This is a genomic window from Mucilaginibacter sp. P5_A6, assembly GCF_056400585.1.
In genome coordinates this window covers 1-230,686 of the sequence record NZ_JBFUKZ010000003.1, presented here as the reverse complement: position 1 = coordinate 230,686, position 230,686 = coordinate 1, and the positions used below count along the sequence as shown (strand labels likewise).

201 protein-coding genes, 5 tRNA genes and 1 pseudogene (1 of these 207 cut by a window edge) are annotated in these 230,686 nt (G+C 41.8%); 134 read left to right on the top strand and 73 right to left on the bottom strand.

The annotated features are described in order from the left end of the window. The 4 genes from polA to AC1DO4_RS05135 form a co-directional block, all read left to right on the top strand. Positions 1-2,442, top strand: partial view of a DNA polymerase I gene (gene polA / locus AC1DO4_RS05150; protein WP_477413597.1) — the 3' portion only. The gene continues 366 nt to the left of window position 1, outside the view; only the last 2,442 of its 2,808 coding nucleotides appear in the window; its start codon lies beyond the left edge, outside the window; the stop codon is at positions 2,440-2,442. A 421-nt stretch (positions 2,443-2,863) separates the two neighbouring features. After that, complete coding sequence (locus tag AC1DO4_RS05145; RefSeq protein WP_477413595.1) at positions 2,864-4,288, top strand: glycogen synthase; 1,425 nt, start codon at positions 2,864-2,866, stop codon at positions 4,286-4,288. Next, entirely contained in the window at positions 4,285-5,547 is a 1,263-nt protein-coding gene (locus AC1DO4_RS05140) for a glucose-1-phosphate adenylyltransferase (RefSeq protein ID WP_477413593.1), read from the top strand. The genes AC1DO4_RS05145 and AC1DO4_RS05140 overlap by 4 nt, the downstream gene beginning before the upstream one ends. 72 nt (positions 5,548-5,619) lie before the next feature. After that, positions 5,620-5,802, top strand: a complete 183-nt coding sequence (locus AC1DO4_RS05135; protein ID WP_477403041.1) for a hypothetical protein — start codon at positions 5,620-5,622, stop codon at positions 5,800-5,802. A gap of 96 nt (positions 5,803-5,898) precedes the next feature. Here AC1DO4_RS05135 and AC1DO4_RS05130 read toward each other — a convergent pair whose 3' ends face one another. The 3 genes from AC1DO4_RS05130 to AC1DO4_RS05120 form a co-directional block, all read right to left on the bottom strand. Continuing rightward, entirely contained in the window at positions 5,899-6,579 is a 681-nt protein-coding gene (locus AC1DO4_RS05130) for a metal-dependent hydrolase (RefSeq protein ID WP_477413591.1), read from the bottom strand. Between the two features lie 31 nt (positions 6,580-6,610). Next, positions 6,611-6,925: a YbaB/EbfC family nucleoid-associated protein gene (locus AC1DO4_RS05125; protein ID WP_477413589.1), complete on the bottom strand. Its 315-nt coding sequence runs from the start codon at positions 6,923-6,925 to the stop codon at positions 6,611-6,613. Between the two features lie 144 nt (positions 6,926-7,069). Beyond that, the gene (locus tag AC1DO4_RS05120) at positions 7,070-8,284 is read right to left on the bottom strand and encodes a serine hydrolase domain-containing protein (RefSeq protein ID WP_477413587.1); all 1,215 of its coding nucleotides are present in this window, start codon (positions 8,282-8,284) and stop codon (positions 7,070-7,072) included. A gap of 110 nt (positions 8,285-8,394) precedes the next feature. Here AC1DO4_RS05120 and AC1DO4_RS05115 point away from each other — a divergent pair, with 110 nt between their 5' ends. Continuing rightward, complete coding sequence (locus AC1DO4_RS05115; protein ID WP_477413585.1) at positions 8,395-9,396, top strand: tetratricopeptide repeat protein; 1,002 nt, start codon at positions 8,395-8,397, stop codon at positions 9,394-9,396. Positions 9,397-9,440: 44 nt separating this feature from the next. Here AC1DO4_RS05115 and AC1DO4_RS05110 read toward each other — a convergent pair whose 3' ends face one another. From AC1DO4_RS05110 to AC1DO4_RS05095, 4 genes are all read right to left on the bottom strand, one after another. Further along, on the bottom strand, positions 9,441-9,833 hold the full coding sequence (locus tag AC1DO4_RS05110; protein WP_477413583.1) for a PIN domain-containing protein: 393 nt from the start codon (positions 9,831-9,833) through the stop codon (positions 9,441-9,443). Beyond that, on the bottom strand, positions 9,820-10,050 hold the full coding sequence (locus AC1DO4_RS05105) for a hypothetical protein (RefSeq protein WP_477413581.1): 231 nt from the start codon (positions 10,048-10,050) through the stop codon (positions 9,820-9,822). The genes AC1DO4_RS05110 and AC1DO4_RS05105 overlap by 14 nt, the downstream gene beginning before the upstream one ends. Before the next feature lie 219 nt (positions 10,051-10,269). After that, complete coding sequence (locus AC1DO4_RS05100) at positions 10,270-11,484, bottom strand: CehA/McbA family metallohydrolase (RefSeq protein WP_477413579.1); 1,215 nt, start codon at positions 11,482-11,484, stop codon at positions 10,270-10,272. 269 nt (positions 11,485-11,753) lie between these two features. Beyond that, positions 11,754-13,610 (bottom strand): alpha-amylase family glycosyl hydrolase, encoded by a 1,857-nt coding sequence (locus AC1DO4_RS05095; RefSeq protein ID WP_477413577.1) that lies wholly within the window; start codon positions 13,608-13,610, stop codon positions 11,754-11,756. Between the two features lie 205 nt (positions 13,611-13,815). On the opposite strand from AC1DO4_RS05095, the gene AC1DO4_RS05090 reads away from it, so the two are divergent. The 7 genes from AC1DO4_RS05090 to AC1DO4_RS05060 all read left to right on the top strand — a co-directional run bounded on the left by AC1DO4_RS05090 (position 13,816) and on the right by AC1DO4_RS05060 (position 20,714). Next, entirely contained in the window at positions 13,816-14,601 is a 786-nt protein-coding gene (locus AC1DO4_RS05090; protein WP_477413575.1) for a LytR/AlgR family response regulator transcription factor, read from the top strand. Between the two features lie 276 nt (positions 14,602-14,877). Further along, on the top strand, positions 14,878-16,317 hold the full coding sequence (locus AC1DO4_RS05085; RefSeq protein WP_477413573.1) for a DUF6624 domain-containing protein: 1,440 nt from the start codon (positions 14,878-14,880) through the stop codon (positions 16,315-16,317). 215 nt (positions 16,318-16,532) lie between these two features. Further along, the gene (locus AC1DO4_RS05080; protein WP_477413571.1) at positions 16,533-17,048 is read left to right on the top strand and encodes a hypothetical protein; all 516 of its coding nucleotides are present in this window, start codon (positions 16,533-16,535) and stop codon (positions 17,046-17,048) included. A gap of 259 nt (positions 17,049-17,307) precedes the next feature. Then, a complete protein-coding gene (fumC, locus tag AC1DO4_RS05075; RefSeq protein ID WP_477413569.1) occupies positions 17,308-18,702 on the top strand; it encodes a class II fumarate hydratase in 1,395 nt (464 codons plus the stop codon). A gap of 66 nt (positions 18,703-18,768) precedes the next feature. Then, positions 18,769-19,380, top strand: coding sequence for a fumarate hydratase (locus tag AC1DO4_RS05070; protein WP_477413567.1), 612 nt, complete (start codon positions 18,769-18,771; stop codon positions 19,378-19,380). Between the two features lie 2 nt (positions 19,381-19,382). Continuing rightward, positions 19,383-20,177: a S1/P1 nuclease gene (locus AC1DO4_RS05065; RefSeq protein ID WP_477413565.1), complete on the top strand. Its 795-nt coding sequence runs from the start codon at positions 19,383-19,385 to the stop codon at positions 20,175-20,177. A gap of 99 nt (positions 20,178-20,276) precedes the next feature. Then, positions 20,277-20,714 carry a low molecular weight protein-tyrosine-phosphatase gene (locus tag AC1DO4_RS05060; RefSeq protein ID WP_477413563.1) on the top strand — a complete coding sequence of 146 codons (438 nt, stop codon included), beginning with the start codon at positions 20,277-20,279 and terminating at the stop codon, positions 20,712-20,714. 75 nt (positions 20,715-20,789) lie between these two features. Here the strand turns inward: AC1DO4_RS05060 and AC1DO4_RS05055 are convergent, their stop codons facing one another. Then, a complete protein-coding gene (locus tag AC1DO4_RS05055) occupies positions 20,790-21,296 on the bottom strand; it encodes a GNAT family N-acetyltransferase (RefSeq protein WP_477413561.1) in 507 nt (168 codons plus the stop codon). A 327-nt stretch (positions 21,297-21,623) separates the two neighbouring features. Continuing rightward, positions 21,624-21,830 carry a hypothetical protein gene (locus AC1DO4_RS05050; protein WP_477413559.1) on the bottom strand — a complete coding sequence of 69 codons (207 nt, stop codon included), beginning with the start codon at positions 21,828-21,830 and terminating at the stop codon, positions 21,624-21,626. 26 nt (positions 21,831-21,856) lie between these two features. Here AC1DO4_RS05050 and hisS point away from each other — a divergent pair, with 26 nt between their 5' ends. The 5 genes from hisS (at position 21,857) to AC1DO4_RS05025 (ending at position 27,958) form a co-directional block, all read left to right on the top strand. Then, positions 21,857-23,305, top strand: a complete 1,449-nt coding sequence (gene hisS, locus AC1DO4_RS05045; protein WP_477413557.1) for a histidine--tRNA ligase — start codon at positions 21,857-21,859, stop codon at positions 23,303-23,305. A 93-nt stretch (positions 23,306-23,398) separates the two neighbouring features. Then, positions 23,399-23,827 (top strand): IS200/IS605 family transposase, encoded by a 429-nt coding sequence (gene tnpA / locus AC1DO4_RS05040; RefSeq protein ID WP_477413555.1) that lies wholly within the window; start codon positions 23,399-23,401, stop codon positions 23,825-23,827. A gap of 368 nt (positions 23,828-24,195) precedes the next feature. Next, positions 24,196-24,801: a DUF4142 domain-containing protein gene (locus AC1DO4_RS05035; RefSeq protein WP_477413553.1), complete on the top strand. Its 606-nt coding sequence runs from the start codon at positions 24,196-24,198 to the stop codon at positions 24,799-24,801. 95 nt (positions 24,802-24,896) lie between these two features. Next, positions 24,897-27,320, top strand: coding sequence for a zinc-dependent metalloprotease (locus AC1DO4_RS05030; protein ID WP_477413551.1), 2,424 nt, complete (start codon positions 24,897-24,899; stop codon positions 27,318-27,320). A gap of 245 nt (positions 27,321-27,565) precedes the next feature. Next, on the top strand, positions 27,566-27,958 hold the full coding sequence (locus AC1DO4_RS05025; protein WP_477413549.1) for a hypothetical protein: 393 nt from the start codon (positions 27,566-27,568) through the stop codon (positions 27,956-27,958). A 65-nt stretch (positions 27,959-28,023) separates the two neighbouring features. Here the strand turns inward: AC1DO4_RS05025 and AC1DO4_RS05020 are convergent, their stop codons facing one another. Together AC1DO4_RS05020 and AC1DO4_RS05015 are read right to left on the bottom strand one after the other, a co-directional pair. After that, positions 28,024-28,926 (bottom strand): nucleotidyltransferase family protein, encoded by a 903-nt coding sequence (locus AC1DO4_RS05020; protein ID WP_477413546.1) that lies wholly within the window; start codon positions 28,924-28,926, stop codon positions 28,024-28,026. 89 nt (positions 28,927-29,015) lie between these two features. Beyond that, on the bottom strand, positions 29,016-30,131 hold the full coding sequence (locus tag AC1DO4_RS05015; RefSeq protein WP_477413544.1) for a M42 family metallopeptidase: 1,116 nt from the start codon (positions 30,129-30,131) through the stop codon (positions 29,016-29,018). A 265-nt stretch (positions 30,132-30,396) separates the two neighbouring features. Between AC1DO4_RS05015 and AC1DO4_RS05010 the strand changes: the two genes are divergently transcribed. Further along, positions 30,397-31,314: a DUF6340 family protein gene (locus AC1DO4_RS05010; RefSeq protein WP_477413542.1), complete on the top strand. Its 918-nt coding sequence runs from the start codon at positions 30,397-30,399 to the stop codon at positions 31,312-31,314. Between the two features lie 168 nt (positions 31,315-31,482). On the opposite strand, the gene AC1DO4_RS05005 is transcribed toward AC1DO4_RS05010, so the two are convergent. Beyond that, positions 31,483-31,923 carry a GNAT family N-acetyltransferase gene (locus AC1DO4_RS05005; protein WP_477413540.1) on the bottom strand — a complete coding sequence of 147 codons (441 nt, stop codon included), beginning with the start codon at positions 31,921-31,923 and terminating at the stop codon, positions 31,483-31,485. Positions 31,924-32,014: 91 nt separating this feature from the next. Next, entirely contained in the window at positions 32,015-33,556 is a 1,542-nt protein-coding gene (locus tag AC1DO4_RS05000) for an acyl-CoA carboxylase subunit beta (protein ID WP_477405454.1), read from the bottom strand. Between the two features lie 106 nt (positions 33,557-33,662). Between AC1DO4_RS05000 and AC1DO4_RS04995 the strand changes: the two genes are divergently transcribed. The 5 genes from AC1DO4_RS04995 (at position 33,663) to can (ending at position 38,205) form a co-directional block, all read left to right on the top strand. Continuing rightward, a complete protein-coding gene (locus AC1DO4_RS04995) occupies positions 33,663-33,995 on the top strand; it encodes a hypothetical protein (RefSeq protein ID WP_477405452.1) in 333 nt (110 codons plus the stop codon). A gap of 78 nt (positions 33,996-34,073) precedes the next feature. Next, entirely contained in the window at positions 34,074-35,678 is a 1,605-nt protein-coding gene (locus AC1DO4_RS04990) for a SulP family inorganic anion transporter (protein ID WP_477413538.1), read from the top strand. Positions 35,679-35,686: 8 nt separating this feature from the next. Further along, positions 35,687-36,409, top strand: coding sequence for a carbonic anhydrase (locus AC1DO4_RS04985; RefSeq protein ID WP_477413536.1), 723 nt, complete (start codon positions 35,687-35,689; stop codon positions 36,407-36,409). Between the two features lie 356 nt (positions 36,410-36,765). Continuing rightward, entirely contained in the window at positions 36,766-37,524 is a 759-nt protein-coding gene (locus AC1DO4_RS04980; RefSeq protein WP_477413534.1) for a YoaK family protein, read from the top strand. Between the two features lie 18 nt (positions 37,525-37,542). Continuing rightward, positions 37,543-38,205, top strand: a complete 663-nt coding sequence (gene can, locus AC1DO4_RS04975; RefSeq protein WP_477413532.1) for a carbonate dehydratase — start codon at positions 37,543-37,545, stop codon at positions 38,203-38,205. 120 nt (positions 38,206-38,325) lie between these two features. Here can and pruA read toward each other — a convergent pair whose 3' ends face one another. After that, on the bottom strand, positions 38,326-39,963 hold the full coding sequence (gene pruA, locus AC1DO4_RS04970) for an L-glutamate gamma-semialdehyde dehydrogenase (RefSeq protein ID WP_477413530.1): 1,638 nt from the start codon (positions 39,961-39,963) through the stop codon (positions 38,326-38,328). 555 nt (positions 39,964-40,518) lie between these two features. On the opposite strand from pruA, the gene AC1DO4_RS04965 reads away from it, so the two are divergent. Beyond that, on the top strand, positions 40,519-41,424 hold the full coding sequence (locus AC1DO4_RS04965) for an SRPBCC family protein (protein WP_477413529.1): 906 nt from the start codon (positions 40,519-40,521) through the stop codon (positions 41,422-41,424). Positions 41,425-41,458: 34 nt separating this feature from the next. After that, positions 41,459-41,860, top strand: a complete 402-nt coding sequence (locus AC1DO4_RS04960) for a luciferase domain-containing protein (RefSeq protein ID WP_477413527.1) — start codon at positions 41,459-41,461, stop codon at positions 41,858-41,860. Positions 41,861-41,955: 95 nt separating this feature from the next. Here the strand turns inward: AC1DO4_RS04960 and AC1DO4_RS04955 are convergent, their stop codons facing one another. Then, positions 41,956-42,150, bottom strand: coding sequence for a KOW motif-containing protein (locus tag AC1DO4_RS04955; protein ID WP_477413525.1), 195 nt, complete (start codon positions 42,148-42,150; stop codon positions 41,956-41,958). Between the two features lie 189 nt (positions 42,151-42,339). Between AC1DO4_RS04955 and AC1DO4_RS04950 the strand changes: the two genes are divergently transcribed. Both AC1DO4_RS04950 and AC1DO4_RS04945 read left to right on the top strand, forming a co-directional pair. Next, the gene (locus AC1DO4_RS04950) at positions 42,340-42,687 is read left to right on the top strand and encodes an MmcQ/YjbR family DNA-binding protein (RefSeq protein ID WP_477413523.1); all 348 of its coding nucleotides are present in this window, start codon (positions 42,340-42,342) and stop codon (positions 42,685-42,687) included. A 101-nt stretch (positions 42,688-42,788) separates the two neighbouring features. Further along, the gene (locus AC1DO4_RS04945; RefSeq protein ID WP_477413521.1) at positions 42,789-43,202 is read left to right on the top strand and encodes a VOC family protein; all 414 of its coding nucleotides are present in this window, start codon (positions 42,789-42,791) and stop codon (positions 43,200-43,202) included. Positions 43,203-43,805: 603 nt separating this feature from the next. Here the strand turns inward: AC1DO4_RS04945 and rpsJ are convergent. The 6 genes from rpsJ to AC1DO4_RS04915 all read right to left on the bottom strand — a co-directional run bounded on the left by rpsJ (position 43,806) and on the right by AC1DO4_RS04915 (position 48,449). After that, positions 43,806-44,111, bottom strand: coding sequence for a 30S ribosomal protein S10 (gene rpsJ, locus AC1DO4_RS04940; protein WP_022830652.1), 306 nt, complete (start codon positions 44,109-44,111; stop codon positions 43,806-43,808). Positions 44,112-44,254: 143 nt separating this feature from the next. Further along, complete coding sequence (fusA, locus tag AC1DO4_RS04935) at positions 44,255-46,366, bottom strand: elongation factor G (RefSeq protein ID WP_477405420.1); 2,112 nt, start codon at positions 46,364-46,366, stop codon at positions 44,255-44,257. A gap of 145 nt (positions 46,367-46,511) precedes the next feature. After that, the gene (gene rpsG / locus AC1DO4_RS04930; RefSeq protein WP_076377343.1) at positions 46,512-46,979 is read right to left on the bottom strand and encodes a 30S ribosomal protein S7; all 468 of its coding nucleotides are present in this window, start codon (positions 46,977-46,979) and stop codon (positions 46,512-46,514) included. Between the two features lie 19 nt (positions 46,980-46,998). Continuing rightward, positions 46,999-47,421, bottom strand: coding sequence for a 30S ribosomal protein S12 (gene rpsL, locus AC1DO4_RS04925; protein ID WP_067190071.1), 423 nt, complete (start codon positions 47,419-47,421; stop codon positions 46,999-47,001). A 534-nt stretch (positions 47,422-47,955) separates the two neighbouring features. Further along, positions 47,956-48,135, bottom strand: a complete 180-nt coding sequence (locus AC1DO4_RS04920) for a hypothetical protein (RefSeq protein ID WP_477413519.1) — start codon at positions 48,133-48,135, stop codon at positions 47,956-47,958. Between the two features lie 113 nt (positions 48,136-48,248). Further along, the gene (locus tag AC1DO4_RS04915) at positions 48,249-48,449 is read right to left on the bottom strand and encodes a hypothetical protein (protein ID WP_477413517.1); all 201 of its coding nucleotides are present in this window, start codon (positions 48,447-48,449) and stop codon (positions 48,249-48,251) included. 91 nt (positions 48,450-48,540) lie between these two features. Here AC1DO4_RS04915 and AC1DO4_RS04910 point away from each other — a divergent pair, with 91 nt between their 5' ends. Further along, on the top strand, positions 48,541-50,295 hold the full coding sequence (locus AC1DO4_RS04910; RefSeq protein WP_477413515.1) for a DUF885 domain-containing protein: 1,755 nt from the start codon (positions 48,541-48,543) through the stop codon (positions 50,293-50,295). 267 nt (positions 50,296-50,562) lie between these two features. Here the strand turns inward: AC1DO4_RS04910 and AC1DO4_RS04905 are convergent, their stop codons facing one another. The 8 genes from AC1DO4_RS04905 to sucD form a co-directional block, all read right to left on the bottom strand. Further along, positions 50,563-50,790, bottom strand: a complete 228-nt coding sequence (locus AC1DO4_RS04905; protein WP_477413513.1) for a hypothetical protein — start codon at positions 50,788-50,790, stop codon at positions 50,563-50,565. Between the two features lie 26 nt (positions 50,791-50,816). Next, entirely contained in the window at positions 50,817-51,026 is a 210-nt protein-coding gene (locus AC1DO4_RS04900; protein WP_477413511.1) for a cysteine-rich CWC family protein, read from the bottom strand. A gap of 228 nt (positions 51,027-51,254) precedes the next feature. After that, positions 51,255-53,627 (bottom strand): ribonucleoside-diphosphate reductase subunit alpha, encoded by a 2,373-nt coding sequence (locus AC1DO4_RS04895; protein WP_477413509.1) that lies wholly within the window; start codon positions 53,625-53,627, stop codon positions 51,255-51,257. A gap of 187 nt (positions 53,628-53,814) precedes the next feature. Continuing rightward, positions 53,815-54,786 carry a ribonucleoside-diphosphate reductase small subunit gene (locus AC1DO4_RS04890; protein WP_477413507.1) on the bottom strand — a complete coding sequence of 324 codons (972 nt, stop codon included), beginning with the start codon at positions 54,784-54,786 and terminating at the stop codon, positions 53,815-53,817. A 573-nt stretch (positions 54,787-55,359) separates the two neighbouring features. Further along, positions 55,360-55,731 carry a methionine-R-sulfoxide reductase gene (locus tag AC1DO4_RS04885; protein WP_477413505.1) on the bottom strand — a complete coding sequence of 124 codons (372 nt, stop codon included), beginning with the start codon at positions 55,729-55,731 and terminating at the stop codon, positions 55,360-55,362. A 182-nt stretch (positions 55,732-55,913) separates the two neighbouring features. Continuing rightward, entirely contained in the window at positions 55,914-57,452 is a 1,539-nt protein-coding gene (locus AC1DO4_RS04880) for a serine hydrolase domain-containing protein (RefSeq protein ID WP_477413503.1), read from the bottom strand. Positions 57,453-57,522: 70 nt separating this feature from the next. Next, complete coding sequence (locus AC1DO4_RS04875; RefSeq protein ID WP_477413501.1) at positions 57,523-58,752, bottom strand: erythromycin esterase family protein; 1,230 nt, start codon at positions 58,750-58,752, stop codon at positions 57,523-57,525. A 222-nt stretch (positions 58,753-58,974) separates the two neighbouring features. Then, positions 58,975-59,850 (bottom strand): succinate--CoA ligase subunit alpha, encoded by an 876-nt coding sequence (gene sucD, locus AC1DO4_RS04870; protein ID WP_477413499.1) that lies wholly within the window; start codon positions 59,848-59,850, stop codon positions 58,975-58,977. A 476-nt stretch (positions 59,851-60,326) separates the two neighbouring features. On the opposite strand from sucD, the gene AC1DO4_RS04865 reads away from it, so the two are divergent. The 3 genes from AC1DO4_RS04865 (at position 60,327) to AC1DO4_RS04855 (ending at position 62,565) form a co-directional block, all read left to right on the top strand. Continuing rightward, positions 60,327-60,857: a hypothetical protein gene (locus AC1DO4_RS04865; protein ID WP_477413497.1), complete on the top strand. Its 531-nt coding sequence runs from the start codon at positions 60,327-60,329 to the stop codon at positions 60,855-60,857. Positions 60,858-61,049: 192 nt separating this feature from the next. Next, positions 61,050-62,051 carry a hypothetical protein gene (locus AC1DO4_RS04860; protein ID WP_477413495.1) on the top strand — a complete coding sequence of 334 codons (1,002 nt, stop codon included), beginning with the start codon at positions 61,050-61,052 and terminating at the stop codon, positions 62,049-62,051. Positions 62,052-62,082: 31 nt separating this feature from the next. Next, a complete protein-coding gene (locus AC1DO4_RS04855) occupies positions 62,083-62,565 on the top strand; it encodes an N-acetyltransferase family protein (RefSeq protein WP_477413493.1) in 483 nt (160 codons plus the stop codon). Positions 62,566-62,659: 94 nt separating this feature from the next. Here AC1DO4_RS04855 and AC1DO4_RS04850 read toward each other — a convergent pair whose 3' ends face one another. The 4 genes from AC1DO4_RS04850 to AC1DO4_RS04835 all read right to left on the bottom strand — a co-directional run bounded on the left by AC1DO4_RS04850 (position 62,660) and on the right by AC1DO4_RS04835 (position 68,108). Then, positions 62,660-65,263: a DUF4132 domain-containing protein gene (locus tag AC1DO4_RS04850; protein WP_477413491.1), complete on the bottom strand. Its 2,604-nt coding sequence runs from the start codon at positions 65,261-65,263 to the stop codon at positions 62,660-62,662. A 2-nt stretch (positions 65,264-65,265) separates the two neighbouring features. Next, positions 65,266-65,655 carry a hypothetical protein gene (locus tag AC1DO4_RS04845; RefSeq protein ID WP_477413489.1) on the bottom strand — a complete coding sequence of 130 codons (390 nt, stop codon included), beginning with the start codon at positions 65,653-65,655 and terminating at the stop codon, positions 65,266-65,268. A 156-nt stretch (positions 65,656-65,811) separates the two neighbouring features. Further along, complete coding sequence (dctA, locus tag AC1DO4_RS04840; RefSeq protein ID WP_477413487.1) at positions 65,812-67,038, bottom strand: C4-dicarboxylate transporter DctA; 1,227 nt, start codon at positions 67,036-67,038, stop codon at positions 65,812-65,814. Positions 67,039-67,322: 284 nt separating this feature from the next. Further along, positions 67,323-68,108: a hypothetical protein gene (locus tag AC1DO4_RS04835; RefSeq protein ID WP_477413485.1), complete on the bottom strand. Its 786-nt coding sequence runs from the start codon at positions 68,106-68,108 to the stop codon at positions 67,323-67,325. Positions 68,109-68,479: 371 nt separating this feature from the next. On the opposite strand from AC1DO4_RS04835, the gene AC1DO4_RS04830 reads away from it, so the two are divergent. The 3 genes from AC1DO4_RS04830 to AC1DO4_RS04820 all read left to right on the top strand — a co-directional run bounded on the left by AC1DO4_RS04830 (position 68,480) and on the right by AC1DO4_RS04820 (position 75,735). Continuing rightward, on the top strand, positions 68,480-71,803 hold the full coding sequence (locus tag AC1DO4_RS04830) for a leucine--tRNA ligase (RefSeq protein ID WP_477413483.1): 3,324 nt from the start codon (positions 68,480-68,482) through the stop codon (positions 71,801-71,803). Between the two features lie 319 nt (positions 71,804-72,122). Next, positions 72,123-73,070 (top strand): acyltransferase family protein, encoded by a 948-nt coding sequence (locus tag AC1DO4_RS04825; protein ID WP_477413481.1) that lies wholly within the window; start codon positions 72,123-72,125, stop codon positions 73,068-73,070. Between the two features lie 121 nt (positions 73,071-73,191). Further along, positions 73,192-75,735, top strand: a complete 2,544-nt coding sequence (locus AC1DO4_RS04820) for a TonB-dependent receptor (protein WP_477413479.1) — start codon at positions 73,192-73,194, stop codon at positions 75,733-75,735. A 114-nt stretch (positions 75,736-75,849) separates the two neighbouring features. Here AC1DO4_RS04820 and AC1DO4_RS04815 read toward each other — a convergent pair whose 3' ends face one another. Next, positions 75,850-77,658, bottom strand: coding sequence for a MutS-related protein (locus AC1DO4_RS04815; RefSeq protein ID WP_477413477.1), 1,809 nt, complete (start codon positions 77,656-77,658; stop codon positions 75,850-75,852). A gap of 67 nt (positions 77,659-77,725) precedes the next feature. Between AC1DO4_RS04815 and rlmH the strand changes: the two genes are divergently transcribed. The 4 genes from rlmH to AC1DO4_RS04795 all read left to right on the top strand — a co-directional run bounded on the left by rlmH (position 77,726) and on the right by AC1DO4_RS04795 (position 80,152). Beyond that, on the top strand, positions 77,726-78,199 hold the full coding sequence (gene rlmH / locus AC1DO4_RS04810) for a 23S rRNA (pseudouridine(1915)-N(3))-methyltransferase RlmH (RefSeq protein ID WP_477413475.1): 474 nt from the start codon (positions 77,726-77,728) through the stop codon (positions 78,197-78,199). Between the two features lie 151 nt (positions 78,200-78,350). Next, positions 78,351-79,280, top strand: coding sequence for a cation diffusion facilitator family transporter (locus tag AC1DO4_RS04805; RefSeq protein WP_477413473.1), 930 nt, complete (start codon positions 78,351-78,353; stop codon positions 79,278-79,280). A gap of 11 nt (positions 79,281-79,291) precedes the next feature. Next, on the top strand, positions 79,292-79,654 hold the full coding sequence (locus AC1DO4_RS04800) for a hypothetical protein (protein WP_477413471.1): 363 nt from the start codon (positions 79,292-79,294) through the stop codon (positions 79,652-79,654). Between the two features lie 87 nt (positions 79,655-79,741). Further along, on the top strand, positions 79,742-80,152 hold the full coding sequence (locus AC1DO4_RS04795; protein WP_477413469.1) for a Dabb family protein: 411 nt from the start codon (positions 79,742-79,744) through the stop codon (positions 80,150-80,152). 131 nt (positions 80,153-80,283) lie between these two features. Here AC1DO4_RS04795 and AC1DO4_RS04790 read toward each other — a convergent pair whose 3' ends face one another. From AC1DO4_RS04790 to AC1DO4_RS04780, 3 genes are all read right to left on the bottom strand, one after another. Then, positions 80,284-80,799, bottom strand: coding sequence for a DUF5606 family protein (locus AC1DO4_RS04790; protein ID WP_477413467.1), 516 nt, complete (start codon positions 80,797-80,799; stop codon positions 80,284-80,286). Positions 80,800-80,883: 84 nt separating this feature from the next. After that, positions 80,884-81,321 carry a peptidylprolyl isomerase gene (locus tag AC1DO4_RS04785; RefSeq protein WP_477400805.1) on the bottom strand — a complete coding sequence of 146 codons (438 nt, stop codon included), beginning with the start codon at positions 81,319-81,321 and terminating at the stop codon, positions 80,884-80,886. 223 nt (positions 81,322-81,544) lie between these two features. Then, a complete protein-coding gene (locus tag AC1DO4_RS04780; RefSeq protein ID WP_477413465.1) occupies positions 81,545-81,667 on the bottom strand; it encodes a hypothetical protein in 123 nt (40 codons plus the stop codon). Positions 81,668-81,671: 4 nt separating this feature from the next. Here AC1DO4_RS04780 and AC1DO4_RS04775 point away from each other — a divergent pair, with 4 nt between their 5' ends. Further along, positions 81,672-82,853: an asparagine synthetase B gene (locus tag AC1DO4_RS04775; RefSeq protein ID WP_477413463.1), complete on the top strand. Its 1,182-nt coding sequence runs from the start codon at positions 81,672-81,674 to the stop codon at positions 82,851-82,853. A 153-nt stretch (positions 82,854-83,006) separates the two neighbouring features. On the opposite strand, the gene AC1DO4_RS04770 is transcribed toward AC1DO4_RS04775, so the two are convergent. Genes AC1DO4_RS04770 through lpxK form a run of 3 tightly spaced genes read right to left on the bottom strand, consistent with a single transcriptional unit; the run spans position 83,007 to position 86,945 of the window. Beyond that, entirely contained in the window at positions 83,007-85,103 is a 2,097-nt protein-coding gene (locus AC1DO4_RS04770) for a putative porin (RefSeq protein ID WP_477413461.1), read from the bottom strand. After that, a complete protein-coding gene (locus AC1DO4_RS04765; RefSeq protein WP_477413459.1) occupies positions 85,103-85,918 on the bottom strand; it encodes a purine-nucleoside phosphorylase in 816 nt (271 codons plus the stop codon). The genes AC1DO4_RS04770 and AC1DO4_RS04765 overlap by 1 nt, the downstream gene beginning before the upstream one ends. Further along, positions 85,902-86,945: a tetraacyldisaccharide 4'-kinase gene (gene lpxK / locus AC1DO4_RS04760; RefSeq protein ID WP_477413457.1), complete on the bottom strand. Its 1,044-nt coding sequence runs from the start codon at positions 86,943-86,945 to the stop codon at positions 85,902-85,904. The genes AC1DO4_RS04765 and lpxK overlap by 17 nt, the downstream gene beginning before the upstream one ends. Positions 86,946-87,151: 206 nt before the next feature. Here lpxK and AC1DO4_RS04755 point away from each other — a divergent pair, with 206 nt between their 5' ends. Together AC1DO4_RS04755 and AC1DO4_RS04750 are read left to right on the top strand one after the other, a co-directional pair. After that, the gene (locus tag AC1DO4_RS04755; RefSeq protein ID WP_477413455.1) at positions 87,152-88,060 is read left to right on the top strand and encodes a serine hydrolase; all 909 of its coding nucleotides are present in this window, start codon (positions 87,152-87,154) and stop codon (positions 88,058-88,060) included. Between the two features lie 92 nt (positions 88,061-88,152). Next, positions 88,153-88,716 carry a hypothetical protein gene (locus tag AC1DO4_RS04750; RefSeq protein WP_477413453.1) on the top strand — a complete coding sequence of 188 codons (564 nt, stop codon included), beginning with the start codon at positions 88,153-88,155 and terminating at the stop codon, positions 88,714-88,716. A gap of 230 nt (positions 88,717-88,946) precedes the next feature. Here AC1DO4_RS04750 and purN read toward each other — a convergent pair whose 3' ends face one another. After that, positions 88,947-89,525, bottom strand: a complete 579-nt coding sequence (gene purN / locus AC1DO4_RS04745; RefSeq protein WP_477413451.1) for a phosphoribosylglycinamide formyltransferase — start codon at positions 89,523-89,525, stop codon at positions 88,947-88,949. A 113-nt stretch (positions 89,526-89,638) separates the two neighbouring features. Continuing rightward, positions 89,639-90,160, bottom strand: a complete 522-nt coding sequence (locus AC1DO4_RS04740) for a lipocalin family protein (RefSeq protein WP_477413449.1) — start codon at positions 90,158-90,160, stop codon at positions 89,639-89,641. Between the two features lie 216 nt (positions 90,161-90,376). On the opposite strand from AC1DO4_RS04740, the gene yiaK reads away from it, so the two are divergent. Further along, positions 90,377-91,366 carry a 3-dehydro-L-gulonate 2-dehydrogenase gene (yiaK, locus tag AC1DO4_RS04735; RefSeq protein WP_477413447.1) on the top strand — a complete coding sequence of 330 codons (990 nt, stop codon included), beginning with the start codon at positions 90,377-90,379 and terminating at the stop codon, positions 91,364-91,366. 71 nt (positions 91,367-91,437) lie between these two features. Here the strand turns inward: yiaK and AC1DO4_RS04730 are convergent, their stop codons facing one another. Together AC1DO4_RS04730 and panB are read right to left on the bottom strand one after the other, a co-directional pair. Further along, entirely contained in the window at positions 91,438-92,163 is a 726-nt protein-coding gene (locus AC1DO4_RS04730; RefSeq protein ID WP_477413445.1) for an RluA family pseudouridine synthase, read from the bottom strand. An 88-nt stretch (positions 92,164-92,251) separates the two neighbouring features. Beyond that, positions 92,252-93,064: a 3-methyl-2-oxobutanoate hydroxymethyltransferase gene (gene panB / locus AC1DO4_RS04725; RefSeq protein WP_477413443.1), complete on the bottom strand. Its 813-nt coding sequence runs from the start codon at positions 93,062-93,064 to the stop codon at positions 92,252-92,254. A 270-nt stretch (positions 93,065-93,334) separates the two neighbouring features. On the opposite strand from panB, the gene carA reads away from it, so the two are divergent. After that, a complete protein-coding gene (gene carA, locus AC1DO4_RS04720; protein ID WP_477400786.1) occupies positions 93,335-94,435 on the top strand; it encodes a glutamine-hydrolyzing carbamoyl-phosphate synthase small subunit in 1,101 nt (366 codons plus the stop codon). Positions 94,436-94,504: 69 nt separating this feature from the next. Here carA and AC1DO4_RS04715 read toward each other — a convergent pair whose 3' ends face one another. Beyond that, the gene (locus AC1DO4_RS04715; protein WP_477413440.1) at positions 94,505-96,748 is read right to left on the bottom strand and encodes an ATP-binding protein; all 2,244 of its coding nucleotides are present in this window, start codon (positions 96,746-96,748) and stop codon (positions 94,505-94,507) included. Between the two features lie 142 nt (positions 96,749-96,890). On the opposite strand from AC1DO4_RS04715, the gene AC1DO4_RS04710 reads away from it, so the two are divergent. From AC1DO4_RS04710 to AC1DO4_RS04700, 3 genes are all read left to right on the top strand, one after another. Beyond that, on the top strand, positions 96,891-97,385 hold the full coding sequence (locus tag AC1DO4_RS04710) for a helix-hairpin-helix domain-containing protein (protein WP_477413438.1): 495 nt from the start codon (positions 96,891-96,893) through the stop codon (positions 97,383-97,385). A gap of 186 nt (positions 97,386-97,571) precedes the next feature. Next, on the top strand, positions 97,572-98,498 hold the full coding sequence (locus AC1DO4_RS04705; protein ID WP_477413436.1) for a DUF6607 family protein: 927 nt from the start codon (positions 97,572-97,574) through the stop codon (positions 98,496-98,498). A 75-nt stretch (positions 98,499-98,573) separates the two neighbouring features. Continuing rightward, positions 98,574-98,897, top strand: coding sequence for a DUF6686 family protein (locus AC1DO4_RS04700; protein WP_477413434.1), 324 nt, complete (start codon positions 98,574-98,576; stop codon positions 98,895-98,897). Positions 98,898-99,003: 106 nt separating this feature from the next. Here AC1DO4_RS04700 and AC1DO4_RS04695 read toward each other — a convergent pair whose 3' ends face one another. Next, positions 99,004-100,608, bottom strand: coding sequence for a hypothetical protein (locus AC1DO4_RS04695; protein ID WP_477413432.1), 1,605 nt, complete (start codon positions 100,606-100,608; stop codon positions 99,004-99,006). Positions 100,609-101,284: 676 nt separating this feature from the next. Here AC1DO4_RS04695 and AC1DO4_RS04690 point away from each other — a divergent pair. From AC1DO4_RS04690 to AC1DO4_RS04660, 7 genes are all read left to right on the top strand, one after another. Next, positions 101,285-102,049, top strand: coding sequence for an ABC transporter ATP-binding protein (locus AC1DO4_RS04690; RefSeq protein WP_477413430.1), 765 nt, complete (start codon positions 101,285-101,287; stop codon positions 102,047-102,049). A 101-nt stretch (positions 102,050-102,150) separates the two neighbouring features. Further along, positions 102,151-103,248, top strand: coding sequence for an ABC transporter permease (locus AC1DO4_RS04685; protein ID WP_477413428.1), 1,098 nt, complete (start codon positions 102,151-102,153; stop codon positions 103,246-103,248). A gap of 212 nt (positions 103,249-103,460) precedes the next feature. Further along, a complete protein-coding gene (locus AC1DO4_RS04680; RefSeq protein ID WP_477413426.1) occupies positions 103,461-104,195 on the top strand; it encodes a DUF2490 domain-containing protein in 735 nt (244 codons plus the stop codon). Between the two features lie 96 nt (positions 104,196-104,291). Beyond that, a complete protein-coding gene (gene eno / locus AC1DO4_RS04675; protein WP_477413424.1) occupies positions 104,292-105,587 on the top strand; it encodes a phosphopyruvate hydratase in 1,296 nt (431 codons plus the stop codon). A 138-nt stretch (positions 105,588-105,725) separates the two neighbouring features. Then, entirely contained in the window at positions 105,726-106,256 is a 531-nt protein-coding gene (gene lspA, locus AC1DO4_RS04670) for a signal peptidase II (RefSeq protein ID WP_477406057.1), read from the top strand. A gap of 213 nt (positions 106,257-106,469) precedes the next feature. After that, positions 106,470-107,798 carry a DEAD/DEAH box helicase gene (locus AC1DO4_RS04665; protein ID WP_477413422.1) on the top strand — a complete coding sequence of 443 codons (1,329 nt, stop codon included), beginning with the start codon at positions 106,470-106,472 and terminating at the stop codon, positions 107,796-107,798. A 138-nt stretch (positions 107,799-107,936) separates the two neighbouring features. Next, positions 107,937-108,260 (top strand): FtsB family cell division protein, encoded by a 324-nt coding sequence (locus tag AC1DO4_RS04660; RefSeq protein WP_477413420.1) that lies wholly within the window; start codon positions 107,937-107,939, stop codon positions 108,258-108,260. Between the two features lie 142 nt (positions 108,261-108,402). Here the strand turns inward: AC1DO4_RS04660 and AC1DO4_RS04655 are convergent, their stop codons facing one another. The 3 genes from AC1DO4_RS04655 to fabG all read right to left on the bottom strand — a co-directional run bounded on the left by AC1DO4_RS04655 (position 108,403) and on the right by fabG (position 112,043). Then, entirely contained in the window at positions 108,403-108,831 is a 429-nt protein-coding gene (locus AC1DO4_RS04655) for an endonuclease domain-containing protein (RefSeq protein ID WP_477413418.1), read from the bottom strand. A 134-nt stretch (positions 108,832-108,965) separates the two neighbouring features. After that, complete coding sequence (locus tag AC1DO4_RS04650) at positions 108,966-111,050, bottom strand: hypothetical protein (protein WP_477413416.1); 2,085 nt, start codon at positions 111,048-111,050, stop codon at positions 108,966-108,968. A gap of 249 nt (positions 111,051-111,299) precedes the next feature. After that, positions 111,300-112,043: a 3-oxoacyl-[acyl-carrier-protein] reductase gene (fabG, locus tag AC1DO4_RS04645; RefSeq protein ID WP_477406067.1), complete on the bottom strand. Its 744-nt coding sequence runs from the start codon at positions 112,041-112,043 to the stop codon at positions 111,300-111,302. A gap of 294 nt (positions 112,044-112,337) precedes the next feature. Here fabG and purH point away from each other — a divergent pair, with 294 nt between their 5' ends. From purH to rodA, 6 genes are all read left to right on the top strand, one after another. Next, a complete protein-coding gene (gene purH / locus AC1DO4_RS04640) occupies positions 112,338-113,867 on the top strand; it encodes a bifunctional phosphoribosylaminoimidazolecarboxamide formyltransferase/IMP cyclohydrolase (RefSeq protein WP_477413414.1) in 1,530 nt (509 codons plus the stop codon). Between the two features lie 369 nt (positions 113,868-114,236). Next, positions 114,237-115,259, top strand: a complete 1,023-nt coding sequence (locus tag AC1DO4_RS04635; RefSeq protein ID WP_090651245.1) for a rod shape-determining protein — start codon at positions 114,237-114,239, stop codon at positions 115,257-115,259. 95 nt (positions 115,260-115,354) lie between these two features. Further along, positions 115,355-116,179 carry a rod shape-determining protein MreC gene (mreC, locus tag AC1DO4_RS04630; protein WP_477404691.1) on the top strand — a complete coding sequence of 275 codons (825 nt, stop codon included), beginning with the start codon at positions 115,355-115,357 and terminating at the stop codon, positions 116,177-116,179. Continuing rightward, positions 116,179-116,697 carry a rod shape-determining protein MreD gene (locus AC1DO4_RS04625; RefSeq protein WP_477404689.1) on the top strand — a complete coding sequence of 173 codons (519 nt, stop codon included), beginning with the start codon at positions 116,179-116,181 and terminating at the stop codon, positions 116,695-116,697. Before mreC ends, AC1DO4_RS04625 begins: the two co-directional genes overlap by 1 nt. Continuing rightward, on the top strand, positions 116,694-118,706 hold the full coding sequence (mrdA, locus tag AC1DO4_RS04620) for a penicillin-binding protein 2 (protein ID WP_477413412.1): 2,013 nt from the start codon (positions 116,694-116,696) through the stop codon (positions 118,704-118,706). Before AC1DO4_RS04625 ends, mrdA begins: the two co-directional genes overlap by 4 nt. Position 118,707: 1 nt before the next feature. Next, complete coding sequence (rodA, locus tag AC1DO4_RS04615) at positions 118,708-119,976, top strand: rod shape-determining protein RodA (protein ID WP_477413410.1); 1,269 nt, start codon at positions 118,708-118,710, stop codon at positions 119,974-119,976. A gap of 96 nt (positions 119,977-120,072) precedes the next feature. Here rodA and AC1DO4_RS04610 read toward each other — a convergent pair whose 3' ends face one another. Further along, positions 120,073-122,154, bottom strand: a complete 2,082-nt coding sequence (locus AC1DO4_RS04610) for a TonB-dependent receptor (protein ID WP_477413408.1) — start codon at positions 122,152-122,154, stop codon at positions 120,073-120,075. 84 nt (positions 122,155-122,238) lie between these two features. Next, positions 122,239-122,598 (bottom strand): MmcQ/YjbR family DNA-binding protein, encoded by a 360-nt coding sequence (locus AC1DO4_RS04605; protein WP_477413406.1) that lies wholly within the window; start codon positions 122,596-122,598, stop codon positions 122,239-122,241. A gap of 115 nt (positions 122,599-122,713) precedes the next feature. Between AC1DO4_RS04605 and AC1DO4_RS04600 the strand changes: the two genes are divergently transcribed. The 3 genes from AC1DO4_RS04600 to AC1DO4_RS04590 all read left to right on the top strand — a co-directional run bounded on the left by AC1DO4_RS04600 (position 122,714) and on the right by AC1DO4_RS04590 (position 128,230). Continuing rightward, positions 122,714-123,325, top strand: coding sequence for a class I SAM-dependent methyltransferase (locus tag AC1DO4_RS04600; RefSeq protein ID WP_477413404.1), 612 nt, complete (start codon positions 122,714-122,716; stop codon positions 123,323-123,325). A gap of 222 nt (positions 123,326-123,547) precedes the next feature. After that, positions 123,548-125,962, top strand: a complete 2,415-nt coding sequence (locus AC1DO4_RS04595) for a glycoside hydrolase family 31 protein (RefSeq protein WP_477413401.1) — start codon at positions 123,548-123,550, stop codon at positions 125,960-125,962. Between the two features lie 93 nt (positions 125,963-126,055). Beyond that, the gene (locus AC1DO4_RS04590; protein WP_477413399.1) at positions 126,056-128,230 is read left to right on the top strand and encodes a DUF5916 domain-containing protein; all 2,175 of its coding nucleotides are present in this window, start codon (positions 126,056-126,058) and stop codon (positions 128,228-128,230) included. Positions 128,231-128,300: 70 nt separating this feature from the next. Here AC1DO4_RS04590 and AC1DO4_RS04585 read toward each other — a convergent pair whose 3' ends face one another. Continuing rightward, positions 128,301-129,095 (bottom strand): class I SAM-dependent methyltransferase, encoded by a 795-nt coding sequence (locus tag AC1DO4_RS04585; protein ID WP_477413397.1) that lies wholly within the window; start codon positions 129,093-129,095, stop codon positions 128,301-128,303. Positions 129,096-129,170: 75 nt separating this feature from the next. Further along, positions 129,171-129,464: a GNAT family N-acetyltransferase gene (locus tag AC1DO4_RS04580; protein WP_477403347.1), complete on the bottom strand. Its 294-nt coding sequence runs from the start codon at positions 129,462-129,464 to the stop codon at positions 129,171-129,173. A 329-nt stretch (positions 129,465-129,793) separates the two neighbouring features. On the opposite strand from AC1DO4_RS04580, the gene AC1DO4_RS04575 reads away from it, so the two are divergent. From AC1DO4_RS04575 to AC1DO4_RS04565, 3 genes are all read left to right on the top strand, one after another. Next, a complete protein-coding gene (locus tag AC1DO4_RS04575) occupies positions 129,794-130,453 on the top strand; it encodes a hypothetical protein (protein WP_477413395.1) in 660 nt (219 codons plus the stop codon). A gap of 104 nt (positions 130,454-130,557) precedes the next feature. Beyond that, positions 130,558-132,453: a DNA topoisomerase IV subunit B gene (locus AC1DO4_RS04570; RefSeq protein ID WP_477413393.1), complete on the top strand. Its 1,896-nt coding sequence runs from the start codon at positions 130,558-130,560 to the stop codon at positions 132,451-132,453. Positions 132,454-132,695: 242 nt separating this feature from the next. Next, complete coding sequence (locus AC1DO4_RS04565; RefSeq protein WP_477413391.1) at positions 132,696-133,184, top strand: cytidine deaminase; 489 nt, start codon at positions 132,696-132,698, stop codon at positions 133,182-133,184. 258 nt (positions 133,185-133,442) lie between these two features. On the opposite strand, the gene AC1DO4_RS04560 is transcribed toward AC1DO4_RS04565, so the two are convergent. Beyond that, positions 133,443-133,871, bottom strand: a complete 429-nt coding sequence (locus AC1DO4_RS04560; RefSeq protein ID WP_477413389.1) for a nuclear transport factor 2 family protein — start codon at positions 133,869-133,871, stop codon at positions 133,443-133,445. A gap of 167 nt (positions 133,872-134,038) precedes the next feature. On the opposite strand from AC1DO4_RS04560, the gene AC1DO4_RS04555 reads away from it, so the two are divergent. Beyond that, positions 134,039-134,551, top strand: coding sequence for a YdeI/OmpD-associated family protein (locus tag AC1DO4_RS04555; RefSeq protein WP_477413387.1), 513 nt, complete (start codon positions 134,039-134,041; stop codon positions 134,549-134,551). Positions 134,552-134,558: 7 nt separating this feature from the next. Here AC1DO4_RS04555 and AC1DO4_RS04550 read toward each other — a convergent pair whose 3' ends face one another. From AC1DO4_RS04550 to AC1DO4_RS04540, 3 genes are read right to left on the bottom strand one after another with little or no spacing between them, the layout of a single operon-like run. Then, positions 134,559-134,966, bottom strand: coding sequence for a DUF2251 domain-containing protein (locus tag AC1DO4_RS04550; RefSeq protein ID WP_477413385.1), 408 nt, complete (start codon positions 134,964-134,966; stop codon positions 134,559-134,561). Next, complete coding sequence (locus tag AC1DO4_RS04545) at positions 134,966-135,388, bottom strand: type II toxin-antitoxin system VapC family toxin (protein WP_477413383.1); 423 nt, start codon at positions 135,386-135,388, stop codon at positions 134,966-134,968. Before AC1DO4_RS04545 ends, AC1DO4_RS04550 begins: the two co-directional genes overlap by 1 nt. Next, positions 135,378-135,620: a DUF6364 family protein gene (locus AC1DO4_RS04540; protein ID WP_477413381.1), complete on the bottom strand. Its 243-nt coding sequence runs from the start codon at positions 135,618-135,620 to the stop codon at positions 135,378-135,380. The genes AC1DO4_RS04545 and AC1DO4_RS04540 overlap by 11 nt, the downstream gene beginning before the upstream one ends. A gap of 237 nt (positions 135,621-135,857) precedes the next feature. Between AC1DO4_RS04540 and AC1DO4_RS04535 the strand changes: the two genes are divergently transcribed. The 5 genes from AC1DO4_RS04535 to ftcD all read left to right on the top strand — a co-directional run bounded on the left by AC1DO4_RS04535 (position 135,858) and on the right by ftcD (position 142,757). After that, on the top strand, positions 135,858-136,367 hold the full coding sequence (locus AC1DO4_RS04535) for a MarR family winged helix-turn-helix transcriptional regulator (RefSeq protein ID WP_477413379.1): 510 nt from the start codon (positions 135,858-135,860) through the stop codon (positions 136,365-136,367). Continuing rightward, entirely contained in the window at positions 136,360-137,919 is a 1,560-nt protein-coding gene (gene hutH, locus AC1DO4_RS04530) for a histidine ammonia-lyase (RefSeq protein WP_477413377.1), read from the top strand. The genes AC1DO4_RS04535 and hutH overlap by 8 nt, the downstream gene beginning before the upstream one ends. Next, positions 137,897-139,570 (top strand): urocanate hydratase, encoded by a 1,674-nt coding sequence (gene hutU, locus AC1DO4_RS04525; protein ID WP_477413375.1) that lies wholly within the window; start codon positions 137,897-137,899, stop codon positions 139,568-139,570. The genes hutH and hutU overlap by 23 nt, the downstream gene beginning before the upstream one ends. Before the next feature lie 202 nt (positions 139,571-139,772). After that, on the top strand, positions 139,773-141,002 hold the full coding sequence (hutI, locus tag AC1DO4_RS04520; protein WP_477413373.1) for an imidazolonepropionase: 1,230 nt from the start codon (positions 139,773-139,775) through the stop codon (positions 141,000-141,002). 66 nt (positions 141,003-141,068) lie between these two features. Next, the gene (gene ftcD, locus AC1DO4_RS04515) at positions 141,069-142,757 is read left to right on the top strand and encodes a glutamate formimidoyltransferase (RefSeq protein ID WP_477413371.1); all 1,689 of its coding nucleotides are present in this window, start codon (positions 141,069-141,071) and stop codon (positions 142,755-142,757) included. Positions 142,758-142,963: 206 nt separating this feature from the next. On the opposite strand, the gene AC1DO4_RS04510 is transcribed toward ftcD, so the two are convergent. From AC1DO4_RS04510 to nagB, 3 genes are all read right to left on the bottom strand, one after another. After that, positions 142,964-143,341: a helix-turn-helix domain-containing protein gene (locus AC1DO4_RS04510; RefSeq protein WP_477413369.1), complete on the bottom strand. Its 378-nt coding sequence runs from the start codon at positions 143,339-143,341 to the stop codon at positions 142,964-142,966. Positions 143,342-143,359: 18 nt separating this feature from the next. Next, entirely contained in the window at positions 143,360-143,653 is a 294-nt protein-coding gene (locus AC1DO4_RS04505) for a type II toxin-antitoxin system HigB family toxin (protein ID WP_477413367.1), read from the bottom strand. Positions 143,654-143,782: 129 nt separating this feature from the next. Beyond that, positions 143,783-145,705 (bottom strand): glucosamine-6-phosphate deaminase, encoded by a 1,923-nt coding sequence (gene nagB / locus AC1DO4_RS04500; protein WP_477413365.1) that lies wholly within the window; start codon positions 145,703-145,705, stop codon positions 143,783-143,785. Positions 145,706-146,382: 677 nt separating this feature from the next. Here nagB and AC1DO4_RS04495 point away from each other — a divergent pair. The 4 genes from AC1DO4_RS04495 to AC1DO4_RS04480 all read left to right on the top strand — a co-directional run bounded on the left by AC1DO4_RS04495 (position 146,383) and on the right by AC1DO4_RS04480 (position 152,850). Further along, positions 146,383-146,934, top strand: coding sequence for an adenylyl-sulfate kinase (locus AC1DO4_RS04495; RefSeq protein WP_477413363.1), 552 nt, complete (start codon positions 146,383-146,385; stop codon positions 146,932-146,934). Between the two features lie 36 nt (positions 146,935-146,970). Continuing rightward, positions 146,971-147,801 carry a sulfotransferase gene (locus AC1DO4_RS04490; protein WP_477413361.1) on the top strand — a complete coding sequence of 277 codons (831 nt, stop codon included), beginning with the start codon at positions 146,971-146,973 and terminating at the stop codon, positions 147,799-147,801. A 332-nt stretch (positions 147,802-148,133) separates the two neighbouring features. Next, positions 148,134-150,956, top strand: coding sequence for a DNA gyrase/topoisomerase IV subunit A (locus AC1DO4_RS04485; protein ID WP_477413359.1), 2,823 nt, complete (start codon positions 148,134-148,136; stop codon positions 150,954-150,956). A gap of 64 nt (positions 150,957-151,020) precedes the next feature. Beyond that, positions 151,021-152,850 carry a glycoside hydrolase family 35 protein gene (locus tag AC1DO4_RS04480; protein WP_477413357.1) on the top strand — a complete coding sequence of 610 codons (1,830 nt, stop codon included), beginning with the start codon at positions 151,021-151,023 and terminating at the stop codon, positions 152,848-152,850. 399 nt (positions 152,851-153,249) lie between these two features. Here the strand turns inward: AC1DO4_RS04480 and AC1DO4_RS04475 are convergent, their stop codons facing one another. The 7 genes from AC1DO4_RS04475 to AC1DO4_RS04445 form a co-directional block, all read right to left on the bottom strand. Beyond that, the gene (locus tag AC1DO4_RS04475; RefSeq protein WP_477413355.1) at positions 153,250-153,543 is read right to left on the bottom strand and encodes a GIY-YIG nuclease family protein; all 294 of its coding nucleotides are present in this window, start codon (positions 153,541-153,543) and stop codon (positions 153,250-153,252) included. 228 nt (positions 153,544-153,771) lie between these two features. Continuing rightward, a complete protein-coding gene (locus AC1DO4_RS04470) occupies positions 153,772-154,638 on the bottom strand; it encodes an aldose 1-epimerase family protein (protein WP_477413353.1) in 867 nt (288 codons plus the stop codon). 144 nt (positions 154,639-154,782) lie between these two features. Further along, positions 154,783-157,230: a bifunctional YncE family protein/alkaline phosphatase family protein gene (locus tag AC1DO4_RS04465; protein WP_477413351.1), complete on the bottom strand. Its 2,448-nt coding sequence runs from the start codon at positions 157,228-157,230 to the stop codon at positions 154,783-154,785. 256 nt (positions 157,231-157,486) lie between these two features. Then, the gene (locus tag AC1DO4_RS04460) at positions 157,487-158,968 is read right to left on the bottom strand and encodes a glycine--tRNA ligase (protein ID WP_477413349.1); all 1,482 of its coding nucleotides are present in this window, start codon (positions 158,966-158,968) and stop codon (positions 157,487-157,489) included. A gap of 185 nt (positions 158,969-159,153) precedes the next feature. After that, positions 159,154-159,297, bottom strand: a complete 144-nt coding sequence (locus tag AC1DO4_RS04455; RefSeq protein ID WP_477413347.1) for a hypothetical protein — start codon at positions 159,295-159,297, stop codon at positions 159,154-159,156. Between the two features lie 579 nt (positions 159,298-159,876). Then, entirely contained in the window at positions 159,877-160,113 is a 237-nt protein-coding gene (locus AC1DO4_RS04450) for a hypothetical protein (RefSeq protein WP_477413345.1), read from the bottom strand. Positions 160,114-160,134: 21 nt separating this feature from the next. Beyond that, complete coding sequence (locus AC1DO4_RS04445; protein WP_477413343.1) at positions 160,135-160,290, bottom strand: hypothetical protein; 156 nt, start codon at positions 160,288-160,290, stop codon at positions 160,135-160,137. A gap of 486 nt (positions 160,291-160,776) precedes the next feature. Here AC1DO4_RS04445 and AC1DO4_RS04440 point away from each other — a divergent pair, with 486 nt between their 5' ends. From AC1DO4_RS04440 to AC1DO4_RS04430, 3 genes are all read left to right on the top strand, one after another. Further along, a complete protein-coding gene (locus tag AC1DO4_RS04440; RefSeq protein WP_477413341.1) occupies positions 160,777-161,445 on the top strand; it encodes a flavodoxin reductase in 669 nt (222 codons plus the stop codon). 259 nt (positions 161,446-161,704) lie between these two features. Continuing rightward, positions 161,705-162,424, top strand: coding sequence for an ATP-binding cassette domain-containing protein (locus tag AC1DO4_RS04435; protein WP_477413339.1), 720 nt, complete (start codon positions 161,705-161,707; stop codon positions 162,422-162,424). Positions 162,425-162,628: 204 nt separating this feature from the next. Further along, entirely contained in the window at positions 162,629-163,273 is a 645-nt protein-coding gene (locus AC1DO4_RS04430; protein WP_477413337.1) for a hypothetical protein, read from the top strand. Between the two features lie 142 nt (positions 163,274-163,415). On the opposite strand, the gene AC1DO4_RS04425 is transcribed toward AC1DO4_RS04430, so the two are convergent. After that, complete coding sequence (locus AC1DO4_RS04425) at positions 163,416-164,414, bottom strand: helix-turn-helix domain-containing protein (RefSeq protein WP_477413335.1); 999 nt, start codon at positions 164,412-164,414, stop codon at positions 163,416-163,418. Positions 164,415-164,688: 274 nt separating this feature from the next. Here AC1DO4_RS04425 and AC1DO4_RS04420 point away from each other — a divergent pair, with 274 nt between their 5' ends. From AC1DO4_RS04420 to AC1DO4_RS04390, 7 genes are all read left to right on the top strand, one after another. Further along, positions 164,689-165,189, top strand: coding sequence for an outer membrane beta-barrel protein (locus AC1DO4_RS04420; RefSeq protein WP_477402092.1), 501 nt, complete (start codon positions 164,689-164,691; stop codon positions 165,187-165,189). A gap of 65 nt (positions 165,190-165,254) precedes the next feature. Then, the gene (locus AC1DO4_RS04415; protein ID WP_477413333.1) at positions 165,255-165,752 is read left to right on the top strand and encodes a hypothetical protein; all 498 of its coding nucleotides are present in this window, start codon (positions 165,255-165,257) and stop codon (positions 165,750-165,752) included. 164 nt (positions 165,753-165,916) lie between these two features. Then, positions 165,917-168,313, top strand: a complete 2,397-nt coding sequence (gldG, locus tag AC1DO4_RS04410) for a gliding motility-associated ABC transporter substrate-binding protein GldG (protein WP_477413331.1) — start codon at positions 165,917-165,919, stop codon at positions 168,311-168,313. A gap of 33 nt (positions 168,314-168,346) precedes the next feature. Further along, on the top strand, positions 168,347-169,471 hold the full coding sequence (dnaN, locus tag AC1DO4_RS04405; RefSeq protein WP_477413329.1) for a DNA polymerase III subunit beta: 1,125 nt from the start codon (positions 168,347-168,349) through the stop codon (positions 169,469-169,471). Positions 169,472-169,583: 112 nt separating this feature from the next. Then, the gene (locus AC1DO4_RS04400; protein ID WP_477413327.1) at positions 169,584-170,258 is read left to right on the top strand and encodes a DUF4397 domain-containing protein; all 675 of its coding nucleotides are present in this window, start codon (positions 169,584-169,586) and stop codon (positions 170,256-170,258) included. Between the two features lie 10 nt (positions 170,259-170,268). Beyond that, positions 170,269-171,006 (top strand): DUF4397 domain-containing protein, encoded by a 738-nt coding sequence (locus AC1DO4_RS04395; RefSeq protein ID WP_477413325.1) that lies wholly within the window; start codon positions 170,269-170,271, stop codon positions 171,004-171,006. Between the two features lie 45 nt (positions 171,007-171,051). Next, positions 171,052-171,708, top strand: coding sequence for a VTT domain-containing protein (locus tag AC1DO4_RS04390; RefSeq protein WP_477413323.1), 657 nt, complete (start codon positions 171,052-171,054; stop codon positions 171,706-171,708). A gap of 13 nt (positions 171,709-171,721) precedes the next feature. Here the strand turns inward: AC1DO4_RS04390 and AC1DO4_RS04385 are convergent, their stop codons facing one another. The 3 genes from AC1DO4_RS04385 to AC1DO4_RS04375 form a co-directional block, all read right to left on the bottom strand. After that, positions 171,722-172,411, bottom strand: coding sequence for a TapB family protein (locus AC1DO4_RS04385; protein ID WP_477413321.1), 690 nt, complete (start codon positions 172,409-172,411; stop codon positions 171,722-171,724). 82 nt (positions 172,412-172,493) lie between these two features. Beyond that, positions 172,494-173,408, bottom strand: a complete 915-nt coding sequence (locus AC1DO4_RS04380; RefSeq protein ID WP_477413319.1) for a zinc dependent phospholipase C family protein — start codon at positions 173,406-173,408, stop codon at positions 172,494-172,496. A 45-nt stretch (positions 173,409-173,453) separates the two neighbouring features. After that, entirely contained in the window at positions 173,454-174,212 is a 759-nt protein-coding gene (locus tag AC1DO4_RS04375; RefSeq protein WP_477413317.1) for a class I SAM-dependent methyltransferase, read from the bottom strand. A gap of 220 nt (positions 174,213-174,432) precedes the next feature. Between AC1DO4_RS04375 and rpsT the strand changes: the two genes are divergently transcribed. The 8 genes from rpsT (at position 174,433) to AC1DO4_RS04335 (ending at position 184,520) form a co-directional block, all read left to right on the top strand. After that, positions 174,433-174,687, top strand: a complete 255-nt coding sequence (rpsT, locus tag AC1DO4_RS04370) for a 30S ribosomal protein S20 (protein ID WP_477404479.1) — start codon at positions 174,433-174,435, stop codon at positions 174,685-174,687. Positions 174,688-174,774: 87 nt separating this feature from the next. Beyond that, entirely contained in the window at positions 174,775-175,473 is a 699-nt protein-coding gene (gene radC / locus AC1DO4_RS04365) for a RadC family protein (RefSeq protein ID WP_477404477.1), read from the top strand. Positions 175,474-175,653: 180 nt separating this feature from the next. Then, positions 175,654-178,053, top strand: coding sequence for a phenylalanine--tRNA ligase subunit beta (gene pheT, locus AC1DO4_RS04360; RefSeq protein ID WP_477413315.1), 2,400 nt, complete (start codon positions 175,654-175,656; stop codon positions 178,051-178,053). 105 nt (positions 178,054-178,158) lie between these two features. Then, entirely contained in the window at positions 178,159-178,449 is a 291-nt protein-coding gene (locus AC1DO4_RS04355; RefSeq protein ID WP_295717229.1) for a hypothetical protein, read from the top strand. Between the two features lie 20 nt (positions 178,450-178,469). Further along, positions 178,470-178,760, top strand: a complete 291-nt coding sequence (locus AC1DO4_RS04350; protein ID WP_184550619.1) for a cell division protein ZapA — start codon at positions 178,470-178,472, stop codon at positions 178,758-178,760. Positions 178,761-178,987: 227 nt separating this feature from the next. Then, positions 178,988-180,550, top strand: coding sequence for a ribonuclease Y (rny, locus tag AC1DO4_RS04345; protein WP_477404473.1), 1,563 nt, complete (start codon positions 178,988-178,990; stop codon positions 180,548-180,550). Positions 180,551-180,618: 68 nt separating this feature from the next. Then, on the top strand, positions 180,619-181,164 hold the full coding sequence (locus tag AC1DO4_RS04340; protein WP_477413313.1) for an Mpo1 family 2-hydroxy fatty acid dioxygenase: 546 nt from the start codon (positions 180,619-180,621) through the stop codon (positions 181,162-181,164). A 101-nt stretch (positions 181,165-181,265) separates the two neighbouring features. Continuing rightward, a complete protein-coding gene (locus AC1DO4_RS04335; protein ID WP_477413310.1) occupies positions 181,266-184,520 on the top strand; it encodes a TonB-dependent receptor in 3,255 nt (1,084 codons plus the stop codon). 142 nt (positions 184,521-184,662) lie between these two features. Here AC1DO4_RS04335 and AC1DO4_RS04330 read toward each other — a convergent pair whose 3' ends face one another. Further along, positions 184,663-186,417 carry a lysophospholipid acyltransferase family protein gene (locus AC1DO4_RS04330; protein WP_477413308.1) on the bottom strand — a complete coding sequence of 585 codons (1,755 nt, stop codon included), beginning with the start codon at positions 186,415-186,417 and terminating at the stop codon, positions 184,663-184,665. Between the two features lie 79 nt (positions 186,418-186,496). On the opposite strand from AC1DO4_RS04330, the gene AC1DO4_RS04325 reads away from it, so the two are divergent. The 33 genes and pseudogenes from AC1DO4_RS04325 to AC1DO4_RS04165 all read left to right on the top strand — a co-directional run bounded on the left by AC1DO4_RS04325 (position 186,497) and on the right by AC1DO4_RS04165 (position 219,820). Beyond that, on the top strand, positions 186,497-187,192 hold the full coding sequence (locus tag AC1DO4_RS04325) for a ComEA family DNA-binding protein (RefSeq protein WP_477413306.1): 696 nt from the start codon (positions 186,497-186,499) through the stop codon (positions 187,190-187,192). Further along, on the top strand, positions 187,189-187,716 hold the full coding sequence (locus AC1DO4_RS04320; protein WP_477413304.1) for an adenine phosphoribosyltransferase: 528 nt from the start codon (positions 187,189-187,191) through the stop codon (positions 187,714-187,716). Before AC1DO4_RS04325 ends, AC1DO4_RS04320 begins: the two co-directional genes overlap by 4 nt. Before the next feature lie 288 nt (positions 187,717-188,004). Continuing rightward, a complete protein-coding gene (locus tag AC1DO4_RS04315) occupies positions 188,005-189,183 on the top strand; it encodes an acyl-CoA dehydrogenase (protein ID WP_477413302.1) in 1,179 nt (392 codons plus the stop codon). Between the two features lie 166 nt (positions 189,184-189,349). Next, on the top strand, positions 189,350-189,541 hold the full coding sequence (gene rpsU, locus AC1DO4_RS04310; RefSeq protein ID WP_259088615.1) for a 30S ribosomal protein S21: 192 nt from the start codon (positions 189,350-189,352) through the stop codon (positions 189,539-189,541). A gap of 88 nt (positions 189,542-189,629) precedes the next feature. Continuing rightward, entirely contained in the window at positions 189,630-190,541 is a 912-nt protein-coding gene (locus AC1DO4_RS04305) for a tyrosine-type recombinase/integrase (RefSeq protein ID WP_477413715.1), read from the top strand. 13 nt (positions 190,542-190,554) lie between these two features. After that, a complete protein-coding gene (hpf, locus tag AC1DO4_RS04300) occupies positions 190,555-190,902 on the top strand; it encodes a ribosome hibernation-promoting factor, HPF/YfiA family (RefSeq protein ID WP_477408645.1) in 348 nt (115 codons plus the stop codon). A 238-nt stretch (positions 190,903-191,140) separates the two neighbouring features. Further along, positions 191,141-191,213, top strand: a tRNA-Thr gene (locus AC1DO4_RS04295). Positions 191,214-191,279: 66 nt separating this feature from the next. After that, positions 191,280-191,360 (top strand) — tRNA-Tyr (locus AC1DO4_RS04290). Positions 191,361-191,501: 141 nt separating this feature from the next. Continuing rightward, a tRNA-Gly gene (locus AC1DO4_RS04285) sits at positions 191,502-191,574 on the top strand. Positions 191,575-191,671: 97 nt separating this feature from the next. After that, a tRNA-Thr gene (locus AC1DO4_RS04280) sits at positions 191,672-191,743 on the top strand. 69 nt (positions 191,744-191,812) lie between these two features. Next, positions 191,813-193,000 carry an elongation factor Tu gene (gene tuf, locus AC1DO4_RS04275; RefSeq protein WP_477413300.1) on the top strand — a complete coding sequence of 396 codons (1,188 nt, stop codon included), beginning with the start codon at positions 191,813-191,815 and terminating at the stop codon, positions 192,998-193,000. Between the two features lie 134 nt (positions 193,001-193,134). Next, a tRNA-Trp gene (locus tag AC1DO4_RS04270) sits at positions 193,135-193,205 on the top strand. A 20-nt stretch (positions 193,206-193,225) separates the two neighbouring features. After that, a complete protein-coding gene (gene secE / locus AC1DO4_RS04265) occupies positions 193,226-193,420 on the top strand; it encodes a preprotein translocase subunit SecE (protein WP_477407787.1) in 195 nt (64 codons plus the stop codon). A 16-nt stretch (positions 193,421-193,436) separates the two neighbouring features. After that, positions 193,437-193,979, top strand: a complete 543-nt coding sequence (gene nusG / locus AC1DO4_RS04260; RefSeq protein ID WP_290324705.1) for a transcription termination/antitermination protein NusG — start codon at positions 193,437-193,439, stop codon at positions 193,977-193,979. Between the two features lie 186 nt (positions 193,980-194,165). After that, positions 194,166-194,606, top strand: coding sequence for a 50S ribosomal protein L11 (gene rplK, locus AC1DO4_RS04255; RefSeq protein ID WP_184542728.1), 441 nt, complete (start codon positions 194,166-194,168; stop codon positions 194,604-194,606). Between the two features lie 111 nt (positions 194,607-194,717). Then, positions 194,718-195,416 carry a 50S ribosomal protein L1 gene (gene rplA, locus AC1DO4_RS04250; protein ID WP_090642963.1) on the top strand — a complete coding sequence of 233 codons (699 nt, stop codon included), beginning with the start codon at positions 194,718-194,720 and terminating at the stop codon, positions 195,414-195,416. Between the two features lie 2 nt (positions 195,417-195,418). Further along, the gene (rplJ, locus tag AC1DO4_RS04245) at positions 195,419-195,937 is read left to right on the top strand and encodes a 50S ribosomal protein L10 (RefSeq protein WP_477407789.1); all 519 of its coding nucleotides are present in this window, start codon (positions 195,419-195,421) and stop codon (positions 195,935-195,937) included. 63 nt (positions 195,938-196,000) lie between these two features. Beyond that, on the top strand, positions 196,001-196,384 hold the full coding sequence (rplL, locus tag AC1DO4_RS04240) for a 50S ribosomal protein L7/L12 (RefSeq protein ID WP_073405423.1): 384 nt from the start codon (positions 196,001-196,003) through the stop codon (positions 196,382-196,384). Positions 196,385-196,608: 224 nt separating this feature from the next. After that, complete coding sequence (gene rpoB / locus AC1DO4_RS04235; RefSeq protein WP_477413297.1) at positions 196,609-200,412, top strand: DNA-directed RNA polymerase subunit beta; 3,804 nt, start codon at positions 196,609-196,611, stop codon at positions 200,410-200,412. 106 nt (positions 200,413-200,518) lie between these two features. Further along, complete coding sequence (rpoC, locus tag AC1DO4_RS04230) at positions 200,519-204,805, top strand: DNA-directed RNA polymerase subunit beta' (protein ID WP_477413295.1); 4,287 nt, start codon at positions 200,519-200,521, stop codon at positions 204,803-204,805. 391 nt (positions 204,806-205,196) lie between these two features. Continuing rightward, entirely contained in the window at positions 205,197-205,508 is a 312-nt protein-coding gene (locus tag AC1DO4_RS04225; RefSeq protein WP_477413293.1) for a DUF3467 domain-containing protein, read from the top strand. A gap of 695 nt (positions 205,509-206,203) precedes the next feature. Beyond that, positions 206,204-207,001 carry a polysaccharide biosynthesis/export family protein gene (locus AC1DO4_RS04220; RefSeq protein WP_477413291.1) on the top strand — a complete coding sequence of 266 codons (798 nt, stop codon included), beginning with the start codon at positions 206,204-206,206 and terminating at the stop codon, positions 206,999-207,001. A gap of 23 nt (positions 207,002-207,024) precedes the next feature. Next, the gene (locus AC1DO4_RS04215; RefSeq protein WP_477413289.1) at positions 207,025-209,412 is read left to right on the top strand and encodes a GumC family protein; all 2,388 of its coding nucleotides are present in this window, start codon (positions 207,025-207,027) and stop codon (positions 209,410-209,412) included. 79 nt (positions 209,413-209,491) lie between these two features. Continuing rightward, on the top strand, positions 209,492-211,036 hold the full coding sequence (locus AC1DO4_RS04210; RefSeq protein ID WP_477413287.1) for an aldolase catalytic domain-containing protein: 1,545 nt from the start codon (positions 209,492-209,494) through the stop codon (positions 211,034-211,036). A 3-nt stretch (positions 211,037-211,039) separates the two neighbouring features. Continuing rightward, entirely contained in the window at positions 211,040-211,768 is a 729-nt protein-coding gene (locus AC1DO4_RS04205; protein WP_477413285.1) for a 3-deoxy-manno-octulosonate cytidylyltransferase, read from the top strand. After that, entirely contained in the window at positions 211,761-212,384 is a 624-nt protein-coding gene (locus AC1DO4_RS04200) for an HAD family hydrolase (RefSeq protein WP_477413283.1), read from the top strand. Before AC1DO4_RS04205 ends, AC1DO4_RS04200 begins: the two co-directional genes overlap by 8 nt. Continuing rightward, positions 212,384-213,328 (top strand): hypothetical protein, encoded by a 945-nt coding sequence (locus AC1DO4_RS04195; protein WP_477413281.1) that lies wholly within the window; start codon positions 212,384-212,386, stop codon positions 213,326-213,328. The genes AC1DO4_RS04200 and AC1DO4_RS04195 overlap by 1 nt, the downstream gene beginning before the upstream one ends. Positions 213,329-213,351: 23 nt before the next feature. Beyond that, a complete protein-coding gene (locus AC1DO4_RS04190; RefSeq protein WP_477413280.1) occupies positions 213,352-214,857 on the top strand; it encodes an oligosaccharide flippase family protein in 1,506 nt (501 codons plus the stop codon). 36 nt (positions 214,858-214,893) lie between these two features. Next, on the top strand, positions 214,894-216,252 hold the full coding sequence (locus AC1DO4_RS04185) for a hypothetical protein (protein WP_477413278.1): 1,359 nt from the start codon (positions 214,894-214,896) through the stop codon (positions 216,250-216,252). A gap of 12 nt (positions 216,253-216,264) precedes the next feature. Continuing rightward, positions 216,265-217,488, top strand: a complete 1,224-nt coding sequence (locus AC1DO4_RS04180; protein WP_477413276.1) for a glycosyltransferase family 4 protein — start codon at positions 216,265-216,267, stop codon at positions 217,486-217,488. Between the two features lie 22 nt (positions 217,489-217,510). Then, a complete protein-coding gene (locus tag AC1DO4_RS04175) occupies positions 217,511-218,146 on the top strand; it encodes an acyltransferase (protein ID WP_477413274.1) in 636 nt (211 codons plus the stop codon). Positions 218,147-218,576: 430 nt separating this feature from the next. After that, positions 218,577-218,735 (top strand): annotated as a pseudogene (locus AC1DO4_RS04170) (LbetaH domain-containing protein); the annotation flags it as partial. A 32-nt stretch (positions 218,736-218,767) separates the two neighbouring features. After that, the gene (locus tag AC1DO4_RS04165; protein ID WP_477413272.1) at positions 218,768-219,820 is read left to right on the top strand and encodes an NAD-dependent epimerase; all 1,053 of its coding nucleotides are present in this window, start codon (positions 218,768-218,770) and stop codon (positions 219,818-219,820) included. An 8-nt stretch (positions 219,821-219,828) separates the two neighbouring features. On the opposite strand, the gene AC1DO4_RS04160 is transcribed toward AC1DO4_RS04165, so the two are convergent. Beyond that, positions 219,829-221,613: a hypothetical protein gene (locus AC1DO4_RS04160; RefSeq protein ID WP_477413270.1), complete on the bottom strand. Its 1,785-nt coding sequence runs from the start codon at positions 221,611-221,613 to the stop codon at positions 219,829-219,831. A gap of 240 nt (positions 221,614-221,853) precedes the next feature. On the opposite strand from AC1DO4_RS04160, the gene AC1DO4_RS04155 reads away from it, so the two are divergent. The 8 genes from AC1DO4_RS04155 to AC1DO4_RS04120 form a co-directional block, all read left to right on the top strand. Beyond that, positions 221,854-223,026 carry a glycosyltransferase gene (locus AC1DO4_RS04155; protein ID WP_477413268.1) on the top strand — a complete coding sequence of 391 codons (1,173 nt, stop codon included), beginning with the start codon at positions 221,854-221,856 and terminating at the stop codon, positions 223,024-223,026. Between the two features lie 169 nt (positions 223,027-223,195). Then, positions 223,196-223,747 carry a WcaF family extracellular polysaccharide biosynthesis acetyltransferase gene (locus AC1DO4_RS04150; protein ID WP_477413266.1) on the top strand — a complete coding sequence of 184 codons (552 nt, stop codon included), beginning with the start codon at positions 223,196-223,198 and terminating at the stop codon, positions 223,745-223,747. Between the two features lie 75 nt (positions 223,748-223,822). Further along, a complete protein-coding gene (locus AC1DO4_RS04145) occupies positions 223,823-224,650 on the top strand; it encodes a glycosyltransferase family 2 protein (protein ID WP_477413264.1) in 828 nt (275 codons plus the stop codon). Positions 224,651-224,791: 141 nt separating this feature from the next. Then, positions 224,792-226,042, top strand: a complete 1,251-nt coding sequence (locus AC1DO4_RS04140) for a WcaI family glycosyltransferase (RefSeq protein WP_477413262.1) — start codon at positions 224,792-224,794, stop codon at positions 226,040-226,042. A gap of 127 nt (positions 226,043-226,169) precedes the next feature. Further along, positions 226,170-227,285: a GDP-mannose 4,6-dehydratase gene (gene gmd, locus AC1DO4_RS04135; RefSeq protein ID WP_477413260.1), complete on the top strand. Its 1,116-nt coding sequence runs from the start codon at positions 226,170-226,172 to the stop codon at positions 227,283-227,285. A gap of 2 nt (positions 227,286-227,287) precedes the next feature. Further along, positions 227,288-228,226, top strand: coding sequence for a GDP-L-fucose synthase (gene fcl, locus AC1DO4_RS04130; protein ID WP_477413258.1), 939 nt, complete (start codon positions 227,288-227,290; stop codon positions 228,224-228,226). A gap of 51 nt (positions 228,227-228,277) precedes the next feature. Continuing rightward, entirely contained in the window at positions 228,278-229,678 is a 1,401-nt protein-coding gene (locus AC1DO4_RS04125) for a UDP-glucose 6-dehydrogenase (protein WP_477413256.1), read from the top strand. 40 nt (positions 229,679-229,718) lie between these two features. Further along, the coding region (locus tag AC1DO4_RS04120; protein ID WP_477413254.1) for a UDP-glucuronic acid decarboxylase family protein at positions 229,719-230,686 on the top strand (968 nt) is incomplete at its 3' end.

Here is a 230,686-nt window from a genome sequence, read left to right as displayed (position 1 = left end):
GAGCAAAAGGGTTACCAGGTGTATTGTATGACCCCTGATAAAGATTTCGCCCAGCTGGTATCTGATAATATCCGCATTTACAAACCAGCCCGTATGGGTAACGAAATGGAGATATTGGGCGTTAAAGAAGTGCTTGAAAAATGGGAAATTGAACGCGTTGAACAGGTAATAGATATACTTGGTTTATGGGGCGATGCGGTTGATAATATTCCCGGTATCCCCGGCATTGGCGAAAAAACCGCTAAGGCGCTTATAAAACAATATGGTTCTATGGAAGAGATTATTGCCCATAGCCATGAGTTAAAAGGCAAGCAGCGCGAAAACATAGAGCAATTTGCCGATCAGGGTTTGTTGTCTAAAAAACTGGCTACTATTCTTTTGAATGTTCCAGTTGAGCTGGATGAGGCAGGCCTGGAAATCTGCGCACCAAGCAAAGAATTATTGGAGCCGCTTTTTGCCGAACTGGAATTCCGCACCCTGGGGAGACGAGTTTTTGGCGATGATTTTACCATAACCGAATTTAAATCGGCAGGCACGCAAACAGATTTATTTGGTGAGCCGGTTGCAACAGCCCGCACCACCATGACCGTTGATGTGGAGAATATTCACGAAGATTTTATCAGTGCCTCAAAAAACATTGATAACGTACCTCACGAATACCACCTGGCAGATACTTTTGAAGCACGTGCCAGCTTAATTGCCCTGCTGCAAAAGCAGGAATCTTTTTGCTTTGATACCGAAACCACCGGCACAGATGCCAACAATTGCGAGCTGGTAGGTATGTCCTTCTCGGTAAAGGCAGGCGAGGCCTGGTATGTGCCGGTACCGGTTGACCAGGAAGCCGTTAAAAACATTGTTAATGAGTTTAAGCCGGTATTGGAAAATGAAAAGATAGGCAAGATAGGGCAGAACCTGAAGTTTGATATCCTGATATTAAAATGGTATGGTGTGCAGGTAAAAGGAAATCTGTTTGATACCATGATGGCACATTACGTTATCGACCCGGATACCCGCCATAACATGGATATCCTTTCAGAAAATTACCTCAACTATAAACCGGTTTCAATCACCGCACTTATTGGTGCCAAAGGTAAAAACCAGGGCAACATGCGCGATGTAGAGATCGAAAAGATAAAAGAATACGCTGCCGAAGATGCGGATATCACCCTGCAACTAAAAGCAGTGTTTGAGCCTAAACTAAAGGAGGTTGAAAGCGAAAAACTGATAAACGAGATAGAGCATCCACTGATATACGTTTTGGCTGATATTGAGTACGAAGGTGTAAAAATAGACCATGATACCCTGCGCGAGTTCAGTAAAGAGCTGGAAACCGATGTTGCTAAGCTCGAGAAAACGGTGTTTGAAAAAGCAGGCGTAAGGTTCAACATTGCATCGCCAAAGCAATTGGGCGAAGTGCTGTTTGAGAAATTGATGCTCGACCCGAAGGCGAAAAAAACCAAAACCGGTCAGTACCAAACCGGTGAGGACGTGCTGCTTTCCCTGGCCGCCAAAAGCGATATAGTAAGGGATATCCTGGACTTTCGCCAGCTGCAAAAGTTGAAATCAACCTATGTTGATGCCTTGCCGACAATGGTAAACCCGAAGACCGGTAGGGTGCATACCTCTTATAACCAGGCTGTAGCAGCAACCGGGAGGTTAAGCAGTGTTAACCCCAACCTGCAAAATATTCCCATCCGTACCGAGCGCGGTAGGGAGGTGCGTAAAGCCTTTATCCCAAGAAATGCCGGCCACAGTATTGTATCTGCAGATTATTCACAAATAGAACTGCGCATTATCGCCGAGATCAGCAAAGATCCAAACATGATGCAAGCCTTTGTTGATAACCTGGATATTCATACCGCCACTGCCGCCAATGTTTACGGCATTGCGTTGGATGAAGTAACCAGCGAGCAACGCCGCAATGCCAAAGCCGTTAACTTCGGCATTATTTATGGGCAATCGGCTTTTGGTTTGTCCCAAAACCTCGGTATCCCGCGTAAAGAAGCTGCCGACATTATTGAACAATATTTTACCCAATTCCCTGGCATAAAACAATACATGGGCGATACCATGAACTTTGCCCGCGAAAACGGTTACGTATGCACCCTGATGGGCCGACGCAGATATTTGCGCGATATTAACTCGGCCAACGCAACTGTGCGTGGTTTTGCAGAGCGAAATGCTATAAATGCCCCGATACAGGGTTCGGCTGCAGATATGATCAAGATAGCCATGATCAATATTCACCGCGAGTTTAAAGCTCAAAACCTGGATGCCCGCATGACTATGCAGGTACATGATGAGTTGGTGTTTGATGTACCGCATGATGAGATCGAGATAGTAAAACCCATCATTATGCACAACATGAAAACGGCAATTAAAACCACGGTACCTATAATGGTGGAGATTGGTACGGGATTGAATTGGCTGGAGGCACATTAATTTTGATGGATGGTGATTAAATGAGGTTAATTGGGTGTTTGATTAGGTCACTTAATTTGATTTCTGTCATTAATAAAATAAAAATTAGTCGTGTCGAATTTATTTCAGCACCCTATAAGCAAGTCTATACTTTTGCATGTCTTATACTTGGTATGTGGGATGCCGAAATAAATTCGGCATCCCATAAGTATTAACAAATAGGCTTCTTGCAGGCTTTTTGCTCTCCCAAACTCAACTTAGTGTACCCAAACACTTATCTCTTCCTTGTCTGTTTTTCTCGTTTTTCTGCCAATCTCTCAACATAAGCAGTAAATATTTAATAAGATTTTTACAATTTATTATCTAAATTTCAAAAACTATATTAATTATTATAGGTTTCTCTTTTGGTAATCTTTCCTTAAATTGAGCCAATAAAACCTAAATGAAAATATTCCACCTGAGTGCCGAATGTTACCCTGTTGCCAAAGTTGGCGGCCTTGCAGATGTTGTTGGCGCACTGCCTAAATATCAAAACCTGGCGGGTTTGCAGGCAGCTGTTGTGATGCCTTATTATGACCGTAAATTTACCCGTGAAAACGAGTTTGATGTTGTATTTAGTGCCGTTACTTTATTAAATACGCGCCGTCTTTATTTCGAAATTTTAAAGGAGAAGACCGATAAACTCGGCTTCGAGCTTTTTTTGGTGAGGATACCGGGCTTGCTTGACCGGGAGGATGTATATAGTTATCCCGACGAAAGGGAGCAGTTCATCGCTTTCCAACTGGCTTTTTTAGATTGGATCAGCTACTCGCAGCAAACCCCTGATATTATCCATTGCCATGATCATCATTCGGGCCTGGTGCCGTTCCTACTTTATCATTCCAAATTATATAAGCGGCTGGCAAATGTGCCAACCGTATTTACTATACATAATGGTCAGTACCACGGCGCTTTTGGCTGGGAGCAACTGCCTTACCTGCCCGAGATTGATATGTCGGCAATTGGCTTGCTTGATTGGGCCGCGGGTATAAATCCGTTAGCTGCTGCCGTAAAATGCAGCTGGTTGTATACTACGGTTTCGCCAACTTATTTGCGCGAACTTACCATCAATTCAAACGGACTGGAGTACCTTTTCTATGTTGAAAGAGCTAAAGGGTACGGTATCATCAACGGTATTGATACCGAAGTTTGGAATCCCCAAACCGATCCTATGGTGCCCAATCATTTTAATATAAAAACACTGGCTAAAGGCAAGCAGGCCAACAAAGAAGCCCTTTGCACCCGCTTTGGTTTAAACCCCGAAAAACCATTGTTTGTGTTTATCGGCAGGTTGGTTATCGAAAAAGGCGCCGATCTGCTACCCGATGCCATTGACCGTACACTGGCCGAATATGGAGACGATGTTAACTTCTTTATATTAGGCTCGGGTGATACGGATATGGAAATGGCTCTGCTCGATCTTAGAGATAAGTATCCCGGCCGTTGTAATGTTTTTATTGGCTATGATGAATCATTGGCCCATGTAGTGTATGCCGGTGCCGATTTCCTGCTAATGCCATCGCGTGTTGAACCATGCGGGCTTAACCAATTGTACTCTTTACGTTACGGCACCATGCCAATTGTACGCAGTACTGGCGGACTAATAGATTCGGTAATTGATTTTGGCGATGAGGGGGGCTACGGTATCCGCTTTAGCCAGATTTCTGTTGATGATATTTGCCATTCTATTACCCGCGCCAAAATACTTTACCAAGACCCCGCCCAACTACAAATACTCCGTAAGCGTATGATGGCCCTCGATTTTTCGTGGGACCGTTCGGCCAAAGAATATATAAACCTTTATGAAAGTTTAAAACCTCAACTATGACATCTAAAGTAATCTCAATTGTGCTTGGCGGTGGCCAGGGCAGTCGTTTATCGCCGCTTACTGCAACACGTTCAAAACCGGCTGTGCCAATTGCCGGTAAGTATCGCCTGGTTGATATTCCAATTTCGAATTGCCTGCACTCGGGTATTACGCGCATTTATGTGTTAACACAGTTTAACTCCGCATCGTTAAACAAGCACATCAAAAACACCTATCACTTCAGCAGCTTTAGCGATGCTTTTGTTGATATTTTGGCTGCTGAGCAAACGCCATCAAGCGTTGCCTGGTTCCAGGGAACTGCTGATGCAGTAAGGCAAAGCCTGCATCATTTGGCAGTACATGAATTTGAGTATGTACTGATCCTATCGGGCGACCAGCTATACCAGATGGATTTTGAGGATATGATGGAGAAGCATATTGAAGCAGGTGCCGAAATTTCCATAGCAACAATTCCTGTTGATGCAGCTGATGTGCCGGGTTTTGGTATTTTAAAAGCTGATGAGAACAGCATGGTAACCGCGTTCATCGAAAAACCAAAATCAAACTTTGAAAGCTGGGCATCTGAGGTAAGCGATGAAATGCAGGCCGAAGGCAGGGTTTACCTGGCATCAATGGGGATTTACATTTTTAACCGTAAACTTTTATATGATTTATTGGAAGGCAATGACCGTACCGATTTTGGTAAAGAGATCATCCCGCAATCAATAGTTGAGCATAAAGTACTAAGCTATCAATATGAAGGTTACTGGACAGATATTGGTACCATCCCATCATTTTTTGACGCCAACCTTGGTTTAACAGACGAGATCCCTAAGTTTAACCTTTTTGGCGAAAATCATATTTATACCCGTGCGCGCATGCTGCCGCCATCAAAGGTATCAGGTACAACTTTAAATAAATCTATCGTAGCTGATGGTTGTATCATCAGTGCAAAAACAATTACACGTTCCATAATCGGTATCCGTACCCGTATTGGGGTTGAAACAGAAATTGAGAACTGCTATGTAATGGGAAATGATAACTACCAAACGTTGGAGCAGATTGCAGAACTGAAGTTAAGCGCATCGCCGTTAATGGGTATAGGCGACAGGTGCAGGATTAAAAATGCCATTATTGATAAAAATACTTACATCGGCGACGATGTTGTTATCAACTGTGGTGAAAAGCTGGAAGACGGCGATTATGGCACCCATACCGTACAGGATGGCATTGTAGTTGTTAAAAAACGTGCTATTATTCCTAACGGGACGATTATTTAATTTGGCAGAAAATAAAACAATCTGTAGTTAATTCGTTATATATAGTATAAAAACTATAAAACATAAGAAGCTATGAAAAAGGTACTTTGTATGATTGCTTTAGCAGCGATCTCTTTTGGAAGCGTTTTTGCACACGGGGCTCCGGTAAAATCTTCAAATGGTGTTATGCAAACTGATACCACCAAGAAAAAAATGAAAAAGAAGATGAAGAAGGATACAACAATGAAAAAAGACACTATGAAAATGAAGAAGTAACCTTCAGTAACAAAAAAGCCTCCTGATTATGTCGGGAGGCTTTTTTATTTGTATCCGGGGTCATTCAGAAACAAGTTCGGTGTGACCATTAGGAAGCTACAGATCTATCGTTTCACCAATAACAGGCAGCTTTAAATTCAATCCTGCTTTGATGAATTTTTCCCTTACATCGTCTTTATCAATTTTGATAACCGGGAAGGAATCGTAATGGATCCCGATGATGTTTTTACAGTTGATGAAAGCACTGGCTTTGATTGCATCATCGGCACCCATGGTATAATTATCGCCGATTGGTAAATAAGCCCAGTCGAGGTTTTCATCTGCCAGCAGTTTCATATCATAAGTAAGCGCGGTATCACCGGCGAAGTAGATTTTTTTACTTTCAACAGATAGCATGAAACCGGCAGGGTTACCACCTGGTGAGCCATCGGGCAGGGTACTGGAGTGCACCGCGTTCACCATTTTAACCCGGCCAAAATCGAAACTAAAACCACCGCCGATATTCATTCCGTGTACATTATCAACACCTTTGCTGTTAAGCCAGTTGGCAATTTCGGCAATACAGATAACTTTGGCGCCGCTATTTTTTTGTACTTCTAATAAATCGGCAACATGATCGCCATGGCCGTGTGATACCAGGATATAATCTGGCTTTATGCTTTTGAGGTCAATATTTTTCGCCAGCGAATTGTGTGATATAAAAGGATCAAACAATAGTTTTTTGCCACTGCTTAATTCTATTTCAACGGTTGATTGGCCGTAATAAGTAGTTTTCATAGTAAATAGTATTTGTGTAATTTTAGGAGGCTTACTTGCCAAATAAGCTGCCTAAGCCGCCCATACCGCCAAGCATTTCCTTGGTCATGGCTGCCATTTCGGCCTGGCTTATATTATCGGCTTGTTCCATGGCTTTGTTAAAGGCCACAACCAGTAATTCTTCCAGTTCTTCTTTATCAGCATCGGCCAAAAAAGAACTATCGATATGCACCGATTGTACCACTTTATTAGCATTGGCGGTAACCGTAATTTTACCACCTTCGGCAGCGCCTGATACAGTGATGGCATCCAGGCGTTTTTTTGATTCGCCAGCCTTTTGCTGGGCTTCCATTAATTTATCAAACATAATATTTTTAGATGTGCAAATTACAGATGTGCAAATATGCAGATGTGCAATTGTTTAAATGAATTGATACTTAAATTTTACAATTGTAAAACCAAATAGTTTTAAGGCAATTCTTACCACTCACCACTCACCACTCACCACTCATTAATCATCACTTGTATCGCCATTGCCGTTGTAGGCGCTTTTACGCACAACTGGCATACCGGCGGCTTTAAAAAGATCGTCGAGTTTTAGCAGGCTGCCATTGGCTAAGTTTGATAACAGTACAACCGTGATATCGTTTTTCATATCGCGCAGGTAAATGTGCCTGAAACCATGCCACCAGCCGGTATGGTAAATAACCTCCTGGCCCGGTGCGGTAAATGTACGCCAGCCGTAGCCATAGCTAAAGTGGCCATGCAGCATAGGGTTGCGGGGGACATATGCCGAATCGAGGGTAGCCTGTTTTAATAGCAGGCCAGCGCGCAAAGCACGGTCAAATAAAAACAGGTCGCCAACGGTGCTGTAAATTCCTTTATCACCCACCGGGCCATCCAAAAAGTTTTGTGCAACAGAATACCTCCACTGACCACGGTCATGCCCTATAACATGCACCGGGATTTTGTCATATACCGCTTTTGAATAAACATTGGTATGCGCCATGCTTGCAGGCTTAAATACATTATCTTTCATGAACTGCGTGTATGATAAGCCGCTCACTTTTTCGATAATAGAACCCAATACCATAAAGTTGGAATTGTTGTAAAGGAATCTTTTATTGGGCACATTAAATGGTCGTGGTTTATAGTCGGCAATCATTTTCATGGCGTCGGCATTGGAGAGTCCTTTCCTTTGGTTAAGATGCTGGCTGCGGTATATATCGTCAACAAAATATACGTAATTCATCATACCCGAGCGATGCGTAAGCAACAGGCGGATGGTGACCCCATCATAAGGGAAATCAGGAAAGAATTTCTTTACATTATCATCAAGGCTAAGCTTGCCGCGCTCCATCAGCATCAATATGCCGGTAGATGTCATGGTTTTTGTTACCGAGGCCAGCTCAAACTGGTAGCTTAGCTTAAGGCTGTCGCGGTGCAGATAATCGGCCCAACCTATGGCCTTCTCATAAACTATTTTGCCTTTTTTGGCTACAAGCACATTGCCGTTAAAACCACGGGTACGGTGCAGCTCCTGCATCACCGCATCTATCTTTTTATCAGCTTGTTTTGGGTTGTAGGCAAGTAGGGCGGTGGTATCTAAAGGTTTGCCGGTAACGTGGTTAACGTCCTGGTTTTTGTTTTTATTTTTTGATGAACAGGCTGTTAAAATCAGCAGGGCGGTAGTAAACGAAAGGACGCTTTTATACAGTAACTTCATAAGTAAATTTCTCACTCTTAAACGAAAGCGAAAATTAGAAATTATACATCAGGTATCTATTAAAGTTTTTATTTTTTTTCTTTTAGTTAAATCTCTTTGTATGTTTAAGTATGAATTTCATTAAAACCATTCGCCTCATTATACCAGTTTTACTGTTTTCTGCAGCTGCTTACGCACAGGAGACTGATGTTGCTACCCTAATAAAACAAGGAATTCAACTAAACAACGAGCATAATTACGCAGGGGCGATTGAAAAATATAAGCAGGTTTTAGCAACCGATCCGGAAAATGCGCAGGCAAATTATCAGCTGGCTTTTAGTTTGAATGCATCGGGTAAGGGAACAGAAGGTATACCTTATTTAAATAAGGTAATAAAGGCGAATAGTAACTTCACCGGACCGGCCTACGAACTTTTAGGCGGAATTTATGATAGTAGCCATCAACCACAGCAGGCCATTGATGCCTATAAGGAGGGACTTAAAATTAAACCCGACTACCAGCCACTGTATTTTAACCTTGGGATAGCCTATTCCCGCGCCAAACAGTATGCCGAAGCAGAGCAGGCAGCAATTGAAGCTATCAGGCTCGATCCTAAACATGCCAATAGCCAGCGGCTTTATGGCCTGGTTACTTTTCATCAAAATAAACGGGCGGCAGCTTTAATGGGGCTTTGTAGTTTTTTACTGCTTGAACCTGATGGGCCGCGAAGCGACGAAGCCTATACCAATATGCAAAGTATTTTAAAAGGCGGAACGCTTAAAACAGAAGACGCCAAAGCCGAACCCTCAACCATTGCCCTGAACAGAACTTTGAACGCGGCTATAGCCAGGGCAAAACCCGGCTCAACCGCTGTTGAATTATTGGAGAACCAATTACAGGCTGTATTTGAAGCCGTGGGCCAGTTAGCAGAGAAGCAAACGGGTAACGATTTTTTCAGGCATTATTATGCCCGATTCTTTTACCAGTTAAGTAAAACTGATAATATGGCCGCCTTTGCCAGGCTGATGGGTTTAAGCGGCAATAAGGAAGCGAGTAAGCAATGGCTGCAGCAAAATGAGGATAAGCGCAAAGCGCTGGATGCCTGGGTAATAGGAGCAGAAAGAAAATTTTAAAATAGCCTCTTTTATCGAACCTTATGATTAAACTTCAAAGCTCATCACCATTTTTCAATAAGAATATCTTCAATCTCATGAAAATGTTTATCACGTGTAATCAGGATTAAATTATGCTGTTTTGCAGTTGCAGCAATCCATATATCGTTTGAAGGTATGGGTTTACCTTTTTTGAAAAGTGCAGCAGTAATTTCTCCGTAATGCTGTGAAGTATTAGCGTCTATATCGATTACTGTACATAAACTAAGGAAGGCTTCGAGTTTCTTTAAATGTTTTGGTTTATTTGAAACTCTATTTATACCTATGTATAATTCTCCTAAAACAATTGATGAGATGTAAAAGACGCCAATTTCATTTATCTTATCAGCGATAGCTTTATTACCTGAAAAAACTTCAATGACAATATTTGTATCCAAAAAACAACTATTTCCAGTCATTCTCATCTATTGTTTCACAGGCTTCCGCAATAGCATTTTTCATGGCTTCAGCTTCCTTGTCCGAAAGAATACCTACAAAATCATAAATGTTAGTTTTTTCAGTATCGGTTTTCAGCGCATTTTTTTTTAATACATTCTCCAATGCAATCCAAATTGATTCACTTTTTACTTTGAGTATCTCCTCAATTAAATGTAATTTTTTTGCTTCCGAATACATAGCTTAAATGCGCTGTTAGTATTACAAAATTAACAAAAAAAATCTGGCAATAAGAAACACGTAGGGTAATTTGATAAAACACGTAGCTTTAGAAGCCCTGGCAGAAGCAGAAGGAAAGTTTTAAATTGCTTTTTTACTTTCAAAATCTTGTACCCCGGAGCCCTATTATGAAGTGACCCCGAGGGATGAAAGAATTATTTATCAGCTAACGTGTTTCGATCAAAAATTCGGATCAAAATTAAAGAATATCGGATTCGACAAACCAACCATGTTGCCGCTCAGCGCCATTGATCCGGGAACCTGCGGGTAGGGTGTAGGCGTCCCCAGGACTTCTACACGATAATAGCTCCGCTCAAGTATAGCCGGGGTATCGGTAAACTCAATCACAGGCGTTTTGCCGGTGGTTTTGAAGCTGCCAAACGGGCTGCCATTTTTCACCACGTTAATGGTATACTCGCCATCGGCGGGGATATTTCCGGTGAGCTTAACGCGGAATTTTACAGGCTTGCCTGTGGCTTTCGTATTATCGCCCATCATCATATCCATTTTACCATCCTGGTTTACGTCTGCATAAAGTTCAATACGTGGTGCGTATGGGTTTGAGCTGATGGATACCCGTCCATTCGTGAGCGCGTCTATTACAGCCTGCGAGGTGCGCGACGTGGCAAATACCCAGGTTGTTGGGGTGCCAACATAGTTTGCCTTGGCCTGGTAGCTGTTCTTGGTTTCCTTATCGGGTGAATCCGGAACGCCATGGTGCGCATCGCTCCCGCCACGGCCTGTCAGCTTGCGACCGGATGACAGCATGTCGTCCCAGATCATGATGGCATTGGCATTTTTCGACCAGATAGCCGAGTTCCATACCTCGATTGAATTAACCATATCGTACGAATATCCGAAATGATCTTTCCCGCTTGGATGGTTGGCCGAAAGATGGATGCCGAGCTGCTTTTTCACCGCGCCTACCACCACATCGCGCTGATCGCGAACGTCATATAACCGCTGGTGATCATAAGGTACAGCCGAGAAGGCATTGCCATGGCCGCGGGTTGTGGTCCATTCGGCGCTATACAGCAACAATACCGAGTCTGATTTAAACTCCGGGTCGGCCCAGGTATGGTTGGCTACGTCACCGTTTACATGGTTATCGTGGTCGGTAATGGCAACGAAATCGATGCCTGCCGATTTAGAAAAGGCGATGATCTTGCTGATCGGGTTGTTGGACGATTCGGTACTGTGGCGGGAATGTACATGCAGTTCGCCCTTTAACCAAACGCCTTTGGTAAGGCTGGCTATTGGCGGCAGTGCACCAACTTCGGTAGCAGCCCATGGATTAGTGTGGTTTGCCTGGGCTAACGCTACATTGCTAATGAATGCCACAATGATAACCAGTAACGCTGTACGGATTGTTTTTTTGTAATTGTTAAAAGTCATATCAAATTAATTAACAGGTAGTATGTTTGGCCGGCAACATACCCCATTCATATTAATTGAATGTTAGGGTAGGCAAAATGAATAAGATTGTGACAAAGTGTTGCCTGCGCATACAGCATTTTAAAAACCCTACAACTCAATGCCCTTTCATAATGATAACAATCAATCGCGCCTGCATTTGGCATCACGTTCGCAGATACAAAGTTATCTGCGAACGTTACGCCAAAGTAAGATAAACTTTTTTTTACCAGGAAAGGCGATTATATATTTTAGTTACTCAATTCTAAAACCCACATACGCATTGCCGGTATAGTTGCTTTTTCGGTTGTGTTTAGCAAGTCGCCGGTAATTACATTTTGGGCTTTGGTAAAGCCTGCTGTCCGTTCAATGTATTTGCCAAAATCAATTGTATTTTCCTTTTTTGCGGTGTTCATAATGCACATTATTGTTTGTTTGGCATCATATCTGAAATAAACATAAAGTCCGTTAACAGGTATATAATGCATCATTTTTCCGGTTTTTAATGCTGATGAGTTTTTCCGGAAAGTGCCAAGTTTTTTAACAATATTTTGAACAGCGAGTTCATCGGTTGTAAGACCTTCGCCGGTAAAAGCGTTTTTTTTATCCCCGGCCCATCCGCCCGGAAAATCGGCCCTTACCAAACCATCGGGGTTTGTAAAGCCTTTTAAAAGTACCTCCGAACCGTAATACAGCTGCGGAACGCCCCTGCAGGTTAATAACCATTCATAGCCGATTTTCTGCTTTTCAACATCCTCGCCCACAACCGAAAAAAAACGGGGCTCATCGTGGTTATCCAACAAAAGCACATTACGGGTAGCATCTTTATTCAAAAAATCGCTGCTTAAGGTATAATACAATTTATTAACTCCATCCGTCCAATCAAATGGCTGCATCAACGCAGGGATAATGCCAAAATACAGGCATTGAAAATCCACCGAACCTTGTAAATTGCTTTTGAAAGGCAAATTAAAATTGTTCTGGTTAAAATACGATTGATTGGCAACACCAAATACCCGTGTTTCGCCAAATAAAGTAAGCTTAGGAAATTCGTCCATAATGGCCTGGTTACATCGGTTGGCAAAATTCATGTCGTTGTAGGTATAGGTATCTATTCTTATACCATCAATTCCAAAGTTTTGTACATACCAGATAATATTTTGTATCATATAGTTTGCCATAAACGGGTTAGATTGATTAACATCCGGCATTTCGGCGGTAAACCAGCCATCTGTCATTTTCTTTTTATCTGATGGTGCTGCGTACGGGTCAAACTGGGTTTGTTCCCTGTAATTCGTCTGGGTAAATTGGGGCCACCGGTGCATCCAGTCTGTTGCTGGTGGATCTTGTTCTAAAAAATGGTAAAGCCCGGTATGATTATATACAACATCCATGATCAGCTTCATGCCGTTTTTATGCAGTGTATTACTTAATTCGGTATAAAGAGAGGCGTTTCCATATCGGGGATCAATTTTATAGTGATCGGTAATGGCATAGCCGTGTTCGGTACGGTTGGGCATGTCGTTTTCCATTACCGGGGTAAGCCATAAAGCGGTTACGCCAAGACTTTTAAAATAGTCGATATGATTTAATATACCCTGAAAGTCGCCGCCATGTCTTAAGTACATCGAATCGCGGTTCAGTGATTGGTCCCTCATTCCCGGTACTCTATCATTTTTTGTATCGCCATTACTAAACCGGTCTGTTAGCAGCAGATCTATAAAATCGCCCGAAGTTACCCCCTGCGCATAGTGGCTGCCGTTGCCCGGCGGTTTTACCAATAAAGGCCATGATATTACCGTGGAGTTAACGCCATCTCCAAAAATGATGTTTACTGATCCCGGCTTTGTGGCAGGGCTGATAAGGATATCAATGGCTGTATATTTTAAGTTAGGGAAATGGTGAGTTTGGAGCAGGGTAATACCGGGGTAATTGATTTTGATTTTTTGCTGAGATAAAGCTTTGTTCTCGCTCCTGATTAATAATTGAATGTGGTTCATTTTCATGCCAACCCACCAATTGGTAGGATAGATGTTGGTTTGCTGCCCATACAGATTTAAATATCCAAGTACGGTAATAAATAAAAAGGTTAAAAGATTTTTCTTCATGATGGTTTAAATGGAATTGATTAATTGGAGGGAGCAAAGTAAATGTTGACTTACACATAGCAAATTTTTGATGCAGACAGCAAAAAAAAGAGGGCGAACGACGTATGATATGGTTTAGCTTTCAAGTAAATGCGTATTACTTTTATGGCGACCTCGCTAATTTTATTACTTTTAAAACGTGCCGGATTTCATCGTTAACAGAAAATTGAAAAAAATTGAATTGTATTTCCTGTACTGGATATGCTACTTGTTGTTATTTACGATACTGCAGGGGCTTACAGAAGGGGACTTTTTGACGGTTTTTAGAAACGAGTTTTTTAGTTTGATCCCAAAAGTGGTTTTTGTTGCAATAGTTGTAGAAACCCTGATGGCAGATTTACTTTTCCATCAAAAAATTATCCGTTTTATAGTTGTGTATGTTTTATTGGTGGCGTTGTTCGCGTTGATGTTACGCCTGATAGATAATTACATTATACTCAGATATTTTTTAATCAGCTGGACAAAAGAACCCCTATTGAGTATTGCTCCGTTTTTATATAATTGTGTTAAGCTTCAATTTGTGCTCACAATTCCTTTTTGTATTAAATTATACCAGCTTTTAAATTCAGAAAAGGTAAGGGCGCTGCAAATTGAGACTGAAAAAAATATTGGTGAGAAGAATTTATTAATGGCCTCTAAGGATGGAGATACGTTCCTGTTTGTTAAATGCGAACGCCGAATGGTAAAGATGAACTTTAACGATATATGCTATGTTGAGGCACAAGGCAATTATCTTGTTATTTTTACGATGAACGGGACTTATAAAACCTATTTGTCAATTTCAGATCTGCAAAGCAAACTGCCTGAAGTTTTGTTTGCAAGGGTACACCGGTCATTTATTGTTGCTTTAAATAAGATTGAAAGGCATAACAACAGTGAGATAATTATAGGTGATAAGAAAATCCCAATCGGGAGGTCCTATATTTCTAAAGTTCGGGAGATCTTACAGTAATAGCGTGTGATTAATGCCCGTACTACTTTGTTCCGGTCAGGCTACAGCATGAAATTTCAATGTATTTAGATACGCCGCGCCTAACGATTTTTTTATAATATTTGTATATGGACAAACCTGAACCAGAAACCATCATTATCGATTATCCAAATGACTCGCCAACTTTCAGGATGCGCCTATATCCAAAGTAAAATTGAAATCCGGCTTACACTCGTTTTGAGAAAAATTATTCCTAATTTGATCGCTTCCCACAACCGGACTTTAAATTAATAAAGGATGAAAATCTTGAATGCAACACTTGTAGTAGCCACTTTGTTGGTAAATATAAATGCATTTGGACAGTCGGCGATTGATTCGACAGAAAAAATCAACTGGATTAGGCAATTGAATAGCAATGAAATCAGTTTAAGAACAAGAGGTACATATTGCAAGGCTTCGGCTGGCTTCGCGTTATATATGTCTAACACTAAATCAATACAAGTTCCTTATTGGGTATACGTACCTAAAAGTTATCAACCAGATGTAAAAACTCCGCTGATTGTTTTTCTTCACGGTGGTGTTACGGGTAGAGCCGGTTTTAGTGATCATAGTTACGCATTAACGAAAGAACCGATATTTTCCTTAGCCAATAAATATGGTTATATCGTTTTATACCCTTTTGCCAAAAACGATTTTGGTTGGGTAAAACAACCTGATGCATTTGGGCATATTTTGATTGATATCAAAGAGGTTAAGCAAAAATATAATATCGACAAGCAAAATATCTTTTTAGGTGGTATGTCAGATGGCGGATCAGCAACCTTTTGGTTTATCACGAATAAAAAGAAAATATTTAAGTCATTCTTTTCTATAAGCGGTTATCCAAAACTATATAATCAAAAAATCAATTTTAAAAACATTACTAAAAAACGGTCATTACATTCAATTAATGCGATTGACGACGACTTAATGTCTTTTAGTAAACTTAAATTGGTTTATAAGCAGCATAAAAGTGAAGCTGAGGGCTGGGATTTCGATTCTGTAAGAGTTGGTGGTCACGGATTTATATATGATAACGAAGGTGTCAAATATATGGATGACGTATTGAATAAACTTTCCGCTCAGGCGATGTTTCTTTCGAACAACAAGATCAAATTCAACAACTCTATCAATTTGCTGGATAGTATTTCAGTGAACGATCAGTTTTACAGGGTTCAGATGGGCAATATCAGGGAAGCATACGGTGGAAATTCGGATCAGATGAAGCATTTGGTAAGGAAAATCAATGAAACCGATTCCCTCAACCTCCTCACGGTTATTCGGATAATCGATAATTACGGTTGGCCAGATCCTAATCTTGTGGGTTCCGAACGCACGCACACGTTATTTATGGTCATACAACATTCGGATTTAAAAACGCAGCAAAGGTATCTTCCTTTGTTACGCGCAGCAACCAACAATAGAATGCTAAGCCCCGCCAGCCTTGCTTTATTGGAGGACAGGGTGGCACTCAGAGAAGGGCGAAAACAGATTTATGGAAGCCAGATATCCTGGAATTTAAAGACCAACAAGTATATGATGATGCCATTAATGGACCCGGATAATGTTGACAAAAGAAGAGCGCAAGTTGGGCTGGAGCCTTTGACATATTATGTAAAAGATTGTTGTAACATGGCATGGGATGTGGAGCAATACAAAAAAGAACAATTTTTGCATCAGAAAAACGAAAAGGATTAAAGTTTAGTTATACCGAATTTACTTACTGTAATAAAATACCTGTAGCACTTTGAGTATCAAACTTACTGTTGCAATCCTTGATCAAACCCAGTAAGTGGCCCTCATAAAATAAATCTCTCGTAAATAGCATCTGAAAATGTAATATTTAGCTGCTTTTTATTAATATTATAAAAATTAAATGAAATCGATAATAATTAGTTTACACTGTAAATAAGATGAAAAAACTCTACTACCTGCCGTTATTTGTGCTGATGCTTGCGGCATCGGCTAAAGCCCAAACTAATTGGGTAACTAAAAAGCTGGACGAAAAACTATCGGTAAAATTCCCTGTCGAACCACAGGTAGTGAAGAAGAACGGCTTTGATAGCTATCTCGCCAAAGGAAACGATAGTGTTAAATATAGTACTACCGTGATGGATTATCAAGTTGTGGTCCATTTAGATTCGGCCACTCTGGCCCCAATGAAAGATACCCAAATATTTGCTGATCAATTGGGGAAGGGTATAGCGTCCAAAAAGCCAAACTATACCTTTGGGGGGGTTACAATAGGCAAGTGGAATACTTATACCACTTATACCATGTCCGCATCTGAAAACACCAATAAAAGTACGTTATTGATGCGAATGATATTAATTGGCAGCAAAATGTACGCACTCTCGTGCCTGATACCCGCTAACCTTGTCACCAAAAATAACGAAGTGTTTTTGGGTTCGACCGAGATATTGAAATAAAAATGGCCTCGTGCCACCGCTGAAAAAATAAGGGGAACACTAACAAGTATACAAATGATCGTTGACAATAATGGTGGCGCAAGCGAGTCGTTTGGCCAACGTAATATTTACCTGTTGATTCAGAATAGAGTATAAAAATCGTAATCCAGCTGGTGGTCGGCGTTATTTAAAGGCCTCCCCCACATCACAAAAAGATTACCATTTCCTCATCTCCCGCATCAGATAAAAACATAACTTTGCCCCTGCAAAATTTAATGCTATGAGTTTCAGAACCGAACACGATACCATGGGCGAGGTACAGGTACCTGCCGATAAATACTGGGGAGCACAAACAGAACGTTCACGCAACAATTTTAAAATTGGTCCGGAGGCATCTATGCCAAAAGAGATCATTGACGCGTTTGCCTATCTGAAAAAAGCTGCCGCTTATACCAATACTGATCTTGGCGTACTATCTGCCGAAAAACGTGACTTGATAGCACAGGTTTGTGATGAAATACTGACAGGTGCATTAGCATCAGAGTTTCCGCTGGTGATCTGGCAAACAGGTTCGGGCACGCAATCAAACATGAACGTGAACGAGGTGGTGGCCAACCGTGCGCACGTGTTACAGGGTAATAAACTGGGCGAAGGCAAAACCTTTATCCATCCCAATGATGATGTGAATAAATCGCAATCATCAAACGATACTTACCCAACGGCCATGCACATCGCGGCGTATAAGATCCTGATGGATGTAACCGTCCCGGGAATTGAAAAATTGCGTGATACTTTGCAGGCTAAGGTTGAAGCCTTTAAATCGGTAGTGAAAATCGGCCGTACCCATTTAATGGATGCTACGCCGCTTACTTTAGGCCAGGAGTTTTCTGGCTACGTATCACAACTAAACCACGGTTTAAAAGCCCTGCGTAATACTTTAGATCACTTATCTGAGCTTGCCCTTGGCGGTACAGCCGTAGGTACCGGCATCAACACCCCAAAAGGCTATGATGTTAAGGTGGCCGAATACATTGCCCAGTTCACCGGCCTGCCATTTATTACCGCAGAAAATAAATTTGAAGCGCTGGCTGCTCATGACGCCATTGTGGAAAGCCATGGTGCTTTGAAACAGATAGCTGTATCATTAATGAAGATAGCCAATGATATCAGGATGCTGGCTTCGGGTCCGCGTTCTGGTATTGGCGAGATCCATATTCCCGATAACGAACCGGGTTCATCCATTATGCCGGGCAAGGTTAACCCAACCCAAAACGAGGCCGTTACCATGGTAGCTGCACAGGTGATGGGTAACGATGTAACCATCTCTATCGGCGGATCCAACGGTCATTATGAGCTTAACGTATTTAAACCGGTTATGGCTGCCAATTTCCTGCAATCGGCAAGGTTAATTGGTGATGCCTGCGTATCGTTTAATGATCATTGTGCGGTTGGTATCCAACCAAATTACGATGGCATCAAAAAGCACCTGGAAAACTCGCTGATGCTGGTAACCGCGCTTAATCCGCATATAGGCTATGAAAACGCAGCCAAAATTGCTAAGACTGCTTTAAAAGAAAATAAATCGTTACGCGAAGCCGCCATTGGTTTAGGTTTGTTAACCAACGAACAGTTTGACCAATGGGTTAGGCCCGAAAATATGATAGGTAGTTTATAAGCCTCACCCCAAACCCCTCTCCTAAAGGCGAGGGGCTTTTTATTTACTGCTTTGATTAGCAATTGTATGCCAAAACCCTTTAGCTTTTACCTTTCAGCTTTCACCTCAAAAAAGGCTTTCAGCTTTCAGCCTTTGGCTTTCAGCAAAAAAAACTTTTACCCTTCGCCTCCTGCTTTCCGCTCAAAAATTAGCCTTACTGCTTTCGGCCTTCTGCTTTCGGCTTTTAGCTCCTGCTCCATGAATCCCGACGTTCAAAAACCGGGTGTTAAATATTTGCAGGGTGAGTGGCGGCAGGATACCGTACCGGCGCAAAAAAAACTGGTTACTTATTCGCTGTACGATCTTAAATTCAGCTGCGATTCTTTTTTGATGAAGATAAGCACCGTAAGCAAAGTAAATTATGGGGCCGATACCTGCATGAACAGCGGCCATTGGACCGAGTACATCCGCGGTACCTATGTGCAAAAGCAGGATACGCTGCACCTTAAAGGCCAGTTTTGCAATGCTGATGGCAGTTATAAGGACGAGAAAAGCTGTTTCCGCTATGGTGATTACGAGGAGTTTTATAAGGTGAAGCAAAAGGCGGACTCTTTAATTGAATTTACCAGTACATCCAATGTAATACCCATTTACGCGCGTTTAATTAAAAGAACAAGTTGCATCCCAAAACCACTATGAAAATGAGCACTAACTTTTTCAAAAAGATCATCCTTTTTGTAGCTGTATGCTACATCCCATTGCAAGGCATGGCATGGGGAACCAACGGTCACCGTATTTGCGGGCAGATAGCAGATAGCTATTTAACCCCAAAAGCACGCAAGGCTATCCAGGCCATCTTAGGTAACGAATCAATCGCTATTACCAGCAACTGGGCCGATTTTATTAAATCAGATCCGGCTTACGGCTACCTGTACAACTGGCATTTTATCGACATGGATAAGGCTTATACCTACCCCGAGCTGCAAACCTATTTAAAAGCAGACACGGCTACAGACGCTTACACCAAAATGAATTTTTTGATTGTCGAACTAAAGAAAAAAACTACCACCAAAACCAACAAATTGCTTTACCTGCGTATGCTGATTCATATTGTGGAGGATGTTCATCAGCCTTTTCATACAGGCCATACCAGCGATAAGGGCGGCAACGATTTTAAAGTACAGTGGTTTGGCAAGGATGGCAACCTGCATTCGGTTTGGGATAGCCAGCTGATAGATAATCAGCAATTAAGCTATACCGAATACGCTGCATGGATAAACCACACCACGGCTGCGCAACGTGCTACCCTGCAAAAAGACCCGATTAGCAAATGGCTTTTTGAAAGCAACCAGCTGGCCGAAAAATTTTATGCCGACATTAAACCAGGCGATAACCTGAACTACAAATACAATTTTAGCCACATAGGCACCCTTAACCAGCAATTGCTTAAAGCAGGCGTACGTTTGGCAGGAGTGTTGAATCAGATATTTGGTTGATTTTGGAGGCGAAAGGTAAAAGGTTAAAGGCAAAAGGTTAGGCAAGTCTGATCCAAAAAACCTTTCGCCTTTTACCTTTCACCCTTTACCTTAAAGAGAATGAAAATACTAATGGTTTGCCTCGGCAATATCTGCCGTTCGCCGCTGGCCGAGGGGATTATGCAGCACCTGAGCAATGAACAGGGCCTTGGATGGGAAATTGATTCGGCAGGGACCGGTAACTGGCATGTAGGCGAGGGGCCCGACAGGCGGTCGACCCGCACTGCGCGTAATCATGGTATCGATATCAGCAACCAGGTTTGCCGGTTATTCAGGCAAAGTGATTTTGAGGAGTTCGATCACATATTTGTGATGGATAAATACAACCTGGGCGATGTCCTCGATATGGCTGGTAATGATGAACAGGCCCAAAAAGTAAAGCTGTTATTGGGCGACAAAATAGTACCCGATCCGTATCATGATGATACCCTGTTTGAGCCTGTTTTTACACTGATTGAAGGCGGCTGTAAGGATATTATCAGGGCATTGACAAAGTAGCCCCCTCTAAATCTCCCCCGGAAGGGGAGACTTTTGATTTGCAAGTTTTTTAAAGTCCTCCCTACCGGGGAGGATTTAGGAGGGGCTCGTCACCCTAAAAAACGGCAGATCCTCTCCATACCAAAAAGCTTCACCGCGGCGCTCAAACCCGGCTTTAGTTAAAACCTTTTGTGATGCAAGGTTATGGGGATGTGTTACTGCGCAAATCTCCACCAGGCCAACTTTATTTAAACCATAATTAACCAAAGCTATAGTAAGTTCGGTAGCGATCCCCTGGCCCCAGTATTTGAGGTGCAACCGGTAACCCAATTCAATACTATTGCTGTCAGATTCGCTGGGTCTCAACATGCATACACCTATGAAATCATTGTCGGTCGCATTAAATATTCCCCAGCGACCCAGGCCCGTTTTGTTTTTATAATCCCTAAGCGTATCCTTAAAAACCTGCTTGCTTTCTGCCGGGGTACGTTTTTTTACATATTGGGTAAGGCGTTCGTCCTCATCCATCAAAAGCGAAAGTTGTTCGTCGGCAGCAATAAATTCACGTATCAGCAGGCGGGGCGTTTGGGTGATAATATTCATGGTTTTCAAAAATATATTAATTGGTGATTGGTAGGAATTGTATAAGGTAAAAAGAGTGTCATATAAAGGGGATGTGCGGGTTTGCCAACGTAATATTAATGGGTGTCGGCAGGTTAGGGGTTTTAAAGGCAGGGGTTGATGGCATGTTCAATTACCTGCATCGCTGTATTTTAAAGCCATTGCTTTGCTTGGAATTTTTTTGTTTTTTTTGTAAATTTGTATGCAAGCGCTACAGCCGGTTTTCAGTTGGCCATATTTGTTTCTTTTTGAAACTGACAAATATTCAAAAAAGAAAAATAAATACATAATCTATTTATTTACAGCTTGTTATGGTTGGATGTCAAAAATAAAAGGTGCGACAAAAGGCAACGGAAGGAGCTTGTAAGGTAACGCAAAGGTGCGCCAAAAGTGGCTGAAAGGTGCACCAAAGGTATGCCAACGGTGTATGTTTTTAAGGTGCTTTAAAATAGCTTTTTTTGACGTTTTTCCCGGCCGCCCGCAACCGGCAACACGCACCAGATTTACAAAACGCATAATTTGCTTTTTTGTACATTTGCCGCATGGCATCCATCAAACCATCCGTACCTAAAGGAACCCGCGATTTTTCACCTGTAGAAATGGTGAAACGTAACTATATTTTCGATACTATTAAAAGTGTTTTCCGTAAATACGGCTACCAGCAGATAGAAACTCCTACCATGGAAAACTCGTCGACATTGTTGGGTAAATATGGAGAAGAGGGGGATAAGTTGATTTTTAGAATTTTAAATAGTGGGGAGAAGCTTTGGGAGGCGGAAGTTCTCAAAGACGTAAAAAAAATATCTACGCCCTTTAAAGGACATGATGCAATTCATATTTCTGACATGCCTAAATATGTTTCTTTGAATAAAGAGCGTAATGAAATTCTTCAAAGCCTCTCAGAAAAAGCCCTACGTTACGACCTTACAGTTCCTTTCGCCCGTTACGTAGTACAACACCAGAACGAGATCACTTTCCCGTTCAAGCGTTTCCAGGTGCAGCCGGTTTGGCGCGCCGACAGACCGCAGCGCGGCCGTTATAGGGAATTTTACCAATGTGATGCCGATGTGGTTGGCTCCGACTCATTACTGAACGAAGCCGAGTTTGTATTGATTTATGATGAGGCTTTGGGCAAATTGGGCCTGAAGGATTTTACCATCAAGATCAATAACCGCAAAATCCTGTCGGGCATTGCCCAGATCATTGATAAGGCTGATAACATTATTGATCTTACCGTTGCTATTGACAAACTGGATAAAATCGGCCTGGACGGTGTTATAAAAGAACTATTAGAGCGTGGCTTTACGGAGGCCGACATAGAAAAAATAAAACCAGTTATTTTACTGGAGGGCTCCAACAGCGAAAAGTTGCAAAGCCTGCGCGAAGCCTTGGCCTCATCAGCAACCGGGCTCAAAGGTTGCGAAGAGATAGAAACGGTTTTTAAATACATAGAAAGCTGCCCGCTGCAAACCGCAAAGCTTGAACTGGATATAACCCTTGCCCGCGGCTTAAACTATTACACAGGCGCCATTTTTGAGGTTAAAACCAACGAAGCAGCCATGGGCAGCATCGGAGGCGGTGGCCGTTATGACGACCTTACCGGTATGTTTGGTTTAAAAGGTCTTACAGGTGTAGGCATCTCTTTCGGTGCCGACAGGATCTACGATGTGCTGGAAGAATTAAACCTTTTCCCAACCGCGGCAAACCAAAGCACCCAGGTGCTCATCTGTAACTTCGATAAGGAAGGCGAAACTTATGCCCTGCCTTTGTTGCAGCAGCTCCGCAGTCAGGATATCAATACAGAACTCTACCCGTCAGGAGCCAAAATTAAAAAGCAACTGGACTATGCCAATAACAAAAACATCCCCTATACAGTAGTAATCGGGGGCGATGAAATACAAAGCGGCCTGTTAACCTTTAAAGATATGGCCAGCGGCGTGCAGGAAAAATTAACAGCTGATGAGATTGTGAAGAGGATGGTAAAGAAATAACGATGTATTCCTCATAGCCCTCACCATAGCGATGGGTTTCAAACCCATCGCTATGGTGAGGGCTATGATATTAAACTTAAACCGATAATCACTATGCCTCAAAGCTATTCTGCACTGTGGGTTCATATCATATGGTCTACAAAAAACAGGGAGCCAATTTTGCACCCTGCCTTAAAAGCTGAAGTTTATAAGGCAATCAAGCTCATAACTAACGAGCACGAGATCTATCTCGATTGTATAAACGGAGTTGCCGATCATGTTCATTTGCTGGTTAGGTTACGTACAGATCAATGTGTTGCTGACGTTGTTAAAACCATTAAAGGAAATTCATGGGAGAACTTCAAGGATGATCCTGATAAATATGTGAGTTGGCAAGATGGGTTTGCTGCATTTTCTGTTAGTCCGGATAATTTAAAAAGGGTTAGAAGGTACATCTATAATCAGGAAAAACATCATATGAATAAATCTTTTACTGATGAAATCAAAGAGATTAAGGCTGGAATAAGGCTTTTGGAAAATTAACAAACACCGTTCCCAATAACGATGGGTTTTAAACCCATCGTTATTGGGAGGAACCGATATCTTCTTATATTGATGGATTTGCTGCATTTTCTGTCAGCCCGGATAATTTGAAACGGGTTAGAAGGTATATCTATTAGCAAGAAAAACATCATATGAATAGATCGTTTGCCGATGAAATCAAAGAGATTAAGGCCAGGTAAGACTTTTGGGAAATTAACAAACACCGTTCCCCATAACGATGGGTTTCAAACCCATCGCTATGGGGAGGAACGAATGTTCCAATACTAAATTAATATATTTTACAATTAAGAAAATAAAACTTATCTCAGTGAAATTTGTTGCCTATAAAAACAATATAAATCACTACTATGAAAAAGTTAAGTTTAATAGCGATGTTGGCAATTGCCGCCATGTCGTTCCAATCATGCGGCGGTGCCAAAGACAGTAAAGATGCTGCCGACAGTACAAATGCAGTTAAAGATTCATCAACAATGGCAGCAACCGACACAGCAGGCATTACCGGTGCACATGGTATAGCTGTTGATGAAAATGATGCAAAATTTGCTACAGATGCGGCAAACGGCGGCCTGGCCGAAGTGGCTTTGGGACAATTGGCCGGCGAAAAAGCTATGAATGCCAAGGTAAAGGCGTTTGGTGCCATGATGGTTACCGACCATACCAAAGCAAACGATGAGCTTATTGCTATTGCAAAGCAAAAAAACATTACTTTACCAACTGAACCTGATGCCGATCACCAAAAAAAGAAAGCCGATCTTGCTGCAAAGACAGGTGCCGACTTCGATAAAGCTTATGTAGATGCTATGGTAGATGGCCATAAAAAAGTAAAATCGATGTTTGAAGATGCCGCTAAAAATTGCAAAGATGCCGACCTAAAAGCATTTGCAGAAAAAACCTTACCTGTTATAAAAAGTCATTTAGCCGAAATTGAAGCGATCCAAAAAAGGATGAAATAATTAATGCTGATTTTATAAAATGACAGAGAGGGGGTAATTTTTACCTCCTTTCTGTTTTTATACCTATTTTAGGGCTTAACAATAAGTTGGCACCTATGAAAAAAGTTTACTTCCTCTTATTTCTCCTTTCTTTTTCCTTTTTTAATGTTAAAGCCCAAAAGGCAGATGAAATAGAAGCCAAAATTAAGGGCTTTACCAAATACACCGGGTATTTTAATTTTTATTGGGATGAAAAAACCGGGAAGATTTTTTTGGAGATAGATAAGTTAGACCAGGAATTTCTTTACGTAAACTCTTTACCTGCAGGCGTTGGTTCAAATGACCTGGGTTTGGATCGCGGCCAGATTGGTGATAGCCGGATTGTAAAATTTGTGAAAAGCGGCCCTAAGGTATTATTGATGCAACCCAATTACAGCTACCGCGCAATTAGTGATAATGCCGATGAACGTAAATCTGTTGCCGAAGCCTTCGCGCAATCGGCCATCTGGGGATTTACAGCTGTAGCACAGGACGGGAATAGGGTACTGATAGATTTTACGCCCTTTTTGCTACGTGATAACCATAAAATAGCCGATAGGCTGAACGATAATAACCAGGGAAGCTTCGGCTTTGATGAAAGCCGCTCGGCAGTATATCTGCCCAATACCAAAAGCTTTCCCGATAATTCTGAGTTTGAGGCTACCATAACCCTTACCGGCAAGGCAAAGGGGACCGAGATAAGCTCTGTAACGCCAGACCCAAATTCGGTTACGGTACGGATGCACCAGTCTTTTATAAAACTGCCCGATGGCAACTATAAGCTGCGCAAATTCGATCCCCGCTCCGGGTATTATAATGTGGAATACATGGATTATGCTACGCCCATAGATCAGCCGATTATGAAAAGGCTGCTAAGTCGTCATCGGCTCGTGAAAAAGGACCCTGCGGCTGCTATGAGCGAGCCGGTGAAGCCCATTGTTTATTATGTTGACCGCGGCGCCCCCGAGCCTGTACGCAGCGCCCTGATGGAAGGTGCCGGCTGGTGGAACCAGGCTTTTGAGGCAGCAGGCTATAAAAATGCTTTCCAGGTAAAACTGTTGCCCGAAGATGCCGATCCGATGGATATCAGGTATAATATTATTCAGTGGATCCACCGCTCTACCCGGGGATGGTCATACGGCAGCGGAATTACCGACCCGCGTACCGGCGAGATCATTAAAGGCCAGGTTTCGCTCGGTTCGCTGCGCGACAGGCAGGATTTTTTAATTGCCGAGGGATTGGTACAGCCTTATGAGGATGGCAAACCGGTAAGTGATAAAATGTTGCAGCTTGCCCTTGCGCGTTTAAGGCAGCTTGCGGCGCATGAAGTTGGGCATACGCTGGGCCTGCAGCATAATTTTACAGCCAGTGTTAATGGCAGGGCATCTGTAATGGATTACCCGCCGGCGGTGGTTAGTTTAAATGCCGATGGCACTATCGACCTGAGCAAGGCATACCGTAAGGAGATAGGCGAGTATGACAAACGAGCCATCCTTTACGGCTACCAGGATTTTGCGACCGGAACGAACGAGGACGAAGCCTTAAAAGGCATCGTCACCGAAACCATTAAACAAGGCTTTTTATTTATATCTGATGATGACGCCCGCCCCGCAGGCAGCGCACATCCGCAGGCACACTTATGGGATAGCGGTACCAATGCCGCTGATGAGTTGAATAGAATAATGGTGCTGCGTAAACACGTATTGGATAATTTTTCTGAAAAGGCAATTCGCCAGGATGCGCCTATGGCTACGCTGGAAGAAGTATTGGTGCCAATGTATTTGATCCATCGTTTCCAGGCTGAGGCCGCTTCAAAAATGCTGGGCGGTTTGTATTATACCTTCGCTTTAAAGAACGATGGACAGATCATCACTAAATTTGTGCCGCCAGCAGAGCAATGGAAAGCTTTTGCCGCGCTGATGGGCACCATAAGCCCTGATGCCCTTGCCCTGCCCGAAAAACTGATAGAAAAAATACCGCCACGGCCTATTGGTTATCCACGTACAAGGGAAACCTTTAAATCGCATACTGGCTTAACTTTCGACCCGATGGCGGCTGCAGAATCGGCTGCGGGCGCAACGCTATCGTTTATGCTGCAACCAGAGCGGGCAGCAAGGCTGATTGAATATCAATCGCGCGATAATACACAGCCGGGTTTGTTGCCTATATTGAATAAACTGGTGGCCCAAACCTGGAAAGCCCCGCAGCCAACCGGTTATAAAGGCGAACTACAACGATTGGTGAATAACTTAACGCTAAAACAGATCCTCACCCTGGCTGCTAATACCAAAGCATCAGAAAGTGTACGCAGTATTGCCCTGTTGCAGATTGATGAGTTAAAAAAATGGATGCAAACGAATTTGAATGCCGCAACTGACAGTCGTAAAGCCAATTTATTGTTCGGTTTGTCGCAGATCAGCCAGTTCGAGCGAAATCCTGATAAGTTTCAGCCGGCAGCAGTGTTGAATATGCCCGACGGATCGCCGATCGGGATGGATTAGGGGAGATCGTCATTTATTACCGACGAAAGTCAAAAACACGCCGATGAAAGCCGGATATTATGCTATGAAAGGTTAATTGGTTGATTATTAGTGTTTATATGCAGGTTTACCGATTGAAATAAGTTCTTGGTCTATAATTATATAACCGCCGTCTATTGCATTTTTTTGATGCTGAAAGATGTTGTTGATTTGAATATTGAAACAGAAAACAAAATTCAAAAACAATATTTAAAATCGAAAAGATCATGAAAAATTCAATCAAATTATCAGCATTACTTTTGTTATTAAGCGCAGGCATTTTTGGTGCAACAGCTGCAACAGCTGCAACAGCTAAAACACTTACCGAAGGATCAAAACCCGTTATAACATTATCTGCGATGAAGCAAGGCCGTGGTGTTGCAGTAAATGTGGTAAAGGCTGACGCCGGTAAATCAGTAGTAAAAGTGTATGACAATAACAGCCATCTATTAATAAAAGACTTTTTGCCAAATAAAGCTGTGGCTTCAAAAGGTTATGTTTTAACCGACCTTGAAAATGGTGATTACACCATTGAAGTTGCGTCAGACAATACCGTAGTTACAAAAAACATCCACATATATGATGAGGATCAAAAGAAAACTTTCTTTTTTGTTGACTAAGTTTAGCAATAGCTATAAAACTAAAAATCCCGCCATAATAAGCGGGATTTTTTGGTTTTATACTTTTAATCCCAAAGTTTTTCGGGATAGGTACCATTGGCTACCAGTTCTGATATGCTCTTTTGTACAATAGGCTTATCTTCTTTATAAGTTACTCCAAACCATTTTGATCCGGTAGGGATAACTTTAAACGATGCCGTACCTGTTTTTATCAGTTCATCTGCAACTAAAGGAATAAAGAACTCCGATTTTGGATTTTCTTCATTCGCGGCAACAAATTCCCTGAACATTTCCTCGCTTTGGCCAAAAACAGCAGGAGTAAAGCCCCAAAAGTTCATAGATACACGGGTATCATTGCTCAGTGCATGCTCGCCGGTGGCATCTTTATAGGCAACGCTGCCATCTTCTTTAAAGTAAACCTCGGTACGCTCGTTGATCTCGACCATGTTACCTTTATCATCAACTTTACAAACACCACGGGATACAGATCCATAGTCAGAAAGGGTTCTGTCTATCTGGTAACCTATCAGCGAATAGGTATCATCCGCAACTTCAGTGGTTAAAAATTTGGCCATTTTTTCAAACGAATCGTAACCATAAAAATCATCGGCATTAATCACACAAAAAGGTTCGCTTACCTGGTTGCGGGCAGCAAGTACCGCGTGGGCAGTGCCCCATGGTTTTGCACGTTCAATGATTTTATCGATACCGAAAGGTTTCAGATCAAAACTTTGAAAAATGTAGTCCGTTTCAATACGGCCTTTCAGTTTGGGTTCAAATATCGCTTTAAAATTGTCCGCAAATTCCTCGCGGATGATAAAGCCAACTTTGCCAAAACCTGCCTTAATGGCATCGTATATCGAATAATCGATAATTGTTTCTCCGTTGGGGCCAAAGCCGTCAACCTGTTTCATGCTGCCGTAGCGGCTGGCCATACCTGCGGCCAAAATAAGTAGTGTGGGTTTCATAGAGTGTGTATGTGGGGCATTTATTTACTAATATCTATTAATGGTGTATAAGGGAATGGCCTAGGGTTGAAATTGTTTTGATGGTTATGTTATTTGATGTATCTGAAATCCTGCCCCGCTTTAATGTTTAACAAAACTTCGTATATCAAACGGATAACATTATCAACATCCTCTTTGTGGATCATCTCGACAGTAGTATGCATATAACGGAGCGGTAAGGATATTAACGCCGATGGTACACCATCATTTGAGTAGGCAAATGCATCGGTATCGGTACCTGTGGACCGTGACGAAGCCTGGCGCTGAAAAGGGACCCCTGTTTTTTGTGCTGTTTCGATGAGCAGCTTATTCAGGTTGTTTTGTACCGCCGGAGCGTATGATACTACCGGGCCACGACCGCACGCCAGGTCGCCCTGGGTTATCTTATTGATCATTGGAGTTTGGGTATCATGCGTAACATCGGTTACGATGGCTACATTTGGTTTAATTTTGTGGGCTATCATTTCGGCGCCACGTAAGCCAATCTCTTCCTGTACGGCGTTTACGATATACAAGCCAAATGGTAATTTTATATTGTTCTCTTTAAGTAAACGGGCAACTTCGGCAATCATAAAGCCACCGGCACGGTTATCCAGTGCCCGGCCCACATAATAACGATCATTAAGGATCATGAATTCATCCTCATAGGTAATAACACATCCAACATGGATGCCTAATTTTTCTACCTCATCTTTAGAGGTACAACCGCAATCTAAAAAAATATTTTTCAGCGTTGGAGCTTCCTCTTTTTCGCCGCCTAAACGGGTGTGGATAGCAGGCCAGCCAAACACCGCTTTTACAATACCGTTATCAGTATGAATGTTCACCCTTTTTGACGGAGCTATCTGGTGGTCCGAGCCTCCGTTGCGAATCACGTAGATTAAACCATCGCTGGTAATATAGTTTACAAACCACGATATTTCATCGGCATGTGCCTCAATAACTACCTTGTAATCGGCTTTTGGGTTAATGATACCAACTGCAGTACCATAATTATCCACATAATGATCATCAATATAAGGCTTTAAATATTCGAGCCATAATTCCTGGCCTTTCCATTCAAAGCCGGTAGGTGAGGGGTTATTAATATATTTCTCGAAAAAAGACAGTGAAGTTTCGTTTACTATTGAAATATGTGAAGCGGAATCAGATTTTTTTTTAGCCATGTTTTTTTAGTAACCTTACATTGAGCAATAAGCAAATATAATAAAGTGACTGATAATGCACAAAATAACTTGCCATAATGGAAATAAATAAGTGTTTTTATTATAAATTTAATACTTCAATGTCCTGAATTGATGTTTTTTTAATTATTTGGTGAATTAAACCATTTGATTAATTATTTGTCATTAACTGTAAGTTATACAGTAATCTGCAAATCCGGGTTATTTACAATAATTTTGATCTTTATTACCTAATTCATACCATATCGTGAAACGATTTGCCCCATTTTTTATACTAATAAGTGTCCTTTTAGTATCATGCAGCGTGCCGCAGTATGTTACCGTGCCTGTTAATTATGGTCCTAAGCTGGGCTTCAGGCATGATACCACTACCATTGTAATAATTAATCGTTTTAAGCCCGATTCTATAAAGGTAAGGGACAATAGGAAAAAGGCTGCGTTTAAGGCTGGAGCCTATACAGCTATTGCTACAGCTGCAGATCAGCTGAAGTATTTAAAGGGGGTGAACACCATAAAGCTGGCTGATTCTTTAAATTTAGCGGTAAGCACCGATTCGGTAAAAATGCTGGCTGCTAAATATAAGGCGCATTATGTTTTAACGCTGGATAATTTTAACACGGGTATTTATGTAGATAACTCGATATATGATGGTAACCAGGTTGTTTATTATACTACCAAGGTTAAAACCGGTTTTACATTGTATGAAAGTAATGGCTTGTACTTTAAAAAACTGAGTGGTATGGCCGATGTTCCGCAAAACAATGAAGGTTATCCTGGTGGGTTTGCCTCCCTGTTTTTTCACCCTACTATAAATGGTAGTATCCCGGCTATAAATGCGGCTGCACGGGAAGCCACTTTGGATGCCCTTAAAGATTATCTCCCTTTTTCAATATCAAATGACAGACCGCTTTATGCCGATAGCGGTCCGCTTGAATCAAGTGTGGCGCAGATAAAAGCCGGAAAGTTTGATTTGGCTTTTAAGGTCCTTAATCCTTTGATTGATGGCACCGACGTAAAGCTGGCCAGTAAAGCAGCTTATAACCTGGCGGTTGTTTACGAAGCACAGGGCGATATTGAAGAAGCGCTTAAAACCGCCAAACTATCGAACGAGAAAAATCAGAATGAATATGCAAAGGCGCTTATTGTTGATTTAATGAAAGAGTAATTTTGATATGCAGATATTGCAGATGTGCAGATTTCAGATGTGCAGATTTTGTCTGAACCTGAATTTTAAGAATTTACGAATGGGCAGAATTATAGGCGGCATTCTGTTAATTCATTAATTCGGTAAATTCAGGTTCAGACCTCATTTGTACATCTGATACCTGCACATTTAAATTACCTTCTCCAATATCTCGTAATCAAAACCATGTTTGGAGAATAGCCGGCCCGATTGGTTAAAGTTAGCTTTTATGTAAAACGCTATGGCCGATAAGCGGGCATTACACCATAAACGTTTGCCTCCGTTTGTAACTGCAAAATTTGTTATGTGATTTAGCAACTGGCCTCCAATACCCATCCCCTGTACAGATTCATCAACCGCAAATTTACGGAACTGGAAATCATCACCCTTTTGAAACAGGGATACCACGCCAACAATGGCGTTATTTTTAAACGCTGCAAAATGCAGGCCTTCGTTATCTTCATCCATTTCCATCTCATACAATCTTTGAGCAGGGTACAATATCCGTTGCCGTAATCGCCAGGTAAGCTCGGGACGGATCTGCTCGATCGATATTTCGGATTTCGGATGTTCAATTTCGGATTTGGCCATTTTGCATTTTAGTATTTGGAAATGTTTGATCTTAGTTAAACAAGCAATTCAAAAATAAGTAATTCCGAAATCTCAAATCCGATATCCGAAATCACAACGGAATATTCCCGTGCTTTTTCCTTGGGTTATTTACTACTTTATTCTCCAGCATTTTAAATGCATGGATGAGTTTAATGCGGGTTTCTGCAGGTTCAATTACTTCATCAATAAAACCACGTTCGGCTGCGCGGTATGGATTGGCAAAGGTATCGGAGTAGAGTTGCTCCTTTTCTTTCCAGCTGGCCTCCTTATCTTCAGCCGTGCTGATCTCTCGTTTAAAAATGATCTCGGCAGCGCCTTTGGCGCCCATTACGGCAATCTCGGCCGATGGCCAGGCATAGTTCATATCGGCACCAATGTGTTTGGAGTTCATTACATCATAAGCCCCGCCATAGGCCTTCCGGGTAATTACTGTAATGCGTGGAACAGTGGCCTCGCAAAAGGCGTACAATAATTTAGCGCCATTGGTGATAATTGCGTTCCATTCCTGGTCGGTACCGGGTAAAAAACCGGGTACATCTTCAAACACCAGCAATGGTATATTGAAGCTATCGCAAAAACGCACAAAGCGTGCCGCTTTGGTTGAACTGTTAATATCCAAAACGCCGGCCAAAAATGCCGGCTGATTAGCTACAATGCCAATACTACGACCTGCAAGGCGGGCAAAGCCGACCACAATATTCTCGGCAAAATCCTTGTGGATCTCTAAAAATGATCCGGTATCTATCACATGATCAATAATTTCACGGATATCATAAGGAATTGATGCAATCCCGGGCAAAAGCGTGTTCAGTTCGGGGCGAAGTTCATTGCCGATTTCGTAGGGTAAAGCAGGAGCCCGGTCCTCACAATTCTGCGGCATATAGCTAAGCAGCTTTTTGATGTTTTGGATGGCTTCTATTTCATTGGTACAGGCAAAATGTGTAACACCCGATTTGGTGGCGTGGGTGGTGGCGCCGCCAAGCTCTTCGGAAGTTACCACCTCGTGCGTAACCGTTTTTACCACATTTGGCCCGGTTACAAACATATAGGAAGTGCTCTCAACCATTAAAATAAAATCGGTAATGGCCGGGGAGTATACTGCTCCGCCTGCGCAGGGCCCCATAATGGCCGAGATTTGTGGCACAACACCCGATGCCATGGTATTGCGGTAAAATATATCGGCATAGCCGCCTAATGAAACGACACCTTCCTGGATACGTGCACCTCCAGAATCATTTAGCCCTACAACCGGAGCGCCATTTTTGATAGCCAGGTCCATAATCTTGCAGATCTTTTCGGCATGAGTTTCGGAAAGCGACCCGCCGAAAACGGTAAAATCCTGCGAAAATACATAAACCAACCTGCCATTTATGGTGCCATAACCGGTTACAACGCCATCGCCGGGATATTTTTCTTTCTCCATTCCAAAGTCGGTTGAGCGGTGGGTCACCAGCATTCCGATCTCCTGGAACGAGCCGTCATCCATTAAAAAATGCAAACGTTCGCGGGCGGTTAGTTTCCCTTTTTTATGCTGACTTTCAATGCGTAATGTTCCGCCGCCTTCAAATGCCTTTTGGCGTTTTTGTCTTAATACTTTTAGCTTTTTATCCACAATTCAGGTTGTTTGTAACACCTTAAAAATAGTAATTTAATTGTAAGATGTGGGTAAAACTGCTATAACATGCTTTAAAGATCGATTTTTGTCTATCTTTGTAATAATGAAGATCAGGAAATTTAAAATACTGGTAGTTGCAATGTTTATGAGTGTCTTTGTATTAAAGATGGCCATATCGCTTGCTCCCGTATTTTTTTACCTTGACTGCAAAGCCGTGAGCTCGGTTATCCTGCAATTGGAGCAGGAGTCAAAAGCTGAAAAAGATTCGCCTGATAAGGATACTTTTAAGGAGAAAAAGATTTTTGACGCATACGATTTACATAGTGTAGCCTTTATCACATTCATAGTAGAAGATAAAGTACTCCACAACCAGGAACATTCGCTATACAAACAGGTTTACCACCCGATAGTACCCACCCCGCCTCCAAACGTTTAAATGAATTATCCGGATAATTACTTATCCGGAGTGTAACGCTTTACAATTCATTTAAATTTTCATTCAAACACAATTCTTATGTCAATTAAGCAAGGTGGGTTTGCCATGGGCAGTCTTAACCTGAAAAAATATTTTTTGCCCAAAAACTTAAAAAGAGATCTTCCGGCAAGCCTTGTAGTATTTTTAGTAGCCTTACCATTATGTCTGGGTATAGCATTAGCCTCGGGTGCGCCGCTGTTTGCGGGTGTACTAACAGGTATTATTGGTGGTATAGTTGTAGGCTCATTAAGTGGTTCGCAATTGAGCGTGGCTGGTCCGGCGGCTGGTTTAACGGTTATTGTATTAAATGCCATAACCAGCCTTGGTTCCTACGAAACATTTTTGCTGGCCCTTGTGCTGGCCGGTGCTTTCCAGATGTTGCTTGGCGTTTTAAAAGCAGGAGTTATAGCCAACTATTTCCCTTCGGCAGTAATTGAGGGGATGCTGGCCGCTATTGGTATCATCCTTATCATGAAGCAATTTCCGCATGCAGTAGGTTACGATGCCAGTTTTGAGGGCGATGAAAGCTTTAGCCAGGCAGATGAGCATAATACATTTTCGAGCATACTGGGTGCAGTAGCTAAGATCAACTACGGAGCTGTGATAATCAGTTTGGTTTCATTGGCGCTGATGATCTATTGGCCAAGATTTAAAAAACTGGCCATGGTACCAGCACCTTTATTAGTAGTATTAGCCGGTATTGGTTTGAGTATGGCTTTTGCGGGTACCGGTTTTGCCTTGCTTGATAAACAGTTTGTGCGGATACCAATAGTAAATAGCAGTAGTGAATTTTTTGCTTTATTTAAAACAGCTGATTTTCATGCGATAGGTAACAAACAGGTATGGATAACAGCCTTTACCATAGCCGTTGTAGCCAGCCTGGAAACACTATTGAGTTTGGAGGCCGTTGATAAAATTGACCCGATTAAGCGAATTTCGCCAACAAATCGTGAGCTGGTAGCACAGGGGATCGGGAATATCACCAGCGGGCTATTAGGTGGCCTGCCCATGACAGCTGTTATAGTGCGTTCATCGGCAAATGTAAATGCCGGTGCCCGTACCAAAACAAGTGCGGTGATTCATGGTTCGTTGCTGATGGTATCGCTATTGTTTATCCCTACGCTTATCAACCTTATACCGCTATCATGTTTGGCAGCCATCCTGCTCATGACGGGTTATAAACTGGCCCGCATATCGCTGTTTAAGCACATGTGGCATTTAGGTTTAAACCAGTTTATTCCTTTTGTGGTAACTATAGTGGCTGTTGTTTTGACGGATTTGTTGATTGGAGTTGGCATTGGTATGCTGGTAGGGATCTTTTATATCCTGCGCACCAATTTGCGCAACCCTTATTTTTACCAGATCATCAAAAATGGCAATAAAAATGTAATCATCATCAAACTTGCCGAAGAGGTTTCCTTTTTAAATAAAGCGGCAATACAAATCACTTTAACAAGCTTGCCAAGTGGTACCGATGTGATCATTGATGCATCAAATTCGCGTTACATAGATCCGGATGTGTTGGAGATCATCCACAATTACAAGCATAACGCCTATACAAAAGGCATAGTTGTGCAATTACTTGATATGAAGGAGAAGTACGATATACCTCCTTTAAAAGAATTAATGTATAACCCTAACTAAGAAAAATCATGGCACTTATAGAAGATAAAAAGAACGACAAACCGGTAATTGATATCAATAACATAACACTGGCCCAAAAAGATAGTTATAAAGCGTTGATCCGCGGTAACGCCGAGTGGGTAGAACGGAAGCTAAAAGAAGACGGCGATTTTTTTAAAAACCTGGCAAAAGGCCAAAATCCGCAGGTGTTGTGGATAGGCTGCTCAGACAGTCGTGTACCAGCTAACGAGGTTACCGGCACCAAAGCGGGCGAAGTGTTTGTGCATCGCAACATTGCCAACGTATGTGTACACTCGGATATGAACATGCTGAGTGTGCTGGATTATGCAGTAAATGTGCTTAAGGTAAAACACGTGATAGTGGCAGGGCATTATGGTTGTGGCGGAGTGGCTGCGGCCATGAGTAACAAACAGTTTGGATTGATTGACAACTGGCTGCGTCATATTAAAGATGTGTACCGCCTGCACAGTCATGAGCTTGATCGCATTACCGATGAAACTCAAAAGCTGAACCGCCTTGTTGAGCTTAATGTGAGCGAACAGGTATACAATTTATGTAAAACATCCATCATCCAAAACGCCTGGATGGAACGCCACGATCTTGAAGTGCACGGTTGGGTTATCGACTTGGGTACTGGCCTGGTGAAGGATATTAAAGTAAGCAGCAGCAACCCGCATAATTTAGGTTATGTGTATGAACTGGATAGTCTTGAGGCCGTGACTTCGCATTAATATTTATGGAGATAGCTTTTCTGTGTTTGATTGACACAGATAGGTTTATTATGTTTGATTAATCCCGGTTCATAAAAATGGCCGGGGTTTTTTGCTTAATAAAAAGGCATGCTGAACTTGTTTCAGCATCCTACATGCTGGGTATTCACCTTACCTGTTTGCGACTTGTCCTATGGGGCGAGATAAAATTCGGGACAACTGTGCTTGATATCCAGACTTACAAAGTTTAACTCGATAATATTGTTGTTGGCCCCATTGAGGGCTTCGCCATTTAAAAACTAAGTCTTTTACCTGCTGATTGCACAATCCACTAAATTTTTATCCTATTTTTAGACGGTTTTAATAAAGCGTTTATTATGCTAAGGCAATCAAAAGAAGATCGTACCCTTAAACAAAACCTATTGCTTGCGTCGTCAACGGCATTTGTATCGGGCGTTACCAATGTTGCGGGGATGGTGGCTTTTTTAGCTTTTACCTCCAATATCACCGGGCATGTAGCCAACCTGGCCAAACATATTGTTGAGCAGAATTTCAGGGAGATCACCGTGTTTGTTATCTGGCTGCTGTTGTTTTTTGCCGGAGCATTCTTATCCAACTTTATTGTGAGATCGCTGGAGCGTAAAAGCCGTTACCGGGCGCACTCCACACCAATCATTATCGAAATTATATTGCTGTTATTTGTTGCTGTATACGGGCATAACTTTTATAAAGAGACGGACCTGGAACGCGAAATAGTTATAGGAGTTATCATATTTTCGATGGGATTGCAAAACAGCCTGGTATCAACCATATCGGGCGGACTCATCAAATCAACCCATTTAACAGGTTTGTTTACCGACCTGGGAGGTGATGTATCTGAGTGGTTGCACCCTAATGTCGAAAAAACTACTGTTATCCGTAATAAAATAATGGTGCGCCTTACAGTGCTTTCTTTTTATTTTATCGGGGCGATTGCAGGTGGGTTTTTATTTAACCTGTACGAGTTTGCTATTTTTTACTTCATACCATTAATTTTGCTTACAATATTGTATTATGATCTTTCGCCCATTGCATTGCACAAAATAACCCGTGTGTTTTGGACGACGAAAACGAACCAGTATAAAAAATCTTCCTAACTGATAAACTAAAAAACTATGTGCGCTAAAAAGTTAATACACGATACCAGCCATATCACCTACGAGAGCCTGTTAGATGGCAATAAGCAATTTATTGCCGATACATTAGCCGAAGACCCTGAGTATTTTGCAAAACTTGCCAATGGGCAAACGCCACCGGTACTTTGGATTGGTTGTGCCGATAGCCGCGTACCGGCCAACCAAATCACCAATACTTCGCCGGGTGAAATTTTTGTGCACCGTAATATTGCCAACATGGTTATTCATTCTGATATGAATATGTTATCGGTACTGGATTATGCTGTAAATGTATTAAAGGTAAAACATGTTATTGTAACCGGTCATTACGGCTGTGGTGGCGTTATAGCAGCCATGAGTAACAATGAATACGGCTTGATAGACAATTGGCTACGCCATATTAAAGATGTTTACCGCCTGCATGCCGATGAACTTGACGCGGTTGAAAACGAAGAGGAGCGTACTAACCGCCTGGTAGAGTTAAATGTAATAGAAAACGTTTACAACCTGTGCAAAACCTCTATTGTACAAAATGCCTGGAAACAAGGCCAGGAATTGGCTGTACATGGTTGGGTTTACAGCATCAGCACCGGTAAAATTAAGGATATGAAGGTAAGCACCAGCGACAATGCCAATTTGGGCGATGTGTTTAAGTTTAAATAGGGGGGCAGCCCCACCCAACCCTCCCCGGAAGGGAGGGCTTTAAAAATAAAAAAGTGATGAGTTTAAAATTCATCGCTTTTTTTCAAAAGTCTCCCCAACCGGGGGAGATTTAGAGGGGGCTTATATTTCCTTCGCCAAAAACGGGTACCTGTAATCCTTTGGCGGATCAAAAGTTTCTTTGATGGTGCGGGGAGATACCCAGCGTAACAGGTTGATCATAGAACCGGCTTTATCGTTAGTACCCGATCCCCTGGCGCCGCCAAATGGCTGCTGACCAACAACAGCTCCTGTTGGCTTATCGTTGATATAGAAGTTTCCAGCTGCGTTACGTAAATGTTGTGTCGCTTTGGCAATAGCGTACCTGTCCTGCGATATAATAGAGCCTGTAAGCGCGTAGATAGATGTTTTGTCTACAATGTCAAGCACCGCATCAAATTGATCGTCCTCGTACACGTAAATGGTTAATACGGGCCCGAAAAGCTCTTCGCACATGGTTACATAGTAGGGGTCTTCAACTTTTAGCACAGTTGGCTCAATAAACCAGCCTTTGCTTTTATCATAGCTGCCACCGGCAACAACTTCAACACCTTCATCAGTCTTGGCAGCATCAATGTATTTAGCGAGTTTATCAAACGATACCTCGGTGATCACTGCATTAATGAAATTCTCAAAATTCTCAACCGGGCCGATCTTGAACGATGTAATATCACGCTGCATATTGGCTTTTACCGCAGGCCATAAAGAGGCTGGTACGTAAGCTCTGGAAGCAGCCGAACATTTTTGTCCCTGGTACTCAAACGCGCCGCGCACAAGAGCGGTACTTACCACATCGGCATTGGCGCTTAGGTGGGCAAGTACAAAATCTTTACCACCGGTTTCGCCCACAATGCGCGGGTAAGTTTTATATTTATGAATGTTGGTGCCTATTGTTTGCCAGATGTTCTGGAACACTTTGGTTGAGCCGGTAAAGTGGATGCCAGCAAAATCGGGGTGGTTAAATATTACCTCTCCTGCAACGGGGCCGTCAACATAAATCAGGTTGATCACGCCAGCAGGTACACCGGCTTCTATAAAGATCTTCATGATCACGTTGGCAGCGTAGATTTGCGTGTAAGCAGGTTTCCAAACCACAACATTCCCCATCATAGCTGCCGATGCAGGTAAATTACCTGCTATAGCTGTAAAATTGAAAGGTGTTAAAGCAAATACAAAACCTTCCAGTGGGCGTTGCTCCACACGATTCCAAACGCCTTTGCCTGATACGGGAGGCTGTTGCTTATAGATCTCGGTCATGTACTCTACGTTGAAACGCAGAAAATCTATCAGCTCACAAGCCGAATCGATCTCGGCCTGGTAAGCGTTTTTGGATTGGCCAAGCATGGTAGCGGCGTTTATAGCAGCACGGTACGGACCGGCAATCAGGTCGGCGGCTTTTAAAAATATGGCGGCACGCTGCTCCCAGGGCAGGTTTTCCCAATCGGCTTTGGCAGCAAGGGCCGCATCAATGGCGGCGGTAACATGGCTGGCATCACCTTCGCTAAAGGTGGCTAATAAATGTTTATGATCATGTGGCGGACGAATTTCCAGCTTTGTGCCGGTGCGAACTTCCTTGCTGCCAATGTACATGGGTATATCTAACTGCTGCGCGCGGGCTTCGTCTAAAGCAGCCTTAAGGGCTACACGCTCTAAACTTCTGGGTCCATAGTTTAAAACCGGCTCGTTTACAGGAGCCGGGACATTAAAAAATCCTTTAAGCATAATGGGTCGTCAATTAATAGGGGCAAAGATAGGTATTTTGGGGTGGATGGTGGGTGGAGGGATTGTCAAAATGTTGATGGGGTTGAATGGGGCTTTGGGATGATATTTGGATGCCCGGTTTGATGCACCGATGCGACACCTTTCATGCACCTTTCAGATACCTTACCGCATACCTTTGCAGCACTTTTCATACACCTTTGAGTAATCTTTGGTATACCTGAGTTTTTGTATTAAGTATCTAATAATTAGATGCTTGTGCTGTGCTTTCTGGATTTTAGATGCTTTTATTAAAGAAAACAGCACAGTTTTTTTGAGTGAGGATTGTGCATCTATCGGGTATACACAAATATACAAAAAGTGCCCCGGGTTTCCAAAAAAACCATTCGCCATTCGAGGGATTTTTTGGAAATAGGAATGATATCAGTATTTATCCAGCATCAATAAAAATAAACTTATTTTTTTTATTGAAAGTTTAGAATATTTAATAAATAACAAAAAAATATATTACCTTGGCTGCATATTTATAATTTTAAGAAACCTCTAAACCGTATTGTCATGGAAAAAATTGAAATAGCCAAAGTGAAGGGCTATGCCTTTGCCAACATCACAGCCTTTGCATTAATTGGGCTTAATGTGCTATTGCTGCACGATGCCAACGTATTCGTATATGCCGAGTTTGTCATCATCCCCATGCTCATGGGGGTTGTTTACACCTGGTTTATGCGTTATTTCGAATTGTCTACCCGTCAACTGGTGGGTGCTTCGCTGGTAAATGGTATGATAGGAATTATACTAAGTATTGGTTTTTTAAAAGAAGGGTCGATTTGTTTGATCATCGTTTCGCCCTTGTTATTTACTTTCATCCTGTTAGGCTCGCTTATTGGGCGGGCAATTTTCCGCCGGAATAATGATACCCTTAACGTAAGCCTGGTTACTGTGTTACTGCTGCTTTTTATTTCGGATTCCTTATCTACCCATCATTACGAAAACGAGGTGTCTGATCAAATTACCATCAATGCTCCTGTAAGAGAAGTATGGAAACATGTGGTTGCTTACAAAAGAATAACAGCTCCTGATAAATACTGGCTTTTCCGGGTAGGTATGCCGAGCCCGGTTGAATCCACCGCCGAAGGCTATTACCTGGGCGCTAAGCGGAAATGCATTTTTAGCAACGGTTATGTGTTTGATGAGAAAATAGTAACTTATGATGAGCATAAAAACCTCACCTTTGACATCACCAACCAGCCCCGCGACCCGGAGATCATGGGGCATATTGATATTTTGCGCGGCCAGTTTTTATTGAAGGATAACGGCAACGGCACCACAACGCTTACAGGCAACAGCTGGTACCGCTTGTACGTTTTCCCGGTTTGGTATTATGATATCTGGGCTAAAAGCATCACCCGCAATGTGCATTTGCGTGTAATGGATCATATTAAGCAATTGAGCGAGGTAGAATAATATGTTTTCTTTTGTTATCAGGTATTTAGGCTTTTTGAAATTTGTCCCAGGTTTGGGTATACTGTTTGATGGTTGGCTCAAGATTTACATGCTGCTAACAAAACCCAACATGCTTGATTGGATAGATGAGATTGAAGCCCAAGCCTTACGCTGGCCCGGCATCAGCATAAGTACCCATAAATATGGCGGTCTGCAAATCAACTGCAGCGGTAAAGAAGTAGGGCATATTCACAGCAACGGTCTGTTGGATATGCTGCTTAACCGAAAGATAAAAGCCCAATTGATGCTTGAAGATAGTAGGGTTGGGGAGCACCACTCTTTTAAAAATACGGGATGGATAAGTTTTTATATGTGTACCGAAACAGATGTAAATTATGCCATGCAACTGTTGAGGCTGGGGTATGATAGAATAGTTGAGAAAGAATTGCAGCCATAATTTGGCGATGGGCCTTACAATCCCCATCAATGTGGTGATGCGTTCGGTGCGGGCCGAACATACTGAGCCATTGAATAAGAGAATGTTATAAAATATCAGGAATCTCCTTCAGCTACCACCACTACATGCCTTGCTAAAGTTTTGAATCTTACACCGTTTTTTTGTTTAACGGTAATGGTAATATGTCCTGTTTTACTCGTGTTTATATCGCTCACTTTGCCAGATTTTCCAATATGTGTTCCTCCAACAACTTTGCATTCGTCCCCATCCTTTAAATTTTCTGTGGCCATATTTATCTTTTGTTTAGTTTTTGGTTTTCTGTTTGTAATCTGCGCTCTGGTATTCTGGCCTCACGCGTAAACGCTATCTGGTATGAGCAGCACCGCCCGGTTTACGAGTAGAAGATTTGTTTTATGTTCTAATCATTCGTACATTGAACTAAAGGTAGTCAATGGAACCCGAAATATAACCTGATAGTTATGACTATAGAAACCATACAAGCCATTTGCCATAAACTGCCAGGCGTTACCGAAGACATTAAACTGGGCGAGCATTTATGTTTCAATGTAGGCGGTAAAACTTTCCTGTTTACCGGGCCCGATTCGGTGCCGCCAACTGCATCTGTAAAAGTACCGGATGATGATTTTGAGGAAACCCTGCAAAAAGACTGCTTTTCGCCCCAGGCTTATATCGGCAGGTATAAATGGGTGCATATAGCTGATATCGGCTGTTTGAGCGTCCACGACTGGGAGTTTTACATCAAGCAATCTTACCGGCTGATTGCAGCAAAGCTCCCGGCCAAAGTGCGCAAGCAAATAGGGGTGTAGGTAAGGCTGTCAGTAATCGCCCTTTAATTGTCGTATTTGCACCGCATGGGTTTGGGTGTATGGATTTACATTTGTATCATAACATTTAACAACAAACTATCATGGCAACTCAAATTTTTGTAAACCTACCGGTTAAAGACCTTAACAAATCAATCGAATTTTTTACCAGCCTGGGTTATACCTTCAATCCGCAGTTTACCAACGAAGTAGCCGGCTCGTTAGTCATAAGCGATGCCATTTTCTTTATGCTGATAACGGAGCCTTCCTTTAAAACTTTTACCAAAAAAGAAATTGCCGATGCTACAAAGGTAACCGAAGCCATTAACTGTATCTCATTAGATAGTCGCGAAGCAGTGGACGAAATGATAGCCAAAGCAGTTGCCGCCGGTGCCACCACACCAAACGACAAGCAAGACCATGGCTGGATGTACGGCTGGGGTTTCCAGGACCTTGACGGCCACCTATGGGAGTTTGCGTATATGGACATGAGCCAGCTGCCGCAGCATGTTTCTTAAGGATGTGCAGATTTCAGATTACAGATGTGCAGATGATGGCAATTATTTGAAAATTTGAAAATGAGTTTGTCTGAACCGGAATTTGTGGGATCATTAGAATTCCTTGAATTGAGATTCTGTTAATTCTCTAATTCTGAAAATTCCCGTTCAGACAAAATTTTGCGATAGGGATCGGCGCGGATACCGGCCAACGTGGCTAAGACCTGTGCAGTATGAGCATAGAGCCCGGGCCGCAGGCATCGCCCTTTTTAGTAGTAAGTAGTCAGTATCAAGTAGCGAGATTAAACCGTTCGTGCCTTATAATGACGTGACTGTAAGTTGCTGACCATCAATATGAAAAATCGTCATTGCGAGGAGGAACGACGAAGCAATCCCCAACTACACAGGGCGAATTTGCAAGCGCACCTGCTTATTGGGGATTGCTTCGTTCCTCGCAATGACGATTCAAAAAATCACGTCATCACCTTTTTTTCCAGGATTACCCTGGTGGATACTCGTATGGCGGTGGGCGAGAGATATAATCTGCAAAAACAAAAAACACCACCCGAAACCGGATGGTGCTTTTTTATGTTGTCCCACACCTTTCAGTGGGCCGGGCATCTATCAAACTTTGATTTCAACTTCAACGCCGCTCGGCAACTCAAGCTTCATCAAGGCATCTACAGTTTTCGAGTTCGAGCTGTAAATGTCTAATAAGCGCTTGTATGAGCATAATTGAAATTGCTCACGTGCCTTTTTGTTTACGTGTGGTGAACGTAAAACGGTGAAAATTTTCTTTTCGGTTGGTAACGGAAGTGGTCCGCTAACTACAGCGCCTGTTGGCTTTACTGTTTTTACGATCTTCTCGGCAGATTTATCTACCAGGTTGTAATCGTAAGATTTTAATTTGATCCTGATTCTTTGGCTCATGTTAATTTGATTTTAATCACCCTAAGAGCTATTTATTAGGGCAATTGATTGTTTATTGTTGTATTTGAAAATTTGGTAATTTGAAGATTTGAAAATTAAAAAAGCATCCTCAAATTTTCAAATCACCCATCTTCAAATTATAATTACGCGTTTGCAGCAGCTTTTTTGCCTTTTACTTTGGCAACTACTTCTTCCTGTACGTTACGTGGCGCTTCAGCATAGTGATCAAACTCCATGGTTGAAGTAGCACGGCCAGATGTGATGGTACGTAACTGGGTTACATAACCAAACATTTCTGAAAGTGGTACAGTAGCTTTAATTACCTGTGCACCTGCACGTGAATCCATACCTAAAAGCTGGCCACGACGACGGTTCATGTCACCGATAACATCACCCATGTTTTCTTCAGGGGTAAGGATCTCGATTTTCATGATCGGCTCAAGCAATACTGGTTTACATTTTGGCAATGCCTCACGGTAAGCCATCTTAGCTGCTAACTCGAAAGATAGCGCATCTGAATCGACCGCGTGGAACGAACCATCAATTAAACGTACTTTTAAGCTGGTTAACGGGAAGCCGGCTAATACACCGTTTGCCATTGAAGCCGCGAAGCCTTTTTCAACAGATGGGATAAACTCACGGGGGATTGAACCACCGCTGATTTCGTTCACAAACTGTAAACCTTCTTTACCTTCATCGTTTGGTGAAAGTATAACCTGGATATCGGCAAATTTACCACGACCACCGGTTTGTTTCTTGTAAGTTTCGCGGTGCTGAACGGTACCTGTAATTGCTTCTTTATAAGCAACTTGTGGCGCGCCCTGGTTAACCTCTACTTTAAACTCACGTTTCAAACGATCCATGATGATATCTAAGTGAAGCTCGCCCATACCGCTGATTACAGTCTGGCCGGTTTCTTCGTCAGATTTTACGTGGAAAGTTGGATCCTCTTCAGATAATTTACCAAGAGCGATACCTAATTTATCAACGTCAGCCTGAGTTTTAGGCTCAATAGCCAAACCGATAACCGGGTCAGGGAAATTCATCGATTCAAGGATGATCGGGAATTTCTCATCGCAAAGGGTATCACCTGTTTTAATATCTTTAAAGCCTACTACCGCTGCAATATCACCTGCACCTACGTTAGGGATAGGGTTTTGCTTGTTAGCATGCATCTGGAATATACGTGAAATACGCTCTTTATTATCTGAACGCATGTTATGCACATATGAACCAGCCTCTAAATTACCAGAGTATACGCGGATAAAGCACAACCTACCTACGAAAGGATCAGTAGCAATTTTAAACGCTAATGCTGCAAATGGTTCTTTTTCAGATGGTTTACGTAAAATTTCTTCGCCGGTATCTGGGTGATGACCGATGATACCTTCAACATCCATAGGAGAAGGAAGCAATTCCATCACGTAATCAAGCATGGTTTGTACACCTTTGTTTTTGAAAGATGAACCACATACCATAGGAACAATTTTGGCATCTAAAACAGCTTTACGTAAAGCATCAAGCACTTCACGCTCAGTAATTGTTTCAGGAGCGTCAAAGAATTTCTCCATCAGGCTCTCATCGTAATCAGCAACTGATTCCAATAATTTCTCTCTCCACTCGGTAGCTTCTTCAATCATATCCTCCGGGATAGGCACTTCGGTAAAGGTCATACCTTTATCATGCTCATTCCAAACAATACCTTTCCAGTTAATCAAATCCACTACACCTTTAAAGTGCTCTTCAGCACCAATAGGTAACTGCAATGGTACTGCGTTACTGCCTAACATGCTTTTTACCTGTTTTACAACATTTAAAAAGTCGGCACCGCTACGGTCCATTTTATTAACGAAACCTATACGGGCAACGTTATAATTGTTGGCAAGTCTCCAGTTGGTTTCTGATTGTGGCTCAACACCATCAACGGCGCTAAAAAGGAACACCAAACCATCTAATACACGCAGTGAACGGTTTACCTCAACGGTAAAATCCACGTGACCCGGTGTATCAATAATGTTGATATGGTATTTTTGACCTCTGTAGTTCCAGTTAACTGTTGTAGCAGCAGATGTAATTGTAATACCACGTTCCTGCTCTTGTGCCATCCAGTCCATGGTGGCAGCACCTTCGTGCACTTCACCAATTTTGTGGCTTACGCCCGAGTAGTAAAGGATACGCTCGGTAGTGGTAGTTTTACCGGCATCAATGTGAGCGGCAATACCTATATTTCTTGTAAATCTTAGATCTCTTGACATTTTTTTTATTTTATGATTTCACCGGCTTTTTAAAATGATTACACTGATTTACTGATTTTACCGCTGTGGGCGCAATCATAATAAATCAGTGTAACCTTAATATATAATCGGTGTAATCCTTTCTATATCGGTGTAATCCTTGTAATTAGAATCTAAAGTGCGAGAACGCTTTGTTGGCTTCAGCCATTTTATGCGTATCTTCTTTCTTTTTCACTGCTGCACCTTCACCTTTAGCTGCTGATATGATCTCACCGGCTAATTTCTCCATCATGGTTTTTTCACCACGACGACGGGCATAGCTGATCAGCCATTTCATACCCAAAGCTATTTTACGCTCCGGACGAACTTCTGTTGGCACCTGGAAGTTTGCACCACCTACACGGCGGCTTTTTACTTCAACAGCTGGCATAACATTGTTTAAAGCCTTTTTCCAGGTTTCTAAACCGCTTTCGCTGGTTTTCTTTTCAACAATATCAACTGCATTATAAAATATAGAGTATGCGGTAGATTTTTTACCATCATACATCATGTTATTTACGAACCTTGTAACCAGGGTATCATTGAACCTTGGATCAGGAAGGATAATTCTTTTTTTTGGTTTTGACTTTCTCATTGCTTTCTATCCTCCTTAATTATTTCTTTTTCTTAGCTGGTGCGCCTTTTGTAGGTGCAGCTGCCTGACCTGGTTTAGGGCGTTTTGTTCCGTATTTACTACGACGTTGGTTCCTGCCGGCAACACCTGATGTATCTAACGCGCCACGGATGATGTGGTAACGTACACCTGGTAAATCCTTAACACGACCACCGCGGATCAAAACGATAGAGTGCTCCTGTAAGTTGTGACCTTCACCCGGGATGTAAGCATTTACTTCTTTTCCATTGGTTAAGCGCACACGGGCAACTTTACGCATTGCTGAGTTTGGTTTTTTAGGGGTAGTGGTATACACGCGTGTGCATACTCCTCTTCGCTGTGGACAGCTGTCCAACGCTGGCGACTTACTCTTGTCAACCAGAGCTACTCTACCTTTTCTAACTAATTGCTGAATAGTAGGCATTTTTTCCTTTTTGTATTTACAGTTTTATCCTTATTTTAAGGACTGCAAAGGTACGGAGTATTTTTTGATTTTCAAGGGATTGGGTAGAAAAAGTTTTGTAAATGGTTGATTGGGTGGAGGGAAGGGCTCAATAACCCCAAAAAATGCTTCTTTAAATAACTTTGGCTACTGTAGCCGATACTTTTTAAAATACCCCTTTTCGAAAAAAAATCTATTTAAATCGAGATAAATCTCATTTTTATAATACGTGTATAAAACTAAGCCTGGTTTTATCAACATAAGTTAACATCAATAGTAATTTAAAAAGTTTTAGCCGGCTTGTTTTGAGTACGATAAAACTTAAGGGCATAAATTTCAAAACCCCGGCCCCGGTTTTAGCCAAATAGCCCGGCCATCTTTTTGTAGATAGCCGGGCTAAGTATGTATTCCTTTCAGATTTTTAAATGAACGTTTACAATGTTCTGTAAACAAACAAAGCGATGATCCAACCGATCACCGCCTTGCTATCAATCACTCTAAAACAACACTCAAAAATTAGTAATGGTTATAACCATCATGGCCATGGCCACGGTCGCCGCCATTATTATATCCGTTATGGTACCTGTCATGATGACCTCTGTGGTGTCCGTATCCATCGCGTACCACGCAACCTGAGGTTACTGATACCACTGCTGCTGATATTAATAGTGCAAATGCAACAAATCTCTTTTTCATGATATATATTTTTAATGCGTCATCTAATATTAAGATGTATACATGTATGATGTATTTTTAATGAAAAGGATTAATCAGGCAGGGATTATTTTAATTATTCAACAAAAAGGCCTTTAACTTTTAAGGTTAAAGGCCCCAATATTTATCGCGCCGGTGTTGGCGGCTTGGGTGGGTGCGGCATGTTCTTGGGCGGTGCACAGCTTATAGCTAAAGTGGCAACCATTGCGGCAAGCAATAGTATGGCGGTGAATTTCTTTTTCATAGTTGTATGTTTTATATACATAATAATATTGGCTGATAATTGTTTTAAACAATTGGTTTTCAGTTAAATCATTTATGTATCGATTGCACCCTTGCCCAATCCCCGGTAAACTATTATCTTAGGTTTTTTCAAATCTATTCTGTATGAAAAAGTTAGCCTTCCTGATCATTCCTTTTTGTATCCTCATTAGCTGTAAGCCTAAATCTTCCGGCGATAGTGCGCTTTCGGGCGATGCCGCGTTTCAAAAACTGGCCGATGATTATCTTGACGGCTACCTGGCCTGGCGACCGGCTTATGGTGTTGCTTTGGGATATCACCAGTATGATGGTAAGGTTACGGATATCAGCAAAACTTCTATAGATAAGGAACTGGCCCGTTTAAAAGATTTTGATGCGAAGTTAAGCAGTGCGGATACTGCATCCTTGAGCCCAAAGGCGTTTTATGATTACCGCATTTTGCGTTCGGCTATAAAAGGCGAGATCTGGACTTTTGAGGACCTGGGGACCTACACCAAAAATCCTATGACCTATGCGGGAATAGTTGATGTAAGCATTTATGTGAAACGTAATTTTGCACCGATAGAAGAGCGGGTAAAATCCATCATCGCCATAGAAAAACAGGCACCCAAATTATTGGCCGATGCCAGGCTTAACCTCAACGATACTTTAGCCAAACCGTATGTAGAAACCGCTATCCAGATAGCACAAGGCTCGGCCGCGTTTTTAGGCGGCGACCTGAAAGTAGCACTGAAAGATGTGAAGAACGATACGCTGATTAAAACTTTCAACAAAGTTAACGCGGCAGCCATTGTAGCGGTTAACGATTTTGCTGATTTCCTGAAGAAAGAAAAGCTGCCCAAGGCAAATAATAAATATGCCATTGGCACAGCCAGCTACCAAAAAATGCTGCTGTATAGCGAGGGCATTAAACTTACGCCCGATAAGGTATTACAGATAGGGTTAACGCAGTTAAAAAAAGAACAGGAATCATTTAATGCCGCCGCGAAGATCATCAACCCCAATAAAAAACCGGTTGATGTGTACCACGATTTGCAAAAAGACCACCCAACTGCCCAAAGCCTGATCCCCGATGCCAAAAAGAACCTGGAGCAGATCAGGCAGTTCCTGATCGATAAAAACATTGTAACCATGCCATCGGCGGTAAGGGTTAAGGTGGAAGAGACCCCGCAATATGCACGCGCTACTGGCACAGCTTCTATGGATACGCCCGGTCCGTTTGAAACAAAGGCAACCGAGGCTTACTACTATATTACCCCGGTTGATCCCAAATGGACAGCACAACAAAAAGAGGATTGGCTAAAGCAGTTTGATTATTATACTACCGATAACGTGACTATTCACGAAGCATATCCCGGCCACTATACCCAGTTTTTACACCTTAATGCCTCGTCGGCTACCAAAATTGAAAAGATCTTTGGCAGCTACGCCTATGTAGAAGGCTGGGCGCACTATTGCGAAAAAATGATGGCTGATGAGGGTTATGGTCATAATGGCGATTCGGTAAAGGCAGCTAAGTATCGCTTGGCACAATCGGGCGATGCATTGCTGAGGCTTTGCCGTTTGTGTGTATCCATTAAAACCCATACCCAGGGCATGAGTGTTGATGAGGGCACCAAATTTTTTATGAATAACTGGTACCAGGGCGATAAACCATCAAGGCAGGAAGCCTTGCGTGGTACCTTCGATCCCGGATACCTGTTTTACACCATTGGCAAGCTGGAAATACTAAAACTGCGCGAGGATTACAAAAAACAGGAGGGCGCCAGCTTCTCCCTCAAAAAATTCCACGACCAGGTACTCGACCATGGCATGCCCCAGATTGGTATGCTGCGCGAAATTATGCTAAAGGATAAAAGTATATGGGGGGATGTGTTGTAGAGGATTCATTCAATAGAATATAAATAGACCGTCATTGCGAGGTACGAAGCAATCCCCAATTTACAGAGTAGCTTTGCAAATCCGATCTGCATAGTTTGGGATTGCTTCGTACCTCGCAATGACGCGTGGAAATGTACTTCATTAGAAGTATAAAAACATTAATGAATCAAATTTAAACGGCTTCTAAATGTACACATGCCAGTTACCCCGGATGCCGAAATAAATTCGGCATGACTTTGCATGGGTTTAGTCGTGGCCCGGTTGGAATTATGCGAGGGTGAAATCGAAAAGGTCAGAGATCGAATAAGATTTTGTTTCCCCTTTACGTATCTCCTTTACTTCTTTCAACCCTTCTTTTATCTCGTTTAAAAGTTTAGCCTTCTTTGCTGCTGCCTTATCCGAAGAAATAGAAATTATCTCGCCACCCAATTCTTTTACAATTGCCGACAATTTTCCCCTGGCTTTTTCAGGAACTTGTATGGTTATTGTGGTCATACATCAAATATAATTATTATCTACAATTATACCAACCCCATGCCAACCCTATACTCCTGCTGAACAACCAGCAGGCAATTGGCGCATAAGCACCCCTCGTAAAGCTCACTCACATACTGCACCTCGTTAAGAGTAAGCTGCACAGTACTGCACTGGCACTTGGTGAATGAATTTGCTTTACATTCAAAAGGGGCCTCACAGCGTTCGCAACGGATGATCTCGTGTTTTGGGTGCATTTTTTAGTTCATGGTTCATGGTCTATAGACCATGGGTATGTGCGAAGGTAGAGAAAGTTGAAATAATTAATAAAACATCAGTGTCATTAAATATAAACAATTGTGCTGTATGATGCAATACGTTATCCCCCCCAAAATGCATCAAAAGAAAAAGTCCATAAACCCTGTGGCTTATGGACTTTTTCTATAGTCCTTTATCTTTTGTCCAAAAATCCTTTGTCTAAAGGATTACGCAGAACAGGTAACGCAACCTTCTTCCATTGAGCAGCTTGGGCCTTCCGGAACGTTATCAGCAAGCTGGTTTACATGCTCAGGGATAACTGGTTCCATGTTTGATCCGCCCTGGTTTTCAACAGTGAACTTAACAGCTTGTGAAGCGGCTTGTGTACGCAGGTAATACATACCTGTTTTTAAGCCTTTCTTCCATGCGTAGAAGTGCATTGAAGTAAGTTTGGAAGCGTTTGGCGAGTTGATGAACAGGTTTAATGATTGTGACTGGCAAACATAAGCACCCCTGTCAGCAGCCATATCAATAATGTTACGCATCTTAATTTCCCAAACTGTTTTGTACAGTTCTTTGATATCGGCAGGTATTTCAGCGATATCCTGTACAGATCCGTTTGCTGTGATGATCTTATCTTTCATAGCAGGGGTCCATAAACCAAGGTTAACCAAATCGCGCAGCAAATATTTGTTTACTACAATAAACTCACCACTTAATACACGGCGGGTGTAAATGTTTGAGGTATATGGCTCAAAGCACTCGTTGTTACCCAATATTTGTGAGGTTGACGCGGTTGGCATCGGTGCAACTAACAGTGAGTTGCGTACACCATGGTTCATTACATCAAGGCGCAGGTTTTCCCAATCCCAACGGGTGCTGGCAGGCGATACATTCCAAAGATCAAACTGGAACTTACCTTTTGACAATGGCGAACCTTTAAACGTTTCGTAAGCGCCATCTTTTATAGCCAGGTCTTTTGAAGCCGTCATGGCAGCAAAGTAAATGGTTTCAAAAATCTCTTTGTTCAGTTGTTTTGCCTGGTCGCTTTCAAACGGCATACGCAGCTGAATAAAAGTATCTGCCAAACCTTGTACACCTAAACCAATAGGGCGGTGACGTAAGTTTGAGTATTCGGCTTCTTTAACCGGGTAGTAGTTATGATCGATGATCTTATTCAGGTTTAAAGTAGCCTGGTAAGTTACATCGTACAATTTATTATGATCAAATGTGCCGTTGCTGATGTAGCGTGGCAATGCTAATGAAGCAAGGTTACAAACCGCTATTTCATTGGCATCGGTGTACTCCATAATTTCGGTACAAAGGTTTGAGCTTTTTATAGTACCTAAATTTTGTTGGTTCGATTTGCTGTTGGCAGCATCTTTATACAACAGGTATGGTGTACCGGTTTCAACCTGGGCATCCAATACGGCAAACCAAAGTTCCTGTGCTTTAACCGTACGGCGTGCGCGGCCTTCTTTCTCGTACCGGGTGTACAATTCAACAAATTCGGCACCAAAGCAATCGGCCAGGCCTGGTGCTTCATGCGGACAGAACAGGCTCCACTCTTCGTTGGCCTCAACACGCTCCATGAATAAGTCGGATACCCAAAGGGCATAAAACAGGTCGCGGGCGCGCATTTCTTCTTTACCGTGGTTTTTGCGCAGGTCTAAAAATTCAAATATATCCGCATGCCATGGCTCAAGGTAAATAGCGAAAGCGCCTTTACGCTTGCCGCCGCCCTGGTCAACATAACGGGCAGTATCGTTAAATACACGCAGCATCGGGATAATGCCGTTGCTTGTACCGTTTGTACCGCTGATGTATGAGCCTGTAGCTCTTACATTGTGGATGCTTAAACCGATACCACCGGCACTTTGCGATATTTTAGCAGTTTGTTTTAAAGTATCGTAAATACCATCAATGCTATCATCTTTCATGGTTAATAAAAAGCACGACGACATTTGTGGTTTTGGTGTACCCGCGTTGAACAGCGTAGGCGTAGCGTGTGTGAACCAGCGCTCGCTCATTAAATGGTAAGTTTTGATGGCGCTTTCTACATCCTCCTTGTGGATACCTACCGATACGCGCATAAACAGGTGTTGCGGACGCTCAACAATTTTACCGTCAACCTTTAACAGGTATGATTTTTCTAAGGTTTTAAAACCGAAGTAATCGAAACCAAAGTCGCGGTCATAAATGATGGTGCTATCCAGCAGTTCGGCATTGGCCTCAATAACTTCCCATACGTCATCGGCTATAAGTGAAGCATTTTTACCGGTTTTGCCATCCACGTAATTGTACAGGATGCGCATGGTTTCTGAAAACGACTTGATAGTGTTTTTGTGCAGGTTTGATACCGCGATGCGCGATGCCAGCAAAGCATAATCAGGATGCTTCGTCGTTAGTGACGCGGCAGTTTCGGCAGCAAGGTTATCCAGTTCTGATGTGGTTACTCCATCAAATAAACCTTCAATTACCTTTTTTGCCACATCAATTGGGTCAACCAGCTGGAACCCATAGCACAGTTTTTCGATACGTGCTGTGATCTTGTCGAATTTTACCGATTCTTTTCTACCGTCTCTTTTTACTACAAGCATGTTAGTGGTATTTAGTAGTTAGCACCAGGTAGCAAGACCTGAACCAACTTGTGTATATATTGTATATTGTTAACTCTTATTTTTTGTATCAAGTAGTTAGTATCAGGTAACAAGACCTTTTACCAACCGGTGATTTTTAGGGGTAATTAAGTATCCTGATACTTGATACTAATTACTTGATACTGACTTAAAAGTCTTCATCCAATGAAAACGCCTTGCTTTCGGCGTTGTTTAATACACCGCTTTTCTGGTAGTCGCCAACACGTTTTTCAAAGAAGTTGGTTTTGCCCTGCAGGGATATCATCTCCATAAAATCGAACGGATTACTTGCACCGTAGTGTTTTTCGTAACCCAGCTCACCCAGCCATCTGTCGGCCACAAATTCAATATACTGGCCCATCATTTTGGCGTTCATGCCAATCAGGTTAACCGGCAATGCATCGGTAACAAATTCTTTTTCAATTTCAACCGCGTCGGTAATGATCTTTAAAACGGCATCAGCGCTTAACCTTTTGTTCAGCATTTTGTACAGCAGGCATGCAAATTCGCAATGCGAACCTTCATCACGCGAGATTAATTCATTGCTGAAGGTTAATCCCGGCATCAGGCCGCGTTTTTTAAGCCAGAAGATAGAACAGAAACTACCCGAGAAGAAGATGCCTTCAACAGCTGCAAAAGCCACCAAACGCTCGGCAAAGTTGCCATTGTTTATCCAGCGCAGCGCCCATTCTGCTTTTTTGGTTACACATGGTATAGTATCAATAGCATGGAACAGGCGGTCTTTTTCGGCCGGGTCTTTTATATACGTATCAATTAACAGGGCATAGGTTTCTGAGTGGATATTCTCCATCATGATCTGGAAGCCGTAAAAGCAACGAGCCTCTGGCAACTGTACCTCGCTCATAAAATTCACGGCTAAGTTTTCATTCACTATACCGTCGCTTGCTGCAAAGAAAGCCAGGATATGCGAAATGAAATGTTTCTCGCCCGGATTCAGGTTTTCCCAATGCTTCATATCATCCGAAAGATCGATCTCCTCGGCTGTCCAAAAACTGGCTTCAGCCTTTTTGTACATTTCCCAAATGGCCGGATACTTAATAGGTAGTATCACAAACCTGTCTTTGTTCTCTCTCAGTAATATTTCGTCTTCCTGTATCATTGGTACCTGTTTTTTTTCGTTTTATTTTTACGTAGCGCCATCAGACACCAAAGCAAGCCTTATTATACATAAAGCTTTCAAGTTTTTGTGATTTGGTTTGGTTAACCACAATGTTTTAGCATGTAAATCTCTGACAGTTAAGTGTTTGTATTGTTGGATGACGAATGCATCCGGCTGTCTGTTGAATACTTTTTTATTGCCTTGTACAACAAAGTTAATGTTTGCTTTGGAAAGCTGTTAATGATAGTTTTTAACAAAGCCCCGAGTTATTAACACTTAGTGCAATAACTTTTTAAACCATTCAACGAAACAGAAAATTAATGAACTTGATTACAGCTAATTAAAAATCACCACTAAAATGCATAGTGTAAAAACTTGCCGGATACAATAATTTAACATTATAAATTACTTTACTTAACACCGACAGTTATTGAAAAATACATAACACCCTTGCTAAGGGTTGGTAGGGATTTCGGAAATTGCTCCCAAAATGCGATCGCAAAACCCGGATGTGGAAAAACAAAATATCCGGGACGATAATCATTACCCGGATATTCCTGAATGGGGTAAAAATTATTTAACATTTTCGGCCGATACAAATTTCATCGACACAGAATTTACACAATGGCGGGTATTTTTTGGAGTGAGGTATTCGCCTTCAAAAACGTGACCCAAATGCGCGCCGCAATTTGCACAAACAATTTCAACCCGGTGACCATCGGCATCTGTTACTCTTTTTACCGCGCCGGGAATCTCATCATCAAAACTTGGCCAGCCGCAATGCGATTCGAATTTTGATTCGGACGTGTAAAGCGGGGTATCACAACGTTTGCAAACATATAAACCATGGGCATCATTATTTAGCAAAGCGCCCGTAAATGGCCGCTCGGTACCTTTGTATAGTATTACCCTTTCTTCTTCGGGCGTTAATTTGTTATATTCCATTTATTTATGATTACACTGATTGTTAGGGTGATTTCATCGATTGATTATTGATTTTACCGATAACAACCCGATTTTTACCTACATAAAGATACGACAAATTGAGGGCATTAAATGTTTTAGAGGGGGATGTTTACATTGGTTTGACGGTGCGAAGAAAGGCACTTTTACCGCTGAATTCCCCTTCAGGGGGCCGGTGGGCTTATATCCAAATGATACTCCTGTATCAAAGGCGGGTTCTCCGGCGTGAGCGTAAAACTTACTTTGATACTGGCATTTTCTCCCTTAATAATAAAATATCCCCTCAATTGATTTTCTGCTATCACATCACCAATACTTACCGTTTTGCCTGCTTTTGCAAAAGCTTCAGCGGCCGCTGCTTTTAGTTTTTCGGGAAAGTAATCCATAAAAAAATTGTCGGCAAAAATGCCGCTTTCTTTGGCCTTGCTCCAGTCGGCAATAACTTTCAGGAGGTCATTTTTACGCTGATCAAGTATAACAGAAGGCGGCAATTGGCGTGGTTTAATTCCTGATAGGGCAAGCAATGTATCCAACACCTGGGTGTTAGGGTAGCCTGCGCGCGCATAGGTAAGGTTGGCGAATGAAACCACACCTATACCATAATCGGGCATGATGTTCCATTGGCTTCCAAAGCCCGGTAAACCGCCTGTGTGGCCAATATAAACCCGGTTATCGCAATCCCTGGCCCAGCGCAGGCCATAAGCATAGGCGCTCACATTAGGGCAGGGGCGGCCGGTAGTTGTTTTGGCATTGGCCGTTAAATAATTTACATCCCAGGGGTACTGCATTTCGCGGATCGAGCTGCGTTTTATGGGGCCGGTTTCGGCATCATCCCTTGGCGGCCAGGCATCCAGGTGAAGCGACATATACTTACTAAAATCCTCTATAGTAGTAATAAGGCCGCCCATGGCGCCGTAGGCGCCATCGTGCAGCAAGGGTTGCTCCACCCATTTATCATCCAGCCAGCGGTAGCCCAGCGCCAGTTGCTCTTTGGGTACTTTAGTATATTCCCAATAGGTATGTGTCATGCCCAAAGGTTTCAGGATATTTTCGTTGATGTAGGTTTCATAGGTTTTGCCGGATACCTTTTTGATGATATAGCCCAGTGTAGCAAAGCCAAGGTTACTATACTCGTAGCCTAAACCGGGGTTGTTGGAAAAGGATACACCTTTTTTATAAAGCGCTATCAGCTCATCATCGCTAACGGCCAGTTGCCTGTCGCCCCAGGGATTATCTTCCGGGTAGCCGGCAGCGTGGGTGAGCAGGTGTCTTACAGTTACCGGCGTTGCATCTTTGGTAAGGTACCTGGTATTCTTCATCTCGGGGATGTACAGGTAGGCCGGGTCATCCAGTTTCAGTTTGCCTTCGTCGCGTAGCTTTAAAATGGCCATGGCGGTGAGGCTTTTGGTCATAGATGCAATGCGGAAAGCGGATTTTGGGGTAGCTGCTATCTTATCAGGAATATCGGTATAGCCAAGGCCGCCTACATGCACCAGTTTACCGTCAACCACAATGCCGTAAGCCAGGCCGGGCCAATGGTTTTTTTCGGCATAGTCCTTATAAATCTGGTCGATGATGGGGAAGGTGGTCTCTATTTTTTTTAACCTGTCGGGATCGGTAAAGGCGGCGGGTTTGTAGGTTTGAGCAGAAGCTGTTGCACAGCACGAAAATAAAAGTAACCAAAACAGATTTTTTTTGATCATGGGTGATGTTTTAAAGCTGATGTTCCTAAATTAAAGAATTTTCTGCATTGTTTCCACCCGCTTCCCCGCTTTACCTTTTTATATCCATCGCTGCGGTGGTTTTACGAAAAAAGATGAGGGCATCATAAGCTTCGCCCAGTTTTTGCCGCACAAGCAGCCTCTGGGTGTCTTTAAAATCGGTAAAAATAGCGCCAACGGTATAGGCATAATGTTGCTCGTTTAAAAACTGTTTCAACCCCGCATCTGCCGAAGCAGTTTTGAAATCCAGAATAAAACCAGGGCTGCTTGCACTGGCAAAAGCAGTATCGTAGCTGTCGCTATTGTTTATAGCAGGTACATCGTAGCTGCCATTTCTGCCCATAGCTTTATCAAACGCACGGATAGTGCCGCTGCCAAACCCAAACCCGAAAGCATAATAACTATCCTTAAAACGGCCAGCCAGCAACATTCCCATCCGGGCAACATCATAATTATCCTTTGCTTTGCGCACATGCTCATTATGCGCCCAGATCATCATTTTATCGCCTTGGGTATAATTGTATATCCATGCGCAATTTTCGGCCATAAACTCATCCCTTACTTCTGTGCTTTTTGTGGGATAGAATTTTGAATTAGAATTAATGTAGACCACAAACTGCTCAAGCGCCCGCACATCCTGATTGTATAAATTCACTTTATCACTATCGGTAGATGCCAGCCGGATGCTTTTAAGCAAGGTTATAGTATTCTTCATACTTTTTTTTTCTCCATTGGTAATACTTGCCCATTGTTTAGCCATCACTTTAAAACTCTCCTCAATTTCGGGGCTAAGCTGTTTGCTTTCGGTAAGGAGATCTTTAATCAAACGGGTAGATGTTTGCCCGTCCTGCATATCACAGCCATAAAATTTAACCCGGTTCTGGATAGGTTGCGATTGATTGTACGTTTTAATCCACTTAGCCATTTGTACAAACTCATCTGTCATCCAAATACCAAAGCCCATTGCTGATAGCCCCTGGTAAGGATCGCCTTTGCCATAAAGTACATAATCATTCATGGTTTGAGTACCGGTAAAGCTGGCCTCGATCACAAAGGTTTTAAAACCCATCTCTTTTACCAAAAACTCCAGCATGCGGTGTTTGTACACAAAAAACTCGTGTGTGCCATGTGTAGCCTCGCCAAGGCCAACAATCTTTTTATCTTTTAAAATTTCCTTCAGCGGTTGCAGGTCGCTGTAACCGCTATCGGGGTCCAGTGTTTTAATGGGAATCAGGCTGTTGTTAATAGCCTTAATCAGCTGCTCATTGCTTTGGACATTCACGCTTTCTGAGCAATAACCGGTCAAAAAAATAAAACTTAATAAAAGAAACTTGGACCGGCGCGAAGAAAAAGGCATAAGTATGTGTTTAGATGAAGGAAAAATAAGCCATTCCTTTCATATAAGCAGGCTATTAACATTTTTTAACAAAACAAAAAAATCCCGGCCAAAACTGACCAGGATTCAAATATGTTTTTCCAGTTCCCCCTTTAGGGGGTTAGGGGGCTATAACTTCGCCAATTCTTCTGCCATAGCAGCGCCAATTTCGGCAGGAGATTCTACTACGCGGATCCCGCACTCGGCCATAATTTTCATTTTGGCAGCAGCTGTATCGTCGGCACCGCCAACAATTGCACCCGCGTGACCCATCCTGCGGCCCGGAGGCGCGGTTTGGCCGGCAATAAAACCTACAACCGGTTTAGTGCCAAATTCTTTAATCCAACGGGCTGCATCAGCTTCCATGCTGCCGCCAATTTCGCCTATCATGATAATGCCATGTGTATCAGGGTCATTCATCAACAGTTCAACAGCCTCTTTGGTTGGGGTACCAATAATAGGGTCGCCGCCAATACCTATAGCGGTAGTGATACCTAAACCGGCTTTAACCACCTGGTCAACCGCTTCGTAAGTTAAGGTTCCTGATTTTGAAACAACGCCCACATTACCTTTTTTGAAGATAAAGCCTGGCATAATACCAATTTTGCTTTCATCGGCAGTAATAATTCCCGGGCAATTAGGGCCAATAAGACGTGCGTCCTTATCGGTTAAGTATTCTTTTACCGCAATCATATCCTTTGTAGGGATACCTTCGGTGATACAAACAATAACCTTAATGCCAGCCTCTGCAGCTTCCATAATGGCATCAGCGCCGAAAGCAGGAGGTACAAAAATGATAGATACATCGGCGCCCGTTTGGTCAACGGCATCTTTAACAGTGTTAAAAACAGGCCTGTCTAAATGCGACTGACCGCCCTTACCTGGTGTTACACCGCCAACAAGCTGGGTACCATAAGCAATCATTTGCTCGGCATGGTAACTGCCTTCTTTACCGGTGAAACCTTGTACAATAACTTTTGAATCTTTATTTACGAGAACACTCATTGGTTTTTTTCGTTTAGTACGGCAAAGCTAAAGTTTTTGTCCGAATGTCAAACCCCCGGGGCAGGTAATTTTATATGTTAACATAAAAGTGACTTTATGGTATTAAATAATTGCTTTAACAGGCAGGTTTTGGTTGTTTCACCCGATAAAACCGGGGCCAGGCTTTTCGTTACAAGTCCTCGCTTTGCCTTTGCCTGTAGGTCTGCGCCCGCTGAGGGCTTTTCACGCAAATCCCGTATGTAGGTTTCATCCGCGATTTTGTATTTTGAACGCATGAGCCGCAATTATAAATTCAGAAATCCCGAAGGATTATATTTTGTAAGTTTTGTAAACGTTTTTGGGATAGATGTTTTTGTAAGGATGCAATATTTTGATTGCCTGACATAGTGCTGTCCTAAATGCGTGGTGCATACTAAGTATGTTTATTCCAGCAAATACCCCTGTTTTTTTTATCCACTGAATTAATCTCCTTGAATATGAAAATTACGATTTATTTAATACTATTTTCTTTCATTACCTCATGTGCAAGTAGTCAAGGAATTGCTATCATACAATATAAAAGAAAAAATGCAGACGAATCCCACTTAAGAAATAATACTTACTATATGGCATTGCCCAAAGGGTTTAAGCCTTTAACCTTAGTTGGAGGCCATAACGAATTAGAAAAACAATACATTTATTCAGACTCCTCAAAAATATATATATCTGACTTTGTAATTAGTGTATCAAACTATAATAACATGCGATCAATGGGAGACAGCATAACACATAAACGTTTTGAGAGTACTCAATTAAAAGATAAAATAGCAAGGGAGTTGGGTAAAGAATATAAGCCCGAAACTTTAACCCTGCAAGGTAAAATGGCCAATGGATTATATTGGAAAGATATAAGAATAGGTTATCTAAGTATTGGATATGTAAACGTATCTGAAAAAAAGAAGAATGAGTTTGATAAAGCTTTAGCTTCCTTTAATAACAATCCGAGTTCGATTAAAAAAGTAGAATAAAATTTTCCAATCCCCAGCCGCAAGCGTTTTTCGCTGGGGAAATAGTTAAAGCAGCATTATTTTCCACTATTGCCCGAAAATTCCACCCATTGGTATCTCCTTCGAAAGCTGTCAGAAAAAAACAGACTTAATTGCAACACCCGATTAATATTGTTTTAGTTAATTTAGCAGCATCTAAACATCCTGTTACTTATGAAAACACACAAAAGATTTGCTACACTTATTGCATTTATGTTTTGCATTACTGCCGCCCAGGCCCAATTTGGCGGGCTTGGTAAAAAATTACTGGATAAAGGCACCGAGATGGCCTCGGGCGGTGGTTTAAACAAGATCCTGAAACAACCCCAGGCCATTACAACAAGTTTTAAAGATGTAAACAAAACAGGTTCCAAACCCCCATCATTTATTGAAGGACAGCAACCCGAGCCTTTATACCTTTTACCCAAAGCGCCCGGCGGCGGTTTTAAACTTTGTGCCGGCTTTTTTGAAATGACCAATAAAAGTTATTGCCTGCACGCCGGTACACGTGGGCCAAGCACCGGCGATGGTTATATGCTGGCACCGGTATTGGGCCCCAAGGCCGATGTGGTGATACTGATACTTAAAAATGCCGAAAAGCATCCCGATGTAAAACAGCGCAGTATCCAGGTATTACTTTGGGCAATAGTTGCCCGTACCCGTTTTGCCGATTTTGGTACAGATATCAAACTAACAGCAACCACCTTATTATCGCCGCAGGAACTGCTTATGCTGGAGGGTGGCGCATTGGGTGTACTTCCGGCAAGCCTGGTGGCAAAGGCCAAAGACCAGCTGCCGGCCGCAGCCCAAAGCGTTTTTGAGGCCGAAAATAATATCCGCCAGCTGGCCGCATCGGGCAATGCATCATACGAAGAAATGGAAAAATACGCCATGCTGGCCGGCATTGCTCCGCAACCCGATCCCGAAGTGCCATCGGGCATATGGTCTTTACACCCGGATGGTTATTATGTTCGTTATTTCCCGAGCGGGTATCCGGTTACCAGGGTACAAGTCTATGTACCTAAAGAACTGATCAGCACCAAACCCGACCTGGTTTATGACGGCCCCAAAGGTATTGCCTGCCCTGCCAACGTAGGATCACAGCGCCTTGCCCAAACCAACGAGCCGTTAAATGCCGATTACAGCAAAAAATTAAAAACGATTTGTAACCCGTAATACAACAACTATAGCGGGAAGTTTACAGGTTATGAAAATAAGACCAGCTACTCAACAGGACTATGATTCCATTTGGGAGATATTCTCAACAGTTATACAAACAGGAGATACGTACGCGTTTGATCCCGAAACTCCTAAAGCCGATTTACAAAAACATTGGTTTGCAAGCCCAATCCAAACGTTTGTTGCCGAAGAGGATCATAAAATACTGGGCACTTACATCATGAAGCCCAACCAGGTGGGGCTGGGCAACCACATAGCCAATTGCGGCTATATGGTGCATCCCGATGCCAGGGGCAAAGGTATAGGCAGCCTGCTTTGCCGGCACTCTATGCAAATAGCTAAAGAACAGGGATACCAGGCTATGCAATTTAACATAGTGGTTTCAACCAATCACCAGGCGGTAAAGCTTTGGCAAAAAAATGGCTTTACCATTATTGGCACTACCCCCAATGGTTTCAGGCATCTTCAACTGGGGCTTGTAGATACTTATATTATGTATAGGCCCTTGTGATGTCCTGATGCTGGTAGACGTGTGTCTCGTAAATAGATGAACGTAATATAAAATATTGAATTTGCAAAAGCCCGGATGTTTGTTTTCCGGGATTTTATTTCCTGTTTATTTGCGATGTAATGGTGCTGTCGGTAATTTTGTCATCATCTGCAAGCAGGAAGGCTTTGGAGAGGATGACCGAAAGGCCGGCATCGCCTTCAAAGGGAATAAACAAACCTTCGGTTGGGCTTTTTTGACCCCTGTCGGGCACAATGCATAAATATTGGTCGTTAGGTTCCATTAGTATGTTGGTGCTGCCAATATGTATTTTATAAGTTCGTAGCTTACCCTTTACTACCAGGAACTTGTCCTGTATAGCCGCAACCTTGTTTATTTTTAATCTTGGTACCAGGTTGGTCAGGATCTCTTTACGGTTTTTTGCCAGTTCAGAAAGGTCGCCAAAAGAATATGATGCCCAATAGTTGTTCAAAGCCGGTACCCCGCCCGAATCCTGCCAGGCTGGGTCGTTACCTACGCTGGCCACCCCAACAAAAAGGTCAACATCCCGCAATGCTTCAGAAAGCGCCAAAGCCGGAACATCTACCAGCTCCATAACTGTATCATCGGCTGCACGCACAAATCGCACCTGGTCGGTAGTTATATAATTCCATATGCCAGTGTCGTTATAAGCATTATCCGCGTTAACTTCGTTTACCCAGTATTGGGCTTTGAGCTCATGTTCGGGCAAATGTATTTCGGCAATGCCGTTTTCTATGCCGTTATCGTATGTGCCAAGTAATGAATATTTCCAGCCCCGTGTTTTGGCCAGCATGTTAAACTGGTGCTGCTTTAATACGTGGGCAGCCATTCGGTTACTGTAGGTGCGGGTATTTATTTCAGCTTCGGTAAGCAAATAAACCTCGCGGAACGCTTGTTTCAGTGGTTGCTGAATCTGATGCCGAATCAAAAAATCGCGCCATTTTTGTACTTCGGCAAGGGGGGCCAAAGCTGGATGCCATAGGGATACTTCGGCGTTTTCGTCGAGGATAAACACCTCATCGTTGTTATTAAGCCATACCTCATTTACCCGGATCACGGATGTTGTTTGCCCGGCCTGGGTAACACTCCAGATGATTTGCCTACTGAGGAAACACATCAGCCCATGATCTAAAAAAAACTCCTTGAAAGCCTCAAAGCTCAGCTTACGCCCGGTCCGGAACATCCGGTCTATACGGTCGCGCTGGGCGCTGGTGGTCTGGTCGGTTTGTTTCTGAATATCTTTTATTTTTTTTAACCTGACGGCCTGCTTTTCTTTTATAACCGAGGGGATAGTTTTCTGTTGTACCCCGCCGGTTTTATACCAGTTAAGCTCAGATTTGCCAACGCCGGTAATTTTCAGGATACAGGTGTAATTTTCAAACTGAAACTCACGTGTTTCATTGGTAAGTCCAAGATCATCAACCGCCATGTCCTCAATTTCGTGGGTTGATACACCTTGTTCCTTTGCGGCCTCGTGTATATATTTTTCGATGATTTGTTGCGTATTACTCTGCTTAATCCGAAGTTTCAGACGGGATAAATGGCCTATACCATCCAGGCCTTTTGATTTATAAAGAGCATACAGGCAGGCATTGCCAATGGCCGCCGCTGCCGGGCCGACGCCGGGCATTTTTTTGTAACTCCGTTCGGCCAGTTTAGCCAAGTTATTAAGAGTGGCGTTATCGTGAAAATGCGCGCACATCCATACAAAGCCTTTAATGGCTTCCATGTTGATGGCGCTTAAAAATGTTGATGTTGAGTAATTGTAAACCCTGTTATCATAAGTTTGGGTATGTACTTTAGTTTCTTCTTTTAAATTAATAATAAACAGGAACCAGTTGTTCACAACGTTTTTAAACTTATCGGCACCTAATTGTTTAAACAGCCCTTTACTTTCCTGCAGGTATTTATTGGATGGCTTTGAACCCGAGGCCTTTAATGCCTTTGCAATTAATTGGTACCATACCTGCCGTTCTGCTTCCGGTAAATCCTGGATGATTTGGTTAGCATAGGCAGAAAATGCGTCATCGCCTAAAAACAATGTGGGCTTAACTTTTTCCGGCGATTCTGTTGCACCAAATATCAACTGATCTATCTTTTCTACCAGTTTTAGCTTTTCTTTTTCGAAATAGGTTTGGTTAATCTGCTGTATAGTCACTTTCAGTCCATTCAACAACTCAATCATTTTTTCGGAGATGCCCGATTTGCCATACTGGCGCGTGAGTTGGTTGAGCAGGGCCGAGGTAGGCCATTGGTTTAGGGTAGCCCAGTCCCATTTTTTATTTTGGTTAAATGCAAGCAAGACCCTTTCCAGATCGTGATCATCAATGGCAAGCCTGGTTTTAAACAGCTGGCTTAGGTAGGCCGCCCTTACCTCGTTATCCTGATAGGCTATATCAGTATTTGAGTAACCGCGCCTGTTTTTTTGATATTCGTTAATTTGACGCAGGCAGTAAATGATAAAGTCTATTTTCTTTTTATCATTCCAGTTGGCTACATCCTGCGTGTAAACAGATATTGTATTCAGTTTTAAATTCCAGAAATAGGTATTTATACGCGCGTATTCGATGCGTGAATTACGAATCACTTCGTCAAACTCATTTACTGTTTGAGCTGGCGGCATATCATTTGAAGATGTATTATTGAATAATGCATCTTTAATTTTATCAAAAATATTCATGTTCAACCGCCTACCAATGGCGTTAATTTGATGAAACTAATGGCCATTTCTTTTCGTAGTCCGATCTGTTGATCCAGGCTTTCCGACTGGATATTATCAACCAGTACAAAGAAGCCATTGTTTTGAAAAGCATGCAGGGCAATATAAACCTGCTTTTCGGCGTCGATCACTTTTTTGGGTTTCAGCTTGAAGCCATTCAGCGTTTTTTCAGCGTCTGACGGCTCTATCAGTCCATCAAAATAGGCGGGCATTTTGCTATTATAGTGCTCCACCTCTTTAATTACCCTACTGGTAATGATGTCCTGTATAGTAACCACTTCGGTTTTAAATTCAATATCCAGCTCACGCAATATTTTGCCGGCAAAAGTCTCGTCTTTAATGGTAATAATCATACTGCAATTTTTTTTTGATAAGGTGTTAGCAGATAAACAATAAAGATATAAAAACCTATTGATGAGAATGTATTGGTTAAAATAAAATATGCAGGAAATAATTGTTATTAGTACATTATGTAGTCGCTGACGTAATTGCCAAGAAAAACTCCCCCTTCAAGGGGCCGGGGGGCTAAACTCCCCTTCACTTTTCGCAATAACAATAGTTGCCACTCCATTACCAATTACATTGGTGATGGCCCGGGCTTCGGACATGAACCTGTCTACTCCTATCAGTATAGCCAAGCCCTCAACCGGGATTATTTTTATTGCGGTAAGTGTGCTGCTAAGCACTATAAAACCGCTGCCTGTTACCCCTGCGGCGCCTTTGGAGGTGATCATGAGGATGCCAATAATGGTTAATTGCTGGGCAAGTGATAAGGGTACATTAAATACCTGCGCCAAAAATATTACGCACATAGACAGGTAAATGGTAGTGCCATCCAGGTTAAAGGAATACCCCGTAGGGATCACCAAACCCACAACCGACTTGGAGCAGCCAAATTTTTCCATCTTCTCCATCATGGCCGGCAACGCAGATTCGGAAGAGGATGTACCCAGCACAATCAGTATTTCCTGCCGGATGTATTTGAGGTATTGCCAAAGGCTGAATTTATAGATGCGGCAAATGATATTTAGCACCACAAAAATGAACAGGAGCATGGTTAAATAAACAGAACCCATCAGCAGCGCTAATGGCTGCAAGGTTTTTAACCCATACTTGCTGATGGTAAATGCCATCCCCCCAAAAGCGCCTAAAGGGGCTACCTTCATTACAATCTTCATGATGTTGAAGAACACTTTGGAGAGCTTATCAAACAGCTGGATAACCGATTGACCGGTTTCGCCCATGCGGCTCAACCCAACGCCAAACAAAATAGCGAAGAAGAGGATTTGCAATATATCGCCTTTGGCAAACGCATCAAACACATTGCCGGGTACAATGTGGGCAATAAAATCGCCCCAGTGCATTTCGGCAGCGGCTTTTTCATACACTGCAAGCTTGCTGGTATCTGTAACGGTATGGCTTACAAAACCGGCGCCGGGTTTAATGATATTGGCCACCGTAACACCGATGATAAGGGCGAAGGTGGTAACTATTTCAAAATAAAGCAGTGCCTTACCACCCACGCGGCCAACCTTTTTCATATCGCTCATGCCGGCAATGCCCAGCACAATGGTGAAAAATATAATAGGCGCTATCAGCATAGTAATAAGGCTGATGAACGTTTTGCTGATGAGTTCGGCAGTGGAGGCAAAGCCCTTAAAGTTTAGTCCGACGACAACACCGAGGGCAATAGCGATAAGAACCTGGAAGGAAAGATTTGAGAATAGACGTTTCATTGTTAAGCAAACCCCCAGCACCCTAAAGGGGGAGCAAAAGGTTTTACTTTGCCAATATAATAAGTTATTAGTTCTGATTATAACAAAAAAACTCCCTCGGGAAACTTCCTGTTAAAGCAAATGGGACGGGCAGAAAACTCCTATGACATGCATTCAGGTATGCATGATTTTAGAGCGGGGTGTAGATTTTTCGCTGTGCTCAAGAAACAGTTTCTCCTCACCCCGCGCTTAATTCCCTGTCTATTCAGTCAGTAAGCGGGGAATATGAATGTCTTATAGATCGGTTATAACACCTGCCCGGTTTTAACATTAATGGTATAAACATCGCCATTAATGGTAATCTTGGCTTTATGCCCAGCCATGAATACAATTGTTCCCGAGTAGTTCCAGGTGCCTTTATCATAAGTTCCTTTGGTGGCAAAGGTTCCGTTTCCGCTTATAATATCGGCATCTGCAGAGCGGTCGATAACCAGTGCCGATAAAGTGAAACTGTATGAACCCGCAATGGTTTTTGTAGTGTTGTTTTCTTTGTAGCTTCCGTTTACAGATAAATTCAATTTACCATCCAGCTGAAGCTTTGCACCTGTTTGGCCGGGGTTAAGGCTTTTTAATAAAAAGCTTTTACCATATTTTTCTGTAAGGTTAACGCCGCTGCCAACTACAACTAAATGCAAGCTGTCGTTAACATTTACGCTTGATGGTATGTTGTTGGTGCATAAAACCTCGTATTTAATTTTTTCCCACAGATCGAGTTTTGCACTATCGGTATCAAAGTTAACCGAAAAGGTGGTATCAATTTTAAAACCACAGCCCACGTGATGGTTTGACTGAACTTTGATTTTGCCTTTGTGTGCAAAATCAAGGTTGCTTGGATAATCGATACCATCTTCGATGCTAAAGCCGCCCTGTTCGCCGTACAAAGATTCACTAAGGCTGGCAGCCATTTGTGTGCTTACTATTTTGGTGCTTACCGTGCTGGTGTTGGCGTCGTCTTTTAATTTGCTGCAGGCTGACCAGGTAAATGCTATACCTATAAAGGCCAAAAGGATGAGTTTGTAATTGTGCTTCATGTTTAAGGTTTAAGAAAGTGTTGCCAAATTTAATGCTTATATGGTTAATTACAAATAGGTGGACTAAATAATTAACATCAATAATATCGGCGTTCATCTGTTATTTATTTGTGCACCAGGTACATGCAATGTAGTGTTAAGTCAACAGTACTAAGTTATAAGCCGGATTTGTTCTTTTTTGACTTTGAACTTAAGACTTTCGACTAAAGGCTACCGTCAATTCAAGATTGACACGACAGTAGCAGCATATGGATTAAATTGCATAGGCGCGTTTTATGGGCGGGCTACACTATAATCAACTAATCGCCAATAAACTACCATACTAATAGAGATTTTCTTAATTTCGCAACCTCATACGCGTAAACAACAAAATGGACTATCAATTTAAGGACATAGAGCAAAAGTGGCAGCAGTTTTGGGCACAGAACGGAACGTTTAAAGCCGAAGATAAAAGCGCCAAACCCAAGTATTATGTGCTGGATATGTTCCCATACCCATCTGGTGCGGGGCTGCATGTTGGCCACCCGCTGGGTTATATCGCATCTGATATTTTTGCACGCTACAAACGCTTAAAAGGGTTTAACGTGCTGCACCCCATGGGTTACGATAGCTTTGGCTTACCGGCCGAGCAATACGCCATACAAACCGGGCAGCACCCTGCGGTAACCACCGAAGAAAATATTGCCACCTACCGCCGCCAGTTGGATCAGATAGGCTTCTCTTTTGATTGGAGTCGTGAAGTGCGCACCAGCTCGCCCGATTATTATAAGTGGACACAGTGGATTTTTATGCAGCTGTTTAACAGCTGGTATAATAAGGATGCTGATAAAGCCGAATCAATTGCTAAACTGGTTGAACATTTTGAGCAAAAGGGTTCAGCCGGCATCAACGCTGTATGCGATGAAGAAATATTGAGTTTTACTGCTGGTGAATGGAAAGCGTTTAGCAACCAGGAGCAGCAGGCCGAATTGTTAAAATACCGCCTTACCTACCTGCGCGAAAGCACCGTAAACTGGTGCCCGGCTTTAGGAACCGTATTGGCAAACGACGAGGTAAAGGACGGCTTTAGCGAGCGCGGTGGTTTCCCTGTTGAGCAAAAGAAAATGATGCAATGGAGCATGCGTATTACCGCCTATGCCGAAAGGTTATTGCATGGATTGGATACCATCGACTGGCCCGAGCCATTAAAAGAAATGCAACGGAACTGGATAGGTAAAAGTACCGGAGCGTCAGTTAAATTTCCGCTTGACAAAACCACTCACCATTCATCACTCACCACTCACAATTACATCGAGGTTTTCACTACCCGCGTAGATACCATCTTCGGCGTTACTGTTTTGGTGATAGCGCCCGAGCATGAGTTGGTGGCTACTTTAACCACACCTGAGCAGAAGGCAGATATTGATGCCTATATAGCTGTAACCAAAAAGAAATCGGAGCTTGACAGGATGGCTGATGCCAAAACGGTTTCGGGCGCGTTTACAGGAAGCTTTGTGTTGAATCCGTTGAATGGCGAAAAGATCCAGATATGGATTGCCGATTACGTTTTAGCCGGATACGGTACCGGGGCTGTAATGGCCGTACCATCTGGCGATCAGCGGGATTATTTGTTTGCCAAATATTTTAACCTGCCGATAGTACCTATCCTCGATATTCAAAATATTGAAACCGAAGCCGACCCGACCAAGGAAGGTAAATACATCAACTCCGACTTTATGAACGGGTTGGATTATAAAGCAGGTACGGCAGCCGTAATTGCCAAACTGGAAGAGATTGGAGCCGGTAAAGCAAAAGTGAACTTCAGGATGCGCGACGCCATTTTTGGCCGCCAGCGTTACTGGGGCGAACCTGTGCCGGTTTACTTTAAAGAAGGCTTGCCTCATTTAATTGAAGAAAGTCACCTGCCATTACTGTTACCTGAGGTTGATAAATATTTACCTACCGAAAGTGGTGAACCACCATTAGGGAGAGCTGAAGGATGGAGCTACAAACCGGAAACAGCCCCCTCTAAATCTCCCCCGGTAGGGGAGACTTCTCAACCGCACCAGGCCGGAAGTTACAGGGAAACCGCCGATCCCGTTTATTATAAACAGGTGAAGGATTTCAGTCGTGATAATAGAAATCAACCGACTGAGGCTGAAGAAATGTTATGGCAATTACTAAGAGGCGAAAAACTTGGTTATAAAATAAGGAGACAGCACGTTGTCGGCCAGTTTATTGCTGATTTTATTTCTCTACAAAAAGGCTTAGTAATTGAACTTGATGGCCATCACCATACAGCCAACAAAGAAGCTGACGATGCAAGAACGGAAGTATTAAATCATTTCGGTTTTGAAGTAATAAGATTTTCAAATGATGAAGTATTAAAAGATGTTCAATCCGTTGCTTTATCTATAAAGTCAAAATTGGATAGCCTTCCAGAAAGAGATAAAACAGAAATAACGAGAGAAGAAACAGATGCAGCTAAAGTCTCCCCTACCGGGGGAGATTTAGAGGGGGCTGATGGGGTTGGTTATGCCTACGAACTTTCGACCATGCCGGGCTGGGCGGGATCAAGCTGGTATTGGTACCGTTACATGGATGCGAAAAACGATAAGGAGTTTGCATCAAGAGAAGCTATTGAGTACTGGAAAGATGTGGATTTATACATAGGTGGCAGTGAACATGCAACCGGTCACTTGCTGTACAGCCGTTTCTGGAACAAGTTTTTGAAGGATATTGGTAAAGTAGGAGAGGAAGAGCCGTTCAAAAAGCTGATAAACCAGGGGATGATACAGGGTAGGAGTAATTTTGTATACCGTTTGATTGATGAGGAAGGACGCGGAACGAACACGTTTGTTTCTCACGGCCTTATTAAGCAATATAAAACTTCGCCATTGCATGTTGATGTGAACATTGTGGAAAATGAGATCCTGAACCTAAATAAGTTTAAAGAATGGCGACCAGAATTTGGGGATGCTGAGTTTATTTTAGAGAATGGCAAATACATTTGCGGCGTTGAGGTAGAAAAAATGTCTAAACGGTATTACAACGTTGTTAACCCTGATGATATAGCTCAACGTTACGGCGCCGATACCCTGCGCATGTACGAAATGTTCCTCGGTCCGTTGGAGCAAAGCAAGCCCTGGAATACCAATGGCATTGAAGGCGTGTTCAAATTTCTGCGTAAATTTTGGAGAATGTTCCATAACGAGGCTTGGGAGTTTAGCGTATCTGGCGCCGGGCCTTCAAAATCGGAGTTGAAATCATTACACAAGATCATCCGCAAAGTGGAGGAAGATGTTGAGCGTTTCTCGTTCAATACTTCAGTTTCCAGCTTCATGATCGCTGTAAATGAATTAACAGACCTGAAATGTAATAACCGCGCGATATTGCAGGATATGGTGATCATCCTGTCACCCTATGCTCCGCATATTTGCGAGGAATTATGGACATTATTGGGTAACCCGGCTGGTAGTTTATCATACGCGCCGTTCCCTAAGTTCATCAGCGCTTATTTAATTGAGGATGAATTTGCTTACCCGATATCTATCAACGGTAAAATGAAGATGAACCTAAATATTTCATTGAGCCTTGACGTAAAGGAAATAGAAACTACTGTTTTAGCCAACACCGATGTACAAAAATACCTCGACGGCAAAGCCCCTAAGAAGGTGATTGTAGTTAAAGGCAGGATTGTTAATATGGTGGTGTAGGTAGCCGGTTTAAATATTCGTCAACCCAACAACCATGTCCTTACTTCGTGCCTTATAATGATGTGATTGTAAGTTATTGATTATCAATATGTATTTTTACAATAGATCCCTTTCCCGTCATTGCGAGGTACGAAGCAATCCCCGAATTACAGAGTAACTGTGCAAATCCGATCTGTATTTTGGGGATTGCTTCGTACCTCGCAATGACGATCACGAGGCGGTTCTGGTATCCATATATTTCTGTTTTTTCCAGCTGCGTTGGTCGGTACTCGCAATGGCTTTTTTTTGTTAACCTCGTTTAAGCGTATGTGCTAAGCCAATGACCCCAATCAGTATAAAACAAAAACCACACATACAGCAGGTTGATTATATCCGGGCAATTGCTTCTGTGGCCGTAGCGCTTTTTCATTTAGGGGGCAAAACCCTGCCGGTTTTAAAGTATGGCTGGCTCGGGGTTTATATGTTTTTCCTGCTATCGGGTTTTATCATATGCTGGGCCATACCGCAAAATTATACCTGGAAACTGAGCGGACGCTTCATTTTAAAACGTATTACCCGCATCGAGCCTCCCTATCTCACCTCCATCGCCCTGGCTATCATCGTGAACTTTTTTTGGGTTACAAATTACAGGCCCGACTGGTTTAACGCTGTTTGCCATTTAGCATACCTCAATAGCTTTGTAGGTCAGTCTTATCTTAGTCCCGTTTATTGGACATTAGGTATCGAGTTTCAGTTTTACCTGTTTGTGGCCTTATGTTTCCCCTGGTTTACCGGTAAATGGGGACAATGGCTGTTATTACTTTTAAGCATTTTACCGCTAATAATAAAAATACCGGGAACCAATTTAGCAAATTACTTTTCGGTGTTTGCGCTGGGTATTTTGTATTATTTGTACCTGGTAAAAGGTAAAAACTTAAAGGAAATACTTTTTTTGGGAGTTTTGATAACCGTATGCAGTTTATACACCGTTGGCTGGCCGCAAACCTGCGCCGCATTGTTTGCTTTGGGATTGCTGCTGTTACCTTTAAAAAGTTACCCGGTGGTTAGCTTCTTTTCAAAAATATCGTTTTCGCTTTACCTCACTCATGATATGATAGGCAGCAACCTGGTTGTTTATTTAGGTATGCTTTTGCCTAAAACGCTGTTTTTTAAAGGATTGGAATTTATGACCGGGCTTATAGTGAGCATTTTGTTTGCATGGCTGTTTTGGTTATTGGTGGAAGCGCCTTGCTTAAAACTTTCCAAACAAATAGTTTATAAACGGTAGTTCTGCATTATTATTTTCTTAGTGTAACATATACATGACAATTTGCACTTTAGTAAAAAAAGAAAGGTTTAGGGTGTAACATTTAAAGTATTTTCGCCTCCAATTACGAAAATACTTACAAATGAAACGTTTTTACATACTTATAGCACTTTTTTGTTTTGCTCTTTCGGCTAAAGCCCAGTTTAATGTGGGTGGTGGCGGGCCAAATATTGTTGGCCGTATATCTGGTACAGTGATTGATTCAATTACAAAAAAGCCAATGGATTATACTACTGTGGGTTTATACCGCAGCGGTGGCAAATCGCCCTTAAACGGTGTAGTAACCGACGAAAAAGGGAATTTTAAAATTGATAATGTAAAGCCAGGTACTTATAAACTAATAGTATCTTTTATCGGTTATCCATCAAAAACAATTGAGCCAATTACTACCACGGCTTCAAAACCCGACAATAAAGTGGGTAGTGTTTTCATATCCCCTGGAGCAAAAGCATTGGCAACGGTTAATGTAGTGGGGCAGGCGCCGCTCATTGAAAACAAGATAGATAAAATTGTTTACAATGCCGAAAAAGACCTCACCGCAGCAGGCGGTAACGCTACAGATGTATTGCAAAAAGTACCTTTGGTTGCTGTTGATATCAACGGTAACGTATCTATCCGGGGCGATCAAAATGTTCGTGTATTGATTAACGGTAAGCCATCGGGCGCAACATCGGCCAGTTTAGCGGATGTATTAAAAACCATTCCTGCCGACCAGATCAAAAGCATCGAGGTGGTAACTTCTCCATCAGCAAAATATGATGCAGAAGGTTCTGGTGGTATTATCAACATCATTACCAAACAAAAAAATGTTTCGGGCGTAAGCGGTTCTGTAAGCGGTGGTGTGGGTACCCGTCAAAACAATGGTAACATAAACTTTAACTACAACAAAAACAGGTTTAGCCTGGGTATTAATGCGGGTGGTAACTTAACCTGGCCGCAAACATCTACAACCACTTTCGACCAGGTATTTAGGGATGCCGATGGTACTGTTACCCGCCATAATTATAATAATTCTTCAAGCCGCATTAAAAGGCATGGTGCTATAGGCTCTGTTACTGCCGGTTATKAGGYTAATGCTTTTAACAGCTTTAACAGTACCATCAGGCTTAATGATGGTGGTTTTAATATTGAAGGAAAGGGAATTAACAATATTGATTTAGGAGGTGTACTAAGCCAATATACCAGCACCACCCAATCGCATAATAAATTTAGCGGATTTGATTGGAACCTTGATTACACGCACAAGTTTAAAAAAGAGGGCGAGGAATTCACCCTATCCGGGCAATGGAGCCATAGCGATATAAAAACTGATTATGCCAGCTTGTTTACCGCGGTTAACCCAAGCCAAATGGGTAATAATAATGGTATAAACAATGAATATACCTTCCAGGCCGATTATACGTTGCCTTTAAATAAAGTAATAAAAATTGAGGCCGGCGGTAAAACCATACAACGCCGCATAAACAGTAATTACGATATTTTCAATACCGATAGTTTGGGTAATAACTCAGCACGTGATTCGTTAAACTCAAACCTGTATGATTATAACCAGAATGTATACGCCGGTTATGCGGTATTAACCTTCACTTTGCCAAAAAGTTATTCGTTACTGGTAGGCGGCCGTGTTGAAAATACCAGGATAAAAGGCGACCCTCAAAATCCTTTCCAGGATCCTGAGAAAGTAGGCGACCTTTACCAGGATTTAAAACCGTTTACATCAAGTTACACTACTTATGTGCCAAGTTTAACTATCCAAAAGCAATTGGGTACCCAAACTATTAAGTTATCATACAGCAAACGTATCCAAAGGCCAAGCCTGCAGTTTTTAAATCCGTTTATTAACCGCAGCAACGTACAAAGCCAAACCGTAGGTAATGTGAACCTTGCGCCCGAGGTTTCACAAACTGTGGAGTTAAACCTAAATAAGTTTGTTAAATCATCTGTGCTTAACTTCTCGGTTTATTACAAGCATACCAATAACCTGATAGAGGGTATTGCAAGCCCTTTAACCGAGACTATAAATGGCCAGGTAATAAACGGAACCCGTACTGCTTACCAAAATGTTGGTAAAAACAATTCATTTGGCGCAAGTTTCTTTGGGTCGATAAACCCGGTGAAGGCGCTTACCATACGGGCAAGTATTAACGGGTTCACTTATAATCCAACCATATTTCCGCAGTATGATATTGCAGCCTCAAAAACAGGTGTTTATTTCCAGTATACCGCTTTCGGAAGCGCCTCATACCAGTTTAGTCATAATATACTGATGGAGTTATTTGGCTTTACCAATTCGGCACGCAGAACAATCCAGGGTACCAACCCGGCATTTGGCATATACGCTTTTGGTTTAAAGAAACAATTTATGGATAAAAAACTGGCTATTGGCTTTAATACTGTACAACCTTTTGCCAGGGATAAACACTTTAACTCCAATATAAGCAATGCTTCGTTTACACAAAGCAGCTCAACTGCATTCCCTTTCCGTTCTTTCGGTTTAACGTTTAGCTATAACTTTGGTAAGCTAAGCTTCAGCAATCCGCAGCAACAGAAAAAAGGCGTAAACAATGATGACCTTAAACAAGGCGATCAGGGTGGCCAGGGTAATACACCTGCAGGCGGTAGATAATAAGGATTTAGTATCAAGTAGTTAGTATCAGGTAGCAAGATTAAAAAATGCAAGAGCCGGGAGATTTGATCTTCCGGCTCTTTTTATTTTTAAAGAATGTCATTGCTTTTACCTCTATTCCACCTCCACATTAATCCCTATCTGTTTCAATAATAAGGTAGCGTTAAAGGTTTTGCACTCGCCATGTTTAATTTTATAATCAAACAGCATTTCGCCATCCTTTACCTGTATGTCGAAGTAGAAATTGCGTACATAATCAGGGTATTTATCTTCCAGGCGGGCAATCTGCAGATCATGGGTGGCAACCAGCCCAACGGCGTTTTTACTTATCAGTTGCTCTATTACCGCTTTTGAGCCAAGGTATTTATCAACCGAGTTGGTGCCGCGCAGCATTTCATCAATCAGGAAAAAGATCTTAGGTTCATTCTCCACAGCAGCCAGCAGCATTTGCAGTCGATCGAGTTCGGCTTTAAAGGTGGAGGTACTCTCGTTCAATGAATCTTTGATGCGCATATAGCTGATCATGGTAATTACCGAAACACGCATGCTTTTAGCGCATACCGGAGCCCCGCAAAGGGCCAGCACGGTGTTGATGCCGATGGTACGTAAAAAAGTGCTCTTACCTGCCATGTTTGATCCGGTGATGATATCAATTTTAAAGGTATCATCCAGTTCATAGTCATTTTCGATGCGTTTACCGGCATCAATAAGCGGGTGGGCAAGTGATTGGGAGATTAGTGTGTAGCCGGGTTTGCCCTCAATTTGTGGAAATGCCCAGGCGGGATAATTAATCGCCAATCCGGAGAGGCTGATCAGCGCTTCAAACGCAGCAATTACATCAAAGGCGGCTTCCAGGCTTTCGGTGTTCTGGCGTTTCCAGTTTTCAATGGCAATCACCTGGCGGATATCCCACAAAAAAAACAGGTTCAAAACAAAACCTACTATCATATTTAAATGATAATTGAGCTTGTTGATAAGCGCGGCGAGTTCCTTTATTTTGTTGGAGGTTTTACTTTTTTTCAATATTCCTGCCAGCGAAGCATTATAGTTAGCCTGCCATGGCTCTTCTTCAATGCGTTTAAACACATTGGCGTAGTTGGCCAGCGTATCGCCAATTTTACCGGCAATTATATCGGCCTTGCTAATATACATGGCTTTGGAGAAAACGATACCCATATTGGCTATCCCAATTATAATGGCCGCCAGCTTTGCCTGGGGTATAAACCATGCCAGTATTAATGTTGCGGTAAATAGCCAGGGGGCAATTTTTACATATACCGCAAGCCATTTTTCGCCGGGCATATCAAGCGGAAGGTGCAGGTATTTAAACAGGTTTTTAAGCTGGTTAACATCCTGCTGTATGGCAAACAGCAGGCGGGTTTGGATCTCCAGTTTCCAGTCGTTTTTGGTGCTTATCTCTTTGATAGCTTCCTGTCGTTGTAAAATAACGTCTTTTGCTGATGGCTTATCAAACCACTCAGCAAGTTTGGTATTACCTGTTGAAGTGGCGGTGCGGTTTGCCAGCTGATACAGGGATGCATTACCAAAAATATCCAGGTCGGCAGTATAAAAATGTTTTTCGCTGGCAAAGCGGGCGCCATCGTTATAAATATTGGTGTGGGCTTGTATGCTGTCAACTTCGTTAAGGTTTACCTTTTGCAGATCGTCGAAATATTGTTTCAGCTTTTCGAACCGGCTTTGGCGCGATACAAGCCAGGCAAAAGCGAAAACCAATATAATAAAAGCTACCGCCACAATGGTAAAGTTATCCTGCTGTACTGCAATGCTAATGGCTACAACAATGAGCGCGAAAATGCTGAGCCTGAGCAGCGAATAGGTATTGGCCAGTTTTTTATATTTGGTGGCTTCCTGCTGCGCGGCATCGGCCCGTTGAGTATAATCGTTGATAATATCCTGTTCCATTTTTTGGTAAAAAAGTTGAGGCTAAATAAACACATATATTTCAAATAAACGTTTATTTGTTTCAGATATGAAGATCACGTTTTTAACAGTTGGCAAAACCGAGGATGCTTATTTAAAAGAGGGCATTGATAAATATATAAAGCGCCTGAAGCATTATACTAAATTAGAGCTGGTTGAAATTAATGAACTGAAAAACACCAAGGCCCTTAGCGCCGAACAGCAAAAAGCTAAAGAAGGGGAGCTGATCCTCAAAAAAATAAACCCGCTTGATCATGTTATCCTGATGGATGAGAAAGGTGCCGAATATTCATCCACCCAATTCGCTGCCTATATCAACAAAAAGGAGATCAGCTTATCGGGCAACCTTGTATTCATTATAGGCGGCCCTTATGGCTTCGATCAATCGGTATATCATCGGGCAAACGATAAGATCTCGCTGTCGAGAATGACCTTCTCGCACCAGATGGTCCGCCTGTTTTTTGTTGAACAGTTGTACCGGGCCTATACAATAATGAAGGGCGAGCCGTATCATCATGAATAGATATGCGGAGGATTGTCTGAACCGGAATTTTTAGAATTCATGGAATTATTTGAGTTTTAAAAATCCTGGGTCAGATGAATTTTTGATTAAGACAAACACCTGCACACCTGAAATCTGTACATCTGAAATCATTTTCCCTATCTTTGTTATTATGTCAGGTCACGATCATTCACATGCACACGGTCATCATCACCATGATCATGCCCCCCGGTTAGATCATTTGAACACCGCGTTCATCATCGGTATTATATTAAACTCGGTGTTTGTGGTTGTGGAGGCTGTTGCGGGTTTTATAACGCACTCCCTGTCGTTACTAACGGATGCCGGGCATAACCTGAGCGATGTAGCTTCGTTGGCTTTAGCCTTGCTGGCCTTTAAATTGACTAAGGTAAGTGCTAATAGCCAATATACCTACGGCTATAAGCGATCAACCATTATTGTTTCTTTCTTTAATGCCCTGATCCTGTTTGTGGCGGTAGGCTTTATAGTTTATGAGGCTGTGATGCGCTTCATGACCCCCGAAACTGTATCAGGCGGAACAATGGCCTGGGTAGCTTTTATTGGTATTGGCATTAATGGCTTTACAGCATGGTTATTTGTAAAAGATAAAGATACGGACCTTAATATAAAAGGCGCGTACCTGCACATGGCTGTAGATGCCATTGTGTCTTTTGGGGTAGTTGTATCTGGCGTTATTATTTATTTTACAGGCCAGTATTGGATAGATAGCGTTGTGAGTATTATCATAGCCTTTGTGATACTTCGTGGCACCTGGGGGCTTTTAAAAGACAGTCTGCGCCTTGAAATGGATGGCGTTCCAAAGGAGATAGACCTTGAAGAAATAAAAAATGAACTAATGAAGGCCAAAGGTGTTGTTGATGTGCACCACATGCATGTTTGGGCGTTAAGTACTACCGAAAATGCCCTTACCGCTCACCTGGTCATCAAACCCGAAGCCATTGCCGATTTCGACAGTATCAAGCACGATCTTCGTCATCGCCTGGAACACCTGGATATTAATCACAGTACTTTTGAACCTGAGTTTGCCGATGAAAAATGCAAGCAGGTGGAGTGTGCATAGGAGGGCTGTAAGTGAAATTTATAGGAAAGAACACAGAAGTGATAAACTACCTGAGTGGGAATTTAACGTTGCTCGATGCAACAATAAACAAATTTGAAATACAGGAGTTAGATCATGTTTTACAGATAAGTATAAAGTTTCATTTAAGTCGCCGTACGAAAGCCGACATAACGGTTCTTTTGATCTTTAAAGATGTTGTTGAATATGGTTTTTACCATAACAATAAACACAACTTTTATAACGTGGAAGAGTTGAAGTTTTTTGAGACTGAAGGGAAGTTCTACTTTTCCGGTGATCCTTATCATACCAAAGGTATTTCAGAAAACGATAACGATTTTGTATTGAGTAAGGAACTCGAAGGATATTCGCTGTAGTAGACTTACAGGATACTGTGCGAGTTTCAAGGGCTACCCGTTTTTCAAATAATTCTTCCTAATTTAACGCTCATTATTTAACCTACCATGAGCAACTCAAACAGAAGAAAATTTATAACCACAACGGCTGCCCTTGCCGCAGGTACAGTAGCAGCATCAGCATTTCCTTTAGTACAAGCAAAAGAAGAATGGCCGGTAATACATCACGTATTTTTCTGGCTTAAAAACCCAGGCTCGGTTGAAGACCGTGATAAGCTGATAGCTGGTCTTAAAACCCTTTCGAAAATTGAAACTGTGCGCAAGCTGCGTGTTGGTGTAGTAGCCAGTACCGAAAAACGTGACGTGGTTGATAACAGCTGGGCAGTATCAGAACTAATGTTTTTCAGCGACCTTGCCGGCCAGGCCACTTATCAAACTCACCCCATACACCTGGAGTTTATTAAAAACTGCAGCCACCTTTGGGAAAAGGTTATTGTATATGATGCGGTGGATGCGTAAAATATAAGATCAACTAATTCAATAAAATACCCGTCATTGAGGCACTAAGCAATCTCTATGCTATACAGATAGGATTTGCAAGGCACCGTAATGACTGTCGGAAATAATTAATGGGAAAAGCAAAAAGCCGATTACTCGGCTTTTTTTGTGGCTTTTTTTGCTTTTGCTTTTGGGGCGGGCGCCGGTTCGGGCTCAGCGGTTACAGCTTCGGCAACCGGCTCTTCCGCAACCGGAGCGTCTGCTACAGCAGGTGCCTGGGTTGGATCGGCTTCGTTAAAAAGCGGCATATCTTTTAATACCTGGAACCATGAAATGATCTTTTTCATATCAGAGGCGTATACTTTCTCCTCATCATGATCCGGCGCTACTTCATAAAAAAAAGTCCTTAGTTTTTTACCATCGGCCTTGGCATCCGGAATATTTGAGGCAGTTTTCATTTGCTCAAAAACGTCCGTAAGTTTGATATCATCATCGACACCAAAAATGGTGATTTCGCTTAATGCAGCTAATTTGGCGGTTGAAAGGTTGGCTACCAGTTTGGTTTTTTGAGCATCAAGACTTTCCAGTACATAACCGGTTTTATTTTGCGCTAAAGCTCTCCACAAGCCCGGTTTGCCCGATACAGCTACAATTCCTTGTAAATTCATTTTTTATTGGTTGATTAGGTTGATTAAGTGAATGGTTGATTGAGTTTTAAACCTAATCAACCACTCACCCAATCAACCAATAACTTAATCTTCTATTACTTCGATGCTTAAAATTTTATCGCCCTGGCGGATAGCGTCAACTACGTCAACATTCTCAATCACTTTACCAAAAACAGTGTGGTTACGGTCTAAGTGAGCGGTGTTAGCGCGGTTGTGGCAAATAAAGAATTGTGAGCTGCCTGTATTGCGGCCGGCATGTGCCATTGAAAGTACGCCACGATCATGGTATTGATTGTCGCCTGTTAATTCGCAATCAATTTTGTAGCCGGCGCCACCAGCGCCGGTACCGGTTGGGTCGCCACCTTGTACCATGAAGTTAGGGATAACGCGGTGAAAAATAACGTTATCATAAAAGTTTGATTTTGCTAATTTTTTAAAGTTAGCTACAGTATTTGGGGCATCCTGATCGTAAAACTCTACGGTCATATCGCCTTTTTCAGTTTTAATTATTGCTTTGCTCATTTCTTTGTTTTTTTAAAAACAGTTGGCAAAGGTAATAAAAAAGCATAAAGCTAAAAGCATAAGGCTGAAAGCTTTTTAGACAATAGCCGCAAGGTAAAAGCCCCACCATTCATGGTAATAACATTAGCTGTTTATTCGTTACATTTGATAAATCGACATCGAAATAAATATTATATACCGTGGTCAACAAAGCGCACAGACAATATCTTTTATCTTTAATCCTTTATCCTTTGTCTTTTTTCCACCTTTCGCCTTTAACCTTTCGCCTTTTACCTTTTTTCCGGCTTTTAGCTTTTTGCCTTTTGCTTTCAGCTCCTGTTATTTCCAGGGCTGCCTCTATTCTCATCCCTATGGATGATGAGCAAAAGGATCACTTGAAATCGTATGGTATCGCTTTTTTGGCCTTGAAGAATGGCGAGGAAGTTGATTGGTTGCTTAATTACCGCGGCGGCAGTTTTATGATGAAGTACAACCAAAAAATGGAGGAGGAATGTAAGATCCGTGGGGTAAGTTACCAGGTACTGGCCGATGCTAAGGTAAACGAGATAATTACCGAGGTAAGTGATCCATCGGTAAATATGGACCTGGTTAAGCTCGAGAAAGCCCCCAAAATGGCTGTTTATTCGCCAAAGAATAAGCTGCCCTGGGATGATGCCGTAACGCTGGTTTTAAAATATGCCGAGATCCCATACGATGTGGTTTATGATGAAGAAGTAATAAAGGGCGATCTGCCTAAATACGATTGGCTGCACCTGCACCATGAGGATTTTACAGGCCAATACAGTAAATTTTATGGAGCATTCAGATTTGCGCAATGGTATAATGACGATGTAAAAGGACAGGAAGCCCTTGCCCATAAGTTGGGCTTTAAAAAGGTATCGCAAATGAAACTGGCCGTAGCCAAAAACATCCGCAATTTTTGTGCGGGCGGAGGCTTTTTGTTTGCCATGTGCTCGGGCACCGATACGTTTGACATTGCGCTGGCATCAGCTAATACTGATATTTGTGAGCGCATGTTTGATGGCGATGCAGCCGACCCGGACGCGCAATCGAAACTGGATTTTAGCCAAACCTTCGCCTTTCAGAATTTTACGCTGGATATGAACCCCATGTCGCACCAGTTCAGTAATATCGATGTAACTACTACCCGGCAGGTTGATCGTCCGCGCGATTTTTTTACGCTGTTTGATTTTTCGGCCAAATGGGATGTAGTGCCAAGTATGCTCACGCAGGATCATGATAAGGTGATCAAAGGTTTTATGGGCCTTACCACAGCTTATAACAAAAGCATGCTAAAACCGGGTGTTACTATCATGGGCGAAATGAAAACAGCCAACGAGGCCCGCTACATTCATGGCGAATACGGCAAAGGCCAGTGGACTTTTTACGGCGGTCATGACCCCGAAGATTTTCAGCATGCTGTAGGCGACCCGCCAACAGATTTGAAACTGCACCCCAATTCTGCCGGTTACCGGTTGATATTAAACAATGTATTGTTCCCGGCTGCCAAGAAGAAGAAACAGAAAACGTAATCGGATACGGGTTCCGGGGTGCGGGGATCGGGTGTTTGGAACCTAATAGCAAACACTATAATTGTTTGAAGATAACTTCGAGTGCTTACGACCATCCCAACTTACACACCATTCGTAACCCGCTCCACGAACCTCGCAATCCACACCCCGAACCTATTGATAAAATGTCCAGCTTACGCCAAATTTCAACAGGTGGTCTTGTTGCGGGTATCGGTTAACGGTATAATAACCCTTGCTTTGAAAGCCCTGGTTGGCATAATCATACATCAGGAACAGGTTGGTACGCTGCAGTGTGGCTTTAAAATACACCGATGCAACCGGGTACGAGGAAAAAGTGATATCAGGTCCGTTATAAAACTGACCAATACCCACTGCATATGATGGCGCAACATATGGTGTATTGTAACGAACGCTTACCCCAAAATTCGACTTTAATACATTAAAAAATGTTTTGCTGAAATATAGGTTGCTGTAAGTATAAACCTCGGGGGTACGCAAGGTTGATTGGTAATCTGTTTTTTGATAAACCACGTAATTATCAAAATGCAGGCTGTGGTAGCTTAGGTTTTTGCCAATGCTAATTTTAAGCAGGTTAATATCATTGCTCAATTGAGCAGGGTGGGCGTCATTGCCGCCGGGCTGTGCTGTAAAATACAAGTAGTTGGCTATCAAAAAATATTCGGCTTTTATATCTAACTGTAACGGATTGTTCACGTAGTTAAATGATGCGCTGGTAGTTTTTTGATTGCTAAAACTGTTATGGAAAATGTAATGGTTCGAGATCCAGTTGGTATATATCAAAGGCGGCGTGCTGTTTTGGGAGTAAGCTTCTAAAATAATCTTACCGGCTTTTGCGCCCCCGGCAAGGGTAAGTTTTGCGCCATAATAATAATCGCCAAAATCGCGTCCCTGTGCTATTTGTCTCAGGTCGCCTTCCAAACCAATCCTATCGCTAAAACGGTAGCTTAGCTTTGCTTTAAGCGTGATATCCTGGAAGGTATTGTTTTGAACCCTTTCCTGGCGAATGTACTGGTAACCATATTGATTAAGAGTGGTATCGCTTACATATTGCCCATAGTGATAAAGGTCATGCACCAGGCCAAGATCAAGTTTAAGTTCATTCTTTACAAATTTTACCGATTTACTCCTGAGGTAAAAACTGTACGAAAATTCATTTTGAATATGTGTAACTACAAGCGAATCTCTTGACCGGTTACTGATGAAATAATAATCAGGGAATATATTATAGGTATCCGGCTGGTTGGTTTGCAGGTAATTATAACTGCTGTTTTGTACAAATAAGGTATGGGCGATGCGTTGCGTGGGTAATATCTTGGAATTATCTTTCCCTTTATTTAAGCTGTCTATCCGGCCTAAATAATAAAACTGCTTAATGTACAGGCTTTTATCATTCCATTTTTCATAGCTATTGGGTAAACGTACTGCTGCCGAGTTTTTAAAAAAAAGGTTGTTGCCGGTGCTTGTATAAACCGAATCATTGAGGATAGAGCCTGTTTCCGGGGATTTTAAATTATTGTATATGATGTTGGCCAACAGGTTATACCGCTTGCCTGGTGATTGGTACCACGTAAATAGCGCGGCGTTTACATCGCTCACATTTTGCTGCAAAATACCGCTGCTACTGTAAAATCCCCTTGAGCCGTTGAAATTAAGATTGAAGCCAACATTCCAGTTTGGTTTGATGTTTTGGGTATGGATTATTTTAAACACCTGCTCGGCCGAGCTGCCAAAACCGTTGAAAAGTGTAAGGTTGGAGTAGGCTACCCGCGCGTTATAATATTTTATATCCTGCGGCCTTAGAGCATACACATCAAGGGCGTGCAAACCGGCGTCAAAGCCAATAGTTTTACTGGGCTCAAACAGCAAATTCCTTTGCGATACCCCGGTATAACCCAGGCTGATACGCGGGTTACGCGGATCAAGCAGCGGGCTGTAATTTTCAAAATTATATATACCTGTATCCAGCGCGAAGGTTTGTGTGCTATCGCTCAGGAACCGTTCCATGGTAACCCGGATAAATTTGGAGCTAAAAACAATCGAATCTTTTTTATTATCTTCTTTTTTACGTAAACTATCCAGCAGTTCATCGTCGCTAACCTTTCGTGTTGCTTTGACTGTATCCCGCGTTGACAGCGGTTTTGCGCGATTTATCTGGCCATATTGTGCAAAAACCGTGTGCATGCAAAAGCACATCAGTAATAATAAAATATATTTTAGCTTTTTACGCATTAATTAGCTGCTATCAGATTTTTTAAGATCAGGGTCAGTTTGGGCTCGGCCTCTTCGGCTATTCTTATAATGTCTTCAACCGATACGGATTCCAGCACTTCTGTAAAACCCTCATCTGTTAATACGGATATGGCAAATACAGGTAGCCCCATATGGTTTGCAACAATAACTTCGGGCACCGTACTCATCCCAACCGCATCGCCGCCTATGATTCTTAAATAGGTGTACTCGGCCTTGGTTTCTAAATTAGGGCCGGTTACAGCAACATAAACTCCCTTATGGCAGGTTATATTGTTTGCCGCTGCAATACTCAAAGCTTTATCAATAAGCGTGCGCTGGTAGGGCTGACTCATATCCGGAAAACGCGGACCAAGCTCTTCATAATTGCGGCCTACAAGCGGGTTTTGCGGCTGCAGGTTGATATGATCGGCAATAACCATCAGGTCGCCTTTTTTAAAATCAGGGTTTAATGATCCGCTGGCGTTTGATACATACAGGGTTTTAATACCCAGGTATTTCATCACCCTAACCGGGAAGGTTATCTGCTGCATGTTATAACCTTCGTAATAATGTAAACGGCCCTGCATAGCCACAACCTTTACGCCGCCCAGTGTACCAAATATTAATTTACCCGAATGAAACTCCAGTGTCGAGATAGGGAAATCAGGTATGTTGGAGTACATCAGTTGTTTTTCAACAACTATTTCTTTAACCAGGCCACCCAGGCCTGTACCTAAAATAATACCCACCTCGGGTTCAAAATCGCCAATACGGTTTTTTATATACCGGGCGGTGCTTTCAATATTGTCTAACATATGTTGTTACTAAATTATCAAACTGCTGCCGGCTCTCATTTAAAAAACTAATTCCTATAGGTAGCACCAAAATAGGGAGCTTTTTTATAGCCGAAAGCAATTCCTGTTCCCCTAAACGCTGCGCATCCTTTTCTGTTGTTATAACTATCTTTTTTTGTGATGAGCAGGCAAAAAAATCATCGGCAAGTTTACTGATATTTTTTAAGCTAAACTGGTGATGATCGGGATATTTATGGTGATTGATGTGCGGAGTTAGCTTTTTTAAATGTGATAACAATGGCTCCGGATTGGCAATACCGGTAAGCAGGAACACAGTTGTATGCTCATCAATAGTATGGTAAACAGTTGAGGCCTCCATGTTACGCATGGGCAGGTAGCTTATTGATGTAAAAAATAAAGATTGGTATGGATAAGGTTTTATGCGTTTGCTGATCCGGCTTTGTTCTTCATCGGTTAACGTAGCCGGGCATTTACTGATGATGATGATATTCGCCCTTTCCAGGCCGCTAAAGGGTTCACGCATATTGCCGGCTGGTAATAACAAATGTGGTTCATATACCCGGCTGTAATCAAACAATAAAATACTAAAACCCGGTTTAAGTGCCCGGTGCTGATAGGCATCATCTAAAATAATGATGTTATGCTTATACTTAAGCTGTTCAATTCCTTCAACACGCTTTTCGCAAACAGCAACAGTGATATCCGGAAATTTACTTTTGAATTGAGCAGGTTCATCTCCAATTGCCGATGCGTTAGGAATAGCATCTGCAATCAAAAAACCCTGGGTTTTACGGCCATACCCCCTGCTAAGGGTTGCCAGTTTATACCTATCCTTAAACAGGCGTACCAGGTATTCTGTCATCGGGCTTTTACCTGCGCCACCCACATCAAGATTGCCTACAACAATAACCGGCAAATTAAACGCCCGGCTTTTGAAAACGCCTGCATCATAACACCAGTTACGAATGATAACCACAAGGCCATAAATGAGCGAGAAGGGGAATAGAAGCCAGCGCAGGTATTTCATATATTACTGCAAACCTTTCTCCAGCCTGTCATTGCGAGGCACGAAGCAATCCCCGATATGCAGATTGGATATACAATTCGGCTCTGTAAGTAAGGGATTGCTTCATACCTCGCAATAACGTCTTTATTCATTTGTATTTATAAAAAAACAAATCTAAATATTTAAAGCCCATTTTAATAACTTAGTAATTCAACATACCATTCCACATGAAATTCAAACTTCTCATTTTTTTCATATTCATTACCACCGCCACCTTTGCCCAAACAGATAAAAAACTTACCGGCCAATTGCAGGATGCAATAAAAGGCTTTCACGGGCAGGTTGGCATCTATGTTCAAAACCTTAACACCGGTAAAACGGTTGCCATAAATGCCGATACACTTTTCCCTACGGCCAGCATGATTAAGGTGAGCATTCAGTGTGGTTTGATGGATAAAATAGAAAAGGGCGAATTAAAATATAACCAGAAACTTACTTACCGCGATTCACTTTTATATGCCGGGGAAGACATTTTGGGATCCTTTAAGGATAAGGACACCATACAGCTAAGTAAGGTAGCTATGTTAATGATAACCATGAGCGATAATACTGCCAGCCTGTGGTTGCAAAAGCTGGTTGGCGGCGAATATATCAATAACTGGCTGCAGCAAAATGGTTTTAAAGTGATGCGTGTAAATTCAAGGGTAGCCGGTCGCGAGGCCATTCGCAAAGTTTATGGCTGGGGGGTAAGTACACCCTATGAAATGTGCCGCCTGTTTTCCATGATAAGGCAGGGCAGGGCAGTTAGTGGGGCAGCAAGCGAACGCATGTACCGCAACATGGGCCGGATTTATTGGGACGAGCACGCGTTGTCGCAGATTCCGCCATATGTACATACCATATCCAAACAAGGCGCGGTTGACGAATCCAGATCGGAAACGGTATTGGTGAACGCCCCGCATGGCGACTATGTATTCTCTATTATAACCAATCATAATACCGATCAAAGCTGGGGCCCTGGTAATGAAGCTGGTTTACTTATAAAAAAGGTGTCGGCACTACTGTGGCATTACTATGAACCTGGCAGCGACTGGAAACCTGCCGATGGCGTTGATAAGTATATGTTAAACGAATAAACTGCATTTTAATTTTTAAGGAAAGAAGGAGCAAGGATTTTAAAATAGGATAAGTTTTAATAAATTAGAGTGATTTATTAAAACCTATCATCATGATTCACACAGTATTAACACAATCTAAAGCATCGTTGGTTCAAAAGGTGTATTTGATAATAAGCCTTGCTGTTTTAACACTGGTTTGTCAATCAGCCCAGGCCCAGGTAATTACCAAACACGGCGATAACGTAAGTACCCTTGATGGCATCATGAAGGCCTATTACGATGTGGTAACGGTGGAAAAAGGTGGAAAGATTAGCTATGAGCGCGATAGCCTGCTGCACATAGCCGATGCCCGTGTAGGTTCGGGCTATATTGATAAGCAGGGGAAACAAAGGTTCGCTTACATGACCTTGAAGGATTATCACCGCCGGTCGGATGCTTCGTTATCACGTGATGGTTTTGATGAAAGAGAAATATCCCGCAAAGTTGAAAAATTCGGCAGTATATATCATGTTTTTAGCACTTACGAATCGCGCAATACTAAAAACGGACCTGTGATTGAGCGCGGAATCAACAGTATCGAACTATTTAATGATGGCACCCGTTTCTGGATCCTGGCCTGGTTTTTTGATGGAGAACGGAAAGATAACCCCATACCGAAGGAGTATTTAAATTAGTATCAAGTAGTTAGTATCAAGTATTAAGACTTGATTGGGGGAAGACTTCTGAACAAAGATCAATTTAATTACGCCATAGCCTGGACTTAGCCTTTTCTGTTGCGGTTTGGTTGCGGTTTGTAAAATATGACAATTCGCAATTTGTTGATTGTTAGATAGATGTAATTTTTTACCGTTTCGCCTGTTGCGAACGCAACAGCAAAAAAATCCTGTCAATCCTGAAAATCGTGTTAGCTCTTCATCTTCTTCAATAATGCCTCAACCACCTTGGGGAAATGTAAGTGTTCCAGTTGCTGGCCTTTGAATTTTATCATCTCCAGATTATCGCCCGGCTCTATTTTGAATTTTGATTGATGAATAATTTCGCCTTCATCAAACTGCTCGTTCACAAAATGGATGGTAATGCCGCTTTCTTCTTCTTTTGCATCCATGATGGCTTTATGCACATGATCGCCATACATGCCTTTACCTCCATATTTGGGCAGCAGGGCAGGGTGCAGGTTGATGATTTTATTGGGGAATGCCTTGAGTAAGGACTCAGGGATCAGCCATAAAAAGCCAGCCAGTACAATGAGGTCAACCTGCAGGTTTTTTAGCAGCCGGATCACGTCATCGGTTTCAAAAAATTCATGGCGGGTAAATATGTGCGATGGCACTTCAAAATTGTCGGCACGCTGTAATACGTAGGCCTGCGGGTTGTTGGTGAGTATCAGAACAACTTCGGCTTCGGGATTACGTTTAAAATGCTCCATTAACTTTTGAGCGTTTGATCCTGAACCTGAAGCAAAAATAGCAATTCGTTTCTTCATTAAAGTTTGTGCTTTTTCAAAAGGTTATGAAGGTACCGGTAGTATTTTTACGTTCCCGGTAATTAAGTAATGAGCTGGTCAATCTATTGTCCAAATATAAATTTTTACGCATTTTAATTAGTATTTGTTGTTGCATTTTGCCTTACAAATCCATATCGTACTATCTGCCGCCTTTTGGTCGGCGAATAATTAGGCTCTACATCGCCGGTTTGCAATACCATCGAGTAATTGCCAAGATTGTATATTTGTGTGTTTTTAAACGGTGTAACTTTACCGGTACCGCCACCTGCAATTGTATCGGTGCAAACCATATCCGAATTAAAATATAATTTGTTTTCGGTAAGCGTCCATGTGCCGGTTGAGGTTTGATCAAGACAATCAAAATTGGTGTATGAGCAGGTGTTGTCTGTTTTAAAGGTAAAAAACTGTGTTTTGTCACAGTCGGTATTTAAAGTATCCGGATCGCCTGTCTGCGCATTGCCCACATAATTGTAAACCTGTATAGAAGCCAGTTGCCAAACACCGGTAGTTAGTAGATGGGGGATATTGCTGCTATTTTCCTTTTTACATGAATTGCTGAGCAGGTTAATCGTAACTAAACCAAGTATAAAAAGTAATGGGAGCTTGTTTTTCATTGAACGTCGTCGCAAAAATAAAAATTCCTGCTTATTAGTTGGCCATCAGGATTCATTTATAACTGTTTTAATAAAAAAATATTACATACCCCCACATGCTGCCAGGGCAAGGTACAAATTTGATTTTGTAAATGAAGATTACGGACGTAAGATCAGGGCGAATTGCAATGGCATTAATACGAAAGGATTTTTATTTTTGATTTTTAATTTAAAAATATGCGTATCCCTTTCCACCAACTCAAAGCCGAATTTAATCGTGTTTTGCTAAGCCTGAATTTTACGGAAGACAAGGCTGAACAATGTGCTGCCATTTTTGCGGGTAATAGTCGGGATGGCGTATATACGCATGGACTTAACCGGTTCCCGGTTTTTGTAGGACATGTAAAGGATGGTTTGGTAAAGCCGGATCTGGAACCAACAAAAGAGGGCGGTTTTGGTGCGATAGAACAATGGAACGGTAATTACGGACCAGGAATATTAAACGCTGTTTTTTGTATGAACAGGGCAATTACCCTGACAAATGAGAATGGAATAAGCTGCGTAGCCATAAAAAACACTAACCACTGGATGCGCGGCGGTACCTACGGCTGGCAGGCTGCCGAAGCGGGTTGTATCGGGATCTGCTTCACCAATACCATTGCCAACCTGCCGCCATGGGGTGGCCTTGACCCGCGTTTGGGGAATAATCCACTCGTTATTGCTGTGCCGCGTAAAGGGGGGCATGTGGTGTTGGATATGGCTATATCCCAATATGCTGTAGGCAAATTACAGCAGTACAAATCAAATAATGAAACGCTGCCTCTGCCAGGTGGTTATGATAGCGAAGGTAACTTGAGTACAGATGCAACTGCCATACTTAAATCAGAAAGGCTATTGCCGGTTGGTTTCTGGAAAGGATCGGGCCTTTCTTTGGTTCTCGATCTTTTGGCTACAATTTTAAGTGGGGGCAATTCTACAGCTAAAATCACCAAAAGCGGCGCAGAATCGGGCGTATCGCAGGTTTTTATCTGCATAAAACCTAACGGAGATGAACAAACCGCGGCACTCAGTGAAGAGATTATTGCTTATACTAAAACAAGCACCCCCGAGCACGAAGGCGGATTAATATCCTATCCGGGAGAAAATACCATTAAAACCCGTGCAAAAAGTTTAAGTGAAGGTGTTTTGGTGGATGAGCGGATTTGGGAAGTAGTGAAAGGGTTGTAAGAGTATTTCAGTTTTTTGCACGATAACCTGAAAGTTCCTAATGAAGTATTGATACAGGCCTATTAACCGGATTACCCAATCATCATCCCCTCAAACTTCTCCCAAAAACCATCGTGCGGAACCGGGGCAACAATTTCAACCGGTTCATTTTTAACAGGGTGTATAAAGGTTAACCTACGTGCATGCAGGCAGATACTTTTGCGCAGGCTGCCACGCGGATAACCGTATTTATTATCGCCAACAATAGGGGTGCCTAAAGTTGAAAGCTGCACCCTTATTTGGTGAGGCCTGCCGGTAATGGGGTCAACCTCAATTAAGTAATAGCCATTAAGTTCGCCAACCAATTTGTAGCTAAGTTCGGCCCGCTGGCTGCCCAGCACTTCTTTATCGTGAGCTTTGGTGACGTTTTTCTGCGGATTTTTAACCAGCCAATGTATTAAAGTACCAGCTTCAGGATATGGTTTTTTGCGTACAACGGCATAGTATGTTTTGTGCATTTCGCGGCCTTTGAACATTTTATTGATGCGCTCCAAAGCTTTGCTGGTTTTTGCGAAAAGTATAACACCGCTTACGGGCCTGTCAAGCCGGTGTACTACACCTAAGAAAGCGCCATTGGGTTTATTGTATTTTTTTGCGATGTATTTTTTTACCTTATCGTCCAGCGATTCGTCACCGGTATCATCCACCTGCACAATATCCCCGGCACGCTTATTTATGGCGATAAGATGGTTATCCTCATAAAGGATATCCGCATCGGTAATATCGTAATTTGTATAATTAAACTCTGGACGCGCCATTTTTATATTTCGAATTTGAGATTTTCGATTTCGGATTCGCCTTTAATTTCAAATTATTTGCATATCCGTACATCTGAAATCTGCTCTTTTAATACTGCTCCTTATCATTCGGAAAGCTCTTCGATTTTACATCCCTGATGTAATTTTTAAAGGCTCCGTTCATTTGTTCGTATAAATTGGTATACTGGCGTAAAAAACGAGGTTTAAAGTTGTTATTAATACCCAGCATATCATGTATCACTAAAACCTGTCCATCGCACTGCCCGGCACCGATACCTATAATGGGAATCTGTACGCTTTCACTTACTTCCTGGGCAAGTTTGGCCGGTATTTTCTCCAGTACAATAGCAAAGCAGCCTAACTCCTGTAACTTTAAAGCATCTTCTCTCAGCTTTTGAGCCTCCACTTCTTCTTTTGCACGTACAGTATATGTGCCAAATTTATAAATAGATTGAGGCGTTAAACCCAAATGCCCCATAACGGGTATACCTGCAGTAAGTATGCGGCTAACGGATTCTGCAATTTCTACGCCACCCTCCATTTTAACCCCATGCGCTCCCGATTCTTTCATGATACGGATAGAGGAATTTAGCGCTTCTTTTGAGTTACCCTGGTAAGAGCCAAAGGGCAGATCGACTACCACCAACGCACGTTTTGCAGCGCGCACCACCGAAGAGGCATGGTATATCATCTGATCAAGCGTTATGGGCAGCGTAGTTTCATGCCCGGCCATTACATTGGAAGCCGAATCGCMTACCAAAATAATATCCATACCCGCATCATCTACAATAGCCGCCATGGAGTAATCATAGGCGGTAAGCATGGCAATTTTTTCGCCACGATTTTTCATCTCCTGCAGTATATGCGTGGTGATCCTTTTAACTTCTTTGTTTACAGACATAGATATAATTGTATTAAAGAAAGCACAAAGGTAGAATTATTAATTTCGGATTTCGGAATTGGTATTTCGGATTTATTTAATTTCGATTTGCAATTTATATAGGTACACTCAAAAAAATAAAAAATCCGAAATCCTGTATCTCAAATCCGAAATAAATTTCTACTTTTGCACCGTGAATCCGGAAGTTCCTTACTTCAATATTTCTATCAGTTTTCACGGGGCTTTGAACCAGGCGATCCGATTTAATAATCCATTCAATTTTTTTGCTAAATGACTTACTTCACCAAATTACCGGCTGTACTTTTATTAGCCGACGGAACCGTTTTTTACGGTAAAGCCGCCGGAAAGATTGGTACTACAACCGGCGAGATCTGTTTTAATACAGGCATGACCGGCTACCAGGAAATTTTTACCGACCCATCATATTTTGGGCAAATAATGGTTGCTACCAATGCTCACATTGGTAATTATGGCATTGCCGATAACGAAGTTGAATCCGGCAATATCCAGATCTCTGGTTTGGTTTGTAAAAATTATAACATTGCTTACAGCCGTAAACAGGCCAATGAATCTATCCAGGATTATTTCCAGGCGCAAAATATAGTAGGTATTTCTGATGTTGACACCCGCCAGATTGTTCGTCACATCCGCGATAAGGGCGCGATGAACGCTATCATTTCTTCAGAAATTTTGGATATTGAAGAACTAAAAGCCAAACTGGCCGAAGTGCCTTCAATGGATGGTCTTGAGCTTTCATCACAGGTATCGACTACAGAAACTTATACCTTTGGTGATGAGAAGGCGGCTTACCGTGTTGCCGTGCTTGACCTGGGCGTTAAAAAGAATATCCTGCGCAATTTTGACGATCGTGATGTATACGCCAAGGTTTTCCCTGCAAAAACTTCGTTCGAAGAAATGGAAAAAGATTTTGCTCCAAGTGGCTATTTTATATCAAACGGCCCTGGCGATCCATCGGCTATGCCTTACGCTATTGCTACGGTAAAGGAAATTTTAGCTGCCGATAAACCAATGTTTGGTATTTGTTTAGGTCACCAGTTGCTGGCTTTAGCCAATGATATTCCAACCAAAAAAATGTTTAATGGTCACCGTGGTTTAAACCACCCGGTAAAAAATATCATCATTAACCATTGCGAGGTGACCTCACAAAATCATGGTTTTGGTGTAGTCCCCGAGGCTGTACGCGCATCTGATAAGGTAGAGATAACTCACGTAAACCTTAACGATCAATCAATAGAAGGTATCCGTGTAAAAGATAAAAAAGCATTTTCGGTACAATACCACCCCGAATCATCACCTGGTCCGCACGATTCAAGATACTTGTTTGATGATTTTATCAACCTGATGAAATAAACTGCAGATATGCAGATGATTTGAAAAGCCTTTTGAGTTTTAAACTTGAAAGGCTTTTTGCTACGTTATCTAAACTACCACTGGGTTACCAACCGCCGCCACAGGCACCGTAAACATAAATTCTGTACCAACGCCTGGCTCACTGGCAACCCATATTTTACCGTTACAACGTTCGACCAAATCCTTACAAAATAGCATACCCATACCGGTACCCGATTCATTTTTGGTACCGGTTTTACTGTTCACCTTACCTTTAAAAAGTTTTTCGCGCTGCTCAACAGGCATGCCTACCCCGGTATCCTTTACTTTTACAGTGAGTTTTTGATCATCTTCCTGCCAGGCAGAGATCTCGATGATATCATTTTCGCGCGAGAACTTTAAGGCATTGGTGATTAGGTTACGGATAACTATGCGGATGGAATTGGGATCGGCCCAGGCCGATAGGGCATTAGGAATACTATCGACCAGGGTAATGCCTTTTAATAAGGCCTGCTCATGATAGCTATCAATTTCAAAGCTAACCAGCTCCTTTATAGAAAAGTTTTTTACAGAAGCATCAAAGTTTTCCATCTGGCTATTGATCCAAAACAGGAGGGTATCCAAAAAGTCGGATGTATACTCCAGCTTTTTCAATACACCAGGTATCATCTCCAATAATTCGTGGTGACTAATGCTATCATCCTGCAGTAAATCAAACAGGCCACGTAAAGTGCTCAGAGGAGCGCGCAGGTCATGCGCTAAAATAGAAATGAGGCGGTCCTTTAAATGGTTAAGGTCATTTAATTTCTCGGCCTGGTCATCAATATTGGTTTTTTGTTGCAATATTTCATGGTTCCTGTCTTCAAGCAGGGCATTTATCTTTTGCTGTTTGCGTTTTTGACGGTAATAAATGCCAACGGTAACTATCATTGCCAGGATAATAATTAAGAATATAGCATTTATAAGGCGCTGACTTTTAATTTTCTGTTGATATATCAGGTCGCGTTCATGTTGCTGTTGGGCTAATTGGCGTTTTTTTTCGGCAAATCCAAGTTCGTAATTGTATGAAGTGAGCTTTTGGATGCTTTCGTTATCGTTAATTTGAGTTTTAAGGGCAATGTATTCATTTAAAAGGCGGTTGGCATCTTCAAACTTACCTAAGCCGGCCATTGCCTTATTTAACTGTAATGCTGCGTTTGATCGTACTGATATATTACCCAATTTAATCGCAAATTGTTCGCCTTGAATAGCATATTTATAGGCGTTTTTGTAATCTTTTATCAAATTATATACAGTTGCATAGCCATTTGATGCATAAGCCTGGTTGTATACAATTTTAAAACTGGTTGCTATTTGCAGCGAAGTATCAAGATATGCTATTGCCAGCTTCATTTGGTTTTTGTGTGCATAGCATAAGCCAAGATCGGTATAAACAGAACTCAGTCCGTCTTTGTCATCTTGTTGTTTAGCAATTATTATCGATTTGAATAAATAACCTATAGCTTCATCATATTTAGCTTGTGCAAGCAATACTTCGCCAATGTTTTCATCTATTGTACCTATAGCCTGCTTGTTATTGGTGGTTTCAAATACCTGTACAGCTTTTTTAAAATATTCAAGCGCATTTGGATACACTTCCATGTTTTGTAGCACCACGCCAATATTATTATAAATCTCTGCAGAGGTGGTAACGTATTTGTTTTTCAAGGCGATAAAAAGCCCTTTGTAGTAAAAGTCAAGTGCATTGGAAAGCTGCCCCCTGCTGAAATAGGTTATACCAATATTTTTATAGCAATCGGTTAACGTGGCTTCATCATTATTACGCAGGCATATTAAACGTGCCATGTCCAAATAGTATAATGCCAATTTGTATTCGGCGAGCAAATTGTACATGCGCCCGTATGAAATATAACATCTGCTGAGCCCCTTGTTATCATTAAGGCTTTTAAACAGCGCAATGGCTTCATCGAAGTTTTGTTTGGCCTGTACCGATTTGCCTTTAAAATAATTTACATGACCAGTTTCCAGTAATCCGTTAGCGATACCCGCGCGATACTTAATTTTTCGGGATAGTTCAATGCCCTTTTGCCCATAATAGTAAGCGCTATCCGGATTGGATTTAAAATAGTTTGCTGCCAGCTTGTTCAGCGTGTTTATGGTAGAGGTGTCTGGTTTTTTTTGATGGAGTGCTGCTATCGACAGTAGATTTTTAATACTGTCAACTTCGGGATGCGATGCTGCTAACCCTTGCAGATGCATGAACAACAAAAAGATCATCGACAAAAGTTTCGATGTTTGAGAGTTACCGGTAACGATTTGTTTTGTAAATTTCAAGCTCAATTAAATAGTTAAAGTGCTTTATACGAAAGTAATGGCTATATTGTTTTATTTAACAATTTGTTCATAATCTATAGAAATGGGTTTGAACCCGATCTCTGTAAGATTTCGCTTTTTGCGTAAGTTAGCTATTTAACACATGAAAAAGAATATCAATCTGGGGCTAACCAGCCTGGAAAAGGCATTATTAAAAAAACAAAAGATAAGAATAAATCAATTGCCCGAATATGCGCCTGATGAAATTGCATCTATATTAAAAGCTCTGCCCCAAAGAGCGAAAGAGATAGGCGCGCTGATTGAATTTCAAAGTATCCCGTCATTGGGCATAAATTTTGCCACCGAGCTGATAGAGCAAGGTTATTATTCGTTAAAGCAATTAGAAGATAAAGATCCTGTAGAACTTTTTAATGCTTTTGAAAAACATTGCGGCGCCTGGGCCGATCCATGTGTGGAGGATTCATATCGCTTATTAGTCCACTATATAAAGCATAAGGACGAGAGTAAACGCTGGTGGCATTTTACAGCCGAGCGAAAAGCTTACCGTGAAAAATACGGTTTCCCGGCTGATAGACCAAACAAACCCTGGTACCATTTGCCACAGCACCTTAAAATGGAACAACGCCACGAAGCCTAAACGCTGATAATTGCGGTATGGATTTTTACCGCCCCTTTTGGAGAAAAAAATTCTGCAACCTTTTTATGCATAACATTCCGCATAAGATTAAAGGTGCTTTTTTTATTATTATTTTTATTTGGATTTATTCTAAATAAGGTTTTACTTTGCTTTTGTTCTTCATATCAGGTCAAATAAACAATCTCCATGAAAAAAATTCTTTACCTCGCCACACTGCTCTGTATGTTTCAAACCACGTTAATAAGTGCGCAAACCAGTTTTGAGCAGGATCGTAAGGCGATATTGGCTTTGGGTGGTTTTTATAAAGTTACTTTTGATTATGCAGAAACGTTTTCGCCGGATACTGCTTATAAAAACCATCAGCAATACCATGCTTACGGTTATGAATGGGCAGTTGTAGAACAGGAATCGCCTAAAAAAATAGTGATACAACATATCCTGGTAACCGGTGATACTTCGGTAATGAAACACTGGCGTGAGGATTGGGTATATGAAGAGCCAAGCCTGCTTAGGTTTGATAAAAGCAGCGCCTGGAACAAAATAAAACTGAGCCCTGCCGAAACCAAAGGTCGCTGGGTTCAAAAAGTTTTCCAGGTAGATGATAGCCCGCGGTATGAAAGCATCGGCACCTGGGTACATGTGGATGGCCGTCATGAATGGCATAGCGAATGCGATTCTCCACTGCCTCGTCGTGAATTTACCAAACGCAGCGATTACAATGTATTGCGTCGTGGTAACCGCATTTATTTAACTGACAAGGGCTGGATGTTTGAGCAGGATAATCAAAAGATAATCCGTGGTGCCGATGGTGATAAACTGCTGGTCCGCGAAAAAGGTTATGAGGAGTTTGCCAAAGCCGATGAAGCCAAATTTGCTTTCGCCCAAAAATGGTGGAAAACTCAACAACCTTACTGGACAGCCGTTCGCACGGTATGGGATGAGGTTTATGCCGGACCGGGAACCCTTAAACTAAAAGGGAAAGTAGATGGCAAAATGCTGTTCGAAAGGTTATTTGAACTGGCTGGTCAATCGGTGAAAGAGAAATGGGATGCCGGGAAGAACAAAGCCGAAACCCGCAAAATAATTGCAGATTACGTTGAGAAATCAGTTTAAAATATAAAGTCCTGCTCTGCAATAAATGCTGTTTGGCTTTATTACCGGGCAGGCACCAATTTAAATTACATACCTATGTGCGACGCAAAAGTATTAAGCCAGGTTGGCGCATCGGTGATTAGCCGTTGCGCGGAGTGCCGTTGTGTTTTTATATGGAATAATAACCTTATCCTGAGCTTTTCGCCCGAACAGTTTGTACAATTCAGAGATTTTACACAGGAGCTTGATTTTGCAAACTATACATTCCCGTTTCCCGATGGGGAAGAGCGTATGGTAATGCGTACACCGGTAAACGATGTGCAATTTACCTTCAGCACCGATGAGTGGGATGATTTTCAGGCCGCTATGGATGAGGCCATTTATATGCAGGAAGTGTATGCATTAATGGAGGGGAAGTAGATAGATGTGCAAATGTGCAGATTACAGATGAACTGAAAACGTAATTACAGTTAAAAAGCGGTGAAGTTTAAATTCCACCACTTTTTTTAATTATTAAAACTTTACTTTATGGCTGTAGCCAAACAACTTTTACACCTTTTTTACTGCTTTCTTTTGATAATTCAAGGGTTACATATACGTTGTTTTTACCATCATAATCTGATATAGAGAATAAGCCCAGGTTATGGTCGTGTTTACCGGCCGGGTTACCAAAAACATAATCTCTTTTTGGTACAGTGCCGGCTCCCGTAAGCCCGTAGTAAAATCCATCTGAATCACTTACTCCTTGTATAGATACTAAACTTCCTTTTTCCTGCTTTTCATTATTACGCTCTGTATCGTTAAATAAGATGAAGCTTTTTGTATTTCCACTGAGGTACGCAAATGATTTAAACTGGTTGCCTTCGTTAAGTTCCTGCCCGGTACCTTCTCTTAAAGAATGATAAAAAGGCTCCAGGTATGATTTGCTTAAAATGTGGTTTTTACGGATAAGAAAGTCATTTGTAAATTCACCTGTTTTGCTGTAATTAACTATGGCCATATCTCCTAAAGTTGTAGAAGAGTTACCGGCAGAGGCTATAGTTATACCATAATTAGTACGGGTTGATGTTTCCATCTCTTCGTATACAACAGTAAAAGTACCATCCTGGTTTATAAAAATATTTTGAGGCAAACCTCTAAACCCCTTTTTTGAACTTGCATATTGATTTACCCTGTCTGAGGGTGAAATAATATTAAATCGGTTTATCTTTTTTTCGAATGGATTAATGAATGCCAAAACAGATGTGTAACCATCATCATTTTTCTTTTCTTTAACAACGGCAGATAATATTAGTGATTTTGTAACCGGACTATAACGGGTAATACCTACGTAAACCATAAGGTCTTTTGAAAAACCTAATTCAGTAAAATTAACAGAAGAAGATCCTTTATCAAGGTTAGCCAAAATAAGCTCACTCGCATCGCCACCGCTGTGTTTAGTGTTGTAACCATAGGCTAATACACAAACTTTATCGCTGCCAAGTACAGCCATATCTACATATTTAAGATATTTATATTTTTCATCAGGCGATGCATAGTAGGCCCTGCTTACTTCTTTATTGTTTGCACCATAAACTACTATTTCTATGCGTTTGCTTCTTTCACTTTCAAAACTGTTGAACATAACTACCGCATAATTATCGCTGTTTGGATCTTTCCGTACAAAAAAGTCGGGTATTGGAACACCGCCGAAGGCCACAGAATAGCCTTGAAACATATTTACTTTATTTAATTCGCCAATTTTTGTATCATCTTTTACGTTCCCGGTTTTACCGTCAACAACAATTCTGTATAAGGTGGGTACTCGCGAATCAAGCGAACTGATCATCAAAACCGCATCCCCGTTAATTTCAAATGCGCCTTTAATGTTACCGCCCCGGCTTATTTTACCGTAAGATGGGTTAATGTGTGTTACCGCTGTTTCATGATGGCCCGGGTTATACATGTGAATATCAATCCCGTCTTTAACGGTAATGTGAATAAACATGGTATTGCCATTCTTCATTTGTAAAATTTTGGCAAACCCTTCTTCAGGTTCTTTAAATACTGGTCCTTCGGCAATGAGTTTAAATTGGGCATTAGCAATGTTGAACGCTAAAATGGATAGAAATAGTAATAAGGTTTTTTTCATATTTTATATTAATAAGGGAGCTAAAGATATAAGTAATACTTATAATCGGGTTTGTCTGTAATAAACTTATTTGACTATATCGTATCAATGCTATAGTTATTCGGGATTGTTTAAGTAAATTAATTAATATTTAATATCTGCTCGCAATTTTTACCGATGCCACTCCATTTTTACCGCTTATTCATCGGTAATTTTCTGCCGTTTACCGGAACTTTGGTTGGCTTCGCCTAATAACTATAGCTAAAAATCCGTTCTGTTTGCACTTTTGAATCTACAAATCGCAACCATCATGAAAACTTTACTTGCTATACAAATCATCCACCTGATAATGAAGGCAGTTGAACATGCCGAATCTATCATTCACTCCATTGGTCACCTGGTAAAATAAGCCCCCCAGCCCCCTGAAGGGGGAGCTTTTGATTGTCAGGTCCTATATAAATCTACGTTACTACCATAATGCTATTTATAAATATTTATAAAAACATAACAGGGAGATAAAGTAAGCTGGAACTGGGGTAAATCGGAAGCCGAGAACAAAATTGTTAAAAAAGCGCGATGAACCCGTAACCAAAATCATAAAAAGCCTCAGTCAGGGGCCCCATCCCAAATGGGGACCTCTGACTGAGGCTTAAAAATAATTCATGGTTATTTCATTATTCTGATGCATTTTTACGCTATGGCAAAACAACCTATTATCACTGTTAAAAACCTGGTAAAAAATTACGGCGATTTTGCAGCCGTAAAAGGCATAAGTTTTGAAGTTTATGAAGGCGAGATCTTCGGCTTGCTTGGCCCCAACGGTGCGGGCAAAACCACTACACTCGAAGTAATAGAAACCCTCCGCGAAAAAACATCGGGCGAGATAACGGTTGATGGTTTTAATATCGAAACAGATAAGGACCGTATTAAACAACGCATCGGGGTACAATTGCAGGCGGCCGGTTATTATCCAAATCTTAACCTGTCGGAGCTGATTAACTTGTTTTCGGGTTTGTACGGTATCGACAAAAGCCCGATGGAGATGCTGGAGAAAGTAGCTTTAACCGACAAAGCCAAAGCAAAATACAAAGATCTTTCCGGCGGGCAAAAACAACGATTTTCTATTGCTACCACGCTTATTAATAACCCAAGGATCATTTTTTTAGATGAACCAACAACCGGCCTCGATCCGCAGGCCCGCCGCAACCTTTGGGATCTGATCCGCGAGATCCGGGACCAGGGAACTACCGTTGTAATTACCACCCATTATATGGATGAAGCCGAAGTATTATGTGATCGCGTCGCCTTTGTTGATGGTGGCCGTATCATCGGTATTGATACCCCCGATCATTTTATTGATCAGTTGGTGGCATCCGGTTTTGAACGTAAAAAACAGGTAAAACTGGCAAATCTGGAGGATGTATTCATTAACCTTACAGGTAAGGAGTGGAGAGAAGGGTAAGCCCCTCCTCTGACCACTGGTGGAGGCGTGAGTTTGCAGTTATAACTGCTAACGGATAACGCCGAACGAAAAGACCAATGAACGAATGAACCATTGAACGAATGAACCAAAAAAAATACAGCAATACAAAAGCAACCCTGGCCATTGCCAAAGCAAGTTTTCGATCGATACTACGCAGCCCTTCGGCGGTGGTGTTTACATTGGCTTTCCCTTTAATATTTATTATTGTTTTTGCCAATATCGGTGGCGGCGGCGTTACTGTTGATGTGGGTGTAGCTAAAACCTGTGATACTTTAAGCCCGGTTTACCAGGCGCTTAAAAATGTAAAGGTTGTGCATTTGATACAGGATCAAACAACCGGGGATATGGAAGGCAACCTTTCAAAGGGTGTTATTGATGCTGTGCTTGATATTCATAAAAACAATGCTCAACCTGCCTATACGGTCAATGTACAATATACCAAAGCATCTGTTGAAAAAGGCAATATCCTGCGGTCGGTACTCAGTAATATTTACTATAATATTAATAACAGTACGCTTGGCGGCAATCCCCCGGTAGCCGAGATTAAAGAAACCACGGTATCTGGCCGCGAATACAAATACATCGATTTTATTTTACCCGGACAGTTGGGTTTTTCTATCCTCAGCAGCGGCGTTTTTGGTACAGCATTCGTGTTTTTAAGCCTTCGTTTAACACTGGTTATCAAGCGTTTTTTTGCAACACCGGTTAAGCGCTCCAGTATAGTTTTGGGCGAGGCGCTGGCCCGTATCACCTTCTCGTTATTAGGTGCACTCTTTATTATTTTGGTAGGCCATTACCTGTTTGGCTTTACGCTGATACATGGCGTAATTACAGTGTTGAATATGCTGGTGCTCTCTACCATGGGGCTTATCATATTCATGGGCTTTGGTTTTATTATATCGGGCATAGCTAAAAACGAAAGCACGGTTCCGCCGCTTTCCAACATCATCACCATGCCGCAGTTTTTACTGTCGGGTACATTTTTTTCGGTAACCGCATTCCCCAAATGGCTGCAGGCGGTTAGTAACGTATTGCCATTAACCCATCTTAATAATGCCATGCGTAAAGTAGCCTTTGAAGGTGCCGGTTTAGGCGATGTAACCCATCAGCTTTTGATACTGTTAATTTGGTTTGTTGCCACCTATGCTGTTGCGGTGAAGACGTTTAAATGGGAATGAGGGGAGTATCAAGTAGTTAGTAACAAGTAGCAAGACATCTTTTATAGCCTCGATGCTCCGAAGAGGAAATACATATTCAGGCGTCATTGCGGTACGAAGCGATTAAAGCGGGCATATTGTAATTGCTTAACATTAATTTAACATTAACACTCTCAAACTTATCATTAAAATAACATTAAGGAAATATATTTGCGGCCATAAACCCTGTAATTATGTTTAAAGTCGTTATTAGTGCAGTTTTAGTGTTTGTTTTGTTAGCGATATACCCATTAACTGTTAAGGCCCAGGATTCAAAGGTTGGTACATGGGGTATAGCCACAGTGGTTTTGCCCGGCGATAGCAGCCATAAATGGGGTGGATATTCGGAATTGCAAATCCGCACCAATGGCGTATTTTCCCAGTTTCAGTATTACGAGGCAAAGGCGGGTATAAGTTATGATCTGGATAAAAATTTTACTGCACTGTTGGGTACCGGTACTTATCATACATATGATTATACCGATTTAAGCAAAGGCTCTATAACCAGCGAGTTTAGGTTATGGGAGCAAATGACAGTTAATCAATTTCTCTATCGCTTTAAATTTGAACATCGTTACCGTGTGGAGCAGCGTTGGGTAAACGGCGATTTCCGGAACCGTTTCAGATACAGGTTAAACATGTTTATCCCTTTAAATAACACTAAAATTGTTGCCAAAACCTTATTCATTTCTGTTTTCGACGAAGTGTTTTTTAACAACAAGGCCCCCAATTTTGAGCGTAACCGTGTATCTGCCGCATTGGGTTACCAGTTTGATAAAAAATGGATCTTACAGGCAGGCTGGATAAATCAGCGCAATTATACGCTTACGCAAAGTAGCGGTAAAAATAATGTTATGCTTATGTTAATGTATCGCATCAATCGTAAAAATGCGGTTGAAAGTGAGCGTGTTCCTACAACAACAGATTAAGAAATATAACAAATACAAGATTTCAATTGTGATTTCTTGTTTTTGCTGTTAACTTAGCCGCCGGTTTACAAATTACAAATATCTGACAATAAAGAAATGAGCTTAATAATTGACGTACACGCCCGCCAGATTTTAGATTCGCGCGGTAACCCTACCATTGAAGTAGAAGTATTAACTGAGAATGGCGCTTTCGGCCGCGCTGCTGTACCTTCAGGTGCATCAACCGGTATTCATGAGGCCGTTGAACTTCGCGATGATGATAAATCAAAATACATGGGTAAAGGCGTGTTAAAGGCCGTTGCTAACGTAAATGATATTTTAGCTCCGGAATTAAAAGGTATTGATGTTTTTGACCAAAATACTATCGATGCGTTAATGATTGAGATTGATGGCACCGAAAACAAAGGCAAAATTGGCGCTAACGCTATTTTAGGCGTTTCTTTAGCGGTTGCTAAAGCTGCAGCACAAGAAAGCCGCCAGCCTTTATACCGCTACATTGGTGGTGTAAATGCCAATACCCTGCCTATCCCGATGATGAATATCGTTAACGGTGGTTCTCACTCTGATGCTCCTATTGCTTTCCAGGAATTTATGATTATGCCGGTTGGCGCGCCATCATTTTCTGAGGCGTTACGTTGGGGTACCGAAGTATTCCACAACCTGAAAAAAATTCTGCACGACCGTGGTTTATCAACCGCAGTTGGCGACGAAGGCGGTTTTGCACCCACCTTTGAAGGTACCGAAGATGGTGTTGAAACCATTTTGAAAGCTATCACTAAAGCCGGTTACAAACCAGGCGAAGATATTTTCATCGCTTTTGACTGTGCTGCATCTGAATTTTACAAAGACGGCAAATACGATTATACCAAGTTTGAAGGCGAAAAAGGTGCTATCCGCACCAGTGCCGAGCAGGTTGAATATCTTGCAGAGCTTGTTGCCAAATATCCTGTTATTTCGATTGAAGACGGTATGGCCGAGGATGATTGGGACGGCTGGAAATTGTTAACCGAAAAACTGGGCAAAACCGTGCAGCTGGTAGGTGATGATTTATTTGTTACCAACACCAAACGTTTACAACGTGGTATTAACGAGGATACTGCTAACTCCATCCTGGTAAAAGTAAACCAAATTGGTTCGTTAACCGAAACTATAAACGCGGTAACCTTAGCGCAAACCAATGGCTATACATCTGTAATGAGCCACCGTTCGGGCGAAACTGAAGATGCAACCATAGCTGATTTAGCCGTAGCATTAAATTGCGGTCAGATCAAAACCGGTTCGGCTTCACGTTCAGACAGGATAGCTAAATACAACCAATTGCTTCGTATTGAAGAAGAATTAGGCAGCAATGCAAAATTCATTGGTAAGGATTTTAAATTTTACAAAAAATAATTTAAACATATTAAAGAGCCATCTGCATAACAGCAGGTGGCTCTTTTTTTATATAAACCTGTTGTCAGCCTGATATCTTTGGTTGATAATTAAGTAACTCCTGTTACGTTATAAACAAATACCGGTAATAAAATTTTGATGGACAAGAAAAGGATTTTGCGTGGATTGGGCTTATTGTTGCTTTTAGCTTTGATTATTGCTTTTGACAGAGTTACCAAGATATATGTAAGGGATCATATCCATTTTTCCATCATCATAACCGTTGTAAAAGATTTTTTAACCATTACCCGGGTTGAAAATACCGGTGCTTTTTTAAGCCTGGGCAATTCGCTGCAAAATCCATGGCGTTTTATTATTCTTACGCTTTTACCGGGAGCGGCGCTTATTTGGGGGTTACTATATGTTTTATTAAAACCCAATCTTAACCTGCTTAACCAGGCAGGTATTATAACAATTTTGGCCGGTGGCATAGGCAACCTGTATGATAGAGCCGTTTACGGCAGTGTAACCGATTTTGTGCACATGAATTTTGGCATTTTTGAAACCGGCGTGTTCAATGTAGCTGATGTGGCTATTATGGTAGGTGTAGGTATGTTGCTGTTAAACGCTTTTCTGCGTGAGCGGGAAGAAAAAAAGCAAGCTGCCAATGATAAGCCGGTTACAGTATAATTATACTCCATTACACACTTGTAATCTCAAATCTGCATATCAGAACCCCTATCTCAAAATCTGCATATTTGCACATTTGATACTATCTGATATTAAAACTGTATCTTTGCAGAAATTTAATGCCTTGTTAAAACATGAGGACATTATCAATTTATAATATTACAAGCACATCTGCACATCATAAATTTGCAAATCTGCACATTTACAAGAATCATGTCATTCGAAAATTTAAAATTAATTGAGCCTATCCTCAAGGCCTTAAAAACTGAGGGATATACAACCCCAACTCCTATTCAGGCGCAAGCCATCCCTATTGTACTAAATCACCGCGACCTGTTAGGTTGTGCGCAAACAGGTACAGGTAAAACCGCTGCTTTTGCATTACCCACTTTACAGTTGTTGTACCAGGACAGGATGGCTCATAAAGAGCAGAAAACCATAAAGGCTTTGGTTTTAACACCAACCCGTGAGCTGGCCATACAAATTGCCGAAAGCTTTACGGCTTATGGTAAAAATACCGGTTTAAAAAACCTGGTGATCTTTGGTGGGGTATCGCAAAATCCGCAGGTTGACGCTTTACGTCGTGGTGTTGATATTTTGATAGCAACTCCTGGTCGTTTGTTGGACCTGATGAACCAGCGCTTTGTACACCTGGAGCATGTTAAAATGCTGATACTGGATGAGGCCGACCGTATGCTGGATATGGGCTTTGTAAACGATGTAAAAAAGATCATCGCCAAAGTTCCCGCAAAAAGACAAACACTGTTTTTCTCAGCTACTATGCCTAAGGAAATTCAGCATCTGGCTGATACTATATTAACGAATCCAGAAAGGATAGAAGTTACACCGGTATCGTCAACTGCCGATACCATACAGCAATCATTATATTATGTAGAGAAGAATGATAAAAAATCATTGCTCATCCACATATTAAAAGATAAAGAAATTAAAACAGCCCTTGTGTTTACCCGTACAAAACACGGTGCCGATAAAGTGGTGAAAGACCTGGTACGCGTTGGTATAACTGCCGAAGCTATTCATGGTAACAAATCACAAAACGCACGCCAGCGGGCATTAAGCAACTTTAAAAGCCGTACTACACGTGTGCTGATAGCTACCGATATTGCCGCACGCGGTATTGATATTGATGAGCTTACCCACGTAATAAACTACGAGTTGCCAAATATCCCCGAAACCTATGTACACCGTATTGGCCGTACAGGCCGTGCCGGTGCGGATGGTATAGCGCTTTCTTTTTGCGATGAGGAAGAGATTCTGTTTTTAAGAGATATCCATAAACTGATAGCTAAAGAAATTCCTGTTGAAGAAGGGCACCCGTACCCAATGAGTCCGGCGGCTATGACTGCAAGGCTGATGGCCGGTGATTCAAAAAAAGGATCGGGTAGTTTTAAGCGCGACAATGGCAGGGGCGGCAGTGGTCGCAGACCATCAGGTGGTGGCGGCGGCCAGCGCAGCGGCAATAGCCGCTCGGGCGGCAGTAGTGGCATGAGTGGAGCAAGTCGTTCTTCGGGCAGAAGGTAGTTCATTGGTTAGTTCAATGGTTCATTGGTCTTTGCAATTGGTTAACTGCTTTGCTTATCTTAAACTTTTCACCAGTAAACTGATGAACCAGTGAACCAAAAAAAACTTGTTTCGCTCAAAAAAAATAAATAGCTTTAAATGAAATTCACAGGGCTCGTATCGATGAAACGCTTAATTGACCTTTTTAAGAACAAATTCTTTTTGGTTACACTGGCTTTTTTAGTGTGGATGATATTTTTTGATAAAAACGACCTGTTCTCGCAGTACGAATATCGCCGCCAGGTAAGCAAGCTAACCCAGGAACGTGATTTTTATAAAGCCCAAACTGACCAGGTAACCAAGGAGCTTAATGAACTCAGCTCAAACCCCCAGCAACTGGAAAAATTCGCCCGCGAAAAATACCTCATGAAAAAAGAGAATGAGGACGTTTACCTGGTAGTGCCGGAGAAAACGGAGAAGTAGAGTTAGGAAGATAGAATCAAGATATAACATATTTAAAAGCGATGGGTTTAGGTCTATCGCTTTTTTAGTATAAGCCAGGCCTGTGCGATTCCCTCCCAACGGGAGGGTGCAGGGAGGGGTTTCTGCAACATTAAAGCAAATGTTATTGTTTTAATAAATCCAGGTCAAAATCCTTCGGTAATTTAATAGCGGAATTATCCCTGATAATTTCAATTACTTTACACTCAAGAGTTCTTAACACATTAAGCATGTCGCTTTTCATTTCGGATTCTGTAAAACGTAAAAATTGGATTCCAAAGCTTTCTAATTTTTGCTGTCTTATTTCATCTTTGATAAATGCCTCTTCATTATTATGCGACATGCCATCAATTTCAATAGCCAGCGTTAGATCCTTACAGTAAAAATCAACTATATAATTATCAATAAAGCGTTGACGATCAAAATCGAACCCTAATAGTTTATCGTTTTTTAATTCATTCCATAATAATAGTTCACCATCAGTCATGTTTTTGCGGAGCTTGCGAGCTAAGGCCTTTAAAGTTGGGTTGTATGGAATGATCTTTTTAGTCATGATAGTACTATTTATGTCGCTTTAATAAACCCCTCCCTGCACCCTCCCGTTGGGAGGGAATCGCACGGGGCCATTGCTTTTGAATTGCTGCCTCTTTACTACTTAGCACTGTTAAACTTCTTGATTCTTTAAGCTTAAACCTCTCCTTCCCGTTTCCTTAAAAACCATTCGCCACTCAATAGCAGGAGTATCAGTACAAACAGCCATTTTACATCAATAATATCGCTGTAATGCTTGTCTTCATATACCACGGTTTTGATGTTGTCATTTTTGCGGATCATATCGGCAAGTTGGCTAATCTGGCCTGGCTGCAACATTTGGCCGCCGCTTTGTTTAGCAAGTGAGTTTAGCAACTGGTGATTGGCTGCGCTTTGGCGGGTTTCCAGGTTAAGGGCTTTAACGGTTAACTGCCCGGCAGCTTTAAACAGGCTTTTGCCGTTTTGGGTGGAAGCATTGTAGGCGTACTCGCCAACGGGTAATGTCCCTGCATCCAACTGGTAGCTTTGCCCTGAGCGACTGAAAAGGAAGCTGTAATTTTTACCTGCGACGCTTTTCAGGTCGATCTTAACATCTGGTGTATTAATGAGTTCGAGGGCATCGTTATATAGCTCGGCGTTCAGGATCACATTTTCACCTTCATCAAATACATTACGGGCCGGGTATACGCGGAAGCGCTGGCGGTTGGCGTTTGCCGTTAAATATTGTACGGTTTGGCTCAATAGTTCATCGGTTGCATTGCGGTTGCCGTAATTCTGAAACTCGGCTAATTGCCAGCGCCAGATACCCTCACCGGCTAATACGGCTGTGCGGCGACCGGCCTCATCGCCAAAAGCAAGCAGGGGATAGGTGGTAGCTATAGCACCAATCTTTTGCCGTAATAAAATGGTAGTTCCTGCGGATGTTCCATAGCTGCCAAAAGGTGCCAGCAAGGGTGGCAAAGTGCTGATCTTTTTTCGTGATGAATCGGATAGGGTAAAGGCCGAAAAGCCAGCTTCGGGCAGGGCATAAACTTCCTGGGTCTCGCTTCGGCCCGCGCTTATTTTTACCACGCTTTGTTCGGCATTAAAAGTCTGCAGGTCGCTTTGCGAACCTATAACATACCAAATCGGTGTTTTGCTACCGGCGATGAAACTTTTTAAGGGTGCAAAACTACCTGCATTAACCTGGTAAAGTACTATCAGGCTATAATCGGCCAATTTAATCCCAGCGATATCTGCCAACAGCGAAGTTTTTACCTCAAAATTCCTGTTGGTTTCAATAGCCTGTTTAATTACCGTAATATCCGGGTGTGCGCTTTGGTACAGCATCAGCACCTTTTGGCGTGCGTCCAACACATCTACATAAATAACTTCCGTATTGTTTTGGGTGGATAACTCATTTTTAACAGGCGTTATACTGATGGTAAATTTTCTTAATCCCTTTTTATCCGCCATTAATTTAATGGGAACAAGCTTTTTTAAATCAGTGCCTGTTACCGGGGTGGTTTGATCGAAAACCTGTTTGCCATTTTCGGTAACGGTTAAATGCATGTTTTCGCCTTTACTTTGATAAGCAGCAGCCAAAACCTCCACCTCAAAATTATTACCTAAAAAAGCGGTTTTGTTATAGTTTACGTTGCCTATCAGCAGGTCGCGTTTAGCAACGGTATCGCCAAGGGCAATGGTATAAATGCTGGTTTTTATGTTTTTGGCTTCGTATTGAGGATCATTACCCTGGTTGTATAAGCCATCGGTAGCCAAAACTAAAGCACCGATATTTTGATTTACAAATTTGTTGTTCAGCTGGCGCAGGGCATTGGCTATATCGGTTTGCCTGCCATTGAATTTATTGGAGAAGCCATTGTATAAGTCTTTATCAAAGTTAAACTCCTGCACATCATATTTATCGCCAAGCTCCTGCTTCAATTTAGCCAGATCGATAACCAGTTTATCAGCATTAAAGCCAGGAGCTTTAAACGTGTTGATAGATGCGGAATTATCCTGTGCAATTAACACCAGTGGTTTCTGCGGATTGTACTTTATGGTTTTCGCTAATGGAGATACCAGGAGCATCGCGATAAAAAATATCACCAACGCCCGGATAACCGAAAGCCCATACCTGAAATATTTACCCAGGTTAACAGGTTGCCGGTACAACAGCCAGGCGTATAATAATCCCAGTACCAAACAGGCGGGTACCCACCATCCCGAAACCGAACCCCATGTAAGTGAAAACTGCATATAAGTTTACGTAACACGCTATCCGTTTTACGTTCACTTGCAAAATGCGAAATTATTGTGAAATGAGCGGAATTAGTTTTAAGGTAATAGCTGTTAACCAAAGAAGGCAAGCGAAAGCTTGCCTTCTTTGGTTAACTATAAGTAGTGCTGAACTTGCTTCAGCATACCACATGCGGGTTACTTGTCCTGTAGCATTCTGAAAAAAGGATGGCCGCCGTTTGTTTTTGACTTTTTCCTTTTGAATTAAAACTAAAGCATTCCGCCATCAACAGGAATTACCTGCCCGGTGATGTAGGTTGCCATATCTGATGCCAGGAAAACACAGGCATTGGCCACATCTTCGGTTTCGCCGCCGCGTTTAAGCGGGATAGCCGCTGCCCAGCCTTCAACCACTTTAGGGTCAAGTATTTCGGTCATTTCGGTTTTAATGAAGCCCGGCGCAACTACGTTGGTACGTATGTTACGTGAGCCTAATTCTTTAGCCATTGATTTGGAGAAACCGATGATGCCCGCTTTTGAAGCTGCATAGTTAGCCTGCCCCGCATTACCTTGTACACCCACAACCGAGCTTATGTTGATGAACACGCCATTGCGATTCTTCATCATGATCTTGGAAGCTGCTTTGGTAACATTGAAGATAGATTTAAGGTTCACATTTAAAACCTCGTCCCATGCTTCTTCGGTCATGCGCATTAGTAAACCATCTTTGGTTATACCAGCGTTGTTAACTACTATATGTAAGGTGCCAAAATCGGCTATAATATCGGAGATCAGTTTTTCGGCTTCATCAAATTTAGAAGCATCAGAGCGATAGCCTTTTACCTGCGTGCCAAAACTCTGCAGTTCCTGTTCAAGGACCTGGCCTTTTTCTACAGATGATAAATACGTAAAAGCTACATTAGCGCCGTGCTCGGCAAACTTTTCGGCTATTTTACGCCCTATTCCTTTTGATGCACCGGTGATAAGTGCGGTTTTTCCTTCTAATAATTTCATTTATGTACTATTTCGGGCGGTGAAGTTAGTTAATTATTGTGAAAAGTCCGAAAGTCGGAACGTTGGAAAGTCCGGAAGTTGGTAAGTTTGAGATGTTCATGAGTTCAGGAGGAATTCTTCAAATTTCTGTTATTTGTGTTCGAAAAGATAATTGTAGTTACATGGTGAATATCAAAAGATTGCTCAGAGAAATAATAAGAAAAAAACTTTCAATCTTTTCTGACTTTCGGTCTTTTCCGACTTCCCGACTAATGAAAAATATCACTACCTTTGCGGCTCAAAAAATCACTGTAAATGAGCCAGTCTGTTCAAATAAAAAACGCTTTAATTTCTGTTTACTATAAAGACAACTTAGAGCCAATAATTCTCGAGTTAAATCGCCTTGGTGTTAATATATATTCAACTGGTGGTACCGAAACTTTTATCCGCAATTTAGGGGTAAATGTAATCCCTGTTGAAGACCTTACATCGTATCCATCTATATTAGGTGGCCGTGTTAAAACCCTGCACCCTAAGGTGTTTGGTGGTATTTTGGCCCGCAGAAGTTTTGATAGCGATGAGAAACAACTGGCCGAATACGAAATCCCTGAACTGGATTTGGTTATTGTAGATCTTTATCCGTTTGAAGAAACCGTACAATCAGGCGCAGGCGCCGAAGATGTGATCGAAAAGATCGATATCGGCGGTATTTCGCTGATCCGCGCGGGTGCAAAAAATTTCAAAGATGTAACCATCGTTGCTTCAAAAGACGACTACGGCATACTGGAAGAAATCCTGAAAACACAGGATGGTGTTACCACTATCGATCAGCGCAAATCATTCGCGCAAAAGGCATTCAATATTACCTCAAACTACGATACCCACATTTTTCAGTATTTTAACCAGGAAGAGCCGCTGCCGGTATTTAAACAAAGCATCCTAACCAGCCAAACCTTACGTTACGGCGAAAATCCGCACCAGAAAGGTACTTTTTATGGTAACCTGGATGCCATGTTCAACAAGCTGAATGGTAAAGAGCTTTCATACAACAACCTGGTAGATGTTGATGCTGCTGTTGCTTTAATTGATGAGTTTACCGGCGAGCCAACTATCGCCATATTAAAACATACCAATGCCTGTGGCATTGCCTCCCGCTCCTTTATTAAAGAGGCATGGATAGATGCTTTGGCCTGTGACCCGGTTTCTGCTTTTGGTGGCGTAATCATAGCTAACGATGAAATAGACGCTGCTACCGCTACCGAGATTGACAAGATATTTTACGAAGTACTGATTGCTCCTGCCTACACAGACGAGGCGGTTCAAATACTACAGGCTAAAAAGAACCGTATTATTTTAGTTCGTCAGCCAGTAGAATTACCAGTTAAGCAATTTAAAACCTTGCTGAACGGTGTTATTGAGCAGGATAAAGACGCGGTTGTTGAAGGACCGGCACAAATGACCCCGGTTACTAACCGCAAACCAACCGAGCAGGAAATGAAAGATTTGTATTTTGCCAATAAAGTGGTAAAGCATACCAAATCAAACACGATTGTATTTGCTAAAAACAACCAGCTGATGTCGAGCGGTGTTGGTCAAACGTCAAGGGTTGATTCATTAAGGCAGGCAGTGATTAAAGCCCACAGCTTTGGTTTCGATCTGAATGGCGCAGTGATGGCATCTGACGCTTTTTTCCCCTTCCCTGATTGTGTGGAGCTGGCTGCCGAGGCTGGTATTACAGCGGTATTACAACCAGGTGGATCAATAAACGACAAGCTGTCTGTAGCCATGTGCGACGAAAAAAACATCTCGATGGTTACTACCGGGGTACGTCATTTTAAACACTAATTTGATAAACACGAATTGAGTGGAATTTAACAAACACGAATCGCACGAATTATTTCGAATTTCATGATTTGAATTGCTGGTGGGCTTCGCGAATAAAATAGTTACGAATATTGCCGGTAAGACAGAATATTCACTAATTAAATTACACGAATTACATTAATTAAAGCGTATTTTCACAACTGCAGATTTACGCGGATTGCATAGCAAAAAAAAGCAAGAATAGAGGTAGTAAAAATACGATAAGAGGAAAATTGGAGTTATTATTACCAACCTGCATTAATTCGTGAAAATTCGCCGACAGGACAATCATTCGTGAAATTCGTGTAGTTTATTATTTAACTTTGCAGATTATTTCAAGGGAAACATTAGATGGGTTTATTTAACTTTTTTACACAAGAAATTGCTATCGATCTGGGTACTGCAAATACCCTCATTATACATAATGATAAAGTTGTTGTTGATGAACCATCTATAGTGGCATTCGACAGGACTACAAATAAGGTTATCGCCATTGGCCGGCAGGCCATGCAAATGGAGGGTAAAACACATGATAATATCCGTACTGTTCGTCCGCTTAAAGATGGTGTAATTGCCGACTTTAACGCCGCTGAACATATGATACGCGGTATGATCAAAATGATTAACCAGGGTAAAGGCTGGTTCTTCCCCTCGTTACGTATGGTTATCTGTATTCCATCGGGTATAACCGAGGTAGAGAAACGTGCAGTGCGCGACTCGGCCGAAATAGCCGGTGCCAAGGAGGTTTACCTGATACATGAACCAATGGCTGCAGCCGTGGGTATTGGTATTGATGTGGAAGAGCCTATGGGTAACATGATCATTGATATTGGCGGCGGTACTACCGAGATTGCGGTTATTGCTTTATCGGGTATTGTTTGTGATCAGTCTATCCGCGTTGCGGGAGATAACTTTGACTCTGATATTGTTCAGTATATCCGCAGGCAGCACAACATTATGATTGGCGATCGTACTGCAGAAAAAATTAAGATAGAAGTTGGCGCTGCATTGCCTGAATTGGCAGATCCCCCGGCTGATTTTGCCGTACAGGGTCGCGATTTGATGACCGGTGTGCCAAAACAGATCATGGTATCATATACCGAAATTGCACATTGCCTGGATAAATCGATCTCGAAGATTGAGGAAGCAATATTAAAAGCGTTGGAAATTACCCCGCCCGAACTTTCGGCGGATATTTACCAAACTGGTATTTATTTAACGGGAGGTGGTGCCCTATTGCGTGGCTTGGATAAACGTGTGGCAGCTAAAACAAAACTGCCGGTTCACGTAGCCGAAGATCCGTTGCGTGCCGTAGTACGCGGAACCGGAACCGCCCTGAAAAATATAGGTAATTTTAAATTTTTAATGCAGTAAATTAGATACGAGATTTTAGATATGAGATTTGAGACATTGACTTACAGTGTTTTTAATCTCATATCTCATATCTCATATCTCAAATCTATCCCACAATGCGTAACCTCTTGATATTTATCACTAAGTATAACGCGTTTTTTTTATTCCTGATTTTTGAAGTAAGCGCGTTGCTTATTTATATCAAATACAACTCTTTTCAAAAAGCTACTTTCATTAATTCGCAAAACCAGGTTACCGGTAGTTTATATGCACAGGTAAGCCAGTTTAAAGGATATTTATCGCTAAAAGAACAAAACGACAGCCTGGCAGGTGAAAATGCCAGGTTGCGGGGAATACTCAAGAGTTCATTTTATGTTGATACTGTTGAGAAGCATAAGGTAACAGATACTGTTTATAAACAACAATATACCTACATAGTGGCCAGGGTTATCAATAATTCCACCAATCAATCCAATAATTACATCACCATAAACAGGGGCCGCAAGGATGGGGTAGCAAAAGATATGGGGATAATTAGCGGTGCCGGTGTTGTAGGGATGGTAGCCGATGTTACAGATCATTTCGCCATTGTTAAATCGTTGCTGCATTCAAAAAGTCAGTTTAGTGCAATGCTGGCAGATGATAAAGCTGTTGGCTCATTTACCTGGGTAAGTAACCTCGATCCGCATAAAGGGGTGCTGAGCCTGCAAAACGAAGCAAAGCCAAAATTGGGTGAACAAGTGGTAGCATCGGGTTATTCGCTTTTCCCTACGGGCATACCGTTTGGTAAAATAACTAATTTACATGCAAAGGAAGGCGGTTTACTGCTTAATGTGGAGGTTAACTTATCAGTTGATTTTACAAAATTGCAATACGTATACGTGGTCGTTAACAAATTTGCACAGGAACAGGCGGGATTGGAGGCCGTACAAAATAAATAATGGGCCGTATTATTATCATTAATGCCATCCGCTTTTTGGTTTTGGTTTTTATGCAGGTATTCCTGCTCAAAAACATCACCTTTTACAACCTGTCTACGCCTTATTTCTATATAATGTTTATTTTGCTGCTGCCGTTTGAGATACCAAATGTATTACTGTTTGCGTTGGCGTTTATATTAGGGCTTACTGTAGATGCATTTTATGACACACCCGGGCTGCACGCGGCAGCATGTGCGGTGCTTGCCCTGGTACGCATACTATTTATAAATATAACTGTGCAAAAAGACGGCTTTGATAATGAGCCCGAACCAACCTTAAGCATTATGGGTATCAGGTGGTTTTTTGCCTATATAGTAATACTCACTTTCTCTCATCATTTTTTCCTGCTAAACCTTGAAGTATTTAGGATTTCTGAAATGCAATACACACTAAGCCGTGTTGTTTTGAGTTCAATATTTACGGTATTTTTGATACTGATTTCGGGACTGCTATTTTTCAAAAGGAAAGAACGTAAATGAATAAATTTTTTGAGCGTCGCTACGTTGTAACCGGTATTTTTATTACTATAATTTTTACCCTGCTGGCAAGGCTTTACTATATCCAGATAGTTGATGAACGATACGCACTGTATGCCACCAAAAATGTTATCCGCAGTGCTATTATATACCCCGCCCGGGGACCGATATTGGACAGGAATGGCAAAATACTGGTTCAAAACGAGCCGATCTACGATATCATGGTTAACCCAAAGGATGTAAAACCTTTTGATACCCTTGAGTTTTGCAGAATGATTGGCATTGATAAGGCCGGTTTTGATAAACGCTGGACTAAAGCCGTAAAATACTCTCCCAGTAAAGATTCGCCATTTGAAAAGCAGGTACCGGCTACACTGTTTGCCTCCTTGCAGGAAAAAATGGGAGATTTTGTTGGCTTTTATATACAGCGCCGTACTGTACGTGCTTACCCTGACTCGGTGGCTGCGCAGTTTTTAGGTTATATAGGCGAGGTACATGACAGGGATATTAGTCGCTCAAACGGGTATTACCGACTTGGTGATTACATTGGTATTACAGGCGTTGAAAAAGCTTATGAGAATGTATTACGCGGGCAACGCGGTGTTCAAAATATAATGGTTGATTCGCGCGGAATAAAAAAAGGATCGTTTGCCAATGGTGCATTTGATACCGTTGCGCGTACCGGCGAGCGGCTCACTTCGTCGCTTGACATCGATCTGCAAAAGTTAGGCGAAAAGCTTATGAAAAATAAGCTGGGCAGTATAGTAGCCATTGAGCCGTCGAGCGGCGAGATACTATGTTACGTAAGTAGCCCAACGTATGACCCAAATTTGATGGTAGGGCGCGAGCGTGGCAATAACGCGGCCAAAATGTATAATAACCCCTATAAGCCATTTTTCATAAGGCCCATACAGGCGCAATATCCACCGGGTTCGTCATTTAAACCACTAAGCGCACTCATCGGCTTGCAGGAGGGCATCATCACGCCACAGGATACTTATTATTGTACCGGGCATTACCGGGCCGGTAATCGCCTGGTGCCGTGTAATAACGGTGAAGCCCACGGTTCGGTTAATTTAAGCAGGGCCGTAGCCGAATCTTGTAATGGTTATTTTTCGATGGTTTTTCAAAGGATCATCGACAGGTATGGGGCAAAACGGACCGAAACGACATTTGCTAACTGGCGTGCCAATGTAAATAAATTTGGATTGGGCGTAAGACTTGATCTGGACATGCCGGCCGAAGGCAGGGGCAATGTACCGACTCCTTTGCATTACGATAATATTTATAAAAAAGGCGGATGGCGCTCAAGCACAATTATTTCGCTTGCCATTGGCCAGGGTGAGCTGTTAGCAACGCCATTGCAGATGGCCAACATTGAATGTACTATAGCTAACCAGGGTTTTTTTTATAAACCGCATTTAATTAAAGCTATCGGAACAGAAAACGTAATTAAAGCAGAGTATACTAAAAGAAATTACGTTGGCATAGATTCGCAATATTTTGACCCCGTGATTAACGGGATGCAGGCCGTGGTTGAGGATGGTACTGCCAGGAGATCAAAGATCCCGGGCATTATTATGTGCGGAAAAACCGGCACAGCCCAAAACCCGCGCGGCGAAGCTAATTCGGTGTTTGTTGCCTTTGCCCCACGAGACAACCCTAAAATTGCGATAGCGGTGGTAGTTGAGAACTCGGGAGAAGGTGCGCATTGGGCCGCGCCTATTGCCAGCTTTATAGTTGAAAAATACTTAAAAGGAAAGATTACTCCCCGTGAATCGGGAATTACGGTGGACTATTTTGCAAACGCCGATCGTCTGCCCGATCTTACCCTTTATGCGCTCGACCTTAAAAAAGAGCGGATGCGCGATAGTATCCGGGCCGCAAAAGCCGATTCAATCAAAAAGTTTAAGGCTGATTCTGTAAAAAAAGCTGCCAGGTTAAAAACAGCAAACAATAAAAAGGCGGGTAGCTGGGTTAATCTTTTAGCAAACCGGGGAACGGGTAAGTAGTATGAGTAGTAATAATCAGCGCAGTTTCTTTTTTAATGTTGATTGGGTAACGGTGTTCCTGTACCTCGTGCTGTGTACTATTGGCTGGTTCAACATTCACGCGGCCGTATTTGATGAAAGGCACCCCAGTTTTATAGATGGAGCTACCAATTATGGTAAGCAATTTATATACATAATTGTGGCTGTGATTGTAGGAATGGTTATTCTGCTATTGGAAAGCAGGTTTTTTAGCGCGCTTTCTCCTGCTTTTTATGCGATAACTGTGCTGTTGCTCATCGTGGTACTTGTAATTGGCAGAAATGTTGGCGGTAACCAGGCCTGGATCAATATGGGCGGTGGTTTCAGGCTGCAGCCCTCGGAGTTTGCCAAATTTGCCACCTGTTTACTTTTAGCCCGTTATTTGAGCGGGCCTAATATACGCGTTGCTGAGCCAAAAGCATTTATGGCAGCTGCAGCTATCATAGGTTTTCCGATGGTGCTTATTATGCTACAGCCTGATACCGGGTCGACACTCGTTTTTTGTTCACTTATTTTTGTGTTGTATCGCGAGGGTTTATCACCTTATTACCTGGTTGTCTCGGGTCTTTTAATAACACTTTTTGTGGTGGCGCTTTTGTTTAATCCACTAAGTATAATTATTGGGTTGGTGGCATTTACAGCCCTGGTTATATTTTTATTTAAACGTAACCGCAAGCTCATTACCACCATGCTTATCGGTTTGGCTATTTCAATATCGTTTATTTTTAGCGTAAAATTTATTTACAGCCATGTTTTGAAGCCTCACCAAACCGAGCGGATTAACATTCTGTTGGGCATCACAACCGATTTACGCGGTAAGGGTTACAATGTAAACCAATCAAAAATAGCCATTGGCTCGGGCAAAATGTGGGGTAAGGGTTACCTGCAGGGTACACAAACCAAATATTCCTTTGTTCCTGAACAAAGTACCGACTTTATTTTTTGTACCATAGGCGAGGAGTGGGGCTTTGCAGGCTCATTAGTAGTTATGGGGCTATTCCTGTTTTTGATCCTCCGGGTTATTTATATTGCAGAACGACAGCGATCGCCATTTTCGCGCATCTATGGTTATGGTGTAGCATCGGTGCTATTCTTCCACGTGGTAATCAACATCGGCATGACCATTGGCATTGTGCCTGTTATCGGTATCCCGCTACCGTTCATTAGCTACGGTGGATCTTCATTACTCAGCTTTACAATCCTGCTGTTCGTCCTTATCAAACTGGACTCAAACCGGATGGGAATTATTTAGATTTCAGATTTCAAATTTCAGAAAAATGACAAACAATTTAGGTAAAATCCTGAGCATTCTTTAACTCAACAGTTCCGGTTCAGACAGGATCAGCGGTCACAGTCGCACATTCATCCCAACCGAATAATTCCTCAACGGCGAAGCATTATAATACCTGTTACCCACAGCATTCAAATCGTTACCCAGGCTGTACTTTTCATTCAGGATGTTATCGGCAGCGACAAAAATCTCTAAACGGGTTTTATGGCCTATAAGCGGTTGCCAGCTTACCCTTGCCTGTAGCAGGTTATAGTGTTTGGCATAAACTGTATTGGCATCATTGAGTGGTATTTTGGAGGTATAATTATGCTGTGCAAACAAAGAAAGATCAGCAGGGAACTTAAGTTGCAGGCTTGATACGAAAACATGTTTGGGTACTCCCGTTAATTGATTACCTGAATAGGTAGCAGAAGTAACAGTGTAATCTCTGAAAGTGAATCTACTGTAGGTATACGCTTCATTGAACTGCAGGCCACGTATAAAATGGGTATCATTCTGACGAATAAGCCAATCGGTAAACGATAGTTCAAAGCCAGGCTGATTAGTGCCTCCCGCGTTTATATAGTGCTCGGTTTCATTGGCATTTAAACGGCGTAAAATAGCGTTGTTAATACGGTAGTAAAATACCGAAGCATCTAATAGTAAAGTTTCATCGTGATTGCGCAGGCGGAAACCGGTTTCATAGTTCCACCCGGTTTGGGCTTGTAATGCAGTATTTACAATATTGTCCGTTGGTCTGACTTCGGCGGTAGTTGGTGTGGAGTATCCCCGGCTTACTGATGTCCGCCAGATAAAGTTGTTTGTAACCTGGTAGGATAATGCCAGTCGCGGCATCAGCTGCGGTGTAAAATTGCGGTTGGTAAAATTACTTTGGTTAAGCGGATAAATATTTTTAAAATCATAACCGTACCAGTTTAAGCTTAACGCAGCCTCCAGGTGCAGGCGTTTAAACATATCTGCCGAGTAACGGCCGAAGATAAAATGCTGATTGGTATGGATATTATCGCTGGTTTGGGTTGTATCCTTTACACCTTTGTTGTTGCCATAGTTGCTTATCTGCGAATTGGTTTGTTGCCACTCTATACCCAGGTTCGCCTTCCAGCTAAGGTTCTTATGTGGTAAACCACTCAGCTCAAAATAAGTGCGCAGGCCGTAAGTATTTTCGTTGCGCTGCTCATAATTGGTGATGAATGGATTGGCGAAATCAACATGACTGCCAAATACCGATAGCACATTCCTTACCTGGTCGGTTAAATAGTATTCGTTAACCAGGCCGCCTAAATACATTTTTGTTGTTATACCTATATGTTGCTGTATTGCTCCGGGCAAAGTAGCAGTGGGCTGCCGGGCAAGGCGGGGATTAGCTGTAAACTGTGCCAGGTTTAAACCTCCGGGCGTTTGGTAGGCAAGGTTAGAGTACAGACCTAAAAACGTTAATTCATTTTTACCGCTGTAGTTCCATTTATCTGCAAGCTGTATATAATTACGATGCATATCGCTGTTTTGCCTATATCCATGGTAGGTTTGGAAACTTTGGTTGATGTTAAACAGGTTATTGCCCGAGCGTTGCTGCAAGGCGATTTTTTCATGAAACAAGCCATAGCTGCCGTTATTTATTCCAGCAGATAAATAGCTGCTATCGCTATACCTGTTTATCTGGCTTAATAAAACTACCCCGCCAGAGTTAGCACCAAACAAACTGCCATCCGGCCCTTTTAATATTTCGATACTCCCTATACTACCAATATCAATGGCGTTTAAATAAGAATTGCCGCCAGCATCTGTAAGCGGGATCTCATCAAAATAGATCTTTACATCCCTTACTCCAAAAGGCGACCGCAGTAAACTACCTCTTATAGATAAACGGTAACTGCCTGGTGAACGCTCCTCCGCTCTTATGCCGGGCACTGTGTTTAACGCGGTAACGAAGGAATTATCTGGCTGCAATTTTAGTTGCGCCGCACCCAGCACACTTACCGAAGCGGGTACGCTTAGCACAGGCTGCTCACTCAAATAGCCATGTACAGTTACTGTATTGAGATGTTTAATACTATCTTTTTGAATATTTTTTTGGGTTTGTGCACTTGCATTCATGGCAAAAGTGAGTACAAGAAAAAAGGGGAAGTAGAATTTTGTCATATAGCGGTTTGGAAAAGCAAAAGTATGTTTTTTAACTTTTAAACCTATATGGTGTTTTGGTAACAAGTTAGCTATAACAAATAATTATTCATCTATTCTCATTGCCTCATACTCGTTCGCCAGCTTTTTGGTGGCCCGGGCCAGGTAAGCGCTAATTAACAATGTTTTAAGATCATCCGGCGATACAGTTTCGAGCCTTACCAGCATGTATTTATAATTAATGTAATGATTGGTAATAAAAAAGGTATGTGGATCGAGAGCCATCCATTTTTCACGCTCGGTGGTGTAAATAGCAAGCAGTTCATTCTTTAATTTTACATTGGCAAAAATCTTGTTATTTACATAAAAGGCAGGGTCATCAAAGTGCATTTTTTGGGTAACTCCCGGTAGAGGCAACAGGATGCTGCGAAGAAACTGCATGAAGATAGACATGTCTGTTGCCATAACTAAAGTTAGTAAAAAGTGGAATGCCTTAGGTTAAAACCATTTGAAGTTAAGTTATTGTTATTGGTTTCAACCAACAGATTCGGGGAGTCCTTAAAAAGCATTAATTTCACCTATGCAAAATAACCTTCAGCAAACTTTTGGCTATATTGATATTTACCTGTTCGATCAACTATTAAAAGGCCGATTTGATAATAGCAAAATCATACTCGATGCCGGGTGTGGTGCCGGGCGTAACCTTGTATATTTTCTGCAGAATGGATATGAGGTTTATGGGGTTGATCAAAGTACCGCGGCTATTGAGACGATAAAACAATTATCAGCGTCATTATCGCCCGAAAATTCTTTAGATAATTTTAGCGTTTCAGGAGTAGAAGATATGCCTTTTTCTGATAGTTTTTTTGACCTGGTGATATGTAGTGCTGTATTGCACTTTGCAAAAAATGAGTTGCATTTTGACAGCATGTTGCGCTCTTTATGGCGGGTGCTAAAGCCGGGTGGGTACCTGTTTGCCAGACTGGCATCAGACATTGGTATAGAAGAATTAGTGATTGCAACAGGCAATAGCCGCTACCTGTTACCCGATGGTTCAGAACGTTTCCTGGTAAATGAAGATATCCTGCTGCGTTACACGCATGAATTAAATGCCACGCTTTATGAACCAATAAAAACTACCAACGTACAAAACCTGCGTTGTATGACCACCTGGTGTTTGCAAAAGCAATAACCTCCAAGTTCTTTTCTTTTTGCCATGCGTAGTGATTTGGTTATTTATTCGTTTGCACGCTTATTTGTAGGCATAATTCGCTTTGGATAACAAGATGTTTATTGTTCCCGTAATAGCTCCGCAGAAATATTTTTCTCCATTAAAAAAAAGTAACTATATTCACGTTTTCAAAACGGGTGTCAATCTTACACTTACTTATAAACCAATTTACTGCTGTTCAATATGTTTAAAAAATTATTCACCTTAAATGCAAAAATAAAACAATCGATTGCGTTGATTTTTTTGCTTGCAGGAGGTATGGCAACAATACCTGCAAATGCTACCATTAAATCCTTTAAAAAAGGTGCAGATGGTGTTACTTTTTCCTTAGATAAAGGCCTGATGAAAGTACTTGTACGTAGGGATGATATCATTGAAGTAAAGTATACCATCTTTAATGCTTTTGAAACCAAACCGTCATTGGTAGTGGTTAATGGTTGGAAAACGCCAACTGTTTACCAGGTTACCGAAACCAAAACCGAGGTGGTAATTTCAACGGCAAAATTAAAAATAAAGGTAGATAAGGCTACCAACGCCATCACCTATACCAATTTAAAAGGTGAAGTTATCACTGCTGAGGATAGCGAGAATAAAACCATAACCCCGGCAACCATCGCCGGTATCAGCACCTATAATGTAAGTACACAATTCACCTCTCCATCAAACGAGGCATTGTATGGTTTGGGCTGTCATCCGCTTGATTCTTTATCCATCAATTATAAAGGCCGCAACCAGGAGTTGCTGATAAAGTATCTTACCGGCGCTATCCCGGTATTGTTATCAACCAAGGGATATGGCTTACTTTGGGATAATTATTCGGCATCTAACTTTTATGGTGCCGAAGCCAGTAATACTAAATTCAAATACGTATCTGAAAGTGGTAAACAGGTTGATTACCTCTTTTTCTATGGTCCAACGTTTGATCATATCATCGATCTTTATCGCATAGCAACCGGCCGTGCGCCAATGTTTGGTAAATGGGCTTTCGGGCTTTTCCAATCGCAGGATAGGTATTTGAGCGAAAAAGAGATCATTGGTGTAAAAGATAATTACCGTAACAATCATATCCCGGTTGATGTGATTGTGCAGGATTGGTATTACTGGGATCCGTTGCCAATTGGCTCGCACGTGATGAAACCCGAACGTTATCCGCACCCAGAACAAATGGTTGATGAATTGCACAAGGCAAACATTCATGCCATGATCTCGATATGGCCGGTATTTGGCAAAGGCACACCAAATTATGATGCTTTAGAAAAAATGGGTGGCTTAACAGATATTACCTGGGATAACGTAGTTACCCATACTTTTGATACTTATTACGATGCCCATAACCCCAAAGCCCGCGAACTTTACTGGCAACAGGCGCGCGACAGCCTGGTTAAACGCTATGGTTTTGATGCCTGGTGGATTGATCAGTGCGAGCCGGATAATGGTGCCCTACAGGATGCCCGCCGCCAAAGCAATTTCAGCATTGGTAAGGGTATTGATTATTTTAACACTTATTCATTGCAGCATACCAAAGGCGTTTATGAAGGCTGGCGCAGGGATATCCCCAACAAGCGCGCATTCTTTTTAGTAAGGCAATCATTTGCCGGCGAACAGCGTAATGCATCAACCTTATGGTCGGGTGATATTGAGTGTACTTTTAAAGATTTCAAGAACCAGGTACCACAGGGCATAAATGCCTGCGCATCTGGTTTGCCTTACTGGACATCAGATATCGGTGGCTACCATTTTCATTGGAAAGCTGCCGATTGGTCGCAGCCCGACAAGCGCGAACTGTTTACCCGTTGGTTTCAGTTTGGGGCATTTAGTCCTATCTTCCGTATCCACGGTAAAGGCGAGCGCGCATTGTTTAGCTCAAACTGGGATGACAATACCAAAGCCATACTGTTAAATTTTGATAAGCTGCGTTACCGTTTACTCCCTTACATTTACTCATTGGCTGGTCGTTCAACTACCGAAAACTATACCATGATGCGTGTCTTACCATTCGATTTCAGGAACGACAATAAGGTTTACAGTATACCAGATCAGTACATGTTTGGTCCGGCATTTATGGTTAACCCTGTTACCGAGCAATTATACACTTCTGCTGATGCCGACAAAAAAGCCAAGGCCCGTCAGGTTTACCTGCCAGCAGGTACCAAATGGTATAACTTCTGGAATGGTGAAGTATTGGATGGGGGCCAAACCATTAGCGCTGCTGCACCTATCGAGATTTTACCTTTATACGTAAAAGCAGGTTCTATAATCCCGATGGGACCGCATATGGAATATGCTACGGAGAAACCGGCTGACAATATTGAATTGAGAATATATCCTGGTGCCGATGGTACATTCAGGTTTTATGAAGATGAGAACGATAATTACAATTACGAAAAAGGCCAGTTTGCAACCTTTACCTTCAATTGGAATGATAAAACCCGTAAACTGACGATCTCTGATACAAAAGGTCATTTCCCGGGCATGCTTAAAAATCGCACTTTCAATATCGTAATGGTGAAAGGATCGCACGGATCGGATGTTGAACTAACAGCCAAAGCTGATAAAATAATTAAATATGCAGGTAAAGCTTTAGTGATTAATATGTAATTATTATCTTTCGGAACAAAAACATGTCTCAGCCTGCAATAAAATGCGGGCTGAGGCATGTTTAAACTTCTCACTAATTTAAACTATTAAAAATTGAAGGGCATAAAACCGGCTTTACTATTAAAAATTTTATTGCTGCCGGGTTTATGCTTTTTGTGTTTTTCTTCATCAGCTCAAAAAAAGAATGCGGGGTATCAATACCACATTCGCAGGGCTGCATCGCCCATTACTATTGACGGTGTTATGGATGATGCCTGGCTCAAGGCAGATTCTGCCAATAATTTTTTCATGGTGACGCCTATGGATACCAGCCTTGCCAAAGTGCATACCGAGGTAAGGATGACCTTTGATAACAATAATCTTTACCTTATAGCAGTTTGTTATACTGCCGACACAGGCGAATACATGGTTGAGTCGCTTAAACGTGATTTTAATTTTCAGAAAAACGATAACTTCCTGGTTTTTATTGATCCATTTGATGCCCGTACCGATGGTTTTAGTTTTGGGGCAAATGCCGCCGGAGCCCAGTGGGATGGCACCATGTACGAAGGTGGCAAAGTTGACCTGAGCTGGGATAACAAATGGACATCGGTGGTGAAGAACTATCCTGATAGGTGGGTATTTGAAGCCGCTATTCCGTTTAAAAGCATTCGCTATAAAAAAGGTGTAGGTTTGTGGGGTATCAACTTTAGCCGCAATGATTTAAAAACCACCGAAAAATCAAGCTGGGCGCCGGTGCCAAGGCAGTTCCCAACTGCATCGCTGGCATACACAGGTTCATTGGTTTGGGACGAATTGCCGCCGGATGCCGGTACTAATATCTCCATTATTCCATACGCGCTTGGAGGAATATCAAAAGACTATACTGCTAAAACCAAAACCGACTGGCGAAAGGATTTTGGCGGTGATGCCAAAATTGGCCTCACATCATCTTTAAATCTTGATCTGACAGTGAACCCCGATTTTTCGCAGGTGGATGTAGATCAGCAGGTAATTAACCTTAACCGGTATGAGTTGTTTTTTCCTGAGAAGCGCCAGTTTTTTTTAGAGAATGGCGATCTGTTCGCCAATTTTGGCTATGCCGATATCCGTCCATTTTTTTCAAGGCGTATCGGGTTAAATGCGCCTATTAGGTTTGGTACAAGGCTCACCGGTAAAATTGACCGGGATTGGCGTGTTGGGCTAATGGATATCCAAACCGGAGAAGCGAATGATGCTTCACAACCTGCGCAAAACTATGGTGTGCTTACCCTGCAACGAAGAATGTTCGGCCGGTCGAACATAGCTTTTATGTTCATTAATAAAGATGCGACGGGTACTGCAACGCCTGGAAGTACCTATAATCGCAACATTGGCATGGAGTATAACCTGGCATCGCCAAGTAATTTGTGGACAGGTAAACTTTTGGGATTAAAGTCGTTTGCACCCGGCGTAAAGGGACACGACATAGTAGCCGCTGCCCACCTGCAATACCTAAGTAAATATTGGACACTTTATTTACAGGATGAGTATGTTGGTAAAAATTATACCGCCGGTGTTGGGTATGTGCCACGCGTTGGGTATAATAAGATAAGTCCGTTGATATTGCATAACTTTTTCCCTAAAGGGGGCGATGTGCTGATTCATGGGATTCAATTAACCAGTAATTACTACTTCAACGAAAACTTTAAGCGTACAGATAATGAGAGTAACCTAACTTATTTGATGACCCTGCGCAACCGCAATACGTTTTCGGTATCTGGTATTGATACTTATATAAAGCTGCTGGTGCCTTTTGATCCTACCAATACCGGCAAAACACCCCTGGCTGTTGGCTCACAACACCATTGGCAAACACTTGATGTACAGTTTACATCCAAGCCACAGGCTTTATTTACTTATTTGATTGATGCCCTGCACGGTGGATATTACCTGGATGGCAACCGTACAAGCATAACCGGGCAGTTGGGTTACCGGTTTCAGCCTTATGTTAACCTGGCAGTAAACAGCTCGTACATTAACCTTAGGCTGCCGCAACCCTATGGCAATACCAGTTTTTGGCTAATTGGCCCAAAGGCAGATATTACCCTGAGCAATACACTTTATTTTACCACTTACGTACAGTACAACGGACAGGTAAAAAACATGAATACCAATGTACGCCTGCAATGGCGGTACAAACCGGCATCGGATTTATTTATTGTTTATGGCGATAATTCCATACCATCGCCCTATACCATCAAAAACAGGCAGTTGGTTATCAAATGGACTTATTGGTGTAATTTATAAATCGGTAAAGTGTTACCGGGAACAAGATTCAGGTTAAACATATTACTGTCGAACTCAATCAAACACCCACTTACTCGCCCTTCTGGCACAGCATCGAAAAATAAATAGTTTCGCCGCTGTTAAACTTATTATAAATATTTGACCCGGGAACGCCTACGAAATCATTAATGGGTTTACGAAAGGGTTTAATCACATTTTTTTTGATCATGGCTTCCTTATAAGGTGCGCTCAGTTCCATGGCCAGCAGCACATTGGGTGTAATATCCTGTTCTGTTATAACTTTCAATCCACATTCAGTTAGCTGGGCCGGTCGTTTTGGATAATGTACGCGACCCATAAAATCGGCATATAAAAAAAACCCTCCAGGCTTAAGTGTACGCGCCACTTCTTTAAAGAAATTGCCGCGGTTACCATAGCAGTGCGATGATTCCAGGTTAACAATGATATCAAAACTATTATTATCAAATGGTAAACTTTCTGCATTGCCGGCTATAAAATTTAAATTAGGCTGCTGATAGGTTTGTTTACAAAAGCTGATCACGTTTTCAGAAAAATCAAGCCCGGTTACCATTTTAGGCTGATGAGCCAGCATCAGTTCGCAGCCACCGCCACGGCCACAGCCAATTTCAAGAATGTTTTTACCGGTAAGCTGGGCCTTGCTGAATAAATGCTGGTAAAGGTTTTCACTTAGTGTATCAAAATCATCGGTTACTTTGCCCTGGGTATCTGCAAAACCATAATTCATATACTTCCAGTTGGTTAGTTTTTTAAACCTTTGGGCTACAAACTCATAAAATAGTTGCCAAAGCCGCAAACTCAATTTGGGCGAAAAATCAACCAGGTTTCGAAATAATTTTGCGAGCATATAAATATTTTATACTAAAGTAATGTATCATACTTAGCAATAGTCATCAAATAAAATAAAAACATATGGCTTAAATTATACTTGTACAGCCAGTAATCGGTTCCATTCGGGATGGCGTTTTAAAAATGCTGCTACATAAACACAAAGAGGTACCATTTTAAGGTGATTATTCTCTATATAATTAAATGTTTTTTCGACCAGAGCGGCAGCAATACCCATGCCTTCCATTTCTTCGGGTACTTCAGTATGAATCAGGTAGATCTTATCGCCTTTTAGTTTGTAATCAATAAATGCCCGATTGCCTTCAATAATTAATTCAAAATTATGTAAAGCTTCATTATTAATAAGTGGAATGTCCTGGTATCTCATGTGTTCTTATATTTTATAGTTGTTGGTATCATGAATTTGTTGGTATCATGAATTTGAACTAACAGCTTTTGCTTTTTTATCTGTATCGAAACTAAATTAGTAACAAAATTTATAAAGCAACTTAGATACGGTATTTTTATGCCGATGTTTCACATCCATCAATAAAAATGATGGAAATGCGTTTATAAAACTATTTATCGAAGGCAAGCAGCTGATATTAACTTAGTTGTTTAAATTTTAAAATTTCAATTAATTTTGATTTGTGCTTCTATTTTTATAAAATTACATGTAGGAACATCCCCTGGTTTCAACTGATAATTAAAACTATTGTGAAGCAACTTAAACGCATCATACTTCAGGTTATGCTTTTACTATGCCTTACCGATGTGACAGCTCAGGTAAAGAAGTCCAGGTATTTGGCTAAACCTAAAAGAAAACCCGCGCCTGCTTTAAAGCAGGTTAATGGAACCCGCCAGTTTAACGAATTTTTGAAGCTCTTGGCCCAGGCCAACGTAAGCTTTACCTTTCCCAAAGGCTTTAGAGAGATCCCCGCCATAAATAATGAAGATTTTTCTTTTGACTACGCTATGGAAATTCCCGGTCAGGATTTTGAGATATGGTTCCAGGTAAAATCATTAAAGCAAAACTGGCTTAGTTACGAGCGTAACCACGAGCAGGAAAATCCCGATTCGTCATACCTTAAAATGGGAAAAGCACAAGCCGCGGCATTTACCGGCGAGATGGATAATTTTATTCGCGCTATCCCCGCAAATGTATTGGCCCGTTACAGGGCAGATGCAGGAAAATCATACCTGCTTAACCTGCTTGATTTGCCCGAAACAAAGCATTACAAATACGCTCTGCTCATCACCCTGCAACGCAACCATACAGGTACCATCACGGCCGTATGTTTTACGAATGAAAAAGATCCGGAATTTTTCAGGAACATTGACAGGGCCAGTAACTGCCTCCAGTTTAAACCCAGGTAATATAATGTTAATAAGTTGACAGTTTTGAATGCTCAATTCAAGGCCGAAACTATATTTTTGCAGTTGGGTGCAATTTGTGCCCATTTAAAAATTCTACATAATAAATGGCAGAACCAGTTAATTATAGCGAAGATAGTATCCGCTCACTCGATTGGAAAGAGCACATCCGTTTGCGCCCCGGCATGTATATTGGTAAACTGGGCGATGGCTCGGCTTATGACGATGGGGTATATGTGTTGCTTAAAGAGATCATTGATAACTCCATAGATGAATTTGTAATGGGATCGGGCCGCACTATTGAAGTTAATATGAGCGATCATAAAGTATCTGTACGCGATTATGGTAGGGGTATTCCTTTAGGTAAGGTGATTGATTGCGTGTCTAAAATAAATACAGGTGGTAAATATGATAGCAAGGCCTTCCAGAAATCGGTAGGATTGAATGGTGTGGGTACTAAGGCGGTAAACGCTTTATCAAACAACTTCATTGTACAATCGTACCGCGACGGCCGAACCAAACTGGCCGAATTTGCAAAAGGCGAACTGATTAGAGATGAGCCTGAAAAGGAAACAAGCCAACGCAATGGTACGGCTATCAACTTTATACCCGATGATACCATTTTTAGAAATTACCGCTTTATACCAGAATTTGTAGACAGCATGATCTGGAATTATGTGTTCCTTAATTCGGGCTTAACACTTAATTTTAATGGTCAAAAATATTTCTCGGAGCGCGGTCTTTATGATCTGCTGACAAAAAATACCGATGTAGAAACACTGCGCTATCCTATCATTCACCTGAAAGGCGATGATATAGAAATAGCCATGACCCATGGGCAGCAATATGGCGAGGAATATTATTCTTTTGTAAACGGCCAAAATACTACACAAGGCGGTACTCACCAGGCTGCCTTCCGCGAAGCTGTAGTGAAAACCATCCGCGAGTTTTATAAAAAGGAGTTTGATGCCTCGGATATCCGCGCCTCCATAGTTGCTGCTATAGCTATTAAAGTACAGGAGCCGGTGTTTGAGTCGCAAACAAAAACCAAGCTGGGTTCGCAAAATATTGGTCCCGAAGGGCCGTCGGTACGTGGTTTTATTAACGATTTCCTGAAAAAGGAACTGGATAATTACCTGCATAAAAATCCCGCTGCTGCCGATGCTTTGCTGAAACGGATCCTGCAATCAGAGCGTGAGCGTAAAGATATTGCCGGCATTAAAAAACTGGCTAATGAGCGTGCTAAAAAAGCCTCGCTGCATAACCGTAAGCTGCGCGATTGCAAACTGCATTTTGAAGATACCCACGAGCGCCGCCAGGATACCACCCTGTTCATTACCGAGGGGGACTCGGCCAGTGGATCCATCACCAAATCGCGCGATGTAATGACCCAGGCTGTATTCAGCTTAAAGGGTAAACCGCTTAACTGCTACGGACTAACCAAAAAGGTAGTTTACGAAAACGAAGAATTTAACCTGCTGCAGCATGCCCTTAATATCGAGGATGGTCTGGACGCGCTGCGTTACAACAATATAGTTATAGCTACTGATGCCGATGTGGACGGTATGCACATTCGTTTGCTGCTCATGACCTTCTTTTTACAGTTCTTCCCCGATCTGGTGAAGGCGGGGCATGTGTTCATTTTGCAAACTCCGTTATTCCGTGTGCGGAATAAAAAGGAAACCATTTATTGCTACAGCGATGAAGAACGCCGCAACGCTATAACCAAATTGGGAAACAAACCGGAGATAACCCGTTTTAAAGGTTTAGGTGAGATCTCGCCCGATGAGTTTGGCTTGTTTATAGGCAAAGATATCCGCCTTGACCCGGTGATTCTTAAAGATGCCAACATTAAAGGCTTGCTGGAATATTTTATGGGTAAAAACACGCCAACCCGCCAGATGCACATTGTAAACAACTTAAGGGTTGAAAAGGATGACGAAAGCATTAATCCACTGGTTGCCGAAGAGGCCGATGGGGGGGCATTGCCGGTTGCAGTGTAGTTTCTGAACCGGAATTTTTAGAATTAATGAATTCGCAGAATTCAATGCTTCTAAAATTCTGCGAATTCTTTAATTCGATGAATTCAGGTTCAGACAAAATAATTCTGCTGAATCCTGCAAAATCCATTATCGTATTAAAATAATCTTTACCTTGTATCCCCCGTTCGTTAATGGAATGGGGGATAGTTTTTATATAAACACTTAAAAAGAACCTTTTCCTTTGGAGAGGGCAGGGTGAGGTCATGACTAAGCACGAAATAAAAATAGCTTTTGAAGAATACGATTCAATAGAGCAATTGGATAAACCAGACTATGAGCTGTGCCTTGAGGCAGCTAAAGCTTTAAAAAATTCTCATTCGCCATACTCAAAATTCAGAGTAGGGGCTGCGTTACGTCTGCAAAGCGGCCGTATTATTTATGGCAGCAACCAGGAAAATGTGGCTTACCCTTCGGGCTTATGTGCCGAAAGGGTTGCGTTGTTTTATTGGGGAGCCAATCATCCTGATGACCCGGTTGAAAGTATGGCTGTAACTGCCCAAACAGATGAGTTCATGCTCACTAAGCCCGTAACATCATGTGGCTCATGCCTGCAGGTTTTAGCCGAAGTAGAAAAAAAACAAAACAAGCCCATCAAAATTATATTATATGCAGAGCAGGGTGCAGTTTGGGTAATTAAAGGTATCGAAAACCAGCTGCCATTTTTGTTTTATGAAGAAAGATTAACCACATAATCCATGAAACTAAATAAACACAAATTTCACGAGTTAAAGCCGATTTCACTAATTTGATGGTTTCCAATAATGCCTGTAGCAGACGAACTCAAGGGATTCCAATTCGTGCATTCGAAATAATTCATACCATTCGTACTCATTAAAATTCGTGTAATTCGAATCAATTCGTGTAATTAGTGTTTTTTTAAATAATAAAAAAGACCCCGCCTGGCGGGGTCTATACTTACTTACATTTTAAACACTAAACTAAAACTATCTTTATTTAAAAACGCTGTAAACGTTGGTGATTTTCCATCCTTTGCCGGTATTAGCTACAGTTACATAGTTGGTACGTACAAAACCATCAAACTGCATGTCAACCTTTACCACGGCCATATCGCTGTTGCTTTCCATTATTGTTGTGCTGGTGGTACAATTTTGTTCGGTATTTTTATTGGCTTTTATCGATTCAATCATTTCACCTTTGGTAAAGCTTAAAACGTTTTTACCACGCAGTAGATTGAATTTAGCCGATTGATCTACCACATCGCTAAAACCCTGAACTTTACCACGGGTCATGGCATCTACATAGGTATTAATAGCGAAGTTGCGGGTTAAGTTATCGCCTTCTGTGGTTACGTTTGCTTTTGCTACACCGCATACTATTACTAAAGCTAAGGCTGCGATTATTGATTTTAAGGTTTTCATATCGTTGTTGTTTTTGAGGTTATTTATTTTTTAATTTATATCTATAAGACAGCAGCAGTATTCCATTCGTTACAGGAGAATCAAGGGATTTATACGATTTAACAAACATTTAACAATTGGTATTTTTTATTAAATATTTAGCAACAGAAATATCATAAACACATAATATGGTCGACTTTAATACCATTATTTTGCAATTTGCTGAACAGGGCGAAAAAACGGGGTGGACCTATATTGAAATCCCGGCCGATATTGCCCAGGAAATGAAACCCGGGAATAAAAAATCTTTCAGGGTAAAGGGTAAACTGGATAACCTGCAGGTTCGTGGTATGGCGTTGATGCCTATGGGTGAAGGCAATTTTATAATGGCGCTAAAGCGCGAGATCTGCAAATTGCTGCACAAAGGCCGGGGTGCCATGCTCAAAGTACAATTGGAACCCGACGACGACTTTAAATTTACCATACCTGCCGACCTATTGGAATGCTTTGAATACGAACCCGAAGGTGAAGCCTTTTTTAACAGCCTGGCCGAAAGCCACCGCGGTTATTTTATAAAATGGATAGATAGCGCCAAAACCGATGCAACCCGAGCCAACCGTATTGCCAGTACCATAAACGCTATGGTAAGGCGAATGGATTACGCGATGATGCTGCGGGAATTGAAGCGGGCACGGGAGTGAGGAAAGCTTATTTTCCTATCAGCAACTCCTCTATTAATTTGTCCGTCAACACGGTTCGTTCATTGTCAGTTTTCCATTTGCCATTACTGGAGGGGAAAGCATTCCGCGAATAGCCTGTTTGGTTTTTAAAATCAAATATGGCGTGGCAGTAGTTATTGATTAATAAGGAAGCAAACTGCCAGTCATCCGTCCATGCTATTTTAATATTACAGAGCCTGGCTTTATCGGTTACATCGGCAACATTGTAAATATGCAGGGCATCAAGAATTTCCTGGCCGGGCAGTTTTCCTATCGCGTAAAAATATCCTGTAGTTAAGTCATCTTCAAAAACAACGCCATGAGATTTTGCAGGCGTTACACTATCCAAAAACGTGTCCTCGCCAATAATAAATTCTTCTTCTACTTCTAAAATCATTAAATAAAAATGCTTAAAAATTCTTGGGGCATATAAACAGGCAATACAGCAATACTGTCTTTTTTTAGTTTTTTGTCCCGGGATATAAAGTAGTTTAACTTGTGATGAATGGCCGTATAGTATTGAAGAGCATCTTCAATATCATCGATTTTAGAGTGCAAAGCAGATAGTACAACCTGGTGCGGAATATCAATAACTTCAACATCAAATAACAAAGTTAAAAGGATTTCTTTTGCTTTAACATTACCGTAAGCCTTACCAATCCAGTAACCTGCAATATGCAAAACCGATGATGTGATAAATGCTTGAACCTTGTTATTTACAACCAAGTTCATAACTTGTGCAGCCTCTTTGTAATGATCTTCACGTTTAAGGATAAAGTCGAGCAGTATGTTGGCATCCAGAAATATTTTAGATGCCATATTTTTTTGCCTGATTTTGGTAATAAAGTTCTTTTAAATCTGCATTTGGGTCAATATCTGGTGGAGAGAGTTGCTCAACAAGATCAATAATATTTTTTTGTTTTGGAACTTTGGTCAAATTTTTAAAATAGCCCTCCACTAACTCAGAAATACTAATGTGCTGTTTTTGGGCATATATTTTTGTCTTTTCCAGCAAACTCTCTTCTATCGTCAAATTAAGTCTTGTTTTCATAAAGTAAATATACGCATATTTTAAATAGGTGCGTATGATGTCGAATTAAAAATACCTGTTTATAGGGCGTTAATATCTTTTCAATAAATGGGTTTCATTTGGCGCGGTGTTGGCTTCGCAAGTTTTATTGGGCTGGTTTTTAGTTTAATGCGAATGTTTTCACCTGTCTTTTTTAATCCCTGAAAATTTCTTTCCCAAAACATTTGCAATTATATAAGTACTTATATAAATTGCACTATGAATTTATATCAAAGCCTGGGTTATTTGGTATTGGGTAGTAGGTTAAGGCGATTGAGTGAAGCTTTTTTGGCCGAAATTAACCGTGCCTACCAAAATGAGGGGATTGATTTTGATGCCAGCTGGTTTCCGGTGTTTTATTTATTGTCGAAGAATGATGCTTTATCTATAAAGGAACTAAGCGAGCAGATAGAGGTTTCGCACCCGGCGGCCAGTCAGCTTATTACCAATTTAAAAAATCGTGGACTGGTTACCAGTGCCACCTGTGCCGATGATGGCCGCAGGCAGCTGGTAACTTTAACCGATAGCGGCCGTAAGCTGTTGGCACAGATCCTGCCTATGTGGGAGGCGATCGGTAAGGCAATGACCGAACTCATCGATAATGATACATCATCGAAACAATTACTCCCAGCCATAACCGCGCTCGAAAAAACATTTCGATCGGTTAACCTTGCAGAACGTATTAGCGAAAAATTAGTAACCGAACTAAAATCCGCCCATCATGAATAGTACATTCAATTATGGAAGTAACCATTTAACTATCGGTATTTGCCTTGATCTTGCAGCCGGTAAAATCAAAGGTATTATTAATGCTGATGCCGATAAAGCTATCCGTGCTTCATGGGGCGAGGTAGCAAGAATTGTACATGCCCAAAAGCCGGTTTACGGGATCAATACAGGTTTTGGTCCGCTGTGTGATACGCACATTTCTGAGGCTGATACCAGCCTGCTTCAAAGTAATATCCTCAAAAGCCATAGCGTTGGTGTAGGCAAACCCATCCCGCAGGAAATTGCTAAGCTGATGCTGATCACCAAAGTTCAGGCATTGGCCCAGGGTTTCTCTGGCGTGGCACCTGCAACATTGGATCGCATCATCTGGCATATCGATAACAATATTATCCCCGTCGTTCCCGAAAAAGGTTCTGTAGGTGCTTCAGGCGATCTGGCTCCACTGGCGCACTTATTTTTGCCGTTAATTGGTTTGGGTGAGGTTTATGAGCAAGGCGAAAGAAAGCCCGCCGCCCAAGTATTAAAAAATAGCAATTTGCCACCATTAGTGTTAGGCCCTAAAGAAGGGCTTGCGTTAATCAATGGTACGCAGTTTATATTAGCCTTTGCTATAAAAGCGGTACAAAGGCTTAATGATGCATTGAACCGGGCCGACCTGATAGGTGCTATGTCATTAGAAGGCTTGATGGGGTCTACAAGGCCATTTGATTCACGTATCCATGCGCTCAGGCCGTTCAAGGGTATCCAGTTGGTAGCAAAACGCCTGTTTACTTTATTAAACGGATCAGAAATCAATACATCGCATTTAAATTGCAATAGGGTGCAGGACCCATACTCGTTACGTTGTATGCCACAGGTGCATGGAGCATCCCGCAATGCATGGCTTCATTTAAAAGAACTCACGGAAATTGAGCTGAACTCTGTTACCGATAACCCCGTTATTTTTAGTGCCGATGATACCATCAGCGGGGGTAATTTTCACGGGCAGCCATTGGCCCTGCCGCTTGATTATGCTACAGTTGCCGCTGCCGAGCTGGGTAATATTGCAGATCGACGATGCTATCTTATGAGCGAAGGTCGTTACGGTTTACCCAAATTGCTCACCCATGATGCCGGGCTAAATTCGGGCCTCATGATACCCCAGTATACTACTGCCGCGCTGGTTACCGAAAATAAAACCCTGTGCTTCCCGGCCAGTGCCGATAGTGTGCCTACTTCATTGGGGCAGGAGGATCACGTATCCATGGGTTCCATCAGCGGACGTAAGCTGCATATGGTTATTGATAACATAGAGTATATCCAGGCCATCGAATTGCTTTACGCGTCGCAGGCTATGGATTTCCGAAGACCATTAAAATCGACGCCGGTTATAGAGGCACTTCATAAATACGTGAGGCAGCACGTGCCATTTATACAGGACGACCGTGTTTTCGCGGATGACATCAACCAGTTATATCAAATTATTACCGATGGTTCATTTTTGGCAACGGCCAATAGTGCAGCCGTTAATAACCATATAAACCTCAGCCATGACGAGTTCGGAATTTATTAAAACCTACGCCAGCCACCCGGTGTATAAAGCACCACGTGGCATGCAATTGCACGCCAAAAGCTGGCAAACGGAGGCACCGTTAAGGATGCTGCTTAATAACCTTGATGGCCAGGTAGCCGAAAATCCTGATGAACTGGTGGTTTACGGCGGCATTGGCCAGGCCGCCCGTAACCCGGAGTCGCTGAGGAAAATCATTGAGCTGCTGCTGGAGCTGGACGAGCATCATTCGTTGTTGGTGCAGTCGGGCAAACCGGTAGGCATTATCCGCAGCCACCCCGAAGCGCCACGCGTTTTGATAGCCAACAGTAACCTGGTACCTGCTTGGGCCAATTGGGAGCATTTTAATGAATTGCGCGCCAAGGGCCTGATGATGTACGGGCAAATGACAGCCGGCAGCTGGATCTATATAGGTACGCAAGGCATTTTACAGGGTACCTATGAAACATTTGTAGAGTGTGGCAACCAGCATTTTAATGGCGACCTTACGGGTAAACTCATTGTGAGCGCCGGTTTGGGCGGCATGGGCGGTGCTCAGCCATTGGCGGCAACTATGGCGGGTGGTGTTTTTTTAGGTGCAGATGTAGATGCAACCCGGATCCAAAAACGGGTGGATACCCAATACATCGATCGCATGACCTATTCGTATGATGAGGCTATCACCTGGGTAAGAGAAGCTATCAGCAAAAAAGAAACGTTATCTGTAGGCCTGGTAAGCGATGCCGGCGACCTGTTGAAAAGGCTTTTAAAAGACAACATTATCCCCGATATTTTAACCGACCAGACATCGGCACATGATCCGCTGAATGGATATATTCCGAATGGTTTATCTTTAGATGAAGCAGCGGCTTTGCGAAAAAGCGATGCTGCTGAATATAAGCGCTTGTCGCTAAAAAGCATGGCCAGGCATGTTGGCTTTATGCTCCATCTGCAAAAGAAAGGAGCTGTAACTTTTGATTACGGCAATAACCTGCGCGAGTTTGCCAAACAAGGCGGCGAGCAAGATGCCTTTAACTTTCCGGGTTTTACACCGGCTTACATCCGTCCGTTGTTTTGTGAGGGTAAAGGGCCGTTCAGGTGGGTGGCTTTATCGGGCGATCCTGAAGATATTTACACAACCGACAGGGCCTTGATGGAAGCATTCCCCGAAAATAAACCATTGCTTACCTGGCTCAAAAAGGCGCAGGAAAAGATCTCGTTCCAGGGATTGCCCGCCCGCATTTGCTGGCTGGGCATGGGCGAGCGTGAAAAAGCCGGGTTGATATTTAACGACCTGGTTGCAAGCGGCAAAGTAAAAGGTCCGATAGTAATAGGCCGCGACCATCTGGACTGCGGCTCGGTAGCATCGCCTAACCGCGAAACCGAATCGATGAAGGATGGGTCGGATGCCGTATCCGACTGGCCGCTCCTCAACCTGATGGCCAATGCATCGGGTGGTGCCACCTGGATCTCGTTTCACCACGGCGGTGGGGTAGGTATGGGCTACTCGCAGCACGCCGGTATGGTAGTACTGGCTGATGGTACCGAACGCGCCGCAACCTGCTTAAAACGTGTTTTATATAATGATCCTGCTTTGGGAATCTTCCGCCATGCCGATGCGGGGTATGATAAAGCGGAGGAGTGGGCAGATAAGTTTGGGTTGAAGGTGTGGTAGGAAGTCGAAAGCTTAAGGCCAAAGGCTTAAAGCTTTTATAAAACTCGTCATTGCTGTGTACCTACCTATGGCAAGTTGGAGAATCCCAGACTCACGAAGTTTTCAAAACTTCGTGAGTCTTTCGCCGATTTGTCATTAACCCTTCAGAGTCCCGGGATTTTGGCTCTCACAATGACGAGTGCAATAGACGAAACAAGCTAATATGAAAAAACTAATAGGTCCGTTCACGCAAATACTTCCTTTAACAGGGCTGCCATTAAAGGGCGCTTTAAAGGATGAGCAATTGCATATCATCCAGCAAGGAGGTGTATTGGTTGAGGATGGACTGATCATAACTGTTGATGATTTCAATAAACTAAGGTCAAACTATCCATTGGCACAAATAGAAGAAATTACGGGGCGCCATGTGTTGCTTCCCGGCTTTATAGATTGCCATACACACATTTGTTTCGCCGGTAGCCGGGCAAAAGACTACGCCATGCGTAACAGTGGTAAAACCTATTTGGAAATAGCACAATCGGGCGGTGGTATCTGGGATTCGGTTACCCAAACCCGCGCGGCTGATGAGGCTACACTAACGGCGCTGCTGGTAAAACGGGTACAACGCCATTTAGCCGAAGGAGTGACCACCATCGAGGTTAAAACAGGCTACGGCCTAAGTATTGATGCGGAATTAAAACAGTTACGGGCGATAAAAGCCGCTGCTGATAAAACAAATGCAAGCCTCATATCCACATGCCTCGCGGCGCATATGTTACCTAAGGATTTTAACGGTAATCACCAGGATTATTTAAACCATGTTTTACATGATCTGCTGCCTGTTATAAAACAACAAGGTTTAAGTAACCGGGTTGATATTTTTATAGAACAAAGCGCGTTTAACACAAGCGATGCATTAAACTACCTGGCTAAAGCCAAACAAATGGGGTTTGAGCTAACCGTTCATGCAGACCAATTTACAACAGGTGGCAGCGAAGCGGCTGTTAAAGCACGGGCAGCTTCTGCAGACCATTTAGAGGCCAGCAGCGATTATGAGATAAAATTATTGGCCAATTCTGATACCGTAGCCGTAACTTTACCCGGCGCGTCGCTGGGTTTGGGGATGCTGTATGCGCCTGCCCGAAAACTGTTAAATGCCGGCGCCTGCCTTGCCATAGCCAGCGACTGGAATCCCGGCTCGGCGCCAATGGGCGATTTGTTGTTGCAAGCCGCGGTAATGGCTGCCGGCGAAAAGCTTTGTGCTGCCGAGGTTTTTGCAGGACTAACCGCCCGTGCAGCACAGGCCCTGAAACTAAACGACCGTGGTATTTTAAACAAAGGTAAACTTGCCGATATGCAGGCTTACCCGTGCGATGACTACCGTGAAATATTATACCAGCAAGGGAAATTAAAACCTGAAATGGTATGGACGGAAGGAAATGTTGACAGATGAATGTAATGTCTCTCTGCATTTGTGGCCTCGCCGCTAAGACCAATGAACTAATAAAACAGTGAATCAATGAACCAACTAATAGAATGCGTACCCAATTTTAGCGAAGGTGTAAACCTTGATATCATTAAACAGATCACCAATGAGGTGGAATCGGTTGATGGGGTGAGACTACTGAACGTCGATCCCGGTAAAGCCACCAACCGTACAGTGGTAACGTTTGTGGGCGAGCCTTCAAAAGTGATTGAAGCTGCATTTCGCGCTATTAAAAAAGCCGGTGAGCTTATTGACATGAGCAAGCAGAAGGGCGAGCATCCAAGAATGGGCGCTACGGATGTTTGTCCGCTGATACCGATCAGTAATATCAGCATGGAGGAGACTGCGGAGTACGCCAGGCAACTGGCAAAACGGGTAGGTGAGGAATTGCAGATCCCGGTTTATTTGTATGAGAATGCACAACCCAATAAAAGCCGGAGCAACCTGTCGGTAATAAGGGCAGGGGAGTATGAAGGCTTTTTCAAGAAGATAAAACTGCCGGAGTGGGCACCTGATTTTGGTCCGGTAGAGAATGATGTTCAGCGTGGTGCAACAGTGATAGGCGCCCGCGATTTCCTGGTGGCTTATAATGTAAACCTCAATACTACCTCAACCCGCAGGGCAAACGCCATTGCTTTTGATGTACGCGAGGCCGGCCGTGTTTTGCGCGAGGATGACCCGGTTACCGGCAAAATTATAACGGATGAGAACGGTAAGCCTAAATCTGTCCCCGGCTCATTAAAAGCGGTAAAAGCTATTGGTTGGTACATAGAAGAATATGGTATAGCGCAGATCTCCATGAATCTCACTAATATTGAAGTAACCCCTGTGCATAAAGCTTTCGACGAAGTTTGCACCAAAGCCAATGAGCGCGGTATCCGCGTTACGGGCAGCGAGCTGGTGGGTTTGATTCCGTTAAAAGCTATGCTGGATGCGGGTAAGTATTTCCTGCGCAAGCAACAACGTTCTGTAGGGGTAAGCGAAAAGGAACTGATCAGGATCGCCATAAAATCAATGGGGCTGGATGAGCTTGGTCCGTTTATTCCCGGAGAACGCATTATTGAATATCTATTGAAAGATAAGGCTGATAGCAAGCTCATTAGTATGAGCCTCAGTGATTTTGCTGATGAAACTGCCAGTGAAAGCCCTGCTCCGGGCGGTGGTTCTATCTCTGCTTATGTAGGGTCTTTAGGGGCTTCTTTGGCTGGGATGGTAGCCAACCTCAGTTCACACAAAAAAGGCTGGGACAGTCGCTGGATGGAATTTAGCGACTGGGCGGAGAAAGCCCAGCAATACAAAAATGAGCTGTTGAGTTTGGTCGACCTGGATACCGCGGCTTTTAATAAGATCATGGAATCATTCAGTCTGCCCAAATCAACCGATGAGGAAAAGGCAGCAAGGGATCAGATGATCCAGGAGGCCACCAGGTACGCTATCGAGATTCCTTTTAAAGTGATGCAGGCAGTGTTGAACAGTATGGAAGTAATAAAAGCAATGGTGCTGACAGGTAATCCTAATTCCATAACCGATGCAGGTGTTGCTGCACTTTGTGCACGTACAGCCGTATTGGGCGCTTTCATGAATGTAAAGATCAACGCTTCGGGTTATAAGGATAAAGATTATGTAGTAGATATAATTTACCGGGGTAAGGAGATTGAACGAAAAGCGGTAGCGCTGGAAACCGAGATCATCGAACTGGTGAATGGGAAGATAGGGTTATAGCATCTGGGCTATATTAGTTGCTTGGGGTGTTCCATCGGAACGGGTGGAACATTGTGGAACAGGGCGAACACTATTTGTGCTGATAGTCAATACTTTAAGCTTTGTTAAAAACAGGGGGTGGAACGCCATTTGTGCTAATAATCAGATACTTAGTATTTTTGGTTGTAAGTGATATTCTGGTGATAGTGCTCAATTTGGAGAGAAAATTATTCGGCCAACTGGTATTCTTTAATTAAAGCTGAGGCGGGGATGTGTAGTAGCTTACTAAACTTCCTGACCATAGTAAGAGACAGGGCCTGTTTGTAATTTAATACTTTACTAACGGTGCCCTTATCGCCATATTCTTTAGCTAAGTCCGAGGATTTATACCCAAAATCCTCCATGCGTATTTTGATCAACGCTATCGGATCTACTTCAGGCAAATTGCTGTTTGCTTTTTCATATTCAGAAATAAGCAGAACAAGCAGCAGTTTTTCTTTATGCTCCTCAGAATCTTTTGGTGAACGCTTAACCTTTTCATAGCGTTCAACGGCCTGGTTGTATTCTTCTTCAGTTTCTATTATGAACCACTGTGGTTTCGTCATGTTCTTTCTTTATTAAAATCAAATAGTTTCAGCATCAATCTCATCGTATTCTGCGTGAGTACCAATAAATCTTACTTCTACTATTTCGTCTTCATAATCTACCTCGACTATTAGCCGGTATTTATTGCCAATTATTTTAAACCTTGCCCTGTCGCCTTTAATGATTTTGGCTGTCGGAAAATCTTTTAAAACATCAATGCTTTTTTTCCAGGTTACAGCCTCTACCACGGTTTTCCAAACCTTTAAACTTTTACCTGAATCCGCATGTTTCTTTGCAAACTGGTCAAGCTTGCGGGTGTAAATTATTAGCATATAATGTTAAAGCAAACTTAATCAAAAGTTGGTTAAATACCAACCTTTGATTAAATAAAAAAGGCGATATCCATCGCCTTTTCAATATTATACAATCCCCGGACCATCAATGATGATCCGGGGAAAAATTTAGAATCTGTATCTTACAAACGCTTCCATGGCTTCATACTCAGCCATTCCTAAACGGTCATAACGCTGCGCGGTATCGCGGGTGCGGTCTTCAGCTCTTACCCAGAACTCCCTTGCATCATCCCCCGGGAACACCGGGCGATCCTTTTGAGACTGGTGCTTGAATATGGCATTCCGCTTGCGGATCACTTCCTCAGGAGATAAAGGCACCGACATTTCAATCTCATAAGTTTCAAACTCGTGCCATGCGCCGCGGTACATCCACAGCCAGCAATCCTTCACCCAATCCTCGGTAGCTTTCAGGCGGTTCAGGGCAGCCAGGATAATGTTGAAACAAACCAGGTGCGTACCGTTGGGGTCGGCAAAATCGCCGGCAGCAAAGATCTGGTGCGGCTTTATTTTCTGCAGCAGCTCCATGGTTAACTGGATGTCTTCCTCGCCCACCGTGTTCTTCTTGGTTTTACCCGTTTCATAAAAAGGCAAAGCCATAAAGTGGATATGGTCATCGGGCAAACCCGCGTAACGTGCACCCGAGATGGCTTCTGTTTTGCGGATAAAGCCTTTCACATTGCGGATCTCGCGGGTATCAATCTGGTTAGGCTGCTTCTGCGGGAAAAAGGCACGCATCTCCTCGTATAAGGAGCTCAGGTGACCACTATCCTCGCCGATGCTGTTGGTAAAATCAATAGCAAACTCCATGTAACGCAATACATCATCATCCCAAACAGCGGTATTGCCCGATGTCTGGTAAGCTACGTGTACATCATGCCCCTGGTCAACCAGGCGGATAAAAGTACCGCCCATGGAGATCACATCATCATCCGGGTGTGGAGAGAAAATGATGGAACGTTTCTTGGCAGGCAAAGCCCTTTCCGGGCGCTGGGAATCATCCGCATCCGGCTTGCCGCCCGGCCAGCCGGTAATGGTATGCTGGATCTGGTTAAAAATATCGATGTTGATGTTGTAAACCGGTCCCTGCTCTACAGCTAACTGCGCCATACCATGGTTATTATAATCCTCTTCGGTGAGTTTCAATACCGGTTTGCCGATGGTATCGGCCAGCCAGATCACCGCTTTTTTCTTTAATACTTTATCATCCCATGAACAATCTTTTACCAGCCATGGGGTATCAAAACGGGTCAGCTCAGAAGCCGCGGCCGCATCCAGTACAAATTCCACATGCTGGGATAGCTGCAGGTAGGTAGCCGGTACCTCGCCCGAGATCTCACCTTCCACCGCTTTTTTAATAATAGGTGCCTTCTTGGCGCTCCAGGCCATCAGGATAATCTCGCGGGCTTTAAAAATGGTGCCAATACCCATGGTGATGGCTTTGGTAGGCACATTGGCCTTGCCKCCAAAATCACGGGAAGCATCATTACGGGTCAAATCATCCAAAGTAACCAGGCGGGTACCCGAGTTGGGTGCCGATCCCGGCTCGTTAAAGCCGATGTGACCRGTACGGCCAATSCCGAGKATCTGCAGGTCAAGGCCGCCTAATTCCTCAATCTGGTGCTCATARGCMAGGCAGAAAGCMACCACGGCATCTTTATCSAGGGTWCCATCCGGAATGTGCACCTGGGCAGGCTCAATATCCACATGACTAAACAAATTCTCGTACATGAAAGTAACATAGCTTTGGGCCGCRTCGGGCTTCATGGGATAGTATTCATCAAGGTTAAAAGTGATGACATTTTTAAATGAYAAACCATCTTCCTTGTGCAGGCGCACCAGTTCGGCATAAACCCCGATGGGGGTAACACCGGTAGCCAAACCAAGCACGGCTTTTTSRCCTTTGCTTTGTTTGTCGCGGATYAGCTTTGCTATCCGGCCAGCTACCGCAATTGAAGCTTCCTGCTGGTTGCTATAAACACTTACCGGCAGTTTCTCRTACCGGGTCTCTTCCAATAAATTTAATCGGGCCATAATTTTTTAAAGAACCTTTGTTATATATATGTTGAATTAAAAAGCTACAATACAAAAAACCCCCGCCGAAGCGAGGATTCTATCAAACCAATTAACAAAACTGTTTTAACCTCACCGACATAAGGCTAAAAAAAATTCCATTTAATAACATGTTGTGCATTACTCTACAAACATAATAAAACTAATTTTTAAATAAAAGAACTTTTTAAATTATTTTAATAAGTTAATTTGATGTTTCCAACAGGTTAAGTTTAAATAAAAAAAGAGCTCCTGATGGGCAGGAACTCTAATTTAACCAATTATAAAACATAAATATGAGAAGAGAATAGATGCAGGGGATAGAGTCGAACCATCCGATTGCTGCCTAATCAGCGCCCTGCGTTATAGCTATTAAATGAACCCCATTTATAAACTATCTGCTGCAAATATATAATTAATTCTATTATGTCTATGTATTTAGTAGTATAAAATTAAATTTATTTTTCTTCACAAAAATGAGTGAATGCTCAAAATCGTCGTCTACGGTTTTAACACATTCGTCGATACAAAACTATTCTCTGTCGATACACGCTTTATTAACTACAATTTAAGCTGAAAACTTGCCGTTAAGCTGGTAATTAATTAAAGGTTTAATAGGCCAGCTGGCTTAACATTTGCCAACTCTAAAGTTAGTTTTTATGATCGTACTGCTTTGTGGATTATCCGGCGCCGGTAAAACAACCCTTGCTACAAAAGTTAAAGAATGGCTTGGCCGGGCCGAAATTTTAACAGAGGTAATTGATGCCGACGAATATAGAGGGGAACTTTTTCCTGATCTTAAATATTCAAAGGAAGATCGTTTTGAAAACATCAGGCGGCTGGGTTTTATAGCAAATAAATTCAGCGCGCTGGGTATTGTTACCATCATTAGCGCTATAACGCCTTATGAAGCCATGCGCCAGGGTTTGGTTAATACTTATAATGATGTTAAAGTAGTACATGTAGATTGCCCCATGAGCGTTTTAATGCTTCGCGATACTAAAGGGCTATATCAAAGAGCGCAATTGCCCCAGGGCGATCCCCGGCGGTTGTGTAACCTAACGGGGGTAAATGATCCTTTCGAGGTGCCGCCAGCCCCCGACCTGTATATCAATACCTATACTTATGATATTGCCAAATGCACAGACAGGCTCTTCGCCTTTATAGAATATCAGCACTTTTTATCGGGCCAAAAATCCGTTGTTTGTTAAACGCCACCCGGTTAAATCACAATTAAACTATCGCTCATGCAACATCAAACGTTAATTATTGCTGGTATGCACCGCTCAGGAACATCACTAATAACAAACTGGCTTAGTCGCTGCGGATTGGAAATAGGTGAGCGCCTTGCCGCCGGCAATGCCGGAAATACTGAGGGGCATTTTGAAGATGTTGAATTTTTAAAACTTCACGAAGAGATCCTGAATAATAACAGTTTGGAGATATCGGGCCTGGTGGATGCAAAAAAAATAGAGATGTCGCCATACCAGTTGGGTAAATTACAAAGTATTATCAACATAAAACAACATTTATATGAACAATGGGGATGGAAGGACCCGCGCACCTGTTTGTTCCTGGATACCTATTCTGCATTATTGCCCGAAGCAAAATATCTTGTAATTATACGCGATTATCAGTCGGTAATTAATTCGCTGTTGAAAAGGGAATTTGCCTATATTGATAAAAGATACCTGGCCCGCAATTATTTTTCGAGGTTGGTATGGACCCGTTTGAGGCGTAAGCGCAGAGAAGAAAAGTTTTATGCCGAACATGCCGAAACTTTTTTAAAGGTTTGGTTAAATTATAACGAGGAGATCCTGAGAACCCTGAAGAGGCTATCGGCAGATGATTACCTGGTTATTAATTATGAATTGCTGTTAAAGAAAGACAAGCAGGTGATAAATTTTTTAAGGGATAACTGGAAGCTTAATTTAAGTTATTTTGATTTTAGCCAGGTATATAAAGATGGTCTGATGAGTACCGCCAATGATATTGAGCGCTTTGTGTCTACCAAAAACCTGCTTATTAAGGCGCAATACCTGCAGCTGCGTTTAAATCATTTTGTGAGATTGGGGTAGGGGATTTGATGTGCAGATGTACTTTAGATGTGCAGATTTCAAATTTCAGATGTGCAGATGATTTTGTCTGAACCGGAATTTATCAAATTTGTTGAATTCTTTGATTTTGAAATTTTGTCAATTCATAGATTCGATAAACGACGTAGCCATCCCGAACTCCACGGAAAAATATCAATACATGAAAAATTCTGGCTAAGAAAACAATCTGCACATCTGAAATTTGAAATTCGCACATCTGAAGCATAATCTGCACATCTGAAATCTGCACATCTGAAATCTGAAATCCGCACATTAATTTTTATCTTTACCCATCCAAAAGTTTTTAGCACATAATGAGTGAAGATCTGAATCAAAATGAGATGCCAGCCGATGACAACGAAGTATTACATAACGTTACCTCACTCGACGGTTTATACGAAAACTGGTTTCTTGATTATGCCTCTTACGTAATTCTTGACCGTGCCGTACCGCACATTAATGATGGTTTAAAGCCGGTACAGCGCCGTATCCTGCATTCCCTAAAGGAGATGGACGACGGGCGTTTTAATAAGGCAGCCAACGTAATTGGTAACACCATGAAATATCACCCGCATGGTGACGCGTCTATTGGTGACGCCATGGTGCAGATAGGGCAGAAGAACCTGTTGATTGATTGCCAGGGAAACTGGGGAGACCCGGTAACCGGCGACTCGGCAGCTGCTCCACGTTATATCGAAGCGCGTTTATCTAAATTTGCGCTTGATGTTGTTTTTAATGCCGATACCACCGTTTGGCAGGCCAGCTATGATGGTCGTAACAAAGAGCCTATTACGCTGCCTGTAAAATTCCCTTTACTGCTGGCCCAGGGAGCCGAAGGTATTGCTGTAGGTTTGGCCACCAAAATATTACCACATAATTTTATTGAGCTGATAGATGCATCGATAGCTGTATTAAAAGGCGAACGCCCTAACTTATTACCCGATTTCCCTACAGGAGGTATGGCCGATGCTTCGGCTTATAACGAGGGACAGCGTGGGGGCAAGATAAGGGTACGGGCCAAAATTGTGGAGCGTGATAAAAAAACGTTGGCCATTACCGAGATTCCTTTTAGCACCACAACGGGAAGTTTAATTGACAGCGTAATATCTGCCAACGATAAGGGTAAGATCAAGATTAAAAAAATTGAAGATAATACCGCGCAGCATGTGGAGATCATTATTCACCTGGCGCCGGGTATCTCCCCCGATGTAACCATCGATGCGCTTTATGCCTTCACCGATTGCGAGGTTTCTATATCACCGAATACCTGCGTGATCCAGTCGGATAAGCCGCGCTTTATGAGCGTGAATGACATGCTTACCGAAAGTACGTTTTTCACCAAGGAGCTGCTTAAACAGGAGCTGGAGATCAGGCTGAAGGAACTGATGGAGAAGATCTTCTTCAGTTCATTGCTTAAAATATTTATCCAGGAAGGGATGTACAAACACCCCGACTATGAAAGCTCCGGTAATTTTGAAACGGTGCTGGAAGTGCTGAACCGCTTGTTTGAGCCTTTCTTTCCGCAGTTTTACAGGACTATAGTGCCCGAGGATTATAAAAAACTGATAGATAAGCCTATGAGCAGCATCACCCGCTTTGATGTTAAAAAAGCGGATGAGCAGATGAAGGCGCTTGAAAACGAAATAAAACAGGTAAAGCATCACCTTAAACACCTTACGGATTATACTATAGCCTGGTTTGAAAAACTGAGAGAAAAGTATGGCAAGGACAGGCACCGTAAAACCGAACTGCGCACCTTTGATAAGGTAGAGGCGGCACAGGTGGCATTGGCCAATGTGAAACTCTACGTAAATAGAGTAGACGGCTTTATTGGCAGCGGGCTTAAGAAAGACGAGTTTGTGGGCGATTGCTCGGATATCGACGAGATCATCGTTTTCCGTGCCGATGGGCGCTGCCTGATAACCAAGGTACAGGATAAGGTTTTTGTGGGTAAGGAGATTATCCATGTAGCCGTGTTTAAAAAGAACGACGAACGTACCGTATACAACATGATATACAAGGATGGCGAAAGCGGCATCAGTTATATCAAGCGCTTCTCGGTAGTAGGCGTAACCCGCGATAAGGAGTACGACCTGACCAAAGGCACAAAAGGTACCAGAGTGCTATACTTTACCGCTAACCCTAATGGCGAGGCCGAAGTGGTTAATGTGCAGCTTAAACCGCATTCTAAACTTAAAAAACTACAGTTTGATGAGGACTTTGCCATGATAGCCATCAAAGGCCGTGGCTCGATGGGGAATATCATTACCAAATACCCTGTTAAAAAGATCCTGCTTAAGAGCAAAGGTGTATCTACCCTGGCCGGAAGAAAAATATGGTACGACGAAACTTTAAAACGGTTGAATGCCGACGGCAGGGGTAAATACCTGGGCGAATTTGATGGGGACGACCGCATTTTGAACGTGTTGAGCAACGGGATATATGAGCTTACCAATTTCGATCTGAATAATCATTTTGATGATAAAATGATCCTGATTGAGAAGTACGATCCTAAAAAAGTTTTTTCGGTTATCCACCTCGATGGTAAATCGAAGAACTATATGGTTAAGCGTTTCACTTTCGAGAGCATTGCCGTTGGTAAACAGGTAAGCATCATCAGCGATGAACCGGGTTCAAAACTTGTTCATATAGCCAAAGCAAACCAAACGGTTAAAATAGTGCAGCTGAAAGGTAAAGAACAAAGCCCGGAAACGATTGAAGTAAACCTTGCCGACCTGATAGATGTGAAAGGTATGAAGGCCATGGGTAACCGCCTGTCGCAATTACCCATAAAATCTGTTGAGCTGATAGCTACAGACGAAACTGTTGAAGAACCCGTTGAGGAAGAGCCGGAAAGCGAAGTGGAAGAATCAGATGAAATTACAGCGGAGGCTGATGAATCTGAACCTGAAGCGGAAACTGTATCAGTGAAATCAGAAGCCCCATCAGTGGGATCATCCCCCAAATCGGTAGAATCTCCAAAAGAAGAACCGCCAAAGACAGAATCAGTGAAATCACCGGAATCTGAATCAGCGGAACCGACAGAAACTCCAAAGCCACCCAAAAAGATAGACTTCGAGATCACCAATCCTGATGATATCGACATTGACGATAAAGGTCAGTTAGGGTTATTTTAATATTCCAAGCCATCCGCAACTGCAGTTTCGGGTGGCTTTTTACTTATACAACAATTTACTACAAATGAAAAAAATCATTACCTGCCTTTTACTTTTGACGACTTTTACATCATTAAACGCCCAAACCGCTAAACATACCTTTGCATTAGGCGACTCTGCCTTTATGCTTGATGGTAAACCCCTGCAACTGATCTCGGGCGAGATGCATTGCTACCGCGTACCCCGCGAATACTGGCGCTCCCGCATGAAAATGGCTAAAGCCATGGGCCTTAATACCATTGGTACCTATGTTTTCTGGAATGCGCATGAGCCGGTACAGGGCACCTATGATTTTACGGGTAATAATGATATTGCCGAGTTTGTTAAAATTGCTAAAGAAGAAGGTCTTTGGGTAGTAATGCGCCCAAGTCCGTATGCTTGCGCCGAGTGGGAATTTGGCGGTTACCCGTGGTGGTTACTAAAGGATAAGGATTTGAAGGTGCGGGGTAAAGATCCCAAGTTTTTACAGGCCTACAAAAACTATGTGATGCAGGTGGGTAAGCAGCTTAGCCCGTACCTGGTTACCCATGGCGGTAATATTTTGATGGTACAGATAGAGAACGAATACGGCTCATACAGTAACGATAAGGAGTACCTTGATATTAACCGCAAGATTTTCCGTGAGGCAGGTTTTGACGGCGAGTTATTTACATGCGATGGTGCTTCGCAAATGCCTGCCGGATATTTGCCGGGCTATTTACCCGCGGTGAATGGTTCGGATAATCCTAAAGAGGTAAAAGCCCTTATCAATAAATACCATGATGGTAAAGGCCCTTATTATATTGCCGAATGGTACCCGGGCTGGTTTGATAGCTGGGGCGGCAGGCATGCTAACACAAAGGCAGATGAAGATGCCAAAAAGCTTGATGTGGTTTTGTCGGCAGGGATCTCTATTAACATGTATATGTTTCATGGCGGTACAACCAGGGATTTCATGAACGGGGCCAATATGAGTAAAAGCGATCCATACTCGCCGCAAACATCCAGCTATGATTATGATGCGCCGCTGGATGAATCGGGCAATCCAACAGCAAAGTTTTACAAGTTTCGTGAGGTAATACAAAAGCATTTGCCCGCAGGTACAACATTGCCGCCGGTGCCTGCAACTAATAAAACTATTGCTATCCCGGGTATCAGTTTGACGGTTGTTGCTCCTTTGTTTGCTAATTTGGGTAAACCGGTTGTATCTGGCAAACCACTTTGTTTTGAAGATATTGACCAGGGATATGGTTTTGTTCTTTACAGAACCACTCTGCAAAATGCAGCCAGTGGTTTATTAAAAATTAAGGAGATGCGGGATTATGCAACAGTTTATTTAAACGGCAAACGCATCAGCATTTTAGACAGGCACCTTCGCCAGGATTCGTTACAGTTAGATAATGCCAAAAAAGGGGATGTTTTAGATATCCTGGTTGAAAATAATGGACGCATTAATTACGGGGCGTATTTAACCGATAACCGCCAGGGTATAACGGAAAAAGTTACTTTGAATGATAAGGAACTTTTAGGCTGGAAAATGTATAAGTTTCCTTTTACAAATACCGGCGGTTTTAAATACGCTGCCAACAAAGATACTAATGCACCTGAACCAGCCTTATATAAAGGAACTTTTGCCCTTACCAAAACCGGCGATACCTATCTTGATATGCATGGTTATGGGAAAGGCTTTGTGTTTTTAAACGGCCATAATCTGGGCAAATACTGGAACATTGGTCCGCAGCAAACCTTATATATCCCTGCAGGCTGGCTTAAAAAAGGATTGAACGAGGTAGTTGTTTTTGACGAGTTGAAAAACAGCCACACCAAAATTGCCGCGCTTGATCATCCCATATTAAATGAAGTTGTAAAAGAATAAGAGGCTGATTTACCTATGACGTATTCGATTTTCAAGGTGTAATGGCCTGTCAGTCTGAGTAATCTTTATTTGGTTCCAAATAATCGCATTGAAAATGACATTTTTTCAATGCTGGTAATCAGTAAGTTATAGACTTGTCATTGGCAGCCTGTCGAAGACYCGTGCGGAGAGGCCTTTGCCCRCTATGGTTCGACAGGCTCACCATGACAGCCCTTTTAGGGATCAGTCCGCTGGATTTTATCACTACCTATGACGTATTTGATTTTTAAGGAGTAAGGGGCTGTCAGTCTGAGCCTGTCGAAGACTCGTGCGGAGAGGCCTTTRCCCRCTATGSTTCGASAGGCTCASCATGAYAGCCCTTTTAGCAACGCTCTTTCCGTTTCAGAGTCAGCCGGATTTTTATTCACTTTTAGATTTCGATAGCTCTGGTAATAAATCCCAGTTGCCGTTTATTATCGCCTCTTTTTTTGATCGTCGCCAACCTTTTACTTGTTTCTCAAAGGCGATTGCCTGATTAACATCATTAAATACTTCGTTAAAAACGAGTTTCACAGGCCTTCGCTTAAATGTATAACAGTTTTTATTTTCTCCTGATTGATGTTCGACAAACCTTCTTTCAATGTTATTAGTTACGCCTGTATAATATGAACCATCGTTGCAAAGCAAAATATAAACGTGATACTGGTTCCCCATGGCGTATTGTTTAATATGGATTTTAAATTACCTGCCAGCCTGAACTTGTCCAAGGGTCGCGCGCAGAGGCCTTTACCCGCTATGGTTCGACAGGCTCACCATGACAGGCCTTTTTTAAAATGTCATTTTTCTTTTCAACTTAGCTATTTGACTGACATTTCGCTGCCTTTTAGCCAGCGATGAATATTGGGTGTCCGTCCGTCCGCAGGTGTCCGTTACCTGGTGCTGTTACAAGCTTATAAAATACGGTGCCTCAAATACATGCCCGGCGTGTAGTTTTTGTATCGCTTCTTTTTTGCTGATGTCTTTTTGAGCACCTGCTGTATCGGCACAACCTAACCAGGGTTCAATACATACAAAGTCGGCGCCGGGTTTGGCCCAGATGCCCAGGTAGTTATAATGAGGGAACTCCACTGATAACGTCTGATCGTGTTTATTACTTTTAATGGTCACCATTCTTGATGATAACTTTTTAAAAACCAATGCATCGGCATCAAAAAGGCTACGGGTTAAAAATAATTTATTGCCGGGCGTAGCTACCGGCTGACTTTCGCCGGTGAAAAAACCATCGCCCGATAAAAGCTCTGTTTCCAGGTGTTCGTCGGTTTCAAACTCTATGTAGTAATCCTCATATTTTTCGCCTTTGTTAAAGGGGATATTAAACGCCGGATGCGCGCCTACCGAAAAGTATATGGTTTTTTTATCCAGGTTGATCACCTTGTAGGTTATCCTAAGTGAGTTATCAATGATGGTGTATAATACCTGGTAATCAAACTTGTAGGGATAAACATGCAGGGTCTTGTCGCAGTAAGGCAGCGAAAAGCTGGCCGAAACATCGTCAGCATTCAGTAAAACAAATTCCGACTGCCGTGCAAAACCATGGCGGCCCATGGCATACTTTTGCCCGTCAACCACAAGCTCGTTATCAATTAAGCCGCCTACCACCGGGAATAAATTTGGCGCATGCCATGGCCAAACAGCAGCAGTATCCTGCCACATATGTTCAGTTCCGGTTGCCTTGTCAATTAATGAGCTTAGTTGGGCGCCCTTAGGGTCAATTGTTGCTATCAGGTACTCGTTTTCAATGGTGGTCATTGGTAATAATAATTTGTCTGAACCCGAATTTATGGAATTATGTGAATTTCACGAATTTTAATCTCAAAAGCATATATTTCCTAAATCAAAGAAGCCGGTAAATTCTTTAATCCGATGAATTCAGGTTCAGAAAACTTTAACAAATCAATCGTCGTCCTGTTCTTTTTTCTGTTCTAAAATTACAAAAGCGCTGCGTTTTGGTGCCGGCATAACGGAATTTTCGCCTTTAACAAACTTCCAGACCACCTCATTCAGGTCGATATCCGGTGCTGCATCCTCTTTGGCAAAGTTGAATAATTCAGATCGTTTGCTGCTTTCGTTTACCGCAATGTTACGCTGCTCCAGGTCAACCTGTGCCTGTTTAGCTATATAAGGCGTAAAATCGGGCTTGTTGGTAAAGCAATCATATAATGGCATAGCGGCGGCATCATACTGGCTCATTGGCGGCAGGCCCAATATCAGCTCGATAGTACGCAATACCCCCGATGTAGAGTACATGCCATGGATAACAGCGTTACGCTTTACATAAGGCCCGGCAACAAATACCGGCGAGCGGTGCGCATCAATATGATCGGATCCGTTTTGGGCATCATCTTCCAAAATAAACACTACCGATTCCTTCCAGATCGGGCTTTTTGCAAGATGTTCAATAAACTGGCCTATCGCCAGGTCGTTATCACCCACAGCGGCGGTTGGCGATATGGCCCCCTTTTTTTGCCCGCTGGTATGATCATTAGAGATGCGTACGCTGTTAAACCTTGGTACAGCATTTATAGTTAGCAGGGAATCGAAATCATGTGCCCAGATAGCTACCCGTTTCACATCCTTTACACTCAGGTCGAATCCCGGGGCTTGTTTGCAGTAATGCCCTTCCAATGATTTTAAGTTGGCGCTGCCGGGGTTGCCATCACTCACAAACTCACCGTATGTGCGGTAACTTATGCCGGCACGTTTGCAGTAATCCCATATAAAGCCATCGCGCGGGTAGGCTGCTTTGCGGGTGCCCTCAAAATCATAATTACCACCACGGCTGCCATAACTGGTTGGCCATGTTTTCTCCACAAAGTCGGTAGCATAGGCTGCAGTGCTCCAGTTGTGGCCATCGGCGCTTACTTCGGCATCTACATAAAAATTATCAAGCAAAACAAACTCGCTGGCTATGGCATGGTGGTTTGGGGTTGTTTTTTTACCGAAGATACATAACGAAGTATCACCGTTACCCTGCGGCATATCGCCTAAAACCTGGTCGTAAGTGCGGTTTTCTTTGATGATATAGAACACATATTTAATAGGCGATTTTTCGCCCATACGTCTCGGAATAGGGTTGCCCTGCTCGCCGGGAGCTGTTTTGGCAATTTTATTACTGAAAGGTGTATTGGCATAAACCTGTTTGGTATAGGCTTTAAGCTGGGTTATACCGGGCGTATTGATGAACGACAGTGTGCCTTTAAACAAGCCGCCAATATACTGCTCACGGCTGTTAGTGGCCCCCTGCTTGTAACCGCTGTTGTCGGTTTTAAGCAAGGGTTGGGGCCCTTTGGGGTTGGGCATTGATGTAAAACCTTTGCCATTGGCTACCAGTATTTTTTTACCCAGCATTTTTACATTGGTAGGATACCAGCCCACCGGGATAAAACCCATGCTGCGGCTGCTGCCAGGTTTTGATACATCAAATACTGCCAGGCAATTGTTATCGGCATTGGCTATGTACAGCGTTTTTTGATCGGTAGATAAAGCCAGTCCGTTGGTTGTAGAGCCGGTTAAATGGGTAGGGTATAGGGCTGTTGCAATGGTCTCAATTATTTTATGATTAGCCGTGTTCACTACCGAAACCGAATTATCATTGGCATTGGCCACAAACAGGTAATTGCCTTTTTTATTCAGTAGTAGCTCGTTAGGGTGGCTTTCTGTTTTTATGGTGCTTAGGGTTTGTGTTGCAATATTGTAAAAGCCCAGCTCATCGCCACCCCATAAAGAAATGTAAAGCGTTTTTTCATCGGGCGACAGGATGCAGCTATAGGCTTCGGATGGCAGTTTAACCTGCTTTACTATTTTTCTTGCAGCAGGGTCAATAATATATAAGGTGCTATCTTCTTTGGTAACTGTATATAGGCGGGTATTGCTTTTGTTAAGGGTTATACCGGTTGGGCATACTTTGCTTTTTGGCCATTTGTCGGTAGCAAGTTTAATGGTATCCGGCTTGCCAAGCTTATTATCATTTATATTGAAAACGTAGATCCAGTTATCATTACCGCCTGATGCATAAAGCTTTTTTTCATCGTGACTAAAAGCAAGGCCGTACCATGATTTGGCTACCACCTTTTCGTCAAGTAATTTTTCATTCTTTGGATCGATGAGTTGAACCGATTGGGTGCTTTGCCCGTTATTGGTAACCGCCAGCAGCCTGCCCGATGTCGAAAGCTGGATGTTCAAAGGCAGGTCGCCAAGTGGTAATGATGTACCTGCCGGGCTAAGCTTCCAGCCATTAGGCAGCAATACCTGGCCTGTTTTGGCTATTTTACCCGGTGTTTGAGCATAGGTAGTTAATGAAGATGCTATTACAGCTAAGCAGATGAGTAGCTTTTGTTTCATGGTAATAATGATTGTAATCAAAATTACATAATCATTTACCAATGATGTGCTTGTTAACAAAAACATAATATGTAAGATTATTGCTATAATCAAACCACTATGTCATTTCGACGAACAGGCGTGGGGAAAAAAAAGGGGTGAGGAGAAACCTTATACGACCTGCATGTTCGCTTGTCGCTTATAAGAGATTTCTCCTCACCCCATTACCCGGGCCACTCCGCTGTTTGTCGAAATGACAATGAGATATATACCTTTTTTACTTCAGCAAATTTCTCCAGCTAACCTGGTCGCCAATGATCCTGTCAAGATCAGCAGATGCTACGCGTTCCTGGGCCATGGTATCGCGGTAGCGGATGGTTACGGTGTCGTCTTCCAATGTCTGGTGATCTACAGTGATACAGAAAGGCGTACCAATAGCATCCTGGCGGCGGTAGCGTTTACCAATGGCATCTTTTTCTTCGTATTGGATATTGAAATCTATCTTCAGCCTGTCCATAATTTCGCGGGCTTTCTCCGGCAGACCATCTTTTTTGGTGAGCGGGAAAATAGCGGCTTTTACCGGTGCAAGGCAAGGGTGCAGGTGCAGTACGGTACGGCTATCCTGTTTTTCTTCGGTGCTTAGGTCTTCTTCCTCAAAGGCGTTGATCATGGTAAGCAGGAACATCCTGTCTAACCCTATCGAGGTTTCAATTACGTAAGGGATATAGTTACCATAAGGCTTGCCTGTTTCCGGGTCAACCTCAGGATCAAAGTATTGTAGTTTTTTGCCCGAGAATTTTTGGTGCTGGCTTAAATCAAAATCGGTACGGCTGTGAATCCCCTCTACCTCTTTAAAGCCGAATGGGAATTCAAACTCAATATCATAAGCAGCATCGGCGTAATGGGCCAGCTTTACGTGTTCGTGGTAGCGGTATTTGGCAGCATCGGTACCCAGGGCAAGGTGCCATTTTAAGCGGGCTTCTTTCCATTGGTTAAACCACTCTTTTTGCGTGCCGGGGCGTACAAAGTATTGCATCTCCATCTGCTCAAATTCGCGCATGCGGATGATGAACTGGCGGGCAATAACCTCGTTACGGAAAGCCTTACCTATTTGCGCTATACCGAAAGGGATTTTCATCCTGCCCGATTTTTGTACGTTAAGGTAGTTCACAAAAATACCCTGCGCGGTTTCCGGGCGAAGGTAAATCAGGTCGGCATCATCAGCAACGGCGCCCATCTGGGTGCTGAACATCAGGTTAAACTGGCGTACATCGGTCCAGTTGCGGGTACCGCTTACCGGGCAGGCAATTTCGTGCTCAATGATGAGGTCTTTTAAACGGGGCAGGTCCTCATTTTTAAGGGCCTCGTCCATATCGTGCTGTAAAGCTTCTGCTTTATCAGTCTTGCCATCTTTATCGTAACGGTCTATCTTATCCTCCAAAAGCTGATCGGCCCGGTAACGTTTCTTAGAATCTTTATTGTCGATCATCGGATCGCTGAAACCATCAACGTGGCCGCTGGCTTTCCAGATCTTGGGGTGCATAAATATGGCGCTATCGATACCAACAATGTTATCGTGCATTTGCACCATGGCTTTCCACCAGTAGGTTTTAATGTTGTTCTTCAATTCGGCTCCATTCTGGCCGTAATCGTAAACTGCGCTTAAACCATCATAGATCTCGCTGGAAGGGAAAACAAAGCCATATTCTTTGGCGTGCGATATAACATTTTTAAAAAGTTCGTCGGTTGATTTGCTCATAATAGCTGCAAAGATACAATTTAGGCGGAAAGGTAAAAGGGTGAAATAGTAGCAAGTAGTTAGTATCAAGTATCAAGATTTTTTGATATGGCAGACCTTTAATCTCGTCGTCAAATCGCCCCTTTTTGTCTTGCTACTTGATACTTACTACTTGATACTCGTGATGGCGTTCCCTGCGGGCCGGGCTATTCGTTCATACTGCCCAAGGCCTTAAGCACCGGGCCGGTATCCACTACTATCCCTAACGTGTAGCTGCGGTTATCGGCCCAAAGCGTCCGTCTGTCCGTCCGTTCCCGGGTGACCATGTTTTGCGGACGCTTTGCGGACACCACTATACCGGGCAACCTGTATGCTGGCAACGACTCACCCCGACCAGGCTTCGCCGGTCGACCCTCTCTTCGGCTTCGCCGGAAAGAGGGTGAAGCTTATTTTAGCCCCTCTATGCGGCGTAAGCCGGAGAGAGGGGCAGACGTCCGTTAGCCAACGGATCGACAGGGTGAGTCGTTACCTTGGTTGGTTTACGTCATGTCCTAACGTCAATTTATTAAACATCCCCACGGTAAAAAATAAATTTTATTCTTTATTTTAAAGAAATTTCTGTATATTTGTATTGGGCCTGTTGTGCTTAAAAAGCATTAAAAACTGTCCGCTTCCGTCCGATACTGTCCTACACCTGTAGGCGGACGGACACCACAACAGCCCACACAACCTTGTCCGCCCTGTCCGAAATGTACCGGGACACCAAAGCGGACGGACAAAAATACAACCAACCACGTAAGCACACCAGAGAGCATGCACCCGCCCGCTTTCCCCACTTTATATAAATTTAAGGTAAGAAGAGGTATTTTTAAAAAACGCGGTTTTTATAAATTTAAGGGCAATAAAAAAAATAAGGGCAGTAAAAAAGTTTAAGATGGGCTGTTCAGTATATCTTTGGCTGTACCTCTTTGGGTAATTAATTGTATTGATATGGCAAAAAGGTAAAATACAAAGAAAAACAAAACACCATAATACTGCCCCTTGCTTACCAGGCCTATTGCAAGGGCAATAAATATAAGTAGTTGTGCTATTAAACTTGTGTAATAACTAAAGGTTACCAAAACCTCATCTCCCGAAACGCTAAGCTCAAACTTTCCTCCATCCAACCGTGCTACGGCTTCGTGCCTTCACCTTAATTTCCAGGTACTATCGTCAAACTCAACAACACTACCGGTTCGGTTGGTAACCCTATAGTCGTTGCCCTCTAACAGGGATACTATTTTGTCAATTACAACTTGAGGGGCAACATGGGTAGCTTGTGTTAGTTTAAACTTTATTTGCATTGCGATAAGTGCGGGTGAATTTACTAAAGTGCAGGCAATAATACATGGCTGTTTGGCTGATTGATTGCCTGCGTAATAAAGCATACTGCCAATGGCTGTGTAAATTCCCTTGCCCTAAAACTAAACGATGGTTGCCCTTTTTGGCTGTCCGTCCGCAGGGGAGAACGGTACAAAAACGGACAGGGCGGACAAGCAAACTTTTTTGGCAGGAGCGGACGGCAAAATTGGTTTTAATCATATCCGTCCGGATATGTCCGTTAAAGAGCGGCAAACCTGTGCGGACGGACAGGCTTTTTGATTAACGGAAGCTTGCGTTAAGGACAGAAACGGATACCGGCCTGTGAATAAGGCCTGTGCAGTATGAGTGTATGGCCTGGCCCACACTTCTACCGGTGTGGGCAACGCCCTTAAAATGACACTAAAACAGGGTATTTGCTAAAACTTATCGGGCAAAAGTTTATTGTACTATATACAACTAATTGCCGCATGGAAACCATAGTAAAAATCATATCAACCCAATATGTAACCCATAATGTAAAACAGTTCAGGCTGCAAAAGCCTGCCGGGTTTACTTTTACACCCGGGCAGGCAACGGAGCTGTCTATTAACAAGGATGGCTGGAAGGACAAAAAAAATCCCTTCACCTTTACCTGTCTTGTTGACGACCCTTACCTGGAGTTCACCATTAAAATATACCCTGATAGCGACGACGGCGTTACCAACCAGTTAAGCAAATTAAATATAGGCGACGAATTAATACTGCGTGATGCCTGGGGCGCCATTGAATATAAAGGCCCCGGTTATTTTATAGCGGGCGGTGCGGGGATAACCCCCTTTATAGCCATTTTAAGGCAGTTATATAAGGAAGATAAACTGGAAGGGAACGTGCTGTTCTTCTCCAACAAAACGGATGAGGATATCATTCTTGCCGATGAACTTAAACTGATGCTTGGCGATAATGCCCATTTTACAACCACCCAGCAAGAGGGCGGCGAGCATGATCACCGCCGGATTGATGCTGAGTTTTTAAAGACGGAAGTAAAGGATTTCAAAAAGCACTTCTACGTTTGTGGCCCCGACCCGATGGTTGAAGAGCTAACCGAAACATTAACCAAATTAGGAGCCGATATTGATGCCGTTGTTTTTGAGAAATAGGGGACGGTGAGTAGTTAGTGGTTAGTGGTGAGTGGTGAGGAGTGAATGGTGAGTAGTTAGTAGTTAGTAGTGAGTGGAGAGGGGTGAAAAGGTGATTGAACGGTGGCTGAAAGGTGAGTGAAAAACGAGGAAATTGTGCGAGCAATTCCGGTTCAGGCAAAGCATTCATATCACAAGTAATTCCCAAATCGAAAATCCGATATCCGAAATTCTTCCGTCTCATATCTCATATCTCACATCTAAAATCTATTTTTACGCCATGAGTATCCGGGTAGAAACATTAACAAAAGTTTACGGCGAGCAAAAGGCGGTTGATGGCATCAGTTTTTCTGCCGGACCAGGTGTACTGGGTTTTTTGGGGCCTAATGGAGCGGGTAAATCAACCACCATGAAAATCCTTACCGGCTTTATTCCCCAAACATCGGGTACTGCATCCGTTTGCGGATTTGATGTGGTAAGCCAATCGCTTGATGTACGCAAACATATTGGTTACCTGCCCGAAAGTAACCCGCTTTACCTGGATATGTATGTAAAAGAGTCGCTGGCGTTTATTGCAGGCATCCACAAAATACAGGAGCCCGAAAAGCGCATAGCCGAAGTTATTGAACAAACCGGACTGGGACCCGAGCAGCATAAAAAAATAGGGCAGCTATCTAAAGGCTACCGCCAGCGGGTGGGGCTGGCACAAGCTATTATTCATAACCCGGATGTGCTGATACTGGATGAGCCAACCTCGGGACTTGACCCTAACCAGCTTATCGGCATCCGCCAGTTAATTACCGATCTGGGTAAAACAAAAACCATCATCCTGTCCACCCATATTATGCAGGAGGTTGAAGCGGTTTGCGATAAGGTGATCATCATTAATAAAGGAAAAATAGTGGCTGATGATACGCTGCAGGGCCTGCGGAGTAAAAACCATAATGGGACACTTGAAAGTATTTTTATCAGTCTCACCAATCAGGGAAATCGCTTTTAAAATTAAATTAAAACTTTCACCATAGCGATGGGTTTCAAACCCATCGCTATTTGCCAATATGCTGTGCCAAACAGTTTCATTTAATAGATTTTTCTGGCGTTTGACCCTTTAAATATTTCAAAAGCGATTTCCCTGCCTCACCAATTGATTAAAATAAAATTTAATTTTTTACTTTCGCCCAAACTTAAACTCATTATCATAATTATGAAAAAAACTTTACTCGTTTTATTTCTTTTAATATGCGCTGTTGTTAGCGCCAAGGCCCAATCCTTTAGAGGCAATGCAGAACGTACGCCCAGGTTAAGCGCTGGTTTTGGAAACGGAGCCACAATAGGATCACACTCCGGCGATTATCCCACATCGGGCAGTGTAGATGTAAAGCTTGAATATCCTATAGCGTCAAGCCCGGTAAGTATTACCGTTTCGGCGGCTTATCAGTTTTATGTATCAAAATATAGTTCCTTTTTTGGGTACAGCAGCTATAGCAGCAGCAATGGCAGTAGCTATAGGTCATTGGCATCATTTGCTCCCGTTATGTTAGGTGCCCGTGTATATGCCGGTAAACTGTTTTTTGAAGGTGCTGCCGGTGCCTCCTTTAACCTTAACTCCATCCACAGTAATTATACCGGCCAAACAGTAGCATTGGCGCTTTCGCCAGGTATTGGGTACGGCTTCAGGTTTGGCTCTTCTCAAAAATTTGGTCTGGATCTCAGCCTGGCTTATGAAACCCGTTTGGAAAGCAGCAAAAGTATCATTTATAATGATGGTATGGGTAATTCCTACGTTGACGGTGCTTATGGTAATTACAACCAGGTTGCCTGTCACGTGGCATTTAGTATTGGTTTGTAAGCAATATAAAAAGGTATTGATGAGCCCTGGTATTTACATACCAGGTTTTTTTATGAAATATTTACAAGCTACATGTTAAGTTTTAAAAGTATGCTGTTTGCAATATGTTGGCTTTAAGCCCTGCGCATGCTGCTTTAAGCTTTTATACAATATCCCTTGTTCGTTCATGAATTTTATTTCTCAGCACATTAAAAAACATACTTCTTTCTTTTTCGCCTACCAAACTGATGTGGGTTGATTTGCTGATAATATTTTGCAGGTTTTTAAATGTGTAGTCGCAAAAGCTTTTATCCTGGGTCCCCATAAAATTTAACCCGTTATGATTCAGGAAGGCGATTTGCCTGTCGTCGCCCCGCACAAAAAGAGAATTATCACCAATAAGGCATTCATTGATGTAAATATGAAATGGCGCGCTGTTGGGCATATCGGGTTGTTTGTATATAAATTTTCGGCCTGTTTCGGCCTGCATCTCTACGTGGTTCAGTAATTCATCCAGTTGGGCATATACTTTCAGCAGGATATCTTTATTGGCAAAAATGTTTGTATGCCTGTAAAACTCAATTTGCCTTATAGTAACATGTATGCTTTCTTCGGTCCATATTTCGGTGGATGGTATTTGTGTATATAGTTTAATGATATCTTTTGCCGTTTCATGTGCTTCCCCGTCGCCTTCTTCGCCAATAAATTGCTGCTTAGCCAGTTCGGGGTAACCCATAAGCGTACGTTTCCAGAAAAAGAACTTAAATGCACTTAGCTCAGGAAATTGCATGAAATAAAAGATAGATACGTCTTTGTTAAAAAAATAAACGTGTGGGTTTTGAATTGTTTTAAATAATGTGAGCGTATTTGCTAAGTCCTTAAGGTAATTATTAAACCCAAATGAAATCGGATCAACCTTATTGCCCGAAAAAATAACTGTATTGTTTTGTACCTGGAATAGCTGGTCGATAGAAACCTTGTACTTATTGCAAAGCACCTGTATTTCATCTAAACTTATCGGTTTTTCGCCTCTTATACGGCGGTATGCGCTATCGTTGCTAATGTTCAGCAGCTCTGCTATCTCGTCCACAAAGGAAAGATGGGTGGGAAGTTTTGATTTAATATGATTAAAAAAAATCAGTTGTATATGGTTACTATCCATAATGGAGGTTATTACAGGAATTTTTTTTAGAAATTATTGATACACCACCGCATAATTATTAGTAAAAAATGGAGTAGCAGGTTATAATTAGCAATAAATGTAGTAATAATTGCAGCTGTTTACAAAACTCTGTATTACAGGTAATTAATTATTGCTATAAGATATATGGTGTGCCGGTTTTTCCATTTTAATACGGCGTTTTAAGTATGTAGATTTACTAAGATATCATTAGGGATATTAAACAAATCATTGTTAACATTTTAAATCCTTCATCATGAAAAAGTTTTTCTTATTAGCATTATTCGCCGTAACAGCACTCAGCGGTTTTGCCCAGTCATCAACCGGTTCTGGGAAATTCAGCATTGGCGTAGACGGCACCCTCCCTACCGGAGACGCAGCCGATTTTTTTAGTTTTGGTATAGGAGGTTCACTTAAGTACGATTACCCGCTTTCAAAAAACGTATTTGTTACCTTATCTGCGGGTTATGAATCATTGCAGATAAAAAGTGAATTTAAGGAGCCTGGCGTTAAATCTTCGTTTGGTTTTATTCCGGTAAAAGCAGGTATTAAGGGTTATGTGAGCGATGGATTTTTTTTAGAAGGGCAGGCCGGTACCGCATTTTCAACAGAGGAGGGCGGTGGTAACTCGTTTGTTTACTCACCAGGTTTAGGTTATTCATTTAAAGGAGGGTTTGAAGTTGGTGTACGTTATGAAGCATGGTCAAATGGCGGGACCATAGGGCAGGCCGGAATGCGCCTGGCATACAGGTTCTGATGATGATTAGGTTGGGCCCGGAATATTTCCGGACCCTTTAATTACTTACCAATAAAGGAAATATCATGAAACCATTATTAATTGCAATAGCAGGCTTAGGTGGTTTGCTATGCTTGTGCAGCTGTAGTAAGCTGATTCATTCCCATGAACAGGTTATGGTAAGTTATCACACTAAAGACGACGTTATGAAACAATTTGGACTTCCCGACGAAAAAAGAGAAGCAAACCACGTTACCGAATGGCTTTACAATTGTGATACATCATCGGCCCTTCTTCATTCAAAAACAAAAGTGGCAATCAATGGAACATACAACACCGTTTACGGGAGTTTAAATCATAATACGGTAAGTATGGATAAATTTACACCCTATAACAAGTATATAAAATTCACCTTTGATGAGCAGGGTAAGGTTTTAAACTGGGATTCAMATAATGTAAATTTTGCCRAGCGGAAAAAGAAACCCGGCGCTACAATTGCACTGGTAGTGGGTTCTGTAGCGGCGGCAACTCTTTTTATTTATTCGTTGGTTGCTGTAAGTGAAATTGGTAATTTGGGATATTAAGTTTTATTAAAAAACTATAAAGTAAATATCCTTACATAAGGTCTTGGTATTATTTACCGGGACTTTTTTGTTATGGCGATTTTTAAGTTTTATAATTCAAAAGTACAGCTTTGCTTTAGTATATTATTGTTGTAATTTCGGCGTTTCAGCATAAATATATAGCAGTGCTTAGCATCCTCAAAAAAGAAATAACATCATACCTCAGCTCGCTGGTAGCCTACGTTACCATTGGTGTGTTTTTACTGGTGTTAGGCTTATTCCTTTGGGTATTTCCCGATTCAAGCATATTAGATTATGGGTACGCGGGGCTCGAGAGTCTTTTTAGTACCGCGCCTTACCTTTTCATGTTCCTCATCCCGGCCATAACCATGAAGTCATTAGCCGAAGAACGGAAGGAAGGCACCTTTGAGCTGTTATTTACCCGCCCTTTGAAGGATTGGGAGATTGTAACCGGCAAATATCTGGCTTGTTTGCTTATTGTGCTTTTTGCGTTACTGCCCACATTAGTTTACTATTTTTCTGTAAGTACATTAGGCACACCGCAAGGTAATATTGATACGGGCGCGGTTATAGGTTCATACATCGGTTTGTTTTTGTTAGGGGCGGCATTTGCGGCTATTGGCTTGTTTGCCTCATCTATTACCAAAAATCAGATCATCGCTTTTACCGTTGCGGTTTTCCTGTGTTTCTTTTTTTATAGTGGCTTTGATTCACTGAGCCAGTTGTTATCCTTGCAGGAACTGGGCTTGCAAACCCTGGGTATCACGCAACATTATCAATCGGTAAGCCGTGGCGTATTGGATACCCGCGACCTGGTTTACTTTATACTATTGGCAGGTTTATTTACCTGGTTAACATTATTTATCCTGATAAAACAGCGGCAAAAAAAATTACGCGGAACTATCATGGTAAGCCTGTTAGCCATATTTGTTTCATTGGGTGTATTATCTCAATATGCCTTTACCCGTTTTGATTTTACTACCGAGAAGCGTTTTACCGTATCGCCAGTAAGCAGGCAAATAATGGATAGCCTTCCAAAATCGGTTAAGGTTACTGTTTATTTACAGGGTAGCGGCTTCCCTGCCGGGTTTAAACGCCTGCAGGGCGCTACTAAAGATATGTTAAGTGATCTGCAGGCCTATAGCCATGGCAAGCTGCAGTTTGAATTTGTTGATCCGCTGAAAGGTTTGAGCGAAGAGCAGCAAAACAATGCGCTGCAAACTTTAACGGATAAAGGTTTAACTCCTCAAAGCTGGAGTTTTAAAACCGACGACGGGGTGATTCAGAAAGTGTTGGTTTCATCGGCTTTGGTTTCTTCCAACGGAAATGAGGTTGCTGTAAATTTATTACAACGGCGTATCGGTTTATCAGATGACGAGTCAATTAATAATTCAATTCAAAATTTGGAATATGCCTTTTCATCAGCCATAAAAAAAGCTGTGGCCAATGGAAAACCTCTTATCGGTTTTACCGAAGGGCATCATGAGCTTTCAGATCTGCAACTGCATTATGCCATGGCCGACCTGGAGGATGGATACAAAGTGGGTAGAATTGACCTTACAACAATTCCGTTTTCGGTTCTGTTAAAATTAAAACTGCTGGTGATCCCTAAACCCGATAAGAGATTTACTGAACTTGAAAAATTTAAGCTGGATCAATACATTATGCGCGGAGGCCGTGTATTGTGGACTATTGACCAGGTAAGCGCCGAATTGGACAGCCTGCGCGGGCATGGCGGCGAGCAACTGGCCTTTGCAAAACAATTGAACCTTGATGATCAGCTTTTTCGTTACGGTGTACGCATTAATTATGACCTTATTGCCGATATGAGCTGCTCACCAATCCCCGTAAGCACCGGTAATGTTGGGGGGCAGGCCCAGATTCAGCTATTACCATGGCTGTTTAACCCATTATTTATGCCGGTATCCAAACACCCGGTAGTAAAAAACCTGGATGCCATCCACAGCGAATTTGTAAGTACTATCGATTTGCTCGAAACAAAAAACGTTAAAAAAACTATCCTGTTGACCTCATCGCCCTATAATAAAAAAATAAGCGCGCCACATATCCTGTCGTTGCAAGCTTTGGAGCAGGAGCCAAATCCTAAAGATTTCCAGGGTACACCAAAAACGGTTGCTGTATCGTTAGAGGGTAAATTTATTTCCGATTGGCGCAACCGCCCATTGCCCGATAGTTTAAAAGAACCGGTGAGTATACAGCCAGAAAGCGTGCCCACAAAAATGATTGTGATAAGTGATGGCGATATCCTGAAAAACCAGATTGGTACAGATGGTTCGCCTTATCCATTAGGATATGATCATTATACGCAGCAAACTTACGGCAACAAAAACCTGCTGCTCAATATAGCCGATTATATGACCGATGATTCGGGCCTGATTGCATTGCGCACCAAGGAGATCAAGATCCGGCTGTTGAACCGTGCACGTATTCGTAACGAAAAACTGTACTGGCAACTGGTAAACACTGTTGGCCCGATTGCTTTAGTGTTAATATGTGCTATTTTTCAACATTATATCCGCAAGCGGAAGTATGCCCGTTAAATTTTATATTTTTGATAGATTAATTAGACCCATATGAGATTTATTGTTTCTACCACAACTTTACTCAAACAACTGCAGGCAGTAAGCGGCGCGTTAAGCAACAGTACTGTATTGCCAATATTGGAAAACTTTTTGTTCGAGATAAAGGAAGGAAACTTAACCATTTCTGCTACCGACCTGCAAACCAGCATGACCACTTCCTTAACTGTTGAAGCAAAAGAGAACGGCCGGATAGCTATACCATCGCGTATTTTGTTAGAGACCTTAAAATCATTGCCTGAGCAGCCTGTAGCTTTCTCGGTTGATGATAATACCTTCGCCATCGAAATAAATGCCGGCGACGGTAAATACAAGCTAAGCGGTGAAAATGGTGAAGATTTTCCGAAAATTCCTGTTGTTGAAAATGCATCATCGGTAAATTTACCTGCATCTGTTTTAGCCGAGGCTATCAACAAAACCATTTTTGCGGTAAGTAATGATGAACTGCGCCCGGCCATGACCGGCGTTTACTGCCAGCTGAGTACGCAATACCTTACATTTGTAGCTACCGATGCGCATAAACTGGTACGTTACCGCCGTAAAGATGCAAAAGCTGCAAGCACAACATCATTTATTTTGCCAAAAAAAGCGTTAACGCTGCTTAAATCATCGCTGCCAAATGATGATGTGAATGTATCTGTTGAGTATAACTCAACCAGCGCTTTCTTTAAGTTTAGCAATATTAACCTGGTTTGCCGCTTAATTGACGAGCGTTATCCTGATTATGAAGCTGTTATTCCGCAAAATAATCCTAATAAATTAACTATCGACAGGCTTACCTTTCTTGGATCGTTAAATCGTGTGGCTATTTATGCCAACAAAACAACCCACCAGGTAAGGCTTAAAATAAACGGTAGCGAACTAAATATCTCGTCAGAAGATATTGACTTTGCTAACGAAGCCCATGAGCGTTTAAGCTGCCAGTATGAGGGCGATGATATGGAAATTGGCTTCAATGCACGTTTTTTAATAGAAATGTTGAAGAATTTAAGTTGCGAAGAAGTATCTTTGGAGATGTCAACTCCAAACCGTGCCGGCTTACTGCTGCCACAGGGTGGTGATGAAAATGAAGATGTGCTGATGCTGGTTATGCCGGTTATGCTCAATAGTTATGCTTAAGTGTAAACTTAAATTATAAATCCAAAATCGAGTCCGGCTTTAAAAACCGGACTTTTTTGTTCGCCGTGGATAACAAAAATTACGGTAAGCAGTTATATAGCTTATAATTAATATGGATACCAGGATAAAGGTTTTGTTTTTTATTGCAGCTGTGGCATGTTGGGCATCCTGTAAAAAAAGTGACGATGCAGCCGCAACCACATCAACAACCAGTGTTAATTTAATTAACGCATCAGCAAACAATATTAATTTTTATTTAAACGGAACCCGCATTAATAATACCACTACCTATTATCCAGGCGGAACATTGGGCTATGTTGATATTTTAGCCGGAACACAAAATTACTCGGTCAAGATCAATAATAATTCGGTTCCGTCGTTTAGTAAATCGCTCAATTTCAGCGCAGATTCGGTATACTCCTTATACGTAGCCGGGGCAACCGAAAATGACATTTTTAAAACTACCGATGTATTGGTTGCCGATACCGGTGGTAAGGCAAAGCTCCGGTTTGTAAATGCTTCGCCCGATGCAGGTACACTTGATTTAAAGTTTGAGGGAACACTAAACGCGACAAAATTTACAGGCATTGGTTATAAAACAACAACAAACTACGTATTGGTTGATGCAGACACGGTTTATCTGGCTGTTTATCAGTCATCGGCGCCAACAATAGCCGTTCGCCGCGATACCGTAATATTAACCGGCGGGGGTATTTATACCTATTTTGGCTATGGCAGTATAAAGAGCGCCACAAACCTGGGTACCGGCCTTATAACTAACAAATAAAAGTACGTTAATGACTAATCAGAATAAAAGCGGTTTATTGGTTTCATTGTTTATGTTTACGATGCTGGTAATGCTGATACCTTTTATATCATCATGCGGCAAAGCAAAAACCAGCTCCGGATTAAATACGCAGTTGCAGATCATTAATTTATCTTCGGATGTAGGCGCTTTATATTTATACCAAAATACAGTAAGGGAAAACAATACTACCTATACTTACCCCAGTAATTCGGGTTATTTTTTCCTGAGCACACTAACACCTCCACTACAACTGCGTACCGCTACGGCAGCTCCGGTAAATATTCCTTTTCAAATTGATACTGCTTTAAGGGGCAACTCAAAATATACCTTGTTCATCACCGGTTACCTGGCCGATAGCTCGATTAAAAACTCAATCTTATCGCTGGATACCGCCACCGTGCCGCCTATAGGAAGGGGGAAGATAAGGTTTGCACATACTTCTCCCGGATCAGCCAATCTTGATCTGCGGGCAAACGATACACTGGCATTTAGCAACCGCACGTTTAACACCCTATCGCCATATATTGATATACCTACGGGCAATTATAATTTCACCATAAACGTACACACCACTCCTTCAAAAATTGAGTATACCTTAAAAAATGTAACTGTTCTTGATGGGCGCGCTTATACTATTTATACCCAGGGAATTGTGGGACGTACAGATTCTGTTGCTTTTGGCGCGGCGGTTTTAACCAATAATTTATTGATAAAAGCTGCGCAATAGTGGCAATTCTTTTTATATCCCTATTTTTGGGCAAAATTTAAAAAAGTGGAAATAATAAAAAGCATCATCGATTTTATACTGCATATTGATAAACACCTGGTACAAATAACCAGCGCATACCAGGGCTGGACATACCTGATATTATTTGCTATCATTTTTGCTGAAACAGGTTTTGTAGTTACCCCATTTTTACCCGGCGACTCTTTACTGTTTGCTGCAGGCGCCCTTATAGCCGGCGAAAAATCGGGCCTTGATATTTATTTGCTAACTATTATACTGATTATAGCAGCCTTTGCCGGCAATACCGTAAACTACCTGTTGGGCAACTATTTAGGCGCCAGGGTATTTAAAGAGCATAATAAGATATTAAAGTTGGAGTATTATTTAAAAACCAAAGCCTTTTTTGACAAGCACGGCGCAAAGGCGGTTATCTTCAGCAGGTTTATGCCTATTATCCGCACTATTGCACCTTTTGTGGCAGGTGTGGGCAGGATGCCGTTTTTAAAGTATAGCCTATACAATATTATAGGTGGCGCTTCCTGGATCATTGTTTTCCTTTTTGCCGGATTATGGCTGGGTAAGGTTCCGTTTTTTGAAAAGAACTTCTCACTGGTTGGTGTCGCCATCATCCTTATATCTATTATTCCACCAATTTATGCGGCTATAGCTAACAGGAGTGTTAAGGAACGCGTTGTTCAATAATTGGGTACGGATGCTAATTGATAGCTTCAAGTGTCATCCGGCCTATCATTTTATCACCCTTATAGCTTTCTGATTTTACAAAACGACCAAGTTTGGGCGAGTACCATTCTGTCGTTTTTATATTAAAAGGGATCCCGATGCCCATCATGGTCATTTTAAAATTAACATCATAGGTTATTTTAAAGCAATCAAAACTGCCTGCCGGAGTGCTTACGTTTTCGGTTTGCTCAACATTACGGTTAACAATATTGAGTTGCATGTTCCCCATTTGCTGACCGTTGTTGCCAATGTTAATAGTTACAGTTCCATCATCCAGTTTTTGGCCTGCTTTAAGATCAACAGGGTAGGTAAGGTATTTAGCATCGCCGGTCATTTGCATATTGCTGAACTGCTTCATCGATGAGGCCGGTATAAATGCCTTCATATCCATTTTAATGGATTGCCCTGCGCATATTAATTCTGAATCGCCCGTGCCGATAGCCTTATTTGCCTTATCAAACATTTCGGTATGAACAGTCGCCGTTGATTCATCTTTTTTTGTGGTACTGTAAATAAATTTTCCCAGTGCTTTGCCATCGGCATTTTGGTTGGAGTAGGTGAGCTTTTTGCCATTAAGGGTATTAATGAACTGGCTGCAGGTTTGGGCCGATACCAATTGAAGGCAACCTGCCAGCAATGGTATGATCAGAATTAGCTTTTTCATGTGGATACGGTAATTTAAGACTAATTAAAGTTACAAAATTTGCAGCTGATATAATCCTTTTTACAATCGTAATAACACGGTTTTAATTTACGGGATCTACGTATTTTAACTTTTTGATGTTGACTGTAACAGAAGGCAGATCTGGCTGCCCCGCATCAACCCATGCCGAATACCAGAAGCTGCCAACAGAAAGTATGGATGCCCTCATTTGCCGTTCAATCATGCCCTTCAACATTTTTTGATAGGCCAGGCTATAAGTTTCCGAGTAATCTTTTATTTCTCTTTTGCCATGCAGTACCATGCTGTACTTTTTACCGGGAGGGAAGTTTTTGCTTAATACGCGTTCAAACCGCAAAACCGAATCAACACTTTTAAATGATACCCGGCAAATCCTGAAAGCCTCGGCCAACGGATTTTCAATATAACGGGCCTTGCCGGCTTTTAAATTATACTTATCACTAAAAAGCTCGGGTATGCGGCTTTCCCATAGGGCGTGTATGCCGGTTTGGCCGGTTAGCTGTCCGTTGTAGTTTTGTGTAAGATGCAGCGGCACATGTGCATCCGCAATGTAATGGCCCAGGTTTGCCGATGTGTTGAGAATGGCTGTGGTATCATGGGCTTTAAATGCCCTCACCAGTTTGTAATACTGGTATTGTATGGTCCAGGGAACTGTGCCATATTTAGCTAATGTATCGGCAGTATATTTTGCCGCGGCATCCTTCCATTTCTGTGGCATGGCTGTCCATGGTTTTTTACCATAATGGTCGGCATCAAAAAAGTGCCTGGGTATCTCCGAAGAATCTACATAGCGGCGTTTATCGGCGCTTACAGCGTGTTCAACAATGTAATTGATATTGGCCTTGTAAAAAACCGCCATGCCCTTAGGTAGGGTGTAAACGGCCATGCGGTTAATGCGATAATGGGCGAAGAAGCCCCAGGAGGAGCAGAGTATAATTAAACCGATACCCGATAAGCTTAAAACGATAGCCCGCTTCATGAGGGTAAATATGGGTTTAAGTTTTGAGTTTTGAAGCACAGTGAACTACAATTTCCCTACATAAACCTTCGTATCATAATTGATCGTAATAAAATCATCCTGCTGGTACTTGTCAAAAAGATCTTTAAGATCGGCCATCATAGGTTCATAACCTGCCTCATCCTTAGCCGGCATATAGGATGATGAAAGTAACCGGCCTGCTAACCCGTTAAAATCAAATACCTGTTTGTTTTGAAATACCTCCAGCTGAAATGGTTCGGGATTAAAAAAAGCGCCGATATGCCCGTCATCAATATTACGATGATCCACCTTAGCGTAGTCCCTGCCATGATTAACTATCAAACGGTCATATTCTATTTCAAAGGCCGATTGCGTTTTTCTTTCGTTCCATATCAGGGCAACAATACCACCGGGTTTTAAGATCCTTTTAAATTCAGTTTTCGTTTTTTCAGCATCAAACCAGTGGAAGGCCTGGCCGGCTATAATAAAGTCGATGCTGCCGGTCTCCAGTCCGGTGTTTTCGGCGGTGCCGTTCATCGCTTTGAAGCCCGGATAGTTGCCCAATAGTTCAACCGCCTTTTCGCGCATTTCCTGGTTGGGTTCAACGGCGATAACTTTGTATCCGGCATCCAGGAATAAGGCGGTGGAAATGCCGGTACCAGCCCCAATATCGGCGATGAGTTTGCCGGTGGACAGTTCATAATTATCTTCCAAAAATTCCACAATTGTTTTGGGATAGTGTGGGCGGTACTTTACATAGTCGTTTACCCGGTTGCTAAACCTGGTTGTGCTGTTGTTGGTCATGGCAAATTGAACTGGTTTAACTTTATTGGTATAAAAGTGGATTTTTGTTGATATTGTTTACACGTTCCTTGATATTTTTGAAATAAATCCCCTTATTTTTAATTGAATCGAAGCTAATCAACCAATAAACTAATTTGAAAAAACTATTTGCAATAATCAAATTATCACCCTATATTTGCAGTCCTTAAAATAAGTAGAAAAAGAATAACAAAGCTATACGATGGCAAATCATAAATCATCTTTAAAAAGAATCAGGTCAAACGCTGCGAAGCGTCTGCGCAACAGGTACCAGGCTAAAACAACCAGGAACGCTATTAAAAAATTAAGAAACACTACAACTAAAGCTGATGCTGCTGCATTGTTAGGTAAAGTGATTTCTATGCTTGATCGTTTGGCTAAAAAGAATGTTATTCACAAAAACAAAGCTTCAAACAATAAATCGAAGCTTACTAAATTTGTAAATACTTTAAGCTAACATTCAGCTTTTCAAGATATAAAAAAGGGGATTGTGCCATTGGTACGATCCTTTTTTTGTTTCCATGCTTTTTCATACTTTAATGCCGTGGAAAACTACGAAAATAAAATAGGTATAAAATCATGGGCCGAGGCCGACCGTCCGCGCGAAAAACTAAGCGGACAAGGGAGGCGGGCATTAACTGATGCCGAGTTGATCGCCATCCTCATAGGCTCGGGCAGCCGTAATGAAACCGCCGTTGAGCTCAGCAAGCGCATCCTGCATCATTACGAGAATGATCTGAATAAGCTGGGCAAGGCTTCCATCAGCGAGTTATCTAAATTTAAAGGGATAGGAGAGGCCAAGGCTATCTCTATTATAGCCGCTTTGGAGATTGGCCGGCGCCGTAATGACAGTGAGAGCCAGGCCCCGGATTATATTAACTCCAGCCGCGATGGTTATAACATTATGCGCCGCCATTTGATGGATTTGAACCACGAGGAATTTTGGATCATATTACTGGGGCGTTCACAAAAGGTATTAGGGAAAGAACTCATTAGCAAAGGTGGCTTGGCATCTACCGTATGCGATCCTAAAATTATTTTTCATGCAGCCCTGCAATACCAGGCCAGCGGACTTATCCTGGTACATAATCACCCATCGGGCAACCTGAAACCAAGCCAGGAGGATGTGATGTTAACCAAAAAGATAGCCACAGCCGGTAGAATGCTGGATATTGGTGTGTTTGATCACCTTATTATTACCGATAATGGGTATTTTAGTTTTGGAGACGGGGATTTGATGTGATTTGAAAATTTGATGATTTGAAAATGATTAAAATAGTTAATTATTTGTATCAGGAGTTGGGATAATAATTTTCAAATCTTCAAATTGCCGAATTCTCAAATTATAACAGCCAAATAAATCCCAAATCCGAAATCCCACATCCGAAATCTTTATATCTTTGCCGATTATCATTTCTGAATAATGAAGATATCGTATAACTGGCTTAAAGAATTTATTGATACCGATAAAACTCCACAGGAGATCTCGATCATACTTACCGGTACCGGTTTGGAAGTTGAGAGCCTGGAAAAAGTTCAACCCATCCCCGGCGGATTGGAAGGCCTCGTGATTGGTTTTGTAAAGGAGAGTGTTGCACATACCAATTCAGATCACCTGCATGTTACCAAGGTTGACGTAGGAGGCCCTGAAGACCTGCAAATTGTTTGTGGCGCTGCTAATGTGGCTGCCGGGCAAAAAGTGGTTGTAGCCACTGTAGGCACTACCATATACCCGACTGTAGGCGAGCCATTCGCTATAAAAAAATCAAAAATCCGTGGTGAGGTATCTGAAGGGATGATTTGCGCCGAAGACGAGATAGGCCTGGGAACAGATCATGCGGGGATCATGGTGCTTGATGCTGATGCCGTAGTTGGCACATTAGCAAAAAACTATTTCAAACTGCATGATGATTATATGTACGAGATAGGCTTAACCCCTAACCGTGCTGATGCCACCTCGCATTTGGGTACCGCCCGTGATATTGCCGCGTTTTTAAAGATCGGCATAAAAAAACCCGACGTTAGTAACTTTAGAGTTGATAACACCAGCAGAACTATTGAGGTTGTGGTTGAGAATGGGCAGGCAAGTCCGCGTTATTCCGGGGTAACTATAAGTGGTGTTGAGGTTAAAGAATCACCAAAATGGTTAAAGGAAAGACTGGCTGTTATTGGTATCCGTTCTATTAATAATATTGTGGATGCTACCAACTATGTGCTGCATGAGCTTGGTCAGCCGCTACATGCTTTTGATGCCGATGAGATAAAAGGCAACAAAGTGCTGGTTAAAAACTATGCTGAAGGAACAATTTTTAAAACGCTGGATGATGTTGACCGTAAATTATCAGAGAATGACCTGATGATTGGAAATGCTGAAGAGCCAATGTGTATTGCCGGAGTTTTTGGCGGCGCTCAATCAGGGGTTAAATCATCTACTAAAAGTATTTTCCTGGAGAGCGCTTATTTTAATTCGGTGTCTGTACGTAAAACTGCTAAACGTCATGGTTTAAAAACCGATGCATCGTTCAGGTTTGAGCGTGGTACCGATCCGGATATGACGGTTTTTGCTTTGAAACGTGCGGCTTTGCTAATACAGCAGGTTGCGGGTGGTAAGGTATCTTCAGAAATTTCTGATCATTACCCTGCGCCGGTAGCACCTTTTGCTTTTGAGGTAACTTATAAAAACATCGACAGGCTGATTGGCCAGGAAATTACGCATGGTGAGATCAAGGCGATTATTGAGGCGCTTGACATTAAGATAGTGAATGAAACTGCGGATTCACTGTCATTACAAGTGCCCCCATACCGTGTTGATGTAACCCGCGAGGTGGATATTGTTGAAGAGATCCTGCGGATTTATGGCTACAACAATATTCATATTCCTACCCAGATCAGGGCTTCATTGAACAACTCACAAAAGGCTGAGAAAGATACGGTGCAAAACCAGATCTCGGATCTGCTGACCGCTAATGGCTTTAATGAGATCTTATCAAACTCATTAACTAAGTCGGCCTATTCAGATAACCTGGATGTTGCGGTAAAGATCCTGAACCCATTAAGCAGCGACCTTGATGTAATGCGCCAGAGCCTGCTTTTCTCGGGCCTGGAGGCTATCGCCTACAATCAAAACCGTCGTGCAGCCGATTTGAAGTTTTATGAATTTGGTAAGGTATACAGCGTTAAGGACGATAAATACAGCGAGGTTCAGCGTTTCTCTGTTTTTATTACCGGCGCTGCTGCAGCCGAGCAATGGAATCAAAAACTTAAGGCTGTTTCGTTTTACAACATGAAAGCTATTGTTGATGGTATTTTACAACGTTTAAGCATTACCGACCTTGTTGTTGAAGATGCTACCTGTAGTAAGTTAGCTTTTGGGCTTCAGTATATGCTAAATGGCAGGCAGCTGGTTAAGTTTGGCGCTGTTGCTGCAACTGCTTTGAAAAAAACTGATGTAGACAAAGAAGTATTTTATGCTGATTTTAATTTCGACATGGTACTGGCAGCGGTTCGTAAAAATGTGATAGTTCACCAGGACGTTCCCAAATTTCCGGCGGTAAGGCGCGATCTTTCTATGCTTATTGATAAAACGGTATCATTTGGTCAGCTGAAGCAAATTGCACAGCGTACCGAGCGCAAGCTTTTGAAAGAAGTAAGTGTATTTGATGTTTACCAGGGCGATAAATTGCCTGCCGGAAAAAAATCATATGCGTTGAGTTTTATCATACAGGACATTGAAAAAACCTTAACCGATAAAGCCATTGATTCCATAATGCAGAAATTAATTTATAATTTAGGAAAAGAAGCAGGAGCGGAGATTCGCAAGTAATCATTGAATTACTGAATTATCAAATTGGTGAATAAGTTTTCGCTTTTTTATTAAATCAGTAAATAAATTCAATAATTCAGTAATTCGACAATTCAATAATTAAAAATGCCTTCAGTAGCAGAACAGTTAAATAAGATAGTTGAGAAAACCGAGAGGTTGATTGAGCTTTGTGCTGCTTTGCAGGAGGAAAATGACTTGTTGAAATTGGAAAGTGAAGCGCTTACTGTTGCACTTGATGCAAGTAAAAATAAGACGAAAGACCTGGAAGAAAAGCTTCGTGTATTGAAACTTGCAAAATCATTTTCGGAAACAAATGAAAAAAGTGTTGACATTAAGCAAAAAATTAACGACTTTGTGCAGGAAATAGATAAGTGTATTGTATTATTGAAAAAATAGTACAAAAAGTGAAAGGCTCAATGGGAGAAATCTCAATAAAAATAAATATTGCTGACAGAGTTTACCCCTTAAAGGTAAACATGGAAGAAGAAGAGATAATACGCAGGGCGGCCAAGCTAATTAACGACCGGATAAAGGAATATCAGGAAAATTATGCAGTGAGGGATAAGCAAGATCTGCTTTCGATGTGTGTGTTGCATTATGCAACCTCATCATTAAAGGCCGAGAAAAAGGTTAACGTTGAGGACACCGACGTTGCTGAAAAGGTTTACCAGTTAGACCATTTGCTGAACGAATTTTTTTCGAAGTAATAAACGTTCTTTACATATACAGAGCACATTTAAGATTTAACCGCAGTTAAATTTTGGGTTTCACTATTAAAAACTTAACGCTTCAATATGAGCGGATCAAAGAGGCATGCGTTACTACAGGTACTAACGTAACCCATGATTCCAATATCCGAAATGAAGTTTTTCAATACATGATACTTAAAAGTTAGTTGCGGTTTTTTTATATACATACATACCAATAACCTAAAATGGACATATTATACATAATCATCGGGCTGTTGCTTGGCATAGGCCTGGGCATAGTCATCGGTCGCTTCCTGCTAATGAAGCTTTTTAAAGACCAGGAAACATCGGCACAAAATAAAGTGAAGAAAATATTAAAGGATGCTGAAAACAATGCCGAGATCCTGAAGAAAAACAAATTACTTGAAGCAAAAGAGAAGTTTTTACAAATGAAAGCCGAACATGAGCAGGAAGTAACCAACAAAAATAACAACATTAACCAGCGCGAGAACGGTGTTAAACAAAAAGAGCAATCATTAAACCAGCGCCTGGAGAACATGAACCGTAAGGAGAATGAGCTGGATAATACCCGTAAAAACCTGGAGAAACAAACCGAAATTGTTGTTAAAAAACAAGAGGAAGTTGAGATTTTAAAGAACTCGCATGTTCAACAATTGGAAACTATCGCGGGTTTATCTGCCGATGATGCAAAAAATCAATTGATAGATACTTTGCGCGAAGAAGCCCGTTCTAAAGCCATGATCCAGATAAAGGATATTGTTGATGAGGCTAAGCTTACTGCTACCAAAGAGGCTAAAAAGATAGTTATCCAAACCATCCAACGCACCGCTACCGAAAGTGCTATCGAGAACACGGTATCAATTTTCAATATCGAGAACGATGAGATCAAAGGCCGTATCATCGGTCGTGAAGGTCGTAACATCCGTGCTTTGGAGGCTGCAACCGGTATCGAAATTATTGTGGATGATACCCCGGAAGCTATCATCTTATCGGGCTTTGACCCGGTAAGGCGCGAGATTGCAAGGCTGGCCATGCACCGGTTAGTAACAGACGGACGTATACACCCTGCCCGGATTGAAGAGGTTGTTGCAAAAACCAAAAAGCAAATTGAAGAAGAAATTGTAGAGATAGGCGAACGTACAGTGATTGACCTGGGTATTCATGGTTTGCATCCCGAGCTGATCCGGATGGTTGGCCGTATGCGTTACCGCTCATCTTACGGGCAAAACCTGTTACAACACTCGCGCGAGGTTGCCAACTTTTGCGCCACTATGGCTGCCGAATTGGGCCTTAACGTAAAAATGGCCAAACGTGCCGGCTTGCTGCATGATATTGGTAAAGTGCCTGATGATAACCCCGAGCTGCCGCATGCTATTTTGGGTATGCAATTGGCCGAGAAATATAAGGAACATCCTGAAGTTTGTAACGCCATCGGTGCTCACCATGATGAGATCGAAATGACGTCGATGTTATCGCCAATCATCCAGGCTTGTGATGCTATATCTGGCGCTCGTCCGGGTGCCCGCCGCGAGGTTGTTGAAAGTTACATCAAACGTTTGAAGGAATTGGAAGAGCTGGCTATGTCATATCCGGGTGTCGAAAAAACATTTGCTATACAGGCCGGCCGCGAACTGCGTGTTGTGGTTGAAAGCGAAAAGATAAGTGATGCCCAGTCAGAAGTATTGGCTGCAGATATATCAAACCGTATCCAAACCGAGATGACCTATCCGGGCCAGATAAAAGTTACCGTGATCAGGGAAACCAGGTCGGTAGCATTTGCCAAGTAATTTGTTAATTAAAAATTAATACAACCCTTTCGGCTATTAACCGAAAGGGTTTTTATATTTACAATAAAATGGCTTCAAAGAAAATATCAGGCAACGGGAAAAGCGGCATGCAAACAAAAGCTGATGTCAATCGTCCGGTTGATGTTTATTTTGCAAAATATGCCGAGAGTCACCAAAATTCAACAAATGAGTGGATACATTTTATTTGTATTCCGCTTATTGTATTTAGCCTGCTCGGATTAATCTGGTCTATTCCGTTCCCATACCTCAAATTTTTAGGTACTTATAATGGGGTATTTAACTGGGCATCGTTTTTAATTGCCTTTAGTATTTACTACTATCTTAAGCTTTCGCCTATATTATCGTACCTGATGTTATTTGTGCTGTTTGGCTTTAGTTATGCTATTATTGGGATAGAGCAGTGGCACAAAACCGGTGGCCCGGCATTGTGGCTGGTTAGTTTAATTATATTCCTGGTATCATGGGTTGGGCAATTTATAGGGCATAAAATTGAAGGAAAAAAGCCTTCGTTTTTTGAGGATATTAAATTTTTGCTCATAGGCCCAATATATCTGCTCCATCTGATACTTAAAAAACTTTCTGTTAAGTACTGATTACCTTTTGTACTTAATGTTAACAATTGGTATCAAATATAATCTTGTGTTAACATTACTTTAATATTGTAGCCCAACCTTTGTGGAATAAATAAACACAAATGAAAAAGCTTTACTTTATTCTTTTATCACTGCTGATCATCGGGGTTGCAAATGTTGCAAATGCGCAAATTACTACCTCTTTAATTAGTGGAAAAGTTACCGACCAAAAAGGTGCTACATTGCCTGGTGTAACTATTACTGTACTTAATACAAGTACCGGTACCCGTTACGGCGCACAAACCAATGGCGATGGTCGTTACACAATTGCCAACGTTAACCCAGGTGGTCCTTATACCATCGCTGCTTCTTTTGTTGGATTTAAAAAAGACGAAAGAGCAGATATTACCTTAAGTTTAGGTACAACCACGTACAACTTCGCGCTTGCCGATGAAACCACAACCTTATCGGAAGTGAAGATTAAAGGAACAGCCGGTGGTACAAAAACAGGTGCAAGTACCCGCATCAACCAAAATCAAATCAAAAACCTGCCTTCTATTAACCGCAGTTTACAGGATTTAACAAGGTTAACACCTCAAAGCAACAACAACTCCTTCCAGGGAACCAACTACCGTTACAATAACGTAACACTGGATGGTGCCATCAACAATGATGCGATTGGTTTCAGCCCATCATTAGGTGGTCAGAGTAATGCATCGGGCCAGGTTGGTAGCAGTACACGTACAAGCCCTGTATCATTAGATGCTATACAGGATATACAGGTATTGGTTGCCCCTTATGATATTAAAATTGGTAACGTATTGGGTGGTAGTATAAATGCTGTAACCCGCAGCGGTACAAATGATTTTTCGGGCGCAATTTATGGTTACGGCCGTGGTGCTTTTTTGGTAGGTCCAAATAATGCTTCTGCTGCTGCTGGTGGCGATGGTTCAAAAATACCTACTACATTCCACGATTACCAAACCGGTATCCGTTTAGGTTTCCCTATTATTAAAAACAAGTTATTCTTCTTCACTAACGAAGAAATTGCCCGCCGCCAGGATCCGGTTATCCGCGGTGCTGATGCAAGTGGTTCAAGCCAGATCCTTAGCCTACAGGACGCTAAAAACCTTACAACTGCTTTCCAGCAATTTACTGGTGGTTTAAGTCCGGGTACTTATTCAAATAGTTCAATCTACTCGCGCTCAAACAAGTTCTTTAACCGTTTAGATTGGAACATCAACGATAATAACCAGTTAACTATCCGTAACAATACCATCACCTCAACAGCTACAAACTTAGAGCGTGATCAGCAAAACTTCCGTTTTGGGGGTATTGATTACGTATCTCATAACAACTCAACGTCAACTGTTGCCGAGTTAAAATCAAGGTTTTCAAACAGCGCGAGTAACAGTTTAGTAATAGGTTACTCAAATGTTCATGACTACCGTGACCCTACTTCAGATCCTTCGTTACCGCAAATTGAAATAACCGGCCGTACACCTGGTACTACCATATTTATGGGTACCGACCGTGAGGCTGCTATATTTGATATGCACCAAAAAACCACAGAGTTTACCGATAACTTTACCTTAACAAAGGGTAAGCACACATTTACTTTTGGTACACACAACGAGTTTTATAACATTACTTACAACTTTGTAAACTCATGGAATGGCCGCGTTGCCTACAGCAGTATAGAAAACTTTATAGCAAACTCACCATCGCGTGTTCGTGCTAACTTTAACTATACTAATAATAATCGTGATTACATTTTCGCTAATCCATCAGCTAAATTTAAAGTTAACCTGATGAGTTTATACGGTCAGGATGAGATACAAATTACCGACAATTTTAAATTGACTGCAGCTTTACGCCTGGACTATGCCGGTATACCTAATAAACAGCCATTAAGCACTAAAACTACAAATGCTCCGGTTGATTTAAACTATGGTAATAGTTTTACCTACACTAAACCCCGCGATATCAAGCAAAATTATTTGAACAACGTAGAGATTAATCCTCGTGTATCGTTCAATTATGATGTAAATGGCGATCAAAGCTTAATTGTACGTGGTGGTAGCGGCTTCTTTACCGGTCGTGTTCCTTTTGCATGGTTTGGTTATGCGTTTTACAACAATGGTGCTACTTATGGTGCTTATGATAACAAATCAGCTCAAAAGCCACTTACAAATCCTGTTTCAACCTCGCCAAATGGTCGTTTAGATTACGTTAACGCACAAGGCTTTAACACTGCCGCTACCGGCCCAACCCAGGTAGATTTAATTGACAACAAATTTAAAATGCCACAGGTTTGGAGAAGCAGCTTAGCTTTTGATTATACTACTGATGACCAATGGAAATTTACTTTAGAAGGTATTTATACTAAAACCATTCACGATTTAAAGTTCCAGCAGGTAAATACTAAGGATAGTGCAACTTATTATGCTTACGACACCCAGCACCAACAGCCAATATTTGTAAATCAAAAAGTTAACTCATCATATACCAATGCTTATGAGTTATCAAACACCAGCCTTGGCTACCGTTACAGTTTAACCGCACAAGTAGGTAAAACCTTTCCTTTTGGCTTAAGCGGTAATGTTGCATATACTTACGGGCATTCAAAAGATGTAACCAATGGTATCCGTAACTCAATGGAATCAAACTGGCAGTTAAACCAGGCTTTAAATCCTAATAACCCAGGTTTGGCCAACTCAAACTTTGATACCCGTCATCGCATTGTTTCAAACATCAWTTTAAGGCATGATTGGGATGCAGCTAAAAACTTTACAGCCAATTTCAGCTTCTTCTTTAGCGCTCAATCTGGTAATCCATACACTTATGGTTTTTATCCAAGTGCAATCGACGGAACCGGCCAGCAAGTTAGCTTAGCATACATCCCTAAACATGGTGAAACAGTTAATTTCTTTACTGATGTAATTGGTGGACAAACTGCTGTTCAGCAAGCAGCAGCTTTTGATGCATTTATTGATAAAAACAGCTATTTATCGTCACGTCGCGGAAACTTTACCCAACGTAATGCTGCTTTTACACCATGGAATAATGACTTAGATTTCCGTTTTTCGCAAGACTTTAAATTTGGTAGTGGTAAACACAAACAAGTGATTACTTTCACTTATGATATTGTTAACCTTACTAATTTGCTGAATAAAAAATGGGGACAGTATTATTTCTCAGCCAATACTTTCAATTCAACATCAAGCATTGGTTTAACGCCAAAAACTACGCCTGCATTTGGTGCAATGTCAACAAGCTATCCAAAATATGCTTTTACAGATCCTGGATTGCCATATTCTGTTGACTTGTTCTCTTCACGCTGGCAAATGCAGTTTGGTATACGCTACGCATTCTAATATTACCAAACACATCATATAAAAAGTCCCTGCAGGTTTATATCCGGCAGGGACTTTTTGGTTGTGTGATCAACAAAAACACCCCAGCGGGCAGGCCGATGGGGTGTTTTTGTTTTGGAGATACGATATTTAGGATACTATCCTACAAATTTTTACCCAGCTTATCTAATATATCCTGCGGCACTTGTTCCAGGTCGAGCACCAGGAAGCCATCAAGACAGTCGGCAAATTTAGGGTCAATATTAAAGCTGATGATCTTGGCGTTAAGGGCGATATATTGGCGTAGCAGCACAGGGACTTTCATATTACGTGTTTCTACTTCCGATATCAGGTTATCCAGTCCTTTAAAAGTATCCTCGCCAGCCATTAGCAGGTCGGTATCTATCTTTGCAAAATCGACCTTAAATTTTTTACGTGGTTTTACATATTGCGCCAGTTCATGATCAAAGTGATTACGGTTAATGTAATCAACAATTAATGATTTGGAGAATTTTGAAAACGAGTTGCTGATACTCACAGGGCCTATCAGGTACCTGTATCTTGGGTTATCTATCAGGAATTTCAGAATGCCCTTCCACAACAGGAACAGGGGTAACGGTTTGGTTTGATATTCCTTACGGATCCATGACCGTCCAAGTTCCAAACTTTTGCGCAATACCGGGGTAAACTGGGTTTTAAGTTTAAAAAGTTCGGTGATATAAAAGCCCTTTTTGCCCACGCTATAAAATATCTCGTCGCCCAAACCTATGCGGTAAGCGCCTACTATCATTTTGGCCTCAAAATCCCAGATGAAAAGGTGGTTATAATAAATATCATACTCGTCAAGGTCGATACTTTTATTGGTGCCTTCGCCAATTTCTCTGAAAGTTACTTCGCGCAGGCGGCCTACCTCACGTATCACGTTTGGGATAACCGAGGTTGGTACAATAAAAACTTCGTAGTTCTTTTCTGTCCATACCTTATAATTATCACGCAACGGCGCAATTTCCTTTTCAAGTATTGCCGAGTCTATTTCGGGTACAATATCGGTTGGCAGCCGTTTTATCTTAAACAGGTTGCGCGGGTTGAAGATCTTCTTTTCCTCCTCAAGGCCGGTACCTAAAGCATAGGTACGGGCGCGTAAAAAATTGAGCAGCTTGGCCCCGTTATTATAATCGGGCACTTCAAGTACGTTGATGGGTTTACCTATGCGAAGTTTAATTGTATGCCCGTGCTTGTTAAACAATTCTGAGGGTAATTTAGCTGTACGCAGGGCCGGATGTATGAGGCTTAATAAATTAAAAAGCAAGCCGTTATTACCGTGGAAATATATAGGCACAATGGGAACCTTGGCCTTCGCTATTATTTTACCTACTACTGGGTGCCACAAACGGTCGGTTACCTGTTGCTGCTCAACCTTAAAGGTTGAAACCTCGCCGGCCGGGAAAATGCCTATTGGAGTACCGTTATTTAACAGCTCGAGGGTGTTTTTCAGGCCGCTAATGCTTGATGAGTGTTCAACATTTTCAAACGGGTTTACGGCAATAAAAAAGTCGCTGAGGTTGGGTATTTTCTTGAGCAGGAAGTTGGCCATTAATTTGGCATCCGGCCGTACTGTTAGCAGCATTTTTAGTAGTACCAGTCCCTCTATGCCACCATATGGGTGATTGGCTATGGCGATAAAGCTGCCGGTTTTTGGTATATGCCTTAAGTCGCGTTCATCAAATTCAATATCAATACCGCAGCCTTCTAAAATAGCATCAATAAATTCAATACCTTGTTTGGGCTGGGCCTGGGCAAACAGGTCGTTAACCTGGTTAATTTTCATGATCTCCATCAACAAAGCGGCCAGGCCAGGCATTTTCAGCTTATCAAGTTTAGTGGCTTTGGCAAACTCTTCGGTGGTTATTACTTTCATTTTTTAAATAACAATGTATTTGGTTAACAAATAAATATCCTGAAATTTTATTTACTTTAACGCCCGATAATTCATATAAATGAAGGCGCATATTAAAAACTACTTATCCATTACAAAAAAAGAGTGGAACGGAATGGTAGTATTAATTATTTTAATTGCATTGGTTTTGGCCGCGCCATATGTTTACCAGGCAAACCGCAAAGATAACACAATAAACTTTAATGATTTTGATAAAGCTGCCGCGATATTGGGCAAGACTAAAGATACAGTTAAAGGTAACTATTCGCCTGTAAAATCTTTAAAAACCACAACAGCCGGTTTTAACGCCAATGGTTTACCTGCAAATTATCATTATACCAAAAAGGCTGCGCCCGGCGAAGTTATAGAAATAAACAGTGCCGACTCGGCCAGGCTTACCATGATCCGTGGGATAGGGCCATCGTTTGCAAGGCGGATCACCAGGTACAGGGTGCGTTTGGGGGGCTTTTACAGTAAGGAACAGTTGAAAGAGGTATTTGGTATTGACGAAGCTAAGTATGCCGAAATTAAGGATGGCATTGCTGTAGATGGCAGGCACATCATCAAACTAAACGTTAATACGGCCACTTTTGACCAGTTAAGACGCTTCCCTTACCTTAGTTTTAAGCAGATGAATGCCATATTGGAATACCACAATCAACACGGCGATTATGAGTCGGTAGCTGATTTGAAAAATATTGCCATACTTGATGACGGAATTTTGCGTAAAATTGGACCTTATTTAGTTTTTAAATGATTACCGAGCAAATAAAGAAAGCCATACGCGATATTCCAGACTTCCCTAAGCCGGGGATAATTTTTAAAGATATAACCCCCATTTTGAAAGACCCTGTCTTGTGCGATAATATTATCAACGCCTTTGTGGAGCAACTGAGGGGTACCCGCATAGATGTGATAGCAGGCATAGAAAGCCGGGGATTTTTGTTTGGACTGACTTTGGCCACCAAACTGGGCATCCCGTTTGTGCCTATCCGTAAGGCTGGTAAGTTGCCATTTACTATTAAGCAGCGGGCTTACAAGCTGGAATATGGTACCGCAGTAATTGAATGCCATACAGACGCTTTTGAACCCGGTCAGCATATCCTGATCCATGATGACCTGCTGGCTACAGGGGGTACAGTAACAGCCGCCTGTGAGCTCATTGAAGAAATGGGAGGGATAGTAGCCGGTTTTTCTTTTGTGGTTGAGCTTGGTTTTTTAAAGGGCCGGGAGCGGATAGCACCTCTCAGTGATACGCTGGTTGCCCTGGCAACGTATTAAGCGAAATAGCCGGGTGTTCGCTTTTACCTAAGTATCTTAAAAAAGGCGAAGTTACTGTAATTATTACTGCCGATTGTCGTTTTTTGGCAGTTTACACGGTGTTTTTTACTTAGCCTTAATATTAATTGAAAATATTTTCAACTCTTTTTTAAACTCAAAAACAAGCCTGTTTCAACTAAACCTAAAATTCATACCAGATACCATTTTGTACTTCTATTCGGGTGTGTTTTTGACAAACAAGCTGATAATTAAATCGTTAAATTTGTATAACCAGTTATATAAATTAGTATGGAAACTTTACTTACAGACGGTCCGACAATAGGCGGATTCGACTTTTCTATGAACGAAAACCAGCACCTGGTAGGCCAGATGGCCAGGGATTTTGCCGAACGGAATATTAAACCTCATGTAATGGAATGGGACGAGGCGCAGGTTTTTCCTATTGACCTTTTTAAGAAATTGGGTGAGCTGGGTATGATGGGCGTATTTGTGCCCGAACAATATGGCGGCTCGGGCTTTGGTTATTTTGAATATGTAACCGTTATTGTTGAAATAGCCAGGGTTTGCGGCTCTATAGGTTTATCTGTGGCGGCGCATAACTCACTGTGCACCGGCCATATCCTTGCTTTTGGCAACGAAGAGCAAAAAATGAAATGGCTGCCCAAACTGGCTACCTGCGAGTGGCTGGGCGCATGGGGACTTACGGAAGCCAACACCGGGTCTGACGCATTAGGGATGAATACTACCGCCGTGCTGGATGGCGACCACTATATAGTTAACGGTTCAAAAAACTGGATAACACACGGCAAATCGGGCAATGTGGCTGTGGTAATGGTGCGCACCGGTAAAAAGGGCGATTCGCATGGAATATCGGCACTGGTTATTGAAAAAGGTACGCCCGGTTTTACCCATGGCAAAAAAGAAAACAAGCTGGGCATGCGCGCCTCAGAAACCACCGAACTGATCTTTGATAATTGCCGCGTGCCCAAAGAAAACCTACTGGGTGTTGAGGGCGAAGGCTTTAAACAGGCCATGAAGGTACTGGATGGCGGTCGTATTTCTATAGCAGCATTATCATTAGGGATAGCCAAAGGCGCCTTTGATGCTGCGGTGGCTTACTCTAAGGAGCGTAAGCAGTTTGGTCAATCTATCAGCAGCTTTCAGGGGATTGCCTTTAAGCTGGCCGATATGGCAACAGAGATTGAAGCATCGGAACTGCTGGTTATGCAGGCCGCCGACCTGAAAAACCGCCACCTGCCGGTAACCAAGCAATCGGCCATGGCCAAGTATTTCGCATCAGAAACCGCGGTGCGGGTGGCTACCGAGGCGGTACAGATCTTCGGCGGTTATGGCTATACCAAGGATTTCCCGGTTGAGAAATACTACCGGGATGCCAAGCTTTGTACAATAGGTGAGGGGACAAGCGAGATACAGAAGATTGTGATTAGCAGGGAAGTGTTGAAGTAAGATGGTATCACGCTTTTTATATGTGATGGGCCAAAATCGCAAATCGCCACGCATGCAGCAAACTACCTACCTAATCAACCCAATCAACTATTTTCCCTTACCTATTTGATATTCAAAACCAAATAGTTAACTTTGCCCTCCCTTGAAAGGAGGTATTTAGGAAATTATGATCATTATTAACGTAAAAGACGGCGAATCATTAGACAAAGCATTGAAACGCTTCAAAAAGAAATTTGAAAAAACAGGTGTTTTAAGAGAACTACGCAGTCGCCAGGCTTTTGAAAAAAAATCTGTAACCCGTCGTCATGTTGTTAAACATGCCATCTACAAGCAAAATATGAATATCGAAACTGTTTAATTCCCTCAAAAGAATTTTTTCAGATTTTCCGACACTATATTAACAAAACTATTTGTACATTCATTCTCTGGATGTTCAAATAGTTTTTATGTTTTTAGAGCGTTTTATCCAATATATTAAATTCGAAAAGCGGTACTCGCCACACACGGTATCTGCTTATCAGTCAGATCTGGATCAGTTCATGCTCTTCCTTAACAACCCTGGTAATGCCAAAGTTGTTCCCGAACTCATAATTACCCATCCCGACCAGATCAGTTACCACGACATCCGCAACTGGATGGTGGAGCTTATTGACCAAAAACTTACGGCTCGGTCTGTAAACCGTAAGATGGCCACCCTGCGCAAATATTTTAAGTTTTTACTGCAGGAAGGAGTAATTGCGCAAAACCCGGCATCAAAAATCCGCTCACAAAAAATACCAAAGCAACTACCGGTTGTGGTTGAAAGTGGAAGCCTTACTCAAATGCTCGATAACGATATTGTTACAGATGATGATTTTGAAGGCTTACGGAACAAGCTGGTGGTTGAAATGCTGTTTGGTACCGGCATGCGCCTGGCCGAGCTTTTGGGCCTGAAAGACAGCGATATTAATGATTATGAAGGTACACTAAAAGTGCTTGGCAAGCGTAATAAAGAACGCATTATCCCCATCAATACCGAGCTGCGGATTTTGCTTGGGCGATACCTGGAATTAAAGAAAAATCAAAATTTTAATAACAATTCCGTAATGTTAATCGTTACAACTAAGGGTGCCGACGCATACCCCAAACTAATTTATTTGATAGTGCAGAAATACCTCGCCAACATATCAACCCAGAATAAAAAGAGTCCTCATGTGCTAAGGCACACATTTGCAACGAGTTTACTAAACAACGGAGCCGACCTGAACTCCATTAAAGAGCTTTTGGGCCACGCTAACCTTAGCGCGACCCAAATTTATACGCATAATTCAGTTGAACGATTAAAGTCTATTTACAAACAAGCCCATCCAAAGGCGTAATTAAGGAGGAAACATGAAAATTACAGTGCAATCAATTCATTTTACCGCAGACAGAAAATTATTAGATTTTATTCAAAAAAAGGCTGATAAGCTGGATACATTTTATGACCATATTATTAGCGGCGAAGTTTACTTAAAGCTTGAGAATGTGTTAGATGAGGCAAACAAAATTGCCGAGATCAAGCTATTGTTGCCGGGTAACCAGATCTTCGCAAAAGAGAAATGCAAAAGTTTTGAAGAGGCAACGGATTTAGCAGTTGAAAGCCTGCGCAAGCAGATTGAAAAGCATAAGCAGAAGAAAACTATTGCCGATGCTGCCGCCAAAAAGGTGATATTAACGGAAGTAGAAGAGGGATTTTAATATAAAAAAGGCCATTTTTTGGTAAAAATCGACGGGTTTACAGCCCGTCGATTTTTTTTGATAAAAAATTTTGCAAAGGGTGAAATTTTTGTAGATTTGCAATCCCTTTCAGAGAGGTGCTGACCGCAGCAAATTTTTGTGAAGATTGTTCTTTAAAATATAAAAAAGCTTATTAGTTTTGCCGCTCGATAAAAGGAGCCATAAAGGTTTCAATAATTGAAAGGCTAAATAAATATAAGCCTCCTTAGCTCAGCTGGTAGAGCGACTGACTTGTAATCAGTAGGTCATTGGTTCGATCCCGATAGGAGGCTCAGTTTTTTTCGGAAGTGTAATGTTTAGCTTCAACTTTGAACATTGCAAATCCGAAATCAACTAATGGGGAGATACCAGAGCGGTCAAATGGGGCGGACTGTAAATCCGCTGCTTCGGCTACGAAGGTTCGAATCCTTCTCTCCCCACTTATTGAGTAGGCAGTTTTCAGTTTTCGGATAACAATTAAAGTTATCAGATGATTGAGGACTGCTAACTCGATTAAAAAAGGTTACGGATTTGCATTATCGGGTTAGTATAMTGAAAACTGCAAATGGAAAACTAAACAAGCGGAAGTAGCTCAGTTGGTAGAGCGATAGCCTTCCAAGCTATAGGTCGCGAGTTCGAACCTCGTCTTCCGCTCGGTTGGTTCATTAGTCGGTTAGTTCATTTGTTCATTAGCAGCAGCTGCAAAAGACCAATGAACCAATAAACGAGTGAACTAATGAACAAAAAATAAGCCGACGTAGCTCAGTGGTAGAGCACTTCCTTGGTAAGGAAGAGGTCATGGGTTCAAATCCCATTGTTGGCTCAATAGCGTAAAAGAGAATAAAGAATAACATTTTTAAGTATAAATTAACCTACAAAATAATTATAAATCATGGCAAAAGAAAAGTTTGACCGCAGTAAACCGCACTTAAACATCGGTACAATCGGTCACGTTGACCACGGTAAAACAACCCTTACCGCAGCTATTACTAAAGTATTAGCTGATGCAGGTTTATCAGAAGCCCGTTCATTTGATTCAATTGACTCGGCTCCTGAAGAAAAAGAACGTGGTATCACAATTAACACCGCGCACGTTGAGTATTCAACTGCTAACCGTCACTATGCTCACGTTGACTGTCCAGGTCACGCGGATTACGTGAAAAACATGGTTACCGGTGCTGCTCAGATGGACGGTGCAATCATTGTGGTTGCTGCAACTGATGGTCCGATGCCACAAACCCGCGAACACATCCTGTTAGCTCGCCAGGTAGGTGTACCTGCGCTTGTTGTTTTCATGAACAAAGTTGACATGGTTGATGATCCGGAATTATTAGAATTAGTTGAAATGGAAATTCGTGAATTATTATCATTCTACGAATATCCAGGTGATGATATCCCGGTAATCCAGGGTTCAGCTTTAGGTGGTCTTAACGGCGATCCTAAATGGGTTGGAAAAATCATGGAATTGATGGATGCTGTTGATAGCTTTATTCCAATTCCTCCACGTTTAACTGAGCTTCCTTTCTTGATGCCGGTTGAAGACGTGTTCTCAATCACTGGTCGTGGTACTGTTGCTACCGGTCGTATTGAGCGTGGTGTAATCAACTCAGGTGAGCAGGTTGACATCCTTGGTATGGGTGCCGAAAACCTGAAATCAACTGTAACTGGTGTTGAGATGTTCCGTAAGATCCTTGACAGAGGTGAAGCTGGCGACAACGTAGGTTTGTTGTTACGTGGTATTGAAAAAACCGATATCCGTCGTGGTATGGTTATTTGCAAACCAGGTTCAGTAACTCCACACACCGATTTCAAAGCTGAAGTTTACGTATTATCAAAAGCAGAAGGTGGCCGTCATACTCCATTCTTCAACAAATACCGCCCGCAATTCTATTTCCGTACTACTGACGTAACTGGTGAAATTTCATTAGCCGAAGGTGTAGAAATGGTTATGCCAGGTGATAACGTTACCATCACTGTAAAATTGATCAACGCTATCGCTATGGAAAAAGGCTTACGTTTCGCTATCCGTGAAGGTGGCAGAACAGTAGGTGCCGGCCAGGTAACTGAAATATTGAAATAACCCCCTAACCCCCGCCGGCTGGTGGGGGAACAAGGTTAGGTTGTGGTTAATTTAACACAAAGTACTTAGTCAATTGACTAAGTACTTTGTTAATATTTAAAAGTCCCTTTTGGGGGATTCAGGATTAAAAATACACGGGAATAGTTCAACGGTAGAATAGAGGTCTCCAAAACCTTTGATCAGGGTTCGAATCCTTGTTCCCGTGCATTAAGCAAAGTAGTAAAGATGGCTAACGTAACTGAATATATTAAAGAATCATACATCGAGTTAACTGAGAAGGTAACCTGGCCAACCTGGCGTGAGTTGCAAAGCAGTGCCGTATTGGTACTGGTTGCTGCAATTATCATCGCCATGGTTATTTTAGGTATGGACCAGATCATAGCCTACTTGCTTAAAACATTTTATAGTTCACTAACATAATATTTAGGAGATAGAGATGAGTGATCAATTGAAATGGTATGTGGTGAGAGCCATAAGTGGTAAAGAGAAAAAGGTAAAACAATATATAGATGCCGAAATTAGTCGTTTGGGCATTACGCATTTGGTACCGCAGGTATTAATACCTACAGAAAAATATTACCAGATGCGCGATGGGAAAAAGATAGCAAAAGAGCGTAACTATTTCCCTGGTTATGTATTAATGGAAGCCGTACTTGATGGCGAAACTGAACACATCATCAAAAATATAAACAGTGTAATAGGATTTTTAGGCGATAAAGCCGGTAATGCTATACCACTGCGCCAGGCCGAAGTTAACCGTATTTTAGGTAAGGTTGATGAAATGAGCGCCCAGGGCGAAACAATGAATGTGCCGTATTACATTGGCGAAAGCGTAAAAGTAATGGACGGACCTTTCAACGGATTTAGCGGGGTGATTGAAGAGGTTAACGAAGAAAAAAAGAAATTAAAAGTTATGGTAAAGATATTTGGGCGCCGTACGCCGCTTGAATTGAATTACATGCAGGTAGAGAAAGAATAGTATCAAGTAGTTAGTATCAAGTAACAAGATTTTTTGATAACGATACTGAAAAACGATACGCAAAAATATAAGGATAGGGTAGTAGAGGTCTTGATACTTGATACTAACTACTTGATACCTCTAAAAATCTTAAATGTTACTTAGCTTCCACTTACTAACATTGAGTTATAATTAAAGTAAATTAAAATGGCAAAAGAGATCGGTGCAATGGTAAAGCTGCAGGTTAAAGGCGGCGCCGCAAACCCATCACCTCCAATTGGCCCTGCATTGGGTGCAAAAGGTGTGAACATCATGGAGTTTTGCAAGCAATTTAATGCACGTACCCAGGATAAAGCTGGAAAGGTGTTGCCTGTTTTGATTACTGTTTATGTTGACAAATCTTTCGAATTTATCATCAAAACCCCTCCTGTTGCAATCCAGTTATTGGAAGCAACCGGTTTAAAGAGTGGTTCGGCTGAACCCAACCGTAAAAAAGTTGCCAATGTAAATTGGGAGCAGGTTGAAACTATAGCCAAAGATAAAATGGTAGATCTGAATGCATTTACTGTAGAATCAGCCATGAAAATGGTGGCAGGTACTGCCCGTAGTATGGGAATCACCGTATCAGGTACGGCTCCCTGGAACTAAATTGGTTTCGGATTTCGGATTTTCGATTTCGGATTTTTTTTAAATCTCAAATCTCAGGTCTCAAATCTCAGATCAAAAATTAATTAATTTATACAAAATCAGTTTAAGACAGTGGCTAGATTAACAAAAAATCAAAAAGCGGCACTCTCCAAAATTGAGGCAAACAAATCGTATTCATTAGAAGCTGCATCAGCTTTGGTAAAGGAATTAACCTTAACTAAATTTGATTCATCAGTTGATATAGACGTTCGTTTAGGTGTTGACCCGCGTAAAGCCAATCAAATGGTACGTGGTATTGCAACATTACCTCATGGAACCGGTAAAACTGTACGTGTATTGGTGCTTTGTACTCCTGATAAGGAACAAGAAGCTAAAGATGCAGGCGCGGATTACGTAGGTTTGGATGAATATATTGCCAAGATTGAAGGCGGATGGACTGACGTTGATATTATCATCACTATGCCAAGTGTTATGGCTAAAGTAGGACGTTTGGGTAGAATATTAGGCCCGCGTAACCTTATGCCAAACCCTAAATCAGGAACAGTAACTCCAGAAGTTGGAAAAGCTGTAACTGAGGTAAAAGGTGGTAAAATCGACTTCAAAGTTGATAAAACAGGTATCATCCATACCTCAATAGGAAAAGCATCATTCCCTGCAGATAAAATTTATGAGAATGCATTAGAAGTATTGCAAACTATCTCGAAATTAAAACCATCAGCAGCAAAAGGAACATATTTTAAGAGCATTCATATCTCTTCTACCATGTCTCCGGGAATAACAGTTGAAACTAAATCAGTAGCGGGGATCTAATCATGAATAAAGAAGAAAAATACGACCTTGTTCTTGCCCTTACTGAGCAAATGAAAGAGTACGGTAATTTCTATATTACTGATACCTCTGATCTATCGGTTGCAAAAATCAACGATATCCGTCGTCAGTGTTTCCAGAGTGAAATCACGATGAAAGTAGCAAAAAACAGCTTGATTAAAAAAGCTATGGAAGCTGCAGGTGGCGATTACACTCCAATATTTGATGTATTAAAAGGTTCATCATCAATTCTTTTCTCAAAATCAGCAACTGCTCCGGCAAAGTTGATTAAACAATTAAGGAAAAAAAGTGACAAACCGATTTTAAAAGCAGCTTATATTGATTCAGCAATATTTATTGGCGACAACCAGATCGATACATTGATCAAGTTGAAATCAAAAGAGCAGCTGATTGGCGAAGTTATCGGATTATTGCAATCACCGGCCAAGAACGTTATTTCTGCACTACAATCAGGCGGAAATACTATTGCAGGCCTTGTAAAAACATTACAGGAAAGAGGTTAACGAACACCTTATTAAAGTTCGATATTAAAAAACAAAAAGCATTAAAAGTAAAATTTAAATAAAATGGCGGATTTAAAAGCGTTTGCTGAACAGTTGGTAAACTTAACAGTAAAGGAAGTAAACGAATTAGCTCAGATCTTAAAAGATGAGTATGGTATTGAGCCTGCTGCTGCAGCTGTTGCTGTTGCTGCTGCTCCTGCTGGTGGCGATGATGCCCCTGCTGCTGAAGCAGTACAAACTGCATTTGACGTTATCCTGAAAGAAGCAGGCGGCGCTAAATTAGCAGTTGTTAAATTAGTAAAAGACTTAACTGGCTTAGGTTTGAAAGAAGCTAAAGATCTTGTTGACGGTGCACCAAAAGAAGTTAAAACTGGTGTAACTAAAGAAGAAGCTGAATCTTTGAAAAAACAATTAGAAGAAGCTGGAGCAGTAGTTGAGGTTAAATAAGTTAACCCAATAAAATATAGCATGAGACTCCGACCTATTTTGGTCGGGGTCTATTGCTGTTTATAAAGGTTTGGATATCAGATGCCAGATATGAGATGTGAGATATGAGATTTTTGACGGTTAAACTTATAGCCGCCAGCCTTCTGCAACATATTCGGTCTCACATCTCTTATTTCAGATCTCACATCTACAAAAGTTTATTAATAAACTAAAAATTAAACACCTTGGCAAACAACATTAATCAAAGAGTAAACTTTGCAACCAGTAGAAAGGTACTTGATTACCCCGATTTCCTGGATGTTCAGTTACAATCTTTCCAGGAATTTTTTCAATTGGAAACCACCTCAGACAACCGCTATAAAGAAGGTTTGTTTAAAGTGTTTGCTGAAAATTTTCCTATCTCAGATTCAAGGAACATCTTCGTTTTAGAGTTTCTGGATTACTTTATTGATCCGCCACGTTATGATATACAAGAGTGTATTGAGCGCGGATTAACTTATAGCGTACCATTAAAAGCCAAGCTTCGCCTGTCATGTAATGATGAGGAGCACGAGGATTTTGAAACAATTGTACAGGATGTGTACCTGGGAACTATCCCTTACATGACCCCTAAAGGTACATTTGTTATTAACGGTGCCGAGCGTGTAATTGTATCGCAATTACATCGTTCACCAGGTGTATTCTTTGGCCAAAGCCGCCACACCAACGGTACAAAATTATACTCGGCCCGTGTAATACCTTTTAAAGGTTCATGGATTGAGTTTGCAACAGACGTTAACAACGTGATGTATGCTTATATTGACCGTAAAAAGAAATTCCCGGTTACCACGTTACTTCGTGCTATTGGTTATGATTCTGATAAAGATATATTAGAGTTATTTGAACTGGCAGATGAGGTAAAAGTTAGCAAATCTGGTCTGAAGAAATTCATTGGCCGTAAGCTTGCTGCAAGGGTACTTAAAAAATGGGTTGAAGATTTCGTGGATGAGGATACCGGTGAAGTGGTATCTATCGACCGTAATGAGATCATCCTTGAGCGTGAAACCGTACTGGAAGATGACCATATTGATATGATCATTGATGCTGGCGTTAAAACCATCATCCTTAACAAGGAAGATGCTTCAACCAGCGGTGATTATACTATTATATATAACACTTTACAAAAAGATACTTCAAACTCCGAAAAAGAAGCGGTTGAGCATATCTACCGTCAATTGCGTAACGCCGAACCACCTGATGAGGAAACTGCACGTGGTATTATCGATCGTTTATTCTTCTCGGATAAAAGATATGACCTGGGCGATGTGGGCCGTTACCGCATCAACCGTAAGCTGAAATTAAATACCTCTGATGAAACTAAGGTATTAACCAAGCAGGATATTATCGCCATTGTAAAATATCTGATCAAACTGATCAACTCAAAAGCCGAGGTGGATGATATTGATCACTTGTCAAACCGTCGCGTTCGTACAGTAGGTGAGCAGTTATATGCTCAGTTTGGTGTAGGTTTAGCCCGTATGGCACGTACCATACGTGAGCGTATGAACATCCGTGACAACGAGGTATTTACCCCGACCGACCTGATCAATGCGCGTACATTATCATCTGTGATCAACTCGTTCTTCGGAACTAACCAGTTATCACAGTTCATGGACCAAACCAATCCACTGGCAGAGATCACGCATAAGCGTCGTCTGTCAGCCCTTGGGCCCGGCGGTCTGTCGCGTGAGCGTGCAGGTTTCGAGGTTCGTGACGTACACTATACCCACTACGGTAGGTTATGTACAATTGAAACTCCGGAAGGACCAAACATTGGTTTGATATCTTCACTTTGTGTACATGCCAAGATCAATAACTTAGGTTTTATCGAAACCCCGTACAAACGAGTGGTTGAAGGTAAGGTACAGGTTGATGAGGCGGTTATCTACTTATCTGCCGAGGATGAGGATGGTAAAACAATTGGCCAGGCAAACGCGCATTATGATGATAAAGGTGTATTTGCATTACCAAAAGTAAAAGCACGTTTTGAAGGTGACTTCCCGATTATCGAGCCCGAAAGGCTGGATTTAATGGATATCGCTCCAAACCAGATCACTTCTATCGCGGCTTCATTAATTCCGTTCCTGGAACATGATGATGCTAACCGTGCATTGATGGGATCAAACATGCAACGCCAGGCTGTACCTTTGTTACGCCCTGAAGCGCCGATTGTTGGTACCGGATTGGAAGGTCGTGTTGCAAAAGATTCACGTACACTAATCAATGCCGAAGGCGATGGTGTGGTTGAATATGTTGACGCGAACGAGATCCGTATTAAATATGACCGTAACGAGCTTGACCGCCTGATATCATTTGATGGCGATTCAAAAAGCTACCGTTTAACCAAGTTCAAGAAAACTAACCAGAGTACTACCATGAACCTTAAGCCTATTGTTAAAAAAGGCCAAAGGGTATCAAAAGGCGAAGTGCTTTGCGAGGGTTATGCTACACAGGCAGGTGAACTTGCCCTGGGCCGTAACCTCAAAGTAGCTTTCATGCCTTGGCAGGGTTACAACTTTGAGGATGCGATTGTAATATCTGAGCGCGTTGTATCACAGGATATTTTCACTTCACTTCACGTTGAAGAGTTTGAGCTGGAAGTACGTGATACCAAGCGTGGCGAAGAAGAATTAACACCCGATATCCCTAACGTATCAGAAGAAGCTACCAAAGATTTGGACGAAGACGGTATTATCCGTGTAGGTGCCGAAGTTAAGGAAGGCGATATCCTGATTGGTAAGATCACTCCGAAAGGCGAATCTGACCCATCCCCGGAAGAAAAACTGTTACGCGCCATTTTTGGGGATAAAGCAGGCGATGTTAAGGATGCATCTTTAAAAACTCCGCCGTCAATTGCCGGTGTGGTTATTGATACCAAATTGTTTAGCCGTGCCAAGAAAACGTCGAAAGCCGAAGAAAAAGCACAGTTAGAGAAGTTGGATAACAAACATGATAAAGCTGTAAAAGATCTTAAAAATACTTTGATCGAAAAGTTATTTGAGATTGTGAACGGTAAAACATCACAAGGTGTTTACAATGTTTACAAAGAGCTGCATGTACCTAAAGGTGTTAAATTTACCCAGAAAATTTTAGTTGAGCTTAATTACGAAAACATTAACCCAACTAAATGGACAACTGATGATGATAAAAACGACCAGATAAAAACCTTACTTCATAACTATAACATTAAAGTTAATGAAGAGCTGGGCGCTTACCGTCGCGATAAATTTGCTATCAGTGTTGGTGATGAACTGCCATCGGGTATTGTTCAAATGGCTAAAGTTTACATTGCTAAAAAGCGTAAGCTTAAAGTAGGTGATAAAATGGCTGGTCGTCACGGTAATAAGGGTATTGTTGCGCGTATTGTACGTGATGAGGATATGCCTTTCCTTGAAGACGGAACACCGGTTGATATTGTGTTGAACCCGCTGGGTGTACCTTCACGTATGAACTTAGGGCAGATATACGAAACCGTATTAGGTTGGGCAGGTAAAGAGTTGGGCATTAAATTCGCTACGCCGATTTTTGATGGTGCAAGCCATACAGAAGTAGAAGAGTGGGTTAAAAAGGCAAACTTACCAGAATCTGGCCGTACCTATTTATACAATGGCCTAACCGGCGACAGATTTGACCAGCAAACCACAGTAGGTATCATATACATGCTGAAACTTGGTCACATGGTTGATGATAAGATGCACGCACGTTCAATTGGGCCATACTCATTAATTACACAACAGCCATTGGGTGGTAAAGCCCAGTTTGGTGGTCAGCGTTTTGGTGAGATGGAGGTTTGGGCACTTGAAGCATTCGGTGCAGCAAACATACTGCAGGAAATATTAACCGTTAAATCGGATGATGTTATCGGCCGTGCCAAAACTTACGAGGCTATTGTTAAAGGTGAAAACCTGCCAACACCATCGGTTCCTGAATCATTCAACGTATTGGTTCATGAGTTAAGAGGTTTAGGTTTAGATATCACATTGGAATAAGGTTAAAGCTTAAAGGCTAAAGGTGAAAGGTTTAAGGCGTAATGTCAAAAACCTTTTGCCTTTCACCTTTTACCTTTCACCTCAACTTTAAAAAAACAAGGAGACTATGTCTTACAAAAAGGATAATAAAATCAAAAGTAATTTCACCACAATTACTATCAGCCTGGCCTCTCCCGAGTCCATTCTTGAGCGTTCAAGTGGTGAGGTTTTAAAACCAGAAACCATCAACTACAGGACCTACAAGCCTGAGCGTGATGGTTTATTCTGCGAGCGTATTTTTGGTCCGGTTAAAGATTATGAGTGCCATTGCGGTAAATACAAACGTATCCGTTACAAAGGGATTGTTTGTGACCGTTGCGGTGTTGAAGTAACCGAAAAGAAAGTACGCCGTGAGCGCATGGGCCACATTAACCTTGTAGTTCCTGTTGCACACATCTGGTATTTCCGTTCGTTGCCAAATAAAATTGGTTACTTACTGGGCTTACCAACAAAACGGTTAGACTTAATTATTTACTACGAGCGTTACGTAGTAATACAACCAGGTATTAAAGAAGCAGACGGAATCAACAAAATGGATTTCCTTACTGAAGAAGAATACCTTGACGTATTAGATACCCTTCCGAAAGAAAACCAATACCTTGATGACAAAGATCCTCAGAAATTTGTTGCCAAAATGGGTGCCGAGGCTTTGGAAGAATTATTAAAACGCCTTGATTTGGATGAGCTTTCATTTAGCTTACGCCACCAGGCAGCAAACGAAACTTCGCAACAACGTAAAAACGAAGCGTTAAAACGTTTACAGGTTGTTGAGGCTTTCCGTGATGCAAAAACCAGGATCGAGAATAACCCTGAGTGGATGATCGTTAAGATCGTTCCTGTTATCCCGCCTGAGTTGCGTCCGTTAGTGCCTTTAGAAGGTGGTCGTTTTGCAACTTCAGATTTGAATGACCTTTACCGCCGTGTAATTATCCGTAACAACCGTTTAAAACGTTTGATCGAGATAAAAGCGCCGGAAGTTATTTTACGTAACGAAAAACGTATGTTACAGGAAGCTGTAGATTCGTTATTTGATAACTCACGTAAAGTTAACGCTGTTAAAACAGAAGGTAACCGTGCTTTGAAATCACTTTCGGATATTTTGAAAGGTAAGCAGGGCCGTTTCCGTCAAAACTTATTAGGTAAACGTGTGGATTATTCTGCCCGTTCGGTAATTGTTGTAGGGCCAAACCTTAAATTACACGAGTGCGGTTTACCAAAAGATATGGCTGCCGAGCTGTTTAAACCATTTATCATCCGCAAAATGATTGAGCGTGGTGTGGTTAAAACAGTAAAATCTGCCAAAAAGATTGTTGACCGTAAAGACCCGTTAGTTTGGGACATTTTGGAAAACGTATTGAAAGGACACCCTGTATTACTAAACCGTGCGCCAACGCTGCACAGGTTAGGTATCCAGTCGTTCCAGCCAAAATTGGTTGAAGGTAAAGCGATTCAATTGCACCCCTTAACCTGTACAGCATTCAACGCGGATTTTGACGGTGACCAGATGGCTGTTCACGTACCACTTGGTAACGCGGCAATTTTGGAAGCCCAGGTATTGATGCTTGCATCGCACAACATTTTGAATCCTGCAAACGGTACTCCTATTACCGTACCATCACAGGACATGGTGCTTGGTTTGTACTACATAACCAAAGGCCGTAAAACTGATGAAGGACGTATTGTAAAAGGCCAGGGTTTAACTTTTTACTCTGCCGAAGAAGTAATTATTGCATACAACGAAAGAAAGATTGATCTGCACGCCTTTATCAAGGTTAAGGCTTTTATTAAAGATCGTGATGGAAAAATTGTAAGCAAAATCATTGATACTACAGTAGGTCGCGTGTTGTTTAATCAGCATGTGCCGGTTGAGGTAGGTTATATCAACGAATTACTAACCAAAAAATCACTGCGTGATATTATTGGTGAAGTAGTGAAAATTACCGGTATGGCACGTGCGGCCCAGTTCCTTGATGATATTAAGGAATTAGGTTTCAAAATGGCATTCCAGGGTGGTTTATCATTTAACCTGAAGGATATTAATATCCCTGCAGAAAAAGTTACACTGATTGAAACAGCTTCTAAGCAAGTTGAAGAGGTAATGGGTAACTATAATATGGGTTTCATCACCAACAACGAGCGTTATAACCAAATTATCGATATCTGGACACGTATCAACAACCGCTTAACAGCGAATGTGATGGACATCCTGAGCAACGATAACCAGGGCTTTAACTCGGTGTACATGATGCTTGATTCGGGTGCGCGTGGTTCTAAAGAGCAGATCCGTCAGCTTGCAGGTATGCGTGGTTTGATGGCTAAGCCTCAAAAATCAGGTTCAGGTGGCGAGATCATTGAAAATCCGATCCTTTCAAACTTTAAAGAAGGTTTGTCGGTATTAGAGTACTTCATTTCAACCCACGGTGCGCGTAAAGGTTTGGCGGATACAGCGTTAAAAACTGCAGATGCTGGTTACTTAACCCGTAGGTTACATGATGTTGCCCAGGATATGATTGTTGGTATGGTTGATTGCGGTACTTTAAGAGGTATTTATACAACTGCGTTAAAAGACAACGAGGATATTGTTGAGCCATTATATGACCGTATCTTAGGTCGTACCACTTTACATGATGTTCATGACCCTATCACCAACGAATTGTTGGCACATGCAGGTCAGGATATTACTGAAGAGATTGGTAAAAAGATCGAGAACTCGCCATTAGAAGGTATTGAAATTCGTTCGGTATTAACATGCGAAAGCAAACGCGGTGTGTGCGCGTTATGCTACGGTCGTAACCTTGCAAGCGGTAAACGCGTGCAAAAAGGAGAAGCTGTTGGTGTAATTGCTGCACAGTCAATCGGTGAGCCGGGTACACAGTTAACACTGCGTACATTCCACGTGGGTGGTACCGCATCAAACATTGCTGCCGAATCACAGATTAACGCAAGATTTGATGGTATCATTGAGTTTGAAAACGTACGTACCGTTCAATACAAAACCGAAGAAGGTTTAGTTGACGTGGTGTTAGGCCGTTCGGGCGAGTTCCGTATAGTTGAGCAGGGCAGTAACAAAGTAATTGTTACTAACAATATTCCTTACGGTTCATATCTGTACATTCAGGATGGCAGTAAGGTAACCAAAGGCGACCGTATCTGTTCATGGGATCCGTACAATGCGGTTATTATATCCGAGTTTGCAGGTTTAACACAGTTTGATGCTGTATTAGAGGGTATCACTTTCCGTGAAGAATCTGATGAGCAAACAGGCCACCGCGAAAAAGTAATCATCGATACCAGGGATAAAACTAAAAACCCTGTAATCCAAATAACTGATACAAAAGGTAACGTAATAAAAGGATATAACATTCCTGTAGGTGCACACATTGCCGTTGAAGAAGGCGAAAAACTGCAAACCGGACAGGTTATTGCCAAGATCCCTCGTTCAACTGGCAAAACCCGGGATATCACCGGTGGTTTACCACGTGTAACCGAGTTGTTTGAAGCACGTAACCCATCTAACCCGGCTGTAGTAACCGAGATTGATGGTGTGGTGACCTTAGGTGGTATTAAACGTGGTAACCGCGAAATGACCATCGAATCAAAAGATGGCCAGATCAAAAAATACCTTGTTCCATTGTCAAAACACATCCTTGTACAGGATAACGACTTTGTGAAGGCAGGTATGCCTTTATCAGATGGTTCAATATCGCCTGCCGATATCCTGGCTATTAAAGGCCCGGCTGCAGTACAGGAATACCTGGTTAATGGTATACAAGAGGTTTACCGTTTACAAGGTGTGAAGATTAATGATAAACACTTTGAAGTTATTGTTCACCAGATGATGCAGAAAGTAGCTATTGAGGATGCCGGCGATACCCGTTTCCTTGAGCGTGAAGCTGTTGACAGTTGGGATTTCATGACCGAGAATGATGAAATATTTGACAAAAAGGTTGTAGTTGAGCCAGGTGATTCCACCACGCTTAAATCAGGTCAGATAGTATCATTAAGAAGGTTGCGTGATGAGAACTCTATTTTAAAACGTAAAGATTTAAAATTGGTTGAAGTGCGCGATGCAATAGCTGCAACATCAAGCCCGATACTACAGGGTATCACCAGGGCATCATTAGGTACCAAATCGTTTATCTCTGCCGCATCGTTCCAGGAAACTACCAAAGTACTGAATGAAGCTGCAATAGCAGGTAAGAAGGACTTAATGCTTGGCTTGAAAGAGAACGTTATTGTAGGTCACCTGATTCCTTCTGGTACAGGTTTACGCGAGTACGAAAATATCCGTGTAGGCTCACAGGAAGAGTTTGACCGCTTAATGGCTTCAAAAGCTGAAGAAGTAGAAGCATAATTTTAAGCTTCGAAATTATACCAAGCCCTTGGCGCAGCCGAGGGCACTGAAAAAGTCCTTTAGGATTACAGAGGGTTTCGTACAAGTAAAATAGAGGCTCTGAGAATCGTCTATACGAAAGTGCTTTTCACCACCTATCCGAATAGGCCAAACAAAAAGAGGCTGTTTTCTATGTTGAAAACAGCCTCTTTTGATAAATACCTGCTTTTTCAGTGCCCTCGCGTAACCGGGGGCTTTTTTATATAAAAAATTTAATTTAGTTAAAACAAATGGCGGCTTTGCTGGTTCTAGCATCAACTTATTTGGCATAGATGGATTTGCATTGAATAAGGAAAAATAAGTACACCAAAAGACTATGAAGAAAAGTGGGTCTTTTTGGTATTTTAGTAGCATGGAAGAACAAAACGAAAATCAGCTCAATATTGAGCTTTCAGAAGAAATTGCAGAAGGCATTTACTCCAACCTGGCCATCATCACCCATTCAAGCTCGGAATTTGTACTTGATTTTATTCGGGTTATGCCCGGGGTACCCAAGGCAAAAGTGAAATCGCGAATAATTTTAACACCGGAACATGCAAAGCGGCTATTAGCAGCGCTGGAAGACAACATAGAAAAATTTGAAAATTTGAATGGAAGAATTAAAATTCAGCAAGATCCGTCGGGATTTCCCATGGATTTTGGAGGTACTATGGGACAAGCTTGAGAACCCATACATAGCATTAGTAGGCCATAAAATATTTCGAAGATGTTAGAGGATATTTATTCCTATTAGTATACGAAATATGAGTAAAGTATTTATAATCGATTAAATAAGGGGATAAATAGAATATTTATTTTTGGCCTATCTGTAGGCTATAAAGAAACTTTAATAAGGTGGAGTGGTTTGCTCGATTATTAGTTGCCATTAAGTTAATTGTATCGTTGTGCTTTTAAACCATATTAGGGAAGTTTAAGTTTCTGTTTTAAACATTAAGATGGCGTTTGATTATATATGTGATTAGCAGTGTCAATAATCAGAAGCATTTTTGAGAAATTTCATTTACAATTAGTAACTGGATTGTGTCCAAATTTAAATTGCTTCTTTTGATTTAGAACTGGAATATTTAATACAGAGATTCCCTAAAAATGAAATTTTAATTATTACTTTTCTTTTAATTTTTATTAATCGTGTAACTCGGCTACGATGTTAAAAGTCATCGATGATGATCTGCTCATTAAGTATAAAAAATATTTGAAATTGATGTTTTTTTGGGAAGTAAGAATATCTTCTCATTTGTGATTTTTTAATTTATGCCTAGAAAAAAGCGAAAAATTTATTTTTTTTTAATCAATTTAGTATGAATTTGGTATTAACTGAGATTTTTTATTACATTTGCTAAAATCAATCTATCCTTACGAATGAACATTTTTAAAAATAAATTAGCGGCAATTTTTATAGTTTTTGCTATTTCAACAGTGGTTCTATCGTCTTGTAGTACTCCTAAGAACATTACATATTTTAGTAATCTTGCAGATTCGGGAGCTATTAATGGTATTCAATTGGCCGAATATAAAACACCCTTAATTAAGGTTGATGACATCATAGGGGTTAGCATAGAGACTATAGATCCAGCGGTTACAGCAATTGTGAATCAACCCTTGGCTCAATCCGCAGAAACAACTTCTTCACAGGGGCAGCAAAGTGGTAGTGGTTATCTTGTAAATAAAGAAGGTGTTATTGAGTTGCCTTTGATAGGCAAAATAAAAGTAATTGGGCTTACCACTTATCAAGCTGCCGATACAATACAAAAGGTAGCTTCTCAATACCTCAAATCACCAACAGTACAGGTTCGCTTTTTGAATTTCAAAATTACTGTAATTGGAGAGGTGAACAGACCTGCAACATATACAATGCCAAATGAAAAAGTATCTATAATTGACGCCCTAGGCTTGGCTGGAGACCTGACCATTTATGGTAAGAGAGAAAATATACTCGTCATTCATGATATAGATGGGAGAAAGGAATTTAGCAGGATAAATTTAACTTCTGCAAAAGTATTTGAATCGCCCTCTTATTTCCTTAAACAGAACGATGTTGTTTACGTCGAGCCTAATAATGCAAAAAAAGACATCAACAATGCGCCAAATACACGAACCATTACAATTTTGGTGTCTATAGTGTCAGTCTTAGCTCTTATACTCGTTCGATTCAAATAATTTAAAAGATAGCTCCTCATTTCATGTCAAATCTACAAGATCAACATTCAGAAGTAATTTTTGAAAAAGACGATAAAGCTAAAAGTTTTATTTTTACAAATATTTTAGGTAATTGGCCCTGGTTTTTGGTAAGTTTAGTTTTAACCTTGGCCCTGGCGCTGTTTTATTTAAGATACATCACGCCAATATATACTATAACAACCCAGGTTTTAATTAAGGACGACAAATCAACCGGTACCGGATCTGGTGGATTAGCCGATTTGTCTTCCCTTTTTAACCCTACAAGTAATGTGGATAATGAGCAACTAGTCGTTCAGACGCATTATTTAATGGAAAAAGTTGTAAAAGAAATGAACGCAGATATTACCTATTAYGGCAAAGGATTTGTGCGTTCAATGGAATTGTATTCCTCACCATTTAAACTACGTTACATACGTAAAAACGATACTGTTAAGTACAACAACTACGATGTTCAGTTTAACGCTAAAAGCGAAAACTTTATTTTAACCGGTGATAAAGTTAAAATGGATTTGAAATTGGGGCAACCGTTTTTGTTAGACGGTGTTGGTCAAGTTGTTATTGAGAAGTCGGCAGATGTAAAATCTTTAGATGGTAGTTATTCATTTGCCATTTATCCTCTGGAGTCTAAAGTTTACGAGTACATGGGAAGACTAAGTGTGTCAGTACCCATAAAGACAGCTTCGGTAATAGAATTGAGTTTTAATTATTCCTTGCCTCAAAAAGGTGAAGATATTTTAAATAAATTGCTGAATAAATATCAGGAATCAAATTTGAATGATAAAAACCGTATTGCTGACAGCACTATAACTTTTATTGACAGTCGGCTTGCATTCGTCAATAAAGAGTTGAGTAATGTAGAGGGCAAGGTACAATCATTATCGCAAGAGAAAAAAATTATAGATATTCCTGCTCAGGCAAAGGATATGGTTGCGCTCAGCAGCGGATATGTTGAGGAGCTTGGAAAAACAGAAACTCAGATTAAAATATTAAACGATTTAGAAGCATATTTAACGGACGAAGCCAGTAAAAAAAGGGTTTTCCCAAGTGGAACACTTATTCAGGATATTTCTTTTGCCGGCTTAATTGAAAAATATAACTCGTTAATTTTGCAACGCGAAAGACAACTGCTTTCGACTACAGAATCTAACCCCTTTATTGTTAACTTGGATCAGCAGATAGCGGGTTTAAGACTTGATATGCTATCAAATTTAAAGAGCAGCAGACGTTCTTTGTTGATTACAGAAAAGAGTTTACAAAGCAGGGTAAACGCGCTTAATTCAAAWGTTGAAGGCATTCCGCAAACAGCAAGATTGTACCTGGACTTAACTCGGCAACAACAAGTTAAACAAGATCTGTTTGTTTATTTGATGCAAAAAAGAGAAGAAACGGCAATTTCTAAGACCTCTACAATTTCTAACACAAGAGTGATTGATCCACCTAAGGCAAGTGATTTACCAATAAGCCCGAAAAAAGCGGTTGTTCTGTTTTTTGCTATTGTACTCGGATTATTGATCCCTATTATAACATTGCTTGTCATTGACTTCTTTAGTACTAAAGTTAAAAGTCGCGAAGATATTGAGTCGTTAAGCAAGATTCCGATACTGGCAGAAATTAGTCATAATGACTCTCATGAACAGGTGGTAACTCTAAATTCAAGATCTGGTATATCTGAGCAATTTAGGGCAATGCGCGCTAATCTTCAATATTTTTTGACGGGCAAAGGGTGCAAAACTATCTTGATGACTTCGAGTATGTCTGGCGAAGGTAAGTCGTTTATCGCTTTAAATTTGGGTGCTATTTTGGCTATATCAAATAAGAAAGTTTTGTTAATGGAAATGGACCTTAGAAAGCCAACGCTTTCTGCAAAGATTAATTTGGACAATACCTTTGGAGTTAGTAACTACATTTATTCTGATGATCTACAACCAGAAGATATAATAAAACCGTCCGGTATTGACGACAATCTTTTTATAGTAAGTTCAGGTGGTGTTCCTCCAAACCCAGCCGAAACAATTATGAACGATAAGATGGCCGGTTTAATTGAATATTTTAAGACCAAGTTTGATTTCATAATAATGGATTTGCCACCGGTAGGGATGGTGATAGATGCACAGTTAATGATGCCCCTGGCAGATATGACTTTATATCTTGTTCGTCATAAATATACTCAGAAGAGTCAAATAAGAGTTGCTGATGAATTGAAGGAGACAGGCAAGGCAAAAAATATAGCGCTTGTAGTTAACGATATAAAAGTATCCAAGGAATATGGTTACGGTGGCTACGGCTATGGTTATGGTTACGGCTACGGCTACGGTTACGGTTACGGCTACTTTGAAAATGAAACCAAGGAAAATTTGTTTCAACGAATGTTTAAGAAGGATAAAAAGTAATAATTCAGAATAGAGATAATTATATACTTTTTAATAAAGGGAAAAAGGCAGGTTTTTTAAACTAATCAAAAATGTTAATATGATCCAAATTTTAGATTGTACAATTAGGGATGGTGGATATTACACTAATTGGGATTTTGAAAAATCTTTGGTTGATCAGTACATCAGTTCAATGAATAAGTTGCCAGTTGATTATTTAGAGATTGGGTATAGAAGCATTGATTTGGCAGGTTATCATGGAAAGTATTTTTATAATCCATCTTATGAATTAATTGACATAAGGAAAAAGTCAAATAAAAAACTGGTCGTTATCTTAAACGAAAAAGATATACGCGTTGAAGATGTAGATAAAGTATTGACACCCGTTGTAGGAATCATCGATATGGTTCGGATAGCTATAGACCCGGAGAATCTTGATAGGGCCCTATTACTAGCCGAGGCCATAAAGAAAATGGGTTTTGAGGTTGGGTTCAATGTAATGTATATGTCTAAATGGAATCAATTTCCTAAGTTTTTAAGTGAACTTAAATTTGTAAACGGCATAGCTGATTATTTTTATATGGTAGATTCATATGGCGGGGTGTATCCCGAAGATGTGAAAGAAACCATTAAATTAGTTAGAAGCGAGGTGTCATGTAAACTAGGTTTTCATGGGCACAATAACTTAGAGATGGCATTGATAAATTCACTTACTGCTATTGAAAATGGTACAGATATCATCGATTCAACTGTTTGGGGTATGGGACGCGGTGCCGGAAATCTTAAAACCGAGTTATTGCTGTCAGTGTTGAACACCAAATATGATCTGGCCGTTGATTTTAATGCTCTTGGGGATGTGGTGAGCGAATTTGATGGATTGTTAAATAAATATCAATGGGGCACTAATTTACCATACATGATATCCGGGTCTAATTCTTTGCCGCAAAAGGATGTGATGGATTGGGTTACTACTCGTTTTTATTCGTTTAACAGTATAATTCAAGCGTTACAAAATCAAAAGGAAAAGGTAAAGGATAATGAAAAGCTGAAAGTTTTTGAACCATTGGATTCATCTAAGGAGGTACTGATTGTGGCCGGGGGGAAAAGTGCGTCAGAACACTCCCAGGCTGTTTTGGAGTTTGTGAAAAGCAGACCTGACATCACTGTTATTCATGCCAGTTCAAAATATGCACCTAAATATAAAGATTTAAAAAGCAGGCAAATTTTTTGTTTAGTTGGTAACGAAGGTCGGAGTATGGAAAAGGTATTCGACGATTTTGGTGATTTCGACGGAATTACAATATTACCTCCCTTTCCGCGTAAAATGGGAACTTATGTGCCCGAGCTTGTTTATGATCGCACTTATGAGTTAAGTTCAATAGATTTTACAAAATCTTATAAAGATTCGCATACAGCGCTTGCATTACAAACAGCATTGGCTTTAAATGCAGAAAAAATTTATCTTATTGGCTATGATGGTTACCAAGATATGCCAGTTTCTGTTAAGGAAAGAACGTTGACCCTGGAAAATGAGCATTTGTTTTCCTCCTTTATCGAAAGTAACAGCGATGTGGAATTATACACACTTATCACATCAAATTATAAACTTCTAAAAGAGAAATCGTTATATAGCTTGATTGATTAAAATATGAATTTTATAGTAGTAATACCTGCAAGATACAAATCTTCCCGTTTTCCTGGAAAGCCTTTAGTCGAAATTGCGGGTAAGTCAATGCTTTTAAGGACCTATGAGCAATGTATAAAAGCTGTTGATAAGAATCTTGTTTATGTAGCGACAGAAGATCAGCGTATTGTTGATCATTGCGATGCCCATGGGATGAATGTCCTTTTAACTTCAGATAATTGTTTAACTGGAACGGACAGGCTTGCAGAAGTTTCCAATATTATTAAAGCGGATTATTACATTAACGTTCAGGGTGATGAGCCTGTTTTTGATCCCAATGATATTTTAAAGGTATTAACTCAGATTGAACAGGGTAGCGAGGAAATCATAAATGGGTTTTGCGCGATAGAAACGGAGGAACAGTATCGCAGTGCGTCGATCCCAAAAGTGGTATTTAGACCAGATGGACGATTACTATACATGTCAAGAAGCCCTATTCCTGGGAATAAGGCATTTGAATTTGTTAAAGGGTGGAGGCAGGTATGCATCTATTCCTTCCCCGCTAAGGCGCTAAACAAATTTGCAGAAACTCAAACTAAACTGCCTTTGGAAAACGAAGAGGATATAGAAATTTTGCGGTTTTTGGAATTAGGTTTTGAGGTAAGGATGATTGAGTTGTCAAGCCACTCAATTGCTGTTGATAATCCTGAAGATGTGATAAAAGTTACGAATAGATTGTTGAACGATGCTTGAGCAGTATAAGGTCATCCTTTGGGATTTTGATGGAGTAATAATGGACTCAATGCCAATAAGGGGAATGGGCTTTGAAAAGGTATTGGCAGATTTTCCGGCAGAGCAAATTAAAGACTTACTTGCATACCACGAGCAAAATGGTGGCTTATCTCGCTACCATAAATTCCGGTATTTTTTCAATACCATCCGCAACGAGGAGATCACCGATGAACAGGTGAACGATCTGGCCAAATCTTTCAGCGAGATCATGCTGTCATTACTGATCAACGAAGAATTGCTGATCATGGATTCGGTAGGATTTATTCGCAAAAATTTGAATAAATACGAAATGCACGTGGTTTCGGGATCTGACGGTAATGAGTTGCGCAAAATTACATCGGAATTGGATTTGGCTAAATTCTTTAAGAGTGTTAACGGATCACCAACGCCGAAAAAACAGATCGTAGCCGATCTGCTGACGCAATATGGCTATGATAAATCAACAGTAGCGCTAATCGGCGACTCCAAAAACGATTACGAGGCTGCCGCTGTGAACGGCATCGACTTTATTGGTTACAACAATCTGAAAATGAGTGAACTGGCATTAATCTACATTCATCAATTCAGCGATTTGTAATGGCGGAAGAAAGGCATTTAATAACGGTAATTAAAAAACCAACAGATAAGGTTGAGTTGCTTAGCATCATCGATCATTATAAGCCCCAAAAAATATCTGTGGTGACGTACAAAGATTTTTCGCGCATTAACAGTGCCGACGTTGCCAAATGGTTTACCGATATCGATGTAATACCTTCGTTTTACGAAATAGATCGGGAAGGGCTTACGGCCGAAAAGTTTATTGATTTTTTAGATACCCTGCAACCTTACCAGGTACTGGCATTGCCTATAGGTAACTTACGTGCCTTTTATAAATGTGTGCCGGTCTTGAGGCGAAAAAGAGGCAAGGATCTGACTATAGTTCATATATCTGACGGCGTTATCGATGCATTTCAGCTTTTTCAGTTTTGCGTGGCATTAAGAGGTAATGGTTTAAAGGGTTTCATGAAAGCCTTTTACTCGTACTTTGAATATAAAAAGGCCTTAGCCGATACTTGTTTCTTTCAATTGTATCCACTTAAGGCCGCCTTGGCAAAGGATACTTTACCGGTTCTGACCTCAAAACCCGCGGAGATCCCTGAAGAAATCAGGCAGAAACTGGCCGATAACCGGGTAGACACATTGTTGTTGCCCGGCTGGGGCGAAACCGTTGAGACATTGCTTGAGGCTTTTCCGGAAGTGAAAAACTACTGCGCTACAACCAAGGAACTAAAAATGTATATCAACCGCGAGTATTTTGAGCTGGAAGATTACATCACAGGCGAGGACGTTATTAAATCGGGGATCGTAAAGCAAATTGTGGGGACCGCTTCGTCGGCGGTATATTTTGCAAAGCTTTATGATAAAAACATTGGTTGCAAGGTTTTGCTGAACGGTGTGCTGAATAAAACATACGGCAGCTTATATGAAAAGATCTTTAAGCTTAATGGCGAGAAACTCAGCATAGAGTTCAAGATCAAATAACAAATAATTCTGAATAATAAAACATGGTAGAAAAAGGCAAGGGTGGCATAGGGGCTTCAGTACTAAACGGCATGAGTTGGATGATGGTGCAAACCGTCGCAGCAAAAGTTGTATCGGTAGTTGGGCAGATTGTTTTGGCCTGGCTGCTGATGCCTAAGGATTTTGGTTTAATCAGCCTGGTATACACGGTTACAAGCATCGGCCTTATCATCCAGCAGTTTGGTTTAAATGACGTACTACTGCGGCGTCAGAATGCATTTGCAATCTGGTTGCCGGTGGCTTACGGTATATCCCTTGTATTGGGTGTCATATCGTTTGTAGCAATCTTTATATTTGGTTACCTGGGCAGCTTGCTTTATCATGATCACGATGTGTTTTTGCTGGTATCGTTTTATGCTTTTACTACACCGGTTCAGGCCATAACGGTAATACCGGCTACCAAACTACGTATCGACCTGAATTTTAAGGCGCTCTCCGCTTTGCAGATCATGGATACTGGTGTAACCATGCTGCTCACCATTATTTTAGCATATGTTGGCCTGGGTGTATATAGTTTCGTAATTCCACCAATTTTTGTAGCCATTGTACGCATGTTCATGAGTTTTAGGATGGCTCACATGACCATTAGGTTCAAGTATACGTTAAGACGGTGGAAATACCTGGCAACCGGCAGCACCATGTCTTTATTTCATACAGTATCGCAACGCATCATCAACCAGATAGATAATAGTATACTGGGCGTACTTGCAACCCAAATTATTGTTGGTGTATATTATATGGCGTTCAGTCTTTCTATACAGGTTATCGGTTTTATTGCTAATTTAATTCCGGCAGTACTTTTCCCAAGCCTTGCAGTGCTGAAAGGCGATAAGGAGCGTATAAAAGTATTGTATTACCGTAGTTTAAAAATGATGGGCCTTGTTGCTGCCCCCTTTGCTGTTTGGCAGGGTGCTACGGCTAAATGGGTAGTTGCAATTTTCCTTTCAGCTAAATGGGTAGATACCATCCCTTTAATTGAAATACTCTCCGTTGGGATGACGTTCAGGGCGGTTGCTTCACTATGGTCAACTCCTTATAAGGTTGATGGTAAATTCGGCAGGCTGGCAAGAATGTCTATTTTTTCGATGATAGGCATGGGGCTGTTTGTTTATGTACTTACTGCCAGATGGGGTTCTATCGGTACTGCAACCTCGGTCTCCATATTTTACGTAGTGATAAGCCCGATATGGCTGCACGATGGCTTTAAGTTATTTGGCGGTACGATCAAAGAATCAATGAGTATTTTTACATCGCCAATAATTTCGGCTGTAGTTGGTTATGTTCCGCTTTGGTATGTATTCCGCTATGTAGTGCCCAATACCAACAATTGGATATGTTTTGGCGCAATTACCGTTTTTGGAACTATTATTTATGTTATAGTTATCAGATGGTTGATGCCGGATACATTTAAGGAAGTGAAGGGCATTATACTTAGTAAAGTTAAAAAACGGCAGCAACTGCCCCGGAAGCAGTTAGTTAATGCAGGATAAAATGGCTAAAGCAGCCGTAGGAAAAATAAAGATAAGATGGCAGATTTTTTGTTTTGGACACTCGTAGCGACGTCATTATTTTTCATCTTCAGATGTTATAATGATGTGGAACGTATTTACCAGTATCCGGCGCTTTCGGCGCTGTCGACACTTGTGTTTGTTGTGCCTACGCTATTCTTTATCAAGGACGAAAAAACCATTTTGCCTATCGAGGATTATAATCGTTTCGTATTCAACGCACTGCTGTGTTTTTGGGCGGGTGTAATAGGTTATAGTGTTGGGCTTAAGCACTTTGATTATTCGAATTACCAAGTTAAGCACCCGTTTAAATACGAGATTCATTACGCCAAATTAGTTAGGATTTTAACTGTTTATGCGGTACTCGGCGGTTTGGCTTCGGCGCTTATCCCGGCATCTACATTCGGTAATGAGTCAACAGGTGGTAACTTTGCTATTACACTATATTTTGCCCGTTTGTTAAGGCCTACGGCAATTCTTGTATTCGCCTTATATCTTGTTAAACCAACACCGAGATTACTCATACTTTTTATCATTTGGTTTATCTTCTCGGCCGAATTCCTGGTGATATCAGGTCGGCGAAGTGAGTTTTTTACCATGTGCATGGTGTTTATGTTCCCGTTATTTATGATAGGCGGCCGCAAGGTGAACAAAAACCTCATCCTCCCCGGTGTAATCCTGGGCTTATTTGTAGTGGTGCTGTTCCCAATTATCCGACCCTATACCAAATCGGGTAATTATGGGCAGATCGCCAATCTTTCGCTTGCGCCGGTTTTGCAAGAATATGCCAGCGGCGACCGTTCGAACGAAATTATCGACGCCTCGCTGAACATGGCAGCGGTGGCCCGAACCGGGGATTACGGTTACTTGGGGGCCACACTTGTAAATGGTTTTACTAATCAATACGCCAGTGCCACGCTGTTTGGTAAAGACTTTAAGGATAACCTGAAATTAGATAAAGTGAATTTAGGCGAGTTGCGCGATGAATATGCGTTCTCTAACGACTCCAAAGGTTTTAAATTTTATCTAACCCAAACCGGCTATGCAAATGCTTTCCTTGAGTTAGGGTATTTTGGCGGCTTACTATTTTTTATATTCGCGTTTTTTTGCGCTAAGTTTTATAAGCGGGCTATGCAAGCTGGTAACTTTAAGTATAAGGTGTTTTACTGCATGTTTGCAGTAACTATTTTGTTCTCGGTTTATGATAATATACCGGCCATCCTGTTCCTTTATTTACCACCTTATCTGCTGGTATACTATCATGTGTTCTCGGTAAATAAACAGCGCAAACGTGTCATCTTTAACAGATCTGCTAATGCCGTTGCGGAACTCCCTTCCCCGGGCAATCCCGATGTATCTAATAATTTAATCAGATAGAGAAAACTGATCATGAAAAAATTTATTATAGGCCAAACTGGTATACCAAGACACTCCGCAGTAGCAAAACTATTGTACAAGGAAAATCTATTGGATAAATTTATTGTCGATACCTATTTTTCAACCCAAAGCATTTGGGCAAAGCTACCGGTTGTGGGGCCTAAACTGGTAAATAGTCTTAAAAAGTACGATCCCGGATTCCCAAGCAGTTATGTTGATTATGATTGGTATGGCTCTATCCGGTTTAGGAAATTGCTGAAGGATGCCAAAACTATCGAAGCCTTTAAGTTTTTAAATAAGCGTTTGGGGGGGCGCCTTATCGAGTACGCCAAAGATAAAACGCCGGGAAAGTACTTTGGTTTTGATACCGTGAGCCTTGGATTTTTGGAATGGTCGCACACGCGGGGCTGGAAGGGTTACCTGGAGCAATGTGTGGCGCCGCGCGCCAGCCAAATGGAAATGCTGCAGTTATTTCGCGATAAATACAGCTACGAGATAGGCGATAAGCTGGACTATGTAAAATTCCAGCAGGATGTGGAGCGTAAAGAGTGGGAATACAGTACCAAGATAATCGTGCCGTCCAATTACGTTAAGAATGAGCTGCGTAAAGATGCTACCATTGATATAAACAAGGTTCACGTAGTAAATTACGGCTACACCCCAACCAATAATAAGGAGCAGATACGCCTGGAGATTGAAAGGAAATTTGAGAGCAAAGAGCCACGTACCTTCAGGATATTATTTGCTGGCAACGCCGGATACCGCAAAGGCCTGCTGGACATTCTGGCCATCGCCGAGGCGCTGAAAGACGAAAATGTGGTATTTTCTATAGCCGGTGCGCTCGAGGCCGAAGTAAAGAAACTGATAGAAGATTATCCGCATAAAAATTTGGTGTATTTGGGCAAACTACCGAAAGAGAAATTGGAAGAGCAATACAGAACATCGGACATCTTCTTTTTTCCTTCGTACCTCGAAGGATCGGCGCTGGTGTTGATCGAGGCCATGAGCTGGGGATTGCCTATCGTTACCACTAATCAAAGTGGCAGTGTAATAGAGGATGGCGTACACGGCTTTATTTGCGAGGCAGGCGATGAAAAAAATCTGCAAGCTAAGGTTGTTGAACTGATGACCGATGCTGATCTGCGCCATAAGATGAGTATAAATGCGCTGGATGCATCATCTGACTACTCGGTTGAAGCTTATGGCCTAAACTTGCTTAAGGTACTGAACGATTAACTAACTATCACAAAACCGACATATGCACCAAAGAAGATATGCACCTCCGCCCGCAACCGGATCGGCGAAACAAAAGCTGAAGGCTTATGGCGGTTTACTGCCTTTTGCCCTGTTATGGTATGCAGGCAGGTTTATCAGGCAAAAAAGTATTATTTTTTGGATGCGGGTTTTTGGTAAGTACGGTTTCAGGTATATTGGCAAGGGTACCGTTATTGATGGTATGCCCGAATTTATCTGGCCAGGCGCCGATATTCGGCTGATGAACAATGTGCGTATCGGAAAGCGCTGCGTTTTCCAGGGTTCATCGGACTCAAAAATATTATTGGGTGATAAAGTAACAGTTAACGATGGCTGCTATCTTACGTCGCTTTTTTCGATAACTATCGGCGAAGGAACATCTATAGGCGAATACACCAGTATACGCGATTATAATCATAAGTTTGACGACATCCATACCCCTATCAAAAAGCAAGACTATTTTGGAGCGCCCATCGAGATTGGTAACGATTGCTGGATAGGGCGCGGCTGTATTATCCTGCCAGGCGTTATCATTGGCGATGGTGCTGTCATTGGGGCCAATTCAGTGGTGAGCAAGGATGTACCGGCTTATGGCGTGGCGGCAGGCGTACCTGCCAAAGTAATTAAAATGAGACAATAATATGGCTGCTATTGAAACTCCAGACGGCTTTTTTTTAGACAAATCTTCGGACGTACGCGCGCGCCAGAAAATTTCGAAAATGAAGTCGGTTTACATTTTGTTATATTATAGCGTTGCAAAGCATCTGCCTTCGCCTCCACTATTATTTGGCGGTGTAGGTAATAAGATACGGGTAGCGTTGGCTCGTAAAATATTCAAAAAAACACCTGCCAAGTTTAAGGTAAACCGAGGGGTTGATTTTGGCAGCGGCGTTAATATCGAGATCGGAATGAATACGTCGTTGAGCCGTGGCACCTGGATTGCCAACGATACCGTTATTGGCGATGATGTAATGATGGGCCCCGAAGTGGTGATCCTTTCGGGTAGTCATAACTTTAACGACCCGAGCATACCAATCACCAAGCAGGGCTCGTCTGAACGCCGGCCGGTGACAATCGGTAACGATATCTGGATAGGAACGCGCGTAATTATTTTGCCGGGCGTTAAGGTACACGATCATGCTATTATAGCAGCCGGCAGCGTAGTGACAAAGGATGTGCCGGAATGGGCAATTGTTGGCGGTAATCCGGCTAAATTGATACGGTATAGAAATCAGTAATAACTACTACACAGGGTAACACTATGAAAATATTAATTACAGGTACAGCTGGTTTTGTTGGCTATCATTTGGCCGAACGGTTGATAAAAGAAGGCCACGATGTGCTGGGTATTGATAATATAAACGATTATTACAGCGTCGAGCTAAAGAAGGCCCGCCTGGCCCAAACCGGTATCAACACTACCGAACTACTATATGGTATGCTGCTGCAAAGTAAAATACACAAAAGCTACCAGTTTATCCAACTTAATTTGGAAGACAAGGTAGGCATAACTAAATGTTTCGAAGATTTTCGACCAGAGATCGTGATCAACCTGGCCGCGCAGGCAGGGGTGCGGTACAGTATTCAAAATCCCGATGCCTATGTAAGCAGCAACGTAAACGGTTTCCTGAACATACTGGAGGGTAGCCGTCATTATAAAGTAAAGCACTTGGTTTATGCCAGCAGCTCGAGCGTGTACGGACTTAACTCCGATGAGGTGTTTAAAACCTCGAATGGTGTCGATCACCCTATATCTTTGTATGCTGCTACCAAACGTAGCAACGAGTTGATGGCACATACATATAGCCACTTATTCAATATACCAACTACGGGCCTTAGGTTCTTTACCGTTTACGGTCCGTGGGGGCGCCCGGATATGGCTTTGTTCCTGTTTACCGAGGCTATAATTAACGGTAAGCCGATAGATGTATTTAACAACGGCAATATGTCGCGCGACTTCACCTATATAGATGACATTGTCGACGGGGTAACACGTGTTGCACTTAATCCGCCGGTAGCAAATCCAAACTGGGACGCCAGTCAGGCCAGCCCGGCATCATCATCGGCTCCGTATAAGATCTATAACATCGGCAACAATCAGCCTGTACAGTTAATGAACTTTATTACCGAACTGGAGACTGCCATAGGCAAGCCGGCTATCAAGAACATGAAACCGCTTCAGCCGGGAGATGTTGTATCAACCTTTGCCGATGTGAGCGACATTATGGCCGATCATGGTTATAAACCATCGATATCAGTTAAAGAAGGAATTACAGCCTTCGTTAACTGGTACCGCAACTATTTTAAAGTTTAATTACCTACTTATTGCTTTAGCGACTCGCTGGAAAAATTAATGAGCGTGGTCTTTTTAGGCTGCGCCTGGAAAAGTTTTAGTTGATTGGCATAAGGTCCTTTTCTGATCTGTTTTCCTACAATATCAATTTTGTGGGCATACTCAAAAATAAATACGTCACCCTGCTGAGGTGGGGATGAGAAATTGCCATTTACACCGATATTGTCGGCATCGTACCTGAAAATCCCGGTAACTTTCACCTTTTTACCATCGGCGGTGCTGCCGCTGGCTCCCGGTATTACCTGCCTTGAAGCTTTTGATTTTACAAAATCCTGGTAGGGAATGGTTACTGTATGTGTGCTGATCACTTTCCCGACATTCATTTTAACAGCATTGGTTGTTGAAAATAAGGATGTTCGCACCGGGCTGGAGGATATCCAGGTGTTGGTTCCTATGCGCATATATTCCACATTGTGGTTAAAAGCCAAACTTGCCATAGATCCGGTATTGCTGCCCTGACAGTCAAACGTGTTGCCTTCCAGGTAAAGCGCTTTAGGACTGGTATCAAAATTCCCCAGAAAGTTGTTGTTGTTGAGGATAAGCGTGTTGATGCCACCGGCGTGCGAAAAATCCTTAATGGTAGAGTTTTTGATAACAAGGGTATCAAGCACCTTATCCGCCTCACACTGAAAATTCAGGTGAATGCCGTTGGCATGCAGGCTGCTGCCATTACCAAAATAAGCCGATGAAGCCGTCACATTATTAAGTGTTGCATTGATGAAACCGTACAAGCTGAGCCTGCCGTTGCGTATATCGTTGGCGAGTTTACCGTTCCAGCCGTTAAATGGCAGAAAGGTGATATCATTCATGGTAATGTTCTCCACGATATTGAAATTACTTCTGTTCAGATCAAGTATACGCGGTGCGCCAACACCATCGCTCCTGCTGCCATCCGGCCAGCTGGCGTCATAATAATTTTTGAGTGGTGCACTTAAGGATATGGTTCTGTTGGCATCATTAACCTTGGTCACCTTCAGGTATTCAAAATACTGAGGGTTAGGTGGGAAACCAAAAAAATCTTCGATATGTAAACCATATACCAGTACCCAGTCGCCTGTTCTGAATCCGTCGGTGTCTCCGGTATTTATGGTTTGCACACTTTCCGATCCCTTATTGGCCGATTTAATTTTACTGCCAAAGCTAAGATCATTGATATAACTATGAACGTAAAAATTGTTGTCAACATTATCGAAGCAGGTGGGCGTATAGAGCCCGATATTGGGCCACGCAAAATCGCCTGGTGTTTTAGCACCGTGTGTGCAGATAACGCCGGCTTTATTGCCGTTTACGGTTATATTGGTTATGCCAGCTATCCAATTATTAAAAGATGTTAAATAAATTCCGGGCTGCATGTTTAAAACAACTTTTTGTTTTCTCAATAGACGAGCAGCTTTGTTAAACTGTACAAACGAATTAGTACAATCTGTACCATAAGTTACTCCGGTAATTGATATCRATGTACTTGCTGGAACGTCTAACTCAACTGCGTGGGCAGATTTTACGGATATTATGTTTGCAATAAGGGTACCATTATTTTTACCAGCACCTGCTATGTACGCAATTTTACCAATATCATCATTTTTAAATGTTGCCGTATTACTTTTTAACAACACATTGCCTGCATCGATAACTCCATCTGCTAAAACAACTCCATCGGCTTTTCCTTTATATTGTTCAATAGTTAGTGTAGTTGTTTGGGCATTGGCAATAAATACTCTTGTAATAGCCGCTAATATAAAAATGATCTTTTTCATGAATACGAAGATATAAAAATGTCATAAGTTGAATCAAGAACGTTTTTTTTGTAAGGATAGTTTGAGCAAAAAAAAATGATGATTTTTTAACAATAAAACATATCTATTATTTACCTGAAAATACGTGTATTATAGAATTTTACAATGGAAATTACAATTAATTGTTAAAATTGTAATTTATTAATCAAAAGATTTTGTTATTTTTATAAAATCTTTTGATTGAACAACCTCTACTCAAATATGAAGATAGCACTTATAGCCGGTTCAAACTCACGTAATTCAGGTGGATTATACAATAGTGTGAGAAATCTTGGTCAGTCGATGATGAAGATTGATGGTTTAGATCCTGTAATTTTGGCATATAGCGATGAACACAGTGCGCAGGATATAAAGGCTTATTCGCCATTACCATTGGAAGACTATAAACTCATCGGATCAAATAGTTTCGCCTTAYCTTCAGACATAAACAAGAAACTTCAACAAATTAAGCCGGATATTATTCATCCTCAGTGTATTTGGATATATCCGTCCTTCGCAACGCTAAGATATCACAAACAAAATAATGTGCCTTACATCATCTCCACCAGGGGAATGCTTGATAAGTGGATATTAAATAATAACGCGTGGAAGAAAAAGTTGGTAGGCGGGCTTTACGAGAGAGAATACATTAAGAATGCTAACTGTTTAAATGCGCTCGCGCTATCTGAATACGAAGCAATGAGAGATTTTGGGTGTAAAAACCCGATAGCAATTATACCCAACGGAGTAAATCTGCCTTCAGAGGAATGGCCATCAGATGCTAAAATACCAACGTGGAGGTGTAATGATGACCGCAAAGTTATGTTGTTTCTAAGTAGGCTACATCCAAAAAAAGGGATAGAAAACATGATAAAGGCGTGGGCAGGATTGGGAGCATATAAAAAAGAATGGAAGCTGATAATAGCTGGAGAAAGTAAGGATGAAATTTACATGCAAACTTTAAACAGTGCCATAAAAAATTCAAATTTAAACAATGATGTATTTCTGGTAGGCCCTCAGTTTAATTTTGACAAGGATATTTGCTTTAGATGTTCAGATGCATTTATTTTGCCTTCATTTAGTGAGGGACTTCCAATGGCTGTTTTGGAAGCATGGTCATATGGCTTACCGGTTATTATGACAGATGCATGCAATATCCCTGAAGGGTTTGAATCCAATGCCGCATTACAAATTAGCCCCGACCCGGATAGTATTTTATCAGAATTAAATAGATTATTTACTATGCCTGATTCAGAAAGGATAGATATGGGAAAACGGGGTAAACAATTAGTGAAGGACAAATTTACTTGGGAATCTATTGCCCGGCAAACTTACAGCGTTTATCAGTGGATATTAAACGGAGGAAAAATGCCATCTGTTATTAAAACATTTTAGATTGATTAACAGAGTACGCCAAAGTATATTGTTACCTTTTAAGAATATGTGCTTCTGCTTTTTAATAGTTATACAATGAAACACGTTCTGATCTTTTTTATATAAAATTATTTTTTAACTAGTTTTGTCATAACTGAAACTATTAAAATACAGTTATTTATATCGTTTTATGGTCAATTCTAATACGCACACGGGAGCGTCATTTTCCTTAGGCAATCGTTTGGCAAGATCGCTTTGGTGGATGGTCTCTGTTTTGTTATTCCGTCCATCTCCAAAGCCGTTTCATAAGTGGAGGGCGTTGCTCTTAAAATTATTTGGCGCCGAGATAGGCAATGGTGTTCACGTTTATCCCGGTGTAAAAATATGGGCTCCGTGGAATTTGCAATTGGGCGAAGAATGTGGTATTGCAAGTGGGGTAACTCTTTATTCACAGGGTAAAATAAGCATAGGTGCCCGTACTGTGATTTCGCAGGGGGCTTACATTTGTTCCGGTACGCACGACTATACTCTTTCCGGGTTTCCCCTTATAACCAAGCCTATTATTATAGGCGATAACGTGTGGATTGCCGCGGAAGCCTTCGTGCACCCGGGCGTTCATATTGGCGATGGCTGTGTAATTGGAGCAAGATCTGTTGTGACTAAGACTATGCCATCTTGGAGTGTTTGTGCCGGGCACCCTTGTCAACCTTTTAAAGCCCGAATAATTAGTGATCGACCTTAATGCAATTATTATCATAAGAATTAACAACATAATGCTCTTTTTAAACAAAAAATTGATTGATAAAAACATGATAATATGCTGGATTTAACAATTGCAATTCCCGTAAAAAATGAAGAAATAAATTTGGCAGGTTGTATTGAAGCTATTGGAACAGACCTGGCAAAAAAAATTGTTATTATAGATTCGGGCAGCCAGGATAGAACTAAGGAAATTGCGAGGAAGTTCGGTGTAGAAGTGATAGATTTTGTTTGGGATGGTAAATTTCCCAAAAAAAGGAATTGGTTTTTAAGAAATCACCGGCCAAACACCAAATGGGTATTGTTTTTAGACGCAGACGAATATCTTACTCCTGAATTTAAAGTTGATTTGCAAAGGGCGTTGACAACGGATAGTAAAATAGTAGGCTATTGGTTAAGCTATACCATCTATTTTTTAGGAAGGCAATTAAGAGGTGGATATCCGCTTAATAAGTTAGCATTATTTAAGGTGGGGTATGGCGAGTATGAGCAAATCGACGAAGAAAAATGGAGTAAGTTGGATATGGAAATTCACGAACATCCAATCCTTGAAGGCGACACAGGTGTTATAAAAAGCAAAATTGACCATCGTGACTATCGAGGTGTTACCCATTATGTTGCAAAACATAATGAATATTCCGATTGGGAGGCTGAACGATTTTTGAAAAACAATAGAGATTTAAGTCTGCTTACTTTTAAGCAAAAAATAAAATACCGGTTAATGCGCAGTATATTTATCGGGCCCGTTTATTTTTTAGGAAGTTTTGTGTTTTTGGGTGGATTCAGAGACGGTGCCCGCGGATTTGTTTTTGCAATTCTTAAAATGTCTTACTTTACGCAAATTTATTGTAAAATAAAGGAAAAGGAAACCCGGACGCGCTTTTGATTTTTTAACTAATATTATGATGCTAACTTTTTCATTTTAATTGTTTATTCTTTTGACTAACCATTGCCATCGTCTTGTACCAATGAATTATGTGTTGAGATACTTTAATAGAATATAAGAAGGTTAGTTATATACATTCCCATGACCAACAAAAAAATTATTTTAATCAGCCACAATTTTTCTCCAGAACCAACCGGAATAGGGAAATACAATGGTGAGATGATGGATTGGCTAGCCAGAAATGGCTACGAATGTACCGTCATTACCACCTATCCATATTATCCTTACTGGAAGGTGCAAGCGCCCTATAAAAACCGTTGGTACACAAAAGAGGTGATTACCACCCAGAGCAAAACCAATTTAACAGTTTACCGATGCCCTTCGTATGTTCCGGCAAATCCAACCGGATCAAAAAGAATTATACAGGATTTTTCTTTTTGGTCGTCTATGTTTTGGAGGGTGCTTGGTTTTAAATTATCCAAAAAGAGGTATGATTTGATAATTACTGTAGCTCCTCCCTTTCACCTGGCCTATCTCGGTTTAATGTTAAAAAAAAGTGTCGGTGGCAAATTACTTTATCATATTCAGGACCTTCAGATTGAAGCAGCTCAGGAACTAAACATGATCTCGAGTAAGAGGGTATTTGATAAGATCTATAAAATAGAAAAAGACATACTTGAAAAAGCCGACTATGTAAGTAGTATATCGGAAGGAATGATCAATAAGGTGCAGCAAAAGGTTGAAAAGAAGGTGCTTTTTTTTCCTAATTGGGTTGATACGTCTTATTTTTTCCCTGTTGCGTCACGCCATTTATTGAAAAGTAAATGGGGCTACAATAAAACTGATTTCGTATGCTTGTATTCAGGGGCCATTGGCGAAAAGCAAGGACTTGAAAGTATTATTAACGTAGCTCAGCTTCTTATCGAAAATCCCAATATCAAATTTATAATTTGTGGTTCGGGACCCTACAAGGATAAGCTTATCGAAATTGCCAATAAAAAGAACTTAACCAATTTAACGTTTTTACCCGTGCAGGATAAAGAGGTATTTAATGAGTTTCTAAACATGGCCGACCTACACCTGATTCTGCAAAAGGCGAATGCAAGTGATTTGGTTATGCCATCAAAATTAACCACCATATTAGCTGTAGGCGGGGTAAGTATGGTTACCTCACCACCGGATACATCGTTGTATAACCTGATAAATAAGTACAATGTTGGTTATGTGATCGAGCCAGAAAATGACGATCTTCTTGCTCAAGGTATAATCAAGGCGCAAAGTGGCTCTGATATCTTAGAGAAGGCCGACAATGCCCGCAGTTATGCAGTAAAATATCTCAACATAGATAACATTATGCGGGATTTTATAAATAGTGTGTTTAACGCAAACTAATTATTTTTAATATTTATTGCCAATTATGATAATTTTTGTATTATATTGCGGTTCTTTTACTGATAATTGCAAAATTTGATTGGAAAATATATCAAATCATTAATTTAAAGAAAAGTACTATAAACTTATGAAAAAAATTGCCTTAATTACAGGGATCACAGGCCAGGACGGGGCTTATTTAACAGAACTGCTATTGAGTAAAGGTTACGAAGTGCACGGTATTAAACGCCGTAGTTCATTATTTAATACCGATAGAATTGATCATCTGTATCAAGACCCCCATGATACAGAAATTAAACTAAAACTTCATTATGGTGATTTAAGTGATTCAACCAATTTGATACGGATTATTCAGCAAGTGCAACCCGATGAAATATACAATCTGGGAGCAATGTCGCATGTAAAGGTAAGTTTCGATACTCCTGAATATACTGCTAATGCTGATGGAATTGGTACGTTGCGATTGCTGGAAGCTATTCGCATATTAGGTTTAGAGAAAAAGACTAAAATATACCAGGCTTCGACATCAGAGCTTTATGGGTTAGTACAGGCTGTGCCACAATCAGAAACAACACCTTTTTATCCTCGTTCTCCATATGCGGTTGCAAAGATGTATGCCTATTGGATTACGGTAAATTATCGTGAAGCCTATGGTATTTATGCCTGTAATGGTATTTTGTTTAATCACGAAAGTCCTTTACGTGGTGAAACTTTTGTAACCCGTAAAATAACCCGGGCAACTGCTAAAATAGCTATGGGTTTACAGGATAAATTATTTTTGGGTAATCTTGATGCGCAGCGCGATTGGGGCCATGCTAAGGATTATGTTGAGGCTATGTATCTCATACTACAACAGGAAACCCCGGAAGATTACGTGATTGCCACCGGTGTAACTACCCGTGTGCGCGAATTTGTAAGGATGTCATTTGCTGAAGTTGGAATTGAAGTGGAGTTTAAAGGTGACGGCGTTGATGAAACAGGGGTTGTAGTTAGCTGTAGTAATCCAGATTTTCAAATCGCAATTGGAAAAGAGGTGGTGGCTGTTGACAAAGCATATTTCCGACCAACAGAAGTTGACTTGTTGATTGGCGATCCAACAAAGTCAAAAACTAAGTTGGGATGGGTGCCGAAATATGATTTGCAAGGGTTAGTTAAAGAGATGGTTGCTGCAGACGTTGATCTGTTTAGAAGAGAAAAATTATTGAAGGATTCAGGCTATGTTATTAAAAACCAGTTTGAATAATAATGGAAAAAAATGCTAAAATATATATTGCGGGTCACCGGGGTATGGTTGGTTCGGCTATTTATAGAAAGCTCGAAAAAGAAGGTTTTACCAATTTTATCACACGTACGTCGGCAGAACTTGATTTGCGGGTTCAACAACAGGTAAAAGATTTTTTTATACTTGAAAAACCCGATTATGTATTTCTTGCGGCAGCTAAAGTTGGTGGCATTGTAGCTAATAACACCTATCGCGCCGAGTTTTTGTACGACAATTTGCAAATTCAAAACAACATCATTCATAATTCTTATTTAAATGATGTCAAGAAATTAATGTTTCTGGGTTCAAGCTGTATTTATCCAAAAATGGCCCCGCAACCTTTAAAGGAAAACTATTTGTTAACGGGCTTACTCGAAGAAACAAATGAACCTTATGCTATCGCAAAAATAGCCGGTATTAAAATGTGCGACGCTTATCGGGCACAATACGGTTGTAATTATATCTCGGCTATGCCTACAAATTTGTATGGCTATAACGATAATTACCACCCCCAGAACTCTCATGTATTGCCGGCTTTAATTCGTAGGTTTCACGAAGCAAAAGAAAATAATGCTTCAGTTGTAACTATTTGGGGTACCGGCTCTCCTAAGCGGGAATTCTTATTTGCCGATGACCTTGCCGATGCATGCTATTATCTGATGCAAAATTATAATGAACCTGGTTTAGTAAATATTGGCACCGGCGAAGATATATCCATTAAAGAGTTGGCAAATACAGTTAAAAAAATTATTGGATATCAGGGCAAAATTGAGTTTGATACCTCAAAACCAGATGGTACGCCCCGGAAGTTAATGGATGTTTCCAAATTGAAAAACAAAGGCTGGAAATATAGCGTCGAACTTGAAGATGGTATTGCGCTGGCATATAATGATTTTTTAACAAAATATATTATTGTACAATAATGGTCGCTTTTCTAGTATTAAAATAAACCTGAAGTTATTAACATTAAATCTATGATCAAAATAACAAAAATTTGTTGTATAGGAGCTGGCTATGTTGGTGGCCCTACTATGGCTATGATCGCCAAAAAATGTCCGCATATTCAAGTTACAGTAGTTGATTTGAACGAGGCCCGTATTGCAGCATGGAACGATGAAGATGTAAGCAATATACCCGTTTATGAGCCTGGTTTAAGCGATGTAGTTGCCGAAGCCCGCGGTCGTAACTTGTTTTTCTCTACTGATGTAGATACTGCTATCGCCGATGCAGAAATGGTGTTTATATCAGTAAATACCCCCACAAAAACTTATGGTGCAGGCAAGGGGCAGGCTGCAGATTTAAAATGGATAGAACTTTGCGCCAGGCAAATTGCCCGTGTATCAAAGAACAATAAGATTATAGTAGAAAAATCGACATTGCCTGTAAGAACAGCAAGTGCCATAAAGGACATTCTTACACATACTGGTAATGGCTCACAGTTCCAGATACTGTCAAATCCCGAATTTTTGGCTGAAGGAACTGCTGTAGAGGATTTAGATGCGCCTGACCGTGTTTTGATTGGCGGTGATAGCACGCCAGAAGGCCAGGCGGCTGTTCAGGCTTTGGTAGATATTTATAATAACTGGATTCCGAGAGAACGTATTTTAACAACTAATACCTGGTCATCGGAGTTATCAAAATTAACAGCCAATGCCTTCCTTGCTCAACGTGTATCGTCAATTAACTCTTTAACAGAACTTTGCGAGAAAACCGAAGCTGATGTGAACGAAGTTGCCAGAGCGATAGGGACAGATAGCCGTATTGGGCCTAAGTTTTTAAAAGCGTCTGTTGGCTTTGGTGGATCATGTTTTCAGAAAGATATTTTAAATTTAGTCTATATAGCGAGAACCTACGGTTTACAGGAAGTGGCCGACTATTGGGAACAGGTTATCATTATGAATGATCATCAAAAAAGGAGGTTTGCTAACCAGATGATCAGGGAATTGTATAACACGGTAAATGGGAAAAAAATAGCCTTTTTAGGCTGGGCGTTTAAAAAGGATACTAATGATACCAGGGAGTCGGCAGCTATTTACGTGGCAGATCATTTGTTACATGAGCAGGCTCAGATTATGGTATATGACCCTAAGGTTTTAGAGGGCCAGATTTATTTTGATCTCGACTATCTTGGAACACGTACATCAGAAGAAAATAAAAAGGGCGTTAAGGTAGTGGAAGATCCTTATGGGGCTTGTAAAGGCGCCCACGCTATTGCTGTATTAACCGAATGGGATGAGTTTAAAGATTATGACTGGAAGAAAATATATGATAGTATGTTAAAACCAGCCAAAATATTTGACGGCAGAAACTTACTTGATGCCAATAAATTAAGAGAAATTGGTTTCTTGGTGCAATCTATAGGTACTAAAAGCTAAGCGTTACATATCTTAATAAACCAACAGAAGCAAATAATCAATGTCAGAACGTAAAAGAATATTAATCACAGGAGCCGCAGGCTTTTTGGGTTCGCATTTATGCGACAGGTTTATAAAGGAGGACTATCATGTAATAGGCATGGATAACCTGATAACCGGGGATCTGCGCAATATATCGCACCTGTTTAAACTGGAGAATTTTGAGTTTTATAACCATGATGTATCCACATTTGTGTTTGTTCCGGGCGAACTGCATTATATCCTTCACTTTGCTTCACCGGCAAGCCCTATTGATTATTTAAAGATACCCATCCAAACGTTAAAGGTAGGCTCATTAGGCACCCATAACCTGTTGGGTTTGGCCCGCTCAAAAGGAGCCAGGATGCTGATAGCTTCCACATCCGAAGTATATGGCGATCCGAATGTTAATCCTCAGCCCGAGGAATATTGGGGTAATGTAAACCCGGTTGGTCCAAGAGGGGTATATGATGAAGCCAAACGTTTCCAGGAAGCGATAACAATGGCTTATCATACCTTCCACGGGTTAGAGACACGCATCATCCGTATATTTAACACCTATGGTCCGCGAATGCGACTGAATGACGGGCGTGTATTACCGGCCTTTATCGGGCAGGCATTACGGGGCGAATCATTGACGATGTTTGGCGATGGTTCACAAACCCGCTCGTTTTGCTATGTAGATGATTTGGTTGAAGGAATTTACCGGCTGCTGCATAGTGATTATGCCCAGCCGATGAACATAGGTAACCCGGATGAAATAACCATCCGGCAGTTTGGGGAGGAGATCATCAAGTTAACAGGTACAGATCAGAAACTGATCAGCCTGCCATTACCAACCGATGACCCCAAACAGCGGCGCCCGGATATTACCAAGGCCAAGGCAATATTAGGCTGGGAGCCAAAAGTTTCGCGGAGCGAGGGTTTAAAGATCACCCTTGATTACTTTAAATCGTTACCCGAAACGGAGATAAATCACAAGGATTTTAC

Bases quoted from the DNA above. Each gene is read 5' to 3' on its own strand.
- AC1DO4_RS05145 (WP_477413595.1), top strand. From the start codon at position 2,864: ATGAAAATATTCCACCTGAGTGCCGAATGTTACCCTGTTGCCAAAGTT.
- AC1DO4_RS05140 (WP_477413593.1), top strand. From the start codon at position 4,285: ATGACATCTAAAGTAATCTCAATTGTGCTTGGCGGTGGCCAGGGCAGT.
- AC1DO4_RS05135 (WP_477403041.1), top strand. From the start codon at position 5,620: ATGAAAAAGGTACTTTGTATGATTGCTTTAGCAGCGATCTCTTTTGGA.
- AC1DO4_RS05130 (WP_477413591.1), bottom strand. From the start codon at position 6,579: ATGAAAACTACTTATTACGGCCAATCAACCGTTGAAATAGAATTAAGC.
- AC1DO4_RS05125 (WP_477413589.1), bottom strand. From the start codon at position 6,925: ATGTTTGATAAATTAATGGAAGCCCAGCAAAAGGCTGGCGAATCAAAA.
- AC1DO4_RS05120 (WP_477413587.1), bottom strand. From the start codon at position 8,284: ATGAAGTTACTGTATAAAAGCGTCCTTTCGTTTACTACCGCCCTGCTG.
- AC1DO4_RS05115 (WP_477413585.1), top strand. From the start codon at position 8,395: ATGAATTTCATTAAAACCATTCGCCTCATTATACCAGTTTTACTGTTT.
- AC1DO4_RS05110 (WP_477413583.1), bottom strand. From the start codon at position 9,833: ATGACTGGAAATAGTTGTTTTTTGGATACAAATATTGTCATTGAAGTT.
- AC1DO4_RS05105 (WP_477413581.1), bottom strand. From the start codon at position 10,050: ATGTATTCGGAAGCAAAAAAATTACATTTAATTGAGGAGATACTCAAA.
- AC1DO4_RS05100 (WP_477413579.1), bottom strand. From the start codon at position 11,484: ATGACTTTTAACAATTACAAAAAAACAATCCGTACAGCGTTACTGGTT.
- AC1DO4_RS05095 (WP_477413577.1), bottom strand. From the start codon at position 13,610: ATGAAGAAAAATCTTTTAACCTTTTTATTTATTACCGTACTTGGATAT.
- AC1DO4_RS05085 (WP_477413573.1), top strand. From the start codon at position 14,878: ATGAAAATCTTGAATGCAACACTTGTAGTAGCCACTTTGTTGGTAAAT.
- AC1DO4_RS05080 (WP_477413571.1), top strand. From the start codon at position 16,533: ATGAAAAAACTCTACTACCTGCCGTTATTTGTGCTGATGCTTGCGGCA.
- fumC (WP_477413569.1), top strand. From the start codon at position 17,308: ATGAGTTTCAGAACCGAACACGATACCATGGGCGAGGTACAGGTACCT.
- AC1DO4_RS05070 (WP_477413567.1), top strand. From the start codon at position 18,769: ATGCCAAAACCCTTTAGCTTTTACCTTTCAGCTTTCACCTCAAAAAAG.
- AC1DO4_RS05065 (WP_477413565.1), top strand. From the start codon at position 19,383: ATGAGCACTAACTTTTTCAAAAAGATCATCCTTTTTGTAGCTGTATGC.
- AC1DO4_RS05060 (WP_477413563.1), top strand. From the start codon at position 20,277: ATGAAAATACTAATGGTTTGCCTCGGCAATATCTGCCGTTCGCCGCTG.
- AC1DO4_RS05055 (WP_477413561.1), bottom strand. From the start codon at position 21,296: ATGAATATTATCACCCAAACGCCCCGCCTGCTGATACGTGAATTTATT.
- AC1DO4_RS05050 (WP_477413559.1), bottom strand. From the start codon at position 21,830: ATGCGTTTTGTAAATCTGGTGCGTGTTGCCGGTTGCGGGCGGCCGGGA.
- hisS (WP_477413557.1), top strand. From the start codon at position 21,857: ATGGCATCCATCAAACCATCCGTACCTAAAGGAACCCGCGATTTTTCA.
- tnpA (WP_477413555.1), top strand. From the start codon at position 23,399: ATGCCTCAAAGCTATTCTGCACTGTGGGTTCATATCATATGGTCTACA.
- AC1DO4_RS05035 (WP_477413553.1), top strand. From the start codon at position 24,196: ATGAAAAAGTTAAGTTTAATAGCGATGTTGGCAATTGCCGCCATGTCG.
- AC1DO4_RS05030 (WP_477413551.1), top strand. From the start codon at position 24,897: ATGAAAAAAGTTTACTTCCTCTTATTTCTCCTTTCTTTTTCCTTTTTT.
- AC1DO4_RS05025 (WP_477413549.1), top strand. From the start codon at position 27,566: ATGAAAAATTCAATCAAATTATCAGCATTACTTTTGTTATTAAGCGCA.
- AC1DO4_RS05020 (WP_477413546.1), bottom strand. From the start codon at position 28,926: ATGAAACCCACACTACTTATTTTGGCCGCAGGTATGGCCAGCCGCTAC.
- AC1DO4_RS05015 (WP_477413544.1), bottom strand. From the start codon at position 30,131: ATGGCTAAAAAAAAATCTGATTCCGCTTCACATATTTCAATAGTAAAC.
- AC1DO4_RS05005 (WP_477413540.1), bottom strand. From the start codon at position 31,923: ATGGCCAAATCCGAAATTGAACATCCGAAATCCGAAATATCGATCGAG.
- AC1DO4_RS04995 (WP_477405452.1), top strand. From the start codon at position 33,663: ATGAAGATCAGGAAATTTAAAATACTGGTAGTTGCAATGTTTATGAGT.
- AC1DO4_RS04990 (WP_477413538.1), top strand. From the start codon at position 34,074: ATGTCAATTAAGCAAGGTGGGTTTGCCATGGGCAGTCTTAACCTGAAA.
- AC1DO4_RS04985 (WP_477413536.1), top strand. From the start codon at position 35,687: ATGGCACTTATAGAAGATAAAAAGAACGACAAACCGGTAATTGATATC.
- AC1DO4_RS04980 (WP_477413534.1), top strand. From the start codon at position 36,766: ATGCTAAGGCAATCAAAAGAAGATCGTACCCTTAAACAAAACCTATTG.
- can (WP_477413532.1), top strand. From the start codon at position 37,543: ATGTGCGCTAAAAAGTTAATACACGATACCAGCCATATCACCTACGAG.
- pruA (WP_477413530.1), bottom strand. From the start codon at position 39,963: ATGCTTAAAGGATTTTTTAATGTCCCGGCTCCTGTAAACGAGCCGGTT.
- AC1DO4_RS04965 (WP_477413529.1), top strand. From the start codon at position 40,519: ATGGAAAAAATTGAAATAGCCAAAGTGAAGGGCTATGCCTTTGCCAAC.
- AC1DO4_RS04955 (WP_477413525.1), bottom strand. From the start codon at position 42,150: ATGGCCACAGAAAATTTAAAGGATGGGGACGAATGCAAAGTTGTTGGA.
- AC1DO4_RS04950 (WP_477413523.1), top strand. From the start codon at position 42,340: ATGACTATAGAAACCATACAAGCCATTTGCCATAAACTGCCAGGCGTT.
- AC1DO4_RS04945 (WP_477413521.1), top strand. From the start codon at position 42,789: ATGGCAACTCAAATTTTTGTAAACCTACCGGTTAAAGACCTTAACAAA.
- rpsJ (WP_022830652.1), bottom strand. From the start codon at position 44,111: ATGAGCCAAAGAATCAGGATCAAATTAAAATCTTACGATTACAACCTG.
- fusA (WP_477405420.1), bottom strand. From the start codon at position 46,366: ATGTCAAGAGATCTAAGATTTACAAGAAATATAGGTATTGCCGCTCAC.
- rpsG (WP_076377343.1), bottom strand. From the start codon at position 46,979: ATGAGAAAGTCAAAACCAAAAAAAAGAATTATCCTTCCTGATCCAAGG.
- rpsL (WP_067190071.1), bottom strand. From the start codon at position 47,421: ATGCCTACTATTCAGCAATTAGTTAGAAAAGGTAGAGTAGCTCTGGTT.
- AC1DO4_RS04920 (WP_477413519.1), bottom strand. From the start codon at position 48,135: ATGAAAAAGAGATTTGTTGCATTTGCACTATTAATATCAGCAGCAGTG.
- AC1DO4_RS04910 (WP_477413515.1), top strand. From the start codon at position 48,541: ATGAAAAAGTTAGCCTTCCTGATCATTCCTTTTTGTATCCTCATTAGC.
- AC1DO4_RS04905 (WP_477413513.1), bottom strand. From the start codon at position 50,790: ATGACCACAATAACCATACAAGTTCCTGAAAAAGCCAGGGGAAAATTG.
- AC1DO4_RS04900 (WP_477413511.1), bottom strand. From the start codon at position 51,026: ATGCACCCAAAACACGAGATCATCCGTTGCGAACGCTGTGAGGCCCCT.
- AC1DO4_RS04895 (WP_477413509.1), bottom strand. From the start codon at position 53,627: ATGCTTGTAGTAAAAAGAGACGGTAGAAAAGAATCGGTAAAATTCGAC.
- AC1DO4_RS04890 (WP_477413507.1), bottom strand. From the start codon at position 54,786: ATGATACAGGAAGACGAAATATTACTGAGAGAGAACAAAGACAGGTTT.
- AC1DO4_RS04885 (WP_477413505.1), bottom strand. From the start codon at position 55,731: ATGGAATATAACAAATTAACGCCCGAAGAAGAAAGGGTAATACTATAC.
- AC1DO4_RS04880 (WP_477413503.1), bottom strand. From the start codon at position 57,452: ATGATCAAAAAAAATCTGTTTTGGTTACTTTTATTTTCGTGCTGTGCA.
- sucD (WP_477413499.1), bottom strand. From the start codon at position 59,850: ATGAGTGTTCTCGTAAATAAAGATTCAAAAGTTATTGTACAAGGTTTC.
- AC1DO4_RS04865 (WP_477413497.1), top strand. From the start codon at position 60,327: ATGAAAATTACGATTTATTTAATACTATTTTCTTTCATTACCTCATGT.
- AC1DO4_RS04860 (WP_477413495.1), top strand. From the start codon at position 61,050: ATGAAAACACACAAAAGATTTGCTACACTTATTGCATTTATGTTTTGC.
- AC1DO4_RS04855 (WP_477413493.1), top strand. From the start codon at position 62,083: ATGAAAATAAGACCAGCTACTCAACAGGACTATGATTCCATTTGGGAG.
- AC1DO4_RS04850 (WP_477413491.1), bottom strand. From the start codon at position 65,263: ATGAATATTTTTGATAAAATTAAAGATGCATTATTCAATAATACATCT.
- AC1DO4_RS04845 (WP_477413489.1), bottom strand. From the start codon at position 65,655: ATGATTATTACCATTAAAGACGAGACTTTTGCCGGCAAAATATTGCGT.
- dctA (WP_477413487.1), bottom strand. From the start codon at position 67,038: ATGAAACGTCTATTCTCAAATCTTTCCTTCCAGGTTCTTATCGCTATT.
- AC1DO4_RS04835 (WP_477413485.1), bottom strand. From the start codon at position 68,108: ATGAAGCACAATTACAAACTCATCCTTTTGGCCTTTATAGGTATAGCA.
- AC1DO4_RS04830 (WP_477413483.1), top strand. From the start codon at position 68,480: ATGGACTATCAATTTAAGGACATAGAGCAAAAGTGGCAGCAGTTTTGG.
- AC1DO4_RS04825 (WP_477413481.1), top strand. From the start codon at position 72,123: ATGACCCCAATCAGTATAAAACAAAAACCACACATACAGCAGGTTGAT.
- AC1DO4_RS04815 (WP_477413477.1), bottom strand. From the start codon at position 77,658: ATGGAACAGGATATTATCAACGATTATACTCAACGGGCCGATGCCGCG.
- rlmH (WP_477413475.1), top strand. From the start codon at position 77,726: ATGAAGATCACGTTTTTAACAGTTGGCAAAACCGAGGATGCTTATTTA.
- AC1DO4_RS04805 (WP_477413473.1), top strand. From the start codon at position 78,351: ATGTCAGGTCACGATCATTCACATGCACACGGTCATCATCACCATGAT.
- AC1DO4_RS04795 (WP_477413469.1), top strand. From the start codon at position 79,742: ATGAGCAACTCAAACAGAAGAAAATTTATAACCACAACGGCTGCCCTT.
- AC1DO4_RS04790 (WP_477413467.1), bottom strand. From the start codon at position 80,799: ATGAATTTACAAGGAATTGTAGCTGTATCGGGCAAACCGGGCTTGTGG.
- AC1DO4_RS04785 (WP_477400805.1), bottom strand. From the start codon at position 81,321: ATGAGCAAAGCAATAATTAAAACTGAAAAAGGCGATATGACCGTAGAG.
- AC1DO4_RS04780 (WP_477413465.1), bottom strand. From the start codon at position 81,667: ATGAGAATAGAGGCAGCCCTGGAAATAACAGGAGCTGAAAGCAAAAGG.
- AC1DO4_RS04775 (WP_477413463.1), top strand. From the start codon at position 81,672: ATGGATGATGAGCAAAAGGATCACTTGAAATCGTATGGTATCGCTTTT.
- AC1DO4_RS04770 (WP_477413461.1), bottom strand. From the start codon at position 85,103: ATGCGTAAAAAGCTAAAATATATTTTATTATTACTGATGTGCTTTTGC.
- AC1DO4_RS04765 (WP_477413459.1), bottom strand. From the start codon at position 85,918: ATGTTAGACAATATTGAAAGCACCGCCCGGTATATAAAAAACCGTATT.
- lpxK (WP_477413457.1), bottom strand. From the start codon at position 86,945: ATGAAATACCTGCGCTGGCTTCTATTCCCCTTCTCGCTCATTTATGGC.
- AC1DO4_RS04755 (WP_477413455.1), top strand. From the start codon at position 87,152: ATGAAATTCAAACTTCTCATTTTTTTCATATTCATTACCACCGCCACC.
- AC1DO4_RS04750 (WP_477413453.1), top strand. From the start codon at position 88,153: ATGATTCACACAGTATTAACACAATCTAAAGCATCGTTGGTTCAAAAG.
- purN (WP_477413451.1), bottom strand. From the start codon at position 89,525: ATGAAGAAACGAATTGCTATTTTTGCTTCAGGTTCAGGATCAAACGCT.
- AC1DO4_RS04740 (WP_477413449.1), bottom strand. From the start codon at position 90,160: ATGAAAAACAAGCTCCCATTACTTTTTATACTTGGTTTAGTTACGATT.
- yiaK (WP_477413447.1), top strand. From the start codon at position 90,377: ATGCGTATCCCTTTCCACCAACTCAAAGCCGAATTTAATCGTGTTTTG.
- AC1DO4_RS04730 (WP_477413445.1), bottom strand. From the start codon at position 92,163: ATGGCGCGTCCAGAGTTTAATTATACAAATTACGATATTACCGATGCG.
- carA (WP_477400786.1), top strand. From the start codon at position 93,335: ATGACTTACTTCACCAAATTACCGGCTGTACTTTTATTAGCCGACGGA.
- AC1DO4_RS04710 (WP_477413438.1), top strand. From the start codon at position 96,891: ATGAAAAAGAATATCAATCTGGGGCTAACCAGCCTGGAAAAGGCATTA.
- AC1DO4_RS04705 (WP_477413436.1), top strand. From the start codon at position 97,572: ATGAAAAAAATTCTTTACCTCGCCACACTGCTCTGTATGTTTCAAACC.
- AC1DO4_RS04700 (WP_477413434.1), top strand. From the start codon at position 98,574: ATGTGCGACGCAAAAGTATTAAGCCAGGTTGGCGCATCGGTGATTAGC.
- AC1DO4_RS04695 (WP_477413432.1), bottom strand. From the start codon at position 100,608: ATGAAAAAAACCTTATTACTATTTCTATCCATTTTAGCGTTCAACATT.
- AC1DO4_RS04690 (WP_477413430.1), top strand. From the start codon at position 101,285: ATGGCAAAACAACCTATTATCACTGTTAAAAACCTGGTAAAAAATTAC.
- AC1DO4_RS04685 (WP_477413428.1), top strand. From the start codon at position 102,151: ATGAACCAAAAAAAATACAGCAATACAAAAGCAACCCTGGCCATTGCC.
- AC1DO4_RS04680 (WP_477413426.1), top strand. From the start codon at position 103,461: ATGTTTAAAGTCGTTATTAGTGCAGTTTTAGTGTTTGTTTTGTTAGCG.
- eno (WP_477413424.1), top strand. From the start codon at position 104,292: ATGAGCTTAATAATTGACGTACACGCCCGCCAGATTTTAGATTCGCGC.
- lspA (WP_477406057.1), top strand. From the start codon at position 105,726: ATGGACAAGAAAAGGATTTTGCGTGGATTGGGCTTATTGTTGCTTTTA.
- AC1DO4_RS04665 (WP_477413422.1), top strand. From the start codon at position 106,470: ATGTCATTCGAAAATTTAAAATTAATTGAGCCTATCCTCAAGGCCTTA.
- AC1DO4_RS04660 (WP_477413420.1), top strand. From the start codon at position 107,937: ATGAAATTCACAGGGCTCGTATCGATGAAACGCTTAATTGACCTTTTT.
- AC1DO4_RS04655 (WP_477413418.1), bottom strand. From the start codon at position 108,831: ATGACTAAAAAGATCATTCCATACAACCCAACTTTAAAGGCCTTAGCT.
- AC1DO4_RS04650 (WP_477413416.1), bottom strand. From the start codon at position 111,050: ATGCAGTTTTCACTTACATGGGGTTCGGTTTCGGGATGGTGGGTACCC.
- fabG (WP_477406067.1), bottom strand. From the start codon at position 112,043: ATGAAATTATTAGAAGGAAAAACCGCACTTATCACCGGTGCATCAAAA.
- purH (WP_477413414.1), top strand. From the start codon at position 112,338: ATGAGCCAGTCTGTTCAAATAAAAAACGCTTTAATTTCTGTTTACTAT.
- AC1DO4_RS04635 (WP_090651245.1), top strand. From the start codon at position 114,237: ATGGGTTTATTTAACTTTTTTACACAAGAAATTGCTATCGATCTGGGT.
- mreC (WP_477404691.1), top strand. From the start codon at position 115,355: ATGCGTAACCTCTTGATATTTATCACTAAGTATAACGCGTTTTTTTTA.
- AC1DO4_RS04625 (WP_477404689.1), top strand. From the start codon at position 116,179: ATGGGCCGTATTATTATCATTAATGCCATCCGCTTTTTGGTTTTGGTT.
- mrdA (WP_477413412.1), top strand. From the start codon at position 116,694: ATGAATAAATTTTTTGAGCGTCGCTACGTTGTAACCGGTATTTTTATT.
- rodA (WP_477413410.1), top strand. From the start codon at position 118,708: ATGAGTAGTAATAATCAGCGCAGTTTCTTTTTTAATGTTGATTGGGTA.
- AC1DO4_RS04610 (WP_477413408.1), bottom strand. From the start codon at position 122,154: ATGACAAAATTCTACTTCCCCTTTTTTCTTGTACTCACTTTTGCCATG.
- AC1DO4_RS04605 (WP_477413406.1), bottom strand. From the start codon at position 122,598: ATGGCAACAGACATGTCTATCTTCATGCAGTTTCTTCGCAGCATCCTG.
- AC1DO4_RS04600 (WP_477413404.1), top strand. From the start codon at position 122,714: ATGCAAAATAACCTTCAGCAAACTTTTGGCTATATTGATATTTACCTG.
- AC1DO4_RS04595 (WP_477413401.1), top strand. From the start codon at position 123,548: ATGTTTAAAAAATTATTCACCTTAAATGCAAAAATAAAACAATCGATT.
- AC1DO4_RS04585 (WP_477413397.1), bottom strand. From the start codon at position 129,095: ATGCTCGCAAAATTATTTCGAAACCTGGTTGATTTTTCGCCCAAATTG.
- AC1DO4_RS04580 (WP_477403347.1), bottom strand. From the start codon at position 129,464: ATGAGATACCAGGACATTCCACTTATTAATAATGAAGCTTTACATAAT.
- AC1DO4_RS04570 (WP_477413393.1), top strand. From the start codon at position 130,558: ATGGCAGAACCAGTTAATTATAGCGAAGATAGTATCCGCTCACTCGAT.
- AC1DO4_RS04565 (WP_477413391.1), top strand. From the start codon at position 132,696: ATGACTAAGCACGAAATAAAAATAGCTTTTGAAGAATACGATTCAATA.
- AC1DO4_RS04560 (WP_477413389.1), bottom strand. From the start codon at position 133,871: ATGAAAACCTTAAAATCAATAATCGCAGCCTTAGCTTTAGTAATAGTA.
- AC1DO4_RS04555 (WP_477413387.1), top strand. From the start codon at position 134,039: ATGGTCGACTTTAATACCATTATTTTGCAATTTGCTGAACAGGGCGAA.
- AC1DO4_RS04550 (WP_477413385.1), bottom strand. From the start codon at position 134,966: ATGATTTTAGAAGTAGAAGAAGAATTTATTATTGGCGAGGACACGTTT.
- AC1DO4_RS04545 (WP_477413383.1), bottom strand. From the start codon at position 135,388: ATGGCATCTAAAATATTTCTGGATGCCAACATACTGCTCGACTTTATC.
- AC1DO4_RS04540 (WP_477413381.1), bottom strand. From the start codon at position 135,620: ATGAAAACAAGACTTAATTTGACGATAGAAGAGAGTTTGCTGGAAAAG.
- AC1DO4_RS04535 (WP_477413379.1), top strand. From the start codon at position 135,858: ATGAATTTATATCAAAGCCTGGGTTATTTGGTATTGGGTAGTAGGTTA.
- hutH (WP_477413377.1), top strand. From the start codon at position 136,360: ATGAATAGTACATTCAATTATGGAAGTAACCATTTAACTATCGGTATT.
- hutU (WP_477413375.1), top strand. From the start codon at position 137,897: ATGACGAGTTCGGAATTTATTAAAACCTACGCCAGCCACCCGGTGTAT.
- hutI (WP_477413373.1), top strand. From the start codon at position 139,773: ATGAAAAAACTAATAGGTCCGTTCACGCAAATACTTCCTTTAACAGGG.
- ftcD (WP_477413371.1), top strand. From the start codon at position 141,069: ATGAACCAACTAATAGAATGCGTACCCAATTTTAGCGAAGGTGTAAAC.
- AC1DO4_RS04510 (WP_477413369.1), bottom strand. From the start codon at position 143,341: ATGACGAAACCACAGTGGTTCATAATAGAAACTGAAGAAGAATACAAC.
- AC1DO4_RS04505 (WP_477413367.1), bottom strand. From the start codon at position 143,653: ATGCTAATAATTTACACCCGCAAGCTTGACCAGTTTGCAAAGAAACAT.
- AC1DO4_RS04495 (WP_477413363.1), top strand. From the start codon at position 146,383: ATGATCGTACTGCTTTGTGGATTATCCGGCGCCGGTAAAACAACCCTT.
- AC1DO4_RS04490 (WP_477413361.1), top strand. From the start codon at position 146,971: ATGCAACATCAAACGTTAATTATTGCTGGTATGCACCGCTCAGGAACA.
- AC1DO4_RS04485 (WP_477413359.1), top strand. From the start codon at position 148,134: ATGAGTGAAGATCTGAATCAAAATGAGATGCCAGCCGATGACAACGAA.
- AC1DO4_RS04480 (WP_477413357.1), top strand. From the start codon at position 151,021: ATGAAAAAAATCATTACCTGCCTTTTACTTTTGACGACTTTTACATCA.
- AC1DO4_RS04475 (WP_477413355.1), bottom strand. From the start codon at position 153,543: ATGGGGAACCAGTATCACGTTTATATTTTGCTTTGCAACGATGGTTCA.
- AC1DO4_RS04470 (WP_477413353.1), bottom strand. From the start codon at position 154,638: ATGACCACCATTGAAAACGAGTACCTGATAGCAACAATTGACCCTAAG.
- AC1DO4_RS04465 (WP_477413351.1), bottom strand. From the start codon at position 157,230: ATGAAACAAAAGCTACTCATCTGCTTAGCTGTAATAGCATCTTCATTA.
- AC1DO4_RS04460 (WP_477413349.1), bottom strand. From the start codon at position 158,968: ATGAGCAAATCAACCGACGAACTTTTTAAAAATGTTATATCGCACGCC.
- AC1DO4_RS04445 (WP_477413343.1), bottom strand. From the start codon at position 160,290: ATGCAAATAAAGTTTAAACTAACACAAGCTACCCATGTTGCCCCTCAA.
- AC1DO4_RS04440 (WP_477413341.1), top strand. From the start codon at position 160,777: ATGGAAACCATAGTAAAAATCATATCAACCCAATATGTAACCCATAAT.
- AC1DO4_RS04435 (WP_477413339.1), top strand. From the start codon at position 161,705: ATGAGTATCCGGGTAGAAACATTAACAAAAGTTTACGGCGAGCAAAAG.
- AC1DO4_RS04430 (WP_477413337.1), top strand. From the start codon at position 162,629: ATGAAAAAAACTTTACTCGTTTTATTTCTTTTAATATGCGCTGTTGTT.
- AC1DO4_RS04425 (WP_477413335.1), bottom strand. From the start codon at position 164,414: ATGGATAGTAACCATATACAACTGATTTTTTTTAATCATATTAAATCA.
- AC1DO4_RS04420 (WP_477402092.1), top strand. From the start codon at position 164,689: ATGAAAAAGTTTTTCTTATTAGCATTATTCGCCGTAACAGCACTCAGC.
- dnaN (WP_477413329.1), top strand. From the start codon at position 168,347: ATGAGATTTATTGTTTCTACCACAACTTTACTCAAACAACTGCAGGCA.
- AC1DO4_RS04400 (WP_477413327.1), top strand. From the start codon at position 169,584: ATGGATACCAGGATAAAGGTTTTGTTTTTTATTGCAGCTGTGGCATGT.
- AC1DO4_RS04395 (WP_477413325.1), top strand. From the start codon at position 170,269: ATGACTAATCAGAATAAAAGCGGTTTATTGGTTTCATTGTTTATGTTT.
- AC1DO4_RS04385 (WP_477413321.1), bottom strand. From the start codon at position 172,411: ATGAAAAAGCTAATTCTGATCATACCATTGCTGGCAGGTTGCCTTCAA.
- AC1DO4_RS04380 (WP_477413319.1), bottom strand. From the start codon at position 173,408: ATGAAGCGGGCTATCGTTTTAAGCTTATCGGGTATCGGTTTAATTATA.
- AC1DO4_RS04375 (WP_477413317.1), bottom strand. From the start codon at position 174,212: ATGACCAACAACAGCACAACCAGGTTTAGCAACCGGGTAAACGACTAT.
- rpsT (WP_477404479.1), top strand. From the start codon at position 174,433: ATGGCAAATCATAAATCATCTTTAAAAAGAATCAGGTCAAACGCTGCG.
- pheT (WP_477413315.1), top strand. From the start codon at position 175,654: ATGAAGATATCGTATAACTGGCTTAAAGAATTTATTGATACCGATAAA.
- AC1DO4_RS04355 (WP_295717229.1), top strand. From the start codon at position 178,159: ATGCCTTCAGTAGCAGAACAGTTAAATAAGATAGTTGAGAAAACCGAG.
- AC1DO4_RS04350 (WP_184550619.1), top strand. From the start codon at position 178,470: ATGGGAGAAATCTCAATAAAAATAAATATTGCTGACAGAGTTTACCCC.
- rny (WP_477404473.1), top strand. From the start codon at position 178,988: ATGGACATATTATACATAATCATCGGGCTGTTGCTTGGCATAGGCCTG.
- AC1DO4_RS04340 (WP_477413313.1), top strand. From the start codon at position 180,619: ATGGCTTCAAAGAAAATATCAGGCAACGGGAAAAGCGGCATGCAAACA.
- AC1DO4_RS04330 (WP_477413308.1), bottom strand. From the start codon at position 186,417: ATGAAAGTAATAACCACCGAAGAGTTTGCCAAAGCCACTAAACTTGAT.
- AC1DO4_RS04325 (WP_477413306.1), top strand. From the start codon at position 186,497: ATGAAGGCGCATATTAAAAACTACTTATCCATTACAAAAAAAGAGTGG.
- AC1DO4_RS04320 (WP_477413304.1), top strand. From the start codon at position 187,189: ATGATTACCGAGCAAATAAAGAAAGCCATACGCGATATTCCAGACTTC.
- AC1DO4_RS04315 (WP_477413302.1), top strand. From the start codon at position 188,005: ATGGAAACTTTACTTACAGACGGTCCGACAATAGGCGGATTCGACTTT.
- rpsU (WP_259088615.1), top strand. From the start codon at position 189,350: ATGATCATTATTAACGTAAAAGACGGCGAATCATTAGACAAAGCATTG.
- AC1DO4_RS04305 (WP_477413715.1), top strand. From the start codon at position 189,630: ATGTTTTTAGAGCGTTTTATCCAATATATTAAATTCGAAAAGCGGTAC.
- hpf (WP_477408645.1), top strand. From the start codon at position 190,555: ATGAAAATTACAGTGCAATCAATTCATTTTACCGCAGACAGAAAATTA.
- tuf (WP_477413300.1), top strand. From the start codon at position 191,813: ATGGCAAAAGAAAAGTTTGACCGCAGTAAACCGCACTTAAACATCGGT.
- secE (WP_477407787.1), top strand. From the start codon at position 193,226: ATGGCTAACGTAACTGAATATATTAAAGAATCATACATCGAGTTAACT.
- nusG (WP_290324705.1), top strand. From the start codon at position 193,437: ATGAGTGATCAATTGAAATGGTATGTGGTGAGAGCCATAAGTGGTAAA.
- rplK (WP_184542728.1), top strand. From the start codon at position 194,166: ATGGCAAAAGAGATCGGTGCAATGGTAAAGCTGCAGGTTAAAGGCGGC.
- rplJ (WP_477407789.1), top strand. From the start codon at position 195,419: ATGAATAAAGAAGAAAAATACGACCTTGTTCTTGCCCTTACTGAGCAA.
- rplL (WP_073405423.1), top strand. From the start codon at position 196,001: ATGGCGGATTTAAAAGCGTTTGCTGAACAGTTGGTAAACTTAACAGTA.
- rpoC (WP_477413295.1), top strand. From the start codon at position 200,519: ATGTCTTACAAAAAGGATAATAAAATCAAAAGTAATTTCACCACAATT.
- AC1DO4_RS04225 (WP_477413293.1), top strand. From the start codon at position 205,197: ATGGAAGAACAAAACGAAAATCAGCTCAATATTGAGCTTTCAGAAGAA.
- AC1DO4_RS04220 (WP_477413291.1), top strand. From the start codon at position 206,204: ATGAACATTTTTAAAAATAAATTAGCGGCAATTTTTATAGTTTTTGCT.
- AC1DO4_RS04210 (WP_477413287.1), top strand. From the start codon at position 209,492: ATGATCCAAATTTTAGATTGTACAATTAGGGATGGTGGATATTACACT.
- AC1DO4_RS04205 (WP_477413285.1), top strand. From the start codon at position 211,040: ATGAATTTTATAGTAGTAATACCTGCAAGATACAAATCTTCCCGTTTT.
- AC1DO4_RS04200 (WP_477413283.1), top strand. From the start codon at position 211,761: ATGCTTGAGCAGTATAAGGTCATCCTTTGGGATTTTGATGGAGTAATA.
- AC1DO4_RS04195 (WP_477413281.1), top strand. From the start codon at position 212,384: ATGGCGGAAGAAAGGCATTTAATAACGGTAATTAAAAAACCAACAGAT.
- AC1DO4_RS04190 (WP_477413280.1), top strand. From the start codon at position 213,352: ATGGTAGAAAAAGGCAAGGGTGGCATAGGGGCTTCAGTACTAAACGGC.
- AC1DO4_RS04185 (WP_477413278.1), top strand. From the start codon at position 214,894: ATGGCAGATTTTTTGTTTTGGACACTCGTAGCGACGTCATTATTTTTC.
- AC1DO4_RS04180 (WP_477413276.1), top strand. From the start codon at position 216,265: ATGAAAAAATTTATTATAGGCCAAACTGGTATACCAAGACACTCCGCA.
- AC1DO4_RS04175 (WP_477413274.1), top strand. From the start codon at position 217,511: ATGCACCAAAGAAGATATGCACCTCCGCCCGCAACCGGATCGGCGAAA.
- AC1DO4_RS04165 (WP_477413272.1), top strand. From the start codon at position 218,768: ATGAAAATATTAATTACAGGTACAGCTGGTTTTGTTGGCTATCATTTG.
- AC1DO4_RS04150 (WP_477413266.1), top strand. From the start codon at position 223,196: ATGGTCAATTCTAATACGCACACGGGAGCGTCATTTTCCTTAGGCAAT.
- AC1DO4_RS04145 (WP_477413264.1), top strand. From the start codon at position 223,823: ATGCTGGATTTAACAATTGCAATTCCCGTAAAAAATGAAGAAATAAAT.
- AC1DO4_RS04140 (WP_477413262.1), top strand. From the start codon at position 224,792: ATGACCAACAAAAAAATTATTTTAATCAGCCACAATTTTTCTCCAGAA.
- gmd (WP_477413260.1), top strand. From the start codon at position 226,170: ATGAAAAAAATTGCCTTAATTACAGGGATCACAGGCCAGGACGGGGCT.
- fcl (WP_477413258.1), top strand. From the start codon at position 227,288: ATGGAAAAAAATGCTAAAATATATATTGCGGGTCACCGGGGTATGGTT.
- AC1DO4_RS04125 (WP_477413256.1), top strand. From the start codon at position 228,278: ATGATCAAAATAACAAAAATTTGTTGTATAGGAGCTGGCTATGTTGGT.